This is a genomic window from Streptomyces sp. NPDC085927 (assembly GCF_044540975.1).
GTDB classification, from domain to species: domain Bacteria; phylum Actinomycetota; class Actinomycetes; order Streptomycetales; family Streptomycetaceae; genus Streptomyces; species Streptomyces hirsutus.
In genome coordinates this window covers 27,568-252,067 of record NZ_JBITSN010000007.1, presented here as the reverse complement: position 1 = coordinate 252,067, position 224,500 = coordinate 27,568, and the positions used below count along the sequence as shown (strand labels likewise).

The 224,500-nt window shown below is 72.4% G+C and carries 204 protein-coding genes, 6 tRNA genes and 7 pseudogenes; 86 read left to right on the top strand and 131 right to left on the bottom strand.

What is annotated here, in order from left to right; genetic code table 11:
- Positions 1–175 precede the first annotated feature (175 nt).
- Positions 176–637 (bottom strand): hypothetical protein, encoded by a 462-nt coding sequence (locus tag ACIF80_RS20835; RefSeq protein WP_399806550.1) that lies wholly within the window; start codon positions 635–637, stop codon positions 176–178.
- 285 nt (positions 638–922) lie between these two features.
- On the opposite strand from ACIF80_RS20835, the gene ACIF80_RS20830 reads away from it, so the two are divergent.
- Positions 923–1,447 (top strand): DsbA family protein, encoded by a 525-nt coding sequence (locus ACIF80_RS20830; RefSeq protein WP_399806547.1) that lies wholly within the window; start codon positions 923–925, stop codon positions 1,445–1,447.
- 26 nt (positions 1,448–1,473) lie between these two features.
- Here the strand turns inward: ACIF80_RS20830 and ACIF80_RS20825 are convergent, their stop codons facing one another.
- From ACIF80_RS20825 to ACIF80_RS20815, 3 genes are all read right to left on the bottom strand, one after another.
- Positions 1,474–2,358 carry a GNAT family N-acetyltransferase gene (locus ACIF80_RS20825; protein ID WP_399806545.1) on the bottom strand — a complete coding sequence of 295 codons (885 nt, stop codon included), beginning with the start codon at positions 2,356–2,358 and terminating at the stop codon, positions 1,474–1,476.
- A gap of 77 nt (positions 2,359–2,435) precedes the next feature.
- Positions 2,436–3,257 carry an aminotransferase class IV gene (locus ACIF80_RS20820; RefSeq protein WP_399806542.1) on the bottom strand — a complete coding sequence of 274 codons (822 nt, stop codon included), beginning with the start codon at positions 3,255–3,257 and terminating at the stop codon, positions 2,436–2,438.
- A complete protein-coding gene (locus ACIF80_RS20815) occupies positions 3,254–4,306 on the bottom strand; it encodes a chorismate-binding protein (protein ID WP_399806539.1) in 1,053 nt (350 codons plus the stop codon). Before ACIF80_RS20815 ends, ACIF80_RS20820 begins: the two co-directional genes overlap by 4 nt.
- Positions 4,307–4,462: 156 nt before the next feature.
- Between ACIF80_RS20815 and ACIF80_RS20810 the strand changes: the two genes are divergently transcribed.
- The 5 genes from ACIF80_RS20810 to ACIF80_RS20790 all read left to right on the top strand — a co-directional run bounded on the left by ACIF80_RS20810 (position 4,463) and on the right by ACIF80_RS20790 (position 4,924).
- Positions 4,463–4,535 (top strand) — tRNA-Gly (locus tag ACIF80_RS20810).
- 36 nt (positions 4,536–4,571) lie between these two features.
- Positions 4,572–4,645, top strand: a tRNA-Cys gene (locus tag ACIF80_RS20805).
- Position 4,646: 1 nt separating this feature from the next.
- A tRNA-Val gene (locus ACIF80_RS20800) sits at positions 4,647–4,718 on the top strand.
- A gap of 19 nt (positions 4,719–4,737) precedes the next feature.
- Positions 4,738–4,809: transfer RNA gene (locus tag ACIF80_RS20795), tRNA-Val, on the top strand.
- Between the two features lie 43 nt (positions 4,810–4,852).
- Positions 4,853–4,924 (top strand) — tRNA-Val (locus ACIF80_RS20790).
- Positions 4,925–4,971: 47 nt separating this feature from the next.
- On the opposite strand, the gene ACIF80_RS20785 is transcribed toward ACIF80_RS20790, so the two are convergent.
- The 4 genes from ACIF80_RS20785 to ACIF80_RS20770 form a co-directional block, all read right to left on the bottom strand.
- The gene (locus tag ACIF80_RS20785; RefSeq protein WP_352333914.1) at positions 4,972–5,265 is read right to left on the bottom strand and encodes a zf-TFIIB domain-containing protein; all 294 of its coding nucleotides are present in this window, start codon (positions 5,263–5,265) and stop codon (positions 4,972–4,974) included.
- An 80-nt stretch (positions 5,266–5,345) separates the two neighbouring features.
- On the bottom strand, positions 5,346–6,278 hold the full coding sequence (locus ACIF80_RS20780; protein WP_399806536.1) for a phosphotransferase: 933 nt from the start codon (positions 6,276–6,278) through the stop codon (positions 5,346–5,348).
- Positions 6,279–6,648: 370 nt separating this feature from the next.
- Positions 6,649–6,858, bottom strand: coding sequence for a hypothetical protein (locus ACIF80_RS20775; protein ID WP_042174944.1), 210 nt, complete (start codon positions 6,856–6,858; stop codon positions 6,649–6,651).
- A gap of 279 nt (positions 6,859–7,137) precedes the next feature.
- Entirely contained in the window at positions 7,138–7,371 is a 234-nt protein-coding gene (locus ACIF80_RS20770; RefSeq protein ID WP_399806533.1) for a hypothetical protein, read from the bottom strand.
- A 196-nt stretch (positions 7,372–7,567) separates the two neighbouring features.
- Here ACIF80_RS20770 and ACIF80_RS20765 point away from each other — a divergent pair.
- Positions 7,568–8,989 (top strand): annotated as a pseudogene (locus ACIF80_RS20765) (serine/threonine-protein kinase); the annotation flags it as partial.
- 91 nt (positions 8,990–9,080) lie between these two features.
- On the opposite strand, the gene ACIF80_RS20760 reads toward ACIF80_RS20765, so the two are convergent.
- The 9 genes from ACIF80_RS20760 to ACIF80_RS20720 form a co-directional block, all read right to left on the bottom strand.
- Positions 9,081–9,926, bottom strand: a complete 846-nt coding sequence (locus ACIF80_RS20760) for a TrmH family RNA methyltransferase (RefSeq protein ID WP_399806530.1) — start codon at positions 9,924–9,926, stop codon at positions 9,081–9,083.
- A gap of 108 nt (positions 9,927–10,034) precedes the next feature.
- Positions 10,035–11,291: a uroporphyrinogen-III C-methyltransferase gene (gene cobA, locus ACIF80_RS20755; protein ID WP_399806527.1), complete on the bottom strand. Its 1,257-nt coding sequence runs from the start codon at positions 11,289–11,291 to the stop codon at positions 10,035–10,037.
- 156 nt (positions 11,292–11,447) lie between these two features.
- Positions 11,448–15,224: a nicotinate-nucleotide--dimethylbenzimidazole phosphoribosyltransferase gene (cobT, locus tag ACIF80_RS20750; protein ID WP_399806525.1), complete on the bottom strand. Its 3,777-nt coding sequence runs from the start codon at positions 15,222–15,224 to the stop codon at positions 11,448–11,450.
- Between the two features lie 381 nt (positions 15,225–15,605).
- Positions 15,606–16,817, bottom strand: a complete 1,212-nt coding sequence (cbiE, locus tag ACIF80_RS20745) for a precorrin-6y C5,15-methyltransferase (decarboxylating) subunit CbiE (protein WP_399806522.1) — start codon at positions 16,815–16,817, stop codon at positions 15,606–15,608.
- Positions 16,818–16,972: 155 nt separating this feature from the next.
- Positions 16,973–17,614: a GNAT family N-acetyltransferase gene (locus ACIF80_RS20740; RefSeq protein WP_399806520.1), complete on the bottom strand. Its 642-nt coding sequence runs from the start codon at positions 17,612–17,614 to the stop codon at positions 16,973–16,975.
- A gap of 220 nt (positions 17,615–17,834) precedes the next feature.
- A complete protein-coding gene (locus ACIF80_RS20735; protein ID WP_399806518.1) occupies positions 17,835–18,662 on the bottom strand; it encodes a MetQ/NlpA family ABC transporter substrate-binding protein in 828 nt (275 codons plus the stop codon).
- A 106-nt stretch (positions 18,663–18,768) separates the two neighbouring features.
- Complete coding sequence (locus tag ACIF80_RS20730) at positions 18,769–19,518, bottom strand: methionine ABC transporter permease (protein WP_399806516.1); 750 nt, start codon at positions 19,516–19,518, stop codon at positions 18,769–18,771.
- Entirely contained in the window at positions 19,515–20,597 is a 1,083-nt protein-coding gene (locus ACIF80_RS20725) for a methionine ABC transporter ATP-binding protein (RefSeq protein WP_399806513.1), read from the bottom strand. The genes ACIF80_RS20730 and ACIF80_RS20725 overlap by 4 nt, the downstream gene beginning before the upstream one ends.
- A gap of 423 nt (positions 20,598–21,020) precedes the next feature.
- Entirely contained in the window at positions 21,021–21,671 is a 651-nt protein-coding gene (locus ACIF80_RS20720; protein ID WP_399806511.1) for an HAD family hydrolase, read from the bottom strand.
- Between the two features lie 115 nt (positions 21,672–21,786).
- Here ACIF80_RS20720 and ACIF80_RS20715 point away from each other — a divergent pair, with 115 nt between their 5' ends.
- Positions 21,787–22,146 carry a hypothetical protein gene (locus ACIF80_RS20715; RefSeq protein ID WP_399806508.1) on the top strand — a complete coding sequence of 120 codons (360 nt, stop codon included), beginning with the start codon at positions 21,787–21,789 and terminating at the stop codon, positions 22,144–22,146.
- A 1-nt stretch (position 22,147) separates the two neighbouring features.
- Positions 22,148–22,576, top strand: a complete 429-nt coding sequence (locus ACIF80_RS20710; RefSeq protein ID WP_399806505.1) for a hypothetical protein — start codon at positions 22,148–22,150, stop codon at positions 22,574–22,576.
- Positions 22,577–22,654: 78 nt separating this feature from the next.
- Here the strand turns inward: ACIF80_RS20710 and ACIF80_RS20705 are convergent, their stop codons facing one another.
- The 3 genes from ACIF80_RS20705 to ACIF80_RS20695 all read right to left on the bottom strand — a co-directional run bounded on the left by ACIF80_RS20705 (position 22,655) and on the right by ACIF80_RS20695 (position 24,987).
- A complete protein-coding gene (locus ACIF80_RS20705) occupies positions 22,655–23,152 on the bottom strand; it encodes a GNAT family N-acetyltransferase (protein ID WP_399806881.1) in 498 nt (165 codons plus the stop codon).
- A gap of 57 nt (positions 23,153–23,209) precedes the next feature.
- Positions 23,210–23,713: a sigma-70 family RNA polymerase sigma factor gene (locus ACIF80_RS20700; protein WP_399806502.1), complete on the bottom strand. Its 504-nt coding sequence runs from the start codon at positions 23,711–23,713 to the stop codon at positions 23,210–23,212.
- Between the two features lie 74 nt (positions 23,714–23,787).
- Positions 23,788–24,987, bottom strand: a complete 1,200-nt coding sequence (locus ACIF80_RS20695) for a glycerophosphodiester phosphodiesterase (protein ID WP_399806500.1) — start codon at positions 24,985–24,987, stop codon at positions 23,788–23,790.
- A gap of 503 nt (positions 24,988–25,490) precedes the next feature.
- Here ACIF80_RS20695 and ACIF80_RS20690 point away from each other — a divergent pair.
- A complete protein-coding gene (locus ACIF80_RS20690) occupies positions 25,491–26,162 on the top strand; it encodes a lysophospholipid acyltransferase family protein (RefSeq protein WP_399806498.1) in 672 nt (223 codons plus the stop codon).
- A gap of 126 nt (positions 26,163–26,288) precedes the next feature.
- On the opposite strand, the gene ACIF80_RS20685 is transcribed toward ACIF80_RS20690, so the two are convergent.
- From ACIF80_RS20685 to ACIF80_RS20675, 3 genes are all read right to left on the bottom strand, one after another.
- Positions 26,289–27,260, bottom strand: a complete 972-nt coding sequence (locus ACIF80_RS20685; RefSeq protein WP_399806496.1) for an aldo/keto reductase — start codon at positions 27,258–27,260, stop codon at positions 26,289–26,291.
- A 75-nt stretch (positions 27,261–27,335) separates the two neighbouring features.
- Positions 27,336–28,763, bottom strand: coding sequence for an argininosuccinate lyase (gene argH / locus ACIF80_RS20680; RefSeq protein WP_399806494.1), 1,428 nt, complete (start codon positions 28,761–28,763; stop codon positions 27,336–27,338).
- Positions 28,764–28,915: 152 nt separating this feature from the next.
- On the bottom strand, positions 28,916–30,109 hold the full coding sequence (locus tag ACIF80_RS20675; protein WP_386399174.1) for an argininosuccinate synthase: 1,194 nt from the start codon (positions 30,107–30,109) through the stop codon (positions 28,916–28,918).
- A 305-nt stretch (positions 30,110–30,414) separates the two neighbouring features.
- Between ACIF80_RS20675 and ACIF80_RS20670 the strand changes: the two genes are divergently transcribed.
- From ACIF80_RS20670 to ACIF80_RS20650, 5 genes are all read left to right on the top strand, one after another.
- Positions 30,415–30,861, top strand: coding sequence for a hypothetical protein (locus ACIF80_RS20670; protein WP_399806492.1), 447 nt, complete (start codon positions 30,415–30,417; stop codon positions 30,859–30,861).
- Between the two features lie 134 nt (positions 30,862–30,995).
- Positions 30,996–31,646 (top strand): pyridoxamine 5'-phosphate oxidase family protein, encoded by a 651-nt coding sequence (locus ACIF80_RS20665; protein WP_399806490.1) that lies wholly within the window; start codon positions 30,996–30,998, stop codon positions 31,644–31,646.
- Between the two features lie 98 nt (positions 31,647–31,744).
- Complete coding sequence (locus tag ACIF80_RS20660) at positions 31,745–33,127, top strand: ferric reductase-like transmembrane domain-containing protein (protein WP_399806488.1); 1,383 nt, start codon at positions 31,745–31,747, stop codon at positions 33,125–33,127.
- 39 nt (positions 33,128–33,166) lie between these two features.
- Positions 33,167–34,345 (top strand): FMN-binding protein, encoded by a 1,179-nt coding sequence (locus ACIF80_RS20655; RefSeq protein ID WP_399806486.1) that lies wholly within the window; start codon positions 33,167–33,169, stop codon positions 34,343–34,345.
- Positions 34,346–34,400: 55 nt separating this feature from the next.
- The gene (locus ACIF80_RS20650; RefSeq protein WP_399806878.1) at positions 34,401–35,138 is read left to right on the top strand and encodes an FAD:protein FMN transferase; all 738 of its coding nucleotides are present in this window, start codon (positions 34,401–34,403) and stop codon (positions 35,136–35,138) included.
- A 66-nt stretch (positions 35,139–35,204) separates the two neighbouring features.
- Here the strand turns inward: ACIF80_RS20650 and ACIF80_RS20645 are convergent, their stop codons facing one another.
- The 5 genes from ACIF80_RS20645 to argC form a co-directional block, all read right to left on the bottom strand.
- Positions 35,205–35,744: an arginine repressor gene (locus ACIF80_RS20645; protein WP_388914145.1), complete on the bottom strand. Its 540-nt coding sequence runs from the start codon at positions 35,742–35,744 to the stop codon at positions 35,205–35,207.
- Between the two features lie 78 nt (positions 35,745–35,822).
- Positions 35,823–37,031, bottom strand: coding sequence for an acetylornithine transaminase (locus tag ACIF80_RS20640; RefSeq protein WP_399806484.1), 1,209 nt, complete (start codon positions 37,029–37,031; stop codon positions 35,823–35,825).
- Positions 37,028–37,990, bottom strand: coding sequence for an acetylglutamate kinase (gene argB / locus ACIF80_RS20635; RefSeq protein WP_399806482.1), 963 nt, complete (start codon positions 37,988–37,990; stop codon positions 37,028–37,030). The genes ACIF80_RS20640 and argB overlap by 4 nt, the downstream gene beginning before the upstream one ends.
- Entirely contained in the window at positions 37,987–39,138 is a 1,152-nt protein-coding gene (gene argJ, locus ACIF80_RS20630) for a bifunctional glutamate N-acetyltransferase/amino-acid acetyltransferase ArgJ (protein ID WP_399806480.1), read from the bottom strand. Before argJ ends, argB begins: the two co-directional genes overlap by 4 nt.
- The gene (gene argC / locus ACIF80_RS20625) at positions 39,135–40,175 is read right to left on the bottom strand and encodes an N-acetyl-gamma-glutamyl-phosphate reductase (protein WP_399806478.1); all 1,041 of its coding nucleotides are present in this window, start codon (positions 40,173–40,175) and stop codon (positions 39,135–39,137) included. The genes argJ and argC overlap by 4 nt, the downstream gene beginning before the upstream one ends.
- Positions 40,176–40,381: 206 nt before the next feature.
- Between argC and ACIF80_RS20620 the strand changes: the two are divergent.
- A pseudogene (locus tag ACIF80_RS20620) lies at positions 40,382–40,501 on the top strand (RNA polymerase subunit sigma); the annotation flags it as partial.
- Between the two features lie 89 nt (positions 40,502–40,590).
- Here the strand turns inward: ACIF80_RS20620 and ACIF80_RS20615 are convergent.
- On the bottom strand, positions 40,591–41,136 hold the full coding sequence (locus tag ACIF80_RS20615; RefSeq protein WP_399806476.1) for a pyridoxamine 5'-phosphate oxidase family protein: 546 nt from the start codon (positions 41,134–41,136) through the stop codon (positions 40,591–40,593).
- Between the two features lie 349 nt (positions 41,137–41,485).
- On the opposite strand from ACIF80_RS20615, the gene ACIF80_RS20610 reads away from it, so the two are divergent.
- Together ACIF80_RS20610 and ACIF80_RS20605 are read left to right on the top strand one after the other, a co-directional pair.
- Entirely contained in the window at positions 41,486–42,157 is a 672-nt protein-coding gene (locus ACIF80_RS20610; RefSeq protein WP_399806474.1) for a HEAT repeat domain-containing protein, read from the top strand.
- 3 nt (positions 42,158–42,160) lie between these two features.
- Positions 42,161–43,159, top strand: a complete 999-nt coding sequence (locus tag ACIF80_RS20605) for a MerR family transcriptional regulator (RefSeq protein ID WP_399806473.1) — start codon at positions 42,161–42,163, stop codon at positions 43,157–43,159.
- Positions 43,160–43,225: 66 nt separating this feature from the next.
- On the opposite strand, the pseudogene ACIF80_RS20600 reads toward ACIF80_RS20605, so the two are convergent.
- Positions 43,226–43,366, bottom strand: a pseudogene (locus ACIF80_RS20600) (Scr1 family TA system antitoxin-like transcriptional regulator); the annotation flags it as partial.
- Positions 43,367–43,466: 100 nt separating this feature from the next.
- On the opposite strand from ACIF80_RS20600, the gene ACIF80_RS20595 reads away from it, so the two are divergent.
- Complete coding sequence (locus ACIF80_RS20595) at positions 43,467–43,760, top strand: ArsR/SmtB family transcription factor (RefSeq protein WP_399806471.1); 294 nt, start codon at positions 43,467–43,469, stop codon at positions 43,758–43,760.
- Positions 43,757–44,146: a VOC family protein gene (locus tag ACIF80_RS20590; protein WP_399806469.1), complete on the top strand. Its 390-nt coding sequence runs from the start codon at positions 43,757–43,759 to the stop codon at positions 44,144–44,146. The genes ACIF80_RS20595 and ACIF80_RS20590 overlap by 4 nt, the downstream gene beginning before the upstream one ends.
- Before the next feature lie 21 nt (positions 44,147–44,167).
- Here ACIF80_RS20590 and ACIF80_RS20585 read toward each other — a convergent pair whose 3' ends face one another.
- Entirely contained in the window at positions 44,168–44,812 is a 645-nt protein-coding gene (locus ACIF80_RS20585) for an alpha/beta hydrolase (protein WP_399806468.1), read from the bottom strand.
- A 244-nt stretch (positions 44,813–45,056) separates the two neighbouring features.
- Here ACIF80_RS20585 and ACIF80_RS20580 point away from each other — a divergent pair, with 244 nt between their 5' ends.
- Positions 45,057–45,608 carry a DoxX family protein gene (locus tag ACIF80_RS20580; RefSeq protein ID WP_399806466.1) on the top strand — a complete coding sequence of 184 codons (552 nt, stop codon included), beginning with the start codon at positions 45,057–45,059 and terminating at the stop codon, positions 45,606–45,608.
- 170 nt (positions 45,609–45,778) lie between these two features.
- Here the strand turns inward: ACIF80_RS20580 and ACIF80_RS20575 are convergent, their stop codons facing one another.
- Both ACIF80_RS20575 and ACIF80_RS20570 read right to left on the bottom strand, forming a co-directional pair.
- Positions 45,779–46,999, bottom strand: coding sequence for an RNA-guided endonuclease InsQ/TnpB family protein (locus ACIF80_RS20575; protein ID WP_399806464.1), 1,221 nt, complete (start codon positions 46,997–46,999; stop codon positions 45,779–45,781).
- Positions 47,000–47,276: 277 nt separating this feature from the next.
- Positions 47,277–47,651 (bottom strand): annotated as a pseudogene (locus tag ACIF80_RS20570) (alpha-N-arabinofuranosidase); the annotation flags it as partial.
- A 46-nt stretch (positions 47,652–47,697) separates the two neighbouring features.
- Between ACIF80_RS20570 and ACIF80_RS20565 the strand changes: the two are divergent.
- Entirely contained in the window at positions 47,698–48,138 is a 441-nt protein-coding gene (locus ACIF80_RS20565) for a DUF6314 family protein (protein WP_399806462.1), read from the top strand.
- Positions 48,139–48,184: 46 nt separating this feature from the next.
- Here ACIF80_RS20565 and ACIF80_RS20560 read toward each other — a convergent pair whose 3' ends face one another.
- A complete protein-coding gene (locus ACIF80_RS20560; RefSeq protein ID WP_399806460.1) occupies positions 48,185–48,778 on the bottom strand; it encodes a histidine phosphatase family protein in 594 nt (197 codons plus the stop codon).
- A 126-nt stretch (positions 48,779–48,904) separates the two neighbouring features.
- A complete protein-coding gene (locus ACIF80_RS20555; RefSeq protein WP_399806458.1) occupies positions 48,905–50,383 on the bottom strand; it encodes a PLP-dependent aminotransferase family protein in 1,479 nt (492 codons plus the stop codon).
- Between ACIF80_RS20555 and ACIF80_RS20550 the strand changes: the two genes are divergently transcribed.
- Positions 50,382–51,377 carry a DMT family transporter gene (locus ACIF80_RS20550; protein ID WP_399806456.1) on the top strand — a complete coding sequence of 332 codons (996 nt, stop codon included), beginning with the start codon at positions 50,382–50,384 and terminating at the stop codon, positions 51,375–51,377. The genes ACIF80_RS20555 and ACIF80_RS20550 overlap by 2 nt on opposite strands.
- Before the next feature lie 166 nt (positions 51,378–51,543).
- Complete coding sequence (locus ACIF80_RS20545; protein WP_399806454.1) at positions 51,544–51,732, top strand: DUF1918 domain-containing protein; 189 nt, start codon at positions 51,544–51,546, stop codon at positions 51,730–51,732.
- A 38-nt stretch (positions 51,733–51,770) separates the two neighbouring features.
- Here ACIF80_RS20545 and ACIF80_RS20540 read toward each other — a convergent pair whose 3' ends face one another.
- Positions 51,771–53,030 carry a glycoside hydrolase family 10 protein gene (locus ACIF80_RS20540; protein ID WP_399806452.1) on the bottom strand — a complete coding sequence of 420 codons (1,260 nt, stop codon included), beginning with the start codon at positions 53,028–53,030 and terminating at the stop codon, positions 51,771–51,773.
- Between the two features lie 205 nt (positions 53,031–53,235).
- Here ACIF80_RS20540 and ACIF80_RS20535 point away from each other — a divergent pair, with 205 nt between their 5' ends.
- Both ACIF80_RS20535 and ACIF80_RS20530 read left to right on the top strand, forming a co-directional pair.
- Complete coding sequence (locus ACIF80_RS20535) at positions 53,236–54,096, top strand: 3-hydroxybutyryl-CoA dehydrogenase (protein ID WP_399806450.1); 861 nt, start codon at positions 53,236–53,238, stop codon at positions 54,094–54,096.
- 240 nt (positions 54,097–54,336) lie between these two features.
- Entirely contained in the window at positions 54,337–54,594 is a 258-nt protein-coding gene (locus ACIF80_RS20530; RefSeq protein WP_399806448.1) for a hypothetical protein, read from the top strand.
- Positions 54,595–54,633: 39 nt separating this feature from the next.
- On the opposite strand, the gene ACIF80_RS20525 is transcribed toward ACIF80_RS20530, so the two are convergent.
- The 10 genes from ACIF80_RS20525 to infC form a co-directional block, all read right to left on the bottom strand.
- A complete protein-coding gene (locus tag ACIF80_RS20525) occupies positions 54,634–55,179 on the bottom strand; it encodes an NUDIX hydrolase (protein ID WP_399806447.1) in 546 nt (181 codons plus the stop codon).
- A gap of 177 nt (positions 55,180–55,356) precedes the next feature.
- Positions 55,357–56,697: a transcriptional regulator gene (locus ACIF80_RS20520; protein ID WP_399806445.1), complete on the bottom strand. Its 1,341-nt coding sequence runs from the start codon at positions 56,695–56,697 to the stop codon at positions 55,357–55,359.
- A 272-nt stretch (positions 56,698–56,969) separates the two neighbouring features.
- Positions 56,970–58,034 (bottom strand): PP2C family protein-serine/threonine phosphatase, encoded by a 1,065-nt coding sequence (locus tag ACIF80_RS20515; protein WP_399806443.1) that lies wholly within the window; start codon positions 58,032–58,034, stop codon positions 56,970–56,972.
- A 419-nt stretch (positions 58,035–58,453) separates the two neighbouring features.
- Positions 58,454–61,018 (bottom strand): phenylalanine--tRNA ligase subunit beta, encoded by a 2,565-nt coding sequence (gene pheT, locus ACIF80_RS20510; RefSeq protein WP_399806441.1) that lies wholly within the window; start codon positions 61,016–61,018, stop codon positions 58,454–58,456.
- Positions 61,018–62,139 (bottom strand): phenylalanine--tRNA ligase subunit alpha, encoded by a 1,122-nt coding sequence (gene pheS / locus ACIF80_RS20505; RefSeq protein WP_399806439.1) that lies wholly within the window; start codon positions 62,137–62,139, stop codon positions 61,018–61,020. Before pheS ends, pheT begins: the two co-directional genes overlap by 1 nt.
- A gap of 148 nt (positions 62,140–62,287) precedes the next feature.
- Positions 62,288–63,433: an ATP-binding protein gene (locus ACIF80_RS20500; protein ID WP_399806437.1), complete on the bottom strand. Its 1,146-nt coding sequence runs from the start codon at positions 63,431–63,433 to the stop codon at positions 62,288–62,290.
- Positions 63,434–63,563: 130 nt separating this feature from the next.
- Positions 63,564–64,442, bottom strand: a complete 879-nt coding sequence (locus ACIF80_RS20495; protein WP_399806435.1) for a TrmH family RNA methyltransferase — start codon at positions 64,440–64,442, stop codon at positions 63,564–63,566.
- 131 nt (positions 64,443–64,573) lie between these two features.
- A complete protein-coding gene (rplT, locus tag ACIF80_RS20490; protein ID WP_004933571.1) occupies positions 64,574–64,957 on the bottom strand; it encodes a 50S ribosomal protein L20 in 384 nt (127 codons plus the stop codon).
- A 100-nt stretch (positions 64,958–65,057) separates the two neighbouring features.
- Positions 65,058–65,252: a 50S ribosomal protein L35 gene (rpmI, locus tag ACIF80_RS20485; RefSeq protein WP_055574739.1), complete on the bottom strand. Its 195-nt coding sequence runs from the start codon at positions 65,250–65,252 to the stop codon at positions 65,058–65,060.
- Between the two features lie 119 nt (positions 65,253–65,371).
- A complete protein-coding gene (infC, locus tag ACIF80_RS20480) occupies positions 65,372–66,064 on the bottom strand; it encodes a translation initiation factor IF-3 (protein WP_399806875.1) in 693 nt (230 codons plus the stop codon).
- 405 nt (positions 66,065–66,469) lie between these two features.
- Here infC and ACIF80_RS20475 point away from each other — a divergent pair, with 405 nt between their 5' ends.
- The gene (locus ACIF80_RS20475) at positions 66,470–66,847 is read left to right on the top strand and encodes a DUF1844 domain-containing protein (protein ID WP_399806433.1); all 378 of its coding nucleotides are present in this window, start codon (positions 66,470–66,472) and stop codon (positions 66,845–66,847) included.
- Between the two features lie 49 nt (positions 66,848–66,896).
- On the opposite strand, the gene ACIF80_RS20470 is transcribed toward ACIF80_RS20475, so the two are convergent.
- On the bottom strand, positions 66,897–67,628 hold the full coding sequence (locus ACIF80_RS20470; protein WP_399806431.1) for an SseB family protein: 732 nt from the start codon (positions 67,626–67,628) through the stop codon (positions 66,897–66,899).
- 99 nt (positions 67,629–67,727) lie between these two features.
- Between ACIF80_RS20470 and ACIF80_RS20465 the strand changes: the two genes are divergently transcribed.
- Complete coding sequence (locus tag ACIF80_RS20465; RefSeq protein ID WP_399806429.1) at positions 67,728–68,546, top strand: serine hydrolase; 819 nt, start codon at positions 67,728–67,730, stop codon at positions 68,544–68,546.
- Positions 68,547–68,676: 130 nt separating this feature from the next.
- Here the strand turns inward: ACIF80_RS20465 and mycP are convergent, their stop codons facing one another.
- Together mycP and ACIF80_RS20455 are read right to left on the bottom strand one after the other, a co-directional pair.
- Positions 68,677–69,852: a type VII secretion-associated serine protease mycosin gene (mycP, locus tag ACIF80_RS20460; RefSeq protein WP_399806427.1), complete on the bottom strand. Its 1,176-nt coding sequence runs from the start codon at positions 69,850–69,852 to the stop codon at positions 68,677–68,679.
- Complete coding sequence (locus tag ACIF80_RS20455) at positions 69,849–71,180, bottom strand: hypothetical protein (protein WP_399806425.1); 1,332 nt, start codon at positions 71,178–71,180, stop codon at positions 69,849–69,851. Before ACIF80_RS20455 ends, mycP begins: the two co-directional genes overlap by 4 nt.
- Before the next feature lie 764 nt (positions 71,181–71,944).
- Between ACIF80_RS20455 and ACIF80_RS20450 the strand changes: the two genes are divergently transcribed.
- On the top strand, positions 71,945–73,147 hold the full coding sequence (locus ACIF80_RS20450) for an amino acid deaminase/aldolase (RefSeq protein ID WP_399806423.1): 1,203 nt from the start codon (positions 71,945–71,947) through the stop codon (positions 73,145–73,147).
- A gap of 193 nt (positions 73,148–73,340) precedes the next feature.
- Here ACIF80_RS20450 and ACIF80_RS20445 read toward each other — a convergent pair whose 3' ends face one another.
- Genes ACIF80_RS20445 through ACIF80_RS20430 form a run of 4 tightly spaced genes read right to left on the bottom strand, consistent with a single transcriptional unit; the run spans position 73,341 to position 77,886 of the window.
- The gene (locus ACIF80_RS20445; RefSeq protein WP_399806872.1) at positions 73,341–74,252 is read right to left on the bottom strand and encodes a DUF2510 domain-containing protein; all 912 of its coding nucleotides are present in this window, start codon (positions 74,250–74,252) and stop codon (positions 73,341–73,343) included.
- Positions 74,253–74,291: 39 nt separating this feature from the next.
- The gene (locus ACIF80_RS20440) at positions 74,292–75,083 is read right to left on the bottom strand and encodes a 3-oxoacyl-ACP reductase (RefSeq protein ID WP_399806421.1); all 792 of its coding nucleotides are present in this window, start codon (positions 75,081–75,083) and stop codon (positions 74,292–74,294) included.
- Positions 75,080–76,477: an aldehyde dehydrogenase family protein gene (locus tag ACIF80_RS20435; protein WP_399806870.1), complete on the bottom strand. Its 1,398-nt coding sequence runs from the start codon at positions 76,475–76,477 to the stop codon at positions 75,080–75,082. Before ACIF80_RS20435 ends, ACIF80_RS20440 begins: the two co-directional genes overlap by 4 nt.
- Before the next feature lie 38 nt (positions 76,478–76,515).
- Positions 76,516–77,886: a glutamine synthetase family protein gene (locus tag ACIF80_RS20430; protein WP_399806419.1), complete on the bottom strand. Its 1,371-nt coding sequence runs from the start codon at positions 77,884–77,886 to the stop codon at positions 76,516–76,518.
- 152 nt (positions 77,887–78,038) lie between these two features.
- On the opposite strand from ACIF80_RS20430, the gene ACIF80_RS20425 reads away from it, so the two are divergent.
- From ACIF80_RS20425 to ACIF80_RS20415, 3 genes are all read left to right on the top strand, one after another.
- Positions 78,039–78,809 carry a FadR/GntR family transcriptional regulator gene (locus ACIF80_RS20425; protein ID WP_399806417.1) on the top strand — a complete coding sequence of 257 codons (771 nt, stop codon included), beginning with the start codon at positions 78,039–78,041 and terminating at the stop codon, positions 78,807–78,809.
- 110 nt (positions 78,810–78,919) lie between these two features.
- Positions 78,920–80,512 carry an ethanolamine permease gene (gene eat, locus ACIF80_RS20420; RefSeq protein ID WP_399806415.1) on the top strand — a complete coding sequence of 531 codons (1,593 nt, stop codon included), beginning with the start codon at positions 78,920–78,922 and terminating at the stop codon, positions 80,510–80,512.
- A 70-nt stretch (positions 80,513–80,582) separates the two neighbouring features.
- Positions 80,583–81,272 carry a gamma-glutamyl-gamma-aminobutyrate hydrolase family protein gene (locus tag ACIF80_RS20415; protein WP_399806414.1) on the top strand — a complete coding sequence of 230 codons (690 nt, stop codon included), beginning with the start codon at positions 80,583–80,585 and terminating at the stop codon, positions 81,270–81,272.
- A 42-nt stretch (positions 81,273–81,314) separates the two neighbouring features.
- Here ACIF80_RS20415 and ACIF80_RS20410 read toward each other — a convergent pair whose 3' ends face one another.
- The 5 genes from ACIF80_RS20410 to ACIF80_RS20390 form a co-directional block, all read right to left on the bottom strand.
- Positions 81,315–82,250 (bottom strand): LysR family transcriptional regulator, encoded by a 936-nt coding sequence (locus tag ACIF80_RS20410; RefSeq protein WP_055628791.1) that lies wholly within the window; start codon positions 82,248–82,250, stop codon positions 81,315–81,317.
- 9 nt (positions 82,251–82,259) lie between these two features.
- A complete protein-coding gene (locus ACIF80_RS20405; protein WP_399806869.1) occupies positions 82,260–83,006 on the bottom strand; it encodes a helical backbone metal receptor in 747 nt (248 codons plus the stop codon).
- 5 nt (positions 83,007–83,011) lie between these two features.
- Positions 83,012–83,581, bottom strand: a complete 570-nt coding sequence (locus ACIF80_RS20400; RefSeq protein WP_399806413.1) for a helix-turn-helix domain-containing protein — start codon at positions 83,579–83,581, stop codon at positions 83,012–83,014.
- A 543-nt stretch (positions 83,582–84,124) separates the two neighbouring features.
- Positions 84,125–86,749, bottom strand: a complete 2,625-nt coding sequence (locus ACIF80_RS20395; protein ID WP_399806411.1) for an ABC transporter permease/substrate binding protein — start codon at positions 86,747–86,749, stop codon at positions 84,125–84,127.
- Positions 86,742–87,830, bottom strand: a complete 1,089-nt coding sequence (locus ACIF80_RS20390; protein WP_399806409.1) for a glycine betaine/L-proline ABC transporter ATP-binding protein — start codon at positions 87,828–87,830, stop codon at positions 86,742–86,744. Before ACIF80_RS20390 ends, ACIF80_RS20395 begins: the two co-directional genes overlap by 8 nt.
- Positions 87,831–88,098: 268 nt before the next feature.
- Between ACIF80_RS20390 and ACIF80_RS20385 the strand changes: the two genes are divergently transcribed.
- The 4 genes from ACIF80_RS20385 (at position 88,099) to ACIF80_RS20370 (ending at position 91,571) form a co-directional block, all read left to right on the top strand.
- Positions 88,099–89,028, top strand: coding sequence for a 5'-3' exonuclease H3TH domain-containing protein (locus tag ACIF80_RS20385; protein WP_399806866.1), 930 nt, complete (start codon positions 88,099–88,101; stop codon positions 89,026–89,028).
- An 83-nt stretch (positions 89,029–89,111) separates the two neighbouring features.
- On the top strand, positions 89,112–89,966 hold the full coding sequence (locus ACIF80_RS20380; protein ID WP_399806407.1) for a siderophore-interacting protein: 855 nt from the start codon (positions 89,112–89,114) through the stop codon (positions 89,964–89,966).
- A gap of 217 nt (positions 89,967–90,183) precedes the next feature.
- A complete protein-coding gene (locus tag ACIF80_RS20375; protein WP_399806405.1) occupies positions 90,184–90,471 on the top strand; it encodes a hypothetical protein in 288 nt (95 codons plus the stop codon).
- Positions 90,472–90,482: 11 nt separating this feature from the next.
- Positions 90,483–91,571: an RluA family pseudouridine synthase gene (locus tag ACIF80_RS20370; protein ID WP_399806403.1), complete on the top strand. Its 1,089-nt coding sequence runs from the start codon at positions 90,483–90,485 to the stop codon at positions 91,569–91,571.
- Here the strand turns inward: ACIF80_RS20370 and ACIF80_RS20365 are convergent.
- The 17 genes from ACIF80_RS20365 to ACIF80_RS20285 form a co-directional block, all read right to left on the bottom strand.
- Entirely contained in the window at positions 91,565–93,115 is a 1,551-nt protein-coding gene (locus ACIF80_RS20365) for a cytochrome P450 (protein ID WP_399806402.1), read from the bottom strand. The genes ACIF80_RS20370 and ACIF80_RS20365 overlap by 7 nt on opposite strands.
- A gap of 57 nt (positions 93,116–93,172) precedes the next feature.
- Positions 93,173–93,793 carry a GTP-binding protein gene (locus ACIF80_RS20360; RefSeq protein WP_399806400.1) on the bottom strand — a complete coding sequence of 207 codons (621 nt, stop codon included), beginning with the start codon at positions 93,791–93,793 and terminating at the stop codon, positions 93,173–93,175.
- The gene (locus ACIF80_RS20355) at positions 93,774–94,181 is read right to left on the bottom strand and encodes a DUF742 domain-containing protein (RefSeq protein WP_055608105.1); all 408 of its coding nucleotides are present in this window, start codon (positions 94,179–94,181) and stop codon (positions 93,774–93,776) included. The genes ACIF80_RS20360 and ACIF80_RS20355 overlap by 20 nt, the downstream gene beginning before the upstream one ends.
- Positions 94,178–94,585, bottom strand: a complete 408-nt coding sequence (locus ACIF80_RS20350) for a roadblock/LC7 domain-containing protein (protein ID WP_042168469.1) — start codon at positions 94,583–94,585, stop codon at positions 94,178–94,180. The genes ACIF80_RS20355 and ACIF80_RS20350 overlap by 4 nt, the downstream gene beginning before the upstream one ends.
- Positions 94,582–96,216: a sensor histidine kinase gene (locus tag ACIF80_RS20345; protein ID WP_399806398.1), complete on the bottom strand. Its 1,635-nt coding sequence runs from the start codon at positions 96,214–96,216 to the stop codon at positions 94,582–94,584. Before ACIF80_RS20345 ends, ACIF80_RS20350 begins: the two co-directional genes overlap by 4 nt.
- Positions 96,217–96,693: 477 nt before the next feature.
- Positions 96,694–99,549: a DEAD/DEAH box helicase gene (locus tag ACIF80_RS20340; RefSeq protein WP_399806396.1), complete on the bottom strand. Its 2,856-nt coding sequence runs from the start codon at positions 99,547–99,549 to the stop codon at positions 96,694–96,696.
- Positions 99,550–99,629: 80 nt separating this feature from the next.
- Positions 99,630–100,520 (bottom strand): diacylglycerol kinase, encoded by an 891-nt coding sequence (locus ACIF80_RS20335; RefSeq protein WP_399806394.1) that lies wholly within the window; start codon positions 100,518–100,520, stop codon positions 99,630–99,632.
- Positions 100,521–100,550: 30 nt separating this feature from the next.
- On the bottom strand, positions 100,551–101,501 hold the full coding sequence (gene tatC, locus ACIF80_RS20330) for a twin-arginine translocase subunit TatC (protein ID WP_399806392.1): 951 nt from the start codon (positions 101,499–101,501) through the stop codon (positions 100,551–100,553).
- A 48-nt stretch (positions 101,502–101,549) separates the two neighbouring features.
- On the bottom strand, positions 101,550–101,837 hold the full coding sequence (gene tatA / locus ACIF80_RS20325) for a Sec-independent protein translocase subunit TatA (RefSeq protein ID WP_399806390.1): 288 nt from the start codon (positions 101,835–101,837) through the stop codon (positions 101,550–101,552).
- A 238-nt stretch (positions 101,838–102,075) separates the two neighbouring features.
- The gene (locus ACIF80_RS20320; protein ID WP_399806388.1) at positions 102,076–102,270 is read right to left on the bottom strand and encodes a hypothetical protein; all 195 of its coding nucleotides are present in this window, start codon (positions 102,268–102,270) and stop codon (positions 102,076–102,078) included.
- Positions 102,271–102,367: 97 nt separating this feature from the next.
- Positions 102,368–102,661: a hypothetical protein gene (locus ACIF80_RS20315; RefSeq protein WP_399806386.1), complete on the bottom strand. Its 294-nt coding sequence runs from the start codon at positions 102,659–102,661 to the stop codon at positions 102,368–102,370.
- Between the two features lie 61 nt (positions 102,662–102,722).
- Positions 102,723–103,718, bottom strand: coding sequence for a helix-turn-helix transcriptional regulator (locus ACIF80_RS20310; protein ID WP_399806384.1), 996 nt, complete (start codon positions 103,716–103,718; stop codon positions 102,723–102,725).
- A gap of 17 nt (positions 103,719–103,735) precedes the next feature.
- On the bottom strand, positions 103,736–104,689 hold the full coding sequence (locus ACIF80_RS20305; protein WP_399806382.1) for a helix-turn-helix transcriptional regulator: 954 nt from the start codon (positions 104,687–104,689) through the stop codon (positions 103,736–103,738).
- A gap of 171 nt (positions 104,690–104,860) precedes the next feature.
- A complete protein-coding gene (locus ACIF80_RS20300; protein WP_030835713.1) occupies positions 104,861–105,232 on the bottom strand; it encodes an FKBP-type peptidyl-prolyl cis-trans isomerase in 372 nt (123 codons plus the stop codon).
- Positions 105,233–105,292: 60 nt separating this feature from the next.
- A complete protein-coding gene (locus ACIF80_RS20295) occupies positions 105,293–106,294 on the bottom strand; it encodes an FKBP-type peptidyl-prolyl cis-trans isomerase (protein WP_399806380.1) in 1,002 nt (333 codons plus the stop codon).
- A 135-nt stretch (positions 106,295–106,429) separates the two neighbouring features.
- On the bottom strand, positions 106,430–107,791 hold the full coding sequence (pafA, locus tag ACIF80_RS20290; protein ID WP_055596754.1) for a Pup--protein ligase: 1,362 nt from the start codon (positions 107,789–107,791) through the stop codon (positions 106,430–106,432).
- Positions 107,792–107,800: 9 nt separating this feature from the next.
- On the bottom strand, positions 107,801–109,060 hold the full coding sequence (locus ACIF80_RS20285; RefSeq protein WP_399806378.1) for an MFS transporter: 1,260 nt from the start codon (positions 109,058–109,060) through the stop codon (positions 107,801–107,803).
- Between the two features lie 130 nt (positions 109,061–109,190).
- Between ACIF80_RS20285 and ACIF80_RS20280 the strand changes: the two genes are divergently transcribed.
- On the top strand, positions 109,191–110,207 hold the full coding sequence (locus tag ACIF80_RS20280) for a LacI family DNA-binding transcriptional regulator (RefSeq protein ID WP_399806376.1): 1,017 nt from the start codon (positions 109,191–109,193) through the stop codon (positions 110,205–110,207).
- Between the two features lie 98 nt (positions 110,208–110,305).
- On the opposite strand, the gene prcA is transcribed toward ACIF80_RS20280, so the two are convergent.
- The 6 genes from prcA to arc all read right to left on the bottom strand — a co-directional run bounded on the left by prcA (position 110,306) and on the right by arc (position 116,504).
- The gene (gene prcA / locus ACIF80_RS20275; protein ID WP_399806374.1) at positions 110,306–111,109 is read right to left on the bottom strand and encodes a proteasome subunit alpha; all 804 of its coding nucleotides are present in this window, start codon (positions 111,107–111,109) and stop codon (positions 110,306–110,308) included.
- Positions 111,110–111,184: 75 nt separating this feature from the next.
- Positions 111,185–112,030 carry a proteasome subunit beta gene (prcB, locus tag ACIF80_RS20270; RefSeq protein WP_399806372.1) on the bottom strand — a complete coding sequence of 282 codons (846 nt, stop codon included), beginning with the start codon at positions 112,028–112,030 and terminating at the stop codon, positions 111,185–111,187.
- Positions 111,982–112,215 carry an endonuclease VII domain-containing protein gene (locus tag ACIF80_RS20265; protein WP_399806863.1) on the bottom strand — a complete coding sequence of 78 codons (234 nt, stop codon included), beginning with the start codon at positions 112,213–112,215 and terminating at the stop codon, positions 111,982–111,984. Before ACIF80_RS20265 ends, prcB begins: the two co-directional genes overlap by 49 nt.
- A 402-nt stretch (positions 112,216–112,617) precedes the next feature.
- Positions 112,618–112,833: a ubiquitin-like protein Pup gene (locus tag ACIF80_RS20260; RefSeq protein WP_055571807.1), complete on the bottom strand. Its 216-nt coding sequence runs from the start codon at positions 112,831–112,833 to the stop codon at positions 112,618–112,620.
- A gap of 156 nt (positions 112,834–112,989) precedes the next feature.
- Positions 112,990–114,501 carry a depupylase/deamidase Dop gene (gene dop, locus ACIF80_RS20255; RefSeq protein WP_399806370.1) on the bottom strand — a complete coding sequence of 504 codons (1,512 nt, stop codon included), beginning with the start codon at positions 114,499–114,501 and terminating at the stop codon, positions 112,990–112,992.
- Between the two features lie 236 nt (positions 114,502–114,737).
- Positions 114,738–116,504 (bottom strand): proteasome ATPase, encoded by a 1,767-nt coding sequence (arc, locus tag ACIF80_RS20250; protein ID WP_399806368.1) that lies wholly within the window; start codon positions 116,502–116,504, stop codon positions 114,738–114,740.
- Between the two features lie 261 nt (positions 116,505–116,765).
- Between arc and ACIF80_RS20245 the strand changes: the two genes are divergently transcribed.
- Positions 116,766–117,071 (top strand): ferredoxin, encoded by a 306-nt coding sequence (locus ACIF80_RS20245; protein ID WP_399806366.1) that lies wholly within the window; start codon positions 116,766–116,768, stop codon positions 117,069–117,071.
- A gap of 124 nt (positions 117,072–117,195) precedes the next feature.
- Here the strand turns inward: ACIF80_RS20245 and ACIF80_RS20240 are convergent, their stop codons facing one another.
- The 3 genes from ACIF80_RS20240 to ACIF80_RS20230 form a co-directional block, all read right to left on the bottom strand.
- On the bottom strand, positions 117,196–117,774 hold the full coding sequence (locus ACIF80_RS20240; protein WP_399806364.1) for a hypothetical protein: 579 nt from the start codon (positions 117,772–117,774) through the stop codon (positions 117,196–117,198).
- A gap of 220 nt (positions 117,775–117,994) precedes the next feature.
- Complete coding sequence (locus ACIF80_RS20235; RefSeq protein ID WP_399806362.1) at positions 117,995–118,897, bottom strand: tRNA (adenine-N1)-methyltransferase; 903 nt, start codon at positions 118,895–118,897, stop codon at positions 117,995–117,997.
- 86 nt (positions 118,898–118,983) lie between these two features.
- Positions 118,984–120,720 carry a site-2 protease family protein gene (locus tag ACIF80_RS20230; RefSeq protein WP_399806360.1) on the bottom strand — a complete coding sequence of 579 codons (1,737 nt, stop codon included), beginning with the start codon at positions 120,718–120,720 and terminating at the stop codon, positions 118,984–118,986.
- A 210-nt stretch (positions 120,721–120,930) separates the two neighbouring features.
- On the opposite strand from ACIF80_RS20230, the gene ACIF80_RS20225 reads away from it, so the two are divergent.
- A complete protein-coding gene (locus tag ACIF80_RS20225; RefSeq protein WP_399806358.1) occupies positions 120,931–121,893 on the top strand; it encodes a RecB family exonuclease in 963 nt (320 codons plus the stop codon).
- Positions 121,894–121,962: 69 nt separating this feature from the next.
- A complete protein-coding gene (locus ACIF80_RS20220; protein WP_386400067.1) occupies positions 121,963–122,634 on the top strand; it encodes a response regulator in 672 nt (223 codons plus the stop codon).
- A 136-nt stretch (positions 122,635–122,770) separates the two neighbouring features.
- Here ACIF80_RS20220 and ACIF80_RS20215 read toward each other — a convergent pair whose 3' ends face one another.
- The 3 genes from ACIF80_RS20215 to metH all read right to left on the bottom strand — a co-directional run bounded on the left by ACIF80_RS20215 (position 122,771) and on the right by metH (position 129,203).
- Positions 122,771–124,375 carry an ABC transporter substrate-binding protein gene (locus ACIF80_RS20215; RefSeq protein WP_399806355.1) on the bottom strand — a complete coding sequence of 535 codons (1,605 nt, stop codon included), beginning with the start codon at positions 124,373–124,375 and terminating at the stop codon, positions 122,771–122,773.
- Between the two features lie 444 nt (positions 124,376–124,819).
- The gene (locus ACIF80_RS20210; protein WP_399806353.1) at positions 124,820–125,560 is read right to left on the bottom strand and encodes an HAD family hydrolase; all 741 of its coding nucleotides are present in this window, start codon (positions 125,558–125,560) and stop codon (positions 124,820–124,822) included.
- 130 nt (positions 125,561–125,690) lie between these two features.
- Positions 125,691–129,203: a methionine synthase gene (gene metH, locus ACIF80_RS20205; RefSeq protein WP_399806351.1), complete on the bottom strand. Its 3,513-nt coding sequence runs from the start codon at positions 129,201–129,203 to the stop codon at positions 125,691–125,693.
- Between the two features lie 316 nt (positions 129,204–129,519).
- On the opposite strand from metH, the gene ACIF80_RS20200 reads away from it, so the two are divergent.
- The 6 genes and pseudogenes from ACIF80_RS20200 (at position 129,520) to ACIF80_RS20175 (ending at position 136,483) form a co-directional block, all read left to right on the top strand.
- Positions 129,520–130,284 (top strand): IclR family transcriptional regulator, encoded by a 765-nt coding sequence (locus ACIF80_RS20200; protein WP_399806349.1) that lies wholly within the window; start codon positions 129,520–129,522, stop codon positions 130,282–130,284.
- A 439-nt stretch (positions 130,285–130,723) separates the two neighbouring features.
- Positions 130,724–131,518 carry an MIP/aquaporin family protein gene (locus ACIF80_RS20195; protein WP_399806347.1) on the top strand — a complete coding sequence of 265 codons (795 nt, stop codon included), beginning with the start codon at positions 130,724–130,726 and terminating at the stop codon, positions 131,516–131,518.
- 110 nt (positions 131,519–131,628) lie between these two features.
- Positions 131,629–133,164, top strand: a complete 1,536-nt coding sequence (gene glpK / locus ACIF80_RS20190) for a glycerol kinase GlpK (RefSeq protein ID WP_399806860.1) — start codon at positions 131,629–131,631, stop codon at positions 133,162–133,164.
- A gap of 18 nt (positions 133,165–133,182) precedes the next feature.
- On the top strand, positions 133,183–134,799 hold the full coding sequence (locus ACIF80_RS20185; RefSeq protein WP_399806345.1) for an FAD-dependent oxidoreductase: 1,617 nt from the start codon (positions 133,183–133,185) through the stop codon (positions 134,797–134,799).
- 92 nt (positions 134,800–134,891) lie between these two features.
- Positions 134,892–135,316, top strand: a pseudogene (locus ACIF80_RS20180) (FCD domain-containing protein); the annotation flags it as partial.
- Positions 135,317–135,496: 180 nt separating this feature from the next.
- Entirely contained in the window at positions 135,497–136,483 is a 987-nt protein-coding gene (locus ACIF80_RS20175) for a PAC2 family protein (protein WP_399806343.1), read from the top strand.
- 114 nt (positions 136,484–136,597) lie between these two features.
- Here the strand turns inward: ACIF80_RS20175 and mshC are convergent, their stop codons facing one another.
- The 4 genes from mshC to ACIF80_RS20155 all read right to left on the bottom strand — a co-directional run bounded on the left by mshC (position 136,598) and on the right by ACIF80_RS20155 (position 140,202).
- A complete protein-coding gene (mshC, locus tag ACIF80_RS20170; RefSeq protein WP_399806341.1) occupies positions 136,598–137,827 on the bottom strand; it encodes a cysteine--1-D-myo-inosityl 2-amino-2-deoxy-alpha-D-glucopyranoside ligase in 1,230 nt (409 codons plus the stop codon).
- A gap of 222 nt (positions 137,828–138,049) precedes the next feature.
- Positions 138,050–138,850 carry an SCO1664 family protein gene (locus ACIF80_RS20165; RefSeq protein WP_399806339.1) on the bottom strand — a complete coding sequence of 267 codons (801 nt, stop codon included), beginning with the start codon at positions 138,848–138,850 and terminating at the stop codon, positions 138,050–138,052.
- Positions 138,847–139,437, bottom strand: a complete 591-nt coding sequence (locus ACIF80_RS20160; protein WP_399806337.1) for a DUF3090 domain-containing protein — start codon at positions 139,435–139,437, stop codon at positions 138,847–138,849. Before ACIF80_RS20160 ends, ACIF80_RS20165 begins: the two co-directional genes overlap by 4 nt.
- A gap of 78 nt (positions 139,438–139,515) precedes the next feature.
- Entirely contained in the window at positions 139,516–140,202 is a 687-nt protein-coding gene (locus tag ACIF80_RS20155; RefSeq protein WP_399806335.1) for a histidine phosphatase family protein, read from the bottom strand.
- A gap of 110 nt (positions 140,203–140,312) precedes the next feature.
- On the opposite strand from ACIF80_RS20155, the gene corA reads away from it, so the two are divergent.
- Positions 140,313–141,308 (top strand): magnesium/cobalt transporter CorA, encoded by a 996-nt coding sequence (gene corA / locus ACIF80_RS20150; RefSeq protein ID WP_399806333.1) that lies wholly within the window; start codon positions 140,313–140,315, stop codon positions 141,306–141,308.
- Positions 141,309–141,384: 76 nt separating this feature from the next.
- Here the strand turns inward: corA and ACIF80_RS20145 are convergent, their stop codons facing one another.
- Positions 141,385–142,173, bottom strand: a complete 789-nt coding sequence (locus tag ACIF80_RS20145; RefSeq protein WP_399806858.1) for a ferritin-like domain-containing protein — start codon at positions 142,171–142,173, stop codon at positions 141,385–141,387.
- 296 nt (positions 142,174–142,469) lie between these two features.
- Entirely contained in the window at positions 142,470–143,525 is a 1,056-nt protein-coding gene (locus ACIF80_RS20140) for an LLM class F420-dependent oxidoreductase (protein WP_326751842.1), read from the bottom strand.
- Between the two features lie 184 nt (positions 143,526–143,709).
- On the opposite strand from ACIF80_RS20140, the gene ACIF80_RS20135 reads away from it, so the two are divergent.
- Positions 143,710–144,696 carry an aldo/keto reductase gene (locus ACIF80_RS20135; RefSeq protein WP_399806331.1) on the top strand — a complete coding sequence of 329 codons (987 nt, stop codon included), beginning with the start codon at positions 143,710–143,712 and terminating at the stop codon, positions 144,694–144,696.
- A complete protein-coding gene (locus ACIF80_RS20130; protein ID WP_399806329.1) occupies positions 144,693–147,050 on the top strand; it encodes a helix-hairpin-helix domain-containing protein in 2,358 nt (785 codons plus the stop codon). Before ACIF80_RS20135 ends, ACIF80_RS20130 begins: the two co-directional genes overlap by 4 nt.
- A 98-nt stretch (positions 147,051–147,148) precedes the next feature.
- On the opposite strand, the gene ACIF80_RS20125 is transcribed toward ACIF80_RS20130, so the two are convergent.
- A complete protein-coding gene (locus tag ACIF80_RS20125; RefSeq protein ID WP_399806327.1) occupies positions 147,149–147,844 on the bottom strand; it encodes a hypothetical protein in 696 nt (231 codons plus the stop codon).
- Between the two features lie 47 nt (positions 147,845–147,891).
- Between ACIF80_RS20125 and ACIF80_RS20120 the strand changes: the two genes are divergently transcribed.
- Entirely contained in the window at positions 147,892–148,080 is a 189-nt protein-coding gene (locus ACIF80_RS20120) for a DUF5703 family protein (protein ID WP_055574802.1), read from the top strand.
- A 103-nt stretch (positions 148,081–148,183) separates the two neighbouring features.
- On the opposite strand, the gene ACIF80_RS20115 is transcribed toward ACIF80_RS20120, so the two are convergent.
- The 3 genes from ACIF80_RS20115 to ACIF80_RS20105 form a co-directional block, all read right to left on the bottom strand.
- The gene (locus ACIF80_RS20115) at positions 148,184–148,870 is read right to left on the bottom strand and encodes a chaplin (protein WP_399806325.1); all 687 of its coding nucleotides are present in this window, start codon (positions 148,868–148,870) and stop codon (positions 148,184–148,186) included.
- Positions 148,871–149,093: 223 nt separating this feature from the next.
- Complete coding sequence (chpH, locus tag ACIF80_RS20110) at positions 149,094–149,327, bottom strand: chaplin ChpH (RefSeq protein ID WP_399806323.1); 234 nt, start codon at positions 149,325–149,327, stop codon at positions 149,094–149,096.
- Between the two features lie 142 nt (positions 149,328–149,469).
- On the bottom strand, positions 149,470–150,798 hold the full coding sequence (locus tag ACIF80_RS20105; protein ID WP_399806321.1) for a M20/M25/M40 family metallo-hydrolase: 1,329 nt from the start codon (positions 150,796–150,798) through the stop codon (positions 149,470–149,472).
- A gap of 320 nt (positions 150,799–151,118) precedes the next feature.
- On the opposite strand from ACIF80_RS20105, the gene ACIF80_RS20100 reads away from it, so the two are divergent.
- Together ACIF80_RS20100 and ACIF80_RS20095 are read left to right on the top strand one after the other, a co-directional pair.
- Positions 151,119–151,203: transfer RNA gene (locus tag ACIF80_RS20100), tRNA-Leu, on the top strand.
- A gap of 72 nt (positions 151,204–151,275) precedes the next feature.
- On the top strand, positions 151,276–151,650 hold the full coding sequence (locus ACIF80_RS20095) for a YchJ family protein (protein WP_399806319.1): 375 nt from the start codon (positions 151,276–151,278) through the stop codon (positions 151,648–151,650).
- 147 nt (positions 151,651–151,797) lie between these two features.
- On the opposite strand, the gene ACIF80_RS20090 is transcribed toward ACIF80_RS20095, so the two are convergent.
- Positions 151,798–152,499 carry a FadR/GntR family transcriptional regulator gene (locus ACIF80_RS20090; protein WP_399806317.1) on the bottom strand — a complete coding sequence of 234 codons (702 nt, stop codon included), beginning with the start codon at positions 152,497–152,499 and terminating at the stop codon, positions 151,798–151,800.
- Positions 152,500–152,636: 137 nt separating this feature from the next.
- Here ACIF80_RS20090 and ACIF80_RS20085 point away from each other — a divergent pair, with 137 nt between their 5' ends.
- Together ACIF80_RS20085 and ACIF80_RS20080 are read left to right on the top strand one after the other, a co-directional pair.
- Complete coding sequence (locus tag ACIF80_RS20085; protein ID WP_399806316.1) at positions 152,637–153,155, top strand: gluconokinase; 519 nt, start codon at positions 152,637–152,639, stop codon at positions 153,153–153,155.
- 152 nt (positions 153,156–153,307) lie between these two features.
- Positions 153,308–154,705 carry a gluconate:H+ symporter gene (locus tag ACIF80_RS20080; protein ID WP_399806314.1) on the top strand — a complete coding sequence of 466 codons (1,398 nt, stop codon included), beginning with the start codon at positions 153,308–153,310 and terminating at the stop codon, positions 154,703–154,705.
- A 135-nt stretch (positions 154,706–154,840) separates the two neighbouring features.
- On the opposite strand, the gene ACIF80_RS20075 is transcribed toward ACIF80_RS20080, so the two are convergent.
- From ACIF80_RS20075 to ACIF80_RS20060, 4 genes are all read right to left on the bottom strand, one after another.
- Positions 154,841–155,464 (bottom strand): cytochrome b/b6 domain-containing protein, encoded by a 624-nt coding sequence (locus ACIF80_RS20075; protein ID WP_399806312.1) that lies wholly within the window; start codon positions 155,462–155,464, stop codon positions 154,841–154,843.
- On the bottom strand, positions 155,448–156,278 hold the full coding sequence (locus tag ACIF80_RS20070) for a molybdopterin-dependent oxidoreductase (protein ID WP_399806310.1): 831 nt from the start codon (positions 156,276–156,278) through the stop codon (positions 155,448–155,450). The genes ACIF80_RS20075 and ACIF80_RS20070 overlap by 17 nt, the downstream gene beginning before the upstream one ends.
- Before the next feature lie 113 nt (positions 156,279–156,391).
- Entirely contained in the window at positions 156,392–157,942 is a 1,551-nt protein-coding gene (locus ACIF80_RS20065) for an APC family permease (protein ID WP_399806308.1), read from the bottom strand.
- A gap of 61 nt (positions 157,943–158,003) precedes the next feature.
- Complete coding sequence (locus ACIF80_RS20060) at positions 158,004–158,954, bottom strand: hypothetical protein (protein ID WP_399806307.1); 951 nt, start codon at positions 158,952–158,954, stop codon at positions 158,004–158,006.
- 318 nt (positions 158,955–159,272) lie between these two features.
- On the opposite strand from ACIF80_RS20060, the gene ACIF80_RS20055 reads away from it, so the two are divergent.
- The 3 genes from ACIF80_RS20055 (at position 159,273) to ACIF80_RS20045 (ending at position 160,623) form a co-directional block, all read left to right on the top strand.
- On the top strand, positions 159,273–159,803 hold the full coding sequence (locus ACIF80_RS20055; RefSeq protein ID WP_399806305.1) for an NUDIX domain-containing protein: 531 nt from the start codon (positions 159,273–159,275) through the stop codon (positions 159,801–159,803).
- 95 nt (positions 159,804–159,898) lie between these two features.
- Complete coding sequence (locus ACIF80_RS20050; RefSeq protein ID WP_399806304.1) at positions 159,899–160,291, top strand: YidH family protein; 393 nt, start codon at positions 159,899–159,901, stop codon at positions 160,289–160,291.
- A complete protein-coding gene (locus ACIF80_RS20045; protein ID WP_399806302.1) occupies positions 160,288–160,623 on the top strand; it encodes a DUF202 domain-containing protein in 336 nt (111 codons plus the stop codon). Before ACIF80_RS20050 ends, ACIF80_RS20045 begins: the two co-directional genes overlap by 4 nt.
- 90 nt (positions 160,624–160,713) lie before the next feature.
- Here ACIF80_RS20045 and ACIF80_RS20040 read toward each other — a convergent pair whose 3' ends face one another.
- Positions 160,714–161,643, bottom strand: a complete 930-nt coding sequence (locus tag ACIF80_RS20040) for an NADP-dependent oxidoreductase (protein WP_399806300.1) — start codon at positions 161,641–161,643, stop codon at positions 160,714–160,716.
- 214 nt (positions 161,644–161,857) lie between these two features.
- Here ACIF80_RS20040 and ACIF80_RS20035 point away from each other — a divergent pair, with 214 nt between their 5' ends.
- Both ACIF80_RS20035 and ACIF80_RS20030 read left to right on the top strand, forming a co-directional pair.
- The gene (locus tag ACIF80_RS20035) at positions 161,858–162,904 is read left to right on the top strand and encodes a phosphotransferase family protein (RefSeq protein WP_399806298.1); all 1,047 of its coding nucleotides are present in this window, start codon (positions 161,858–161,860) and stop codon (positions 162,902–162,904) included.
- A 2-nt stretch (positions 162,905–162,906) separates the two neighbouring features.
- On the top strand, positions 162,907–164,121 hold the full coding sequence (locus tag ACIF80_RS20030; protein ID WP_399806296.1) for an acyl-CoA dehydrogenase family protein: 1,215 nt from the start codon (positions 162,907–162,909) through the stop codon (positions 164,119–164,121).
- 337 nt (positions 164,122–164,458) lie between these two features.
- Here the strand turns inward: ACIF80_RS20030 and ACIF80_RS20025 are convergent, their stop codons facing one another.
- Positions 164,459–165,052 (bottom strand): TetR/AcrR family transcriptional regulator, encoded by a 594-nt coding sequence (locus tag ACIF80_RS20025; protein ID WP_399806294.1) that lies wholly within the window; start codon positions 165,050–165,052, stop codon positions 164,459–164,461.
- A gap of 175 nt (positions 165,053–165,227) precedes the next feature.
- Positions 165,228–166,001: an SDR family oxidoreductase gene (locus ACIF80_RS20020; protein ID WP_399806292.1), complete on the bottom strand. Its 774-nt coding sequence runs from the start codon at positions 165,999–166,001 to the stop codon at positions 165,228–165,230.
- A 232-nt stretch (positions 166,002–166,233) separates the two neighbouring features.
- On the opposite strand from ACIF80_RS20020, the gene ACIF80_RS20015 reads away from it, so the two are divergent.
- A complete protein-coding gene (locus ACIF80_RS20015) occupies positions 166,234–167,535 on the top strand; it encodes an exo-beta-N-acetylmuramidase NamZ domain-containing protein (RefSeq protein ID WP_399806291.1) in 1,302 nt (433 codons plus the stop codon).
- A 579-nt stretch (positions 167,536–168,114) separates the two neighbouring features.
- Entirely contained in the window at positions 168,115–168,717 is a 603-nt protein-coding gene (locus ACIF80_RS20010; RefSeq protein ID WP_399806289.1) for a hypothetical protein, read from the top strand.
- Positions 168,718–168,756: 39 nt separating this feature from the next.
- Here ACIF80_RS20010 and soxR read toward each other — a convergent pair whose 3' ends face one another.
- Positions 168,757–169,269 carry a redox-sensitive transcriptional activator SoxR gene (soxR, locus tag ACIF80_RS20005; protein ID WP_399806287.1) on the bottom strand — a complete coding sequence of 171 codons (513 nt, stop codon included), beginning with the start codon at positions 169,267–169,269 and terminating at the stop codon, positions 168,757–168,759.
- Between the two features lie 131 nt (positions 169,270–169,400).
- On the opposite strand from soxR, the gene ACIF80_RS20000 reads away from it, so the two are divergent.
- Positions 169,401–169,862: a MaoC family dehydratase gene (locus ACIF80_RS20000; protein WP_388442221.1), complete on the top strand. Its 462-nt coding sequence runs from the start codon at positions 169,401–169,403 to the stop codon at positions 169,860–169,862.
- An 18-nt stretch (positions 169,863–169,880) separates the two neighbouring features.
- Here ACIF80_RS20000 and ACIF80_RS19995 read toward each other — a convergent pair whose 3' ends face one another.
- The 3 genes from ACIF80_RS19995 to ACIF80_RS19985 form a co-directional block, all read right to left on the bottom strand.
- Entirely contained in the window at positions 169,881–170,528 is a 648-nt protein-coding gene (locus ACIF80_RS19995) for a TetR/AcrR family transcriptional regulator (protein WP_055625879.1), read from the bottom strand.
- A 115-nt stretch (positions 170,529–170,643) separates the two neighbouring features.
- Positions 170,644–170,931 (bottom strand): YiaA/YiaB family inner membrane protein, encoded by a 288-nt coding sequence (locus ACIF80_RS19990; RefSeq protein WP_399806285.1) that lies wholly within the window; start codon positions 170,929–170,931, stop codon positions 170,644–170,646.
- A 182-nt stretch (positions 170,932–171,113) separates the two neighbouring features.
- Positions 171,114–172,265: an acyl-CoA dehydrogenase family protein gene (locus tag ACIF80_RS19985; RefSeq protein ID WP_399806283.1), complete on the bottom strand. Its 1,152-nt coding sequence runs from the start codon at positions 172,263–172,265 to the stop codon at positions 171,114–171,116.
- A 69-nt stretch (positions 172,266–172,334) separates the two neighbouring features.
- On the opposite strand from ACIF80_RS19985, the gene ACIF80_RS19980 reads away from it, so the two are divergent.
- The 3 genes from ACIF80_RS19980 (at position 172,335) to ACIF80_RS19970 (ending at position 175,045) form a co-directional block, all read left to right on the top strand.
- Complete coding sequence (locus tag ACIF80_RS19980; RefSeq protein WP_399806281.1) at positions 172,335–172,976, top strand: TetR/AcrR family transcriptional regulator; 642 nt, start codon at positions 172,335–172,337, stop codon at positions 172,974–172,976.
- Positions 172,977–173,114: 138 nt separating this feature from the next.
- Positions 173,115–173,825: an ArsR/SmtB family transcription factor gene (locus tag ACIF80_RS19975; protein WP_399806279.1), complete on the top strand. Its 711-nt coding sequence runs from the start codon at positions 173,115–173,117 to the stop codon at positions 173,823–173,825.
- 140 nt (positions 173,826–173,965) lie between these two features.
- Positions 173,966–175,045 (top strand): DMT family transporter, encoded by a 1,080-nt coding sequence (locus tag ACIF80_RS19970; protein WP_399806277.1) that lies wholly within the window; start codon positions 173,966–173,968, stop codon positions 175,043–175,045.
- Between the two features lie 79 nt (positions 175,046–175,124).
- Here ACIF80_RS19970 and ACIF80_RS19965 read toward each other — a convergent pair whose 3' ends face one another.
- The 6 genes from ACIF80_RS19965 to ACIF80_RS19940 all read right to left on the bottom strand — a co-directional run bounded on the left by ACIF80_RS19965 (position 175,125) and on the right by ACIF80_RS19940 (position 183,427).
- Entirely contained in the window at positions 175,125–176,210 is a 1,086-nt protein-coding gene (locus ACIF80_RS19965) for a Zn-dependent alcohol dehydrogenase (protein WP_399806275.1), read from the bottom strand.
- 88 nt (positions 176,211–176,298) lie between these two features.
- A complete protein-coding gene (locus tag ACIF80_RS19960; RefSeq protein ID WP_399806273.1) occupies positions 176,299–177,687 on the bottom strand; it encodes an aldehyde dehydrogenase family protein in 1,389 nt (462 codons plus the stop codon).
- A gap of 135 nt (positions 177,688–177,822) precedes the next feature.
- Positions 177,823–179,250: an ABC transporter ATP-binding protein gene (locus ACIF80_RS19955; protein ID WP_399806271.1), complete on the bottom strand. Its 1,428-nt coding sequence runs from the start codon at positions 179,248–179,250 to the stop codon at positions 177,823–177,825.
- Between the two features lie 442 nt (positions 179,251–179,692).
- A complete protein-coding gene (locus tag ACIF80_RS19950) occupies positions 179,693–181,966 on the bottom strand; it encodes a molybdopterin oxidoreductase family protein (protein WP_399806269.1) in 2,274 nt (757 codons plus the stop codon).
- 229 nt (positions 181,967–182,195) lie between these two features.
- Positions 182,196–182,828 carry a TetR family transcriptional regulator gene (locus ACIF80_RS19945; protein WP_399806268.1) on the bottom strand — a complete coding sequence of 211 codons (633 nt, stop codon included), beginning with the start codon at positions 182,826–182,828 and terminating at the stop codon, positions 182,196–182,198.
- Positions 182,825–183,427 (bottom strand): hypothetical protein, encoded by a 603-nt coding sequence (locus ACIF80_RS19940; RefSeq protein WP_399806266.1) that lies wholly within the window; start codon positions 183,425–183,427, stop codon positions 182,825–182,827. The genes ACIF80_RS19945 and ACIF80_RS19940 overlap by 4 nt, the downstream gene beginning before the upstream one ends.
- Before the next feature lie 310 nt (positions 183,428–183,737).
- On the opposite strand from ACIF80_RS19940, the gene hmgA reads away from it, so the two are divergent.
- The 3 genes from hmgA to ACIF80_RS19925 all read left to right on the top strand — a co-directional run bounded on the left by hmgA (position 183,738) and on the right by ACIF80_RS19925 (position 187,273).
- Complete coding sequence (gene hmgA / locus ACIF80_RS19935) at positions 183,738–185,096, top strand: homogentisate 1,2-dioxygenase (protein WP_399806264.1); 1,359 nt, start codon at positions 183,738–183,740, stop codon at positions 185,094–185,096.
- 151 nt (positions 185,097–185,247) lie between these two features.
- On the top strand, positions 185,248–185,997 hold the full coding sequence (locus ACIF80_RS19930; RefSeq protein ID WP_399806262.1) for a GntR family transcriptional regulator: 750 nt from the start codon (positions 185,248–185,250) through the stop codon (positions 185,995–185,997).
- A 25-nt stretch (positions 185,998–186,022) separates the two neighbouring features.
- Positions 186,023–187,273, top strand: a complete 1,251-nt coding sequence (locus ACIF80_RS19925) for a type ISP restriction/modification enzyme (protein WP_399806260.1) — start codon at positions 186,023–186,025, stop codon at positions 187,271–187,273.
- Positions 187,274–187,736: 463 nt separating this feature from the next.
- Here the strand turns inward: ACIF80_RS19925 and ACIF80_RS19920 are convergent, their stop codons facing one another.
- The 3 genes from ACIF80_RS19920 to ACIF80_RS19910 all read right to left on the bottom strand — a co-directional run bounded on the left by ACIF80_RS19920 (position 187,737) and on the right by ACIF80_RS19910 (position 189,517).
- A complete protein-coding gene (locus ACIF80_RS19920; protein WP_399806258.1) occupies positions 187,737–188,009 on the bottom strand; it encodes a hypothetical protein in 273 nt (90 codons plus the stop codon).
- Positions 188,010–188,135: 126 nt separating this feature from the next.
- Positions 188,136–188,975, bottom strand: a complete 840-nt coding sequence (locus tag ACIF80_RS19915; RefSeq protein WP_399806256.1) for an anti-sigma factor domain-containing protein — start codon at positions 188,973–188,975, stop codon at positions 188,136–188,138.
- Entirely contained in the window at positions 188,972–189,517 is a 546-nt protein-coding gene (locus tag ACIF80_RS19910; protein WP_055630684.1) for a sigma-70 family RNA polymerase sigma factor, read from the bottom strand. The genes ACIF80_RS19915 and ACIF80_RS19910 overlap by 4 nt, the downstream gene beginning before the upstream one ends.
- A 257-nt stretch (positions 189,518–189,774) precedes the next feature.
- Between ACIF80_RS19910 and ACIF80_RS19905 the strand changes: the two genes are divergently transcribed.
- The 4 genes from ACIF80_RS19905 (at position 189,775) to ACIF80_RS19890 (ending at position 196,592) form a co-directional block, all read left to right on the top strand.
- Entirely contained in the window at positions 189,775–191,307 is a 1,533-nt protein-coding gene (locus ACIF80_RS19905) for a DUF4331 domain-containing protein (RefSeq protein WP_399806254.1), read from the top strand.
- A 207-nt stretch (positions 191,308–191,514) separates the two neighbouring features.
- A complete protein-coding gene (locus ACIF80_RS19900; protein ID WP_399806252.1) occupies positions 191,515–193,200 on the top strand; it encodes a tetratricopeptide repeat protein in 1,686 nt (561 codons plus the stop codon).
- Positions 193,197–194,852, top strand: a complete 1,656-nt coding sequence (locus ACIF80_RS19895) for a sulfite exporter TauE/SafE family protein (protein ID WP_399806250.1) — start codon at positions 193,197–193,199, stop codon at positions 194,850–194,852. Before ACIF80_RS19900 ends, ACIF80_RS19895 begins: the two co-directional genes overlap by 4 nt.
- A 51-nt stretch (positions 194,853–194,903) precedes the next feature.
- On the top strand, positions 194,904–196,592 hold the full coding sequence (locus ACIF80_RS19890; protein WP_399806248.1) for a protein kinase: 1,689 nt from the start codon (positions 194,904–194,906) through the stop codon (positions 196,590–196,592).
- A gap of 50 nt (positions 196,593–196,642) precedes the next feature.
- Here ACIF80_RS19890 and ACIF80_RS19885 read toward each other — a convergent pair whose 3' ends face one another.
- Positions 196,643–197,449: an SGNH/GDSL hydrolase family protein gene (locus ACIF80_RS19885; RefSeq protein WP_399806246.1), complete on the bottom strand. Its 807-nt coding sequence runs from the start codon at positions 197,447–197,449 to the stop codon at positions 196,643–196,645.
- Positions 197,450–198,318: 869 nt separating this feature from the next.
- On the opposite strand from ACIF80_RS19885, the gene ACIF80_RS19880 reads away from it, so the two are divergent.
- The 4 genes from ACIF80_RS19880 to ACIF80_RS19865 all read left to right on the top strand — a co-directional run bounded on the left by ACIF80_RS19880 (position 198,319) and on the right by ACIF80_RS19865 (position 202,210).
- Positions 198,319–199,140, top strand: a complete 822-nt coding sequence (locus tag ACIF80_RS19880) for a glycosyltransferase family 2 protein (protein ID WP_399806245.1) — start codon at positions 198,319–198,321, stop codon at positions 199,138–199,140.
- Between the two features lie 56 nt (positions 199,141–199,196).
- A complete protein-coding gene (locus tag ACIF80_RS19875; RefSeq protein WP_399806855.1) occupies positions 199,197–200,231 on the top strand; it encodes a glycosyltransferase family 2 protein in 1,035 nt (344 codons plus the stop codon).
- The gene (locus tag ACIF80_RS19870) at positions 200,224–201,024 is read left to right on the top strand and encodes a polysaccharide deacetylase family protein (protein ID WP_399806243.1); all 801 of its coding nucleotides are present in this window, start codon (positions 200,224–200,226) and stop codon (positions 201,022–201,024) included. The genes ACIF80_RS19875 and ACIF80_RS19870 overlap by 8 nt, the downstream gene beginning before the upstream one ends.
- A gap of 88 nt (positions 201,025–201,112) precedes the next feature.
- Positions 201,113–202,210 (top strand): DUF5925 domain-containing protein, encoded by a 1,098-nt coding sequence (locus ACIF80_RS19865; protein ID WP_399806241.1) that lies wholly within the window; start codon positions 201,113–201,115, stop codon positions 202,208–202,210.
- 86 nt (positions 202,211–202,296) lie between these two features.
- Here the strand turns inward: ACIF80_RS19865 and ACIF80_RS19860 are convergent, their stop codons facing one another.
- Positions 202,297–202,665, bottom strand: coding sequence for a GntR family transcriptional regulator (locus ACIF80_RS19860; RefSeq protein WP_399806239.1), 369 nt, complete (start codon positions 202,663–202,665; stop codon positions 202,297–202,299).
- 71 nt (positions 202,666–202,736) lie between these two features.
- Between ACIF80_RS19860 and ACIF80_RS19855 the strand changes: the two genes are divergently transcribed.
- Together ACIF80_RS19855 and ACIF80_RS19850 are read left to right on the top strand one after the other, a co-directional pair.
- On the top strand, positions 202,737–203,666 hold the full coding sequence (locus ACIF80_RS19855; RefSeq protein WP_399806237.1) for a GNAT family N-acetyltransferase: 930 nt from the start codon (positions 202,737–202,739) through the stop codon (positions 203,664–203,666).
- Positions 203,647–204,147 (top strand): DUF402 domain-containing protein, encoded by a 501-nt coding sequence (locus ACIF80_RS19850; RefSeq protein WP_399806236.1) that lies wholly within the window; start codon positions 203,647–203,649, stop codon positions 204,145–204,147. The genes ACIF80_RS19855 and ACIF80_RS19850 overlap by 20 nt, the downstream gene beginning before the upstream one ends.
- Here the strand turns inward: ACIF80_RS19850 and ACIF80_RS19845 are convergent.
- Positions 204,136–204,774 carry a class I SAM-dependent methyltransferase gene (locus ACIF80_RS19845; protein WP_399806234.1) on the bottom strand — a complete coding sequence of 213 codons (639 nt, stop codon included), beginning with the start codon at positions 204,772–204,774 and terminating at the stop codon, positions 204,136–204,138. The genes ACIF80_RS19850 and ACIF80_RS19845 overlap by 12 nt on opposite strands.
- 138 nt (positions 204,775–204,912) lie before the next feature.
- Between ACIF80_RS19845 and ACIF80_RS19840 the strand changes: the two genes are divergently transcribed.
- Both ACIF80_RS19840 and ACIF80_RS19835 read left to right on the top strand, forming a co-directional pair.
- Positions 204,913–205,047 (top strand): hypothetical protein, encoded by a 135-nt coding sequence (locus ACIF80_RS19840; protein ID WP_399806232.1) that lies wholly within the window; start codon positions 204,913–204,915, stop codon positions 205,045–205,047.
- Positions 205,048–205,269: 222 nt separating this feature from the next.
- Positions 205,270–206,340, top strand: a complete 1,071-nt coding sequence (locus ACIF80_RS19835; protein ID WP_399806230.1) for a lytic polysaccharide monooxygenase — start codon at positions 205,270–205,272, stop codon at positions 206,338–206,340.
- Between the two features lie 125 nt (positions 206,341–206,465).
- Here ACIF80_RS19835 and ACIF80_RS19830 read toward each other — a convergent pair whose 3' ends face one another.
- Together ACIF80_RS19830 and ACIF80_RS19825 are read right to left on the bottom strand one after the other, a co-directional pair.
- Positions 206,466–207,326, bottom strand: a complete 861-nt coding sequence (locus ACIF80_RS19830; protein ID WP_399806228.1) for an esterase/lipase family protein — start codon at positions 207,324–207,326, stop codon at positions 206,466–206,468.
- Between the two features lie 132 nt (positions 207,327–207,458).
- Positions 207,459–207,752: pseudogene (locus ACIF80_RS19825) on the bottom strand (hypothetical protein); the annotation flags it as partial.
- Between the two features lie 126 nt (positions 207,753–207,878).
- Here ACIF80_RS19825 and ACIF80_RS19820 point away from each other — a divergent pair.
- Positions 207,879–208,934 carry a DUF3533 domain-containing protein gene (locus tag ACIF80_RS19820; protein WP_399806226.1) on the top strand — a complete coding sequence of 352 codons (1,056 nt, stop codon included), beginning with the start codon at positions 207,879–207,881 and terminating at the stop codon, positions 208,932–208,934.
- Positions 208,935–209,001: 67 nt separating this feature from the next.
- Here ACIF80_RS19820 and ACIF80_RS19815 read toward each other — a convergent pair whose 3' ends face one another.
- The 3 genes from ACIF80_RS19815 to ACIF80_RS19805 form a co-directional block, all read right to left on the bottom strand.
- Positions 209,002–210,084 carry a S1 family peptidase gene (locus ACIF80_RS19815; RefSeq protein ID WP_399806224.1) on the bottom strand — a complete coding sequence of 361 codons (1,083 nt, stop codon included), beginning with the start codon at positions 210,082–210,084 and terminating at the stop codon, positions 209,002–209,004.
- Positions 210,085–210,622: 538 nt separating this feature from the next.
- On the bottom strand, positions 210,623–211,528 hold the full coding sequence (locus ACIF80_RS19810) for a S1 family peptidase (RefSeq protein ID WP_399806223.1): 906 nt from the start codon (positions 211,526–211,528) through the stop codon (positions 210,623–210,625).
- Positions 211,529–212,010: 482 nt separating this feature from the next.
- Positions 212,011–213,189: a DUF5685 family protein gene (locus ACIF80_RS19805; RefSeq protein WP_399806221.1), complete on the bottom strand. Its 1,179-nt coding sequence runs from the start codon at positions 213,187–213,189 to the stop codon at positions 212,011–212,013.
- Between the two features lie 291 nt (positions 213,190–213,480).
- Here ACIF80_RS19805 and ACIF80_RS19800 point away from each other — a divergent pair, with 291 nt between their 5' ends.
- Positions 213,481–213,918 carry a cell division protein SepF gene (locus tag ACIF80_RS19800; protein WP_399806219.1) on the top strand — a complete coding sequence of 146 codons (438 nt, stop codon included), beginning with the start codon at positions 213,481–213,483 and terminating at the stop codon, positions 213,916–213,918.
- Between the two features lie 57 nt (positions 213,919–213,975).
- On the opposite strand, the gene ACIF80_RS19795 is transcribed toward ACIF80_RS19800, so the two are convergent.
- A complete protein-coding gene (locus ACIF80_RS19795; protein WP_399806217.1) occupies positions 213,976–215,166 on the bottom strand; it encodes an acyl-CoA dehydrogenase family protein in 1,191 nt (396 codons plus the stop codon).
- Positions 215,167–215,379: 213 nt separating this feature from the next.
- Positions 215,380–217,035, bottom strand: coding sequence for an MFS transporter (locus ACIF80_RS19790; RefSeq protein WP_399806215.1), 1,656 nt, complete (start codon positions 217,033–217,035; stop codon positions 215,380–215,382).
- A gap of 292 nt (positions 217,036–217,327) precedes the next feature.
- On the opposite strand from ACIF80_RS19790, the gene ACIF80_RS19785 reads away from it, so the two are divergent.
- Together ACIF80_RS19785 and ACIF80_RS19780 are read left to right on the top strand one after the other, a co-directional pair.
- Positions 217,328–218,623 carry a hypothetical protein gene (locus ACIF80_RS19785; protein ID WP_399806213.1) on the top strand — a complete coding sequence of 432 codons (1,296 nt, stop codon included), beginning with the start codon at positions 217,328–217,330 and terminating at the stop codon, positions 218,621–218,623.
- Positions 218,624–218,890: 267 nt separating this feature from the next.
- A complete protein-coding gene (locus tag ACIF80_RS19780) occupies positions 218,891–219,907 on the top strand; it encodes a phosphatase PAP2 family protein (protein ID WP_399806211.1) in 1,017 nt (338 codons plus the stop codon).
- Positions 219,908–219,991: 84 nt separating this feature from the next.
- Here the strand turns inward: ACIF80_RS19780 and ACIF80_RS19775 are convergent, their stop codons facing one another.
- From ACIF80_RS19775 to ACIF80_RS19765, 3 genes and pseudogenes are all read right to left on the bottom strand, one after another.
- Positions 219,992–220,207, bottom strand: a complete 216-nt coding sequence (locus ACIF80_RS19775) for an I78 family peptidase inhibitor (RefSeq protein WP_399806209.1) — start codon at positions 220,205–220,207, stop codon at positions 219,992–219,994.
- 313 nt (positions 220,208–220,520) lie between these two features.
- Positions 220,521–221,604 (bottom strand): annotated as a pseudogene (locus tag ACIF80_RS19770) (helix-turn-helix transcriptional regulator).
- Between the two features lie 133 nt (positions 221,605–221,737).
- Positions 221,738–222,430 (bottom strand): transglycosylase family protein, encoded by a 693-nt coding sequence (locus ACIF80_RS19765; protein WP_399806207.1) that lies wholly within the window; start codon positions 222,428–222,430, stop codon positions 221,738–221,740.
- Between the two features lie 556 nt (positions 222,431–222,986).
- On the opposite strand from ACIF80_RS19765, the gene ACIF80_RS19760 reads away from it, so the two are divergent.
- Entirely contained in the window at positions 222,987–223,826 is an 840-nt protein-coding gene (locus ACIF80_RS19760; RefSeq protein WP_399806206.1) for a hypothetical protein, read from the top strand.
- A gap of 144 nt (positions 223,827–223,970) precedes the next feature.
- Complete coding sequence (locus tag ACIF80_RS19755; RefSeq protein WP_399806204.1) at positions 223,971–224,387, top strand: hypothetical protein; 417 nt, start codon at positions 223,971–223,973, stop codon at positions 224,385–224,387.
- The last annotated feature ends 113 nt before the right edge of the window (positions 224,388–224,500 follow it).

The window sequence follows — 224,500 nt, the reverse complement described above, 5'->3', positions numbered from 1 at the left end:
GCCCGATGCGATCACCACTCACGGACTGAACGCGAGGGCGCGGTTTCCGCGATCCCTCGTCCGAGTTGTGATCGTTCGCGCACATTCCGGGACCGCCTGTGACGCTTCGGTCCGTTCCCTCCCGCTCCCGCGTCACTCCGTCATCCGCGGTGCGGCGCGTCCGCCCGGGACGGCTTCATATGCCGTGCTTCTTGAGGATCGCCTCGATGTCGCTGAAGTCGTCGTCGCTCTTGGGCGCGGCCGTGGGGCGGGTCGCCGCCGGGCGGGAGCCGGGGCCCAGGGAGGGGGCCGAGGCCGTGGGGGCCACTGCCCCGGGCTGTGCGGGCGCCCCGGCCGTCCGGCGCTGCTGCTTGCGTTCCTTCCGCTCCTGGCGGGTGCCGCCGCGCCGGCGCTCCACCGCGCGCGTGGTCATGAACAGCACCCAGGACAGGCCCAGCACGCCGAAGCCCGCCCAGGCCGTGGGGCTGAAGGCGGTGTCGGCCAGCCACTCGACGACACCGGTCATCACCAGGCCGATGGGAACGAGCGCATAGGCGGCGATGCGGGTCGCGGTGAGGAAGCGCTTGCGGTAGGCCGTGACCAGCGCGATGCCCAGGCCTGCCGCGGACACGGCGGAGCAGACGGTCTCGGCAATCATCCGGTCCTCCAGGCAGGGGTTCGGTGGCATCGGGCACTTCGTCCCTTCCATCCTGCACCTTCCGGACCCCGCCGGGCCATGTTCCGGCCGCAGATCAGGGACATCTCCGGGTCGGCTCCTCCGCAGGTGCCGGTGCGGTGTACTCCCCCGGGGCCCGTCGTCCGGATCACGCCGGGCTCGCGGGTCCCGGTGCCTGATACAGCCCGGTCCGCACGGAAGACCCCGGGCCGGACGGGCGACAGGTCCGATTGGGTACCGGGGCGCGGGGCTGGAAGACTGTCGGTCATGAGTGACTCCTCCCCCGCCCGCGCCGCGGCCCCCGTACTCGACGTGTGGTGCGAGCTGCAGTGCCCCGACTGCCGTGACGCCCTCGACGATCTCCGCGCCCTGCGCGCCCGGTACGGCGACCGTCTGGAGCTGCGGCTGCGGCACTTCCCGCTGGAGAAGCACAAGCACGCCTTCGCCGCCGCCCAGGCCTCGGAGGAGGCGGCCGAGCAGGGGCAGGGCTGGGCCTACGTCGAGGCCGTCCTGGGACGGGTCGAGGAACTGAGCCGTGCGGGAGAACCCTTCCTGGTCGAGGTCGCCCGGGAACTCGGACTGGACGCCGAGGAGTTCGACACCGCGCTGATCGACGGCCGGCACATCCTGATCGTGGACGCCGACCAGGCCGAGGGCAAGGCGATCGGGGTGACCGGCACCCCGACCTATGTCATCGGCGGCGAGCGCCTCGACGGCGGCAAGAGCCAGGAAGGCCTGCGTGAACGCGTCGAGGAGATCGCGGACCGGCTCCTCGCCGAGCAGGACGGCTGACCGAGGAGCTCCCCCGGCCCCGGCCCCTACAGCAGGTGCTTGTACATCGCGTACCGCCTCGTCCTGTAACCGAGCGACGCGTAAAGCCGCTCCGCCGGGGTGTTGCCCGCGAAGACGTTGAGACCGATGGCGCGTTTTCCCGCGGCGATCGACTGCGCCTCGGCGAGCAGCATGAGGGACCGTCCGTGCCCCCGGCCGCGGTGTGCGGCGTCGGCCTCGACGTCGAACACGTACGCCTGGTCCGCGCGTACCGCGAGCCACAGCGTGCCCACGGGTGTGTCCCCGTGTTCGAGGACACTGAGGAGCATGCCCTCCGAGTCCCGTCCGTCGGGGAGCAGGGCGGCGTGGTCCTTGGCCGCCTTGGCCCGCGCCTCGGTCTCCGGGACACCGCGCTCGATCCAGTCCCGCGCGTACTCCGCCTCGCTCCTGACCGACCAGGGGCCGAACTCGGCCTCGGTCATCGGCCGTCCGCGACTGCCCTCCGGCAGGGCGGGCGGGACGTCCCCCAGCGCCTTCTCCATGCTGTAGTTGCGCACGACGTAGCCGAGCGCCGTGGCGAGGCGGAACGCGGGCCCGGCAGGGGCACCGGACCCGGCCGACCGGGTCTCCGCCCCTCCGGCTCCGTCACCGGCTTCGGCTTCGGCGGGGACCGTGGCCTCGATGCGGCGACAGCCCCAGCCACGGGCGATCTCCTCGGCGGCGAGCGCGGCCACCGTGCCCCGGCCGCGCCTGCGGTCCGGCTCCTCGATCCGCAGGCTCATGATCCGGGCCACGGCGCCACCGAAGACGGGATGCGTACCGATGTGTATGCGTCCGACGGGACGGCTGTTGACGCACACCTGGTAGTGGCGGGAGCGCGTGCCGTCGGGATTCTGCTGGAGCGGCTCGGCCGGCCGCAGGGTCGTGGTCATCACAGGTGTTCTACCCCTGCGGCCGCCCGGATCAGCCGAATGTCACATACCGGCCCCGGGCCCGGTCCCGGGCCTCGTCACGGATCGAGGTCGGCCGCCGCGTGCTCGTCGAAGATCCGCATGGCCTTGGCCGTCACCGGGCCCGGGGCACCGGGCAGTTCACGGTCGTCGACGCGCCGCACGGCCTGCACGTCCCGCAGGGTGGAGGTGAGGAAGACCTCGTCGGCCCGCTGGAGGACGTCCATCGGCAGATCGGTCTCGGCGGCGCCGGTCCACTCGACGGCCAGCGCCCGGGTGATGCCCGCGAGGCAGCCGGAGGCGACCGGCGGGGTGTGGATCTCGCCGTCCAGGACGACGAAGACATTGGACCCCGTGCCCTCGCAGAGCCGGCCGACCGTGTTGCCGAACAGCGCCTCCGAGGCGCCGTGTTCGCGGGCGCGGGCGAGGGCGACCACGTTCTCGGCGTAGGAGGTGGTCTTCAGGCCGGTGAGCGCGCCGCGTTCGTTGCGGGTCCAGGGGACGGTGATCACGGCGGTGGAGTCGGGGCGGCGGGTGGTGTCGCCCAGGGCGACGACGAGGGTCGGGCCGTGTTCGCCGCGGTCGGAGCCGAGGGGGCCGTGGCCGCCGGTGAAGGTGATGCGCAGCCGGCCGAGCGGCATCGGGTTGGCCTCGAGGACGGCCGCGCAGGCGCGGCGGACCTCGTCGAGGTCGGGTTCGGGCAGACCGAGGCCCCGGGCGGAGCGGGCCAGCCGGTCGAGATGCCGGGTCAGCGCGAACGGTCTGCCGTTCACGGCCTTCACCGTCTCGAAAATGCCGTCGCCCACGGTCAGTCCGTGGTCGAAGACGGAGACGCGGGCGGACTCGATGTCCTGCAGCCCGCCGTCGAGCCAGATCTTCACCTCAGGGTCCCTTCGCTCACCTCGTGCCTGCCCGACGCTACCGCGAGCAGCCGGGACGCCTTCAGTTCGGTCTCCCGCCACTCCCCCTCCGGGTCGGAACCCCAGGTGATGCCGGCACCGGTGCCGAACCGGAGCACGGCACCGCCGTCCGGCTCCCGGTCGATCCAGAAGGTACGGATGCCCACCGCCAGGCCGGCGGTGCCCCGGTCGGCGTCGACCCAGCCGATGCCGCCGCAGTACGGGCCCCGGGGCACCGGCTCCAGGGTGTCGATGATCCGCAGGGCGCTCGACTTGGGCGCGCCGGTGACGGAGCCGGGCGGGAACGCGGCGGCGAACAGCTCGGGCCAGCCGGCCCCGGGCCGCAGCTCGCCCCGCACCGTCGACACCAGGTGCACCAGCCCCGGATGCTTCTCGACGGCGCACAGGTCGGGCACCGTGACGCTGCCGGTGGCGCAGACCTGGCCGAGGTCGTTGCGGACCAGGTCGACGATCATCACGTTCTCGGCGTGGTCCTTGTCGAGGAGGTCGGCCTCGGTGCGTCCGGTGCCCTTGATCGGCCCGGACTCGACGGCGCGTCCCGCGCGGCTCAGGAAGAGCTCGGGCGAGGCGGTGGCGATCTCCACGCCGTGCCCCGGCAGGCGGATCGTTCCTGCGTACGGTGCCGGGTTGCCGCGGGCCAGCAGGGCGGTGAGGGCGTCCACGTCGGCGCCGGCCGGGACGGGGGCGGACAGTACCCGGCAGAGGTTGGCCTGGTACACCTCGCCGGCGGCTATGTGCTCGCGGATGCGCCGTACGCCGGCCACGTACGCGGCGTGGTCCAGGGAGGACGTCCAGTCATCGGTGGCCGGTCCGCGCCAGCCGCCCGGCACCGGCGCGGGTACCGGCTGCTCGCGTACGTCACGGAAGCGCGCGCAGGTCAGACGGCCCTCGAAGTCCGCGCAGACGGCCCAGAAACCGTGCGAGTCCAGGGCCGCCGGGTCGTCGGTGACATCGAGGAGACCGGTCGCGACACGGCTGCCGAAGCGGGCGAGAGGTGGGAGATCGAGCACGTCGTCGAGTCTATGGCGGGGGGTCGTCGAGGTGACCCGGCCGTGTCCGTGAGCAGGCGCAGCGCAGCACGCTGCACAAACGGGTTTTTGTACTGGCCCCGGAATCCGCTAGAGTTCACCACGTCGCCGGGACGCGCAAGCGGACCGGACCGACAGGCGGACGTAGCTCAGCTGGTAGAGCGCAACCTTGCCAAGGTTGAGGTCGCGAGTTCGAACCTCGTCGTCCGCTCGAAGGATCGGGGGCCTCCCGGGCCCCTGCGCTCCTGGTGGAGTGGCCGAGAGGCGAGGCAACGGCCTGCAAAGCCGTCTACACGGGTTCAAATCCCGTCTCCACCTCCATGGACGATTAGCTCAGCGGGAGAGCGCTTCCCTGACACGGAAGAGGTCACTGGTTCAATCCCAGTATCGTCCACTGGATCTTCGGATCCTCCGCGCGATTAGCTCAGCGGGAGAGCGCTTCCCTGACACGGAAGAGGTCACTGGTTCAATCCCAGTATCGCGCACGCAGCATCCATGACGCGCTCCTCGGAGCGGTCGTGGTCCCGAGGACGATTAGCTCAGCGGGAGAGCGCTTCCCTGACACGGAAGAGGTCACTGGTTCAATCCCAGTATCGTCCACATCACCCCGGAACCCCCGGCCGCTCAGGCGGCCGGGGGTTCTGTCGTCAGGACGAGAAGAGCATGCGGCCGAAGCCCTTGTTCCGGTGGTGGCCGTAGTGGTGGCCCCCGTGGTGACCGCCGTGCGGGGCGCCCCACGCGGGCTGGGGCGCCGCCGGGTAGGCCTGCGGGGCCGCGGGGGGCGGCGGCGCGGCCTGCTGGGACCACTGGGCCTCCAGCCGGGTCAGCGACTCCAGTTCGCCGTAGTCGAGGAAGATCCCTCGGCAGCCGCTGCACTGCTCGATCTGGACACCGTTGCGGTTGTAGGTGTGCATCGGCGCACGACACTTCGGACACTGCATGATCGGTTCAACTCCTCGCCGGTCGGACCTGCTTCAGGTATCTCCAGGACAGACTCTGTCCGACTGCGGTCGGTTGCACCCTACTTCGTCGATTCGTGCGCCAATTCGGCCGGGACCGCGGCTATTCGCCGGCAGGCGTCGACCAGGGCGTGGTCCACCTCGTCCAGAGGCCGCCCGTCCGCCACCGCCTTGGTGACCGTCCGCGCGGCGGTCTGCACGGTGAGGGCGCGGGCCGGCACGTCCAGGACGGCCCAGGGGTCTTCGGCGGCGTCGAGGGCGGGCCCGCCCGCGGCCCGGTACGCGTCGAGGAACCGCCCCCACTCCTGCGGCGCCAGCAGCCCGCAGGCGAACCAGGCGGCGGGACGGCCCAGATCCCAGGCCGGGGTGCCCGCGCCCAGGTCGTCGACGTCGATCAGCCGCCAGGACCCCCCGGGTACCCGTACGAGCTGGCCGAGGTGGAGGTCGCCGTGGCACAGGGCGGCCGGCTGCGGCATGGGCGCCTCGGCGCGCGCCCAGGCGGGCAGGGTCGCCCAGGCATCCCGTACGGGGGCCACGGCCGGGTGGTCGCCGACGGCCTGGAGCCCGGCGACGGCCCGGGCCGCCTTGAGGGGGCCGCGCATGACCGGCGCCGACTCGGGGACCGGTGTGCGGTGCAACAGGGCGAGCAGGGTGCCGACGGCTTCCCAGGGGGCGGCGTCGGGATCGTCCGGGTCGACCGGGCTGCCGTACGGCCAGAAGGTGACGAGCCTGCCGTGCAGGTCGGCCGGTGCCGGACCGAGCGGGGGCAGGAGCACGTCCGGGTGGCGGGAGGCGAGGGCGAGGCGCCGGGTCAGCTCGGTGGCGTCGGCGTCCGGTGCGTGGGCCTTCGCGACGGTGTCCGCGTGCCGGACGACGGTGCCGTCGGGGCGGTCCGCGAGGGTGCCGCTCGCCTCGCAGGCACAGGTGGGGGTGCGGATGTGGGCGATGTCTTCGGCCCGGGCGGTGAGTTCGGGAAGGAGGGCGGTGGCTGTCATGGGGCTCCCTGGTGCGGCCTGGGGCGAGGGTACGCGGGAGCGTGACCGGCGTTGACCGGTGGCACGGGGAGACACGGCTGCCCCCGGTCACGAGGCACCGGCGGGCGGCGGCAGCTGCGCGGGGCGGCACCGTTCACCGGCGAACACCGCCCACCGCGACAGCTCCGTATGCACCGCAACCACGCATGGGGCAACGCCCACGGACCGCAACCACGTCCGCGAGAGCGCGCGCCGGTTCAGGCGCAAAAAAGTGCCGGCGCAGCTCCCCAGCTGCGCCGGCATTCTTGCCGTCCGCCGCACCCCCGTCCCCACGGGGTTTCATGGGTGGATGTCCCCGCCCGGACCGCTCTTCCGGGCCTGGGGTCGCCGCTCAGCGCCCCAGCATCTCTCCCACGGACGACGCCTGTGTGGCCACCGTCTCCCACCCGTCGAAGACGAGGAGGAGCAGGACCGCCAGGGGAAGAGCCATCAGCGTCGCCACCACCGGGTGGCGACGGCCCTCGCGGCTCGGGCGGAACATGGCGGCGCCCGCCTTGTGTGCCCGTGTGCGGACGACTGTCCGCGATGCCGTGTGGGCCATGACCCCTCTCCTGACCTGTTTCTGTTGTCGTGGTGCCTCGGGTGCTGTGTGCGAACCTCTGGCAGCGGCGGGCGTCCGACCTCGGGGGACGAGTACCGCACCCGCCGCTTGACCTCAAATCTAGGTGCCCGGCGCTTCCCGGACGTCATGCCCTCGTACCGATTGCCGGGCCTCCCGGAGGATGAGCCGTGACCTGCGGCGTACTCCCCTGGGTGGAGACGGGCCGCTCCGTGTCAGGGACATCCCCGAGGGGGAGTCCGGTCCGCCCCTTCTCGTCGCTCATGTCTCCGATTCCTCCGTCCGCGGCACCGGGTGCTCGACCAGCGCGAGAACCCGGTTCGCCATGAACCTGGCCGTCCGCACCGCCGTTCCCGTACGCGTGACTTCACTCACTTCGACCACGCCCCGGCGCACCGCCGTCTCCACCCTGCGGCCCGCCCTGCTCGCCGTCACCTCGTACGTGCGCGTCGTGTCACCGGCGTCCACGACTATCTCCACACGGTCGCCCTTCATGTGATCAATCCCCCTTCGGAGTCGAATGGTTGAGACCACCACTTCGCACGGACCCGGCCTGGCCGCGCGTCCCCCGACCACTCTTCAAGTCTCCCACCCGCCACTGACAATCCGCCGCTCCGAGAGGGCGCGGCCTCTGCGCAAGGGCGCCCGGGGAAACGTAAGCTGTGGCACGTCACAGGACCGGGCAGCGGGGATGAACATGGCGATGATGCGCCTGAGGCGCGAGGACCCGCGCGTCGTCGGCTCTTTCAGACTTCACCGACGGCTTGGCGCGGGCGGGATGGGCGTTGTCTATCTCGGTTCCGACAAGAAGGGGCAGCGGGTCGCACTGAAGGTCATCCGGCCCGATCTGGCGGAGGACCAGGAGTTCCGCTCGCGGTTCGCGCGGGAGGTGTCCGCGGCGCGCCGCATCCGCGGCGGGTGCACGGCCCGTCTGGTGGCCGCCGACCTCGACGCGGACCGGCCGTGGTTCGCCACGCAGTACGTGCCCGGCCCGTCGCTGCACGACCGGGTCGCCGACGGGGGGCCGCTCGGCGCGGCCGAGGTCGCCGCGGTCGGCGCGGCCCTGTCGGAGGGGCTGGTCGCCGTGCACGAGGCCGGGGTCGTGCACCGGGACCTGAAGCCGTCCAACATCCTGCTGTCCCCGAAGGGACCGCGGATCATCGACTTCGGCATCGCCTGGGCCACCGGCGCCTCGACGCTCACCCACGTCGGCACGGCGGTCGGCTCTCCCGGCTTCCTCGCGCCGGAGCAGGTGCGGGGCGCGGCCGTCACACCGGCCACGGACGTGTTCTCGCTGGGCGCCACGCTGGCGTACGCGTCGATGGGCGACTCGCCCTTCGGGCACGGCAGTTCCGAGGTGATGCTGTACCGCGTGGTGCACGAGGAGGCCCATCTGCGGGATGTCCCGGACGCGTTGGCGCCGCTCGTCCGCGCGTGCCTCGCGAAGGATCCCGAGGAGCGGCCGAGCACGCTCCAACTGTCGCTGCGGCTCAAGGAGATCGCCGCCCGGGAGGGGCAGGGATTCACCGGCGTACGTCCGCCGGCTCCGCGCGGCGCGGAGTCGGAGCGGGCGGCGGGGCGCTTGGCCGACACCTACCCGGACCGTGCGCAGCGTCGCGCGCCGGGGCAGCAGGGCGCGCCCGAGGGACAGGCCACCACCCCCCCGCCGCGTGGCGCGGCCCCGGGTCGCGGTGCCGGTCCTGCCGGTGCCGGTCCTGCCGGGAGCGGGGCACCGCGGCGGCGCGGCAGCCGGAGCGTGCCCCCGTCCCGCGGGGGCAGTACGTCACGCGGCGGCAGTACGTCACGCGGGGGCAGTACGTCACGCGGGGGCAGTGCCTCGCGCGGGGGCTCCTCCCGCGACGGCAAGCCTTCCCGGTCCGGTTCCCGGCCCACGTCGGGTGCCCGGCCCGCGTCGGGGTCACGGTCCACGTCCGGGTCACGGTCCACGCCGGGTTCACGGGACTCGACACGGTCGGGCACGGGCCCCCGTCGTCCCGGGCCCCGGACGGGCACCGGCCTGCGGCCGGCCAATCCGCGGCTGCTCCTGCAGCGGCTGTTCGTGTTCGTCGTGGTGACACTGGTGGTCGCGGTCGGCATCGCCCTGATCCAGGGCTGACGGGGGCCGGCCCGCGGCCTCGGCGACGCCGGCAGGCGCACAGCGGCCGCCGGCGACCAGGAGCAGGGGGCGGGCAGGGTCTGCGGGCTCACGGCGCCGGCGGGCTCGTCCCGTCCTGTCCCGTCGGCCGGCCCGTCGCCACCGCGTAGAAGGCGACCGCGGCCGCCGCGCCCACGTTGAGCGAGTCGACGCCGTGGGACATCGGGATGCGGACCCATTCGTCGGCGGCGACCAGGGCCTGGGTGGACAGCCCCTCGCCCTCCGCGCCCAGCATCAGGGCGACCCTGTCCATCCGGTGCGGGGCGACCTCGTCGAGGCTCCGGGCCTTCTCGTCAGGGGTCAGGGCGAGCAGCGTGAAGCCCGCTTCGCGGACCGATTCCAGGCTCCTGGGCCAGCTGGTGAGCCTGGCGTACGGCACGGAGAAGACCGCCCCCATGGAGACCTTGACGCTGCGGCGGTAGAGCGGGTCGGCGCAGTCCGGGGAGAGCAGGACCGCGTCCATGCCGAGGGCCGCCGCCGAGCGGAAGATGGCACCGATGTTGGTGTGGTCGTTGACGGACTCCATGACCACCACCCGGCGGGCGGTGCGGAGCAGTTCGGCGGCCGTGGGCAGCGGGGTGCGCTGCATGGAGGCGAGTGCGCCGCGGTGCACGTGGTAGCCGGTGACCTGTTCGGCGAGTTCCGGGCTCACGGCGTAGACCGGGGCGGGGAGTTCGTCGATGACGTCGCGCATGACGTCGACCCACTTGGCCGAGAGCAGCATGGAGCGCATCTCGTAGCCCGCGTCCTTGGCGCGTCTGATGACCTTCTCGCCCTCGGCGATGAACAGGCCCTCGGCGGGTTCTCGTTTGCGGCGCAGCTCCACGTCGGTCAGGCCCGTGTAGTCGTGCAGGCGCGGGTCGTCGGGGTCCTCAATGGTGATGAGATCGGCCACGGGGGTGATACTGCCTTGTCCTGGGTGTGGTGCCAACGGCCGGGATCGGCCGTGTTACCTGGGGTTACTTCCGGGGGTGCCGCCTGGGCCCACAAGGGCCGCGGAGGCTTACGAGGGCTGCGAGGGCTTCGGGGCCCGCACGGCAGGAAGTCCGACGTTCACGACCTCGCCGATGACGATGACCGCCGGTGGCCTGACCTCCTCGGCCCGGACGGTCTCGCCGACCGTGGCGAGCGTGGCGTCGACGCGGCGCTGGGCGGCCGTGGTGCCCTCCTGGACCAGGGCGACCGGGGTCTTCGGCGACCTGCCGTGCGCCACGAGGGTCTCGGCGATCCGGCCGATCTTGTCGACGCCCATGAGCACCACGAGGGTACCGGTCAGCTTCGCCAGCGACGGCCAGTCGACCAGGGAACGCTCGTCGTCGGGCGCGACGTGGCCGCTGACCACGGTGAACTCGTGGGCCACACCGCGGTGGGTGACCGGAATCCCGGCCGCTCCCGGGACCGAGATGGAGCTGGAGATGCCGGGGACCACGGTGCACGCGATGCCCGCCTCGGCGAGCGCGTGCAGTTCCTCCATGCCGCGGCCGAAGACATACGGGTCGCCGCCCTTGAGCCGGACCACCGCCTTGCCCTGCTTGGCGTGTTCGATCAGCGCGTTGTTGATGGCCTCCTGCGCCATGAACCGGCCGTACGGGATCTTCGCCGCGTCGATCACCTCGACGTGCGGCGGGAGTTCGGCCAGCAGGTCGCGCGGGCCGAGCCGGTCGGCGATGACGACGTCCGCCTCGGCGAGCAGCCGGCGTCCGCGCACGGTGATCAGGTCGGGGTCGCCGGGACCGCCGCCGACCAGGGCGACGCCCGGGGTACGGGTGCGGTGGTGCCGGGCGACGAGCGTGCCGTCGCGCAGGCCCTCCACCACGGCGTCGCGGATCGCGGCGGTGTGGCGGGGGTCGCGGCCCTTGACGTCCGTGGTGAGGACGGCGACCGTGACTCCCTCGCTGTGCCCGGTGGCCGGGGTCCAGGCCGTGGCCTGGTCGGCGTCGTCGGAGCGGACGCACCAGACGCGGTGGCGTTCGGCCTCGGCGGAGGCTCGGGCGTTGGCCTCGCCGTCGCCGGTGGCGATCAGCGCGTACCAGGCGTCCGTGAGGTCGCCCTCGGCGTAGCGGCGCCGCTCCCAGGTGATCTCACCGGCGTCCGCCATCGCCTCCACGGAGGGCGTCACCTCCGGTGAGATCAGGACGATGGACCCGCCGGCCGCGATGAGGGCGGGCAGCCGGCGCTGGGCGACCTGTCCGCCGCCGAGCACCACGACTCGACGGCCGGTGAGGCGGAGGCCCACGGGGTAGGCGGGGTGTTCGGCCATGAGGCTGCGGCTCCTCGTACAGGCGGGCGTGCGAGGGGCGCTACGGCACTGGAGCGGCCCTGACGTGCGGTGTGCGGATGTGGGATCAGCGTACGGCCGGGGTGGGACGGTGACGACGGAACACCGGACGCCGCGCCCCACCCCTCGGAGTACCTGCTATTTCTCGGTGACGCCGGCCGAGTCGAACGTCGCCACCTCGTGCATGGCCCGCGCGGTGCTCTGCACCATCGGCAGGGCGAGCAGCGCGCCCGTGCCCTCGCCGAGGCGCAGGTCGAGGTCGACCAGCGGGCGCAGGCCCAGCTTGTTGAGTGCGGCCACATGGCCGGGCTCCGCGCTGCGGTGTCCCGCGATGCACGCGGCCAGCACCTCGGGGGCGATAGCCCGGGCCACCAGGGCGGCGGCCCCGGCGCTGACGCCGTCCAGGATCACCGGCGTGCGCAGGGACGCGCCGCCGAGGAGCAGGCCCACCATGGCCGCGTGCTCGAACCCGCCGACGGCGGCGAGGACGCCGATGGGGTCGGCGGGGTCCGGCTGGTGCAGTTCGAGGGCGCGGCGCACGACGTCGGTCTTGCGGACCAGGGTCTCGTCGTTGATGCCGGTGCCCCGGCCGGTGACCTCGGCCGGGTCCGCGCCGGTGAAGACGGAGATCAGGGCGGCGGACGCGGTGGTGTTCGCGATGCCCATCTCACCGGTGAGCAGGGCCTTGTTTCCGGCGGCGACCAGGTCGCGGGCGGTCTCGATGCCGACCTCGATGGCCTGCTTGGCCTCCTCGCGGGTCATCGCGAGGCCGGCGGTCATGTCGGAGGTGCCGGCGCGGACCTTGCGCGGCAGCAGTCCCGGGGTGGCCGGGAGGTCGGAGGCCACCCCGACGTCGACCACGCAGACCTCGGCGCCCACCTGCGTGGCGAAGGCGTTGCAGACCGCTCCGCCGCCGAGGAAGTTGGCCACCATCTGGGCGGTGACCTCCTGCGGCCACGGGGTGACGCCCTGGGCGTGGACACCGTGGTCGCCCGCGAAGACCGCGACGGCCGCGGGCTCCGGAATGGGCGGCGGGCACTGGCGGGACAGTCCGGACAGCTGCGCGGAGATGATCTCCAGCATGCCGAGCGCGCCGGCCGGCTTGGTCATCCGCTTCTGCCGCTCCCAGGCCTCGCCGAGCGCCTTGGCGTCCAGCGGGCGGATCTGCGCGACGGTCTCGGCGAGCAGGTCGTGCGGCTCCTCGCCGGGCAGCACACGCCTGCCGTACGTCTCCTCGTGCACGACCCACGACAGCGGGCGGCGCTTGGACCAGCCGGCCTGCGTCAGCTCGGGCTCGTCCGGGAACTCGTCGACGTAGCCCACGCACAGGTAGGCGACCACTTCGAGGTGCTCGGGCAGACCCAGGGAGCGGACCATCTCGCGCTCGTCGAAGAAGCTGACCCAGCCGACCCCGAGGCCCTCGGCGCGTGCGGCGAGCCACAGGTTCTGGACCGCCAGGGCGGAGGAGTACGGCGCCATCTGCGGCTGGGTGTGCCGGCCCAGGGTGTGCCGGCCGCCGCGGGTCGGGTCGGCGGTGACGACGATGTTCACCGGGGTGTCGAGGATGGCCTCGATCTTCAGTTCCTTGAACTGCTTCGCCCGTCCCTTGGGCAGGGACTTGGCGTAGGCCTCGCGCTGGCGCTCGGCCAGTTCGTGCATGCTGCGCCGGGTCTCGGCGGAGCGGATGACGACGAAGTCCCAGGGCTGCGAGTGGCCCACGGAGGGCGCGGTGTGGGCGGCCTCCAGGACACGGAGCAGGACCTCGTGCGGGATGGGGTCGTCGCGGAACCCGTTGCGGATGTCCCGGCGCTCCCGCATGACCTTCCGCACGGCCTCGCGCTCGGCGTCGTCGTAGCCGGGGGCGGCGGGGCCGGCGGCCGGCGCGGCGTGCACCGCTCCGGCGCCTCGGGTGTCGAGGTCGTCGGGGTTCTGGGCGAGTACGGGCCGGACCGGTTCGGGCGAAGCCGGCCCGGCCTGGACCGGCTCGGTCTCCGCGGGCGGGTGCTCGCCCGGCGCATTCCCCGCGAGGTCCTGCTCGGCCGGCGGTTCGACGGCCGGTTCCGGGGCGGGAGCGACGGGGACGGCGCCGGCTTCGGCGTCGGCCTGGCGGGGCGCGGGGACCGGGCCTGCGGCCTCCGGTACGGGCTGTTCCTCGGCGGGGAGGGTCAGCGGCTGCGGCGGGGTCGGCGCGAGATGCGGGGTGGTCGGCACGACTCCCTCGACGGGGACGAACTCCCCCAGGGCCTGGTCCGGCCGCGCCTCCGGGGGAACGCTGCCGGGAAGCGGCGTGACGGTGCCGTCGGGAGCGGTCGGGTCGGCAGCGGGGGCCTCGGGGTCCGGGAGGGCTGGGGGCGCCGGGGAAGCGGGAAGCGGCGCCCAGGCCTCCTGGACGGGCGGGGCGAAGGGGGCGGCCGGGGTCTGCTGAAGGCCCTGGGCCGGGTGCGCGGCCGGGACGTACGGGCCGTCCGGTCCCTCGGCCGCGGGCTCGGCCGCCGCCGCCTGCTGAAGCTCCGGCTCGGTTGCCGCGACGGGAGCGGGCTCCGCGACGGAAGTGGGCTCCGCAACGGGGGCGGGCGCTGCTTCGAGGACTGACACGACGGGCTCCGGCGCCTCCACGTGCTCGGGCGTCCGAAGGGCCGCGGCTTCGGGAGCCTGTCCCTGGTCGACGGGTGCGGACGGCTCGGCGGGGACGGGGGCGGACGCCTCGGCGTCGCCGTCGTCCTGGGCGGCGGCGACGCTCGCCTGCGGGTCTGCCGGGCCGGTGAACGGTCCCTGGGGTGCGTGGGCCACGGCGGAGGGGTCCTCGGTTCCGTCGGCGGCGACGGCGATGCCCTCCGGTGCCTGGGCGGCCACGGCCTCCCGGGCCGGAGAGTCCGGCGCCACGGCGGCGACGGGAGCGGCGTCCGCCTCGGGCGCCGGCACCTGCTCCTCGGCAGCCGGTGCCGGTACGGGCTCGGCGCCCTGACCCGCGTCCGGACCCGCCTCCGGGGCGGGGGACGGTACGACGTCCACGGCGGGACCGGCTGCGTACCCGGGGCTTCCGGGCAGTCCGGCGATCACACCGGTCGCCGGACCCGAACCCGGTTCCGGACCCGTTCCCGCGCCGGACCCGGTCGCATCGGCCGTCGGTACGGAAGACCCCTCGGAGCCTTCGGCCCCCGCAGGGCCCTCCGGGTCCGGCACGGGAGCGGCGTCCGCGACCGGTGCGACCGCTGCGCCCGTGGTGCTCTGCCGGTCCGCCGCGACCGCGGCGGCCTGCGGTGCGTCCTGCGGCTGGCCGACGCCCGCCTCCGTCGCGACCCGGGCGGCCAGCGCCCGGGCGGCGCCCAGGGACTGCTGAGACGGAACAACCGTTTCCGCTTGGGTGGTCGCGCCCACCGCTGCGGGGGCGCCCCAGGGCTGCGCCGTCTGCGGGACCGCTTCCCGGGTGCGCGGCACGTCGAGGTACTCGGGGCCTGCGGGCGGCGGGCCGGCCTGGCGCACCGGCACGTCGGCGGGGCCGCGGTCGGCAAGGGAGCGGACCGGGCCGGCGGTGGTGCTGGGAATGGGCGGGCCAAGGTGCAGCGGCCGGCGCGGCGCGGCCGGCGGCTGCGACTCGTGCGTGGCCGCGGGGCCGGGCGCCTGCTGCTGCCCGGGATCGGGCAGGCGGACGCCGCCGAGGTCGACCGAGCCGGTGTCCCGGCCGGACATCTCGTGCGGTCCCGGCTCGTGCACGGTCTCGACGACCGGCTCCGGCGCGGGCGGGGCGACCTCGTTGCCCCAGGCGCCCTGGGCACCGGGCAGCAGCAGGTCTTCTTCCTCGGCGGAACTCTCGGAGAGGTAGGCGTACGAGTCGGGCGCGGGGACGCCCGGCTGCTCCACCATGCCTGCGTTCTCAGGCTGTCCCTCGCCCGGGACCTGGCCGGTGTCGGTCATGCGTACCCCTCGCCCATCGGTTAGTGCTCCTACGACCAGCTCACCCGGAACGGCGCACCCGACCGCCCCACACTGAAGAACGAGCGTGCGTCCCCAGCGGCACGAACGGCCTGCCCTAAAAGGCGACAAAGCCATTCACAGGCATTGTGGCTGCCGTACGACCGCCGCGTCAGCTTGATCCGCGACGGTTCCGCTGTGGACTGCGCCACGTTGCGCGTCCTTGGCTTGTGCCGTACCACACACGCCTCGGAACGGGCGTGTTTTCGGGACATCGGCCGACGAGTCGGCGGGCGTCCGAGTTGCGGTACAACGATCGGCCAGCCTACCGCGCGCGATACGACAACCCGATCGCGGGGACGGCATCGGAACAGGGCTGCGCGCTCAGGCGGTACGCGTCGGCAGTACGCCGCTGAGCAGGAACGCGACGCTCCGTTCGGTCTCCGTCCAGACCTTGGTGTCGAGTTCGACGGACTGCAGGAGGGCGCACTCCACCCGGTAGCCGTGCTCGGTCAGTTCCCGGCCGATCCGCTCGGCCGCGTCGCGGGTGGCGGCGTGCGTGACGATGCGCTGCGGGCGGCGGTCGGCCACCGCCAGGACCACGGCCGCTCCCCCGCCGCCGACGCGGACGACGTCCGGTTCGGGGAGGTCCTCCAGCACCTGCGGGGCGGTGCCGTGCACGATCTGGAGCTGGACGCCGTGACGGCGGGCGGTGGAGTCGGTGCGCGCGCAGGCCCGCGGGTCGCTGTCGACGGCGATGACCGCGGCGCCGGCCCGTGCCGCCTCGACGGCGAAGGCACCGCTTCCGCAGCCGATGTCCCACACGAGGTCGCCGAGTCTGGGTCCGAGCCGGGCGAGCTGGGAGACGCGCAGCGGCTCCCGTTCGCCCTCGCCGAGGACGCCGCCGTAGGCGTCGGCCGGCAGCGTCCAGCCGCGCGGGCCGGCGGCGGGGTCGCGTCCGGCGATCCAGCCGCCGGACGCGGTGGTGGCGGCCTGGCCGCCGGCGACGATGACGACGTTCGGGTCGCGCCAGGTGTGGTCGGCGGCCTTGTCGGAGGTGACGACGCTGACCTGCTCGCGCGCGGTGCCGAGTTCCTCGCAGATGACGAAGGTGCGGTGGACGCCCTCCATGAGCAGGCCCAGTTCGGCCGGGCCGGCGCCGGGAGACGTAAGAACCGCCACTTTGGTGTGGGCCCGGCATACGTTCACCGCGCGTCGCAGGGTTCGGGGATGTGCGACCACCACGTGTGCGTCGTCCCAGGGCATGCCCGCCCGGGCGAAGGCGGCGGCAACGGAGGAGACCGCGGGGACGACCTCGACCTCCAGGCCGAACTCGGGTGCGCGCAGGGTCCGTACGACGCCGAAGAAGCCCGGGTCGCCGTCGGCGAGGACCACTGCCGTGCCGCGGTGGCCGGCGACCCGGCGGGCGGCCAGGGCGGCACTGCCGAGCCGGATGCGCTCGGCACCGGCGGGTACCTCGGGAAGTTCCAGGTGGTGCGCGGCGCCTGCCACCAGGGTGGCGGCGCCCAGTGCGGCGCGGGCCGCTGCGGTCAGCGGCGAACCGTCCCAGCCGATCACCGTGACCCGGTCGGCCATCGTTGTCAGTCTCCTGGTGTGCGCGGGGTGTCTTGGGGGTGCGGGGTGCGGTCGGCCGCTCCGCCCGCGGGCGGGCTTGGTGAGAGTACCCGGTACGGCCGTGAACCGGGGCGACCCACCACCGGCCACCCGTCCGGGAGCATTCCGGAAGAGGCTCAGCTCCAGTCGGTGAAGGCGGTGAACTGTCCGGTGTCGGCCAGCTGTTCGGCCGAGCCCTCGAGGTCCTCCGGCAGCAGGCTCCACACGATGAAGTCGGTGCGTACGTCCGTCCAGACGCCGTCGTCGCCGCGGACGTGGGCTATGCAGGCGTTGCGCAGGACGCCCTCGCTGAGGCAGCCGATCTTCTGGGCGACCTGCTGCGAGGCGGTGTTGTCGGCGGCTGTGCGCAGCTCGACGCGTTCCAGCTTCTGGTCGCCGAAGAGCCACTGGGCCGTGGCCATGGCGGCCTCGGAGGCGTAGCCCTCACCGCGCGCCCAGGGGGCGACGATGTACGAGAGTTCGGTGGACCGGATGTGCCAGTTGGTCTTGGTGAGCTGGATGATGCCCACCAGTCGTTGGGTGAGGAACTCGGTGACGGCGAGGTCCAGTCCGCGTCCGGCCGCACGTTCGGCGGGGGCGTACTCGGTGACCCAGGTGCGGGCGGCCTGCTCGGTGAAGGGCTGGGGGACGTCGGTCCAGGCGGCGACCTGCTCGTCGTTCATCATCTCGGTCAGAGGGGGGACGTCGTCCGCGTCGAGGGGACGCAGCACCAACCGCTCCGTGCTGATGGAGATGTTGGGGAAGGTGCTGCTCGTCATGCGCCGCTCCGTAACCTTCGTGACCGTCGGACACCGCTGAACTGCCCAGCATGCAGCATGAAAGCTCCGGACCGCACCACGGGGTCCACTCCGTGTACCGGAGTGGACCCCGAGAGTGCCGGACGGGTGCCGGGCGCGGCGCGGACGGCTGTGCGCCCCCTCGTGCGCCCGGCCGTGTCCCCTGTGCCGGTGGTGCGCGTCGCCCGGACCGGACGGCGGGTCAGAAGGCGGCGACGACCGAGCCGGCGTACTTGTCGTCGATGAACTTCTTGACCTCGTCGGAGGTGAGCAGATCGGCGAGCTTCTTCACGCGCGGGTCGTCCTCGTTGCCCTCCTTGACGGCGAGGAAGTTGGCGTGCGGGTTGCCCTCGGCGGCCTCGAGGACGAGGGCGTCCTCGGCGGGCTTGAGGTCGGCTCCGATGGCGTAGTTGCCGTTGACGACCGCGGCATCGACGTCGGCCAGGGCACGCGGCGTCTGGGCCGCCTCCAGCTCCTTGAACTTGAGCTTCTTCGGGTTCCCGGTGATGTCCGAGGGGGTCGCCTCGAAGCCGACGCCTTCCTTGATCGTGATGATCTTGTTGGCGGCGAGCAGCTGCAGTGCGCGTCCCTCGTTGATGGTGTCGTTGGGGATGGCGATGGTCGCGCCGCTCTTCAGTTCGTCGGCTTCCTTGACCTTCTCGGAGTAGAGGCCGAGCGGCTCCAGGTGCACGTCGCCGGCGGGCACGATGTGCGTGCCGTTCTTCTTGTTGAAGTCGTCGAGGTACGCCTGGGTCTGGAAGTAGTTGGCGTCCACCGAGCCGTCCTCCGTGGAGGTGTTCGGCGTGACGTAGTCGGTGACTTCCTTGACCTCCAGGTCGAGCCCGGCCTTCTCCGCCAGGTTGTCCTTGACGAAGTTGAGGATCTCGGCGTGCGGCACGGGGCTCGCGGCGACGGTCAACGGGCCGGAGGCGTCGGACCCGGACTCCTCCTCCGAGCCGCAGGCGGTGAGGCCGAGGGTGAGGGCTCCGGCAGCGAGGACGGCAGTGGTGATCTTGATGGTGTTACGCACGAAAAGTGCCTTTCCTTCAGGGTGGTGCGGCCCCGACTCGGGGTGGTGCGGGGCCTTCGGGGAAGTGGGGATCGGGGGTGGGCGGAGGCCGGGGGCGGGGTCCGGATCACCCGGTCTTGCCGACGTCGGCCGTCGCGGTCGTCGTCGCCGGTTCCTTGACCTTGAGCAGCCGCAGCCTCGGCCCGGCGCCCTGGCGTCCGCCCCGGTGGTGCAGGGAGCGGGCCGCGTAGTCGCCGGCGAACTGGATGAGGGAGATGACCACGGCGAGGACCGCCACGGTGATCCACATCAGTCCGGTCTCGAAGCGCTGGTAGCCGTAGCGGACGGCGAGGTCGCCGAGTCCTCCGCCGCCCACGGTGCCGGCCATGGCCGAGTAGCCGATGAGGGCGACGATCGTGGTGGTGGTGCTGGCGATCAGCGAGGGCAGCGCTTCGGGCACGAGGACCCGGCGGACGATCGTCCAGGTGTTGCCGCCCATGGCCTGCACGGCTTCGACGAGCCCGTGGTCCACTTCGCGCACGGCCGTCTCGACGAGCCGGGCGAAGAAGGGGATGCCGCCGATGGCGAGCGGCACGATCGCGGCCTCGCTGCCGATGGTCGTCCCGGTGATCCAGCGGGTGAAGCTCATCAGGGCGACCATGAGGATGATGAACGGCATCGAGCGGCCGACGTTCACGATCTGCCCGATGACCTTGTTCACCGGGCTGTTCTGCAGCAGTCCGCCCTTGTCGGTGAGGACGAGCAGGACACCGATCGGGAGGCCGAGGGCGACGGAGATCAGGGTCGACCAGCCGACCATGATCAGCGTCTCCCCACACGCCTGTTCCAGCAGCGGCTGCATCTGGGACCAGGTCACTTGGCCTCCTCCTTCACGAGCGCCGACGGCGCCTGGTCCGCCCGGTCCGCCCGGTGTGCCTGCTGTACCGGTTCCGTCCGTTCGACGGTCTCGATGTGCAGCCCCTGTTCGCGCAGGAAGCCGATCGGTACGACGTTGTCCTCGTAGTGACCGGGGAGTTCGATGCGCATCCTGCCCACCTGGAGGCCGCCGACGGTGTCGATGGCGGCGCCGAGGATCGAGATGTCGATGTTGTAGGTGCGGGCCAGCTGGGAGATGACCGGCTGGGTCGCGCTCTCGCCCTGGAAGGTGATGTCCAGGACGGTGCGGTTGTCGCCCGACGCCTCACCGGCGACCGGGAACAGCGCGGAGGCCAGTTCGGAGCCGGGGGTCGCCAGGAGGTCGGTGACGGTGCCGGACTCGACGACGCGTCCGCGCTCCATCAGCGCGGCCGAGTCGCAGACCGACTTCACGACGTCCATCTCGTGCGTGATGAGCAGGACGGTCAGGCCGAGCTGGCGGTTGAGGTCGCGCAGCAGCGCCAGGATGGAGCGGGTGGTCTCCGGGTCGAGGGCGCTGGTGGCCTCGTCGGACAGCAGCACCTTGGGGTCGCCGGCCAGGGCGCGGGCGATGCCGACGCGCTGCTTCTGGCCGCCGGAGAGCTGGGCGGGGTAGGCCTTGGCCTTGTCGGCGAGGCCGACCAGGTCGAGCAGTTCCAGCGCCTTGCGGGAACGTTCCTTCCCCGACCGGCCGAGGATCTCCAGCGGCAGTTCGACGTTGTCCTGCACGGTGCGCGAGGAGAGCAGGTTGAAGTGCTGGAAGACCATGCCGATGTGGCTGCGCGCCTGCCGCAGTTCCCGGCCTGCCCGCGGCCCGCGCCCGGCCAGGGCGGTGAGGTCCCGGCCGGCGACGGTCACGGTGCCCGAGGTGGGGCGCTCCAGCAGGTTGACGCAGCGGATGAGCGAGGACTTTCCGGCGCCGGACTGACCGATGACGCCGTAGACCTCGCCTTCGCGGACGTGCAGGTCGACGCCGTCCAGGGCGGTGACCTCGCGTCCGCGCGAGCGGTAGACCTTGGTGAGGCCCGAGGTGGTGATCACGTGGGTAACCGTCACTTTCGAGTGCGCGGCACGTCAGGGAAGCCGCGCACGAGGCATTGAGGGGCGAAGCTCAGGGGCCGGAGGCGGCCCGGACGCGGCGCGGCCTCTCGCGAGCGGTGCGGAAGCAACGGTGGAGAGGCGTGCGCGCGGGGCGTGGTTCGGTACGCATGCGGAACGCGGAGGACTCGCGTGCGGGTACGAACCGGCTCTCGCTTCGGGGCGCGAGGCTCAGATGCTGCGGGGGCCCTCTAGAAGGCGCGCATTCGGAGCGGACACATACATCCGGCACCGAGCGGCACACGCGCTTCGGTGACAGGGATGCGGTCGCTCGTCGTGGTCATGCGGCCAGTAAAGCAGATGTTCGCCCCTGACCGGATAGGGCTGTCCATATTCCGGACAGCCGTGGACACCCGTGAGCGCACGTCAGGACCGTGTGGTGATCTCCATCCCGGCCTCCGTGACCAGTACGGACAGGGCCGACAGGTCCCCGACCACGAGATCGGCGGTCAGTTCGTGGGCCTGGTGGGTTGTGGCCAAGGCCACGGTGGTCATCCCGGCCGCCCGGCCCGCCTGGAGCCCGGCGGGGGCGTCCTCGAAGACGACGCAGTGGGCGGGGTCGACGCCGAGGGCGCGGGCGGCGAGCAGATAGGGCTCGGGGTCGGGCTTGCCCCGGGTGATGTCGTCGGCGGCGACGAGGGTCTTGGGCAGGATGCCGGCGGCGGCGAGGCGGGCCTCGGCCAGCCGCCGGGTCGCGGAGGTGACGACGGCCCAGCGTTCGGCCGGCAGCACGCCGAGGAGGTCCAGGGTGCCCGGCAGCGGGATCGCGCCGCCGTTCGGCACGTCCTCCACCTCCAGGTCCTCGATCCGTGCGACGGCCTCGGGCACGACATGGGCGGGCAGCAGGTCGGCGGCTATCTCGACGGCCGGGCGGCCGTGCAGTTCGATCCGCCCGAACTCCTCGGCCGTGATCCCGTACTCGACGGCCCACCGGGTCCAGCAGCGCTGCACGGATTCGAGGGAGGAGACGAGAGTGCCGTCGTTGTCGAACAGGAGGGCCTGCGCATGGATGGTCATGCCATCGACCCTACGGCGCCCCGGTCCGTGCCCGTGCCCGTGCCCGTGCCCGCCGCGCACGCGCGCGGTGGGGGCGGGCACGGTGGGATGATTACGACGTAATAAGGTCGCTGCCATGCTTGATGCCCTGACGTTGGCGACCGGCGTCGCCGCGCTGCTGCTCGCCGCCTGGTGCGGCTGGGCCGCCTACCGCGATCAGCCGACGAAGGACTGGCACTTCATCGGCATGGCCGTGGTCACCCTGCTGACACTGGTTCAGCTGGTGGTCGGGATCGTGCAGCTGGCCCGGGGCGAGGAGCCGGGGCAGGGGACGGTCATCTTCGTGGCGTATCTGCTGGGCTCGTTCGCGTGCGTCCCGGCGGCGGGCTTCATGTCGCTGGCCGAGCGCACCCGGTGGGGATCGGTCACGGTCGCCGCGAGCGGTGTCGTGCTGGCCGTGCTCGAGGTGCGGCTCTATGACATCTGGAAGGGCTGAGATGACCGCGGCGGAACAGGAACCGGGACGGAAGCCGGGCGGGACCCGGCTGATCGGCGGGCCCGGGCTGCTGCTGGTGTGGCTGTACGGGGTGATGGTCGTCGGCGCCGTGTCGCGTTCCGCGTACCAGATCGCCACCGAGTTCGACCGGGCGCCGCTCGCCTACTCGCTCTCGGCGATCGCCGGAGTGGTCTACGGCTTCATCACGTACACCCTGGTCCGCGGCGGGGAGACGGCCCGCAGGGCGGCACTGGTGTGCTGCGCGGCCGAGCTGGTGGGCGTCCTGACGGTCGGCACCTGGACCCTGGTGGATCCGTCCGCCTTCCCCGACGCGACCGTGTGGTCGGACTACGGGATGGGCTACCTGTTCATCCCCGTCCTGCTGCCCCTCACCGCGCTGTACTGGCTGCGCAGGGCCCGCACGCCGTAACGGACGGACCCCGGGCGGACGGTGGCGGGGCCGTGCCCGGCCGGGCACGGCCCCGCCACCCGCCCCGGGTGCTCCCCGTCAGGCGGTGGCCGCGTACGAATCCGCCGTCTTCTCCAGGACGATCATCGGTACGCCGTCCGCGCCCCGGGACGTCCCGACCCGCTGGTATCCGACCTTGCTGTACAGCTGGAGGTTGCTCTCGCTGCGGTGACCGGCCTGGAGACGGAACATCCTGGCGCCCCGTTCGTCGGCGAGGGCGGACTCGGCGGCGCGCAGCAGCCGGGCGCCGATGCCGTGGCCCTGGAGGCGGGGGTGGACGCAGAGCTTGCCGATGGCCGCGGCGGCGTCCTCGGTGCTCCTGCCGTGCACCGAGCCGACGATCTCGTCGCCGAGCCGGGCGACGAAGACCAGATCGGCGGCGACCTCCTCGCGGACCGAGTCCAGACTCTGGACGAGCGGAGCGATGCGGTAGTTGCCGTACAGCGCCGCCTCGCTCTGGAAGCACAGGTACTGCAACCTGAAGATCTGCTCGGCGTCCTGCTCCGTCGCCGCAGAGATGGTCACGCTCATGCCCATGTGCGCACGCCTCCCGCTCACCTGATCACCTGTGGTCCCTCACTCCTATCCCCGTCCTCACCCCGACGCAACCTCCGACGCGAGCAAACGACGCAGACATCCAAGACATCTGGAGCGTTCCGGACCCAGACTTCCTTGTGAGATACCCAACTCCCCTGCGATTTCCCGGTATGTCGGGTCGTGCGGGGACAGCAGGGCCTCCAACAGGCGGGGACAGCGGCCGGGCAGCCGGCGCACCGCGTCCCGCAGGGCGCGGCGGCGGGCGGCGGCGAGGGCGAGGAGTTCGGGGTCGCCCCCGCCGGCGCCGTCGGGACCGGCGGGGTCACCGGCCCACGGCGTCTCGTGCCGGGCGGTGCGGCGGGTGCGGCGGGCCTCGGTACGGACGGTCCGGCGGAGCCAGCCCGGCGGGTCGTGCGGCGGGTCGTGCGCGTCGAGGCGTTCCAGGAGGCGCAGCCAGACCGCCTGTTCCAGGTCGGCGGGTTCGGCGCCGGACGCGTACGCCTCGGCGGAGGCCTCCGCGGTGAGCAGCGGACGGAGGGCGGTGACCAGGTCGTGCGTCATGTGCGCAACGACGCCGGCCGCCCCGGCGGGGTTGCCGGGGCGGCCGGAGATCACCCCGACCGGGGAGGAACGGCTCAGCCGTTGACGAAGTCCTCGCGGGCCAGCAGACCGGTGTCCGGGTGGTCGGTGAAGACGCCGTCGATGCCGGTGGCGAAGTAGGCGCGGAAGGCGCCGAAGACGTCGCCGTAGGCGTCGGGGTCGCTGCCCTTGCGGAAGTTCGCGGGCAGGAAGGGGTTCTCGTTGCGCATCGTGTAGGGGTGCAGGATCAGGCCGGCCCGGTGCGCGTCACGGACCAGGGTGGTGGGCTCGGTGAGGTTTCCGGCCGCGTCCTTGGGGATGACCAGGTCCAGGGTGGGGCCGATGCCCTGCGCGTAGGAGGCGATCTCCTTGAGGCCCTTCGGCGTGACGAGGTCGGCCACCTTGCGCGGGTCGCCGTTCTCCACGAAGTCCCAGGGGCGGCTGTTCGCGCCGGAGAGCAGCACGGCGAGCGGGTTGCCGACGAGCCGGCTCATCCGCCGGATGCTGGTGGGCTCGAAGGACTGGACGATGACGGGCGAGTTCTTCTTGTCCTTGCCGTGCTTGCGCAGCAGCCGGGCGAGGAGTTCCTCTGTGCCCAGGCCCAGTTTGCGGAAGTAGGTGGGGTGCTTGAGCTCGGGGTAGATCCAGACCTGCTTGCCGCGCTCGCGGGTCTGCTCGTTCTGCCAACGGAGCACCTCTTCGAAGGTGGGGATCCCCCAGCGGCCGTCGTAGAGGGTGTTGTGCGGGCGGTTGGCCGGAATGCGCTCGACGGCGCGGAGCCGCTTGAGTTCGGCGAGGGTGAAGTCCTCGGTGAACCAGCCGGTGACGGAGACCCCGTCGAGCAGCTTCGTACGCTCGCGGTCGGCAAACTCGGGGTGGTCCGCGACGTCCGTGGTGCCGCCGATCTCCGGCTCGTGCCGGCAGACGAGGTGGCCGTCCCTGGTGGGCACCAGGTCGCCGGCCTCGACGATGTCGGCGCCCAGGTCGAGGGCCAGGTCGTAGGCGCCGAAGGTGTGCTCGGGCCGGTGTCCGCTGGCGCCCCGGTGGGCGATGACCGTCGGGACGGGCAGGCCCTTGAGTCCTCGTCCGCCGCCGCGCCGGGATGCGCCGGGCCGGCCCTCGGCGGCTCTCGCCGTGCCCCCCAGTCCGAGGACCGTGCCGCCCGCGCCGAGCACCGCCGCGCCGAGGAGCGCGCGCCGTCCGGTCCCGCCGGTCGCCGTTCCGTCCGTCCGCTCGTCCGACTCCTGCGTTCCCATGGGGACCCTCCTGCCGTTGGCCATCCGTGCGGGGTGATCGTAGGGGCGCGTACATGACGAACGGGAGACCGCGGCCGGAACACGCGGGTGATACGGGGATACGGGCTGCCGCACGGGTGAGCCGCGACCCGAACGGACGCAGGGGGCGACAAGCCTGACGTGCCGTCGGGTTCGGGAGCGCCCCGCCGGGGTACCCGGCGGGTCCGGAGGGCCGGCGGCGTGCCTCCCGCGGACCGGGGGGCGTGCGTGGTTCCCTCCGGGCCGTGCCCGGACTCCGGACCGGCGGCGGTCGTACTCCGGCCGGCGGTGCCGGCTCACCCGGACGCGACATGCCTCACACCCCGGCGGGTGGGTTACGGGCATGCAACGTCGTGTCACCGCAGGTGAACATGCGTAGACACCATGTAATACCTGGGTGAACCCGACGTGCGGCGCCCCCTCGGCCGCGAGTAATGTCCTCACCTGCACAGACTCATACCGCATTCCCGACACCGGAGGACCCGTTGTCCCGCTTCGCACTCATCAAGGCAGTGCTCGGCCCGGTCATGCGCCTGATGTTCCGCCCACGGGTGGAGGGCCTGGAGCACATTCCGGGTGACGGTCCGGTGATCCTGGCGGGCAACCATCTCACCTTCATCGACTCGATGGTCCTGCCGCTGGTCTGCGACCGCCAGGTCTTCTTCATCGGCAAGGACGAGTACGTCACCGGCAAGGGGCTCAAGGGCCGGCTGATGGCCTGGTTCTTCACCGGCGTCGGCATGATCCCGGTCGACCGCGACGGCGGCCGGGGCGGGGTCGCGGCGCTGATGACGGGCCGTCGGGTACTGGACGAGGGCAAGATCTTCGGCATCTACCCGGAGGGCACCCGCTCCCCCGACGGCCGTCTCTACCGGGGCCGGACCGGTATCGCGCGGCTCACCCTGATGACGGGCGCGCCCGTCGTCCCGTTCGCCATGATCGGCACCGACAAGCTCCAGCCGGGCGGTGCGGGCCTGCCCCGGCCGGGCAGGGTCACGGTCCGCTTCGGCGAGGCGATGGAGTTCTCCCGCTACGAGGGCATGGACCGCGACCGCTACATCCTGCGGGCCGTGACCGACTCGGTGATGACGGAGGTCATGCGCCTGTCCGGGCAGGAGTACGTGGACATGTACGCCAGCAAGGCGAAGGCGGCCTGACGCCCGAGGCCCCGTGCCCCCGGCGGGGCAGGGGGCACGGGGCGTCGCGGCCCTACCGGCGCCCGGCCCCGGCGGTTTCGCGGGTCTCGGTGCTGCCTGCGGCGGCCGGTACGGGGCAGGGGCTCCTCAGTGCCAGGCCAGCCGTCCGCGCCGCTCCCAGTACGCGTGCGGGTCCTCGGGCAGCGCGGCGAGGCGGGTGAGCTGGTCGTCGTCGAGGTCGACGGCGGCCGCGTGCAGGTTGGAGGCGAGCTGCACGGTGGTGGCGGCGCCGGAGAGGACGACGTCCGCCCAGGGCCGGCGCAGTACGAGCGCGAGGGCGACGGCGTCGCACGCCAGTCCGGTCTCCTCGGCGACGGTCCTGAGCGCGTCGGGGGCGTGGGCCGCGGCCAGCCGCCCGTTGGCCATGCCCTCCTTGACGATCACCGTGAGCCCGGCGTCATGGGCCTCGGCCAGTGCGGGCTCGGCGGAGGTCTCCAGCGCGTTGTACGTGGACTGGACGGTGCGGAAGAGGGGTTCGCCGTCGACGGTGACGGCGAGCGCGGCGCGGATGGCGTCGGCCTGGGCCGGGCCGCTGGTGGAGAAGCCGACCGTGAGGCCCCGGGCCGCCGCCTCGGCGAGCCGGACGTGGAGGTCCTTGTCGGTGAGTGCGGGGCTCTCGGGGGTCACCGAGTGGATCTGGTAGAGGTCGAGCCGGTCCCCGAGCAGGGCGTCGGACTCGGCACGCTGCCGCTCGTAGGCGGCGAGGGAATGCTCCTTGATCTCGTGGTGCTCGGCGTCGGTGGACCAGTTGGCGGTGTACGTGTAGCCCCATTTGCTGCCGATGACGACGTCGTCGGCGTCGGGCCGCTTCGTCAGCCAGTCGGCGAGGAACTCCTCCGACCTGCCGTACGAGCGGGCCGCGTCGAAGTAGCGGACGCCCTGGGCGTAGGCGGCGTCGAGGAGGTCGTGGGTGCGGGTGCGCAGGGCCTCGACGCTGCGGTCGGCGCCGAGGTCGTCGTCACGGCCCAGGTTGATGTAGCCGGGTCGTCCGACGGCGGCGAGTCCCAGGCCGATGTGGCAGGTGGGGGTGGTGGCCGAAGCCAGTGTGGCGAAGGGCATCGGGGCTCCGTTCGGTCGGCTCCTTGAGGCTGCCGGACCAACGTAACCCGCGATGCCCCTGCGACACCTGCTGCCTTACTTCTTGGCGTTCGCCCACGCGTGCTGGGCGGCCAGGTCCGTCCTGAGTTCGGCGAGCTGGACGGCGACCGCGCTCGGTGCCGTGCCACCGCGGCCGTCGCGGGAGGCGAGGGCGCCGGGCACGTTGAGGACGGTGCGCACCTCGGGGGTGAGGTGGGCGGAGATCTTCCCGAACTGCTCGTCGGTCAGCTCGTCGAGTTCCTTGCCCTCGGCCTCGGCGGTCTTGACGCACTCGCCGGCGACCTCGTGCGCGACGCGGAACGGCACGCCCTGCTTGACCAGCCACTCGGCGATGTCGGTGGCCAGCGAGAACCCGGCCGGGGCCAGCTCCTCCATGCGCTCACGGTGCACGGTGAGGGTGGCCATCATCCCGGTGAAGGCCGGCAGCAGGATCTCCAGCTGGTCGATGGAGTCGAAGACCGGCTCCTTGTCCTCCTGGAGGTCGCGGTTGTACGCGAGCGGGAGGGCCTTGAGGGTGGCCATCAGGCCGGTCAGGTTGCCGATCAGCCGGCCCGACTTGCCGCGCGCCAGCTCCGCGATGTCCGGGTTCTTCTTCTGCGGCATGATCGACGATCCGGTGGAGAAGGCGTCGTGCAGGGTCACGAAGGAGAACTCCTTCGTGTTCCAGATGATGACCTCCTCGGCGATCCGGGAGAGGTTCACGCCGATCATCGCGGTGATGAAGGCGAACTCGGCGACGAAGTCCCTCGATGCCGTGCCGTCGATGGAGTTGGCCGCGCTGCCGTGCTCGAAGCCGAGGTCGCGGGCCACCGCCTCGGGGTCCAGGCCGAGGCTGCTGCCGGCCAGTGCGCCCGAGCCGTACGGCGAGACCGCGGTCCGCTCGTCCCACTGGCGCAGCCGCTCGGCGTCCCGGGACAGCGCCTGGACGTGGGCGAGGACATGATGGGCGAAGAGCACCGGCTGGGCGTGCTGGAGGTGGGTGCGGCCGGGCATCGCCACGTCCGGGTGGGCCTCGGCGAGACCGACGAGGGCGTCCTGGAGATCGGCGATCAGGCCGCCGAGCGTACGGGCGTGGTCCCGCAGGTACATCCGGAACAGGGTCGCGACCTGGTCGTTCCTGGAGCGTCCGGCGCGCAGTTTGCCGCCGAGGTCGGGGCCGAGGCGTTCCAGCAGGCCGCGTTCCAGGGCGGTGTGCACGTCCTCGTCGGCGATGGTGCCGGTGAACGAGCCGTCGGCGACGTCGGCCTCCAGCCGGTCGAGGCCCTCGAGCATGCGGGTGAGCTCGTCCTCGGTGAGCAGGCCCGCCCCGTGCAGCACGCGCGCGTGGGCCCGCGAACCGGCGATGTCGTAGGGCGCGAGCCGCCAGTCGAAGTGGACGGACGCGGACAGCTTGGCCAGGGCCTCGGCGGGACCGTCGGCGAAACGGCCGCCCCAGAGCCGTACGTCACCGCTGTTGCTGCTCACTTGCGTTGCTCCTCGAAGACAGGCAGGTCATGGATGTGCCACCGCCTCCTCACTCAGGCGCAGGAGAGTGAGGAGGCGGTGTCAGAGTAGTGCGTGACGGGTCGTCAGCCGGTCAGCCCGTCGGGGTCTGTCCGGGTCGGGCGATCCGGCGCTCAGGCGAGGTCGCGCTTGGCGGCGATCTTCGACGACAGGCTGTAGATGTCGATGAAGCCCTTGGCCGCCGCCTGGTCGAACGTGTCGCCGGTGTCGTAGGTGGCGAGGTTGAAGTCGTACAGGGACGACTCGGAGCGCCGGCCGGTGACGACGGCCCGCCCGCCGTGCAGGGTCATCCGGACATCGCCGTTGACGTGCTGGTTGGCCTCGGTGATGAAGCCGTCCAGGGCGCGCTTGAGCGGGGAGAACCACTGGCCGTCGTAGACCAGTTCGCCCCAGCGCTGCTCGACCTGCCGCTTGTAGCGGGCGAGTTCACGCTCGACGGTGACGTTCTCCAGCTCCTGGTGGGCCGTGATCAGCGCGATGGCGCCGGGAGCCTCGTACACCTCGCGGGACTTGATGCCGACGAGGCGGTCCTCGACCATGTCGATCCGGCCGACGCCCTGGGCGCCCGCGCGCTCGTTGAGCTGCTGGATGGCCTGGAGGACGGTGACGGGCCTGCCGTCGATGGCGACCGGCACGCCCTCCTTGAAGGTGATGACGACCTCGTCGGCCTCGCGCGCCACGGCGGGGTTCTGCGTGTACTCGTAGACGTCCTCGATCGGCGCGTTCCAGATGTCCTCGAGGAAGCCGGTCTCGACGGCGCGGCCGAACACGTTCTGGTCGATGGAGTACGGCGACTTCTTCGTGGTCGCGATCGGCAGGCCCTTGGCCTCGCAGAAGGCGATGGCCTTGTCGCGGGTCATGGCGTAGTCACGGACCGGGGCGATGCACTTCAGGTCGGGGGCGAGGGCGACGATGCCGGCCTCGAAGCGGACCTGGTCGTTTCCCTTGCCGGTGCAGCCGTGGGCGACGGTGGTGGCGCCGTGCTTCTGCGCGGCGGCGACGAGGTGCTTGACGATCGTCGGCCGGGACAGCGCGGAGACCAGCGGGTAGCGGTCCATGTAGAGGGCGTTGGCCTTGATCGCCGGGAGGCAGTACTCGTCGGCGAATTCGTCCTTGGCGTCCGCGACCTCGGCCTCGACGGCACCGCAGGCGAGCGCGCGCTTGCGGATGACGTCCAGGTCCTCGCCGCCCTGGCCGACGTCGACCGCAACGGCGATGACCTCGGCGCCCGTCTCCTCGGCGATCCAGCCGATGGCGACGGAGGTGTCCAGACCGCCCGAATAGGCGAGTACGACGCGCTCGGTCACGGGATTCTCCTTACAGTGCATTCGCTGATATGCATGAGTATGCAGGAGGACGCATGATTCGTCAATCCGACTCCGCCCGGAGGGCCCGACTCCCCTCGCAAGGGTCGATTTCGCAGGGAGTGTGCGGATTCCTTCACGCGGAGGGCGCGGGATCCGGGGTGGATTCCGCGCGCGATTGAACGCGGGTAATCGCTTTCCCGTATTTCCCGCAGGACGCAGGCGCCGCGTCGGCACATCCGGGCCCTCCCCCACGGGCCTTCCCCCACGCACCCCCGAACCGCTCCCGACCCGAGTGAGGCATGTGCATGTCCAGGGCCCTTCCGAAGTACAACAAGCGTCGCGTCGGTTTCATCGGCGGCGCCGCCGCGGTGGCGCTGTCCGGTGCGGTGATCGCCGGATCCGCCCTCGCCGGCGAGTCGTCCGACGGCAACGACACGAACGCCCGGACGCTCGCGGGGCCCGGCACGATCAGCTGCCCCGACGTCGCGCCGGAACTTCCCGCGATCCCCGCCTCCGCCCAGGCCGAGGTCGACCGCAACCTCGGCCAGCTGGACACCCAGATCGCCGAGGCCAACCAGCGACTCGTCGACACCACCGGCCAGGGCGGACCCAACTTCGTCCAGAACGCCATCCTCGGCCCCCTGGAGGACAAGCGCGTGGCCGCCATCGACCGCATCGCCACCGCCATCGGCCGCACCGCCGAACGCCCCGCCGGACTGGACTCCCTGACCGCCTGCACGCTCACGAAGTGACGTGACAGGCGCCGTGGCCGCCCCGCGACACGCCGGCCGGGGCGGCCACGGGCGGTCCCCGGCGCCGTCCGGCACCCGCGCCGGCCGTCAATATCCTTAGACAGGCGAACGAACTACCTTCATACTCGGTGGACATGGGAAAGACCTATGAGCGCATAGACGGCCGCCTGCGCACGTTCATCGAGGCGCAGCCGGTCTTCTTCACCGCCACCGCACCCCTGTCCGCCGACGGCACGGTCAACCTCTCGCCCAAGGGCCTCACGGGGTCCTTCGCGGTCCTCGACGAACTCACCGTGGCCTACCTCGACTTCGCCGGTTCCAACGCCGAGACCATCGCCCATCTGCGGGAGAACGGCCGCATCACCCTGATGTGGTGCGCCTTCCAGGGGCCGCCCAACATCGTGCGCGTGCACGGCCGCGGTGAGCCCGTCTTCCGGGACGACCCGCGCTTCCCGGAGCTGCTCGCCCGCTTCCCCGGCATCGACCCGACGGCCCACGGACTGCGCGCGGTCGTCGTCGTGACCGCCGACCTCATCCGCGACACCTGCGGCTACGCCGTCCCCTTCATGGCGTACGAAGCGGACCGCGACCTGCACGGGAAGCGGTTCGCGCGCGAGGACGACGCCTCGCTGGACGCGTACTTCACCAAGAAGGAACACATCGCGACGAGCCTCGACGGCCTCCCCGGACTGCCCCTGCCACTGCCCCCGTCCCCGGACCCGGCCCCGTCCCCGGACCCTCGGCATCCGGCGTCCCCGGAGGCCGCGGCCCAGGACGTGCCCTAGGCCTGCTGCGAAAGTCCGTCCCGCCTCCGGATATCGCTGAACGCTCCCGTGTCACGGCACGTATGTGTGGGCCAAGGGCCAAGTCCCACGGAGGAACCGTGACCACCACGCTCGCAGGCGGACGTGCCGCCCGCCGCCAGACGATGCGCCGCATCCGTCCGCGCCGCTCCCCCGCCGTGCCCCTGCTGCTCGCCGTGGGGGCGGGCGCGGTGGCCGTGCTGTGGTTGTGGTGGAACAACACACCGTCCATCTCGGACACCACCGGCCGGATCATCGCCGCGGGCCGCATCACCGGTCTCCTGGCCGGTTATCTGATGGCCCTCGTGGTGCTGCAGATGGCCCGGGTGCCCGCGCTGGAACGCCGGGTGGGCTCGGACCGGGTCGCCCGCTGGCACGCGATGAGCGGGCGCTACACCGTCAGCCTGGTCATCGCCCACGTCTTCCTCATCATGTGGGGCTACGCCCTCCAGGCGGGCAAGACCCTCGGCGACATCGTCCAGCAGACGATCACCTCGGTCGATCAGCTGCCGGACATGGGCAAGGCGGCCATCGGCACGGGTCTGCTGTTCGTGATCGCCTTCCTCTCGATCGGCCCGGTCCGCCGCCGGCTGCCGTACGACAGCTGGTACCACGTGCACCTGCTGACGTACGCGGCGATGTACCTGACGTTCTGGCACCAGATCACCACCGGCAACGAGTTCGCCGTGGAGCCGTCCGCGAAGACCTTCTGGTACGGGCTCTACGGCGCCGTCACCGCGCTGGTCCTCTGGTACCGGGTGATCACCCCGGCCCGCCTGAACCTGCGTCACCGGATGCGCGTCGAGGCGGTCATCGAGGAGACGCCCGGCATCGTGTCGGTGCTGATCGGCGGGCGCAAGCTGCACCGGATCGGCGCCGAGGCGGGGCAGTTCTTCCGCTGGCGGTTCCTGGCGCCGGGGATGCGGTTCAGCTCCCATCCGTACTCGCTGTCGGCGGCTCCCCGCCCCGGCCTGCTGCGGATCACGGTGAAGGCGATCGGCGACCACACCTCCCGGCTGCGCGAGCTGGAGCCCGGCACCCGGGTGTGGGCGGAGGGCCCCTACGGGGCGCTGACCGCCCAGCGCCGCAGCCGCGGCAAGGTGCTGCTGGTCGCCGGCGGCGTGGGCATCACGCCGATGCGGGCCCTGTTCGAGACGCTGCCCGGCGCCTCCGGCGACATCACCCTGCTCTACCGGGCGAACACCACCCAGGACCTGGCCCTGTGGGGCGAACTGGCCAAGATCGCCGACGAGCGCGGCGCCCGCCTGATGTACGCGGTGAACAGCCCCGACGGGGAGCGCCCCGACATCTCCGCGGACAGCCTGCGCCGCAAGATCCCCGACATCGACGACCACGACGTCTTCATGTGCGGCCCGCCCGGGTTCGCCCAGTCGGTCTACGACGCACTGCGCGGCGCCGGGGTCCCCGCCCGCCGTATCCACCACGAGTCGTTCGAGATGTGAGCGACGGGTCATCCACACCCATCAGGAGCTTGAGAAACGATGAGGAAGAGTCACCCCGTCCGGCGTGCCGTGCTGGCCACCGCCGCCACCGTCTCCGGGATCGTGCTGCTGCTGACGCTGAAGCCCGATTCCGACCAGGGTTCGGCCGACGCGGCCGGCGGCGCGGTCCCGCCCGCGGCCGCGCAGTCCCCGCAGGGCGGCGCCCAGGCCATCGCGAACGGCACCGTCACCGGTGACGCCGCCGACACCCAGTACGGCGCGGTGCAGGTGCGCCTGACGGTGAGCGGCGGGAAGATCACCAAGGCCGAGGCCGTCCAGTCCCCCAAGGGCGGCCAGAGCGACCAGATCAACGCCAACGCCGTGCCCAGGCTCAACCAGGCCGCGGTCGCCGCGCAGAGCGGTGAGATCGACGCGGTGTCCGGTGCGACGTACACCAGCGCCGGGTACAAGAAGTCCCTGCAGTCCGCACTGGACAAGGCGAAGGCCGCCGGAGCGGCCGAAGCCGCCGAGAACGGGGGCGGCCAGGGCGGTGCGGGGAGCGCGCAGGCCCTCGGCGACGGCACGGTCACCGGTGACGCGGCGCAGACGCAGTACGGCGCGGTGCAGGTGCGCCTGACGGTGAGCGGCGGGAAGATCACCAAGGCCGAGGCCGTCCAGTCCCCCAAGGGCGGCCAGAGCGACCAGATCAACGCCAACGCCGTGCCCAGGCTCAACCAGGCCGCGGTCGCCGCGCAGAGCGGCGAGATCGACGCGGTGTCCGGTGCGACGTACACCAGCACCGGGTACAAGAAGTCCCTGCAGTCCGCACTGGACAAGGCGAAGGCCGCCGGAGCGGCCGAAGCCGCCGAGAACGGGGGCGGTTCCGCCGCGGACGCGTCCGCCGGTGACGGTTCCGCCGGGAGCGGGCAGGGCGGAGGCGGGGGGGACGCCCGGGCCGCACTCGAGGACGGCACCGTCACCGGTGACGCGGTGCAGACGGAGTACGGAGCCGTGCAGGTCCGGATCACCGTCGAGGGCGGGAAGATCACCAAGGCCGAGGCCGTGCAGGCGCCCAAGGGCGGCCAGAGCGACCGGGTCACCAACCAGTCCGTCCCCCGGCTCAACCAGGCCGTCGTGAAGACCGGCGGCGCGGACGTCGACGCCGTCTCGGGTGCCACGTACACCAGCGCCGGGTACAAGAAGTCGCTGCAGTCCGCGCTGGACCAGGCCGGTGGCTGAGACGGTGGCCGAGTCCGCACAGGCTCCCGCCGCGGTGCGTCGTACGGAGGAGACGATGGGGACCGTCTTCTCCTTCGACGTCCGCGGCGGGCAACCCGCTGCCGTGCACGCGGCGTTGGAGGACGCGATCGCCGGACTGCGCCGCGTCGACGAGGTGTTCAGCACCTACCGGGACGACTCGCAGATCTCGCGGCTGGCGCGCGGCGAGCTGACGGTCGGGGAGTGCGACCCCGAGGTCGCCGAGGTGCTGGAGCTGGCCGCGGAGGCGGAACGGGTGAGCGACGGCTGGTTCAGCACCCGCTACCGGGGCCGGCTCGACCCGACCGGCATCGTCAAGGGCTGGGCCACCGAGCGGGCCGCGCGACGGCTCGCGGAGGCCGGCGCGGTCGGCGTGAGTCTCAACGGCGGCGGTGACGTGCAGGTACTGGGGACGCCGGGCGCCGGGCGGCCGTGGCGGGTGGGGGTGTCGGACCCACTCCGTCCGGGCGGCCTGGCGGCCGTCGTCTCCGCCGCCGGGGCCGACGAGCTGGCCGTCGCCACCTCGGGCACCGCCGAGCGCGGCGATCACATCGTCGACCCGCGCACCGGCCGCTCCGCCGTGACCGACCTGGTCGCGGTGACGGTGGTGGCGCCCCGGCTGACCTGGGCCGACTGCTGGGCCACGGCCGCCTTCGCGATGGGGTCCCGGGAGGGGCTCGCGTGGCTGGAGACGCTGCCCGACGTGGAGGCGCTGCTGATCACCGCGGGCGACGAGGTGCGCTGCACGGGGGGCCTGGCGTCCCGGCTGGGGTGATTCCCGACCGGTGCCGGGTGACGCCGAGGCCGTCCGTGCGGGGCCGCGGGCAGCCGCGCGGCCCTTTCAGTTCCCGTTCTGCGCCAGCCGCAGCATGTGCTCGGCCAGCGCCTGCCCGCCCGCCGGGTCGCGGCTGATCAGCATGAGGGTGTCGTCGCCGGCGATGGTCCCCAGGATGTCGTGCAGTTCGGCCTGGTCGATCGCCGAGGCCAGGAACTGGGCGGCGCCGGGCGGGGTGCGCAGGACGACGAGGTTGGCGGACGCCTCCGCGGAGATCAGCAGTTCCTGGGAGAGCCGCCGCATCCGCTCCTCCTTGGCGGACTCCCCCAGTGGTGCGCGCGGGGTGCGGAAGCCGCCCTCGCTCGGCACCGCGTAGATGAGGTCGCCGTCGGTGTCGCGGATCTTCACCGCGTTCAGCTCGTCCAGGTCCCGGGAGAGCGTCGCCTGGGTGACGGTCAGTCCGTGGTCGGCGAGCAGCTTCGCCAACTGGCTCTGCGAACGCACCGGCTGCCGGTTGAGGATGTCCACGATCCGGCGGTGGCGCGCGGTGCGGGTCTGCGGCACGGCAGGCCCGGCAGGCTGTCCGTGGTCCTGATCGTGGCTCATCGGCGTCTCATTCTCCGGTTGTCCTCGGGGGCGTTCTTCGGCCTGTGGCGCGCTTCTCGCCCCGGTTCGTGGTCCGGCTCACTGTCCGGCTCGTCCTTCCCCGTCCGCCGCCCGGCCGACGGCGTCCAGGATGCCGGGCAGCGCCCCGAGGAAGGCGTCCACCGCGTCGTCCCCGAGGATCAGCGGCGGCATGAGCCGTACGACCTCGGGGGCGGGCGCGTTCACCAGGAAACCGGCGTCCTGAGCCGCCTGTTGCGCCTGGGGCGCGAGCGGTTCGGTGAGCACGATACCCAGGAGGAGACCGGCACCCCGGACATGGCTGATCAGCGGGTTGCCGAGGTTCTCGATCCCGTCGCGGAGCCGCTCGCCCTGCCGCTTGACGTTCTCGAGCAGTCCCTCGCTCTCGATGGTGTCGAGGACGGCGAGTCCGGCGGCGCAGGCGACCGGGTTGCCCCCGAAGGTCGTGCCGTGCTGGCCGGGGCACAGCAGGTCCGCGGCGCGGCCGAAGGCGACGGTCGCGCCGATCGGCAGCCCGCCGCCGAGCCCCTTGGCGAGGGTGACGACGTCGGGCAGGACGCCTTCGTGTGCCTGGTACTCGAACCAGTTGCCGGTGCGGCCGATGCCGGTCTGCACCTCGTCCAGGACGAGCAGCGCGCCCGTGGCGGCCGTGATGGCGCGGGCGGCCTTCAGATAGCCGGGCGGGGGCACCACGACCCCGTTCTCGCCCTGGATCGGCTCGATGACGACCAGCGCCGTGTCCGCGGTGACCGCGGCGGCCAGGGCCTGCGCGTCACCGTAGGGCACATGGGTGACGTCCCCGGGCAGCGGTGCGAACGGCTCCCGCTTGCCCGGCTGGCCGGTCAGCGCGAGGGCGCCCATGGTGCGGCCGTGGAAGCCGCCGTCGGTGGCCACCATGTGGGCCCGGCCGGTCAGCCGTCCGATCTTGAACGCGGCCTCGTTGGCCTCGGCACCCGAGTTGCAGAAGTACACCCGGCCGTCGCGGCCGAAGAGCCGCAGGAGCCGTTCGGCGAGCTCGACGGGCGGCTCGGCGACGAACAGGTTGGAGACGTGGCCCAGGGAGGCGATCTGCCGGCTGACGGCCTCGACGACGGCCGGGTGCGCGTGACCGAGCGCGTTGACGGCGATCCCGCCGACGAAGTCGGTGTACTCCTTGCCGTCGGCGTCGCGGACGGTGACACCCGCGCCGCTGACCAGGGACAGTTTCGGCGTGCCGTAGTTGTTCATGAGCGCGCCCTGCCACCGCGCGCTCAGCTCCTCGTTGCTCACGACTCCCCCTGTGCGTGCGGTGTCCTGCCCTGTGCGGTTACGGCTCCGGAGGGGCCGTTGCCGCCGTCGGTGTCATCGGGCACGACCATGGTGCCGATGCCCTCGTCGGTGAAGATCTCCAGCAGGATCGAGTGCTGGACCCGGCCGTCGATGACGCGGGCGGTCGTCACGCCGTTGCGCACGGCGTGCAGGCAGCCCTCCATCTTCGGCACCATGCCCGAGGACAGCTCCGGCAGCAGCTTCTCCAGCTGGGACGCGGTGAGGCGGCTGATCACCTCGTCGGAGTTCGGCCAGTCCTCGTAGAGGCCCTCGACGTCGGTGAGGACCATGAGGGTCTCGGCGTCCAGAGCAGCAGCGAGTGCCGCAGCCGCCGTATCAGCATTGACGTTGTAGACATGGTGGTCGTCCTGGGAACGGGCGATCGACGAGACGACCGGGATGCGGCCGTCGGCGAGCAGCGCCTCGATGGCGCCGGTGTCGATCTCGGTGATCTCCCCGACCCGTCCGATGTCGACGAACTCGCCGTCGATCTCGGGCCGGTGCCGGGTCGCGGTGATGGTGTGCGCGTCCTCGCCGGTGAGGCCGACGGCGAAGGGTCCGTGCCGGTTGAGCAGCCCGACCAGCTCGCGCTGCACCTGTCCGGCCAGCACCATCCGTACGACGTCCATGGCGTCCTCGGTGGTCACCCTGAGGCCGGCCTTGAACTCGCTGACGATGCCGTGCCGGTCGAGCGCGGCGCTGATCTGCGGGCCGCCGCCGTGCACGACGACCGGCTTGAGGCCGGCGTGCCGCAGGAAGACCACGTCCTGGGCGAAGGCGTTCTTCAGTTCCTCGTTCACCATGGCGTTGCCGCCGAACTTGATGACGACGGTCTTCCCGTGGTGCCGGGTCAGCCAGGGCAGCGCCTCGATGAGGATCTGCGCCTTGGGCAGGGCGGTGTGCTTGCGGGTGGTGCTCACGACGAGTACGCGCTGTTCTCGTGGACGTAGTCGGCGGTGAGGTCGTTGGTCCAGATGGTGGCGGTCGCCCCGCCGGCGCCCAGGTCGGCGACGATGTGGACCTCGCGGTAGCGCATGTCGACCTTGTCGCGGTCCTCGCCGACGCCGCCGTTCTTGCACACCCAGACGCCGTTGATGGCGACGTCGAGTGCGTCGGGCTCGAAGGCGGCCTTCGTCGTGCCGATCGCGGACAGCACCCGGCCCCAGTTGGGGTCCTCGCCGTGGATGGCGCACTTGAGGAGGTTGTTGCGGGCGATGGAACGGCCCACCTCGACGGCGTCGTCCTCGGTCGCGGCGCCCACCACCTCGACCTTGATGTCCTTGCTGGCGCCCTCGGCGTCCCGGATGAGCTGCTGGCCGAGGTCGTCGCAGACGGCGCGTACGGCCTCGGCGAACTCCTCGTACGCGGGGGTGACGCCGGCCGCGCCGGAGGCGAGCAGCAGCACGGTGTCGTTGGTGGACATGCAGCCGTCGGAGTCGACGCGGTCGAAGGTGACGCGGGTCGCGGCGCGCAGGGCCCGGTCCAGTGCCCCGGCTTCGACGTCGGCGTCGGTGGTGAGGACGACCAGCATGGTGGCGAGGCCGGGGGCGAGCATGCCGGCGCCCTTGGCCATGCCGCCGACGGTCCAGCCCTCCTTCGTCACGACGGACGTCTTGTGCACGCTGTCCGTGGTCTTGATGGCGATGGCGGCCTTCTCACCGCCGTGCTCGGACAGCCGGCCCGCGGCCGTCTCCAGCCCCGGGAGCAGCTTGTCCATGGGGAGCGTGACGCCGATGAGCCCGGTGGAGCAGACGGCGATCTCGCCCGCGCCGGCCCCGAGCACCTCGGCGGCCTTCTCCGCGGTGGCGTGGGTGTCCTGGAAGCCCTTCGGTCCCGTACAGGCGTTGGCGCCACCGGAGTTGAGGACGACGGCGGCGACCTGCCCGCTCTTCAGCACCTGCTCGGACCAGAGCACGGGTGCGGCCTTGACACGGTTGGAGGTGAAGACGCCCGCGGCGGCGCGGCGCGGTCCGTTGTTGACCACGAGGGCCAGGTCCGGGTTGCCGTTCTCCTTGATCCCGGCGGCGATGCCCGCCGCCGTGAATCCCTTTGCTGCCGTCACACTCACGGCGCGACTCCGATCGTCGTCAGTCCGGTGGACTCGTCGAGCCCGAGGGCGATGTTCATGCTCTGCAGAGCGCCGCCCGCGGTGCCCTTGGTGAGGTTGTCGATGGCGCTGATCGCGATGATCCGCCCCGCGGCCCCGTCGTACGCGACCTGGATCTGAACGGCGTTGGAACCGTGGACGGACGCCGTCGCGGGCCACTGGCCCTCGGGGAGGAGGCGGACGAAGGGTTCGTCGGCGAACGCCTTCTCGTAGGCGGTCCGGACGGACTCGGCGGTGACGCCGGGCCGGGCCTTCGCGGTGCAGGTGGCGAGGATGCCGCGGGGCATCGGCGCGAGCGTCGGGGTGAAGGAGACGGAGACCCGCTCCCCCGCCGCCGCGCTGAGGTTCTGGATCATCTCGGGGGTGTGCCGGTGGCCGCCGCCGACGCCGTACGGCGACATCGACCCCATGACCTCGCTGCCCAGCAGGTGGGGCTTGGCCGCCTTGCCCGCGCCGGAGGTGCCGGAGGCGGCGACGATCACCGCCTCGGCCTCGGCGAGGCCCGCCGTGTACGCGGGGAACAGGGCGAGCGAGACGGCGGTCGGGTAGCAACCGGGCACCGCGATGCGCTTGGACCCCTCCAGCGCGGCGCGGCCGCCCGGCAGTTCGGGCAGGCCGTAGGGCCAGGTACCGGCGTGCGGGGAGCCGTAGAACTTCTCCCAGTCGCCGGCGTCGGCGAGCCGGTGGTCGGCACCCATGTCGACGACGAGCACCTCCGGCCCGAGCTGCTCGGCGACGGCGGCGGACTGCCCGTGCGGCAGCGCGAGGAAGACCACGTCATGCCGTCGGCCCTGCCCGGCGAGCACCTCGGCCGTGGTCGGCTCGAGCACCCGCTCGGCGAGCGGCACCAGATGCGGCTGCAGGCTCCCGAGCCGCTGCCCGGCATTGGAGTTCCCGGTCAGCGCACCGATTTCCACTCCCGGGTGCGCGAGCAGCAGCCTCAAGAGCTCTCCGCCCGCATATCCACTGGCCCCGGCCACAGCTACTCGTACGCTCACGGAAACCTCCTCCTCGACGGCATGACTATACGTACTGCCGCAGGTTTATGCAACGGGGGTCGGACTGCCGGCGTGCGCCGGTTGTGACCGTGCGCCGTAGGTGGCGGATGAGCGCTCCGCTTGGCGGAGCCGAGTGTTGTGGTCGGCGGGACGCGCAGCGTAAAGGGGTTGGAAAGGAACCCCTCTTCAGACCCTTTCGCGCACCGCTCACGGAGGTCCGCAAGCAGCACGGACTGACGCGCGAGCGCATCCGCCGGATCGAGAAGCACGCGCCGGCCGAGCTTGAGAAGCTCGCCCGCGATACTGGCTCCGAGTCCGCGGCGTAACCCCGGGCGGGACTTGTGCCCCGCCTCTCACGGCCAGCCCACGGCACGCCTTCCCCTGACAGTCGGGGGCTTCCTTGTCCCCAGGCCCGCTAGAAGGTGTAGCGGGTGTGGCTGAACACCCGGCCGTCGTGCCCGAAACCGTACGCCGTGCCGGGCGCCACCGCGAACAGCAGGTCGTTGCCCTTGCGGATGCTGTCGCCGAAGCCGTGGAAAGTCCCCTCCGGCGAGGTGATGTGATCCCCGTACTGCGCCTCGAACGCGGCGATGACCTCGTCCTGCCGCGCCGGATCCGTCACCCGCTCCGCCGTGCCCTCGATCACGATGTCGAGGCCTTCGGAGAGTGAGTTGTGCCCTGTGGTGAGTGCGCAGTGGGCATTGCCGGCCAGGTTCTTCGCCTTCTGCTCACCCGGCCCGGTGCTGAAGTGCAGCGCCCCGTCGTGCCAGGCGGCGATCAGCGGCGTGACATGCAGCCGGCCGTCCGGCCGGACCGTGGTGATCCAGAAGATCTCGGCGGCCCGCAGTCGGCGCTGGGCCTCGGCCCAGTCGGTGGCGGTGACGTTCTCCGCACCCGGGCGCGGGTTGAGCGCGGAGCTGTAGCGGGCGTCGAGCTCGGTCACGGGTTGCTTCGGCGTCATGCGGAACTCCTTTCCCTTTTTCTGGTGACGAAGGCTGCGCGGCCCGGCCCGGCGGCGCTCAGGCCCGGCTTCCGGCAGAGATCGATGAACACGAGGAACGGCACAAGCAGGACCTTCTGCTCACGGAGTACCGCAACCACCAGTGAGGAACCATGCCGTCCGGCCCCGCCGCCCGCGCCCTTCAGCCCTGCGGCCCGGCGGAGCATCATGGCCGGCCTGTCACCTGCCGCGTCCCGGGCGTGCTCTTCGAGCACGGTGCGTCGTGAACACGCTGGTGATCGCGCAGCGGGCCCTGTTTGACCTTGACACGGTGACAAGGCCTTCACTGCTTGCCGAGGAGGTGGTCTCGATGACGGCCACGGGACAGGACATGGACGCGGCACGAGTGATCCGGGGGCTGGAGGACGACCGTTCGTCCGTGCGGCTGCGGGCTGCTCTGGCGGTCGGTACGACGCCCGACCCACGCTTCGTCGACAAGCTCGTCGAGCGATGCGCGATCGAGCCCGATTTCTTCGTCCGCGACATGCTGACCTGGGCGCTCACCCGCCACCCGGTGTCCGTGACACTTCCCCGGCTGCTCCTCGAAGTCCGCTCGGAGCGTGCGCAGGCACGGAGCCAGGCGCTGCACACACTGTCCAAGATCGGGGACCGGCAGGCGTGGCCGGCGATCACCCGGGCGCTGCTGTCCGACGCCGACGACGAGGTGGCGCGGAGCGCCTGGCGGGCCGCGGTCGTGCTCGTGCCGGAAGGCGAGGAGACCGCGTTGGCCATGGTGCTGGCGACGCAGCTCGGGCGCGGTGAGCGGGAGACGCAGCTGGGTCTCAGCCGGGCGCTGGTGGCGCTGGGTGAAGTGACCGCGCCGGCTCTGCATGCCGCAACGACGGCCCCCGACCCGCGCGTGTGCGCGCACGCGCTCGCCACACAACAGCTGCTGCGCGACCCGGACGCCGGATTCGAGTTCGCGATCGAGGAGGCCAAGCGCATCGTGGCCCTCGGCGGGTCCGGCCAGGAGGGACGATAGGGCGTGTTGATCGGTGAGGTGGCGCGGCGGTCCGGGGTCAGCGCCCGCATGCTCAGGCATTACGAGTCGCTCGGTCTGGTGCGGCCTTCGGGCCGTACGGGCTCCGGCTACCGGGAGTACTCCGGAGAGGACATCCGGCGGATCTTCCACATCGAGAGCCTGCGGTCGCTGGGGCTGTCGCTGCGTGAGATCGGACGCGCGCTCGACGATCCCGGCTTCACGCCCTCGGCGCTCGTCGGCGACCTCATCCGTCAGACGCGCGAACGCATCGCGGCGGAGACCGAGATGCTCACGCGGCTGTGCCGGATCGACGCCGCGGATCCCACCGGTTGGGAGGACGTCCTCCAGGTCGTCGCGCTCCTCCAGGCACTGGGGTCGAAGAGCGCCGACGCGCGCCAGCGCGCGGCCCTTTCCTCGGTGGACGAGGTGCCGGTGGAGGCCCTGGTCGAGGCGGCACTGAGCGAGACGGAGCCGAACGTCGCCGGAGCCCTTCGATGGGCGCTGGCGCGTTCGGGCGACGGCGGCCCGGCGCTACTGGCGGAGGGCCTCGGTTCACCGGTGGCCGCGGTGCGGGAGCGCGCCGTTCAGGCCCTCACCGAGATGCCCGGCGACGAGGCCGTCGCGCGGCTGCGGAGCGCTCTCGTGCACCCCGACGCCGCGGTCCGCGGGTACGCGGCTCTGGCTCTCGGGACGCGTGGTGTGGCCGACGCGGTCCCGACGCTCATCGACATGATCGTGGAGGGAAGGAACGACACCGACGCGGCCGACGCACTGAGCGTACTGGCGAGCGACAGCACGCAGGCGGATCGGATCGCGACCGGGCTCATCGACCGTCTCGCCCACGACACCACTCGGGCACCCGCACGCGGACGGCTGACCCAGGCGCTGGCGGGCATCCCGGGGGCGAGGGTGGCACGTGCCCTCGTGGAGCTGTCGCACGACGGGGACCGCGCCGTGGCACTGACCGCGGCATACCTTCTTCGGCTGCGCGACGCCCGGTGACGGATCTCCCCCGGGGCACGCGTACGCGGCCCGCGCGGGGCGGAGGGGTCCTGGCAACACGTCCCGGCCGCCCATCGGCCCTCGCAGCACGGACTCGTCGATGACGAAGCTCATCAGCGGCCGAGGTCTCTTGCCGTGGACCTCTCGACGCGCCGGGCGTGCCACGACTCGTTGGGCGATGGCGTCCTCGCCGAGCGGCGGACGCATCATGCCGGAGCCCGACCCCGCGTCCCGTTCGCCTCGTCGCGCGAGCACTCGTCCGCATCCGACTTGATAGGCAAGCCGCCACTTGCCTATCGTGTCGGTCATGGCGGAGGACGTCTTCAAGGCGCTGGCCGATCCGACCCGTCGGCGCATCCTCGACGAGCTGGCGGAACGGGACGGCCAGACGCTGTTCGAGATATGCACGCGGCTGGTGACCAAGCACGGTCTGGGGCTGTCCCGCCAGGCCATCAGCCAGCACCTGGCCGTACTGGAATCCGCGGGACTGGTCCGTACCCGGCGCCAGGGCCGCTACAAGTTCCATGACCTGAACACCGAGCCCCTCGAGCACATCGCGGCCCGGTGGCTCAGGCCCGACAGACCGGAGAGCACACCATGAGGATCCATCTGACCAGCGCCTTCGTCGACGACCAGGAAAAGGCCCTGCGCTTCTACACCGAGGTGCTGGGCTTCGTGAAGAAGCACGACCTCCCGCTGGGCGAGGACCGGTGGCTGACCGTCGTCTCGGCGGAGAATCCCGACGGAACCGAGCTGCTGCTCGAGCCCTCCCGCCATCCCGTCGTGGCGGCGTACAAGACGGGGCTGGCCGAGGACGGCATCCCGGCCCTCTCCTTCGCCGTGGACGACGTACACGCGGAGTTCGACCGGCTGCGCGGGCTCGGGGTGCGGTTCACCCAGGAGCCGCTGGAAATGGGCCAGGTCACCACCGCGGTTCTGGACGACACCTGCGGCAATCTGATCCAGATCGTGCACAGCGAGCAGTGACCTGGCGGAGGCGGCGCCCTCTCAGGCCGCGCCCTCCCACGCGCGCCGCAGGAAGGCCGAGGCGTCCGCCAGTTCCGGGAGGCTGATGCCGTGGCCCTGGCCCGGGTAGCGGTGTTCCTCGAGGCGGGCGCCGGAGTTCTCGCGGAGCCAGGTGCCCGTCCTGGTGACGAGGTCGGCGGGAATGACCCGGTCGGCGACGTCCCGGCCCCAGAAGACCGGCACTCCGGTCAGGCGGCCCTGTTCCTCGGGCAGACCCGCGTCCCACGGCAGGGTGCCGGACAGGAGGACGGCGGCGGCGAACCGCTCCGGACGGGCGAGCAGCAGGCCGCCCGCCATGGCCATGCCGCCGGAGAAGCCCAGGAGCGAGACCGACGTGTGGCCGGCGGCCTCGGTGTCGAGCCAGTCGAAGAGCCAGTCGGCCGTGGCCGCGAGGGAGTCGGGCAGCGGACGTCCGACGCCCCGGTTGGCGAACCACGCGTATCCGCCGCCCTCGGCCAGCGGCGCGCGCACGAAGGCCACCGTGGCGTTCTGCGGCAGATGCGGCGCGAGCTGCGCGAACGACACCTCGTCCGCTCCCCGCCCGTGCAGGGCGACGACCAGCGGCGTACCGGGCCTGCGGTCGGGTGCGGCGGACCAGGTGACCGTGGGGGCGACGGTGTACGGCATGACTACGGCACTCCTCGGGCGGTGCGGGACAGACAGAAGCAGGTGAAGGGGCGGACAAAGGTGCGGGCGGACGCACACTTCGGCTCGCGACCGGGCACGGCCGAGCGTACTCCTACTGCTTGAAAGTTGAAGCAAGGGCGATCGTGGTTTAGCTTGAAGCTTCAAGCTTGCCGGGACGGGTCGCCGCTCAGTGACGCGCGGCGCCTCCCACCGTCTTCGCCGTCCCCTTTCGAGGAGTCCCCCCATGGCCAGTTCCACCACCCTGTCCCGCCCCGCCGCCACTTCCGGGCAGGACGCCCCCGCCGTCCCCGCCCGCGCCTATGACATCGGGCTGCTGGTGCTGCGTCTCGTGCTCGGTCTGACGATGGCCGCGCACGGCGCGCAGAAGCTGTTCGGCTGGTTCGGCGGGGGTGGGATCGAGGGCACCGGGATGTACTTCACGTCCCTCGGCTACCCCTCGCCCGAGGCGTTCGCCGTCGTGGCCGGGCTCACCGAGACCCTCGGCGGACTCGGCCTCGCGCTCGGTCTGCTCACCCCGCTCGCCGCCGCGGCCGTCGCCGGCACGATGGTCAACGCGATCGTCGTGAAGTGGGGCGGCGGCTTCTTCGCCCCGGAGGGCGTGGAGTACGAGCTCCTCCTCACCCTGGCCGCGGTGGCGCTCGCCCTGACCGGCCCCGGCCGGATCGCCGTGGACCGGATGCTGCCCCGGCTGCGCTCGCACCGCCTCGAGTACGGCATCGCCGCGGTCGTGCTCGGCGCCGTGGTGGCCGGCGTCACCCTGCTGCTGCGTCACTGAGGCACCGCGGGCGGTTTTCCGCTCAGCTCCGGGTGCGGGCCGCTCGCTGTCCTGGGGACGGCGGCCCGCACCCGGACCACTACCGCCGCTTGATCCGCAGGAACGTCACCGAGTTCTCCGGGAACGTGTACTTGAATCCTCCCCTTCCTGAAGGGAAGGGGATTCCTGGCTCAGGCCGCCTCCCGGAGCAGCGCTCCGGGAGGTCTTGTGCCGTCGGCACCAGCCGGGTGGAGACCAGCCCGGACGAGCATGACGCGTGCGGAGTTCTTGTCCCGTGGAGCCACGGTTCCGCAGGCGGTGCAGGTGTAGACGCGCTCACCCAGCGGCAGTGCGTGCTTGGCTCTCGCATCGCAGTGCGCGCAGTCCATCGTGGTGTGCGCGGGGTGGACGAGACGGATGTCCCGTCCGTGCTTGCGGCCCATCTCGATCAGGGCGGTCTTGGTGGCGCCGATGGCGGCGTCGGCCGCCTTGCGGGCCATGGTGGTCCTGGCCAGGAACTTCGGGCAGAAGTCCTCGACCGCGATGACGTCGTGATCGCGGACGACCCTCTTGGCCCACTTGCGAGCGGTGTCCGCCCGCTGCCGGGCGATCTTCTTGTGGGCCTTCGCGCGCAGTTTTCGCGTCGTGCGGTAGCCCCTCGATGCGGGCTCGCCCCTCTTCGGCTTGCGGCGGGCCATCATCCGGTCGTAGCGGGCCAGCCTGGTTCGGGCCTTCCTGCCGTGCTCGGCGTGCGGCAGGTCGTGCGCGTCGGACGTGGTGGTCGCGGTCTCCCTCACGCCCCAGTCGACGCCCAGGACGCGGCCGGTCTCCGGCAGGGGCTGGAGCTGGGCGGGGACGACGAACGAGCAGTACCAGTGCCCGAGGCTGTCCTGGTACAGGCGGACCGAGGACGGCTCGGCCGGCAGGTCCCGCGACCAGACCACCGTCACGGCGATACCGCCCGCCAGGTGCAGTCGGCCGTCCTTCAGCCGGAACCCGCGTTGGGTGTAGTTGAGGGTCGCCAGTGCCTCGCGTCTGGTCTTCCACTTCGGCATCCCGGCCCGGCGCGCCATGGGCAGGCGTTCCTTGATGTCCTTGTGCGCCTTGGCGCGGGAGCGGCCGAAGTCGCGGATGACCTGCTGCTGGGGGACCGAGGAGCCCTCACGCAGCCACGGCGTACGGGCGCGGGCTTCGGTCAGCATCCTGTCGAGCCGAGCCGGGCCGCACGTGGCCTTCCGGCCGGTGGACTTGTTGTGCAGGTGCACGGCCCGGGACTTGGCGACGCATTCGTTCCACACCCAGCGGCACCGGTCCCACTCCGCCGCCAGGACGGTGCGGGCAGCAGACGACACGCGCAACCGGTAGGTGTACCGGGCATGCCCGGCCCCCGCATCCGCCCCCACCTGCACCATCTCGTCCCCTCGCGGCCCCGCCCCGAACACTCCGCCGTCCCGGGCCCTTTGAAGGAGCGTACGTACGACAGCCGCACAGACACACCCCGATCTCGCAGCCACCACCCCCACCAGCGACCACGGGCACACACGTTCGCATCACCTCGGCGACAGCGACACGGGTGCGCCGCACCCCGAACCGGATACGGCGACGCTCCGCTTCGCGACACCCGGATGCGATTCCTCCCCGGCGTGAACGCCGGGGCCTCCCCGCAAGAAACAGGTGAACACGCTGGTGACCGCGGAGCGTGGACGTCACCGGGGTCACCGGTGTATCCGTCTCGGTGTTCACCGCGTCCGCGTCGGCGGCCAGGGTGGTGACCCGGGCGGTGGAGGCAGTCCTCGCGCCGCCGAGGTCGATCGCCGTACGGGCCTCGGCCGGCTGGGCGTTGACGACCTTGACGATCAGGTCGCCGGTGCGGTCGTCCTCGGTGACGACCTGGCGGAACGGCTCGGCCGACTTGTCGTCGATGAAGCTGCCCCACTCCTGTCCGTCGAGGGAGAGGGTGACCTGGCGGCCGCGCACCTTGACGCCGATGCCGTAGGCGCGGCCCGTCTCGATCGATCCGGCCTTGGAGAGCAGCGTAGACTTGCCGCCCTCCACAGCCTTGTCCGAGTCCATGGTGCAAGCGCGCCGGAGACGACGGGAGCGGGGCGGGATGGGCGAGTTCTGGCCGGTACCGGACGCACTGGCCTACCTGAGGGGGAGCTGGCGGGTGAGCCGGTCCGTGCGGGACCTCGCCAGTGGCGACCTGGGGCGGTTCGAGGGCACCACGCTCTTCGGCCCGCTGGAGGGCGGCGGTCTGCTGCACCAGGAGTCCGGCACCTTCACCTGGCGGGGCGTCTCCCGGCCCGCCGAACGCACCCTGCGCTTCCTGCCCGGCCCCGGCGGCGCGGTGGACGTGCGGTTCGCGGACGGCCGGCCGTTCCACGGCCTGGATCTCTCGGCGGGCCGGTACGTCGCCGACCACCCCTGTTCCGCGGACCTCTACCGGGGCGAGTTCACCGTCCGCGACGAGGACCACTGGCGGACGGTCTGGCGGGTGCGCGGCCCGGCCAAGGACCTGGAGCTCGACACCGGTTACGTCCGCGCGGACTGACGGCCGCGTCCACGGAGGCGGCGTACGGCCGTATCCGTTACAGCCGCTATATCCGCGTCGCCCGGGCGGAGACCCCTTCGATGCGCAGGCTCCAGCGGCCGGCCCGTCCGGTGACGCTCACTCGTGACAGCGAGCGGACGTCGATGTTCCAGTAGGTCGCGGGCGGCGCCTTCAGCGCGTACACCAGTGCGGCACGGATCACGGACGGTTCGGCGACCGCGACGATCCGGCAGTCGTCCTCCGACGGCCGGGTGTCGAGCCAGTTGCCGACGCGGGTGATGAAGTCGAGGAGCGACTCCCCGCCGTGCGGGGCCGCGCGCGGATCGGCGAGCCAGGCGTCCACGGCCTCCGGCTCCCGGGCCATCGCCTCGCCCAGGGTCAGCCCGCGCCAGCGGCCCATGCCGCAGTCGCGCAGGGCGAGCTGGACCAGCGGGGTGTAGCCGAGCCCGTCACCGGTGGCACGGCTGCGCGGATTCGGTGAGCAGTAGCGCAGATCGGCGGCGGCGAGCGGCAGCAGCTCACGGGCCACCCGCTGCACATCGCTCCACCCGGCGTGATCCAGTGGCCGGTCGTCCTCGAAACGCTCGGTCAGCCGCGAGAGGCTCCCCGCCGCGGCAACGAACGTGACCCGAAGTGCCATGCCGCGATGGTCAGTCCCTGAAGTGCACAAATCAAGGGGTATGGCCATGGTGTTACCCGGAGTCCATCAGGCCGTCGGACGGCGGCCGGGACCTGCCGGACAAACCGGCGTGAAGCACCGCCCCCCTCACCCCGTCCGCCCCAGTACCTCCTCCCAGGCGGTACGCAGTCGCCGTACCCCCTCCGTGATCTCGCCGGTGCCCGCGACCGCCGCGAAGCTCAGCCGCAGGTGGGCGGCCGGGGGTTCGGCGCTGAAGTAGGGGCGGCCGGGGGTGACGGCGACGCCGGCGCGCAGGGCCGCCGCGGTCAGGGCGGGCTCTCCCCCGGGGCCGAAGGCCCGGGAGGTGCCCCCGGTGCCGTCGGGCAGGCGCAGCCAGAGGTGGTAGCCGCCGGCCGGGATGTGCGGCAGGGCGAGTTCGGGCAGCCGGAGCCGGAGCGCGGCGGTCATCGTGTCGCGGCGGGCCCTCAGCTCGGCGGAGACCGCCCGCAGGTGGCGCGGCCAGGCGGGCGAGCCGACGAGTTCCAGTGCGGCCTCCTGGAGGGGCCGGGGGACGAAGAAGGTGTCGACGATCTGGATGGCGCGCAGCCGCTCCAGTACCGGGCCGTGCGCGACGAGGGCGCTCACCCGGAAGCTCGGCGAGGTCGCCTTGGTGAGCGAGCAGACGTGGACGACGACGCCGTCGGGGTCGTCGGCGGCCAGCGGGCGGGGCAGGGGGCCCGCGTCCTCGTGGACCAGGCGCCGGACGAAGTCGTCCTCGACGACGAACGCGCCCGCCTCGCGCGCGATGCGCAGCACCTCGCCGCGCCGTTCGGGGGCGAGGACGGCACCGGTGGGATTCTGGAACAGGGGCTGGCAGACGAAAACCCGGGCGCCGGTCGCCCGGAAGGCGTCGGCGAGCAGCTCCGGCCGCACTCCGTCCGCGTCCACCGGCACGGGCACCGGACGCAGTCCGGCGGCGCGGGCGACGGCCAGCATGCCGGGGTAGGTGGGCGACTCCACGAGGACGGGGGCGCCGGGCGGGGCGAGCGCACGCAGGGCGGTGGTCAGCGCGGACTGGCCGCCCGCGGTGATCAGCACCCCTGCCGCGGTGACCACGCCTCCGACGCTGCGCGCGAACCACTCGCGCAGCTCCACCAGTCCTTCCACGGGCGGCCTCCCCCAGGCTCCCGGGCGGCGCCCGGCCCGGGACAGTGCCGCCGCCATCGCGCGCTCCGGCTGCAGCGAGGGGTGCAGATAGCCGCCGTTGAACTCGATCACGCCGGGCGCCGGGGCGGCGAGCGAGACCAGGACGCCGGAGGCGTCGACCGAACGCGGGACGAGATCCGCGGCGCCCCCGGCGCTGAGCGCGACCTCCTGCCAGGAGGTGTCGCCGGCCGCGGGGGCCGGGGACGTGGACCGGTCGGCACGGAACGCGCCGGCTCCGGGCCGGGTCACCACCAGCCCCTCGGCGGCCAGCTGGGCCAGCGCCCGCGAGACGGTCACGGGGCTCACCCGGAACCGCTCCACGAGCGCCCGGCTCGACGGGAGCTTTCCACCCGGCGAGTAGCGGTCAAGCTCCCGCCGCAGCCGGTCCGCCAGCTCGGCAACGCTGCTACGCTCATGCATGAGAGTAGAGAGTAGCGCTACTGTCGCGGACCCGATAGCGGTCCCCGCCTGCCGGGACCGCGCCGGCTTCGGCACCCTGCAGGCCGCCCTCGGCGTCATCGCCTTCTCCCTCACCTTCCCGGCCACCGCCTGGGGGCTGGAAGGATTCGGCCCCTGGTCCCTGGTGGCCGTGCGCTGTGTGCTGGCAGGGCTGATCGCGGGCGGCTGCCTGCTCGCGGCGGGGACGCGGGCGGGGGACCCGGAAGCGGGAGCGGCAGATGTCCGTGTGCGTCCCCGGAAGGGCCTGGCACGGTGGCGCGGTGTGGCGCTGCCCGCCCGCCGGCACTGGCCGGGGCTCGCGGTGGTCGCCGCCGGGGTCGTCCTCGGGTTCCCGCTGCTGACCACGCTGGCCCTGCAGACGTCGACCACCGCGCACGCGGCCGTCGTGGTCGGCCTGCTCCCGCTCACCACCGCGCTGTTCTCCGCCCTGCGCGTCGGCTCCCGCCCTTCGCGCACCTTCTGGGCGGCGGCCCTCGCGGGTGCCGCCGCGGTGGCGGTCTTCACGGTGCGGCAGAGCGGCGGCGCGCTGACCACGGCCGATCTGTACCTCTTCGCGGCGCTGGTGGTGTGCGCGGCCGGGTACACGGAGGGCGGCAGACTGGCCCGGGTGATGCCGGGTTGGCAGGTGATCGGCTGGGCACTGGTGCTGTGCCTGCCGCTCGCCGTACCGGCCGCCGCCCTCGCGCTGGCCGTCGAGCCGGTACGGCTGACCGCACACGGCGTGGCCGGGGTGCTGTGGGTGGCGGCGGGGTCCCAGTTCCTGGGGCTGGTCGTCTGGTACCGGGGCATGGCGGCGATCGGCATCCCCCGGGCCAGTCAGCTCCAGCTCGCCCAGCCGCTGCTCACCCTGGTGTGGTCGGTGCTCCTCCTGGGCGAGCATCCGACCGCGGCGGCACCGCTGACGGCCGCGGCGGTACTGGTGTGCATCGCCGTCACCCAGCGGGCACGCGGCTGAGGAACACGCGGCCGGGGAACCGGCCCCGTCGCATGCGCCGCGTCCCCGTCGCATGTCCTCTGTGCCGTGTGCCAGGGGTGCCGGCCACGTGCCCTGCCGGGCGGCCCGCCCCGCCGTAGACTCGAAGCCACGGACCGCTGCTCCCGCACATGGTGAGGAGACCCCTATGCGCGCAACCGAGGGCGACCAGCTTGTCCAGCACGGCAGGGTGGTCGGTCAGCACGACAAGGTCGCCGAGATCGTCGAGGTGATGGGCCAGAAGGGCGATCCGCCCTACCGCGTCCGCTTCGAGGACGGGCACGAGGCCGTGTGCTCGCCCGGCCCCGATTCCGAGATCCGGCACAGGAACCACTAGACCGGGAAGCCCTTCGACTCGTCGGCTTCCCCGACTCGTCAGGCCGGAGGTGGCGCCGACTGCCCGTAGTGGTCGGCGACCACCCGGGCCATCGCGCCGGCCGGGTCGGCGGCCACCTCCCGGGCGGCGAAGAAGGCGTGCCCGCGCACCCGGGGGTACGACGCCGCGAGCGTGAGGTGCCGGGACAGCTCGGCCGGGTCCTGCCAGGCGGCGGGCTGCGCCGGATCGCCCGCCTTGTAGAGCGCCTCACCCACGTACAGCTGTGTCCCGGAGCCCTCCACGACCGCGGACCACCAGGGCAGCAGCTTCGCGTAGTCGGCGGCGGCGAAGCCGATGTTCCAGTAGAGCTGGGGGCAGATGTAGTCGATCCAGTTCTCCCGCGCCCACCGGCGGGTGTCCGCGTGCAGGTCGTCGTAGGTCTGCACGCCCGCCCGGGTGTCGGAGCCGAGGGGATCGGTTCCGGCGTTGCGCCAGACCCCGAAGGGGCTGATGCCGAAGCGGGTGCCGGGTCGGATCTCCTTGATCCGGGCCGCCGTCTCGCGCACCAGCCGGTCGATGTTGTCCCGCCGCCAGGCCGCCCGGTCGGGGAAGGCACCGCCGTGGGTGTCGTAGGCGGTGTCGTCGTCGAAGGTCTGTCCCGCCACGGGGTACGGGTAGAAGTAGTCGTCGAAGTGGACCGCGTCGACGGGATAGCGGCGCACCGCGTCGAGCATCGCGTCCTCGACGAAGGCGCGGACCTCGGGCAGGCCGGGGTCGTAGTAGAGCTTCCCGCCGTACGGGACCACCCAGCCGGGGTTCTCGCGGGCCGGGTGCGTGGCGGCGAGCCGGGCGGGGTCGGTGTGCGCGGCGACCCGGTACGGGTTGAACCAGGCGTGCAGTTCCAGGCCGCGGGCGTGGGCCTCGGTGACGGCGGTGCCCAGCGGGTCCCAGCCGGGGTCCGCGCCCTGGGTGCCGGTGAGGCAGGCGGACCAGGGTTCGTACGGGGACGGCCACAGGGCGTCGGCCGTGGGCCGCACCTGGAAGATCACGGTGTTGAGCCGGTTGCGGACGGCCGCGTCGAGGTGCGCGATCAGTTCGGCCCGCTGCGCGGCGGCGCTCAGCCCCGGGCGGGACGGCCAGTCCCGGTTGGCCACGGTCGCCAGCCACACGCCGCGCATCTCACCGGCGGCCGCGCCCCGGCCCCCCGCCGCGCCCGACGGACCGGACATGGGCCGTCCCGGGGCGGCCGACGCGGTCGTCGTCATCGTCACCGCCGACAGCGCCGCAGCCGCGAACACCCTGCGCGACACTCGTCCCATTTCACACCCGTCACAAAAGCCGCGATCCGCCCGGCCGCGGACCGCTCCGTGCCCCAGGATGCCCGACCCCCGCGATCGATCATCGGTACTTCCGGGTAACGTGCACGAACGGAGCAGGCGGCCGGAACCCGGTGATCCTGCCGGGAGTCGTAGACAGCGCAGGCCAGAAGGACCCGGGCCGCGCCCGGGAAGCGAAAGGGACGATGTGACCGACATCGAACGCGTCGGAGTGGTGGGCTGCGGCCAGATGGGCGCGGGAATCGCCGAGGTGTGCGCCCGCGCCGGACTGGACGTGAGGGTCGCCGAGACCACCGGCGAGGCCCTGGAGATCGGCCGTACCCGGCTGTTCAACTCCCTGACGAAGGCGGCCGAGCGCGGCAAGATCACGGCGGAGGAGCTGGAGGCCACCCAGGCCCGGCTGAGCTTCACCACGGACCTGGGCGAGTTCGCCGACCGCGACCTGGTGATCGAGGCCGTCGTCGAGAACGAGCTGGTCAAGACGGAGATCTTCCAGGTGCTCGACCAGGTGGTGACCCGGCCGGACGCGATCCTGGCCTCCAACACCTCCTCGATCCCGCTGGTGAAGCTGGCGGTCGCCACCTCGCGGCCGGACCACGTCATCGGCATCCACTTCTTCAACCCGGCCCCCGTGCAGAAGCTGGTCGAGCTGATCCCGGCGCTCACCACCTCCGAGGGCACGATCAGCCGGGCGCAGCTCTTCGCCGAGAAGGTGCTGGGCAAGCACGCGATCCACGCCCAGGACCGTTCCGGGTTCGTGGTGAACGCGCTGCTGATCCCGTACCTGCTCTCCGCGATCCGGATGTTCGAGTCGGGCATCGCCAGCCGCGAGGACATCGACAACGGCATGGAGATGGGCTGCGCCCACCCGATGGGCCCGCTGAAGCTGTCCGACCTGATCGGCCTGGACACGGTGGCCTCGGTCGCGTACTCGATGTACGAGGAGTACAAGGAGCCGCTGTACGCCGCTCCCCCGCTGCTGCAGCGGATGGTCGACGCGGGCCGGCTGGGCCGCAAGAGCGGCTCCGGCTTCTACAGCTACGGCTGAGGCAGTCACCCGTGACGGAGAACTGACGTCCCGTCATGTTCACCGACCGTCGCATTCCGGCCGCGCGCACGGGCCCGGCACCCCTGAACCGCAGAGGGTGCCGGGCCCGCGGCGTTCACACGCCGTGTGCGTTCCGGGCCCGCATATGCCTCCCGCACACTCTTACTCCGCGTCCACCAGGGGAGTTGACTCAGCCTCCGCAGACACGGAACGAGAAGGATGACGGAGAGGAGCGGACTTGTGACCGCCGATCCCGAACAGCCCGCCATCCAGGGCGAAGTCGCAGAGTTACGGCGCCGCCTCGATGTGGCGTACGCCCGCGTCGAGGGCGGACTGGCGCTGCTCAGCCACCGCACCGAGGAGGCGGCCAGGGAGCTGGCCCAGCTGAACACCCGGATCGTCACCCTGGAGCACGCCCGCTGGCCGCTCCAGGCGGTCGCGGCCGTCACGGCCGTGGGCGCGCTCGTCGTGACGGCCTGGCAGGCGTTCGGCCATTGACGCACGCGCCCGGGCCGGACGGCCACGGCTGCGGAAGGGTCAGGACATGGGGTCCTGTCCCAGCCTGAGATGGTGCAACAGGAGTAACGCGGCCGCCATGTTGGCGGCCGGGACCTCGCCGCGGGCGACCAGGTCGGGGACCACCTTGAGCGGCACCCACTCCCGGCGGTCCGACTCGAAGTCGTCCACCGGGGGCCCGAGGTACTCGCCCTCGTCGGCCCAGTAGATGTGATGCCGGGCGTCGGTGAGCCCGTTGGACGGCTCCACGCTCATGAGATGGCGCAGGGGTCCCGGCCGCCAGCCGGTCTCCTCCTCCAGCTCCCTGGCCGCCGCCCGGACGACGTCCTCACCGTCCTCGACCACTCCGGCGGCGAGTTCCCACCCCCAGCTGTCGGTGATGAAGCGGTGGCGCCACAGGAGAAGCACCTCGTTGGCCTCGTTCACCACCGTGGCCACGGCGACGGGCCGCAGCCGGATGAGGAAGTGGTCGAGACGCCGGCCGTCCGGCAGCTCGACATCCGCGAGATTGACATTGAACCAGCGGTTCGCATACACGGTTTGCTCGTTCTTGTTCGCCCACTGCACGGTTATGCCACCTTTCGTTCGACAGGTGGCAATATCGCAGCAGCGGCGGTTCGGCAGCAGGCGCACAGAAGGCCGTCGGCGGCGCAGCGGACGGCGCGGCACGGCGCACGGCGCACGGCACACGGTCCGGGCGTCCCGGAGGGAGGAGCTTCCTGTCCCCCGCCGGCGCCGCAGCGCCTACAGCGGTACGCGCAGTGCCCCGTCGATGAGTTCGGCCGCCTCGGCGGTGCCTTCGCAGCCGTTGCGCACCAGCCGCTCGCGCACGGCCCGGAGTCTGTCGCGCAGCCGCTGCGACTCCATTCCCCGGGCCTGTTCGGCCATCTGCACGGCGAGGGCGACCGCCTTGTCGGCGTTCCCCTGCCGCAGTTCGACGGTGCTCAGCATGGCGAGGCGGTGCACCCGGCCGCGGTCGTGCGCGGGGTTGTCGACGGCGGCGGCCGCGTGCTCGCTCGCCGCCGCCAGCTCGCCGAGGCTGAGCAGGGCCTCCGCCACCTGTACGTTGACCAGGCCGGGCTGGACATAGCCGGTCTCGTCGGGTTCGTGGCCGCGCCGGATGCGCTCGGCGGCCTGTTCGGCACGCCGGATGCAGGACAGCGCACCGGTGCCGTCGCCGAGGTGCGCGTACGCCTTGGCCTGCATCGCGTACAGGTCGGAGGCGAGCGCCGGGGTGATGTGCTTGCCGGCGGCGCGCAGCGCGGCCTCCGCGAAGGCGACGGCCTGCCGGTACTCCTTCATGAACAGCGACTGGTTGACGAGGAGCGCGATCACGTACGCGCCGAGTCCCCGGTCCCCGCTGGCCTTCGCCAGCCGGAGCGCCTGGTGGAAGTAGCGCTGGGCGAGGCCGTGGGCATCGGAGTCGTACGCGCAGATCCCGGCGACGGCCACCAGTCCTCCGGTGGCCCGGTGCAGTTGGCGGCCCACGGCGTCGGTGTAGCCGCCCCGGAGCAGGGGGGCGGCCTCGGTGTTGAGGAAGCCGACGATGCGGTCACGGGTCGCGACGCCACCGGCCTTGCGGTACATCTGCTCGTAGTGGCTGCGGGCGGCGCGCAGCATGTCGAGGTCACCCGGGGTGACCCGGTGACGGCCGCCGCGCGAGACATCGACGTCCTCGGGCGGGTTCTCCCACTCCCAGACGGGCATCACGGCGGGGGTGCCGGTGACCGCGGGCGCGCCCAGTATGTGCGGGCGCCGCTGCTGGTCGGAGCGCCACAGCGCGGTGGCCCGCTCGACGAAGCCGGAGAGCGTGCCGGCGTGCGGGGCGGAGGGTTCACCGGGGACGCCGAGGCCGATGTCGTCGAGGGTGACCGGGCGGCGCAGCCGGCCCGCCAGCACCTCGCAGATCAGGTCGGGCACCTGGCCCCGGGGCCGCTGGCCCTTCAACCAGCGGGCCACGGCGGTGTGTTCGTATCTGAGGGACAGACCGCGCGCCCGGCCGGCCTGGTTGACGTGCGCGGCCAGGCCCGCGTGCGAGATACCGGCCTCGTCCAGGACCGCGTCGAGCAGGGTGTTGGGCTGCATGAGGTCCCCCGGGGGATCGGTGCCGACAGAGTAGTGGCTGGGTGTTCACACGGGGTGTGAACGGAGTGCTCGCATCCGCAGGGTGTGCGCGCTGTCGCGGAGAGTTGCCGGCCGATTGACTGAGGTGCCTCGAAAGAGGCCGGCCGGGCCGCCGGCTCCCCCTCCTACAGTGCGGCGGCCCGCTTCCGCGCCGTCCGCCCGGCTGCCTGCCCGACACTCCGCGGCGGGGCGGACGGCACCGCCGGCCCCGACGGTCACGCCGGGCACCCCGGTCACGCCGGGTGCTGCAGCGGGCTCGTCGGGGAAAGGTCCGTCGTGCCGGGCCGCGCGGCGCCCCCCGCCCCCGAAGGGGCGCGGGGGGACGGGCGCTCGTTCCTGAGGATCAGCAGGGCGACGTCGTCCTTGGGCAGGCCACCGGTGTGGTGGACCAGCGCCGTGAGGATCGTCCGCAGGACGGCCTGCGGTGGGGGCGCGGCCTCGCGGGCGGCCGAGGCGAGCACCTCGGGCAGCGGAAAGAAGCGGCCGCCGGCGTCCCGTGCGTCCTCGACTCCGTCCGTGTGCAGGACGAGCGTGTCGCCGGGCAGCAGCGGGGCACAGGCGACGACGGGGAGTTCGGCGGGCAGCGGAAACGGGCCGAGCGGCGGGAGCGGGTCCGTGCGGGCGAGCGGTTCGGCCCGTGGACCGCTCAGCAGATGGGGCCACGGGTGCCCGCAGTTCAGGGCCCGCATCTCCCCGCCGGGGAGGATCTCGAGCAGCAGGACGGTGACGAACTCCTCGGCGGTCCGGAAGTCGTGGCCGGCGCGCGCCGGCAGGCGCTCGGCACGCGCCCGCTCCCGCAGGTGCCGGTCCATCGCCCGCTCCAGCCGGCGCAGGACCCCGGCCAGGTCGGGCTCGTCGTGCACGGCCTCGCGGAAGCCGGCGAGAACGGCGCTGACGGTGGGGACGGCTCCGAGCCCGTGTCCGCGGACGTCGCCGATGACCACCCGTACGCCGTACTCGGTGGCGACCACCTCATACAGATCGCCGCCGACCCGGGCGCTCCGGTCGGCGGACAACTGGACGGCGGCGACGGCCAGCCCGTCGACGCGGGGAGGCGGCCGCAGCATGCGCTGCGCGGTGCGGGCGATCGTGCGGTTGCGCCGCGCCTCCCGCAGCAGGCTCCGCCCGACGTGCAGGGCCAGTCCGGTACCGAGGGCGCCGAGGACCGTGGGCGGCAGTCCGCAGGCGAGCGCCCGGCGCAGCAACGGGCAGTGGTCGGGTCCCCACGAGACGGTCGGTCCCCACGAGCTGGTCCTGGACCGCCCTGTGCGGGGCGCCCCACCCTTGAAGCGGATCATGCCGATGGCCCCCCAGTTTGGCCCTGACAGCGCAGACCGGCCTTGAAAGGCCGGTCCGATTCTGTCGGCCGGATCACCCGATCCGGACGTATCGCCCGGAATGTCACCCAAACGAGTGAGGTAACCGGGGGAACGGATGTGCGTGGGGTGCATGGGGTCCTGTGGGAGGGCTGAGCCTCGCCCAGCGCGACGGGGCCCCACCCGGCGCAGGGCGGACCTTGCGCGCAGCAGCCCGGGGCCCTGCGGCCGCCCGGGAGGCGCTCCGGCCGTCCGAGGGCTCCGGCATGATCCGCCGACCAGGTCCCGGAAGCACTCGGGGACCGCGTGACCGGCCACGGCACGAACGATCCGTGCGCGGCGGACACGCGGTCCCCGAAAAACGCCGTGGGCCCCGAGGAGTCCTCGGGGCCCGAAGGACGTCAGCCCCTGAGGGTCGCCCCGGTGCGCTCGCCCGCGAGGGCGACCGCCGATTCGCGGGCGGCGGACGCCTCGTCGACCGTCAGTGTGCGGTCGGGCGCGCGGAACCGCAGCGCGTACGCCAGGGACTTGCGGCCCTCGCCCAGCTGTTCGGCGTTCTCGTACACGTCGAACAGGCGGATGGACTCCAGCAGTTCACCGGCGCCCTCGCGCAGGGCCGCCTCGACGTCCGCGGCCGGCACGGAGCCGTCGACGACCAGGGCGACATCCTGCGTGGCGACCGGGAAGGTGGAGATGCCCGGCGCCTGCGGGGTGCCTTCGCCGGCCTGCTCCAGGGCGTCCAGGTCGAGCTCCATCGCGCAGGTGCGCGCGGGCAGGCCCAGGTTCTTCACCACGCGCGGGTGCAGCTCACCCGCGTGGCCGACGACGCGCTCGGTGCCGTCGACGGTGACCGCCAGTTCGGCGCAGCGGCCCGGGTGCCACGGGCCGTACCGGCCCTGGCGGACGACGAGTTCGGCGCCCGCCTCGGCGGCGACGGTACGGGCGGCCTCGACCGCGTCGGCCCAGTCGGCCGGGCGGCCCGCCCCCCACCAGCCGGCCTGTTCGCGGGCCCCGGCCAGAACGGCGGCGACGTGCCGCGGCTGGTCCGGGAGCGCCGCGTCGAGCCCGGCGAGTTCCTCGTCGGTGGGCCGCCGGTCCACGGGCAGGCGGACGGCGGCCCGCTGCTCCTCGCGCGGCTTGAAGACCAGGCCGGTCTCGAACAGCGCGACGTCGTGGCTGCCGCGTCCGTCGTTGCGCCGCAGCGCGCCGAGCAGGCCCGGCAGCAGCGAGGTGCGCAGCGCGGGCTCCTCGTCGTTGAGCGGGTTGGTCAGCTTCACCACCCGGCGGGCCGGGTCGTCGGCGTCGAGGCCGAGCTGGTCGAAGATCTGCTCGCCGATGAACGGGTAGTTCGGCGCCTCGACGTATCCGGCGCCGGCCAGGGCCCGGCCGATCCGGCGGTGCAGCCGCTGCCGGGAGGTCAGCCCGCGTCCGGCGGGCGGCCGGGGCAGGGAGACGGGCAGGTTCTCGTAGCCCTCGAGCCGGATGACCTCTTCGGCCAGGTCGTTCGGGTCGGTGAGGTCGGGCCGCCAGGACGGCACGGTGACGATCAGCTCGTCCTTCCCGCCCGTCTCCCGGCCACCACCCCCCGACGACGCGTTCCACGCGGCAGTGTTTCCCATGACGTCGCAGCCGACCTGCTGGAGGCGGCGTACGACGGTCTCCCGGCCGTAGGTGACGCCCGCGACCTTGTCGGGGTGGTCGGCCGGGATGGTGAGGGTGTGCGGCGCGGACGGGGCGGCGAACTCGGTGACCCCGGCCTCGGCGGTACCGCCGGCGAGCAGCACCAGCAGGTCGACGGTGCGCTGCGCGGCAGCGGCGGCGGCCTGCGGGTCGACGCCGCGCTCGAAGCGCCGGGACGCCTCGGAGGACAGCTTGTGCCGGCGGGCCGTACGGGCGACGGACACCGGGTCGAAGTGCGCGGCCTCGACGACGACCTCGGAGGTCGCCTGGCCGAGGTCGTGGTCGGCGATCTCGGTGTCGGCGCCCCCCATGACACCGGCGAGCCCGATCGGGCCGCGCTCGTCGGTGATCACCAGGTCCTCGGCGTCGAGCGTGCGCTGCACCCCGTCGAGAGTGGTGAGCTTCTCGCCCTGCTCGGCCCGGCGCACGCCGATGGTGCCCTGGACCAGGGAGCGGTCGTAGGCGTGCAGCGGCTGGCCGAGCTCCAGCATCACGTAGTTGGTGACGTCGACGGCCAGGGAGACCGGGCGCATGCCGGCCTTCTGCAGCCGGCGGGTGAGCCAGATCGGGGAGCGGGCGTCGGGGCTGAGTCCGGTCACCGTGCGGGCGGTGAAGCGGTCGCAGCCGACGGGGTCGGAGACCTCGACCGGGTAGCCGTAGGCGTTCGGGCCGGGGACGTCGAGCAGGGCCGGGTCGCGCAGCGGCAGCCCGTAGGCGGTGGCGGTCTCGCGGGCCACTCCGCGCATCGACAGGCAGTAGCCGCGGTCCGGGGTGACGGCGATGTCGAGGACCTCGTCGACCAGTTCCAGCAGCTCGACGGCGTCCTTGCCGACCTCGGTCTCGGGCGGCAGCACGATGATGCCCTTGGTGCCGTCGTCGCCCATGCCCAGCTCGTCGCTGGAGCAGATCATGCCGTGCGAGACCTTGCCGTAGGTCTTGCGGGCGGCGATCGCGAACCCGCCGGGCAGGACCGCGCCGGGGAGCACCACGACGACCTTGTCGCCGACCGCGAAGTTGCGGGCGCCGCAGACGATCTCCTGGGGCTCACCGGTGCCGTTGGCCCGGCCGACGTCGACGGTGCAGAAGCGGATCGGCTTCTTGAAGCCCTCCAGCTCCTCGATGGTCAGCACCCGGCCGACGACCAGGGGACCCTTGAGGTCGGCACCGAGGTGTTCGACGGTCTCGACCTCGAGGCCGGCCGAAATGAGCTTGGCCTGGACGTCGCGTCCGGTCTGAGTCGCCGGCAGGTCGACGTACTCCCGCAGCCAAGAAAGCGGGACCCGCATCAGATCTCCATCCCGAACGGCCGGGTGAACCGGACGTCACCCTCGACCATGTCTCGCATGTCCTCGACGTTGTGGCGGAACATCAGCATCCGCTCGATGCCGAACCCGAAGGCGAAGCCGCTGTACTTCTCCGGGTCGACGCCGCAGGCGGTCAGCACCCGCGGGTTGACCATGCCGCAGCCGCCGAGCTCGATCCAGCCCTCGGACGAGCAGGTGCGGCAGGGGCGGTCGGGGTTGCCGACGGACTCGCCCTTGCAGACGTAGCAGAGCATGTCCATCTCGGCGCTCGGCTCGGTGAAGGGGAAGAAGTTCGGCCGCAGCCTGGTCTTCATGCCCTCGCCGAACAGCGACTGCACCATGTGGTCCAGGGTGCCCTTGAGGTCCGCCATGGTGAGGCCCTCGTCGACGGCGAGGAGTTCCACCTGGTGGAAGACGGGGGTGTGGGTCGCGTCCAGTTCGTCGGTGCGGTAGACGCGGCCGGGACAGATCACGTAGACCGGCAGCTCGCGGCCGAGCAGGGAGCGGATCTGCACGGGCGAGGTGTGGGTGCGCAGCACGACGCCGGACTCGGTGCCGCCCTGGGGGCCCTGCACGAAGAAGGTGTCGGCCTCGCCGCGGGCCGGGTGGTCCGGGCCGATGTTGAGGGCGTCGAAGTTGAACCACTCGGCCTCGACCTGGGGGCCCTCGGCGACCTCGTAGCCCATGGCCACGAAGATGTCCTCGATGCGCTCGGACAGTGTGGTCAGCGGGTGCCGGGCGCCGGACGGTACGCGGTCGTGGGGCAGGGTGACGTCGACCGCCTCCTCCACCAGGACCCGGGCGTCCCGCTCGGCCTCCAGTTCGCTCTGGCGGCCGGCGAGGGCCTTGTTCACGGCACCGCGCGCCTGGCCCACGCGCTTGCCCGCGTCGGCCTTGGCGTGCGGGGGCAGGGCGCCGATCTCGCGGTTGGCGAGGGCCAGCGGCGAGGCGGGGCCGGTGTGGGCGATCTTGGCCTCGTGGAGTGCGTCGAGGGAGTCCGCGGCGGCGAAGGCGGCGAGCGCCTCGTCCCGCATGCGCTCGATCTCTTCCGGTTTCAACGCCTCGACCTCGACAGGGTCGTACGACTTATTGGGTGCCGACATCTCTTCCCGTACTTCCGATTGGCTGGCTGATGGTCCCCGTCACCGGCTCGTGGCCGAAGCGTCTCCGTCTGTGGGACACAAAGGTGCCAGAGGCCGAGTCTAACGGGGTGAGGGACCGCGAATGCGCCCGTGGGGCCCCGGGTGCGCGCTAGCTGAGATACGCGGGGGCCGCCACGGGCAACGTAAATCGGAGTTCCGCGCCGCCACCGGGGGCGCGGCCGACCGTGATGGTGCCGCCGTGGGCCTCGACGATACCCTTGACGATGTACAGCCCGAGGCCGGTGCCGCCGCGCTTGCTGCCCCGCCAGAAGCGGGTGAAGACGCGGTTCATGGACTCCTCCGGGATGCCGGGGCCCTCGTCGCTCACGGTGACCGACGTGGCCGCGTGCTCGCCGTTCTCCCGGTCTCGGGGGGACGCCGAGGGCGTGATGTCGATGGTGACGGTTCCCTCGCCGTGGCGCACCGCATTTTCCAGCAGGTTGCTCAGTACCTGGTCGACCTTGTCGGGGTCGGCCCACAGGTCGGGCAGGGGGTGCTGGATCCGCAGCAGGAACCGGTCGGCGGGCTGGCCGGCGGCGACGTACGCCTGGATGTGCCGTCCGACGGCGGCTCCGATGTCGACGGGCTGGCGGCGCAGCTCGAGGCGCCCGGAGTCGATGCGGGAGATGTCGAGGAGTTCGGCGATGAGCCGGGTGACCCGGTCGGCGTCGGCGTCGACGGTCTCCAGCATCAGCTGTTTCTGCTCGTCGGTGAACCTCTCCCACTTGGCGAGCAGGGTGGCGGTGAAGCCCTTGACGGAGGTGAGCGGGGAGCGCAGTTCGTGGGCGACGATGGCGATCAGTTCGGCGTGGCTGCGTTCGGTGCGGCGCCGGGCCTCGGTGTCGCGCAGCGACACGACGACGCGGTGGACCGGCCCGGTGGGCCGGGTGCGGACGTAGCGCGCGGAGACGAGGACCTCCCGTCCTCCGGGCAGCAGCAGGTTGCGCTCGGGCTGGCTCACACGGATGGCGAGGCCGCCGTAGGGATCGGTGAGCTGCCACCAGCGCCGGCCTTCCAGGTCCTCCAACGGCAGGGCCGCGTCGAGCCGTCGGCCGAGGGCGCGCTCGGCGGGGACGGCGGTGATGCGGGCGGCGGCGGCGTTGAAGCAGATCACCCTGCCGTGCTCGTCGGCGACGACGAGGCCGTCGGGCAGCTGATCGGGATCGATGCCGAGTTCGGCGGGGCCGGCGGACCGGGGGGCGGGCGGGCGCGCCGCCCGAGGTGCTCCCGGTGCGCTGCTCGTGCCGACGGTCATCCCCGTATCCCACCTCTCCGTACTCCCTCGGGGTGCCCCGCGCTCGGGCGGGATGCCCCGGTCCGGCCGGAGCCGGAGTGCCTGGGGTACGGCCGAGAGCTGGGGGAGGGTCCCCGGGCAGGTCACCTTACTAGCTCTCGGTGACGGAGCGGCACCCTCCGTCGGCGCGCTGTGCACGCGCCGACGCGTAGAGACATACGGCGGCGGCGGTGGCGAGGTTCAGACTTTCGGCCTTTCCGTGGATCGGGACACGGACGACGGCGTCGGTGAGGGCCCGGGTCTCCTCGGGAAGTCCCCATGCCTCGTTGCCGAAGACCCAGGCGGTGGGCCCGCCCATGGTGCCGTGGTCGAGTTCGTCGTCGAGGTCGCGGTCGCCGGCGCCGTCCGCGGCGAGCACCCGTACGCCGGTGTCCCTCAGGGCTGCCACGGCGCGCTCGACGGGGACGCCCATGGCCACGGGCAGGTGGAACAGCGATCCGACGGAGGCGCGTACGGCCTTGGGGTTGTACAGGTCGACGGAGGCGTCGGTCAGGACGACGGCCTCGGCGCCGGCGGCGTCGGCGCACCGCAGGACGGTGCCGGCGTTGCCGGGGTCGCGTACGTGGGCGAGGACGGCGACGAGCCGGGGGCGGGCGGCGAGGATCTCCTCGAAGGGAGTGTCGAGGAAGCGGCACACGCCGACGAGGCCCTGCGGGGTGACGGTGGTGGAGATGTCGGCGACGACCTGTTCGTCGGCGAGGTGGATGCGGGCGCCGGCGTCCCGGGCGGCGCCGATGATGTCCGCGTACCGCTCGGCGGCCTCCGGGGTGGCGAACAGTTCGACGAGGGTGGCGGCGCCGGCGCCGCGGTGGGCGGTGGTGCCGCGGTGAACGGCGGCCTCCCGTACGGCCTGCGGCCCCTCGGCGAGGAACAGTCGCTCCTTGCCCCGGAAGTTCCGTTTGGCCAGCCGCCGCGCGGCGGACACGCGGGGCGAGCGGGAGGAGATCAACTCGGGGGTGGCGGGGGGCATTCGGTTCACTTTCGCTCTCGGCTTCCGCGGCGGCTCCCGCGCGGTGCCACGGAAGCTTCCGCACAGACTACGGACCCGCAGGCGCTGCCTGCGGGTCCGTTGGATCACACCGGTTCAGGACCGGCGCGGCGTCACGCGGCCTTGGGCGCGTTCACGTCCGCCGGCAGCGCCTTCTGGGCGACCTCGACGAGCGCGGCGAAGGCGGTGGCGTCGTTGACGGCCAGCTCGGCCAGGATCTTACGGTCGACCTCGACGTTCGCGGCCTTCAGACCCTGGATGAAGCGGTTGTACGTGATGCCGTTCGCGCGGGCAGCGGCATTGATGCGCTGGATCCACAGCTGGCGGAAGTCACCCTTGCGCTTCTTGCGGTCGTTGTAGTTGTAGACCAGCGAGTGGGTGACCTGCTCCTTGGCCTTGCGGTACAGGCGCGAACGCTGACCGCGGTAGCCGGAGGCCTGCTCGAGGATCGCCCGGCGCTTCTTGTGGGCGTTGACTGCCCGCTTGACGCGTGCCACTTGTTAACTCCTTGTAGCGGGGCCGCGGTTGATGGTCACGTGGCCCGAAATCGATTGGGTCCCGGTTCTGACGTGCCTGGGGCGCCGGAGCGCCGGAACGTCACTTGCCGAGAAGCTTCTTGATCTTCTTGGCGTCGCCCGGGGCCATCTCGGCGTTGCCGGTGAGGCGACGCGTCACACGGGACGACTTGTGCTCGAGCAGGTGGCGCTTGCCGGCACGCTCGCGGAGCACCTTGCCGGAGCCGGTGACCTTGAAGCGCTTGCTGGCACCGCTGTGCGTCTTGTTCTTCGGCATGGCGCCGTTATCTCCTCGTCGGTGGCGCTCCGGTGCCCGGTCACGAAAACCGGGCACGGTGAAGCGTCGTACTTGTTTCGGTTATGTCCTGAGGGCCGGCGGGCCCCGAGGTCATACGGTCACACGTCGGCGGGAGCCTCGGCCGGTGCTTCGGCCGGTGCTTCGGCCGGTGCTTCGGCCGGTGCTTCGGCGTCCGCCGACTCCTCGGACTCCGCGGCGTTCTGCGAGCGGCCGGGGTGGGCCTTCGCGTCCGCCTTGCGGGCTTCCTGCGCCTGGCGGGCCTCGGCCATCGCCTCGGTCTTCTTCTTGTGCGGACCGAGAACCATGATCATGTTCCGGCCGTCCTGCTTCGGGTTCGACTCGATGAACCCGAGGTCCTGGACGTCCTCCGCGAGCCGCTGCAGCAGTCGGTAGCCCAGCTCGGGCCGGGACTGCTCGCGACCACGGAACATGATCGTGATCTTGACCTTGTCGCCCTGCTTGAGGAACCGGACGACGTGACCCTTCTTGGTGTCGTAGTCGTGCGGGTCGATCTTCGGCCGGAGCTTCATTTCCTTGATGACCGTGTGCGCCTGGTTCTTGCGCGCCTCACGGGCCTTCATGGCCGACTCGTACTTGAACTTCCCGTAGTCCATGAGCTTGCACACGGGCGGGCGGGCGTTCGCCGCGACCTCGACCAGGTCCAGGTCGTACTCCTGAGCAAGCTCCAGTGCCTTGGCCAGCGGGACAATGCCCACCTGCTCGCCACTGGGACCGACAAGTCGCACCTCGGGCACGCGAATCCGGTCGTTGATGCGGGGCTCGGCGCTGATGGATCCTCCTCGATAGCACCACGCGACGGTCTGGCGGACAGCCGCGTAACGTCTGTGTTCGTTAGACCTGACCGCGCCGAAGCAACAAAAATGCCCCGGACGATCACAGGCGGGGCTCCTCGAACTACCGGAACACCGCCGCGGTCACCGCGGGGCGCACTTTCGGGCGGATCACCGCTGAGCGGCACCGCCTGACCGGTGACCTGTCATCCGGAGGACGATCAGGTGGGAGTTCGAAAGCCTCCACTTGTGGGCCGGGCACGCATGCTGTGGGCAGACGGGTCCGACCGGTCGTTACACAAGGTTAGCAGCTTCCGCGGGAGCGCGCTAACCGCCTGTACCGCGCCCCCGCCGGCGCCCCTCCTGCTGTCAAGGGGACACGCGCCGGGCCCTATCGTGTGGGGCATGAGTGAGACCTCCCCCTCGGACACCTCCGAGACCGCCGACAGCCCCGACTTCGACGCCATGGCCCGTGACATCGCCGAGGTCCCGGCCGTCGAGGTGATCGTGACGGTCGCCGTCAACCTGATGAGCGCCGCGGCCGTGAAGCTCGGGCTGACCGAGGAGGGCGACGCGCACAAGGACCTGGACGAGGCCCGCAAGCTGGTGCACGCGCTGGCCGGTCTGCTGGACGCGTCCACGACCGAGATCAGCTCCTTCCACGCGGCGCCGCTGCGCGACGGCCTGAAGTCGCTCCAGCTGGCGTTCCGTGAGGCCTCGCTCGTCAAGGACGAGCCGGGGCAGGGCCCGGGCGAGAAGTACACCGGCGCGATCTACGGCTGAGCGTGCCGGGGCCCGGTGGTCCGGGCCCCGTCGTGCGGGTGCGTACGGGTCACGCGCGTACGTAGAAGGGCTCGCCCGGCGGCGTCGCCCCGGCCGGCAGTACTGCCAGGTCGAGGCCGCGCACCAGGCGGGCCCTCAGTGTTTCGTCGGCGGCCAGGCGCTGTGCCACGGCGCGGGCGGCCTCGGCTACGGGGGCGGCGGGGTCGAGGACCAGGGCGAGGGTGCCGTCGGCCTGTCCCGGACCGAGGTGGGCGCGCAGGACGGCGGGCTCCGCGGCGACGACGGCGCGCAGGGCCTCGACGACCAGGGGGTCGGCCAGCGGATCGGCCGTCGTACGCCCCTCGGCGAGCGCGAGCAGCAGCGGGCCGGTCAGTTCGAAGGGCACGGGGCCGGCCATGTCGAGGACGACCGTGTCCGCCTTCTCGTGCGCGGCGGCCTGCAGGGCCTGGTGCAGCGGTACGGCGACCGGGCGGGCCGCCGGGTCCCAGCGGGCGAGCGAGTCGGTGGAGGTGAAGGCGGGCAGCGCGGTGCGGTCGCCGGCCTTCAGGGTGGGGACGGCCATGTCGCTGGTCTTCTCCCGGCGCAGCCCGTTCTCATCTTCCTCGACCTCGCCGAGGACGGCCACGACGGGGACCAGCAGCCGGGTGCCCTTGAGCGCGTCGAGGACCGGCGCGACGGCGTTGCCGTCCTCGGCCCAGGCGGCGAGCGCCGCACTCAGCCGGGGGTCGGCGGAACCGTCGTCGTCACGGTAGCCGGGGTCGGGAATGTTCTTGTTCGCCACGGTCGTCGACCCTATCGGCCCGGGGTGGCAGGCTCGCACGCGGGCGGAGGCGGGGGCGGGGGCGGGGCCACCGCAAGCGGCGGGAAGCGGGAGGTGCCGGTGGGGTCCGACGGGTGGGGCGCGCGGTGGGCGGCGGCGATGGCAGGGGTGGCGGTGCCGGACGGCGCCGAGGTGTCGGTGGGGGTGTTCGACCCGGTGTCGGGGGCGGGCGTCCGCCACGGCGACCGGGCGTTCGTCACGGCGAGCGTCGTGAAGGCCGGCATTCTGGTGGCGCTGCTGCTGGAGGCGCAGGACGCGGGACGGGCGCTCACCAGTGAGGAACGGTCGTGCGCCGCGGCGATGATCGAGCGCAGCGACAACGACGCGGCGTCCGCGCTGTGGCGCTCGATCGGGCGGGCGGCCGGTCTCGACGCGGCACACGCCCGCTTGGGCCTGACCGGCACCGAGGGCGGCGACGGCCCCCGGTGGGGGCTGACCCGGACCACGGTCGCCGACCAGCTTCTGCTGCTCCGTCAGGTGTTCGGGGCTCCGGCGGACTCGGAGCTGACCGCGGCCTCGCGGGCGTACGTACGGCAGCTGATGGAGCGGGTGGTCCCGGAGCAGTCGTGGGAGGTGCCGGTGGTGGCGGACGCGTTGCCGCCGGGCGGCGCGGCGTGGGCGGTGAAGAACGGCTGGGTGCCGCGCGACGCGACCGGGCTGTGGGTCGTGAACAGCATCGGCCGCGTCACGGTCGGGGGCCGGGACCTCCTGGTGGCCGCGCTGTCCGACGGCAACCCGACGATGGCCCGGGGCGTGGCACTGGTGGAGGCGGCGGCACGGGTGGCGGTGTCGGCGTTCACGGGAGACGCCTCGCGGTGTCCGGAGCCGGGTCGGCGGCTCAACACGCCGGGGGAGGCCGACGGCGCCCGTCCGGGCTGACGGACCGAACGGGGGGGGGAAGCCGAGGTGATGGGCCATCACGGTACGGGTGGGGCCGGTGTGCCCCGCTGCACGGCACCGGGCCCCATTCCCCTGATCCCGTGATCCTGCCCGGTCCGGACGGAAGCTCCTAGGCGTCCTCGTGGGCGGAGCGGCGGCCGCGCCACAGGACGATCGTGGCGACCAGGAGGACGCCCCCCGCGCCGCCCGCGAGGGGGGCGGCCCAGTCGGCGGTTTCGGTGTCGGACTCGGCGGTGTCCGGGCCGGGGCCGAAGTACTGCTCGCCGTGGGCCGCCGACTTCAGGCCCTCGGGCTTCAGCCGCGCGGCGGCCTCGATGGCGGCGGCCGGGTCGACGAAGCCGAAGCCGCGGGAGTCGTCGCGGCCGTCGGCGGGAGCGTTGCGGGCGGTGTCCTCCAGGAGACTCTTGAGCTGGGCCGGGGTCAGCCCGGGGTGGGCCGCCTTGATCAGGGCGACGGCGCCGGAGACGAACGCGGCGGCGGCACTGGTGCCCCAGCCCTCGTAGTACTTGCGGTCGGGGTCGGCGATGATCACGTCGACCCCCGGGGCGCTGACCGTGGCGTACCAGCGCCGGGTGGAGAACGGGGCGCGGGTGCCGTAGCGGTCGACGGCGGTGACGGCGATGACACCCGGGTAGGCGGCCGGGTAGGAGACGCGGTCGCCCTTCTCGCCGCCGTTGCCGGCGGAGGCGACGACGGCCACGCCCTTGCGGAGGGCGTACTGGATGGCCTCGTCCTCGCCGGACTCGGGGTGCGCGGAGGCGGAGTCGTCGCCGAGGGAGAGGTTGATGACGTCGGCACCGTGGTCGGCGGCCCAGCGGATGCCTTCGGCGAGGGCGTTGCCACGGGTGCTGCGGGCCTTGGCGCGGGAGGGGTCGCCGTCCTCCAGGATCACGCGGACGGGGAGGATCTTCGCCTCGGGCGCGATGCCCAGGACGCCTTCGGCGTTCCCGGCGCCGTGTCCGTGACCCGCGATGATGCCGGCCATGGCGGTGCCGTGCCGGGCCCAGGGCCGGTCTCCGGCTTCGGCTCCGAAGCCGACCAGGTCCTTTCCCGCCAGGACGTTGCCGGCGAGGTCGGGGTGCTCGGCGTCGACCCCGGTGTCCAGGACGGCGACGGTGACGCCCGCCCCCTGCGTGGTGCGCCAGACCTCCTGGGTGTGCAGGGCGTCCAGGCCCCACTGCTGGTCGCGGATGCTGTCCGCGTGGGCGGCGGTGACGGGGAGCAGGGCGAGGCCGGCGGCCAGCAGGACGCTCAGGGTGGCGGTTCGGGCGGTCGCGGGCCTCATGACGGCTGCTCCGTGGTCGTACCGACGTTCTTGCGCAGGCCGCGTTCGACCCGGTCGGCGAGACCCCGCGCCTCGTGGCCGAGGCCTGCCTGGGCGGGGGCGGTGGTGGTGCCGGACTCCATGGCGTCCTCGGCGGGCAGCGGGGTCCCGACGCCGCGGCCGTCGGCCCAGCCGGACACGGCGTAGACGACGACGGGGGCGTCGGTGAGGACGGAGATCGCCCAGACGGCACGCTGCCCGGCGCCGAAGCCGGCGGCCGCGGTGCCCTTCGCCGCGTACGGACGGGGTATCAGATCGGTACGGCGGTCCAGGCGTTCCTTGTCGAAGCGGCCGGCGAGGGAGGCCATGCCGGCGGCGTCGGCCTTGGTGAACAGCAGGCCGACGGTGGTGACATGGCTCTGGGTGGCGTCGGTGTAGGTGGCGCGCAGGAGGCGTTCGCAGCCGAGGGGGGCGAGCAGCTTGCGCAGCAGCGGGTCGAAGGCGTCCTCGCAGTCGCTGTCCGGGGCCACGGCTATCCGGGTCCAGACGCGGTCGGCGTCGCCGGGGCCGGCGCCTTTGCCCTGGACGGTGGGCGGGAACAGTTCGTCGACGGGGACGTTGTGCCACATGCCTCCGGCGACGGCGAAGGCACTGCCGTCCCCCTTCTCGCCGGAGTCCCCGGCGAGCCAGCTCCCGGCGACGGCACCGCCGATCAGTCCCACGCCGAGGACGAGACAGACCGCGGCGGCCACGACCTGGGAGCGGCCCCGCCGTCCGAGCGGGTGCGGCCGGGCGTTCTCGTCGTACCCCTCGGGCTGTGCGAACGTCACGACCGGCCGGCCGGAGCCGGAGGCACCGCCGGGCGCCATGGGAGCGCTCCAGGAGAACGCGGGGTCGGGGGTGCCCGAACCGGAGTGCGCGGCTGTGGCCCGCCCGGCGTCGTACGGCTCGTCGGCGCCCGGACGCGCGGCCGGGACCCACGCGTCGTCCCGCGCGGGACGCGGCGCCGGTCCGGCCGGCCGGGGCGGCCCGGCCGGGGGCGGCGGTGCGGCGTCCCGTTCCGGTCCTGACGGCGTGCCGGGGTGCGGCGGCACGGCCGGCCGACGGACCGGCCGGACCGGTGCGGACGTCTGTACGGAGATCGGGCGCAGGCGGGTCGTCGTCTCCGACGGGGTCTCGGGGCGCGCGTCGGTGCTGCGGGCGTTCGCGCGGTCGTCCGTGCGGCCTGCGGTGGGGCGCTGCTCGACGGGCCGTTGCTGTCCGGTGCGGGTGGGACCGTGCGTGGGCTGCGGTGGCACGGTGGCCGAGCCGTTCGGCGGGGTGCCCGGGGGCGGTGTCCCGCGGCCCACGGTCGGCGGGGTGTCCGGAAAGCGGGCGGACGCCCTCGGCGGGGGCGGCGCCGTGCTGCCCGTACCCGCCGATTCGCCCTGCTCATCGGCACCGAAACGCGGAAGGCGGGGCCGGGACGGCGACGATGCCGAGGACGAGGGTGTGGAGGGAGACACCGGGGAGGAGGGAGCGGGTGCGGGGGTGTCTCCCGTACCGTCCTCCGCTCGGTCCGTGCCGGCGGACGGCGCCGCGGCCGGGCGGCGCGCGTCGAACGCGCCGGTTCCGCCGGAGGTCCGTCCCATGGGCTGCGCCGGTGCGGTGCCGTTCGCCGCTCCGCCGGCGGGCGTCGCAGCGGGCGTCCGACGCGGCCCGGTGCCGGCGTCCGGCTGCCGTCGGTCCGGCTCACGGGGGTCCTCGTCCGCGCCGGCCGGCGGGTGGGACGGACGCGGGGGCGCGGACGGCGGAGGAGGGGTCGTGGGGCTCGGAGGGTGGGAGGCGCGCCGCGCTTCCGTGCTCATGCACCCCCCGTTTCCTCGTGCCCGGACCGTTTCCTCGCCGCGGGCCGGTGTCTGCCGCCGGACCCGGTACGAAGTCGTCCCGGGCACAGATACCCGCACGGGAGGAGCGTCATCCCGGCACGGGCCTTCGTCCGGCGTGGGCCGCCGGGCGTGCGCGTCACTCTACGGCGTGGCACCGGCCGAACGGGAACCAGTCCGCAGGCCCGCGGCATCTGCCCGGAACATCCCCCTACCCGTTCGGAAGACCCGTCTGGCAGGCTGCGTTCATGACTGCGCGCGCCTCCGACCGGGCCCGTTACGAACAGGCCACCGCCCATCTCGACGCCCCGCTCGCGATCGTGGATCTGGACGCCTTCGACGCCAACGCGGACGATCTGCTCCGCCGTGCGGGCGGAAAGCCGGTCCGGGTGGCGAGCAAGTCCGTGCGCTGCCGCGCCCTGCTCGAACGGGTGCTCGCCAGGGACGGCTTCGCGGGCATCATGTCGTTCACCCTCGCCGAGTCCCTGTGGCTGGCCCGTTCCGGTTTCGACGACATCCTGCTCGCCTACCCCTCCGCCGACCGCTCCGGTTACGCCGAGCTGGCCGCCGATCCCAAACTCGCCGCCGCCGTCACCGTCATGGTCGACGACCCGGCCCAGCTGGACCTGATCGACGCCGCGCGTGCCGGCGGAGGTGAGGTGGTGCGGGTCTGCCTGGAGCTGGACACCTCGCTGAAGCTGCTCGGCGGCCGGGTGCGGGTCGGGGCCCGGCGGTCCCCGCTCCACTCCCCCGCGCAGGTCGCCGAGGTGGCCCGCGCGGTGGCCCGGCGCCCCGGGTTCGAGGTCGTGGGGATCATGGCGTACGAGGGTCATGTCGCGGGGGTCGGCGACGCGGTGGCCGGGCAGCCGCTGCGGTCCCGGGCCGTGCGGCTGATGCAGGCCGCCGCCCGGCGGGAGCTCGCCGCGCGGCGGGCGGCGGTGGTGCGGGCGGTGCGGGAGGTCGTGCCGGATCTGGAGTTCGTCAACGGCGGCGGTACGGGCAGCGTCCAGTACACCGCCGGCGAGGACGCGGTCACCGAGATCGCGGCGGGTTCGGGGCTGTACGTACCGCGGCTGTTCGACAACTACACGTCGTTCACCGGGCGTCCGGCGGCGCTCTTCGCCCTGCCCGTCGTACGGCGGCCGGGCGTGGGCGTGGTCACGGTGCTCGGCGGTGGTTATCCGGCCTCCGGCGCGGCCGGCACCGACCGGCTGCCGGTGCCCTGTCTGCCCGAGGGACTGCGCTACGACCCCCAGGAGGGGGCCGGCGAGGTGCAGACGCCGTTGCTGGGCCCGCCGGCCGACGATCTGCTGATCGGCGACAAGGTGTGGTTCCGGCACGCCAAGGCGGGCGAGCTGTGCGAGCGGTTCGACGCACTGCGGCTGATCGAGGGCGACGCGGTGACGGACACCGTACCGACGTACCGCGGCGAGGGCATGACGTTCCTTTAGGGCCTGTCCGGCAATTCCCGTCGTCCGCCCGAAGGGCGGGCCCCGCGGCGTCTGGTGCGTGCGGTCGCAAGGCGCCGGAGCGCCCTCGTGGCGGAGCCACGTGGGGGTTTCGGTAACGCGGCGAGCGTGCGTGCCAGACGCCGCGGGGCAGACGGGAATTGCCGGACCGGCCCTGAGGCCTGTCCGGCGCGGGTCAGGGGGTGGGGCCGACGCTGTTGCCCACGCCGCCGCCCGGGTCCGCGTCGCCGGCCGCGCGGATGCCCCGGGTGATGCGGTCCATGTCGGCCGGGGGCGGTGCGCCCTCGCCCGCCTCGAAGACGTAGCGGACGACGATCGGCGCCCCGGTGCCGATGGTGGAGGGGAAGACCAGCGACTGCACGTACCCGCCGGGGCCCTCGCCGGTCGTCACCTGCCAGCGGACGAAGTACCCGGCGCGGCCCGCCACCGCGACCGGGCCGGACTTCACGACCTCGTGGGACTCGATGCCGCCGTAGGGCTTCTGGTCGAGGGCGTCCTCCTCGAAGGCGTCCTCGGCCGCGTCGGAGACGTCCTCCTCGGCGAGCAGCTCGGGCGAGGTCTCCTCGGTCGCGGTCACCGTGCGGGAGATGACGAGGCCGTGGCGGCAGACGCTGCCCTCGCCCGGGCAGTCGTGGGTGCCGGGGGTGGTCATGACGACGTCGTCCTGGCTGACGTTCTCCGGCCGCACCCAGCCGTCGAGGAGCGGGAAGGTGATCCCGTTGAGCTGGTCCTCGACGACGTTCGGGTCGTCCGCGGAGGGCCCGGACGCGGACTCCGAGGGGGGCGGGGCGGGGCCGGTGCCGTCCGGTGCGGGGGCGGACGGCGCGGTGGTCGGGCCGGTCCTGACCTCCGGTTCGCCGTCGCCGCCCAGCAGCACCGCGCCGGTGACGATCGCGGCGACGAGCACGGCCGCCGCCGTGGCGAGGGCGATCACCCGGGTACGGCTGCCGGAGCCGCCGGGGGGCGGCGGCACCGGCCCGCCGGGGGCCCCGGGGGTGCGCCGGTGTTCGGTCCAGGCCGTGCCGTCCCACCAGCGTTCCAGGTGGGGGGCGTGCGGGTCGGGGTACCAGCCGGGTGCGGGCGTCATGCTCATCCGGGCACTGTAGGGCGACCGCCCGTAGGGACCCTAGAGCGGTGTGACGTACGCCCCCGAGATGCCTCCGTCCACGAGGAAGTCGGTGGCGTTGACGAAGGAGGAGTCGTCGCTGGCCAGGAAGGCGACGGCGGCGGCGATCTCCTCGGCCTCGGCGAACCGGCCGAGCGGGATGTGCACGAGCCGGCGTGCGGCGCGCTCCGGGTCCTTGGCGAACAGTTCCCGCAGCAGCGGGGTGTTCACCGGGCCGGGGCAGAGCGCGTTGACGCGGATGCCCTCGCGGGCGAACTGCACCCCGAGTTCGCGGGACATGGCGAGGACGCCGCCCTTGGAGGCGGTGTAGGAGATCTGGCTGGTGGCCGCGCCCATCCGGGCCACGAAGGACGCGGTGTTGATGATGGAGCCCTTGCCCTGACGGCGCATGTAGGGGATCGCGGCCTTGCAGCACAGGTAGACGGAGGTGAGGTTGACCTCCTGGACGCGCTTCCAGGCGTCGAGTCCGGTCTCCAGGATGGAGTCGTCGTCGGGCGGGGAGATGCCGGCGTTGTTGAAGGCGACGTCGACGCTGCCGTAGGTGTCGTACGCCGTCCTGAACAGCGCTTCGACCTGCTCGGGATCGGTGACGTCGGCCTTGACGAAGGTCCCGTCGATCTCCTCGGCCGCCGCCTTGCCCCGGGTCTCGTCCACGTCGCCGCAGACGACGTGCGCGCCCTCGGAGGCCAGCCGGCGGGCGGCGGCGAGGCCGATGCCGCTGCCCGCTCCGGTGACGACGGCGGTCCGGCCGGCCAGGCGGCGGCAGATGATGTCCTCGGTCGCTTCGCTCACTGTGCGGAGTCCTCCGTGCTCGACGGGACGTTGCTGACGAAGACGTTCTTGGTCTCGGTGAAGGCGGCCAGGGCGTCCGGGCCGAGTTCGCGGCCGAGGCCGGACTGCTTGAACCCCCCGAAAGGGGTCCCGTAGCGGACGCTGGAGTGGGAGTTGACGGACAGGTTCCCGGCGCGGACGGCCCCCGAGACCCGCAGGGCGCGGCCCACGTCCCGGGTCCAGACCGAGCCGGACAGGCCGTAGTCGGTGGCGTTGGCCAGGCGGATCGCGTCGGCTTCGTCCTCGAAGGGCAGGACGACGGCGACGGGCCCGAAGACCTCCTCGACGGCCACGCGCGCGTACGGGTCGACGCCGGTGAGGACGGTGGGCGGGAACCAGAAGCCGGGGCCGCCCTCGGGGGCCTTGCCCCGGATGCCGTCGGCGCCGGCGGGAACGTAGGAGCGGACGCGGTCCAGCTGGGTCCGGGAGATCAGCGGGCCCATGTCGGTCCGCTCGTCGGCCGGGTCGCCGACCAGGACGGACTCGATCGCGGGGGCGAGGAGGCCGAGGAAGCGGTCGTACGCCGAGCGCTGGACGAGGATGCGGGTACGGGCGCAGCAGTCCTGGCCGGCGTTGTCCAGGAAGGACATCGGGGCGGCGGCCGCGGCGGCCTCCAGGTCGGCGTCGGCGAAGACGATGTTGGGGCTCTTTCCGCCGAGTTCGAGGGTGACCGGCTTGAGGAGCGCCGCGCCCCGGGCCGCCACCCGCCGGCCCACGGCGGTCGACCCGGTGAACACGATCTTGGAGACGCCCGGGTGTCCGACGAGCGCGTCGCCCGCGACCGGACCGTGTCCGGGGAGCACCTGGAACAAGCCCTCGGGGAGGTCCGCCTCCAGGGCTAGCCGGGCCAGGCGCAGTGCGGTGAGCGGGGTCGTCTCGGCGGGCTTGAGGAGGACCGCGTTGCCCGCCGCGAGGGCCGGTGCCGCGCCCCAGGCCGCGATCGGCATCGGGAAGTTCCAGGGCGCGATGACGCCGACGACGCCGAGTGGTTCGAGGAACGTCACGTCCAGGCCGCCGGCGACCGGGATCTGCCGGCCGGTGAGCCGCTCCACTCCCCCGGCGGCGTAGTCGAGCAGGTCCCGGACGTTTCCGGCCTCCCAGCGCGCGTTGCCGAGGGTGTGCCCGGCCTCTTGGACCTCGAGGCGGGCCAGCTCCTCCAGGTGCCCGTCGACGACGGTGGCGAAGCGGCGCAGCAGCCGGGCGCGGTCGCCGGGGGCGAGGGCGGCCCAGGTCCTCTGCGCCCGTGCGGCCGCTGCGACGGCGGCGTCGACGTCGGTCGCGGAGGCGGCGGGGACGGTGGCGACGACCTCTTCGGTTGCGGGGTTCAGGACGCGCAGCTCGTCGGGCGGAGGCATTTCGTCGGGCAGGGCGTCGGGCAGCGGCAACGGGGGCCTCACATGCGTTCGAAGGAGCGGCGCAGCTCCCAGTCGGTGACCGCGGCGTCGTAGGCGTCCACCTCGACACGCGCCATGTTGCGGTAGTGCGCGACGACCTCGTCGCCGAAGGCGGCCTTCGCGATGGTGCTGTTCTCCCACAGCTCGGCGGCTTCCCGCAGGGTCGTCGGGACGTGCTCGAAGCCGGCGGCGTAGGCGTTGCCGCGGCAGGGCTCGGGCAGTTGCAGCCCGTGCTCGACGCCGTACAGCCCGGCCGCGACCATGCCCGCCACGGCGAGATGCGGGTTGACGTCGCCGCCGGGCAGCCGGTTCTCGAAGCGCAGGGAGCGGCCGTGGCCGACGACGCGCAGGGCACAGGTGCGGTTGTCGTACCCCCAGGCGACGGCGGTCGGTGCGAAGGAGCCCGGCTGGAACCGCTTGTAGGAGTTGATGTGCGGGGCGTAGAGCAGGGAGAACTCACGGAGCGCGACGAGCTGTCCGGCGAGGAAGTGCCGCATGACGTCCGACATGGCGTCCGGGTCCTGGGCCGAGCCCGGCATGGCGCTGGTGCCGTCGGGGGTGGCGAGGGAGAGGTGGATGTGGCAGGAGTTGCCCTCGCGTTCGTTGTACTTGGCCATGAAGGTGATCGACACGCCCTCCTGGGCGGCGATCTCCTTGGCGCCGGTCTTGTAGACGGCGTGCTGGTCGCAGGTGACCAGGGCCTCGTCGTAGCGGAAGGCGATCTCGTGCTGGCCGGGGTTGCACTCGCCCTTGGCGGACTCGACGGTGAGGCCGGCGGCGGCCATCTCGTTGCGGATGCGGCGCAGCAGGGGTTCGATCCGGCCGGTGCCGAGCACCGAGTAGTCGACGTTGTACTGGTTGGCCGGGGTGAGCCCGCGGTAGCCGGCGTCCCAGGCCTGTTCGTAGGTGTCCCGGAAGACGATGAACTCCAGCTCGGTACCGACCTGGGCGGTGTACCCGAGTCCGGCCAGGCGCTCGAGCTGGCGGCGCAGTATCTGGCGGGGGGCGGCGACGACCGGGGAGCCGTCGGCCCAGGCCAGGTCCGCGACGACCAGGGCGGTGCCCTCGTTCCACGGCACGCGGCGGAGCGTGTCGAGGTCGGGGAACATGGCGAAGTCGCCGTAGCCGTTCTCCCAGGAGGACATGGCGTAGCCGTCGACGGTGTTCATGTCGGCGTCGACGGCGAGCAGGTAGTTGCAGCCCTCGGTGCCGTGCCGGAGCACCTCGTCGAGGAAGAAGCGCGCGGCGAACCGCTTGCCCTGGAGTCGCCCCTGCATGTCGGGGAAGGCCAGGACGACCGTGTCGATCTCACCGCCCGCGACGAGGGCGTGCAGCTCCTCGACACCGAGCGGGGGTGTGGGGTCTGCCACGGAAGGGCCTCCTCGGGCTGCTTCTGGCACTTCTGGCCGCATGCGGCCGCTGATGACTGAGGGCGGCTGCTGCGGGCTTCGGTTCGGTCGGCCGGGAGTCATAAGGTATTGCGGACGACCATTGCTTGGGAAGGGGAAGGGGACGTGGCCGTATGCCGGAGGACTCGGAGAAGTCGGGGAGGCCGGTGGAGCCGAAGGGCGGGGCCGGCGCGGTCGGGGACGGTCTCGCCCCGGTGCTGCGGCCGGTGCGTGCGGGCAACGGCTTCGAGGAGGCGCTGGAGCAGATCCTTCAGGTGGTGCGGCTGGGCCTGGTCCCGGGCGGGGAGCGGCTGCCGGCCGAGCGGGTACTGGCGGAGCGGCTGGGGATCAGCCGGGTGACGCTGCGCGAGGTGCTGAAGGTGCTCCAGGACCAGGGTCTCGTGGAGTCCCGGCGCGGCCGGTACGGCGGCACGTTCGTGCTGCCCCGGCCGACGGACGCGGGCGGGCCCGAGCTGCGGCGGCGGATCGCCGAGGTCGACATCGAGGACGTGCTGCGGTTCCGGGAGGTGCTGGAGGTGGGCGCAGCGGGCCTGTGCGCCGCGCACGGCCTGCCGGACGCGCGGGCGGACCGGCTCCGGGGGGCACTGGCGGGCACGCGTGACGCCCCGCTGGCCGAGTACCGCCGCCTGGACACCCTGTTCCACCTCACCCTGGCGGAGCTGTCCGGTTCGCCGACGCTGACCGCGCAGTACGCGGCCGTCCGGGCGGCGGTGAACGACCTGCTGGACTGCATCCCCCTGCTGGTGCGCAACCTGGAGCACTCGCAGCGGCAGCACACCGCGCTGGTCGAGGCGGTGCTGGAGGGGGACGCCGACGGGGCGCGGGAGATCGCGCGCGAGCACTGCGCGGGGACGGCGGCGCTGCTGCGGGGCTTCCTGGCGTGACGTGCCGGCGGCGGGGCCGTGCCACCCGCCCGGTGCGGGGCTCCCGGGGCGAGAGGCGGGGCGGGCTCCGGGGCGGGGGTCTTGCGTCCCGCCGTCCGCGCCGGGAAGGTATGGGCCCACAAAGGTCTGGATCCGCTCCATTTTCCGCTTCTCGCCGCCGCCCCCTGGGGAGTCACCCCGTGAGCCTTCCGCCATCACCGTCCTCTCCCTCGTCGTCGTCCTCGTCGTCCTCCTCTTCGTCGTCCTCCCCGGTCTCGCCGCCGGCCGGGGGTGCGGACCACGGTCCCGGCGGTGTGCCGGACGACTATCTGGACCGCAGGAAGCTGCGTCGCGGCAGCGCCGGGTGGCTGCTGCTGACCGGTCTCGGGGTCGCGTACGTCGTGTCAGGCGACTACTCGGGCTGGAACTTCGGCCTGGCCGAGGGCGGCTTCGGGGGCCTGGCGATCGCCATGGTGCTGATGGGCGCCATGTACATCTGCATGGTCTTCGCACTCGCCGAGCTGTCCTCGATCCTGCCCACCGCCGGCGGCGGCTACGGCTTCGCCCGCCGGGCGCTCGGTCCCTGGGGCGGGTTCCTCACCGGCACCGCCATCCTGATCGAGTACGTCCTCGCGCCCGCCGCGATCTCCATCTTCATCGGTGACTACGTCGAGTCGCTGGGTCTGTTCGGCCTCGAGTCCGGCTGGCCGGTCTACCTCGCCTGCTTCGTGGTCTTCATCGGCATCCATCTCTGGGGCGTCGGCGAGGCGCTGCGGTTCAGCTTCGTCGTCACCGGGATCGCGGTGGCCGCGCTGATCGTCTTCGCGCTGGGCGCGCTGCCCTCGTTCGACGCGTCCTCGCTCGACGACATCCCGGTGGACGTCTCGGCCTTCGGCGCGAACTCCTGGCTGCCGATGGGCCTGCTCGGCATCTGGGCGGCGTTCCCGTTCGGCATGTGGTTCTTCCTGGGCGTCGAGGGCGTACCGCTCGCCGCCGAGGAGACCAGGAATCCCGCCGGAACACTGCCGAAGGCGATCCGCTGGTCCATGGGCATCCTCGTGGTGCTGGCCGTGGTCACCTTCTTCGCCGCGGCCGGGGCGCGTGGTTCGGCCGCCGTGCAGGACGCGGGCAACCCGCTGGTGGAGGCGCTCCAGCCGGACGGCGAGGCGACGGCGCTCAGCCGGATCGTGAACTACGCGGGGCTCGCCGGCCTGGTGGCGTCGTTCTTCTCACTGATCTACGCCGGGTCCCGCCAGCTGTTCGCGCTGTCCCGCGCCGGCTATCTGCCGAAGTTCCTGTCCCTCACCAGCCGTCGCAAGGCCCCGTACCTCGGGCTGCTGGTGCCCGGCGCGATCGGTTTCGCGCTGGCCGCCGGCACGGGCAACGGCGCGCGCATGCTGAACGTCGCCGTCTTCGGCGCGACCATCTCGTACGCGCTGATGTCCCTGTCGCACATCGTGCTGCGCCGCCGCGAACCGGAGCTGCCCCGGCCGTACCGTACGCCGGGCGGGGTGCTGACCTCGTCGGTCGCGCTGGTGCTCGCCTGCGCGGCGCTGGTGGCGACCTTCCTGGTGGATGTGACGGCGGCGTTCATCGCGCTGGCGGTGTACGTCGTGGCCGTGGCGTACTTCGGTCTGTACAGCCGCAGGCATCTGGTGGCGAAGGCGCCGGAGGAGGAGTTCGCGGCGCTGGCGGCGGCCGAGGCGGAGCTGTCCCGGGACTGAACCGGAAAACGCGGTGCGAAGACACCGGACGAGCAGGACTCGGCCGGTCTCGGAGACGGAGGAGTACGGCATGACGGCCAGGCCGCTGATCGGCATCAGCACGTACGAGGAGTCCGGGGTGCGGTGGGGCGCGTGGCGGATGGACGCCGCGCTGCTGCCCGTCGGGTATCCGCGGCTGGTGCAGCGGGCCGGCGGGCTGGCCGTGATGCTCCCACCGGACGCGCCCGAGCACGCCGCGACGACGGTGGCCCGGCTCGACGGGCTGGTCGTCGCGGGCGGCCCGGACGTGGAGCCGGTCCGCTACGGCGCCGAGCCCGACCCGCGCACCGGGCCGCCCGACCGCGCCCGGGACACCTGGGAGCTCGCCCTGATCCGGGCGGCGCTGGACCGCCGGGTTCCGCTGCTCGGGATCTGCCGGGGCATGCAGCTGCTGAACGTCGCCCTGGGCGGCACCCTCGTCCAGCACCTCGACGGCCACCGGGGGGAGCCGGGGGTCGTCGGCCGGCACCCGGTCGAGCCGGTGCCGGGCACCCGGTACGCCGGCGCCGTCCCGGAGAAGACCTCCGTACCGACCTTCCACCACCAGGCGGTGGACCGCCTCGGCGAGGGCCTGATCCCGTCGGCGTACGCGGAGGACGGGACGGTCGAGGCGGTCGAGCTCCTCTCCCCCGCGTGGGTGCTGGGCGTGCAGTGGCACCCGGAGATGGGCGAGGACCCGAGGGTCGTACGCCACCTGGTCCGGGCGGCCGCGGCAAGCTGAGCCGCCCCGGCCCGGCGGTCCGGCGACCGGCGTGCGAGGTGCTCAGCCGCGGGTCAGGGTCAGCAGGTCGCGGGCCGGGCCCGTGGGGCGGTGGCCGGTCGGCCAGACCGCGCGCAGTTCGCGGGCCAGGGCGATGCCGTCCACGGGGACGCGGATGAGGCGGCGCATCGCCAGCTCCTCCCCGACGGCCAGTTCGCTGAGGACGGCCGGGCCCGCCCCGCTGACCGCCGCCGCCTTCACCGCGGTCGTGGAGGACAGTTCGATCAACGGGCGGGCCAGGCCGCCCAGCGCGGTGTCCAGGACCTGCCGGGTGCCGGAGCCCTTCTCGCGCAGGATCAGCGACGTGGCCGCCAGTTCCTCGGCGGCGAGCGGCCGCCGGCGCCGGGCCCAGGCGTGGGACGGCGCCGTCACCACGATCAGCCGGTCGTGGGCGATCACCGCGGAGTCCAGGCCCGTGGGCACGGTCAGCCCTTCCACGAAACCCACGTCCGCCTCGTCCGCCAGCAGCCGCTGCGCGACCGTCGCGGAGTTCCCGGCCAGCAGGGACACCGCCGTGTCCGGCCGCTGCGCGCGCAGCGCGAGCAGCCAGCCCGGCAGCAGATACTCGGCGATCGTCATGCTCGCCGCCACCCGCAGCCGTGAGTCCCGGCGGTCCCGCAGTGCCTGCGCACCGGCGTCGAAGGCCTCCGCGGCCTCCACGATCCGCCGTGCCCAGTCGGTGACCAGCGCTCCGGCGTCGGTCAGGCGTGATCCGCGCGGTGAGCGGTCCACCAGCGCCACACCGAGCTGCCGTTCCATGGACCGGACCCGGCTGCTGGCGGCGGGCTGGGTGATGCCCAGCTCGCGCGCCGCGCCGCCCAGGCTCCCGACCCGCGCCACCGCCAGCAGCAGCTCCAGCCCTCCGAGGTCCGGCACCCGGTGGGCGAGGGTCCCCGCGGTCACCGGCCGATGTCCCGCATGGTCGTCCCGCGTGCTCATCCCGCCAGCTTATGTCGCCCGGTGCTGCCGGCGGCCCGCCGCTCGCAGCGCCCGGGGCAGCACCGCCGCCGCCTCGGCCAGCGACGGCCCGTACCAGGTGAGGTGCCGGCCGCCGACCAGGGCGCAGGGCAGCCCGGGGAAGGCGTCCGGGCCGTCGTCGGCAGTGAAGCGGTACGGCTCGTCGGGCAGCACGACGAGGTCCGGGGCCGCCGCGCGCAACTCGTCCAGGGGTACGCGGGGATAGCGTTCCGGGTTTTCCGCGTAGAGGTGGTCGACGCCGAGGCGGGACAGCAGGTCGCCGGCGAAGGTGTCGCGGCCCAGCACCATCCAGGGCCGCCGCCAGACCGGCACGACCGCGGTCCGGCGGGCCGCGGGGGCCGCGGGGGCCGCCACGGCGTCCCAGGCGGCCTCGGCCTCGTCCAGCCACCGGGGCCGGGTGACCACACCGCACGCCGTGAGCACCCTGGCCAGCTCGGCGAAGGCCTTGGGCAGCGTCCGTACCTCCGTCACCAGCACCTCGAGGCCCGCCGCGCGCAGGGCGTCGAGGTCGGGGGCGCGGTTCTCCTCCTCGTTGGCGATCACCAGATCGGGGGCGAGGGCGGTGATCAGGGGGACCTTCGGGTTCTTCGTGCCGCCGATCCGCTCCACGTCCAGGCCGGCGGGGTGCGTGCACCAGTCCGTGGCGCCGGCCAGGGCGCCGGGAGCGGACAGTGCCACGGCCTCGGTGAGCGACGGGACGAGGGAGACGATCCGCACGGAAGTCACCGGCGCGGCTTGTCCCGGACCGCCTCGATGTGCTCGGCGACGGCGACGACGATCAGCCGGGTCTCCGGGACCGTGGCCCGCCACCGGTGCCGGACGCCTCCGGTGAGGTACAGGGTGTCGCCGCGGCCGAGGCGGTAGGCGCGGCCCTCCGCCTCGATCTCCACGGCGCCGTCCGCCACGTACATCAACTGGTCGTTGCGGAACTGGAATTCGCGCCCGGCGTCGTGGTCGCCGGTGAACTCGGAGGCGTGCATCTGGTGATGTCCCCGCACCAGGGACCGGACGCGGGGTTCCGGCAGCCGCTCGGCGCCCTCCCCGCGGACGACGTCGACACTGCACGCCGGGTCGGCGGCGGCGAGGAGTTCCACGGCGGTGGTGCGCAGGGCGTCGGCGACCTTCTCCAGGGAACTCCGGCTGGGGCGCGCGCGCTCGTTCTCGATCTGGCTCAGGAACGGGACCGACAGGCCGCTGCGCTGGGCCACGACGGCAAGCGTGAGATCCAGCGCACGGCGTCGCCGCCGCACGGCCGCGCCCACGCGCAGCGGCTGTTCTTTGTGGTCGCCCATCGCTCCGGCTCCCTCCTTCGCCCGTCGTCCCGTGCCCCGGCGTCCCGGCGCACTCCTCCTGTTGAGCTGTCTGCACCCTACGCATGTTCGGCAAACCGTTTCAGGCGCCTGTCACGTCGTCGTCCTGTGCGATCGCGCACGACCCCACAGTTCACGCCGGCCGATGCGCGAGCCCTCCGGTTCGATGTGCGCAGGATGCAGGGTGTTTACGCCATTGTCGCCCGAAGAGGGGCGGGAGGTCACGGCGAGGGCCCGGGGCCCGGGGAGGACGTAGCGCTGTGTGATTGGCCGGATTCTTATCGTGTTCCCGTCGGGTTGTGTGCCCGTTCCGGTCGTGTGGCCATGGTGGCGGAGGGCCCGCTGCGGCGGAGGGCCTGTTGCCGCTGTGGGCCTGTTGAGGCGGTGAGCGCTGTTCGGCTTGCCCCGCACATGGTCCGAGGGGCGGGCCCGGGCCCGCTGTCAGGTGCGGGGCCGGGCCCGCCCCTCGGGACGAGCGGTGCGAGGCCACCACGGCGACCGGTGATCACCGCGGTGGCGTCGCCGTCACTGCGGGGTCATGCGCCCCACCACGTCGGGGTGCTCCTCGAGCCAGGCGGCGACGGCCGCCTCCTCCTTGCCCTGACCCCGGTCCTTGATCTCCTTCTCGAGCGTGCCGAGTTCGTCCTCGCTCATCGTGAACCCCTTGATCCACTTCGTGAGTTCGGGGTACTGCCCGGGGAACGCCTTGTTCGCGATGGTACGGATGGTGTTGCCCTCGCCGAAGAGCTTCTTGTCGTCCTTCAGCTTGGTCAGCTCGTACTCGCTGTACGACCAGTGCGGCGTCCAGAGGGTGACCGCGACGGGTTCCTTCTTGGAGTAGGCGCGCTTGAGCTCGGCCAGCATCGCCGGCGTGGAGCCGTCGACGACCTCGTACTCCTTGTCCAGGCCGTAGCCCGGCAGGACCTTGTTCTTGAGCAGGTCCATCTGGCCGGTGCCCGGTTCGATGCCGATGATCCGCCCGTCGAACAGGTCGGCCTTGCCCTTGAGGTCCTCGAAGGACTCGACGCCCTCGACGTACGACGGGACGGCGACGTCCAGGGAGGTCGGCTGGTACCAGGTGCCGAGGTCGACCAGCTTGTCCTTGCTCTGGTCCCAGAAGTTCTTCTGGGCATGGGGCAGCCAGGCGTCGAAGTTGAGGTCGATGTCCCCGGTGGAGAGGCCGGTGTAGACCGGGCCGACCTCCATCTGCTTCAGGTTCATCCTGTAGCCGCGCCGCTCGAGGACGTTCTTCCACAGGTAGGTGATCGCGATGTCCTCCTCCCAGGGGAACCACGCGACGGTCAGCGGGCGCTTCGCCTCGGCCGGTGCGGCGGTGGAACCGGACTTCACCGGCGCCAGCTCGTCGACGACGTCCGGGTTGTCCTTGAGCCAGGCGCGGACGGCGTCCTGCTGCTTGCCCTTGCCGGCCTTGTTGATCTCGGCCTCCAGGCCGGTGAGTTCCTCCTCGGTCATCGAGAAGTCCTTCATCCACTGGCCGACGACGGGGTTCTCGGCGGTGAAGCCCTTGCGTGCCAGGGTGTGCACGCCGTCGCCCTCGCCCCAGGTGCCCTTGGGGTCCTTCAGCTTCTTCAGGTCGTAGTCGCTGTACGCCCAGTGCGGCGACCAGAGCGTGACGACGACCGGTTCCTGCTTGCCGTAGGCGCGCTTGAGCTCGGCCAGCATCGCCGGCGTGGAGCTGTCGACGACCTTGTACTCCTTGTCCAGGCCGTACTCCTTGAGGACCTTGTCCTTGAGCAGGCCCATCATTCCGGCGCTGGACTCGATGCCGGTGATCTCCCCGCCGAAGGTGCCGGCCCTGCCCTTGAGGTCCTCGAGGGAGTCGAGGTCCTCCATGTAGGCGGGCACGGCGAGTTCGAGCGTCGTCTCCTCGTACCAGGTGCCGAGGTCCTCGAGCCTGTCGCCGTACTTCTTCCAGTACGCCTCGTGGGTGGTGGGCAGCCACGCGTCCGTCTGGAAGTCGATGTTGCCCTGCGCGAGCGCGGTGTAGAGCGGGCCCGCGTCGAACTGCGTGGCCTCGACCTCGAAGCCCCGCTGCTCGAGGACCTCCTTCCACAGGAAGGTGGAGGCGACGCCCTCGTCCCAGGGGATGTAACCGATGGAGATCTTCTTGCCGTTGCCGACGTTCTCGGCGTCGGCGACGGTGTCCGTACCGCCGCTCTTGCCGTTGCCGCCGAAGATGCCCATGCCACCGGCCACCAGGGCCAGGACGACGACACCGATCACGGCGACCTGCGGGCGCGGCCGGTAGGACCAGATCTTCAGTCCCTGCGTGGCGCGGGCCTTGGCGGCGGCACGGCGGCCGAGCGGGGACACCTGGGTGCCCAGGGCGCTGGTCATGCGGTCGAGGTAGATCGCCAGGATGACGATGGCGAGGCCGGACTCGGCGCCGAGACCGACGTTGAGCTGGCCGATGGCCTCGATGACGGCGCCGCCGAGGCCGCCGGTGCCGACCATGCCGGCGATCGCGGCCATGGACAGGCCGAGCATGATCACCTGGTTGACACCCGCCATCACGGTGGGCAGCGCCAGCGGCAGCTGGACGCGCAGCAGGGTGTTGCGGGGCGTGGTGCCGAACGCCTCGGCCGCCTCCACGAGGTCCTTGTCGACCTGGCGGATGCCCAGCTCGGTCATGCGCACGCCGGGGGCGAGCGCGAAGATCAGGGTGGCGACGATGCCGGGGGCGGGACCCGTCCCGAAGAAGAGGATCGCCGGGATGAGGTAGATCATCGCGGGCAGCGTCTGCATGAAGTCGAGGACCGGGCGCACGAAGGCGCTGACCCGGTCCGAGCGTGCCGCCCAGATGCCCACGGGCACGGCTATGACGAGCGCGATGACGGTGGCGACGACGACCAGGGCCAGCGTCACCATCGAGTCGTCCCACAGTTCGAGGGAGTCGATGAAGGCGAATCCGACGAAGGTGAGGACACCGGCGACGGTGCCGCGCAGCCAGAAGGCGACCACCGCGAAGATACCGGCGAGCAGCAGCGGCTCGGGCGCCTGGAGGACGGTGCTGACGCCGTCGTAGGCGCCGGTGAAGACGGTTTTGAAGAAGTCGAACAGCCAGGTCACGTTGGCGAGCAGCCAGTCGACCGCGCTGTTGACCCATTCACCGAGCGGAATCCTAGGCACGGGCCAGCACCTTCCCTCCCTCGCCGCGCGGGGAGTCGCAGGTGCCGGGGGCACCGTCCTCGTCACCGAGGAAGCCGACGAGCCGCTGCCGGGGCACTACGCCGATGACCGCGCCCTCGCCGTCGAGGACGGCCACGGGGTGTGCCGCGCGGGCGCTCATCGCGCACAGGTCGGTGAACGGCGTCTGCGCCGTCGCGGTCTCGCAGGCGCAGTCGGCCTCGTCGCCGCGCACCTCCTGCTCCATCACGGCGCCGGCGGTCAGTACCCGGGAGCGGTCGACGTCCTGGGTGAAGGAGGCGACGTAGTCGTTGGCGGGGCGGATGAGGATGTCCTGCGCGGTGCCGATCTGCACGATGCGGCCGTCCCGCATCATCGCGATGCGGTCGCCCAGGCGCATGGCCTCGTTGAGGTCGTGCGTGATGAAGACGATCGTCTTCTTCAGCTTCTTCTGCAGCTCCACCAGCTGGTCCTGCATGTCGCGGCGGATCAGCGGGTCGAGCGCGCTGAAGGACTCGTCCATCAGCAGCAGGTCGGCGTCGGTCGCGAGCGCACGGGCCAGGCCGACCCGCTGCTGCATGCCGCCGGACAGTTCGTCGGGCCAGGACCGCTCCCAGCCGGCCAGGCCACACAGGGCGAGCGCCTCGTCGGCGCGGCGTTCGCGCTCGGCGCGGGGCACGCCCTGCACTTCCAGGCCGTATGCGGCGTTCTCGCGAACGCTGCGGTGCGGGAAGAGCGCGAAGTGCTGGAAGACCATGCTGATCTTCCTGGAACGGACCTCGCGCAGCTCGCGGTCGGACAGCCCGGTGAGGTCCTGGCCGTCGAAGCGCACCTGTCCGGCGGTCGGCTCCGACAGGCCGTTCAGCATGCGCAGCAGGGTGGACTTGCCGGAGCCGGACAGACCCATGACGACGAAGATCTCGCCGGGTTCCACGGTGAAGGAGGCGTCGATGACGGCTGCAGTGGTGCCCTGGGCGCGCAACTCCTCACGGTCGGTCTTGTTCTGGCGCAGTCTCTCGACCGCCTGACCCGGTTGTTTGCCGAACACCTTGTACAGATGCTCGGCTTCAAGCCTCGTTGACACGCGTACCTCTTGACTCGGCGGCAATGGAAAGGAGCGGCGCCCGTCGGGACGGTTCAGGCGTTCCTGACAGTTGAACCTGCAACCGGCGCCACTCCGGGGCCGCGCCTCCCCCGTTTCGTCCATCGCAAACGCATACGTGTCCTGCCTCACAATCGGGCCGCCTCGTCGGGCGGGCGGCTCCCGCTCCGAGGACCGCGTCGTACGACGCGGGCGCGTCCCGCCCGCGCGGTCATGCGGCTGCGGGGCGCTGTCCGTGGCGTGCGGCATGATGCGGGGCGTGACCGGACGACTGATGCTCCTAGACACCGCCTCCCTCTACTTCCGCGCCTACTTCGGCGTCCCGGATTCCGTCAGGGCCCCGGACGGCTCTCCGGTGAACGCCGTGCGCGGGCTGCTCGACTTCATCGACCGCCTGGTCAAGGACCACCACCCGGACGATCTGGTGGCGTGCATGGACGCCGACTGGCGCCCGGCGTGGCGGGTGGAGCTGATCCCCTCCTACAAGGCGCACCGCGTGGCCGAGGAGCGCCCCTCGGGCCCCGACGAGGAGGAGGTGCCCGACACGCTGTCCCCGCAGGTGCCGGTCATCGAGGCCGTTCTGGACGCCGTCGGCATCGCGCGCGTGGGCGTGGCCGCGTACGAGGCGGACGACGTGATCGGCACCTTCACCGCGCGGGCGCGCGGTCCGGTGGACATCGTCACCGGCGACCGCGACCTGTACCAGCTGGTGGACGACGCGCGCGGAGTGCGGGTGCTGTATCCGCTCAAGGGCGTCGGCACGCTCCAGATCACCGACGAGGCCGTGCTGCGCGAGAAGTACGGGGTGGACGGCGCGGGGTACGCGGATCTGGCGTTGCTGCGCGGCGACCCGAGCGACGGCCTGCCGGGCGTGCCGGGGGTGGGCGAGAAGACGGCCGCCAAGCTGCTGGCCGAGTTCGGCGACCTGGCCGGGATCCTGGCGGCGGTCGACGATCCGGAGGCCAGGCTCACCCCGGCCCAGCGCAAGCGCCTCACCGAGGCTCAGCCGTATCTGGCGGTCGCCCCGAAGGTTGTCCGGGTCGCGGACGACGTCCCGCTCCCGGAGGTCGACACGGCGCTGCCACGGGCCCCGCGCGACCCTGACGCCCTACGGGAACTGGCGGCCCGCTGGGGCCTCGGCGGCTCCCTGGAGCGGCTGCTGACGACCCTCGCGCGGTAGGGACCACCGTCGCCGTGCACAGGTGACCGCCGGACGGAGGTGCTAACTTAGGTAAACCTAACTGATTGATAGGGAGACCCCACATGGCACAGCGACCGGGACGCCAGCCTCGCAGGCCCCACTCCGGGCAGGTGCTCCGCACCGAGCGGCTGACCCCGCACATGCAGCGGGTGGTGCTGGGCGGCGAGGGCCTGGCCGACTTCACGGCGGACACCTGCACCGACCACTACGTGAAGCTGCTGTTCCCCGCCGAGGGCGTCACCTATCCGGAGCCGTTCGACATGCAGCGGATCCGCGAGGAGTTCCCGCGCGACCAGTGGCCGGTGACCCGGACGTACACCGTGCGCCACTGGGACGCCGGGCAGCGCGAGCTGACCCTGGACTTCGTGATCCACGGCGACGAAGGACTGGCGGGCCCCTGGGCCCGGCGGGTCCTGCCGGGCGAGACCGTGTACTTCATCGGTCCCGGTGGCGCCTACGCCCCCGACCCGGGTGCCGACTGGCATCTGCTGGCGGGCGACGAGAGCGCGCTGCCCGCGATCGCCCGGTCGCTGGAGGCCATACCGGGCGGGGCCAGGGTCCACGCCTTCGTGGAGATCGAGGGGCCCCAGGAGGAGCAGAAGATCGACTCCGAGGTGGCGGTCACCTGGCTGCACCGGGGGGACCGTCCGGTCGGCGAGGCGCTGGTGGAGGCCGTGCGGGGACTGGAGTTCCCCGAGGGCCGGGTGCAGGCCTTCGTCCACGGCGAGGCGCACTTCGTGAAGGAGCTGCGCCGTCTGCTGCGGGTGGAGCGGCAGGTCGCGCGCGAGGACCTCTCGATCTCCGGCTACTGGCGGCGCGGTCACAACGAGGACGGCTGGCAGGCCTCGAAGCAGGAGTGGAACGCGCGGGTCGAGGCGGAGCAGGAGCAGGCGAAGTCGCCGGCCGCGGCCGGCTGAGCCGCCACCGGGTCACCGCCGAGCCACCCCCGTGCCGCCACCGCACCACCGTGGGATCCCCGCCGGCCCGCTGCCCCGGCCGGACCGGCATCCCGGGGTCCGGGAGTCCCGGCCGGCACTCCCGGCGGCGCCGGTCGGGTGAACCCCGTTCCCCGCGTCGCGGCGGACGGCGTGGCGCGGCGTCCCGCCCCCGCCCCCTGCCCGAGGATCCGGGCGCGTGACAGACACCTTCGAAGAACTCGTGGCCAAGCAGCGCGCGGCGGACGAGGCGCACGTCCGCGTGCGCCATCTGCAAGAGACGTACGGGCCTCCCACGGACACCAAGTGGAGCAGCAGGCAGACCACCACCTGGGAGACGGCCTGGCGGGCCTGGCGCGACCTCGCCCGTGAGCTCCAGGTGGCGGTGAGCGACTTCGCACGGGCCGAGGGCAAACCGCGCCACGTGGTCGAGGACGAGGTCAAGCAGGCGGTACGGAACGAGCAGCAGGGCGGGGCGGACACGTAGCCTTGGCCCTCGTGACCCGCAGACGCAGAACCGTCCCGCCCTCCCCGCTGCCGCAGCGCGACGGCGTGGACCCGGTGCGGGTGCGCCTGCCCGGCACGGGGCAGTGGGCCACCGTACGGGACCATCTCGTGGCCCGCTTCCCGGTCGGCTCCGATGTCGTCGACGGCATGTTCGACGCGGGGCTGATCGTGGGCGCGGACGGGCGGCCCGTACCGGCCGACGCCCCCTGTGTGCCGGGGTTGTCCGTATGGTTCCACCGGGAGCTGCCGGCCGAGGTACCGGTGCCCTTCCCGCTGGAGATCGTGTACCGGGACGAGCACATCGTCGTCGCCGACAAACCCCACTTCCTGGCCACCACCCCGCGCGGCAGCCATGTCGCCCAGACCGCGCTGGCCCGGCTGCGCCACGAGCTGGGCATCCCGCTGCTGGGCGCCGCGCACCGCCTCGACCGGCTCACCGCCGGGCTGGTGCTGTTCACCGTGCGGCCCGAGGAGCGTGGCGCGTACCAGACGCTGTTCCGCGACCGGCTGGTCCACAAGGAGTACGAGGCCGTCGCCCCCCACGATCCGGCGCTCGCCCTGCCCCGGACCGTGCGCAGCCGGCTCGTCAAGGAGCGCGGGGTGCTGACCGCCCGCGAGGTCGAGGGTGAGCCGAACGCGCTCAGCCGGGTCGAGCTCCTGGACCACCGGGCCGACGGCCTCGCCCGGTACCGGCTGGTCCCCGGCACCGGGCAGACCCATCAGCTGCGGGTCCACATGAGCGCCCTGGGCATACCGATACTCGGCGACCCCCTGTATCCGGAGGTGGCCGGCCCCGTCCCGGCCGGTGACTTCCGGCGCCCGCTGCAACTGCTGGCGCGGGCACTGGAGTTCACCGACCCGGTGACGGGGGCGCGGCACCGGCTGCGCAGTGGCCGCACGCTCGCGGCATGGACCTCGTACGGGGACTGGGCCGCAGAGGACCACGCCGTCGGGGACCGCGCCCCGGACGACCGCGCCACCGGGGCACGGACCATCGGGACACGGACCACCGCGGACCTGACCACCGGGGGGCGGGCCGCTGCTCACCGGCCCCCGGTGCCCCGGGCCTCCGGTCAGTAGCCGCGCCACCAGTTCAGGAAGCGCTGCCAGGCGCCCGGCGCGCGGACCGGCACCTCGGGGCCGGCGGCGGCCGGCTGCTCGGCGGCCGGCTGCTCGCTCGGTGTCCCTGCCGTGGCCGCGGACCGCGGGGCGGGGACGTCATGGTGCTCGAACGGATCGGGGCGGGCGGCGGGCGACGGAGCCGGCTCCCCCGGTTCGGTACTGCCGATGAGCCAGTCACGGCGCGGGGCCGCCGGCCGGTGGTCGTGGTTCGGCCGCTCGGTGATGTCCTGCGGCTCCCTCGGCGTGAACCGGACGGGCAGCTCGACGAGATGGCGCGAGGCGATCGACTCGGCGTGGCGCAGGTCCTCGTCGTCGACGTCGAGCTCGAGGTCGGGCAGCCGCATCAGCAGCGCGTCGACGCCGATCTCGGCGATGGCGCGCCCGATGTCCTGTCCGGGGCACTCGTGCGGGCCGCCGCTGAAGGCGAGGTGGGAGCGGTTGCCCTGCATGTGGGCGGTCGGGTCCGGGCGTACCCGCGGGTCGACGTTGGCCGGGGCCGGGGCGAACAGGAGTCCGTCGCCCCGGCGGATGCGCTGGCCGCCGAGTTCCGTCTCCTGCTTGGCGAAGTAGGCGAAGATGGTACTGAACGGCGGCTCGTCCCAGAGCAGTTGCTCCACCGCCTCCGGCACGGTCATCTGTCCGCCGTTGAGCTGGGCCCGGAAGCGCGGGTCGACCAGCACCGTGCGCAGCACGTTGGCGAGGAGGTTGGCGGTCGACTCGTAGGCGGCGATGAGCACCACCCGCAGGTGCTCCCTGACCTCGTCGTCGGTCAGTTCGGCCGGGTGGGTGATGAGATGGCTGGCGAAGTCGTCCTGCTGTTCCAGCCTGCGGCGCGCGGTGAGCCGGCCCAGCACGTCCATGACGTACGCGTTGCTGGCGATGGCGGTCTCGGTGCCCCTGATCATGTCGCGGGCCGACTCGACCATCCGGTCGTTGTACTCGTCGGGCATGCCGAGGATGTGGCACATCACGGCCATCGGCAGGTGCTCGGCGTACTGGCCGACGACCTCGGCCTCGCCCACTTCGCAGAACCGGTTGACGAGACGCTGGGTGCAGCGGTTGATATGCCGGCGCAGACTGCGGAAGTCGATGGTCGACACGGCGAAGTCGATCACGCCGCGCAGCCGCTTGTGCTCGTCGCCCTCGGCGTGGGCGCACATCGGCTGCCAGGCGATGTGCGGCATCAGCGGGTGGTCGGGTTTGACCAGGCCGTCCCGGAGCGGGGACCAGATACGGCTGTCCTTGGTGTACTGCGCGGGGGTGCGCACCATGTGCAGGTTCTCGGCGTGGCCGAGGACCACCCACACCGGCACGTCGTCGTGGAGCAGCGCGGGCGCCACGGGGCCGTGTTCGGCGCGGAGTTCCTCGTACAGGTTCTTCAGGTCCGCCGATTCGTGCAGCCGGTGCAGTCCCCCGGGGCCCTGGCCGTGCGCGGGGCAGCCGGGGGGCGGGGCGAGACGGGAGTCGTCCGTTCCGGTCGGGGAGTGGGATTCAGGCGTCACAGTGGTCGCTCCGGAAAACAGGGGGGAGAGCAGGGGGAGAGAGCAGAGGTCGGGGTGTCAGGTGCGCGAGCCCGTCATGGCGAGCGAGTGCAGGAACCGCATCAGCGTGATCAGTACGTCCCGGCTGGAGGCGCGGCGGCGCACGTCACAGTCCATGATCGGGACGTCCTCGGACAGGTCGAGCGCCGTCCGCAGATCCGCGACCGGGTAACGGGGCGCGTCCGGGAAGGTGTTGACGGCGACGACGAAGGGCACGCCGCGTTCCTCCAGTCGCCCCATGACGTCGAAGCTGACTTCCAGGCGGCGCGTGTCCACCAGGACCACCGCGCCGAGCGCCCCCTCGAACAGGCCGTTCCACAGGAACCAGAAGCGCTCCTGGCCCGGGGTGCCGAAGAGGTAGAGCACCAGTTGCTCGGTGATCTTGATGCGGCCGAAGTCCATGGCCACCGTGGTGGCCGTCTTGGTCGCGGAACCGAAGTTGTCGTCGACTCCGACGCCGGCCTGGGTCATGGTCTCCTCGGTGGTCAGCGGCTTGATCTCGCTGACCGACCCGACCATGGTCGTCTTGCCGACCCCGAAGCCGCCCACGATCACGATCTTCGCCGCGGCCTCGGCCGTCTGCGGCAGCTGATCCTCGGTCCGTGGGCCCGGGATGGTCTCAGAGCCTTTGAAGTCCATGCATCACCGCTTCGAGAAGGGAACGGTCGGGCAGCGCCTTGCGGACGATCGGGGCGCGCGCCTGCACCAGTTCCGCCGCCAGCATGTCGGTGAGCAGCACGGTCACCACGCCGAACGGCAGGCTGAGGTAGGCCGAGAGTTCGGCCACGGACAGGGGGGCGGCGCAGAGCCGGAGCAGTGCCGCCTGCTCCGGCGTGGCGGAGTGCGGGGGGTCCTCGACGCGCGCCACGATCAGGGTCACGAGGTCGAGGTCCGCTCGGTTCCCGTCCGCACCGGCGACGACGTACAGCCGCTCCGGGTTGGGCCGTTCGTCCTCCTTCTTGTCCTGGGCGGGTTGCGGAGGAGGGTCCTCCTGCGGGGAGCGCCTCTGGCGTTGCGGAGGAGTCATACGGTCGTCCCGTTCCGGCGGGGCGGGCTGGTGAGATGGGCGCCGATACGGACGACGAGGTCGCGCATCATGGCCCCCATCCGCCCGGGTTCACAGGTCATGTCGGAGAGCACCGCGAGATAGGCGTTGGCGCCGGCGGCCATCAGGTAGAAGTAGCCGCCGTTGATCTCGATGATCACCATCTTCATCTCGCCGTCGCTGCGCGGGAGTTCCCCGGCGACGGCACCGGCGAGGCTCTGCACGCCGGCGCAGGCCGCGGCGACCCGGTCGGCGGCGTCCGGCTCGCCGCCGAAGCGGGCGATGCGCAGACCGTCGGCCGAGAGCACCACGATCATCTCGACGCCGGGTACGCCGTCGGCGAGCTCCTTGAGCATCCAGTCGAAGTTGGCGCGTTGCTGGATCACTTGAGGTCCCCCTCGTCGTCGGCCTCGGTGCGGGCCGGTTCGTTGATCAGATGCAGATACGCGGTCGGGTTCCGGGTGAAGTCGGTGGGGTGGACGCCGGGTTCGAGGTCCTTCTTCAGGCCGTCCCAGAACGCGTCGACCCACAGCCCGGGTTCGCGGTCGTCCTTCGGCTCGGCCGGTTCGGGCTCGGGGGCAGGCCAGGGGGACCGGATGGTCTCGCCCCGCTCGGCGGCCTCCCGCTCGGCCCGTTCGGCGGCGGCCTGCTCGGTGTACCGCTGGGTCAGCGACGTCTTCACCCGGCTGCGGCGCTGCGGCAGCCCGTTGGAGGTCCATTCGGTGACCTCGGGGACGTCGTCCTCCATGGAGACGGTGGCGGGGATGCTCGGGCTGGTGGGGCGGCGCTTCTTGGGGGCACGCTTGGGGCCCGGGAGCGCGTCGACCTGCATCGGCACCGCGGTCGCGCCGATGCCGTGGGCGAGACCGACACCGGGCTCGGTGGTCATCATGTCGCTCGGCACGATGAGGACCGCGCGGACGCCGCCGTAGGCGGAGGCCCGCAGCGAGACCTGCATCTTGTACCCGGAGCAGAGCCGGCCGATGACGGCGAGGCCCAGCCGGGGGCTCGTGCCGAGGTCCTGGAGGTCGACGCCCGCCTTGGCCTTCTCCAGCTTGTCCTCGATCCGGGCCCGCGCCTTCTCGTCGAGGCTGACTCCGGCGTCCTCGATCTCGATGGCGACCCCGGTCTGCACCTCGATGGCGGTGACGTGGACCTTGGTGTGGGGCGGCGAGTAGCGCGTGGCGTTGTCGAGGAGTTCGGCGACGGCGTGGATGACCGGCTCGACGGAGATGCCCTTGATGTTGACCTTGGCGATGGACTTCAGGTCGATGCGCCGGTACTCGAGGATGCGGGACATCGCGCCGCGCAGCACGCTGTAGAGGGCGACGGGCTCGGGCCACTGGCGTCCGGGCCGGCCGCCGCCGAGTACGGAGATGGAGTCGGCGAGGCGGCCGATCAGCGCGGTGCCGTGGTCGATGCGCAGCAGGTCGTCGAAGACCTCGGGGTTGCGGCCGTGGTCCTCCTCCATCTCCCGCAGTTCCTTGGCCTGCTGGTGGACGATCGCCTGGACCCGGCGGGCGATGCTGACGAAGGAGCGCTGGGAGGAGTCGCGCAGGGCTTCCTCGTCGTCGATGATCTTCAGCATCGTCTTGAGCAGTTTGATCTGGTACTCGGGCAGATCACGCCAGGCCGGGTTGACCTCCTTGAGGTGGAGGAGCACTTCCCGGGGAGTGTTTCCGCGGTGCAGGAAGTCCAGGGCCTCGGGGACCACGGCGTCCGCGAAGTGCAGCGTCTCCGTGTCGTGGGCGGCGATCCGCGCTTCCAGGTACGCGCGGTGACGGTCGTGTTCGGCTCGTTCGTCCCGCAGGACACGGCCGCGGCGCACCGCCTCGGCCGCGGCGGCGATCACCAGCAGGGTGGCGACGACACCACAGGCGCCGACGGCGATCCGGGCGGGCTCCGTCACCAGGGCAACGGCGGCTCCGGTTGCCGCGGCCATCACTATGGCCGGCATCAGCAGCACGCGCGCGTAGGGAAGTTCGCGGCGACCGGGCGGGGATTGGACACTCACCATGTAGGCCTCTGAAAACGAATCGGCTGGTGGTCGGGGGACATACGGGTGGGGACGGACCGGGAAATCATGGGAATCATCCGTGCAATAGGGAACAGACACACGAATTCATCCCAACTCGGTGCGCTGCGGGCGAGCTTAGTCCGACAGGATCAACGCCGTGTCATATTCGGCAAGTGCCGGAAACGACCCCTGGGACAGGAGTACGCTCAGGTTCATTTACACGGCCGGGAGTCATTCGAACACGCACGGTAATGACGTACGGGTGTGCGAAACCCGCTCTCCGTGCGGGGTGAAGAACGCCGTCGGCGTCCCCGGAACCATCCGGTCCCGGGGACGCCGAAGCCCGGCGCGCACGGAGCGCGCCGGGCTTCACTGCGAACCGGCCGGACCGGACCCGCAGGCCGCACCGGACCCGCAGGCCGGGTCGGCCCCGTCGGCGGGACGGGGCGGGGCGGGACGGTGCGGGGTGCCGGGCGGTCAGCCCACGGAGGAGTAGGCCACCACTCCGCGCAGCAGTCCGTCCACCGCCTTGCGGGCGTTCTTCGCGACGGTGGAGCCCTCCACCGCCGGTGCCGCGGCCGAGATCTGGCCGAGCACGTCGATGACCTGCTTGCACCAGCGCACGAAGTCCCCCGCCGGCATCTCCACCTCGCGCAGCACCTCGTCGAGGCCCTTGCCGGACGCCCACATGTAGGCCGCCCAGGCGAAGCCGAGGTCGGGTTCGCGCTGGCCCACGCCCTCGGTCTGGGTGATCCGGAAGTCCTCCTCCAGGGCGTCCAGCCGTCCCCAGATGCGGACCATCTCGCCGAGCGCGGCCTTCGCCCTGCCGGAGGGCACCTTGGGTGCCGCCGCGTCGTCGCTGACCCGGGCCTCGTACACCAGCGCCGAGACACAGGCGGCGAGTTCGGCCGGACTCAGCTCCTCCCAGACGCCCTCGCGCAGGCATTCACTGGCCAGCAGGTCGAGTTCGCCGTACAGCCGGGCGAGCCGCTTGCCGTGCGGGGTGACCTCGTCGCCGCGCAGGTAGTCCAGGTCGGTCAGCAGGGCGACGATACGGTCGAAGGTGCGGGCGATGGTGTTCGTCCGGCCCTCGATGCGCCGCTCCAGCTGCTTGGTGTCCCGCCGCAGCCGGTAGTAGCGCTCGGCCCAGCGGGCGTGGTCCTCACGGTCGTCGCAGCCGTGGCACGGGTGGGCCCGGATCGCCTTGCGCAGCTGGTCGATCTCCCGGTCGTCGGCCGCCTGGGAGCGCCGCTTGCGCTGCCGCTCCGGCTCGATGTGCCCGGCCTTGGTGCGCAGGGCGGAAGCCAGGTCGCGGCGGGACTGCGGCGAGCGCGCGTTGAACGACTTCGGGATCCGCATCCGCTCCAGTGCCTCGACGGGCATCGGGAAGTCGATCGACGCCAGCCGCTTGACCTGCCGCTCCGCGGTCAGCACCAGGGGGCGCGGCCCGTCGTGGTACTCGACGCCGCGGTGCCCGCCCGCACGGCCCGCGGGCAGCCCCGGGTCGAGGACCAGGGCCAGCCCGGCGTACTTGCCGGCGGGTACGTGGATGACGTCGCCGGGCTTGAGCTTCTCCAGGGCCACGGCCGCCTCGGCGCGCCGCTGCGCCACGCCCTGGCGGGCCAGCTCCGTCTCCCGGTCCTTCAGGTCGCGGCGCAGCCGCGCGTACTCCTCGAAGTCGCCGAGGTGGCAGGTCATGGAGGCCTGGTAGCCCTCGAGGCCTTCCTCGTTGCGCTGCACCTGCCGTGAGATGCCGACCACCGAACGGTCCGCCTGGAACTGGGCGAACGACGTCTCCAGCAGCTCGCGCGAGCGGTGCCGGCCGAACTGCTCGACCAGGTTGACCGCCATGTTGTACGACGGCCTGAAACTGGAGCGCAGCGGATAGGTGCGGGTACCGGCCAGCCCCGCGAGGTGCTCGGGGTTCATGCCGCGCTGCCACAGCACGACCGCGTGGCCCTCGACGTCGATGCCGCGCCGGCCGGCCCGGCCGGTCAGCTGGGTGTACTCGCCGGGGGTGATGTCGGCGTGCTGCTCGCCGTTCCACTTGACGAGCTTCTCCAGCACCACCGAGCGGGCGGGCATGTTGATGCCCAGGGCGAGGGTCTCGGTCGCGAAGACCGCCTTGACCAGGCCGCGGACGAACAGCTCCTCGACGACCTCCTTGAACGTCGGCAGCATGCCCGCGTGGTGGGCCGCGATGCCGCGCTCCAGGCCCTCCAGCCACTCGTAGTAGCCGAGGACGTGCAGGTCCTCGGTGGGGATGGAGGCGGTGCGCTCCTCGACGAGGGAGCGGACCTGCTCCCGCGCCCGGTCGTCGTTGAGCCGCAGCCCCGCGTACAGGCACTGCTGGACGGCGGCCTCGCAGGCGGCGCGGCTGAAGATGAAGGTGATGGCGGGCAGCAGGCCCTGGGCGTCGAGCCGCTCGATCACCTCGGGCCGGCCCGGTGTCCAGACCCGCGTGCGCTGTCTGCGCTCCCGCTCCCGGTCCGCCTCGCGCATGTTCCGGCCGCGGCGCCGGTCGCCCCACGAGGGGCGGGTCGCCTCCATCCGGGCCATCCGCGTGAGGTCGGGGTTGACGGCCTTCTTCTGGCCCTCGCCCTCCTCGAACAGGTCGTAGATCCGGCGCCCGGCGAGGACGTGCTGGAACAGCGGCACGGGCCGGTGCTCGGAGACGATGACCTCGGTGTGGCCACGGACGGTGTCCAGCCAGTCGCCGAACTCCTCCGCGTTCGACACCGTCGCCGAGAGGGAGACCAGGGTCACCGACTCGGGGAGGTGGATGATCACTTCCTCCCAGACGGCGCCCCGGAAGCGGTCGGAGAGGTAGTGCACCTCGTCCATGACCACGTATCCGAGACCGAGGAGCGTCTGCGAGCCCGCGTACAGCATGTTCCGCAGCACCTCGGTGGTCATCACGACCACGGGGGCGCCGGAGTTGACGCTGTTGTCACCGGTGAGCAGGCCGACCTTGTCGGCGCCGTAACGGCGGCACAGGTCGGCGTACTTCTGGTTCGACAGCGCCTTGATGGGGGTCGTGTAGAAGCACTTCTTGCCCTGCTGGAGGGCGAGGTGGACGGCGAACTCGCCGACGATCGTCTTGCCCGAGCCGGTGGGCGCGGCCACCAGCACACCCTTCCCCGCTTCGAGCGCCTGGCATGCCTCGATCTGGAAGGGGTCGAGGCCGAAGTCGTACATCTCGCGGAAGGAGGCGAGTGCGGTGGCCTGCTCGGCAGCGCGCCTGCGTGCTGCCGCGTACCGCTCGGCCGGTGAGAGATCCTCTGTCATCGTGCTTTCGAGCGTACCGGGCCGCACCGACAACAGGACGATCATTATCCGGATCCGTGCCCGCCGGTCCCCGGTCCGCCCAGCTCAGAGGCGGTTCCGCCCGGCTCAGGGGCGGCCCGCCCGGCTCAGGGGCCCACGACCCGTACCGCGCCGCGCACACAGCTCGCGGTCAGCGGCAGTGGTCCGAGCGGTTCCCCGTCCGCGTACCCGGTGACCTCCTCGGCGGCCAGCTCCACCCGTGACGCCCGGAACACGCTCACCTCGGGCCGGTCCACGTGCGTTCCGCGGTACACGGTGGGGAAGACCCTCAGCAGTGTGGCCCGGCCGCAGTCGCCGACCACCGTGACGTCGAACAGCCCGTCGGTGAGGTCGGCGCCCGGGCAGATCCGCATGCCGCCGCCGTACGACGCCCCGTTGCCGACGGCGACCAGCGTCGCCTCGACCTCGCGGACGTCGCCGCCGTCGAGGGTGATCCGGTACGGGACCGGCCGCAGGGCCGCGAGTTCGGCGACCATGGCGAGGTCGTACTTGAAGCGTCCGGCGGGCAGCCGCATCCGGTTGCCGCGGTCGTTGACCCGGGAGTCGAAGCCGGAGGCGAGGACGGTGCCGAACCAGCGGTCGCCCACCCGCCCGAGGTCGATGTCACGCACCCGCCCGCACTTGAGGGCGTCGGCGATCATCCGGCCGGCGGCGGCCGGTTCCCTCAGCGGCATGCCGAGCGAGCGGGCGAAGTCGTTGCCGCTGCCGACGGCGATCAGGCCGAGCGGGGTGCCGGTGCCGACGACGGCCTGCAGGGCCAGGTTCGCCATGCCGTCGCCGCCGACGGCGACCAGGGCGCCGGTGCCCTTCTCCACGGCGTCGCGCGCGCGGGTGAGCGCGTCCGCGGCGTCCTCGCCGAGCACGGTCCGCACCGAGAAACCGGCAGCGCGCAACGCGGAAGCGGCCGGCAGCGCCGCCCTGGCGCCCCGGCCGCGTCCCGCGGTGGGATTGACGAAGAGGGTGATCTCGCTGGTCACCCCGTGACCCTACGAGCTTCGGCCCGGTGTTCAGGTCACGTCGTCATAACCGTTGACCCGGTCCGTGCTCGCCTGCTCGGGCAGGGCGCGCCTGGCCGGCACGGGTTCGGTCTCGCCGATGTCCTCGGGGGTGAGGTCGAGGTCGGAGGCCTCGTCGTCGGCGGGGCCCATGGCCTCCAGACGGCGCCTGCGGCGGTCGTTGAACAGGGAGACGCCGACGGCCCCGAAGTACAGGATCCAGATCGGTCCGGCGAGGGCCATCATGGTCAGCGGGTCGGTGCTCGGCGTGGCCAGGGCCGCGAACAGCGTGATGCCCATGATCATGCCGCGCCACCAGCCGAGCATGCGCTTGCCGGTCAGCGCTCCGGTGAAGTTGAGCATGATCAGCAGCAGGGGCAGCTCGAAGGAGAGCCCGAAGACGATCACCATGCGCGTGACGAGGTCGAGCAGGTCGTCCAGCGGCAGCAGGTTGTCGACGTCGACCGGCGTGAACTCGATGAGCACCTTCGCCGTCGTCGGCAGCACCCGGTAGGCGAAGTAGGCGCCGCCGAGGAAGAGCGGGAAGCCCGTGGCGACGAACGCGTAGGCGTACTTCTTCTCGTGCCGGTGCAGACCGGGGGCGATGAACGACCACAGCTGGTACAGCCAGACCGGCGAGGCCAGCACGACACCGGCCATCAGGGAGACCTTCAGTGCCAGGGTGAACGGCGTGATCAGGCCGTTGATGGTGATCTGCGCGCAGGGGTCCTCGTCGCGGGTGGAGGCGGCGAGTTCCTCGAAGGAGTAGCCGCAGCCGACCGACTTGAGCACCGGGTCGGTGAAGAAGTTGATGATGTCGTTGTAGAAGAAGGCCGCGACGATCGTCACCAGGACGATGGCCAGCAGCGCTTTCGCGAGCCGGTTGCGGAGCTCACGAAGGTGCTCCGCGAGGGGCATCCGCCCCTCGGGATCCCTCTCCTGCTTGCGGGCAGACTTGGGCAACCCACGTTCCCATCTCGTGCGGCGGACCGGACGGTGTCCGGCCCTGCGTCAGCGCTTGGTCGTGTCCGTCGGCTCCGTGACCGGGCGGGAGCTGGTCACGTCGCCGGGGGCGGCCTGGATGGTGCGCTTCGCCTGGGACTCGTCGCCGGGGGCCGGCGGGTCGGCGGGGGCGGAGGACTTGTCCTTGTCCTCCTTCATCGCCTTGGCCTCGCTCTTGAGGATGCGGGCGGACTTGCCGAGCGACCGCGCCATGTCCGGAAGCTTCTTCGCGCCGAACAGCAGGATGATGACGACGAGGATGAGAATGATCTCGGGAGCTCCGAGCCTTCCGAACATTTCTTTACCTTCTCACCGAGGCTGCTGGGGTGGGGGTGCTGCCCTGTCCGATTGTTCGGACGCGCGTCCGACGATCGCGTTGTCAGCGATCGTAACTCTCAGGGGTGAACGTAGGGCAATCCCCGTGCGTACTCCCGTCCGCGGTCCGGGCCTCGTTCTCCGCACCGCGGTCAGCAGCGTACCCGCCCGGGTCGGCAACTCGACAGGGCGTGCGGCCCGAGGACCGTCCGGGATCCGGTCAGAGCGCTTCCGCGGAGCGGGCCGCGCCGGCCGCCGCACGCTCCAGGTCCTCCGCGGCCCGGCTGATGCGCCGCGCCGAGTCCGTGACCTGTCTGCCGAGCCGCTCCGCCTCGACGAAGACCCGTACGGCGAACACCCCGAGCACCACGAGCCCCAGGAACCCCACAGCAACCGCGAACATCGCCCAGACCATAGGGGCGAGCCTAGACGGTCCCCGGCCGCACGGAACGCCCGGCGCCCGGGAAGGAGGCCACGCCGTCACAGGGCCGTCACAGGCCGTGGCGGGGCCGCTACGCCGTCGAGTGCAGCCGCAGGGTGCTGACCCCGCCGCCGGTGAGGAGTTCGACGACCCGCTCCCCCGCCGGCTTGCGGACCGCGGCCTCGCACGCGGGACAGGTGAACGAGTAGAAGGTGGTGCGCCTGCTGGCTCCTATGACCAGCCGCAGCGCGCTCGCGCCCAGCTCGAAACGCCCCCTGCAGTCCGGGCAGCCCGCCCGGAACACGACCGGCGCCACGCTTCTCATCCCGGAGAACGCGGACGCCACCGTCATGCCCCGTACTCCAGGGGTCGCCGACTCGCTCACAGTCCTCGCTCCTGCCTGTCGTCCTGCCCGCCCCGGGCCGCGCACACCGTGTGCGGCCCGCTCATCCGGCCGTCCCGGCGCCGTCGTACGCCGCCAGCGCCTCGCGGGCCGCCCGCCGGGCACTGTCCGCAAGGTCGTCCGGCGCGACGATCCGGCCGTCCCGCCCGAGCCGCAGCGCCAGCCGCTTGAGCGACGCCGGGTCGGGTGTCCGCAAGGTGATACGCAGCCCGCCGTCGGGCAGCTCGTCCGCGCTGTCGTGCGGGTAGTACTCGGCGACCCAGCGACCGCCCGGCCCGACCTCGACCACGACCTCCGGGTCCTCCGCCGCCGGCTGCACCAGCCCCTCCGAGAGGTCCCGCAGCTCGATCTCGGGCGGCGCGGACGGCTCGTCGAGGATCTTGATCTCGGCGACCCGGTCGAGCCGGAACGTGCGGCGCGCCTCGGAGCGGCGGCACCAGGCCTCCACATAGGTGTGCCCGACGCTGACCAGGCGGATGGGGTCGATCTCGCGCTCGCTGAGCTCGTCACGGGCGGGCGAGTAGTAGCGGATCCACAGTCTGCGGCGCTCGGCGATGGCCCGGTCGACGTCCGCGAAGACACCGCCCTCGGACTCGAAGGTCACCGACAGCCGGGCACTGGCGCCCGCCGCCTCACCGGCCGCGGTCTCCACCTTGGCGGTGGCCCGCAGCAGCGCCTGCCGGTCGCTCTCGCGCAGTCCGGGCAGGGTGGCCACGGCGCGCGCGGCGACGAGCAGGGCGGTGGCCTCGTCCGCGGCGAGGCGGAGCGGCTCGGCGGCCTCCGCCCCGAGCGCGGCCGGGTTGTGCCACCAGATGCGCTCCCCGTCGGTGTCGATGTCCAGCAGATCGCCGCCGCGGAAACTGGTGCCGCACATGGGCAGCACGTCGAGGTCCGAGACCAGTTCGTCCTCGGTGATGCCGAAGGCGCGCGCCACGTCCTCGATCCGGGCGCCCGGACGCTCCCTCAGGTACGTGACCAGGGAGAGCATCCTGCGGGTCTGGTCGATGGCGTTCACTGGCCTGACCGGTTTGCCTGCCACGTTCTTGTCCGTCCCCCTCAGCCCTTGGCCACGGCGCGCAGCCGGTCCACCACGTCGGCCCGCAGCTCGGCGGGCTCCAGGACCACCACGTCCGCTCCGAACTCCACCAGCCAGGCGTCCAGGCCGTGCCCGTACGGAATCTCCAACTCTTCCCAGCCGTCGCCGAGTTCCCGCACCGAGATGGCCTTCGCCCGAAGGGGGTACCCCGCGTCGGTGCGCAGCCGGATCCGCGCGGAGCGGTCGGCGCTCTCCCCCGCCCAGCTCGCGACCGTCTCGCGGACCGTGACGACGTCCGGCACCGGAGCGGTGTACCGGGTGCCGCGCGAGCGCACCTTGCCGGTGATCCGGGACAGCCGGAAGACCCGCTCGGCGCCCCGGTCGCGGTCCCAGCCGGCCAGGTACCAGTGGCCGCGCCAGCACTCCAGCGCCCACGGCTCGACGTGGCGCGGTTCGGGCTGCGCGGCGGTGGCCTTGCGGTAGTCGAAGACGACGGGGCGGCGGTCGCGGCAGGCCAGCATCAGCGGTTCGAAGGCGGCCTCGTGCACGGGGATGCGCGGCTCGAGCGCGCTGTGGGCCTCATAGGGATCGACGTCCTCGGGCAGCCCCGCCGCGCGCAGTTTCTGCAGGGCGCCGCTGGCCGCGCCGGCCAGTCTGGCCTGCTGCCACACCTTGGCCGCCAGGCCCAGTGCGGCCGCCTCCTCGGCGTCGAGGGTGATGGGCGGCAGGCGGTTGCTGTCCCGCCGGGCCAGATAACCGACCTCGCCCTCGAGGTTCTCCACGGTCTCGATGACGAGTCCGAGTTCGCGCAGATCGTCCTTGTCGCGCTCGAACATGCGGTTGAAGGCGTCGTCCGAGGCCGCTTCGAGGTAGGCCTCGACGGACTCGCGCAGCTCACGCTTGCTCAGTGGCCGCCGCGTGCCCAGCAGGCACAGCGCCAGGTTCATCAGCCGCTCGGCCTTGGCAATGGCCATCGACGCCCTTCGCCTCCTCATGCTGCTCAGTCCGATGACCGTACCGCCCCGTGGTGGCGCGGCAAAAGCCGAGGGCCCATGCCCGGACAGGCATGGACCCCAGATGATCGACTCCGGTCGCGACCCGGACCCGACGTCGCACGGGCGACCGGTCCGCAATCGGGCGAGTGATCAGACCCCGAGCAGGTCGACCACGAAGATCAGCGTCTCGCCGGGCTTGATCGCCGGAGTCGGGCTCTGGTTGCCGTAGGCCAGGTGGGCGGGGATGGTCAGCTGGCGACGGCCGCCGACCTTCATGCCCTGCACGCCCTGGTCCCAGCCCTTGATGACCCGGCCGCCGCCCAGCGGGAAGCGGAAGGGAGTGCCGCGGTTCCAGCTGGCGTCGAACTCCTCACCCGTGCTGAAGGCGACACCGACGTAGTGGACGGTGACGGTCTGACCCGCCTGCGCCACCTCTCCGTCGCCCTCCCAGATGTCCTTGATCTCGAGGTCCGCCGGGGGCTCGCCGCCCGGGAAGTCGATCTCGGGCTTGTCGATGCTCACGTCTAACGCTCCTGCTTGTTTACGGAAAGGCGAACAGACACAGTCTTACATCACGCGCGGTCACAACTTCGCGAGGATGTCGACCGAGAAGACCAGCGTGGAGTCCTTCTTGATGTCGCTGCCCTCCGGCGGCGTGTCGCCGTACCCCAGCGCCGGCGGGATGACGATGAGGACCCGGCTGCCGACCTTCTTGCCGGTGAGCCCCTGCGCCCAGCCCTTGACGACCTGCTGCAGCGAGAACGAGGTCAGCTGCCCCCGCCCGTACGTCGAGTCGAACTCCTTGCCGCCGTCCCACAGCACGCCCTTGTACTGCACGAGCACACTGTTGTCCGCGCCGACCTCCTCGCCGTCGCCCTCGAGGATGTAGCGCGACACGAGCTTCTTCGGGGCGGCCACGTCGGGCACCTCGATGGAGGGCGCCTTGCCGTTCGTGTTCGTGCCGACCTTGGGCAGGTCGATGTCGTCCTGGGCGACCTCGCGGCCCTCGGCAGAGCTCTTCGCGTTGAACGTGTCCTGCACGTCCACCACGAACACCAGTGTGTCGGTGCCCTTGATGCCCGCCTGCTCGTTGCCCTGCGGGCCGTAACCCCAGGTGGGCGGGATCGCCATCTCGACCCGGCTGCCGGCCTTCTTCCCCGTCAGCCCGTACCGCCAGCCGTCGATGATGCTGCCCTGGGCCAGCTGGATGGCCAGCGGGGCCTTGCGGTCGTAGGAGTTGTCGAACACCTTCGCGGTGCTCCACACCTGGCCCAGGTAGTGGGCCACCACGAAGTCGTTCTCGGCGATGGCCCTGCCGCCGCCCGCGATGACGGTCTTCACCGCGAGGTCCTTGGACGGGTCACCGCTGCCCTTGGCCACGGTGGGCTTCTCACCGAACTTCACGCCCGCGGTGATCGCCGGCAGCGGGCCGTCGACGATCTTCGGCGGGGGCGCGGCCGACGTGTCCGGCGCGGACGGCGAGGCGCTCTCGCTGGCCTCGCTCGAATCGGACCCGCCGTCGCCGCACGCGGCGAGAGTGGCCAGTCCAGCGGGTACGGCAATGAGAAGTGAGCGTCGGCGCACGGTGGGGGCCTCGTAATCATCGATCTTGTCGGTGGCGTCCGCGCAACTCTACGGCGTGAGAAGGGCGCCGCACTGAGTAACGTACGGCGCCCGTGTGGCGTTCCGCGGTTCGGGAGAACCGCGGAACAACACGTCTCACATGCCGGCGATCAGCTTCTCCACCCGCTCGTCCACCGACCGGAACGGGTCCTTGCACAACACCGTCCGCTGCGCCTGGTCGTTGAGCTTGAGGTGCACCCAGTCGACGGTGAAGTCCCGCCGCTGCTCCTGCGCCCGGCGGATGAAGTCACCGCGCAGCCGCGCCCGGGTGGTCTGCGGCGGAACGGACTTGCCCTCGAAGATCTTCATGTCGTTGCAGATCCGGGCGGCCTGCCCCCTCTTCTCCAGCAGGTAGTACAGACCACGACGGCGGTGGATGTCGTGGTAGGCGAGGTCTATCTGCGCGACCCGCGGATGCGACATGGTCATGTTGTGCTTGGCCCGGTACCGCTCGATGAGCTTGTACTTCATCACCCAGTCGATCTCGGTGCCGATGCGGTCGAGGTCCTCGGCCTCGATCGCGTCCAGCGTGCGGCCCCACAGCTCGAGCACCTGCTCGACCGTGCCGGTGCGGATGCCGCGGCGCTCGCAGAAGTCCACCGCCTTCTCGTAGTACTCGCGCTGCACCTCCAGGGCGGAGGCCTCACGGCCGCTCGCCAGGCGGACCTTGCGGCGGCCCGTGATGTCGTGGCTCACCTCACGGATCGCCCGGATCGGGTTCTCCAGCGTGAGGTCACGCATCACCGTGCCCGCCTCGATCATGCGCAGCACCAGATCGGTGGCGCCGACCTTCAGCAGCATGGTCGTCTCGGACATGTTCGAGTCGCCGACGATGACGTGGAGCCGGCGGTACCGCTCGGCGTCCGCGTGCGGCTCGTCGCGCGTGTTGATGATCGGCCGGGACCGGGTCGTCGCCGAGGAGACGCCCTCCCAGATGTGCTCGGCCCGCTGGCTGACGCAGTACACCGCGCCACGCGGCGTCTGCAGCACCTTCCCGGCGCCGCACAGCAGCTGGCGGGTCACCAGGAACGGGATGAGGATGTCAGCGAGCCGCGAGAACTCTCCGTGCCGGGCCACCAGATAGTTCTCGTGACACCCGTACGAGTTACCCGCCGAGTCGGTGTTGTTCTTGAACAGGTAGACGTCGCCCGCGATTCCTTCCTCGTGCAGGCGTCGTTCGGCGTCCACCAGGAGTCCTTCGAGAATGCGCTCCCCGGCCTTGTCGTGGGTGACCAGCTCGGTCACGTTGTCGCATTCGGGTGTGGCGTATTCCGGATGCGAACCCACGTCGAGATAAAGGCGGGCGCCGTTGCGCAGAAAGACGTTACTACTGCGGCCCCATGACACGACACGGCGGAAGAGGTACCGCGCCACCTCGTCAGGAGACAGGCGGCGCTGTCCCCTGAACGTGCACGTGACGCCGTACTCGTTCTCCAGCCCGAAAATGCGGCGGTCCATGACTGAACATTACGCCCGATCCCCTGAACCCAAACGAGGTTCGAGGGCACGGTTCGGATCATTTTCCGAACCGGCCGCAACCACGGCCCCGCCTACGGGAACCACCAATACCCTTCCGGTGCACATCAAAACCAGCAAAGCCACGCCGCCCGCGACCGCCGGTATCGCGAAAGCCCCCTGCGCGCCGCCCGCCTCGACCACCGGCCCGGCCAGGCCCGTTCCCACCGAAGCACCCACGGTGAACGTCGTCACCAGCCACGAGAACGCCTCCGTGACCGTCCCGGCCGGCGCGTGCCGGTCCACCAGCACGAAGGCACACGCGATCACCGGGGCCAGGAACACGCCGGCGACCACCGCGAGCAGGGTCATCGCCACCGGCCCGGGCATCAGCGTCAGCGGCAGGTAACACACCGCCAGGAAGGCCACCAGCACCTGCAGTCGCCGCGCGGGCTCCCCCGCCCACTGCCGCGCCCCGTACGCCATGCCGCCGACGAGCGCGCCGAGCCCCAGGCCCGCCATCAGCCAGCCGTACACATGAGCGCCGCCGTGTTCGTCCCCGTAGGGCACCGAGGCCACCGTGATGGACCCCAGCGCGATGCCGACGAACAGGAAGGCGCCCAGCAGCGCCAGCAGTCCCGGCGAGCGCAGCGCACCCAGCCAGTGCGCCTCGCGCGGCGCCGACCGCCACGTGCGCGAAGGCGCCGAGACCACCACGGACAGCGCGCCCAGCACTCCCAGCCCGTTCAGCACCAGCAGGGCGACCTGGGGCGACCACACCGACACGCACACCGTCACGAGCAGCGGCCCGACGGTGAACATCACCTCCTGCGCCACCGCGTCCATCGCGTACGCCCGGTGCACCTGGTCCTCGCGGTGCAGCACCGAGGACCACAGGGCCCGCAGCCCGCCCTCCAGCGGCGGCGTGAACAGTCCCGCGGCGGCCACCGCCGCATACGCCGCGGCCCGCGGTTCGATCCCCACGAACGCGAAGACCGCCATCGCCAGCGCCGACAGCACCGCGGCCGGCAACTGGACCCGCGGCTGGCCCCGCAGGTCCACGAGCCGCCCCAGCACCGGCTGCCCGACCGCGTTGGCCACGCCGTACACCGCCGCCAGGGCACCGGCCAGACTGTACGAACCGCCCTCCGCGCGGACGAACAGCACGATCGCGATGGCCGCGGTCCCGTTGGGCAGCCGGCCCACCAGCGTGCCCACCAGCAGCCGGGCCGCGTGCCGCGCCCGGAGGATCTCCAGGTATCCCGTGGCCATGCAACGCCCTCCAGTCTCCCGCCGGTGCCCCTCGGAACCTCGACGTTGTACGTATAACCTCGGTCTCCATACGTACCATGTCCGCTGTTCGCCAGTCCAGACGGAGTCCAGTCGAAGGAGCGGTCCCACGGTGGCCCGAGCCCAGACCCGCCCCACCAGCCGGGACGTCGCGCAGGCCGCCGGCGTCTCCCAGGCCGCCGTCTCCCTCGTCATGGGCGACAAATGGCGCGGCCGCGTCTCCGAGACCACGGCACAGCGCGTACGCGAGGCGGCGCACACCCTCGGCTACCGCCCGAACCTGGCCGCCCGCAACCTGCGCCTCGGCCACACCCGCACGGTGCTCCTGGTCGTCCCCGCCCTCACCACCGAGTTCTTCGCCGGCGTCTACACCGGGGCCGCGCGCGTCGCCGCCCAGCACGGCTTCGGCGTCGTCCTCTACCCCTCCCCCGAGGGCATCGGCCCCGCCCGCAACCCCTTCGCCTCCGGGCAGGCCGCCCTCGACGGCGTCATCGCGTCCTCCATGGCCGCGGACGCCCTCACCGCGATCCGCGGCGACCAGCTCCCCCTGGTCATGCTCGACAGCGACCCCCGGAGCACCCTGGGCGCCGCGACGGTCAACCTCGACATCGCCGACGGCGTCCGCCGGATCGCCCGTCATCTCCTGGACCTGGGCCACCGCGACATCCTCCACCTGGCGGCGGACGTCCCCTCCTGGACCTTCGACGTACGCGCCCGCGAACTGGCCACCCGGCTGGCCGCGGTCCCCGGCACGACCCTGCGCACCGCCCGTTCGCCCATCTCCATCCAGGGCGCCGTCACCGCCGCCCACACCGCCCTGGCCGCCCCCGGCCGCCCCACCGCCGTCGTCTGCGACGACGACCAGCTCGCGGCCGGCACCTACAAGGCAGCCCGCCGGCTCGGCCTGCGCGTCCCCGACGACCTCTCCGTCACCGGCCTCGACGACCTGGCCCTCGCCACGGCCCTCGACCCGGAACTCACCACGGTCCGCCTCGACGCGGAGCTCTTCGGCGAACGCGGCATGCAGGCCCTCCTCGCGGTCCTCGACCACCGCACCCCCGAAGCCGGCGACATCCCCGTCCACCTGGTGATCCGGGAATCGACGGCCCCGCCCGCCCCCCGCCCCTGACGCACCGGTGGGGGCGTCCGCCCGCACCGCGGACGCACACCCCCACCGGGCCGTACAGGCCCACCGCCCCACCCGAACGGGACGGGTACCGGCCGGTTCTACTCCTTGCCCCCCGGCGTGCCCTCGGACGGGCCCCCGGACGCGCCTGAGGCCTCGTCCTCCGCCTCCACATCGGCCTCCGCCTCGGACGCCGTCTCCGCACCGTCGGCCGCGAGCAGTCGCGCCAGCTGCCGCCCGGTGATGCGCTTGAACTTCCGCTGCTGCGGCCGCGTACGGTCCAGCACCGCCACCTCCAGCCGCTCCGCGGGAATCTCCCGCTCACTGCCGTTGGTGTCCCGCGACAGCGACTGCACCGCAAGCGCCAGCGCCTCGGCCAGCGTCATGCCGTCCCGGTGCCGCTGGTCCAGATAGCCGCTGATCTGCTCCGCGTTGCCCCCCACCGCCACCGAGCCGTGCTCGTCGACGATGGAACCGTCGTGCGGCAGCCGGTAGATCTGGTCGCCCTCCGGGGTCTCGCCGACCTCGGCCACCACCAGCTCCACCTCGTACGGCTTCTCCGCCGCACTCGAGAAGATCGTGCCCAGGGTCTGCGCGTACACGTTCGCCAGGCCCCGGGCGGTCACGTCGTCCCGGTCGTAGGTGTAACCCCGCAGATCGGCGTAGCGCACCCCGCCGATCCGCAGGTTCTCGTACTCGTTGTACTTGCCGGCGGCGGCGAAGCCGATCCGGTCGTAGATCTCGCTGAACTTGTGCAGCGCGCGGGACGGGTTCTCGCCGACGAACACGATGCCGTCGGCGTACTGCAGCACGACCAGGCTGCGGCCGCGCGCGATCCCTTTGCGGGCGTATTCCGCCCGGTCGGCCATCGCCTGCTGGGGTGAGACATAGAACGGCGTCGACACGGGTCAACCGTCCCTTTCTGTCGAAGTCACTGGATGGAGGCTGGGTGAAGGACCGTCACCGACGAACCGCGTGCCCTACAGCAGCGCGGCACGCGGACCGTCCGGCTGCTCCAGCCGCCGCTCCAGCACCGACCGGGCGACCTCGGACGCCTCGTCCTCGGTGAGCCGGCGGAAGCCGTCCTCGGTGATCACCGTGACGATCGGGTAGATCCGGCGGGCGACGTCGGGACCGCCGGTCGCCGAGTCGTCGTCCGCGGCGTCGTACAGGGCCTGCACCACCAGGGTGGTCGCCTCGGACTCGCTCAGATCACCCCGGAAGAGCTTCTTCATGGCACTGCGCGCGAAGACCGACCCGGAACCGGTGGCCGCGTACCCCTGCTCCTCCGAACGCCCGCCCGTGACGTCGTAGGAGAAGATCCGCCCCTTCTCCCGGTCCACGTCGTACCCCGCGAACAGCGGGACCACGGCCAGGCCCTGCATCGCCATCCCGAGGTTGGACCGGATCATGGTCGACAGCCGGTTCGCCTTGCCCTCCAGGGACAGCTGCGCGCCCTCGACCTTCTCGAAGTGCTCCAGCTCCAGCTGGAACAGCTTCACCATCTCCACGGCGAGCCCCGCCGTGCCGGCGATGCCCACCGCCGAGTACTCGTCCGCGGGGAACACCTTCTCGATGTCCCGCTGGGCGATGACATTGCCCATGGTGGCCCGGCGGTCACCGGCGAGCACGACACCGCCGGGGAAGCTCGCGGCGACGATCGTGGTCCCGTGCGGCGCCTCGATCACGCCCTGAATGGGCGGCAGTTGCCGCTTCCCGGGGAGCATCTCCGGCTGATGCTCCGACAGGAAGTCCATGAAGGACGACGACCCGGGAGTCAGGAAGGCAGCCGGTAGACGCCCGGTGCTACGAGTGTTGGCTTCCACGCGATTCCTTCCACGTAAGCGGCAGCCCGCCTTATGGCATCGGGCCGGTCCTTGAACTGCCCCAGCGCGGCGTTGCAGCTGAAGCACAGTACGCCACGGACCCTACCCGTCCTGTGGCAGTGATCCACATGTGCGGCCGGGGCGGCAGGACAAATGCAACAGAGACCGTGCTGCTCCGCGACCATCGCGTCCAGCTCCGCGGGAGCGAGCCCGTACGTGCGCTTGGAACAGCTGATCCGGTTCCGCTCCGCCCGGCAGTCGCGGCAGTAGCTCGACCAGCCGTCCGGGGAGGAACTGTTTCGTTCCCACTCGGTATGCGGCTTCACGGCTTCGCACTGCGGGCACCGCTGGTGACCCGACGGCACCGAAACCTTCTCGCGAACTTTCTTCCCCTTGGCCTCCTGGCGCTGCCTGTAGCACTCGGCAGAGCACTCCCGGCAGTACGCCTGGAGGCCGTCGGGCATGGACTTGTTACTGGCGAAGGCCGATCGCGGAAAACGTGGCTCGCAGCGCGAGCAGCGCTTCGCCCCGGAGGCTCGCACCACCCAGAACTCCCCACCCACCTTCGGTTCGAAGGGGTGTGGCGCCTACTGCCCACCCTTCTGAACGAAGGACCTCACGAAATCCTCTGCATTGGCCTCGAGTACGTCATCGATCTCGTCGAGGACGTCGTCCACGTCGTCGCTCAGCTGCTCCTGGCGCTCCTTGAGGTCTTCGGATGCCTGCGCCTCGGGCGCTTCCTCGACCTCCTCGGTGGAACGCGTCGCCTTCTGCTGTCCGCCGCCGGTGTCCTTGGTCGCCATAACCCCTCACCCCGCTCGGTTCGACGTTCTTGATCAGACCCTACAAGCAGGATCCGACATGGGCCCCGCAGTTCCTCCAACGTACGGGGGCCACCTCGATGATTCCCTTTCGCCGGACTTTCCACCCTGTCCGGCGGCCCGGTCGTGCGTGCCGGCTCAGTTGCCGGACAACACCCTGACCAGGTCTTCTGCCGTTCGGCAGCGGTCCAGGAGCTCCTTGACATGATTACGCGTTCCGCGAAGTGGTTCCAGGGTTGGGACCCTCTGGAGCGAGTCCCTGCCCGGCAGATCGAAGATCACCGAGTCCCAGGAGGCCGCCGCGACGTCGTCCGCGTACTGCTCCAGGCAGCGTCCGCGGAAGTAGGCGCGGGTGTCCTCCGGCGGCTTCGTCCGGGCCCGCTCGACCTCCGTCTCGTCCAGCAGCCGCTTGATGCTGCCGCGGGCGACGAGACGGTTGTAGAGCCCCTTGTCGGGCCGTACGTCGGCGTACTGGAGGTCGACGAGGTGCAGCCGGGCGGCGTCCCAGTCCAGGTCGTCCCTGCGCCGGTAGCCCTCCATGACCTGCCGCTTGGCGACCCAGTCCAGCTCGCCGGCCAGGCTCATGGGGTCGTTCTCCAGGCGGTTGAGGGTGTCCTCCCAGCGGGACAGGACGTCCTTGGTCTGGTCGTCGGCGTCGGCTCCGTACCGTTCCTCGACGTACTTGCGGGCGAGTTCGTAGTACTCCATCTGGAGCTGGACGGCGGTGAGCGTACGGCCGCTGCGGAGCGTGACCAGCCGCTTCAGGGTGGGGTCGTGCGAGACCTGGTGCAGCGTCCGTACGGGCTGGTCGACCGCGAGGTCCACGGCGATGAAGCCGTCCTCGATCATCGACAGCACGAGCGCGGTCGTGCCGAGCTTCAGGTAGGTCGAGATCTCGGACAGGTTCGCGTCACCGATGATCACATGGAGCCGGCGGTGCTTCTCGGCGTCGGCGTGGGGTTCGTCGCGGGTGTTGATGATGGGGCGCTTCAGTGTGGTCTCGAGACCGACCTCGACCTCGAAGTAGTCCGCGCGCTGGCTGAGCTGGAAGCCGTGCTCACGGCCGTCCTGGCCGATGCCGACGCGCCCTGCGCCGGTGAAGACCTGGCGCGAGACGAAGAACGGGGTGAGGTGGCGGACGATGTCCGAGAAGGGCGTCTCCCGCTTCATCAGGTAGTTCTCGTGGGTGCCGTAGGAGGCGCCCTTGTTGTCGGTGTTGTTCTTGTACAGGTGGATGGGCTGCGCGCCCGGGAGCGCGGCGGCCCGTTCCGCGGCCTCGGCCATGATGCGCTCGCCGGCCTTGTCCCAGAGGACGGCGTCGCGGGGGTTGGTGACCTCGGGGGCGCTGTATTCGGGGTGTGCGTGGTCGACGTAGAGGCGCGCGCCGTTGGTGAGGATGACGTTGGCGAGGCCGATGTCCTCGTCGGTGAGCTGGCTGGAGTCGGCGGCCTCGCGGGCGAGGTCGAAGCCTCGCGCGTCTCGTAGCGGGTTCTCCTCCTCGAAGTCCCAGCGGGCTCGGCGGGCCCGGTGCATCGCCGCCGCGTAGGCGTTCACGATCTGGGACGAGGTGAGCATGGCATTGGCGTTGGGGTGGCCGGGGACGGAGATCCCGTACTCCGTCTCGATGCCCATTACTCGCCGTACGGTCATGCGGCCCTCCTTGCCCGGCGGCGCCCCCGGTCGGGGGCGCTGCTCAAGTACCGCTGGCGCTCCGGTGCGTGTGCGGTGCCCGTCCCCGCACTGTGCGACTCGGCGGTACCCAAGAGCCTAGAACGCCTTTGCGCTGGTGGGGAGATCATTTGCGTCATTGCTGTGTTCCGGTGGTGACTGCAGAAAACAGTCGGCTGCGGGTACCCCGTCGAGGGCACCCGCAGCCGCCCTGTCTTTTACAGGTACTGACCGGTGTTCGCCACCGTGTCGATGGAGCGTCCGGTGTCCGAGCCCTGCTTTCCGGTGATGAGGGTGCGGATGTAAACGATCCGCTCGCCCTTCTTTCCGGAGATCCGGGCCCAGTCGTCGGGGTTGGTGGTGTTGGGCAGGTCCTCGTTCTCCTTGAACTCGTCCACGCATGCCTGGAGGAGATGGGAGACGCGGAGGCCCTTCTGGGTCTTTTCGAGGAAGTCCTTGATCGCCATTTTCTTGGCGCGGCCGACGATGTTCTCGATCATGGCGCCGGAGTTGAAGTCCTTGAAATAGAGGACTTCCTTGTCTCCGTTGGCGTAGGTGACTTCCAGGAAGCGGTTTTCCTCGGTTTCGGCGTACATGTGTTCCACGGCGGTCTGGATCATGCTCTGGACCGTCGTGTCCCGGTCGCCGCCGTGCTCGGCGAGGTCGTCGCCGTGCAGCGGGAGGCGCGGGGTGAGGTACTTGCCGAAGATGTCCTTGGCCGCTTCGGCGTCCGGACGTTCGATCTTGATCTTCACGTCGAGCCGGCCGGGCCGCAGGATGGCGGGGTCGATCATGTCCTCACGGTTGGAGGCACCGATCACGACCACGTTCTGCAGGCCCTCCACGCCGTCGATCTCGGCGAGGAGCTGCGGGACGATCGTGTTCTCCACGTCGGAGCTGACGCCGGAGCCACGGGTGCGGAAGAGGGACTCCATCTCGTCGAAGAAGACGATGACGGGGGTGCCCTCGCTGGCCTTCTCGCGGGCCCGCTGGAAGACCAGGCGGATCTGCCGCTCGGTCTCGCCGACGTACTTGTTGAGGAGCTCGGGGCCCTTGATGTTGAGGAAGAAGCTCTTGCCGGCGGCCACTCCGGTCACTTCCGCGACCTTCTTCGCCAGCGAGTTCGCCACGGCCTTGGCGATGAGCGTCTTGCCGCATCCGGGAGGGCCGTAGAGCAGGACGCCCTTGGGCGGACGCAGTTCGTGCTCCTTGAACAGGTCCGGGTAGAGGTAGGGCAGCTCGACGGCGTCCCGGATGGCTTCGATCTGGTTGCCGAGGCCGCCGATCTGCTCGTAGCCGATGTCGGGGACTTCTTCGAGGACGAGTTCCTCGACCTCGCTCTTGGGGACGACCTCGTAGACGTACCCGGAGCGGGATTCGAGCAGGAGCGCGTCGCCCGGGCGGATGGTGATGCCCAGCAGGGGCTCGGCGAGCCGGACCACGCGTTCCTCGTCGGTGTGACCGAGGACGAGTGCCCGTTCGCCGTCCTCGAGGATCTCCTTGAGGGTGACGATGTCGCCGACGCGCTCGAACTCCATGGCCTCGACCACGTTGAGCGCTTCGTTGAGCATCACTTCCTGGCCACGCCGGAGCTCTTCGAGGTCGACGCCGGGACTCACGTTCACCCGGAGCTTTCTGCCGCCGGTGAAGATGTCGGCGGTGCCGTCCTCGTTCGCCACGAGGAACACTCCGAAGCCGGCCGGGGGCTGTGCGAGCCGGTCGACCTCCTCCTTGAGGGCCACGATCTGGTCGCGGGCCTCGCGGAGCGTGCCGGCGAGTCGTTCGTTCTGGGCGGACACGCCGGCCAGGTTGGTCTGCAGCTCGACGATCCGCTCTTCGAGAATCCTCGTGTGTCGCGGAGAGTCGGCGAGCTTGCGGCGCAGGACGGCGATCTCCTGCTCAAGGTAGGCAATCTGCCCGGCCGGGTCCTCGGACCCGCGTCCCGGGCGGATGCCGCGGTTCATGTCGTCGTCGTGGGCTGCCACGGTCCTCACCTCCTCCAAGGGGAGCTGGACGCTTCCAGACCCTACCTGGGCGGGTGTCGATTGAAACCCCTAGATCACAAAGACGGTCGGGGTGTGTCCGATCTTCACCCTTGCGCTCTCCCTCACGCCAGGGGAATACCCACCGAGGGTGACGGGAATCCCGGCGAAGGTAGGGTCGATGTGTTCAACACCCGTCGGAGCTGGCCGGATTCCCGCTCGGTTCCAGGCGGGAGACCGGAATACGGGGAGACGGCGGGAGAGATGAGCGTGCAGCAGGAGGCCGGAGTCGAGGGCGAGGCCCTGGAGGTCTGGATCGACCAGGACCTGTGTACCGGCGACGGCATCTGCGCGCAGTACGCGCCCGAGGTGTTCGAGCTGGACATCGACGGGCTGGCGTACGTGAAGGGCTCGGACGACGAGTTGTTGCAGGCCACGGGGGCGGCGACGCGTGTGCCGCTGCCGGTCCTCACGGATGTGGTCGATTCCGTGAAGGAGTGTCCGGGCGAATGCATCCATGTCCGTCGCGTGGCGGACGGCGTGGAGGTGTACGGGCCGAACGCGGGGTGACCGGTCCGGTACCGTTCGTCACCGTCGCCCGTTTCCTCGCGCGCTCTCCGGCGCTCCGGAGCGCGCGCGTGGGCGTGCGCCGGGACGTGTGCCCCGAGTTGCGCGAGGGGCGCCCGCGCCGGGTTCACACGCTCCGGGCGCCGGAGGGTTCGGACCGGACGAACACCCCGTCGTCCCAGTGCCACTTCACGCTCTTGCGCACGTCGGGGCAGCAACGGGGCACGTCGGTGGACGAGTAGCCGAGGAGCGCCGCGGTGATCCCGCCGTCGCGCACGGCGAAGTCGTCGACGTTGGTGCGGTCCTCGGGATCGACGAGGGTGGCCACCACACGGGGCGTGTCGGTCCCGGCTGCCCGGGTCAGCACGTACATGCCGTCGGGCGGGGTGCCCATGGAGGCGTCGCAGTGGACGGCCGCCACCGTCTCGGGCCTGCCGTCGCCGTCCAGGTCACCGGCCGCGTGCTTCTTGACCACGACGTCCACCGGGCCGCACTCGAGCGGGAACTCGACGGCCGCCGGGTCGGGGGGTGCCACGTGCACCGGGGCGCTCTTCGTCTCCGGGGCGGGGGGCTGGGCCGCCGTCGCGGCTCTGGGCTGCATCAGGGAGGAGAGCGCCACCACACCTGCGACGGCCGTGGCGGTGGCGACCCAGTGGATCGGGCGGGTATGCGTGTGCGCGAGCTCCGGGACGGCGGGTGACTGCACGAGGAGCGTCTCCTGTGAGAGCTGTGCCGGTGGGGTGGCCAGCATCGTGCCACACGTCACAGTGCGGGGGAACGGCGGGGTGCGGAGTTGTGCTGCAGGGGGCTCCCGCCCTCTGCCGTCCCCTCCCGTCGCGTCAACGGGAGAGCGCCGTGGCGCAGTTCCCGGTGCGGGTGGGGAACTGCGCCACGGCGCTCGTGCGTTGTCGGGGTGGCGGGTCGCGTCAGCGTGCGGTGCCCGCGTCGGCGTTGGGTCCCGAGTAGTCCTCGCCGTAGGCGCCCTTGGCCGGGCGGCGGCGGCGCATGGGGGGTTCCACGCCGTCGGCGAGCCGGCGGGCGGTGAGCAGGAAGCCGGTGTGGCCGATCATCCGGTGGTCCGGGCGGACGGCGAGACCTTCGATGTGCCAGTTGCGGACCATCGATTCCCAGGCGGTCGGTTCGTTGAAGGAGCCGATCTCCCGGATGGATTCGACGGTCCGGGCGAGCTGGGTGGTGGTCGCGACGTAGCAGCAGAGGATGCCGCCGGGGACGAGCGCCTTGGAGACCGCCTCCAGGCATTCCCAGGGGGCGAGCATGTCGAGGATGACGCGGTCGACCTCGGTGTCGGACAGGTTGTCCTGGAGGTCGCCGACGGTGAGCTGCCAGGCGGGGTGCGGGCTGCCGAAGTAGCGCTCCACGTTGGCCTGGGCGATCTCGGCGAAGTCCTCGCGGCGTTCGTAGCTGTGCAGCATGCCCTGGTCGCCGATGGCGCGCAGCAGGAAGCTGCTGAGGGAGCCGGAGCCGACACCGGCCTCCACCACGCGGGCGCCGGGGAAGATGTCGGCGAAGGCGAGGATCTGCCCCGCGTCCTTCGGGTAGACGACGGCTGCCCCGCGGGGCATGGACAGGACGTAGTCGGGGAGCAGGGGGCGCAGCGCGAGGTAGGCGACGTTCCCGGTGGTGCGGACAACGCTGCCCTCGGGTGCGCCGATCAGCTCGTCGTGGGGGAAGGAACCCTTGTGGGTGTGGAAATTCTTCCCGGCCTCGAGCGTGAACGTGTAGTGGCGGCCCTTGGGGTCGGTCAGCTGTACCTGGTCCCCGACCTTGAAGGGCCCACGGCGGCGGGCGGCACCGGTCGGTTCGGACATGTGACCAGCCTACCGGTCCCGGCAGGGGCCGCCGACCACCCGGGGGCCGAGGGCGGGCGTCGGGCAGGACGGCCGTCGGGACGGCGTCAGGCGGGGCGGGCCATGGCCTTGACGAAGGCGCGCTCGACGTCGGCCGCGGACAGGACGCCGTAGATCTCGCCGGTCGTCTCGACGACCAGGTACTCGGTGGCGGGTGCGGCACGCAGGGCTTCCAGGAGCTCCTCCCCCGCGAGCTCGGCGGAGACGCGCATGCCGTCGGTGAGGTCCTGGGCGAGCCCGCTGACCGCGACCCAGGGGCGGCGGTGCTCGGGTACGCCGACGATGGCGGCCTCGCGCACCAGGGACAGCGGGGTGCCGTCGGTGTCGACGACGACGAGGGCGCGGGCTCCGGCGGCGTTGGCACGGCGCAGCGCCTCGGAGAGGGGGGTGTCGGTCTCGACGGGCACCGCGCGGCGGGTCAGGGCGCGGGCGCGCAGTTCCGGCAGGTGCTCGCGCAGGCGGGCCATGCGCAGGCTGTTGCCGGCGCCGGTCCAGATGATCGCCGCGAGGATGGCGGCGAGCAGGGCGTCGAGGACGGTGTCCATGCCGACGCCGTCCGCGGCGTCGGAGCCGAGGGCTCCGGACTGGGTGAGCAGGGGGAGGCCGACCAGGACGGAGATGGCGAGGGCGCGGCCCACCCAGGCGGCGGCGACGGTGCCGCTCATCGGCTTGCCGGTGATCTTCCAGACGACCGCGCGGAGCATGCGTCCGCCGTCGAGGGGGAGGCCGGGCAGGAGGTTGAAGACGGCCACGATGAGGTTGGAGATCATCAGGCCGGCCAGCAGGACGCCGGGCACGGAGCCGGGGTCGACCGCGAGCAGTCCGAGGTAGAACAGGCCGGACAGGACGAGGGAGAGCAGCGGGCCCACGAAGGCGAGCACGAATTCCCGTCCGGGTGTCTCGGCCTCCTTCTCGATCTCGGAGACGCCGCCGAAGAACTGGAGCTGGATGCGGCGCACCGGGAGCTTGAAGCGGAGGGCGGCCAGTGTGTGGGCGAGTTCGTGGACCAGCACCGAGGCGTAGAAGGCGACGGCGAAGAACAGGGAGACCAGGTAGCTGGCGGCGCCGAGCTCGGGCAGCACGCGGTCGATCTGGCCGCCGAAGACCCAGGTGATGAGGATGGCGACGAGGAACCAGCTGGGCGCGACGTAGACGGGCACGCCGAACGGGCGTCCCATCAGCAGTCCGCCGCGCTGCTGCTCCGCCGGGCGCTGCGGCCCTGGTTCCTTGCCGGGTGCCGAGTGGGCGAGGGTGCGGTCGGGGTGGTGGGGGGGCTGGTGCGACGGGTCCGGGGGTGTCGCGGACTCGGAGGGTGCGGGCCGGTGGCCGGCCGAGGTCCCGTCGGGCGAGGGACCGGCCGCACGGGCGCCGGACGGGGTGTCGGTCCCGGCGGAGCCGGTCCCGGCGGAGCCGGTCCCGTGCGGAGTCCTCGGGTCACGGGCCCCGGCGGGTTTCTCCGGTTCCTCCGGCTTCTCCCAGGTCACCGGGGCGGAGGGCCGCTCGGGCATCCCGTTCCGGGGCGGGGTCCCGGCCTCCGCCGGGGCGCCGCCGGTCCGCGGCGGAGCGCTTTCGGAGTCCGGCGGGGTGCGGTCGGCGGCGTGCTCGCCCGGCCGGTCGTCCGAGGGATCGGGGGTGTCCGAGGGGTTCGAGGAGTTCGGGGTGGTTCCGGCCGGGTCGAAGCGGCCTCCGTCCGTGGCGGGTTCGTCCGCCGGGTGCCCTGCGGGGCGCTCGGCCGACTCGTCGTTGCCGGAGCGCGGCTGCCCACGTCCGCCGCTTGCGTCCACCGGTGTCCCCTCGTCGCTGCGTCTCCCGCGCCTGCCGGACGGGAGGGTCTCGAGTCGATGGTATGCGGCCGTCGCCACACGTTTCGCCTCGGCACCCCTCTCCGTTCCCCTCCGTCACCGCGCCTGCTCTCCCTCTCCTTCCCCTTCTCTCCCTCCGGTCACCCCGCCGCGTGCGGTCCCTGTCGGTGCCGGGCCGTAGGGTCTGTGGATATGGAGACGAGCACCGGGGCCGCGGGGCGGTCCGACAGCACGCCGGTGGTGGCGGCGGACGTACCGGTCACGGCCGGGGAGACGGCAGGGGGCGGGGAGGCGGCCGCGGCGGCCGGGGCGCCTGCCGTGCGGCCCGCCGCCCCGCCCGCCTCGCTGTCCCCGTCGCGTGCCAGTGACTTCATGCAGTGTCCGCTGCTGTACCGGTTCCGGGTCATCGACCGGCTGCCGGAGAAGCCGAGCGAGGCGGCGACGCGGGGCACGCTGGTGCACGCGGTACTGGAACGTCTGTTCGACGCCCCGGCCGCCGAGCGCACCGCGCCGCGGGCGAAGGCACTCGTACCGGGGCAGTGGGACCGGCTGCGGGAGACCCGGCCGGAGGTCATGGAGCTGTTCGCCGAGGACCCGGAGGGCGAGCGGCTGGCGCGCTGGCTGGCGGAGGCGGAGCAGCTGGTGGAGCGCTGGTTCAGCCTGGAGGATCCGAGCCGGCTGGAGCCCGCCGAGCGGGAGCTCTTCGTGGAGGCCGAGCTGGATTCCGGGCTGAGGCTGCGCGGGATCATCGACCGGGTGGATGTGGCACCCACCGGTGAGGTGCGGATCGTCGACTACAAGACGGGCAAGGCGCCGCGGCCGGAGTACGCGGAGGGCGCGCTGTTCCAGATGAAGTTCTACGCCCTGGTGGTGTGGCGGCTGAAGCAGGTGATCCCGCGCCGGCTGCAGCTCGTGTACCTGGGCAGCGGCGATGTGCTGACGTACGACCCCGTCCGCGCCGACCTGGAGCGTGTCGAGCACAAGCTGCTGGCGTTGTGGGAGGCGATCCGGGAGGCCACGGAGACGGGCGACTGGCGGCCGCGCCCCACCAAGCTGTGCGGCTGGTGCGACCACCAGGCGCACTGCCCGGAGTTCGGCGGCACTCCCCCGCCGTATCCGCTGCCGGTACGGACCTCCGGGCCCGACGCGGTGTGATGTGCCCCGGACTCCGGCGGGCCGGAGGGCGCAGGGCACAATGAGGGCGGACTAGCGAAGGAGACTTACGTGGCCATCCGCGTCCTACTGGTCGACGACCAGCCGCTGCTGCGCACCGGCTTCCGGATGATTCTGGAGGCCGAGCAGGACATCGCGGTCGTCGGCGAGGCCGGGGACGGCCTCCAGGCCCAGGACCAGGTGCGGGCGCTGCAGCCCGATGTGGTGCTGATGGACATCCGCATGCCGCGGATGGACGGCGTGGAGGCGACCCGGCAGATCACCGGCCCCGAGCGGGACGGCCCGGCGAAGGTCCTGGTGCTGACCACGTTCGATCTCGACGAGTACGTGGTGGAGGCGCTGCGCGCGGGCGCCAGCGGCTTCCTGCTGAAGGACGCCCCGGCCAACGAGCTGGTGCAGGCGATCCGGGTGGTGGCCGCCGGTGAGGCGCTGCTCGCCCCGAGCATCACGCGCCGGCTGCTGGACAAGTACGCCACGCATCTGCCGTCCGGCGACGAGCCGGTGCCGGACACACTGCACACGCTGACCGACCGTGAGGTCGAGGTGCTGAAGCTGGTGGCGCGGGGGCTGTCCAACGCGGAGATCGCCGCGGACCTGTTCGTCAGCGAGACGACGGTCAAGACGCACGTCGGCCACGTCCTGACGAAGCTCGGGCTGCGCGACCGGGTGCAGGCCGCGGTGTACGCGTACGAGAGCGGGCTGGTGCGCCCGGGGGCGCAGTAGCGCCCGCCACCACCCCCGTCCGTCCGGCCGCCCGGCGCCGTTCACGCGGCACGTACACGCACCGAGGGCGCCTCCCGCAAGTCGGGAGGCGCCCTCGGTGCGTGCGGGCCCGGTTCTCCGGGCCCTGCCTACCGGGTCAGTCGCTCACGCCACGGCCCAGCTCCCACAGCTGGAGCGTGGAGGAGGAGTTGAGCAGGTACGCGGTACCGGTGACCGTGTCGTTCGCGGCGACGTACTGCTTGCCCTGCCACAGCGGCAGCACGGGCACGTCCTCGGCAACGATGTCCTGGATCTCGTTCAGGCTGCCGGCGGCGGACAGGCGGTCGGCCTGACGGCGGGACTCCGGGATCAGCTCCTTGCGGATCTCGGCGTTCGCGTACGGCGAGTTGAGGAAGTTGTCCTCGTCCAGGAACGGCGCGATGAACGCGTCGGCGTCCGGGTAGTCGGGGAACCAGCCCATGCCGTAGACGTCGAACTTGCCCTCCTGGCCGTCCGGCCGGAAGGTTTCCCAGGCCGCGCCCTTGATGTCGGTGTCGAACAGGCCGCTGTCGTTGAGCTGCTTGCTGAGCTGCTCGAACTCCGCCTTGGTCGCGGGACCGTAGTGGTCGGTCGTGTAGTGCAGCGTCATCTTCACCGGGGTGGTGATGGCGGCCTTCTCCAGCAGCTGGCGGGCCTTGGCGATGTCGGGGTCGCCGTACTTGTTGAAGAACGCGTTGGAGTGACCGGTGACGGTCGCGGGGACCAGCGAGTACAGCGGCTCGGCCTGGGAGCCGTAGACCTTGGCGACCAGTTCGCTGCGGTTGATGATCTGGGCCATGGCCTGACGGACGGCCTTGGTCTCCACGCTGGGGGCCTCGGTGTTGAAGGCCAGGTAGCGGATCTCCAGACCCGGCGACTCGACGAGGTCGACGGTGTCGTCGGAGTCGTTGCCGAGCGCCGTGATCTGCTCCGGCGACATGCTGCGGGTCATGACGTCGATCTCTTCGCCCTCGAGCGCCTCGCCCATGGCTTCGGCGCTCTCGTAGGAGAGCATCTCGATCCTGTCGTGACCGACCTTCAGGGACCCCTTGTAGGAGGGGTTCTTGACGTAGGTGGCGCGGGTCAGCGCGCCGTCCTCGACCTCGGTCTCGAACGTGTACGGGCCGGAGCCGTCGATGTCGAACCCGTCCCGCAGCTTGTCCTTGTCGTAGGAGCCCTCGGGGACGATGCCGGCGACCGGGGTGGACAGCTTGTACGGGAAGGTGGCGTCCGCCGACTTGAGGTGGAAGATCACCTCGCGGTCGCCCTGCGTCTCGACGGTGTCGATGGTGGACAGCAGCGCGAAGACACCACTGTCGGCCTTGAGCGCCAGGGCGCGGTCGATGGAGTACTTCACATCGGCCGCGGTGATGGGGTCACCGTTCGAGAACTTCAGGCCTTCACGCAGGGTGCAGGTGTACCGCTCGTTGCCGGAGTCGGTGAAACCGCAGCTCTCAGCCGCCTCGGGCACCGGCGCACCGTCTCCGCGCGGCTGGATCAGCAGAGTCTGCACGGTCTGGCGCAGGATGTTCCAGGTACCGACGTCGTAGGCGTACGCCGGGTCGACCGGCGCGGGCTCGTCCTTCGAAGCGGTGAACCGGTCCGTGGTGCCGACGACGATCGCGTCACCGTTGCCGCTCCCGCCATCGGTATCGCCACAGCCGGCGAGTACCGGCGCGAGCAGACCGATCGCGGCCGCCAGCACCAAAGTCTTGCGGTTCATGCTCGAGTTTCTCCAGAGCTGTCGACTCCGTGTATGCGGCATACAGGGGTGTTGCTACCGATCACGGGGATGGGGGCGAGGTTCTCGCGATGAGATTAGTCCGCGCCCGCGGGAAGGTTCGCCGCCACCGGAGTTGGGCCTTCATCACGCAGTGGAACCGGGTGTGAACGCACCGGCGAACGTCGGTGCGGCAGGATTGGTGCAGTGATCCACCAATCAGGACACAAGGGAACGCGAAGGCCTGCCGAAAAGGGGCGGACAACACATGCCGACCCCCCTGTCGAGGCTCCGAAAAGTGTCGAACATCACACGCGAAATCCAGCCCGGGTGGACAGAATTCAACGTTCGGTAGCGGTCCGAATTCCTTCGGGTACTCATCAGGACGACCGGGGCGCGGGTCCTTGGAATTCCAGCCTCTTACACCGGTCTACGCTCGGTGAACGCCTAGCGCATTTCCGTCATCAGGCCGTGCAGAAAGGTCAGGTCGACGGCTTCCAGCGAGGGGACGACGGTCCGCCGGGCGGCCGCCTCGATCGGGGCCACCGAGGGCACCGCCACGACGTGGCATCCCGCGGCCTCGGCGGAAGCGACACCGGTCGCCGTGTCCTCGACGACGGCGCACCGCAGGGGGTCCACACCGAGTCCGGCGGCGGCGGCCAGATACGGGTCGGGGTGCGGCTTGGTGCGCGGGACCTCGTCACCGGCGACCGACAGCGCGAAGTGCTGGGGGCCCAGCGAGGTGAGCACCCGGTCGATGATGCGCCGGTGCGAGGCGGAGACCAGGGCCGTGGGGATGCCGTTCTCGGACAGCTCGGCCAGCAGGCGGGCGGCGCCGGGCATGAGCGGCAGGGCGTCGGCGATACGGGCCTCGAAGCCGTCGTTGAGCAGCACCGCCAGCTCGGCGAGGGGGATGCCGGCGCCGGTCGCCTCGATGAGGAAGCCCGCACTGCGGGTCATGGGGCCGCCGACCACGACATGGCGCCAGGAGTCGTCGAGGGTGTGGCCGAGGGAGGCGAACACCTCGACCTCGACGTCCCACCAGAAGCCCTCGGTGTCGACCAGGGTGCCGTCCATGTCCAGGAATACGGCCTGAAGGGTGGATCCTCCGGCCTTGCGGGACTTGCCCGCCCGGACGGGCCGGGGACTCTGGGAAAGGGTGTCGAGCGCGGGAACCGTACTGGTCATCCACGTACCTCCGTCAAAGGGACGATCAGGCCGGTTCCCACAAAGGGAACCGGCCTGCGGTGGACCGACCAGTGTACGTCGTGCCCGGGGCAACCGCTTCTGGTGATTCACGGGCCCCCCGGCGGCGGGGTCAGCGGGCGTTGAAGTACTTGGCCTCCGGGTGGTGGATCACGATGGCGTCCGTGGACTGCTCGGGGTGCAGCTGGAACTCCTCGGACAGGTGGACGCCGATGCGCTCCGGCCGGAGCATCTCGGCGATCTTGGCGCGGTCCTCCAGGTCGGGACAGGCGCCGTAGCCGAGAGAGAAGCGGGCGCCCCGGTACTTCAGGGCGAACATGTCCTCCATCCCGGCCGGGTCCTCACCGGCGAACCCGAGCTCCGAGCGGACCCGCGCGTGCCAGTACTCGGCGAGCGCCTCGGCCAGCTGCACGGACAGCCCGTGCAGTTCGAGGTAGTCGCGGTAGGCGTTGGCCTCGAACATCCGCGCGGTCTCCTCGCCGATGCGGGAGCCGACCGTGACGATCTGGAAGCCGACGACGTCGGTCTCGCCGGACTCCTCCGGGCGGAAGAAGTCGGCCAGGCACAGGCGTCGTCCGCGGCGCTGGCGCGGGAAGGTGAAGCGGGTGCGTTCGTTGCCCGCGTCGTCCAGGACGATCAGGTCGTCGTCCTTGGAGACGCACGGGAAGTAGCCGTACACGACGGCCGCCTCGAGCAGGTTGTCCGTCTGGAGCCGGTCCAGCAGGCCACGCAGCCTGGGCCGGCCCTCGGTCTCGACGAGCTCCTCGTACGTCGGTCCGTCGCCGGCACGGGCCTGCTTCAGGCCCCACTGCCCCTTGAACAGGGCGCCCTCGTCGAGCCAGGACGCGTACTCCTTGAGCTGGATGCCCTTGATCACCCGGGTGCCCCGGAACGGGGGCTCGGGGACCGGGTTGTCGACGGCGACGTCCGAGCGGACGTGACCGGCCTCGGGGCGCTCGTCGATCTCCACGGTGGCCGCGCGGACCCGGCGCTGCCTCAGCTCGGGCAGCTTCGCGCCGGGCACGCCGCGCTTGATGCCGATGAGGGCGTCCATCAGGCGCAGGCCCTCGAAGGCGTCGCGGGCGTAGCGGACCTCGCCCTGGTAGATCTCGTGCAGGTCCTGTTCGACGTAGGCGCGGGTCAGGGCGGCGCCGCCGAGGATCACCGGGTAGTCGGCGGCGATGCCGCGCTGGTTGAGCTCCTCCAGGTTCTCCTTCATGATCACCGTGGACTTGACCAGCAGTCCGGACATGCCGATGACGTCGGCACGGTGCTGGTCGGCGGCGTCCAGGATGGCGGAGACGGGCTGCTTGATGCCGAGGTTGACCACGTTGTAGCCGTTGTTCGACAGGATGATGTCGACGAGGTTCTTGCCGATGTCGTGCACGTCGCCGCGGACGGTGGCGAGCACGATGGTGCCCTTGCCGTCCTCGTCGGTCTTCTCCATGTGCGGTTCCAGGTGGGCGACCGCGTTCTTCATGACCTCGGCGGACTGGAGCACGAACGGGAGCTGCATCTGGCCGGAGCCGAACAGCTCGCCGACCACCTTCATGCCGTCCAGCAGGGTGTCGTTGACGATGTCGAGGGCCTTGCGGGTCTCGAGCGCCTGGTCGAGGTCGTCCTCCAGGCCGTTGCGCTCGCCGTCGATGATGCGCCGCTTGAGGCGCTCGTCCAGGGGCAGCGCGGCCAGCTCCTCGGCCTTGCCGGCCTTCAGGGACTTGGCGGTGGCGCCCTCGAAGAGCTGCATCAGCTTCTGCAGCGGGTCGTAGCCCTCGCGGCGCCGGTCGTGGATCAGGTCGAGGGCGGTGGTGACCTCCTCCTCGCTGAAGCGGGCGATGGGCAGGATCTTCGACGCGTGCACGATCGCCGAGTCCAGGCCCGCCTTGACGCATTCGTCGAGGAAGACGGAGTTGAGCAGGATGCGGGCGGCCGGGTTGAGGCCGAAGGAGATGTTCGACAGTCCCAGGGTGGTCTGCACCTTGGGGTGGCGGCGCTTCAGCTCGCGGATGCCCTCGATGGTGGCGATGCCGTCCTTGCGGGACTCCTCCTGGCCGGTGCAGATGGTGAAGGTGAGGCAGTCGATGAGGATGTCCTCCTCGTGGATGCCCCAGTTCCCGGTCAGGTCGGCGATCAGGCGCTCGGCGATCTCGACCTTCTTCTCGGCGGTGCGGGCCTGGCCCACCTCGTCGATGGTCAGCGCGATCAGCGCCGCGCCGTGCTCCCTGGCCAGCTGCGCGACGTGCGCGAAGCGGGACTCGGGGCCGTCGCCGTCCTCGTAGTTCACCGAGTTGATGACCGCCCGGCCGCCGAGCTTCTCCAGACCGGCCCTCAGGACGGGGACCTCGGTGGAGTCGAGCACGATCGGCAGGGTGGAGGCGGTGGCGAACCGGCCGGCCAGTTCCTCCATGTCGGCGACGCCGTCGCGGCCGACGTAGTCGACGCACAGGTCGAGCATGTGCGCGCCCTCGCGGATCTGCTCGCGGGCCAGTTCCACGCAGTCGTCCCAGCGGCCCTCGAGCATGGCCTCGCGGAACTTCCTGGACCCGTTGGCGTTGGTGCGCTCACCGATCGCGAGGTAGGAGGTGTCCTGGCGGAAGGGCACGCTCTGGTAGAGGGAGGCGGCGCCCGGCTCCGGCTGGGGGGTGCGCTCGGGCGGAGTGACGTCCCGCACGCGTTCCACGAGTTGGCGCAGGTGCTCGGGGGTGGTGCCGCAGCAGCCGCCCACCAGGGACAGGCCGTAGTCGCGGACGAAGGTGTCCTGGGCGTCGGCCAGGCCTTCGGGGCCGAGCGGGAAGTGGGCGCCGTCCTTGGTGAGGACCGGCAGGCCGGCGTTGGGCATGCACAGCAGGGGGATGCGGGAGTGCCGGGTGAGGTAGCGCAGGTGCTCGCTCATCTCGGCGGGGCCGGTGGAGCAGTTCAGGCCGATCATGTCGATGCCGAGCGGCTCCAGCGCGGTGAGCGCGGCGCCGATCTCGGAGCCGAGGAGCATGGTGCCGGTGGTCTCGAAGGCCATGGAGGCCAGCAGCGGCACGTCGACACCGGTCGCCTCCATGGCGCGGCGGGCGCCGAGGATCGAGGCCTTGGTCTGGAGGAGGTCCTGGGTGGTCTCGACGATCAGCGCGTCGGCGCCGCCCGCGAGCAGTCCCTCGGCGTTGGCCTGGTAGCCGTCGCGGATCGTGCCGTAGCCGATGTGGCCGAGGGTCGGCAGCTTGGTGCCGGGGCCGATCGAACCGAGCACCCAGCGGGTGCGGCCGTCGCGGGCGGCGTGCTCGTCGGCGACCTCGCGGGCGATGCGGGCGCCGGCCTCGGAGAGCTCGTGCACCCGGTCGGCGATGTCGTACTCGGAGGCGGCACTGTGGTTGGCGCCGAACGTGTTGGTCTCGACGCAGTCGACACCGGCGTCGAAGTACTCCGAGTGCACCGAGCGGACGATGTCCGGGCGTGTCAGGTTCAGGATCTCGTTGCAGCCCTCGAGGTCCTCGAAGTCCTCGAGGGTGGGGTCCTGCGCCTGGAGCATGGTGCCCATCGCTCCGTCGGCGACCACCACGCGGGTGGCGAGGGCCTCTCGGAGCGCGGACACGCGGGTCCGGCTGTCGGGGGAAGGGGTCAGCGGCAACGAGGCCATGGAAAGGGCTCCCTCAGGTGCGACGGCTGTCGGCTTTGCGGCTGCCCGGAACGATCCCCGATGGAGCCTCCTGGGCAGGGGCACGCCGCCAGGGTAGCCGGGACCGCGCCCCGATGTTCGGCCCGTCCACGGGCCGGACCATGATGGCCGGGCCCCGGTGCCCCGCGTACGGGTGACGCGGCGGCCGGCACCGTGCTTCTCGGCCGATGACGGCGGATCGTTGGCGAGAGGTCGGCATCCAGCGGTAGTGTTCGGCATTGCCGAACAGAGGTGGCGTCGCGGGGCGGCGGTCGAAGGGGACGGAGGCAGCACGGCGATGGCACGGAACATCCAGTCGCTCGAACGGGCGGCAGCGATGCTGCGCCTGCTGGCGGGCGGCGAGCGGCGGCTCGGCCTGTCGGACATCGCCTCGTCGCTGGACCTCGCCAAAGGGACGGCCCACGGCATCCTGCGCACCCTCCAGCAGGTGGGCTTCGTGGAGCAGGACGAAGCCTCCGGGCGCTACCAGCTGGGCGCGGAGCTGCTGCGTCTGGGCACCACCTATCTCGACGTGCACGAGCTGCGGGCACGCGCCCTGGTGTGGACGGACGACCTGGCCCGTTCCAGCGGGGAGAGCGTCTATCTGGGGGTGCTGCACCAGCAGGGCGTGCTGATCGTGCACCACGTGTTCCGGCCCGACGACAGCCGGCAGGTCCTGGAGGTGGGGGCCATGCAGCCCCTGCACTCCACGGCTCTGGGCAAGGTGCTGGCGGCCTACGACCCGGTGGCCCACAGCGAGGCCCTGGAGGCCGACCGCACGGCGTTCACCGACCGCACGGTGTGCGATCCGGACGCCTTCGAGCGGATCCTCGACGTCACCCGCGCGCGCGGGTACGCGTCGGACGTCGAGGAGACCTGGGAGGGCGTGGCCTCGGTCGCGGCCCCCGTCCACGACCGGCGGCGCATGCCGGTCGGCGCGGTCGGCGTCACGGGCGCGGTGGAGCGGCTGCAGCAGGACGGCGAGCTGCGTCCCGAACTGATCGCGGCGGTCCGGGACTGCGCCCGCTCGGTCTCGCGGGACCTGGGCGCCCGGCGCTTCTGAACCCGGCGCGGGCGCGCCGGCAGGGCGCGGCCGGCCATGCGGGCCGCGGGCGGACCGCGGGCGGACCCCGGTCGGGCCCAGTCGGATCCCGCGCGGCACCCGCGCGACGGACATCTCACGAACCCCGGGCCGGGACGCCGTACGGCGTCCCGGCCCTCGTCGTACTCCGCGGCGGAGGGGCGGGACATATCCCCATGGATCGATTCCGAAGATCGACATCTCGGGCAACCGATAACGATCGCACTTTCGACAACCAAACTCTTGACGCACAGGTGAGGGCGGGGAAAGACTCCCGTCCATCGGTCGGCATTGTCGAACGCCTAACGACAATACGCGTTAGGGTGTGGCAAGGGCCGGCATCGCTCTCACCACGGAGGGCGCCAATCCCCGGCGGGACCCGGGGGTCGGTTTCCCTGGACGAAGGACAAAGGAGTCGCGGGTGTCCAGCTCCGACATCTTCATCGGCGAGACCATCGGTACCGCCATACTCATCCTGCTCGGCGGCGGTGTGTGTGCCGCCGTGACCCTGAAGGCCTCCAAGGCCCGCAACGCCGGCTGGCTCGCCATCGCCTTCGGGTGGGGCTTCGCCGTCATGACGGCGGTGTACATCTCCGCTCCGCTCTCCGGAGCCCACCTCAACCCGGCCGTGACCGTGGGGCTCGCGATCAAGGACGGCGACTGGAGCAACGTTCCGGTCTACTTCGCCGGAGAGTTCCTCGGCGCGATGATCGGCGCGGCGCTGGTCTGGGTGGCCTACTACGGCCAGTTCCAGGCGCATCTCACCGACAAGGAGATCGTCGGCGACCGGGTCGCGCAGGGCGCTGACGCCAAGGCGGTCGAGGCCCGGGAGAAGGGCGCCGGCCCGGTGCTCGGCATCTTCTCCACCGGCCCGGAGATCCGCAACGCGGTGCAGAACCTCGCCACGGAGATCGTCGGCACCTTCGTGCTGATCATCGCCGTGCTCACCCAGGGCCTGAACGACGCGGGCAACGGCCTCGGTGCGCTGGGCGGTCTGATCACGGCCCTCGTGGTCGTCTCCATCGGTCTGTCCCTCGGCGGACCGACCGGTTACGCGATCAACCCGGCCCGTGACCTCGGGCCGCGCATCGTGCACGCTCTTCTGCCGCTGCCCAACAAGGGCGGTTCCGACTGGACCTACGCGTGGGTCCCGGTGGTCGGTCCGCTGATCGGCGGCGCCCTCGCGGCGGGCGTCTACAACATCGCCTTCGCCTGAGGGTCCCCCCGCTGCCGGGGAACCCCGAGTCTTGTAGAAGCGCCGTACGCACAGCCCCGTAACCAAGGAACCTCCAGGAGCACACAGTGACCGACGACCACTCCGCCGGCATCGCCTCCCACGGCCACGGTCCGTTCATCGCCGCCATCGACCAGGGCACGACCTCGTCGCGCTGCATCGTCTTCGACCGCGACGGCCGCATCGTCGCCGTCGACCAGAAGGAACACGAGCAGATCTTCCCCAAGCCGGGCTGGGTCGAACACGACGCCACCGAGATCTGGACCAACGTCCAGGAAGTCGTCGCCGGCGCCGTCGAGAAGGCCGGCGTCACCCGGGACGACATCAAGGCCATCGGCATCACCAACCAGCGCGAGACCACCGTGCTGTGGGACAGGTACACCGGTGAGCCGGTCCACAACGCCATCGTCTGGCAGGACACCCGCACCGACGCCCTCTGCCGCGAGCTCGGCCGCAACGTGGGGCAGGACCGTTTCCGCCGTGAGACGGGTCTTCCCCTCGCCTCCTACTTCGCCGGCCCCAAGGCCCGCTGGCTGCTCGACAACGTCGAGGGGCTCAAGGAGCGCGCCGAGGCGGGCGACATCCTCTTCGGTACCATGGACTCCTGGGTCATCTGGAACCTGACCGGCGGCGCGGACGGCGGCAAGCACGTCACCGACGTCACCAACGCGTCCCGCACCATGCTGATGAACCTGCACACCATGCAGTGGGACGAGAGAATCGCCGAGTCCATCGGCGTCCCGACGGCGATGCTCCCCGAGATCCGCTCCTCCGCCGAGGTCTACGGCGAGATCAAGGGCGGCAGCCTGGGCGACCTGCTGGGCGGCATCCCGGTCGCCTCCGCGCTCGGCGACCAGCAGGCGGCCCTGTTCGGCCAGACCTGTTTCGCCGAGGGCGAGACCAAGTCGACGTACGGCACCGGCACCTTCATGGTGATGAACACCGGCGACAAGATCATCAACTCCTACAGCGGGCTGCTGACCACCGTCGGTTACCAGATCGGCGACCAGAAGCCGGTCTACGCCCTCGAGGGCTCCATCGCCGTCACCGGTTCGCTGGTGCAGTGGATGCGCGACCAGATGGGCCTGATCTCCACCGCCGCCGAGATCGAGACCCTCGCACTCTCGGTCGAGGACAACGGCGGCGCCTACTTCGTACCGGCCTTCTCCGGCCTGTTCGCCCCGTACTGGCGCTCCGACGCCCGCGGTGTGATCGCCGGCCTGACCCGGTACGTCACCAAGGCGCACCTGGCGCGCGCCGTCCTGGAGGCCACCGCCTGGCAGACGCGGGAGATCGCCGACGCCATGACGAAGGACTCCGGCGTCGAGCTGACCGCCCTCAAGGTCGACGGCGGCATGACCTCCAACAACCTGCTGATGCAGACCCTCGCCGACTTCGTGGACGCGCCCGTGGTGCGCCCCATGGTCGCCGAGACCACCTGCCTCGGTGCCGCCTACGCCGCCGGCCTCGCCGTCGGCTTCTGGAACAACACCGACGACCTGCGCGCCAACTGGCGCCGGGCCGCCGAGTGGACCCCCCGCATGGACGCGGAGATCCGCGACCGTGAGTACAAGAGCTGGCTCAAGGCCGTCGAGCGGACCATGAGCTGGCTCGAGGACGAAGACTGACGAGGAGCAAGACCCGCCATGACCACTCAGTCCACCCTGCAGTCCGTGCCTGCCCTGGGGACGCACCCGGCTTCCAGCTCGAACCCGAGCCGGGCCGAGACCCGGGAGCAGCTCTCCAAGGCGTCGTACGACCTTCTCGTGATCGGCGGCGGCATCCTGGGCATCTCCACTGCCTGGCACGCCGCGCAGTCCGGCCTCAGGGTGGCTCTGGTGGACGCCGGCGACTTCGCCGGCGCCACCTCCTCCGCCTCCTCCAAGCTTCTCCACGGCGGTCTGCGCTATCTGCAGACCGGCGCGGTGAAGCTGGTGGCGGAGAACCACTTCGAGCGCCGTGCGGTCTCCCGCCAGGTGGCACCCCACCTGGCGAACCCGCTCACGTTCTACCTCCCCGTGTACAAGGGCGGGCCGCACGGCGCGGCGAAGCTCGGAGCAGGTGTCTTCGCGTACTCGGCCCTGTCGGCCTTCGGTGACGGGGTGGGCCATCTGCTCTCCCCCGCCAAGGCCGCGCGGGACGTGCCGGAGCTGCGCACGGACAACCTCAAGGCCGTGGCCGTGTACGGCGACGACCAGATGAACGACGCGCGGATGGCGCTGATGACGGTCCGCGCGGCGGCCGAGTCGGGCGCGGTCGTCCTCAACCATGCCGAGGTGACCGGTCTGCGGTTCACCAGGGGCCGGGTGACCGGTGCCGAGCTGCGCGACCGGCTGTCGGGCGACGAGTTCGGCGTCGACGCCCGTCTGGTACTGAACGCGACCGGGCCCTGGGTGGATCACCTGCGCCGGATGGAGGACCCGAAGGCGGCGCCGTCCATCCGCCTGTCGAAGGGCGCTCACCTGGTGCTGAAGCGGACCGCCCCGTGGCGGGCCGCACTGGCCACGCCGATCGACAAGTACCGCATCACCTTCGCCCTCCCCTGGGAGGACATGCTGCTGCTCGGCACGACCGACGAGGAGTTCGAGGGCGACCCGGCGGATGTCGCGGTCACCGAGAAGGACACCGCCCAGATACTCGACGAGGCCGCGTTCTCCATCCGCGACCAGCAGCTGGACCGTGACCTGATCACGTACTCCTTCGCCGGCCTGCGGGTGCTGCCGGGCGGCCCCGGGGACACCGCGAAGGCCAAGCGCGAGACGGTCGTCAGCGAGGGCCGCGGCGGGATGCTGTCCGTCGCGGGCGGCAAGTGGACCACCTTCCGCCACATCGGCCGCACGGTGATGCGCAAGCTCCAGGAACTGCCCGGCCACCCGCTGGGCGACGACTTCGAGCCCGTCGGCTCGCTGCCGAGCAAGCTGCCCCTGCCGGGGGTCGCCAACCCGCGCGCGGTCGCCCACCGGCTGCTGGTGGACGGCCCCGCGCCCGGCCCGCGCATGGCGGCGGACACCGCCCGGCACCTGGCCACCCACTACGGTTCGCTGGCCTTCGACATCGCCCGGCTGGCCAACGACGACCCGGCGCTGGCCCGGCGCGTCCACCCGGACGCGCCGGAGATCTGGGCACAGGTCGTCTGGGCCCGGGACCACGAGTGGGCCGAGACGACGGACGACGTGCTGCGCCGCCGTACGACGCTGACGATCCGGGGCCTGGCCACGGACGAGGTCCGTGCGGAGGTCCAGGACCTGCTCGACAGGAAGTGACCGCGCGGTCACCGGCCCCGCCCGTGCGGGAGCGGTCCTCCCTCCGGCACGGGGACGGTGACACGAAGGGGCGACTCCGCCGGCTCCACGGGCCGGCGGAGTCGCCCCTTCCGGCTGTGGGGCTGTCACGCGACTCCCTGCGGGAGGCGGTACGCGCGCCGTCGCCGGTCCGGATCCCGGACGTGCGGCAGGGCGGCGGCACGTACGCCGCCGGCCTGGACCCGCAACCGCTGCCGGAGGCGCCGGGTTTCGCCGTGGACTTCCACCGGGACGACACGGTCCCGGAGTTCCCCGCCGTGCGCCGCGTCCTGGAGCCGGCCGCGACGGCCGTCGCGGCCGCCCCGATCAGCGGGCGGGAACCGGACGCGCTGTCCGAGCAGTTGGACGGGCCGGGTCCCGAACCGTCGGTGAAGGCCCCGGCCGCCGCCGATCCGGACTTCCACCGGGGCGTCGTGCGGGGCTCGGGCAACTCCGTGCTCTGTCCCTCCTCGACGCCCTGTCCGGCCCCGCCGTCCGTACTGTGAGCGGGCGGCCCTCCCGGGCGGCCCTCCCGGGACAGCTCTGATCAATGCGGGGTGTTTCCCGGTGCCTGCCGGGGCAGTGTTGGGGCATTCCCCCTGCGAGGGGGCTGCGGACGCTCCCCCGGCACGCCGTAAGGTTGGGGCGTACGTGAGGGCACGTCGGAAGGAGGCACTGGGTGATCGAGCTCGAGGGGGTTCCCGAGCTGATCGACCCGGTCATGGTGGCCGCGTTCGAGGGCTGGAACGATGCCGGCGACGCCGCCTCCACCGCGGTCGCGCATCTGGACAGGGAATGGAAGGGCGAGGTGTTCGCGGCGCTGGACGCCGAGGACTACTACGACTTCCAGGTCAACCGGCCCACGGTGTTCATGGACGGCGGCGTGCGGAAGATCACATGGCCGACGACGCGGTTGTCGGTGGTCCGGGTCGGTGGCGACAAGCCGCGCGATCTGGTGCTGGTCCGCGGCATCGAACCGTCCATGCGCTGGCGTTCGTTCTGCAACGAGCTGCTGGGCTTCGCCCATGAACTCGGGGTGGAACTGGTGGTCGTCCTGGGCGCCCTGCTGGGCGACACCCCGCACACCCGCCCGGTGCCGATCAGCGGGACCACGTCCGATCCGGACCTGGCCCGCCGCATGGACCTGGAGGAGACCAAGTACGAGGGTCCCACGGGGATCGTCGGCATCCTCCAGGAGGCGTGCACGCACGCGGGCGTCCCGGCGGTGTCGCTGTGGGCCGCGGTCCCGCACTACGTGTCGCAGCCGCCCAACCCGAAGGCGACGCTGGCCCTCCTGAACCGGCTGGAGGACCTGATCGACGTGCGCATCCCGCTGGGTGAACTGTCCGAGGACGCGCGCGCCTGGCAGGTGGGCGTGGACCAACTGGCCGCGGAGGACAGCGAGGTCGCGGAGTACGTCCAGTCGCTGGAGGAGGCCCGGGACACGGCCGAGCTGCCGGAGGCGTCGGGCGAGGCGATCGCCCGCGAGTTCGAGCGCTATCTGCGGCGCCGTGACGGCTCGTCCGGCCCGCCGCAGCCCGGTGGCCACGCCACGGCCGACGGCGGGGACGGCCCGTCGTTCCGGCGGGACGCCCCGGGCAGCCGGCCCCGCCCGCCGAAGCCGCCGAAACCGGACACGGACGGCGAGGACTCCTCGGAGGACTGAGCGCGGACGGACACGAAGGACCGGACGCGGCGGGCCGAGGCGAACAGGCCCGGACGAACAACGCTGTGGGGCGCCCCGTCCACCGACGGGGCGCCCCACAGCGTTTCCGATCGCTTACAGTGCCACGCCGAGCAGGGCGTCCACGGCGCGGGAGACGACCCCGGGCGCGCCCGTGTCCGTGCCCCCCTGCTGTTCCTGGGCCACGGCCCAGCGGTCGACGGCGACCAGCGCCGCCGGGGCGTCCAGGTCGTTGGCCAGGGCTTCGCGGATCTCGTCCACCAGGGCCTCGGCGGACGGGCCGTCGGGGCGGGAGACGGCGGCCCGCCAGTGCCCGAGCCGCGTCACGGCGTCCTGGAGGACCTGGTCGGTCCATTCCCAGTCCGCGCGGTAGTGGTGGGCGAGCAGCGCCAGGCGGATCGCCGCCGGGTCCACGCCGTCCCGCCGCAGCCGGGACACGAAGACCAGGTTGCCCTTGGACTTGGACATCTTCTCGCCGTGCAGGGCGACCATCCCGGCGTGGACGTACGCCTTGGCCATGGGGAACTCGCCGGTGAGCACCTGGGCGTGCGAGGCGCCCATCTCGTGGTGCGGGAAGACCAGGTCGGAGCCGCCGCCCTGGACGTCGAAGCCCATGCCCAGGTGGTCGAGGGCGATGGCCACGCACTCGATGTGCCAGCCCGGACGGCCCCGGCCCAGCGATCCGCCGTCCCAGCTGGGCTCGCCCTCGCGGGCGGCCGACCAGAGCATCGGGTCGAGGGGGTTCTTCTTGCCCGGACGGTCCGGGTCGCCGCCGCGTTCGGCGGACAGCAGCCGCATGGCGGCCGCGTCGAGGTGCGAGACCTGCCCGAAGTGCGGGTCGGCCTCGACCGAGAAGTAGGTGTCGCCCTCGAGTTCGTACGCGGCGCCGAGGTCGCGCAGCCGTTCGACGAGCGGGACGATGCCGGGTATCGCCTCCACGGCGCCTATGTACTGACGCGGCGGCAGCATCCGCAGGGCCGTCATGTCCTCGCGGAAGAGCTGGGTCTCCTGCTCGGCGAGGGCGGCCCAGTCGACACCGTCCCGCTCGGCCCGCTCCAGCAGCGGGTCGTCGACGTCGGTGACGTTCTGGACGTAGTGAACCTGCCGCTTGGTGTCGAGCCACACGCGCTGCACGAGGTCGAACGCGTTGTACGTCGCCGCGTGTCCGATGTGGGTGGCGTCGTACGGGGTGATGCCGCAGACGTAGATACGGGCTACGGGGCCGGGGTCGAGTGTGATCGGGCCCCCGGTCGCGGTGTCGTGAATCCTCAGGTCGCGTCCCTGACCGGGCAGGGCGGGGACCTCGGAAGCGGGCCAGGCATGCATGTCATGAGCGTAACCGGACCATGGTCCAGGATACGAACCGGAGCAGGCCGGATGACCGGGAAGGCACTCTTGCGCATCACCGCCGAACGTGCAGGTGGCGCGTGGGCGGAGGGTGTGCGGAGTCGTCCCCGCCCGGCCCGCGCCCGGGCGGAGGCCGGACCGGAGCCGGAGCACCGTGCCCGGGCCGTGCCACGGGGCTCGGGCCGCGCCGCCGGGCGTGGGTCAGACCGGCGGCCAGGGGATCGCCGGCCAGTCCCCGCCGGGCTCGGGATGGGTGCCGGAGGCGAGGAGGGACGTCACGCGCGCACGTGTGGCGTCGATCTCGGCGGGGGTGATCAGCGGGGCCAGCGAGGCGGCCAGCGGACCGCCCTCGGCGAGTCCCTTCCCAAGGGCCTCGAGGACCTCGCGCGCCTCCCCGGTCAGGGGCTCCCCCGCCCAGCCCCACAGCAGGGTGCGCAGCTTGTCCTCGACGTTGAAGGTGACGCCGTGGTCGATGCCGTAGAGCCGGCCGCCCCGGGTGGGCAGGAGGTGCCCGCCCTTGCGGTCGGCGTTGTTGATCACCGCGTCGAGCACGGCCAGCCGCCGCAGCCGCGCGTCATCGGCGTGCACGAGCAGCGCGGTGCGCCCCTCGCCCACCTCGGCGAACCCGATCGCCTTCCAGCCGGGCGCGGGTTCCTCCCGGTCGACCAGGGCGAGGAGTTCCGTGTCCGGGGCGGTCTCGATCCACAGTTGGCACATGCCCTCGCCGTGCGGCCCGTCCCGCAGCACGGTGGGCGGCACCAGTCCCCAGCCGGTCGCCTCGGAGACCAGGTACGCCGCGACCTCGCGCCCGGCGAGCGTCCCGTCCGGGAAGTCCCACAGGGGCCGCTCCCCCGCGACGGGTTTGTAGACACAGGCGGCCTCGCGGCCCTCGTGGGCCACGGTGCAGTACAGCGCCGCGTTCGACGCCTCACGGATGCGCCCGCGCACGGTCAGTTCGCCCTGGGCGAGCAGCACCGCGGCGGTGGGGTCTGCGGTGGTCACGCTCCGCGTCGGTATCCGTTCTGGCGCGGACACACATGTCCTTCCGGGTCGAGGGGGAGGCTGCACAGCGGGCACGGCGGCCGGCCCGCGTTGACGACGTCGAGGGCGCGCTTGGCGAAGGCACGGGCCTGGACGCCGGTGAGCCGGACCCTGAGCATCGGGGGCCCGTTCTCCTCGTCCTGGAGCAGCCGCTCCTCCGCCTCGGCGAGGTCCTCCTCGGATTCGGCGTCCAGTTCGACGAGCGCCTGCGCCTCGACGATCATGCACTCCTCCTCGCCGTCCCAGGCGAGCGCCATGGTGCCGACGCGGAACTCCTCCTCCACGGGAGCGTCCAGCGGGGCGGTGTCGGCGATCTCGGTCGGTGCCATGGCGGGCACGGCGGCGCTGCCCCCGCTACGGCGTACGACCTCGTCGAGCAGTTCGTCCATGCGTTCGGCGAGTGCGGCGACCTGGGTCTTCTCCAGGGCCACGCTGGTCACCCGGGAGCCGGCTGAGGCCTGGAGGAAGAACGTACGGCGCCCTGGCAGTCCGACCGTACCGGCCACGAAACGTTCCGGTTGGTCGTAGAGGAACACCTGACGGGACACGTCCTGACTCCATCGAGAGTTGTGGGTACCTGTATCCACGGCGCTGCCGCGTCGGCTTCACCCTACTGCGGCCGACGATCACGGTGCGCCCGCGCCGCCCCCCACCGGGGCGTCGTCGGAGGGCGTCTCCTCGCGCGGTGCCAGGGCGGCGAAGTCGCCGGTGTCGCCGAGCCGCATGAGGTAGGGGCGCAGCCGCGTGTACCGGATCGCGGTGACGGAACACGGGTCGACGGAAATGCGCTGGAAGAGGTCCAGATGAAGTCCGAGTGCTTCGGCGACGAGGGACTTGATGATGTCCCCGTGCGAACACATGAGATAGACGGCGTCGGCGCCGTGATCACGCTCCACGCGCGCGTTCCACTCGCGCACCGCCTCGGCGGCGCGTGTCTGCATCGCGCGCATGGACTCCCCGCCGGGGAAGGCGGCGGCCGACGGGTGGGCCTGGACGACCTCCATGAGGGGCTCGTCCTTCAGCTCGACGAGCTTGCGGCCCGTCCAGTCGCCGTAGTGGCACTCCCCGATGCGGTCGTCGGTGTGGGCGGTGAGGCCGGGCCGGGCGTCCAGGAGCGGCCGGACGGTCTCCTGGCAGCGCTGGAGGGGGCTGACGACGACCTCGGAGAGGGGCAGGGCGGCGAGCCGTCCGGGCAGGGCGGCGGCCTGCGCGGCCCCGCGTTCGTCGAGGGCGACGCCGGGCGTCCAGCCGGCGAGCAGTCCCTCGGTGTTGGCGGTGGATCGTCCGTGCCGGACCAGGAGCAACGTGGGCATGCGGCCCAGGGTAGGCGCACGCGCGGGTGTGCGGCCGGGTGCATCGCGAGGTGTGCTGTCCGGCACGCTGCCGGATGTGTTGTCCGGCCGGTGGGGGGAAGACGCACTCCATGATCGTCGACTGCGCCGTCTACCGGGAGGGACACCGTACGGAGGGGCCCGATGACTTCTCCGACGCGCTGGAGCAGGCACGGGCGTCGGGAGGGTTCGTCTGGATCGGGCTGCACGAGCCGACGGCGGACGAGTTCGATCTGGTCTCCCAGGAGTTCGGGCTGCACCCGCTGGCGGTCGAGGACGCCCTCAAGGCGCATCAGCGGCCCAAGCTGGAGGTGTACGACGACTCGCTGTTCATGGTCCTCAAGCCGGTCGCCTACGAGCCTCACAGCGACACCGTCTCCACCGGCGAGATCATGGTCTTCCTCGGGGACGCGTTCGTGGTGACCGTCCGGCACGGCGAGGGCTCCCCGCTGAACGCCGTACGGAGCCGTCTGGAGCACGAACCGGCACTGCTGGGCAAGGGGCCGACGTCGGTGGTGTACGCGATCGCCGACGCCGCCGTGGACCACTACCTCGACGTGGCGACCGAGCTGCAGACCGACCTGGAGGAGCTGGAGGCGGAGGTCTTCAGCCCGGACGGCGCCGGTACGCAGCACACGGCGTCCCGGATATACACCTTCAAACGGCAGATCCTGGAGTTCCGCCGTGCCACCGGGCCGCTGACGCAGCCGGTGGCACGGCTCATGGGGGCGGGCGCGTTCGGTGCGGCGGTGCCCTTCGTGTCCAAGAAGGCGCAGCCCTTCTTCCGTGACGTGCACGACCACCTCACGCGTGTGAACGAGTCCGTGGAGAACCTGGACCGGCTGGTCTCGGACATCCTCTCGGCGCATCTGGCCCAGGTGAGCGTCCGGCAGAACGACGACATGCGGAAGATCTCCGCATGGGCGGCCATGGCGGCGGTCCCCACGATGCTCGCGGGGATCTACGGCATGAACTTCGAGCACATGCCGGAACTGCGGTGGGAGTGGTCCTATCCGGCGGTGATCCTGGCGATGGCCGTGCTGGAGGTGCTGCTGTACCGGCTGTTCAAACGGCGCGGCTGGATGTAGCGGACGGCGGGCCGAAGGGAGCGGGCGTCCGGCCCGGTACGGCCGGCGGCGCGCCCCCTCCGGCTTCGTCCGTGGCTCAGGCGAACTCGGAGGCCGTGCTCGCCGGGCCGTCCAGGGCGTTGCGGCGCTCCGGCATCCTCAGCGAGACCATGCGGCGCCAGCCCCCCAGGCGCTCGTAGACGTACACCGCGTGGATGCCGGCCGCCAGGAGTGCCGCCCTGGCCCTGGACCAGCCGAGGATGCGGCCCATCCGGTCCATCACCGCGAGGCTGACGTCCCGGTAGACGCGGATCTCGGCGAGCGCGCTCGCGCGCAGGGTGCGCTGGATGGCGCGGCCGTGTCCGGCGTAGGCGAAGCGCAGGAGTTCCTCGTGGCAGTAGGCGAGGTGGTTGTCCTCGTCGTTGGAGATCATCCTGACCGCGCGGCCGAGCTCGGGGTGGTCGGAGAAGTGCTTGCGGAACAGTTCCATCTGCTCGGAGGCACGCTGTTCGGTGACCCGGCTGTGGGCGAGGTAGGTGACGATGTCCTCGACCGTGAGCGGCTCGTCGCGCCTGAGCCTGTCGTGCGCCAGGCCGATGCCGCCGCGCTCGAGGAGCATCGTGTAGTCGGTCTCGGGCGGGACGGGGACGGGCCGCACCCCGCGCTTCCTCATCAGCGCGTTGAAGATGCGGCCGTGCTTGTCCTCGTCGGCGCCGTGCCTGGTGATCCTGGGAGCGAGCGCGCGCTGGGACTCGGGGACCAGAGCGGCGATCCGGGCGTTCTCCCAGCCGCCCTGGGACTCCCCGCCGGCGGCGATGGAACAGAACAGCGCGAAGGACTCGTCGTCGTCGAGGATCTCCTGGAACAGGCTCTTGGCCGAAAGCATCATGGGCCCCTCTCCGCGAGGATTCCGCACGTCCGCAGTTCCGCGGTCCGCGGTGGTCCGAAGTGGTCCGCAAAGAAGGAGTCAAATGCGGGAAGAGGCGCACGGCAACAGGGATGGCCGACAACTGCGCCGAACGGAGGACGGGCGAGGGGGCACCGGAGCGTAACCACGGGAGCCGCCGGGCGTTGTTGTGGGTGACGGCCGTGGCGGGGAAGACCCCCGAGCCCCCACCACGGCCGTGGAACTCCTCGCGGGCGGTCCCGCGGGCGGTCCCGCGGGCGGTCCCGCGGGCGGTCCTATGCGAGACCGGCGCGTTCCAGGGCCTCGGTGCCGGCGCGCAGCGACGCGAGCCGCTCGTCGAGGGTGAACCCGGCCGGGGCGAGGGTGAGGGTGGTGACCCCGGCCGCCGCGTAGGCCTTCATCCGGTCCGCGATGCGGTCCACGGAGCCGAGGAGCGTCGTGGAGTCGATCAGGTCGTGCGGTACGGCCGCGGCGGCGCCCTGCTTGTCGCCGGACAGGTACTTGTCCTGGATCTCGGCGGCCTCCCGCTCGTAGCCCATGCGCCCGGCGAGCTGGTTGTAGAAGTTCTGCTTGCGGCTGCCCATGCCGCCGACGTACAGCGCGGTGTAGGGGCGGAAGGTGTCGGCGAGGGCGGTGACGTCCTTGTCGTCCCCGACGGCGAGGGGCACGGTGGGGCAGATGTCGAAGCCGTCGAGGGTCTTGCCCGCCTTCTCCCGGCCCGCCCTCAGATACCTGACGGCGGTGTCCTCCAGGTGGTCGGCGGAGGGGAAGATCAGCAGGGCGCCGTCGGCGATCTCGCCGGTCTGTTCGAGGTTCTTCGGTCCGATCGCGGCGATGTAGAGGGGGATGTGCTCGCGCTGCGGGTGCACGGTGAGCTTGATGGGCTTGCCGGGCCCGCCGGGGAGGGGCAGCGTCCAGTGCTCGCCGTCGTGGGTGAGGCGCTCGCGCGTCATGGCCTTGCGGATGATCTCGACGTACTCGCGGGTCCGGGCGAGCGGCTTGTCGAACTTGACGCCGTACCAGCCCTCGGAGACCTGCGGGCCGGAGACGCCGAGGCCGAGGCGGAACCGGCCCCCGGAGAGGGAGTCGAGGGTGGCGGCCGTCATCGCGGTCATCGCGGGCTGGCGGGCCGGGATCTGGAAGATGGCCGAGCCCACGTCGATGCGTTCGGTCTGGGCGGCGACCCAGGTGAGCACGGTGGCGGCGTCGGAGCCATAGGCCTCGGCCGCCCAGCAGACCGCGTACCCGAGGCGGTCGGCCTCCTGCGCCACGGCGAGGTTGTCCGCGTCCATTCCGGCGCCCCAGTAACCGAGGTTGATCCCGAGCTGCATGGCCGTCTCCCCTTACCGATCAGTAACGTCACTTGTGCGGAGACCTTATACCGCGGGGTCCTGCGGGGGGTGCGGTGCCGTTCGCGGTCTTCGTGCCGGGCGGGGCCGGGCCGCCCGGTGCCTGGGGAAATCCGTTGTCCACAGGTACCCACACCACAAGGTCTGGCCAGTAATCTCGGCGTTCATGGAGCAGAGGCATCTCGGCCGTACCGGCCTGCGCGTGTCCCGGATCGGCCTCGGGACCCTGACCTGGGGTCGGGACACCGACGAGCACGACGCCGCGGACCTCTTGAAGACCTTCTGGGAGGCGGGCGGGAACCTCGTCGACACCGCCGACGTGTACGGCGACGGGGAGGCCGAGTACCTGCTCGGGCAGCTCATGGACGGGCTGGTGCCGCGCCGGGACCTCGTCATCTCGACCAAGGCCGGCAGCGTGCCGGACCCGGACCGCAGGGTCGACGGTTCGCGCGGTCATCTGCTCTCCGCGCTGGACGCCTCGCTCGCACGGCTGGGCACCGACCACGTCGACGTGTGGCACCTCCACTCCTACGATCCCGCCACCCCGCTGGAAGAGACGCTCCAGGCCCTGGACATCGCCGTCGCCAGCGGGCGGGCCCGCTATGCCGGCGTGGCCGACTTCTGCGGCTGGCAGCTGGCCAGGGCGGCGACCTGGCAGCTCGCCGCGCCCGGTTCGCGGGCCCGGCTCGCGAGTACCCAGATGGAGTACTCGCTGCTCCAGCGGGGCGTGGAGCGGGAGGTGCTGCCGGCCGCCCTCGACACCGGGATCGGGCTGCTTCCCTCGTCCCCGCTCGGGCGGGGCGTGCTGACCGGCAAGTACCGGGGCGACGCCGTGCCGCAGGACTCGCGGGGCGCCTCCGAGCACATGGCGCCGTTCGTGGAGCCGTATCTGGACGACACGGCGAGCAGGATCGTGGACGCGGTGACGACGGCGGCGGACGGGCTCGCCGTGACCGCGCTCCAGGTGGCTCTCGCGTGGGTGCGGGACCGGCCGGGCGTGACCGCCCCCGTCGTCGGCGCGCGCAACGCGCAGCAGCTCGCGGCGGCGTTGTCGGTGGAGGCCCTTAGTCTTCCTGACGAGATCTGCCGGGCGCTCGACGATGTGTCGGCGCCCGTGCACCGCTATCCCGATCACGACTGGAGCACGCTGTGAGCACGGAGCCGCCCGAGGAGACCACGGAGGACGCCGAGCCGGGGACGCAGGGCGAGGCGACGGACACCTCGGAGACCACGGCGACGTCCGAGACCTCGGAGACCACGGAGACCACGTCCGGGACCGTCCCGGACGCCCCCGCGGAGGCGGAGGGCACGGAGGCGGAGAGCGCGCGGACGCCCGAGGCCGGGCAGGTGTCCGAGGCCGAGGCCGAGTTGCTGGCTCAGCGGGCCGAGCGGGAGCGGATCGAGCGGCGGAAGGCGGAGCGGCAGGGGCCGATCGAGGCCGGCGGCAAGCTGAGCGGCACGGCAGCCGATCTGCTCGCCGCCGTACGGGCTGTGGAGAGCGGCGAGAAGCCGGCGACCGCGGTGTTCGAGGAGGCCCGGCCCGCGCCGCGGCGGCCGGCTCCCGAACCGGTGCGGCCGGCGCCGTCGGTGACCGCCGAGCCGGCTCCCGCCGGCGGCGTGGTCGCGGCCGTGCGTGAGGTGCTCGCCCGGGGCGGCGCGCCCGAAGCGCTCGCCGTGCAGGCTGCCGGTGTGCTGGGCGAGGGGGCCGCACAGGCCTTGCGGGCCGATCCCTGGCAGCTGTTGCGGGTGACGGGTGTGCGGCCCGAGCAGGCGGACGGTTTCGCACGGGCGCTGCTCGGCGGTGAGGCCGGGCCGGACGACGGACGGCGGGAGCGGGCGGTCACCGGATGGCTGCTGGAGCAGGCCGCGACGGCCGGGCACACCGCCCTGGAGGTGTCCGCGCTGACCGGCGCGCTGGCGCGGCAGGGGGTACCGGATCCCGAGGAGGCCGTGCAGGGCGCGATCTCCGACGGTGACGTCCTGGTCTTCCAGGACCCGCTGCCGGAGACGGGCGCCCCGGCACCCCGGCGGGACGACGCCGGGGACGGTGCGGACGAGGCCGAGGAGGAGCGGCCCGTCAGGGTGCTCGTGGCACTCGAGCGGTACGCGATGGCCGAGGAGAGCCTCGCCGACGGGCTGGCCCGGCTCGTCACCTCCGCTCCCCGGCAGGACGGTTCGGCTGCGGAGTGGGAGCGGGCCGCCGCCTCGGCGGGCGGGTCCGCGGAGGAGCTGATCCGCGCGGTCGCCGGTCACGGACTGGTGCTGCACACGGGCGGGGAGGCGTCCCTCGCCGAGCCGGCGGCTCTGCTCCGGGCGGCACACGGTCTCGGACTGCGCGCCTGGGCCGCCGCCCACACCCCGGTCGGGCGTACCCGGTTCGCGACCCTGCTGGAAGCCGTCACGGCCGGGGACACGGGCTCCGGGGGGACGGACACCGGGGAGACGGGCGCCGGGGAGACGGGCGCCGGGGAGACGGGCGCCGGGGAGACGGGCGCCGGGGAGACGGGCGCCGGCGTCACCGCGACGGGGGGCGAGAGGGCCGAGGGTCCCGGAGTCGCCACCGTCGCCGGGCTGCTGTCCGGTGCCGAGGGACCGGGACGGGACGCCGACGGGGCGCTGCTGCTGGACCTGCTCGTCGTGCTGGACGCTCCCCAGCTGGACGTCGAGACGGCCGCGCTGGTCACGGAGTCGCTGCCGGACGGCTCCCGGCTGCTGCTGGCCGGGGATCCGGGCGTGCTGTGGTCCGTCGGTCCGGGGCGGGTGTTCGCCGATCTGCTGGCCGCGCGCGCGTGCCCGCAGATCGCCTCCCGGCGGCCGGATCCCGGGCCGCTGGGCGAACTGGTCTCCGGTATCGGGGCGGGTGAGCTGAACCAGGTGGCGGCACCCGGCAAGGAGGTCGTCATCGTGCCGGTGCGGGACCCGGGCGAGGCCGTGCACCGGACGGTGCAGCTCGTGGCCGACTCGGTGCCGCGCGCGATCGGGGTACCGGCGGAGGAGACGCAGGTGATCACGCCGGGGCACGGAGGCGCGGTGGGCACGCGCGCACTGAACGCGGCGTTGAAGGAGCGGCTCAATCCGGGGCCGGGGCGCTTCGGCGGGTTCGACCCGGGCGACCGGATCGCCTACTCCCCCGCCCGGGGGCGTACGGTGCCGGGCCGGGTGGTGAAGGCCGACGCCGACGGGCTGCACCTGTCCTGCGCGGGCGAGGCCGTCGTCGTGCCGCAGGAGCGGGTGGAGCAGTCGGTACGGCACGGCTGGGCGCTGACGGCACACCAGGCGGTGGGGGGCCGGTGGCCGGCCGTGGTCGTGGTCCTGCCCGGCGATGCCGTGCAGGCGTTGAGCCGGCCCTGGGTGTACACGGCGTTCAGCAGGGCGGACCGCCATCTGTCCGTGGTGCACGGGGTGGAGCAGGCGCTGCCGCGTGCCGTGGCGGAGGTGGCGGCGAAGCCCCGGACGACCCGGCTGCCGGTACTGCTGGCACCGCAGGTTCCGGCGGCGGCCGGCTGACCACGGGCACCGCCCGTAACGGTGACGGCGGTGGCACCCTCGGTGCCACCGCCGATGCCGCTCTCGCCGCCGCCCTCGACCCGTGCCGTCGGGTGTGATCAGCGGTCGGTGTCCAGGGCCGGAACCGGCCCGTCCTCGAGGTCGTCGATGCCGTCCGGCTCGTCGAGGTCGTCCACCTCGTCGTCGGGGTCCTCGTCGAAGACGGCGCTGACGTCGAAGCGGCACACGACCTGCGCCGGGTCCACCTCCTCGAACGGGGCCTCCAGCCATTCACCGGGTTCCGCCGGTTCGTCCGATGCCGTCACCCAGAGCGTGGAGTCGCCCTCCTCCAGGCCGAACTCCTTGTGCCGGGAGGCGATCTCGTCCGGTTCGTACTCGCCGAACAGGAGGCCGAGCGCGCCGTGGACGGTGCCCGAGGCGTCGGAGCTGCCGGAGCCCTCGTCGTCCGCCGCCTCGATCCGCTGTGCGTGCGCCAGCAGCCGCTGTGGCTCCGCGACGGCGTAGTCGCGGCGGATCAGCACGCTGAGCGCGCTGGGCTCCTCGGGCCCGGTGTAGGGCGGCAGTGCGTCCTCGGCCGCGGGGATCTCGAAGGGGGTCACCTCGTCGTAGCGGTCGTAGAGCAGTTCGTCGTACGACTCAGCGGCCACGGCCAGCTCGTTGAACGCTTCGTAGACGGCCGGGTCGTCCTCCCCCGACCGGCGTTCGACCGCGGCCAGGTGGCGGTCGAGCGCGGTCTTGACCGCCTCGGCGGCGGCGCGTACCTCGGCAGCGGTGGGCTGCGCAGCATCAGACATAGTGCAGACGCTATCCGTACCGGGGCCCAGCCCGCACAATAGATGCGATGCCGGAATACGAATTTGTCGACGTGTACGTACCGCGCGGGGTCTCCCGCAAGGAGGCGGCCCGTCTGCTGACGGACCACGCGGAGTACGGTCACTGGGAACTGGACCGACTGCGGCTGCTGCGCGACGGGAGCCGCAAGGTGCGGCTGCGGCGGCGGATCATCCGCCAGGTGCGCGCGACCTGGTGAGTTCGGACACACCGCCGACCGCCGCTCCTTCGCCCACGGAGCGGCCCCGGCGCAGCCGGGGCCGCTCCGCACGAGCGGTGCCGGGCCGCTGTCGCGGCCGGTGTCACGCGGCGGCTCGCGCCTTGCGGTAGAGGACCACGCCGGCGAGCAGCGCGCCTGCGCCGACCGGCAGGGCGAGACCTACCGGCAGCTCGCTGCCGGTCGCGGCGAGTTCCACGTCGTCCTGGGGCCGGGGGGCGGTGTGGGTGACCGGCTGATTGCCGGGCGCGGAGCCACCGGGGGCGGCCTCGTCCGGGGTGGGCGGCGTGCCCGGCTCGGCCTCGTCCGGCTCGCCGGGCGGGCCGGGCGTCTCCTGGTCGCCGGATCCGCCGCTCGCGCAGTCGTTGCCCAGAGCGACGTTGCCGAGGCCGATGACGTTGACGCTGTTGCCGCAGACGTTCACCGGAATGTGGACCGGCGCCTCGACGCGGTTGCCGGACGCCACGCCGGGCGAGTCGGTGGTGTGCCCGTCGGCCTGCGCGCCACCGTGACCGCTCGACGGTGAGCCGCCGTGGTGGGCGCAGGAGTTGCCCACGGACGGGTTGAGGACGCCGACGGCGTCGACCGTGTTTCCGCAGACGTTGACCGGCGCGTGCACCGGCGCCTGGAGCGAGTTCCCGGAGAGCACGCCGGGCGACCCCTTGGCCACACCCTGTGCGCCGGAGTCGGCGTGCGCGACCCCGCCCGCGGCGGCGATCACGCCGGACGCGGCTGCCACGGTCATCAGGCCCTTACGGGTGACCTGTCGCATGTACTGATTCCCTGCCTTCGACCAAGTACCGGGGAGGTCTTCCACGGATTCCCGGGATTCCTCGCACTTCTCGCACTTCTCGGACTCCACGAAATCCACGGATTCGCCCCCCGGTGTTCGGGACGTACTGGAAAACCGGTCGGCCCCGGAGCGCATGGCGCGCGCTCCGGGGCCGACAAGCTCAAACCCTGAAAGGGCGTGCCCTAATGGGCGAGGCACAACGTCACTGGTTGACGCAGGTGTTGCCGAACGCGGGGTTCAGCAGTCCGATCACGGAGACCGTGTTGCCGCAGACGTTCACCGGGACGTGCACCGGAACCTGAACGACGTTGCCCGAGACGACACCCGGGGAGTTCACGGCAGCACCCTGGGCACCGGAATCGGCGGCGGCCATGCCCGCACCCGCGAGAACCAGTCCACCGGTGGCGGCAGCGACAGCGACGACCTTCTTGAGCATTGTTCCTCCTCATTGGCAATGCGATCCAAATCCGCGGATCACATCACGAGTAACGAGGAAGGAGTAATGAGGCTACGAGCTTATCGTCGGATTCACTCTTCCCGGTCACCTCCGCACATCTGCACGAATATTGGCGGGTCGTTCAGGACGCGTCCAGGAACCGGTCGAGCACTCGCACGCCGAACTTCAGGCCGTCCACCGGAACCCGCTCGTCGACCCCGTGGAACATGCCGGCGAAGTCCAGCTCCGGCGGCAGCTTCAGCGGGGCGAAGCCGAAGCAGCGGATGCCGAGGGGGTCGAAGGACTTGGCGTCGGTGCCGCCGGAGAGCATGTACGGCACCGCCCGCGCGATCGGGTCCTCCGCGCTGAGCGCCGTCTGCATGGCGTCGACGAGCCGGCCGTCGAAGCCGGTCTCCAGTGCCCGGTCCGCGTGCACGTCCTCCCGCTTCACGCGCGGGCCGAGGATCCGGTCGAGGTCGGTCAGGAACTCCTCCTCGTATCCGGGCAGGAAGCGGCCGTCGACATGGGCGGTGGCCTGGCCCGGGATGACGTTGACCTTGTAGCCGGCGCCGAGCATGGTGGGCGCCGCCGAGTTGCGCAGCGTGGTGCCGATCATGCGGGCGATGCCGCCGAGCTTGGCCAGGGTCTCGTCCATGTTCTCCGGGTCGAGCTCGGTGCCGAGGGCGTCGGAGAGCTCGTCCAGGAAGGCCCGTACGGTCTTGGTGACCCGTACCGGCCACTTGTGACGGCCGAGCCGGGCGACCGCCTCGGAGAGTTCGGTGATCGCGTTGTCGTCGTTGGTCATCGAGCCGTGGCCGGCCGTGCCGTCGACGGTGAGCCGCATCCAGTGCATGCCCTTCTCGGCGGTCTCGACGAGGTAGAGGCGCAGCTTCTCGTTCACGGTGAAGGAGAACCCGCCGACCTCGCCGATCGCCTCGGTGACGCCCTCGAACAGTTCGGGGTGCTCATGGACCAGGTGCTTGGCGCCGTAGGTGCCGCCGGCCTCCTCGTCGGCGAGGAAGGCGAGGACGATGTCGCGCGGGGGCTTGCGCCCGCTGCGCAGGCGGTCGCGGACGACCGCCAGGGTCATCGCGTCCATGTCCTTCATGTCCACGGCGCCGCGCCCCCACACGCATCCGTCGGCGATCTCGCCGGAGAAGGGGTGGTGGGTCCAGTCGTCGGCGTTGGCCGGTACGACGTCGGTGTGGCCGTGGATCAGCAGGGCCGGCCGGGAGGGGTCCTCTCCCTCGATACGGGCCACGGTGGAGGCCCGGCCCTTGTGCGACTCGAAGATCTGCGGCTCGAGCCCCACCTCGGCGAGCTTCTCGGCGACGTACTCGGCCGCCTTGCGCTCGCCGGGGCCCGAGTGGTCGCCGTAGTTGCTGGTGTCGATCCGGATCAGGTCGCGGCAGAGGTCCACGACCTCGTCCTCACCGGTGACGCCCTTGGCCGTGCCGTCCGTCGCGCTCACGTCGTTCCTCCCGCTGTCGCTGCACACTGTTCCCTGCACGCTGTCACTGCTCGTGGGTCTCCCCTCATCCTCTCCCCTGCGCGGCCCCGCCCCAAGACGGGACCCGGCCCGTCACACGGCGTTCACGCCGGGACGGAGAACGACCCGGCGAGAGACGGACGGGAACCGAGCCGGAACCGGACGGAGGGAAGCCGGGCGGGAACACCGCAGGACGCGGGCGCGGCCGGGCCGGTCACCCACCGGAGGGTGATCGGCCACCCCGGAAAGCCTGGTAATGTTTACGTCGTCGCCGCGGGGGAAACCCGCGCGTCAGACACCTTGTCCGGGTGGCGGAATGGCAGACGCGCTAGCTTGAGGTGCTAGTGCCCTTTAACGGGCGTGGGGGTTCAAGTCCCCCCTCGGACACATGAACGCGAGGGCCGCGACCATCAGGTCGCGGCCCTCGCGCGTTGTCGCGCCCCGTCACGGAGGAAGACCATGGCCGATCGCCCCTGCCCCTGCGGGCTCCCCGAGACCTACGAGGCGTGCTGCGGCCGTTTCCACGCGGGGACGGCCGCCGCGCCAACCGCCGAGCGGCTGATGCGGTCGCGGTACTGCGCCTTCGTGCGGCTGGACGCCGGTTACCTGCTGCGCACGTGGCATCCGCGGACGCGGCCGGAGCGGGTCGACCTCGATCCCGGGACACGGTGGACCGGACTGGAGATCCTGGAGACGGCCGGCGGGTCCGCCTTCCACTCCACCGGGACGGTGACCTTCCGGGCGTCCTACCGGGGCGGCTCGCTGCACGAGCGGAGCCGCTTCGAGCGGGTGGACGGGGCGTGGGTGTACCTCGACGGGGAGTTCCTGAGCTAGGGCCCGTCTCGAACTCCCGCCCGACGGGCCCGCACTGGTGGTCGCCGACGCCCCGTCAGCCCCGTCGGCCGGGTCGAACCCGAGCAGTCCACGAGGCGCCGTTCCACTCGGCCCGGTGAGGCGACCGCCCCGGTCCGGCCCGCCCGGTCACGGTGCCAGTATGTCCAGTTCCTGGAGGGCGCCCACGGTGATCTGGCGGGTCAGTTCCTCCGCGCGGGCGGCGTCGCGCTCGCGGACCGCTTCGGCGACCTGGACGTGCAGGGTCACCGCGGCCGGGTCGGGGTCGTCGAACATCACGTCGTGATGGGTGCGGCCGGCCAGGACCTCGGCGACGACGTCGCCGAGGCGGGCGAACATGTCGTTGCCGGACGCCGTGAGGATCACCCGGTGGAAGGCCATGTCGTGGAAGAGGTACCCCTCCAGCCGGTGGCCGCGCGAGTTGGCGACCATGCCGAGGGCGCACTCGGTGAGTTCGGCGCACTGCTCGGCGGTGGCGTTGCGGGCGGCGAGCCCCGCCGCGACCGGTTCGACGGCCGAGCGCAGCACCGTGAGCGAGCGCAGTTGCCGGGGGCGGTCCGCGCCGGCCAGCCGCCAGCGGATGACCTGGGGGTCGTACACGTTCCAGTCGCAGGCCGGGCGGACCGTGACGCCCACGCGGCGCCGGGACTCGACGAGGTACATGGACTCCAGGACGCGTACCACTTCACGCATCACGGACCGCGACACGTCGAAGCGCTGGGCGAGCTCGTCGGTGCGCAGAACGCTGCCGGGCGGGTAGGCGCCCGCTGTGATCTCGGGGCCGAGGGTGTCCAGTACGCGGCCGTGCAGCCCCCGGCCCGTGATGCTCATGCACTCAGAGTACGGGGCGGATCACCGGAACGAAAGGTCGGACTTATTCGTCACAGAGTCTTGTATTTGTCTTACCTTTAGGTTTCAGTTGCCTCGACATCAGGTTGTCGACGACGACAGCAGACAGTGAGGCAGCGATGAACACCCCCCATGTCGTAGTGGTCATGGGCGTCGCGGGCACCGGCAAGACCACGATCGGTCCCCTGCTCGCGGCCCGGTACGGCGTCCCGTACGCCGAGGGCGACGACTTCCACCCCCCGGCCAACATCGCCAAGATGTCGGCCGGCACCCCGCTCGACGACGACGACCGCTGGCCCTGGCTGGACGCCATCGGCGAGTGGGCTCACGGTCGGGCCGGGCTCGGCGGGGTGGTCAGCTCCTCGGCACTGAAGCGGTCGTACCGCGACCGGCTGCGGTCGGCCGCGCCCGGCGTGGTCTTCGTGCACCTCACGGGTGACCGTGCGCTCATCGAGGACCGGATGTCGCACCGCGAGGGCCACTTCATGCCCACGGCACTGCTCGACTCCCAGTTCGCCACGCTCCAGCCGCTGGAGCAGGACGAGGCCGGGGTCGCCGTGAATGTCGTGGGCAGCCCCGAGGAGATCACCGAACAGGCGATCGCCGCCCTCGCGGATTTCTCCGGAGTCTCCTCCTAGCTCCCGCCCGGCACCGGCATCGGCCGGTCCTCCCCGTCGGCCTCGGCAAGCTCTCCCCCACCCGGGCCGCACCCCCATGAACCCCGGGATGTCCCCACCGCCCCGGTTCTCTCCCTGATTCCCCTTCTCCCCGTACTCACAAGGAATCCACCGTGACCAGTCTCAGAGTCGAGATGCTGGCAGCGGACGTACCCGAGCCGATCACCTCGGCCGGCCACGCTCAGCTGGGCATCGCCGTCCTGGCCGGCATCGCTGTCATCGTTCTGCTCATCACCCGCTTCAAGCTGCACGCCTTCCTGGCGCTGACCATCGGTTCGCTGGCACTCGGCGCGTTCGCCGGGGCGCCGCTGGACAAGGTCATCACCAGCTTCAGCGCCGGGCTCGGTTCCACCGTCGCCGGTGTCGGCGTGCTCATCGCCCTCGGAGCGATCCTCGGCAAGATGCTCGCCGACTCGGGCGGCGCCGACCAGATCGTCGACACGATCCTCGCGAAGGCCAACGGCCGCACCATGCCGTGGGCGATGGTGCTGATCGCCTCGGTGATCGGTCTGCCGCTGTTCTTCGAGGTCGGCGTCGTGCTGCTGATCCCGGTCGTGCTGATCGTCGCCAAGCGCGGCAACTACTCGCTGATGCGGATCGGCATCCCGGCGCTCGCCGGTCTGTCCGTGATGCACGGTCTGGTGCCTCCGCACCCCGGCCCGCTGGTCGCGATCGACGCACTCGACGCCAACCTCGGCGTGACGCTCGCGCTGGGTGTGCTCATCGCCATCCCGACGGTGATCATCGCCGGTCCGGTGTTCTCCAAGTACGCCGCCCGCTGGGTGGACGTCCCCGCCCCGGACCGGATGATCCCGCAGCGCCCCTCCGAGGACCTGGAGAAGCGTCCCGGGTTCGGTCCGACGCTGGCGACCATTCTGCTGCCGGTCGTGCTGATGCTGGCCAGGGCCCTGGTCGAGATCGTCGTCGACGACCCGGAGAACGGCGTTCAGCGCGTGTTCAACGTCATCGGCTCCCCGATGATCGCCCTGCTCGCATCCGTGCTCGTCGGCATCTTCACGCTGGTCCTGCCCGCCGGATACGACAAGAGCCGGATCTCGCAGCTGGTCGAGAAGGGCCTCGCCCCGATCGCGGGCATCCTGCTCATCGTCGGCGCCGGCGGCGGCTTCAAGCAGACGCTGATCGACTCGGGCGTCGGCCAGATGATCCTCGAGATCTCCGCGGACTGGGCGATACCGGCCCTGCTGCTCGGCTGGCTGATCGCGGTGGCGATCCGGCTGGCGACCGGTTCGGCGACCGTGGCGACCATCTCGGCGGCCGGCCTGGTGGCGCCGCTGGCGGCCGACATGTCGACCACGCACGCCGCTCTGCTGGTGCTGGCCATCGGCGCCGGCTCGGTCTTCTTCAGCCATGTCAACGACGCCGGTTTCTGGCTGGTGAAGGAGTACTTCGGACTGAGTGTCGGCCAGACCATCAAGACCTGGTCGGTGATGGAGACGATCATCTCGGTGGTCGCCGGAGCGCTGGTGCTGCTGTTGTCGTTGGTCATTTAGCTGATCAACGAAGCGGGTCACCTGGGCCGGTCACCACAGCCGGTCGTCCGGCTGATCACCTGACCGACCGTCCGATACGGCCGCGACCGCGGTACCGCCCATGCGGTGCCGCGGTCGCGGCCGTTCATCATGTGCTCAGGGCCGCCACAACGGATGCTCGCGCTGCGCCCAGTCCCGGCCGACGGTGCCGGTGCGCATGCCCCGGCGGGCCTCCGGGTCGGCCAGGGCCATGCCGACATGGCCGGCGAGGACGATGCCGAGGGTGAGCGCCAGCCAGTCGTGGACGAAGGTCGCGCTGGTGCGCCACACCAGCGGGGTGAGGTGGGTGAACCACATCATCAGGCCGGTGCCGAGCATCACCAGCGTGGCACCGGCGATCCAGGCCGCGTAGATCTTCTGTCCGGCGTTGAACTTGCCGGCCGGCCGCCGCGAGGGGCGTTTGTCGCGACGCAGCGCGGCCCGCAGCCACGTGCGGTCGTGCGGGCCGAAACGGTTCAGGCGGCCCAGGTCGGTACGGAAGGCCCGGGAGAGCAGTCCGGCCAGGGCCGGCCCCGGCAGCGCGACCCCGGACCACTGGTGGACGGTGACCACCAGGGCGCGGCGCCCGACCGACTGGGCGAGCTGGGGGACGTACAGGCAGGCGGCGGTGAACACGCAGAGGCCCATCAGCACGGCCGTGGTGCGGTGCACCCACCGCACGGTGCGGGTGAAGCGCGGAACGCCGGTGGCGGCGGGCGGCAGGTCAGTTCGTGGGCTCATCGTCGCGTCCGTTCGAGCGGCCGACCCAGGCGTCGATGTCGTAGCCGCGCTCCTCCCAGTAGCCGGGTTCGACGTCCTCGGTGACGGTGATACCGGAGAGCCACTTGGCCGACTTGTAGAAGTACATGGGGGCGACGTAGAGGCGGACCGGGCCGCCGTGGGCGTGGCCCAGGTCCTCGTCCCGCATGCGCAGGGCGACCAGGACGTCCGCCCGGCGGGCCTGGGCGAGGGTGAGGCTCTCCGAGTAGGCGCCGTCGAAGCAGGTGAAGCGCACCGCCCCGGCCGTGGCGCGCACGCCCGCCGCGTCCAGGAGCCGGGACAGGCGCACCCCCTCGAACGGGGTGCGGGGCACCCGCCAGCCGGTGACGCACTGGACGTCACGGACCATGCGGGTCTGCGGCAGGGCCCTGAGGTCGGCGAGGGTGTAGGAGCGGGGGCGGTCGACCAGGCCGTCGACGGTGAGGCGGTAGGTCCCGGCGCTCTTCCGCGGGACGGACGAGGTGACGGAGTAGTAGCGGAAGCCGCCGCCGTTCGGGAGCAGTCCGGTCAGGCCGGTGGGGTCCTTGTCGGAGGCTTTGGCGAGGAAGGACTCCAGGCCGCGCTGGAGTACGGGGGCGGCGGCCACGCCGAGGGCGCCGAGTCCGAGGGTGCCCAGGAAGACACGGCGGCCGATGGGCCTGCCCCGGCCGTCGGGCGCCGCCCCGTCCGGCTGTTCGCGTGCTTCCGGCCGTTCCCGGCCTTCCTGCTGTTCCCGGTCTTCCGGCTGCTCGAGTACTTCCGGCCGTTCCCGGCTTTCCGGTCGTTCGGGGTTCACTGTTCCATTCGAGCACCCGCGCCCCGGTGGGACCAGGGTTCGCGGGTGCCCGTCGGACTTCCGTGAGCTGCCCGGCCGCGCGGCGGGCGACCCCGTCCGTGATCCGGGGTGGGCTACGGCGTGCGCTCGGCCTCCTTGTCCAGCTGGAACGCCTCGTTGCCGAGCCCGATCCGGGCGTGCGTCCCGGGGGCGCGGGAGCGCAGCACCAGGCCCTGGACCAGGCCGGCGACGAGGGCCAGCCCGATGATGCCGGGCAGCAGCAGGCTCAGGACGGAGCCGGGACCGGCGCCGACGAGCACGTCGAAGTCCTTGACGGTGTAGCCGGCGATCACGGCCAGGGCGAGGCCCGCCAGCGCCGAGGTGACCAGCCGCCAGGCCTGGGCGCCCGCGGCACCGCGGCGGACGAAGAAGACGACGACGGACAGCGAGGCGATCGCCATCAGGACGATCACGCCGAGCGCGCCGATGTTGCCGCCCCAGGTGAACAGGTGCAGGACGGGCGCGGTCGGGTCGCCGGCCGGCTTGTCGTCGGTGACCGCGAAGGCCAGGACGAGCACCGCGGCGATGCCCGTCTGGAGCAGCGACCCGGTGCCGGGGGCGCCGCTGGTGCCGGTGGTGCGGCCGAAGGCGGAGGGCAGCAGGCCCTCGCGGCCCATGGCGAAGGCGTACCGGGCGACGACGTTGTGGAAGCTGAGCATAGCGGCGAACATGCCGGTGACGAAGAGGATGTGCAGGACGTCCGTGAAGGTGCCGCCGAGCCGGGACTCGGTGAGGAAGAACAGCAGCCCCGCGCTCTGCTCCTGCGAGGTGGCGACGATGCCCGCGGGGCCGGTGGCGACGGTGAGGGCCCAGCTGCTGATCGCGAAGAACACGGCGACGCCCGTGACGGCCAGGAACATCACGCGCGGCACCAGGACGTGCGGCCTGCTGGTCTCCTCGGCGTACACCGGGGCCTGCTCGAAGCCGAGGAAGGCCGCGATGCAGAAGCACAGGGCGGTGCCGACGCCGGCGCCGGTGAGGGTGTCCGGGTTGAAGGCGTGCAGCGACAGCCCTTCCTTGCCCGGGTCGGCGATCGCGGCGATGTCGAAGACGACGACCAGGAGCACCTCGATGACCAGCAGGACGCCGAGCACGCGCGCGTTCACGTCGATCTTCAGCCAGCCCAGCGCGCCGACGGCGGCGAGGGCCACCAGCGACGGTATCCACCAGGCGACCTCGAGGTCGGCGTAGGTGGCGAAGAGTCCCGAGACCTCGAAGCCGAAGATGCCGTAGATGCCGACCTGGAGGGCGTTGTAGGCGACCAGTGCGACCATCGCCGCGCCCGCGCCGGCGGTGCCGCCGAGGCCGCGGGAGATGTACGCGTAGAAGGCGCCGGCGTTGTGGACGTGCCGGCTCATCTCGGCGTATCCGAGGCTGAACAGCACCAGTACGACGCCGAGGACGACGAAGAGCAGCGGCTGGCCCACGATGCCCATCACCGCGAATGTGGTGGGCATGACACCCGCGACCACCATGAGGGGAGCGGTCGCGGCGAGCACGGAGAGCAGCAGACCGCCCGTGCCGAGACGGTCGGCACGCAGGGCGCGCTCCTGCCCCTTGAAGGTGCTGATGCCGTCCGCTGCGGATCTGCTCGTGCGCGAGCTGCGCGAACTGTCCGTCGTCATCGGGAGAACCATCCTTGGGTCGGGAGTGGGAGCTGCCTGGTGGGTGGAGGGGTCGCGGGGGTCATCCGGCGCCGAGGGCGGCGATCCGAGCGGTGCGAAAGGCGGTGAGCGGGTCGCGGTCCGGGTACGACCAGGGGACCGGGGTGACCTTGTCGCCGATCCGGTGGAACAGGGCGGCTGCCTCGGCACCCCGGCCCTCGCAGACCTTGGCGTGGGCGAGGAAGTTCAGGTCGATCAGTCGGCGCGGATGCTCTTCGTGCTCCCACTCCAGCCACCAGTCGAAGGCGGCCTTCATCACCTGCCGGGCACGGCGGCCCACCCAGTGTCCGGAGGCGGCCGGGTCGGCGCGCTCGTGGCCGGCGGCGGCGAGGGCGCGGTAGCGCTCGGCGTGCGCGATGACCGGCAGGATCGCCAGGGGCGAGTCCGCGGGTGCCTGCTCCGCGGACCAGTTGGCGAAGTCGTAGACCTCGTGCAGCGGGTCCGGGCCCGCCTCCACACGGCGTTCGGCGAGCCAGGCGACCACCAGATGGTGGGCGTGGTGGTGGTCCGCGTACCGGGAGCGGATCTGCTCGAAGACGCGGACCGCGTCGCCGTCGGCCCCCTGGGCACACTCCAGCAGGAGCAGGCCGAGCCAGGGGGTGGGATCGGCGGGCAGTACGGCGGCGGCCCGGTGGCAGGCCTCGCGCGCGCGGTCGGGCTTGTCCTTGCCGCGCAGGGCGCGCCGCACCTGGGCCAGGGCGAGCAGGACGGCCCCGTCCCCGGAGTCGGGTTCGGCGAGCAGCCAGTCGCGGGCCCAGGCGGCGCAGGTGGACTCCCGGGCGAGCACCGTGATCCGGTGGCCGCGGCGGTCCCAGTCGTCCCCCGTGCGCACCAGCAGCGAGCGGCTGTTCTGCCACCGGCCCTGTGCCAGCGCGGCGCGCGCGGCGACGAGTTCTTCGTCGTCGAGGGCCTCGTCGAAGGCCTGTGCCGCCCGTCTGCGGACACGGCCGAGGGGAGGCGGGGGTGGGGGCACCGCGGACTTCCTCACGCGTTCTTCCGGTGGCTCGGCCCATGGCGGGTGGTCGGCCCGTACGGCAGTGGTCGGCTGCCGTCAGCCATGGACTGATCACGGACAGCAAACCGCCAGCCAACAGTTGACGTCAAGGGCGCCCGAGGCATTACACGCGTCAACTGGCGTCACAGGAACATCACTTGGAGGACGCGGCCGTACGGCCGGGACCGGAAGGGGGTTCCCGGGCGGGGCTCCTGGACCGGGCCCGCGAAGGGGGCTCGTGACGTGTCGTCAGGCCCTCGTGCGCGGGACCGGCGCGGGCCCTGCTTCGATGGACGCATGACCGCTGCCGATGAACCCGCGCCCGCCGCGGACGAGATGCTCGACATCGTGGACGAGAACGACCGGGTGACCGGCCGGGCCCCGCGCGGTGAGGCCTATGCGCGGGGGCTGCGGCACCGTTGCGCGTTCATCCTGGTCAGGGACGCCGAGGACCGGATCTTCGTGCACCGGCGCACCTCGACGAAACTGGTCCACCCCTCCCTGTACGACATGTTCGTCGGCGGAGTGGTGGGCACCGGCGAGAGCTACGCCGAGGCGGCCCTGCGCGAGGCCGAGGAGGAACTGGGCGTGTCCGGGCTGCCGCAGCCCACGCACCTCTTCACGTTCCTCTACGACGCCGGCGACGGGCGGAGCTGGTGGTCGGCGGTCCACGAGGTCCGCTGCGACCTGCCCGTGCGGCCCCAGACCGAGGAGGTGGCCTGGCACGCCTTCCTGACCGAGCCGGAGCTGGAGCGCCGCCTGGGCGAATGGGCATGGGCTCCGGACGGCCTGGAGGCGTACGAACGCCTCAAGGCCCACCGCGGATGACCGCACCGCCGGGACCTGCGCCGCCCGAGGGAGCGGCGGGCCGGCAGGCCGCACCGGCCGGGTCCGTGTCCGGGCGTCCCGGGTAGGGTCGCGGAGTGATCGACTTCGTACGGAACGTCCGGTTGTGGTTCGCGCCCCAGGACGTGCGGCAGGAGGGGGACACGCCCGACTACCGGTTCTCGCTGGCGAACGAACGCACGTTCCTGGCCTGGCTGCGGACCGCGCTCGCGCTGATCGGCGGCGGCTTCGCCGTGGACCAGTTCCTGCCGGACCTGCGCTGGGGCTGGCGGGTCGGGCTCGCGCTGGCGCTGCTCGCCGCGGGAGTGCTGTGCGCGCTGCGCGCGGTCAACCACTGGGTGCGCTGCGAGCGGGCCATGCGGCGCGGCGAGGATCTGCCGGTGTCCCGGTTCCCGGTGCTGCTGAGCCTGGTCGTCGCCGTCGTCGCCGTGGCGATGGTCGTCGTGGTGCTCGCCGGGTGGGACGGGTGACCGGCCCGGCCGCGGTACGGGCGGGCCGGGACCCGGGGCTGCAGCCCGAGCGGACCCGGCTCGCGTGGCGCCGTACGACCCTGGCGTGCACGGTCGCGTCCGTCCTGGCGGTACGGACCGCGCTGCACGGCGGGGTCTCGGCCCCCGAAGTGGTCCTGTGCGCGCTGTGCTGCGCCTGCTGGCTGGGGTTCCTCCTGGTCGCCCACCGCCGGATCCGTCCCCTCTCGGCCACCGGCACCCCGGCCGCCCCCACCCCGCGGCACCTCACCGCTGCGGTGCTGTGCACCGTGGCCCTGGCCGTGTGCGGGGCGGCCCTCGTCCTTCAGCGCTGACGCACGGGCCGACGGACGGCCGGCCCGCGGACCGTCCCTGTCTCCCCGCTCCCCCGTCAACCCGTCAACCCGTCACCATCCGTCAACCGCCTACCCGTCCACCGTCACCACGATCTTCCCCCTGGTCCGGCCCTCCTGGTTGAGGCGGTGGGCGTCCGCCGCGCGTTCCAGCGGGAACGCCTCGGAGACGTGCACGCTCACCACGCCCTGTTCCGCCAGTTCGGACAGGTGACCGAGATCCTGCGGGTCGGGGCGGACGAACCAGTAGCTGCCGCTGTACTCCATGACGGCGGGGTCGGCGATCGACGCGAGCCGGCCCTCGGAGGCCAGGGCGGCGGCGGAGGCCTTCAGGGCGTCGCCGCCGACCGAGTCGAACACGGCGTCCACGCCGGCCGGGGCCAGCCCCCGCAGCCGCTCGGCGAGGCCGTCGCCGTAGGTCACCGGCTCCCCGCCCAGGCTTCGGACGAAGTCGTGGTTGCGCTCGCTCGCCGTGCCGAGGACGCGGGCGCCGAGGTGTGCGGCGAGCTGGACGGCGATGGAGCCGACGCCGCCGGCCGCGGCGTGCACCAGGACGGTCTCGCCCCGCTTCACCCGCAGGACCCTGTGCAGCACCTGGTAGGCGGTGAGTCCCGCGAGGGGCAGTCCCGCGGCCTCCTCGAAGGACAGGTTGCGCGGCTTGCGCGCGAGGGCCCGTACCGGGGCGGCCACGTACTCGGCGAAGGTGCCGCGGGAGAGGAAGTCCTCCCGCACGTAGCCGATGACCTCGTCGCCGGCGGCGAACTCGGGGACGGCGGCGCCCGGTCGTACCACCACGCCCGAGACGTCCCACCCCGGAACCACGGGGAACACCGGGGCCAGGAGCTGGTCCAGGTAGCCTTCGCGGCACTTCCAGTCGACCGGGTTGACGGCTGCCGCCCGTACTTTCACGAGCACCGAGTCGGGGCCGACCCGGGGCTCCGGCATCTCCGTGAGTTCGAGCACCTCGGGGCCGCCGTACCGCGCATAGCTGATCGCCTTCATGGGGTAGAGCCTTCGCCGTCGTCTCCTGCCGCGCAAGTGGAATGCCGGGGCCGGGAGACCGGGGCCGGGCCGTTCACGCCACGGCCGCTCTGCCGCACACCGGCGGGGGTGGACTTTCCTCGTGGCCCCGATCACGTTTCACCCTCGCCCTGGACGGCATACCGACTGGTCGGCATCATATGTCGAGTACTGTCACCTGCCCGTAGGAGCGAGTATGAGCCCCGACCACCCGCCCGGACTGGATCTCGACCGGCTGGGCGCGCTGCTCGACCGGGAGCGCCCCGGTCTGGTGAACGGCCCGCTCTCCGGCCGGCTGATCGAGGGCGGCAGGTCGAACCTCACCTACGCGGTCTCCGACGGCACCGCGAAGTGGGTGGTACGGCGTCCCCCGCTCGGACATGTCCTGGCCACCGCGCACGACATGAAGCGCGAGCACCGCGTGATCAGCGCGCTGCACCCCACTCCCGTCCCGGTGCCCCGCACCGTCCTGCTGTGCGAGGACGAGGAGGTGCTCGGGGCGCCCTTCTACGTCATGGAGTTCGTCGAGGGCACCCCGTACCGGACGGCGGACCAGCTGGCGCCGCTCGGCCCGGAGCGCACCCGGCGGGCGGTGCTCGCCCTGGTGGACACGCTGGTCGACCTGCACGCGGTGGACCCCGGGGAGGTGGGCCTGGCCGACTTCGGCCGCCCCGAGGGCTTCCTGGACCGGCAGCTGCGGCGCTGGGGCAAGCAGCTGGACGCCTCCCGCAACCGGGAGCTGGCCGGGATCGACGAACTGCACGCCGCGCTCGGCCGGGAGCTGCCCCGCTCCCCCGCGCCGGCCGTGGTGCACGGCGACTACCGCCTGGACAACGTCCTGATCGCGAGCGCCGGCGGGGGCGCCGACTCGATCCGGGCCGTCCTCGACTGGGAGATGTCCACCCTCGGCGATCCGCTGACCGACCTCGGCCTGCTGGTGATGTACGGCATGCCGCTGGGCATGCCCGACTCCCCGGTCTCCACGACCGCCGAGGCTCCCGGGCACCCGTCGCCCGCCGAGCTGATCGAGCGGTACGCCGCCCGTTCGGGCCGCGACGTCTCCGGGGTCGCCTGGTACACGGCGTTCGCCTGGTTCAAGCTCGCGGTGATCCTCGAGGGCATCCACTACCGCTACACGCTGGGGCAGACCGTCGGCCCCGGTTTCGACCGCATCGGCGATCTCGTTCCCGTCTTCATCGAGCACGGTCTGACCACGCTTCGCGAAGGCCTCCGGAAGGACTGACCATGGACTTCACGTTCGACGCGCGCACCGAGGAACTGCGGACCGCGCTCCTCGCCTTCATGGACGAGCACGTCCACCCCGCCGAGCGGGTCGCCGACGAGCAGCGCGCCGCGCTGCACTCCCCGTGGGCGAATCCCCCGGTCGTGGAGGAGCTCAAGGCCGAGGCGCGCAGACAGGGCCTGTGGAACCTGTTCCTGCCCGACTCCGCGTACGGTGCCGGGCTCACCAACCTCCAGTACGCGCCGCTCGCCGAGATCATGGGCCGCTCCCCGCAGCTGGCGCCCACGGCGACGAACTGCGCGGCGCCCGACACCGGCAACATGGAGGTGCTGTCGCAGTTCGGCGACGAGCAGCAGCGGAAGCAGTGGCTGGAGCCGCTGCTGGCGGGTGAGATCCGCTCGGCGTTCGCGATGACCGAGCCGGACGTGGCCTCCTCCGACGCCACCAACATCACCACGCGGATCGAGCGGGACGGCGACGAATACGTCCTCACGGGCCGCAAGTGGTACATCTCCGGGGCGATGCATCCGGACTGCAGGATCTTCATCGTGATGGGCAAGACCGACCCGGGCGGGTCGGACGTCCGCCGCCAGCAGTCCATGGTCCTGGTGCCGCGCGACACCCCGGGCGTCACGATCACGCGCGCCATGCGGGTGTTCGGCTACGAGGACCATTACCACGGCGGCCATGCCGAGATGGTCTTCGACCAGGCGCGCGTGCCGGTGTCGAACCTGATCGGCGAGGAGGGTGGCGGCTTCGCCATCGCGCAGGCCCGGCTCGGTCCCGGCCGGATCCACCACTGCATGCGGCTGATCGGCATGGCCGAGCGGGCGATCGAGCTGATGTGCCGGCGGGCCGTGTCCCGTGACGCCTTCGGCAAGGCGCTGGCCCAGCAGGGCGTCGTGCAGAACTGGATCGCGGACGCGCGGGTCGCCGTCGAGCAGCTGCGGCTGCTGGTGCTGAAGACGGCCTGGATGATGGACACGGTCGGCAACCGGGGCGCGCACACCGAGATCCAGGCCATCAAGATCGCGACCCCGCGCACGGTCGTCGGCATCCTCGACCGGGCCATCCAGCTGTACGGAGCGGGCGGGGTCAGCCAGGACCACCCGCTGGCCGAGCTGTACGCGGCCGCCCGGACGCTGATGATCGCCGACGGACCGGACGAGGTGCACCAGCGGTCACTGGCGCGGCGGGAGATCAAGAAGTACCGCTAGGGCCGGTCCGAAGGATCAGGTCGGAGGCGATGGACGGTATCTGTCCGGCTGGGGTGAGCGAGGACTGGTGCGTTCAGCTGCAAGGCGGGGAAGGGCGCCGACGCGATGGGGGCCCCTCCCGCGCATGGGGGTCCCTCCCGCTCGAGCGGAGCCGAGCGTGGGGGAGCAGCCGAGCGTGGGGGAGTCGGCAACCGACGACAACGCCGCTGGGGTCCCCCTGCTCGAAGAGCTTGGGGGAGAGCGTGCCGGTCCTCGCGTCTCCGGCATGATCCGCCGGACAGGTCCTGGTCCCCCGGCGCCCGGGCCCCGGGTCTGCGGGGCCCGCGGCCCCGGCGCCTCAGGGCCGCAGGGCGCGCAGCAGCAGGTCGGCGAGGTGGTCGGCGACCTGCTGCGGGGTGAGGGGGCCGGCGGGGCGGTACCAGGTCGACAGGTGGTGGACGGAGCCGAAGTGGTAGTCCACCACCAGGTCGGCCGGGGTCGCCGTGGAGAACACGCCCGCCGCCTGGCCTTCCTCGACCAGCGCGCGGAAGCGCTCGTGGTAGCGGCGGCGCTCGGCCCGTACCTGCTTGTTCTTCTCCGGGCTCAGGTGGTGCATGGAGCGGAAGAAGATCGACGCGTCGTCGAGGTTCTCGATCGTCGTGACGACGACGTCGGCCGCCGCGCCCCGCAGGCGTTTCTCGATCGGCTCGTCGGCGTTCGCGTAGGCGTCCAGACGCTCCTGCTGGACGCGCAGCACACGCGCGTAGACCTCGTGCAGCAGGTCGTCCTTGGAGCCGAAGTAGTGGTAGAGCGCACCCTTGGTGACTCCGGCCGCCTCGACGATCTCCTGCACCGAAGTGCGGTCGTAGCCCTGCTCGGCGAAGAGCCGGGTGGCGGCGGCCAGGAGCCGCTGCGGCACCGGGGGCCCGTCGCCGTCCGTCGTCCTGGGCACTTCCGCCACCTGCCTTCCGTGTCACTGCCTGTCGTCGTCGGACCCTGCCGGTACCGCCGGCCGTCGCCGGCCGGGGCACGCGGTCCGTTTCCCCGACGGGATCTTCCCACCCCTCGGCCCCGACGCGTCGGGCAGGATCGCATCGCGGTACGCGGGACCGTCCCGCGCACCGGTTTCACCGGGTGGACTCCCAGTGCCGCTGGATGCGGTTCATGCCGCCGAGCCAGCGCTCCGGGTCGGCGGCACGGGCCTGGTAGTACTCGGCGACCTCGGGGTGCGGCAGGATCAGGAAGCGGTCCTCGTCGATGCCGCGGAACAGCGCGTCGGCCACGTCGTCCGGCTCGATCGCGGTCGGTTTGAGGACCAGGTCGCCCGCGCTGCCGCTGGCGGTGAGCATGTCGGTGCGTACGCCCTGCGGACAGATCGCGTGGACCTTCACCCCCCGGTGGCGGTACGTCAGCGACAGCCACTCGGCGAAGGCGTAGGCGCCGTGCTTGGTGACGCTGTAGGGGGCCGTGCCGATCATGGTGAGCAGTCCGGCGGCGGAGACGGTGGAGACGAAGCGGCCGCTGCCGCGCTCCAGCCAGTCCGGGAGCAGCGCGTGCGCCGCGCGGACGTGGGCCATGACGTTGACGTCCCAGGAGAGCGCCCAGCCCTGTTCGTCGAGCGGTTCACCAGGTTCCCCGCCGTCGCGGCCGACGCCGGCGTTGGCGCAGTAGACGTCGACCGTGCCGCCGAGCGCGTCGCGGGCGTCGGGGAGGACGGAGGAGGCGTCGCCCGGGACCGCGATGCCGCCGATCTCGTCGGCGACGGCCTTGGCGCGGTCGGCGTCCAGGTCGTTGACGACGACCAGGGCCCCCTGGCCGGCGAAGCGGCGGGCGAGTGCCGCCCCGATGCCGCCCCCGGCGCCCGTGACGACCACCTTCGCACCCTGTACGGCTTCCACCATCGGCTCCTTCGCGCGGCTGCCCGGTTGTTTCTCGACCACGTGACGGCATGACCACGTGGCCGTCCCGGTCGTACGGCCGCTCGGCCGTACGACGCGTCGCGCCAGACTAACCGGTCGGTATGCCGCGTGGAAGAGAAGTGCCGAACGGCGGCGGTCCGGCTCGTTCCCCGAGCGGTTCACGCGCGTTAACGTGCGTGGGCATGACATCGGCAGCGATCACGGAGGTCACGGCATGAGACTGTCCAGACGGAGCCTGCTCGCCACCACCACGGCCACTCTCGCGGCGGCCGCCGCGACCCCGGCCGCCGCCCAGGGCCATACGGGTCACACGGGCCGTCCGGAAGGGCACACGGAAGCCGGGCGGGCGGCCCCGACGGCCGGACGCCGGGGCCTGCGCACCGGCTTCGAGCAGCTCGCCGCGGACGGTTACGCGGCGCTCGACGGGGAGCGGGTCGGCGTGGTCACCAACCCGACGGGCATCACCCGGGACGTGCGGCACATCGTCGACGTCATGCACGCCGACGACCGCGTGGACCTGACCGCCGTGTTCGGCCCCGAGCACGGTTTCCGGGGCACCGCGCAGGCGGGCGGCTCGGAGGGCCGCTACGACGACCCGGCGACCGGACTGCCCGTCTACGACACGTACCTGAAGAGCGGCCGGCCGCTCGCCGGCATCTTCACCGCGTCGGGCGTCGACACGGTCGTCTTCGACATCCAGGACGCGGGCGCCCGCTTCTACACGTACATCTGGACGCTGTACGACTGCATGGAAGCGGCGCAGCTCGCGGGCAAGCGGTTCGTGGTCCTCGACCGGCCGAACCCGGTGACCGGGCGGGCCGCCCTGGGGCCCGTACTGCATCCGGAGTTCGCGACGTTCGTCGGACGGCAGCCGATCGCACAGGCGCACGGGATGACCGTGGCGGAGCTGGCGCGGCTGTTCAACGCCGAGTTCCTGACCGAGCCGGTGCGGCTGGAGACGGTATGGATGACGGGCTGGCGGCGGTCCGACTTCTACGACGCCTCGGGGCTGCCCTGGGTGCCGCCCAGCCCGAACATGCCGACGCCCGAGACGGCCCTGGTGTACGCGGGGACGTGCCTGTTCGAGGGCACCAACCTGTCCGAGGGGCGCGGGACGACCCGGCCGTTCGAGCTCCTGGGCGCGGAGGGGATCGACGGGCGCTGGGCGGCCGAGGCGAACGGCCTGGGCCTGGCGGGCGTGCGGCTGCGCGAGGCGTACTTCGCTCCCACGTTCTCCAAGTTCCAGGGGAGGACGGTCGGGGGTGTGCAGCTCCATGTGCACGACCGGGAGGCGTTCGATCCGGTACGGACGGGGGTAGGACTGCTGGTGAGCGCGAAACGGACGTGGAGCGGGTTCGCCTGGCGCCCGGACCACTGGATCGACAAGCTCACCGGCTCCGAGCGGGTGCGCACGATGATCGACGCGGGCGCGGACACGGACGAGGTGGTGGCCGGCTGGCGGGAGGAACTGGCGGCGTTCCGGCGGACGCGGCGGGAGTACCTGCTGTACCGCTGAGCGCGCCCCGGACACCGAGCGCCCCGGACGACGGCCGACCGCCGCCGTCCGGGGCGCTCGGTGTGTGCCGGCCCTCCCACCGCTGTCACCTGCGCGGACACCGCCCCGACGGCGCTCCCGGGGACGGCGGGGCGACCGGGGACACGATCGGCGCGCATAACCCCGCGGCCTTCAGGAACCCGTGGAGGCCGCGGGGAGTTCTCTGTCTGTCGAGGGTGATGCGCGCGGCACGGCGTCCCTCCGGCGGGGCCGCAGTGCCGGGAGGTTCCCGCCGGGCATGCACACGGGCCGTCCCGGGCAACCGCCGAGGACCGGGGACGGCGAGCGGGACCGCGAGGGAGGCGACCATGGACATGACCGTGGCCATGACCGTGGAGCGGACCACGGAGACGCCGCGGGGGACCACAACTGAAGCACGGGTAACAGGAGTTGACCCAAGGCTCCGCGCGACCGGCCGTGGAGGGCCGCCGAAAAAAGGATGGAGCCGATTCGCTTGTCGATACGTCTATTCGACGACGTCCGTTCGACGACGCCGAAGTGACCGGATTACAGGTGCAGGTGTGACGGAGGTGCAGGACGATGGCCGGTTTCCGAAGTCTGGCGAGACAGGTCCGAGATCCGCGGTGCGATCTGGCACTGCGGCGCTATTCACTGCGCAAGTGCCTTGAGCGGTTCGCTCCGTACGGGCACAGGGCGACCTGGGACCATCTGTGCGCGCGTGCGGGATTCGACCCCGAGGACCGCTCCGTCGACCCGGCGCGGCTCGTGGCCGCACTGGACGAGCTGGAGGAGGCCCGCGCGGTCTGGCTGGGCTACGAGGTGGAGTTCGCCGCGCGCCGCAGGAAGGAGAAGCACGGAGGCCTGCGCAGGCCGGGCAGTGTGGACGACTGGCACCGGCTGACCTGGGGCGGTTTCGGTGTGGCCTGGTGCGACGACCCCGGGGTGCATCCGCGGGAGCCGCTGGCCGAGGTGCTGCGGCGGCTGATCGCCGCGCTGGAGCGCGAGCCGGGTACGGCCTGCCCCGTGTGCCGGGGGGAACGGCTCAGGTGGCGGTACGGCCTGGACCACGAGCCGTCGGCGGGACCGGTCTGCGCGAACTGCGGAATCCTGGTGCCGCGTCCCGTCCTGACGACCGAGGCGCTGGCGGACGCCAGGCGGTCGAAGGTACTGGTGTCGGCCTGAGGAGTGTGGGGGTGCGCCGGGGATGCCGCGCCCCCACGGTCACGAGGCGCCGGTGCCGGTATCGGCGCCGGCCTGCGGAGTGCCCGGCCCGGCGGATCCTTTCTCGGTCAGCAGCCGGGAGCCCGTCAGACGGTCGCCGAAGACGTCGTCCGGGTTGGACAGGACGCAGGTGTCCAGCGAGAGGCAGCCGCAGCCGATGCAGTCGGTGAGGTGGTCGCGCAGCCTGTTGAGCTGCCTGATGCGCTCGTCCAGCTCCGTACGCCACGCCTCGGAGAGGTGGGCCCAGTCGTCCCGGGTGGGGGTGCGTTCCTGGGGCAGTTCGGCGAGCGCCCCGCGGATCGTGGCGAGCGGGATGCCGACCCGCTGGGCGGCCCGGATGAAGGCGACCCGGCGCAGGGTGTCACGGGTGTAGCGGCGCTGGTTTCCCGAGGTGCGCCGGCTGTTGATCAGGCCCTTGGACTCGTAGAAGTGCAGGGCCGAGACGGCGGCGCCGCTGCGCGCGGCGAGCTGGCCGACCGTGAGCTCGTGGATCTTCTCCGGAATCTGAGGCACGCCCCGAAGGCTACCCACCCCGACGCGGTCGCCGGTCCGTTGACAAGGACCGCACGGCCGACCATGCTAAGCAGTCGCTTAGGCATGCGTGCGGGTGGCGCGTGCGATCACGTGACGCGGGAGGCCGGGACATGGCAGAGCCGAGAATCTTCACGTCCGTCGACGACCTGAAGGCGGCGGTGGGCGAGCAGCTGGGGTACACGGACTGGCTGGAGGTCGACCAGAAGCGGATCGACCTGTTCGCCGAGGCCACCGGTGACCACCAGTGGATCCACGTCGATCCGGAGCGGGCCGCGGCGGGGCCGTTCGGCACGACCATCGCGCACGGCTATCTGACGCTGTCGCTGCTGCCGTTGTTCGGCCCGCAGCTGCTCTCCGTCGAGGGCGTGAGGATGGGCGTCAACTACGGCACGAACAAGGTGCGTTTCCCCGCGCCCGTCCCGGTGGGATCGCGGGTGCGCGCCACCGCGAAGGTCACCGCCGTCGACGAGGTGGGGGGCGGTGTCCAGGTGACCACGGCGTTCACCGTGGAGCGCGAGGGCGGCGACAAGCCGGTGTGCGTGGCCGAGTCGGTGGCCCGGTACTACCTCTGAGGCCCGGCGGGCCGTGCGCTACTCCGCCCGGGCGGTGTCCGTGCGCTCGGCGCCGACCATGCGCAGGACGAGGTCGGCGTAGAGGGCGCCGACCTCCTCGGGGGTGCGGGAGCCGTTGACGTTGAACCAGCGCGCCACGTCGATGCAGAGGGAGAGCACGGCGAGCGTGGTTCCCCGCACGTCGGGGACGTCGAACTCGCCCGAGCGCACGCCTTCCTCGATGATCCCGCGCACCTCGGCGTCGACCAGCCGGCGCAGGGCGATGATCTCGGCGCGGGCATCGGGGCCGAGCGAGTCGAGTTCGTACTGCACGACCCGTGCGGTGGTGCGTCCGCCCGCGTGCCAGCGGACGAAGGAGCTCACGGCCTCGGCGAGGCGCCGGGTCGGGCTGCCCTCGGCGCGGGCCGCGGTACGCAGGATGTCCAGGGCCTTCTCGTGGCCGATCCTGCTGATGCGGTGGAGCAGTTCTTCCTTGGTCTTGTAGTGGATGTAGAGCGCGGCCGGGCTCATGCCGGCGCGGCCCGCGATGTCGCGGGTCGTCGTGGCGTGGTAGCCACGTTCCGCGAACGCCTCGACGGCGGCGAGCAGCAGCCGTCGGGCCGCGTCGGGCGTGACCTCACCCCACGGCTGCGCCTCGGCGCCGGCCGTCTCCTCCGCCGTACTCATCGCTCACCCCATTCACTGGCAGGGGTAACACCATACCGGCAAAGGTGAGCGATCGCTTAGGGCCGGTCCCCGCCCGCTCGCCCGGGCGGAGACCGGTCGCCGTGCCGCAGAGCGCTCACAGCTTTTCGAACGGGTCGTGCTCCGCGAGGAGCTTCTCCAGGCGCGCCTGGTCCACCCGGCTCACGATCTGCCCGGCCTCCTGACGGTCCCGGATGACCTTGGCCAGGGTGAAGGCGGAGGTGACGAGGTACAGGACGGCGATCGCCATGAAGCCGCGCACCCAGGCGTCGGTGTCGAGCCGGACGATGCCGAAGGCGGTCGCGCCCAGGGCGACGGCGAACGATGCGACGGCCTGACCGTAGAAGGCCGCCGTGTTCTGCTGCTTGAGAGGTGTGTCGCTCATGGGGAACAGGGTCGGCGACCGCGGCACTCCGCACATCCGTCGGGATACTCAGACTTGCCGCGGACCGGCTACTCAGACCGGCCGGCCCGCCCCCTCCTCCCGGTCCGTCCGGTCCGTCCGGCCCGTCCTGTCCCGCCCGGTTCATCCCGTCCGTACGGTCCCGCCCGGCGGCCCCCAGCGCCTCAGAACGCGGAAACTCCGGTCAGCGCACGCCCGATGACCAGCTTCTGGATCTGGCTCGTGCCCTCGTAGAGCGTCATGACGCGGGCGTCGCGCAGCAGCTTGCCCGCCGGGTACTCGTCGATGTAGCCGTAACCGCCGTAGACCTGGAGGGCGTTGTTGGCGGCGCGGACGGCCGCCTCCGAGGCGAAGAGCTTGGCCTTGGAGGACTCGACGGCGAACGGCCGGCCGCGGTCGATCAGGTCGGCGACCCGCCAGGTCAGCAGCCGGGCGGCGTCGACGTCCACGGCGATGTCGCTGATCAGTTCCTGGACGAGCTGGTGATGGGCGATGGTCTTCCCGAACTGCTCGCGCTCCCCCGCGTACCGCACGGCCGCGTCGAGCGCGGCCTGGGCTATGCCGACACAGCCCGCGGCGACCGACATGCGGCCCTTGGCGAGGGCGGACATGGCGACGGAGAAGCCCTTGCCCTCGGGGGCCAGCATCGCGGACGCGGGCACCCGCACGTCCTCCAGCACCAGCTCGGCGGTGGCCTGGCCGCGCAGGCCGAGCTTGCCGTGCAGGGCGCGGCGGGTCAGACCGGGGGTGTCGGCGGGCACGAGGAAGGCGGACACGCCCTTGTGGCCGGGGGCGTCGGTGGACCGGGCGAACAGCAGGACGACATCGGCCCAGGTGCCGTTGGTGATGAACATCTTGGTGCCGTTGATGACGTAGTCGCCGCCGTCGCGCACCGCGCGGGTGGAGAGGTTTCCGGCGTCGGAACCGGTGCCCGGCTCGGTGAGGCCGAAGCAGCCGACGTACGTGCCGGAGGTGAGCCCGGGGAGCCAGGTCCGCTTCTGCTCCTCGCTGCCCCAGGCGGCGACGGTCTTGGCGACCAGCCCCAGGGACACGGAGACGATCCCGCGCACGGAGGAGTCGCCGCGGCCCAGCTCCTCGGTGACCAGGCAGTACGCGAGATGGTCGCCGCCGCAGCCGCCGTACCGCTCGTCGATCGTCAGCCCGAGGAAGCCGAGGTCGCCGAGTTTCTTCACGATGCCCCGGTCGACCTCCTCGGCGCGGTCCCAGGCCGTGGCGTGGGGCGCGACCTCGCGCTCGACGAAGTCCCGGGCGAGCCGGCGGACGGCGCTCTGCTCCTCGCTGAGCTCCAGGTTCATGACAGTCACCCAACCCCGGGATTTTAATTACCACTGCTAGTTTTCTGGTCCAGCCCTACTATGTGCGCCATGGCCCGACCGCGCAAGCCCTTGCTCAGCACCGACCGGATCGTCGAAACGGCACGGGAGCTCGTGGACGCGGAGGGCCTGGCGTCCCTCTCCACGCGCCGGCTCGCCGCGCAGCTGGGTGTCAGCGGGCCCTCGCTCTACAACCACTTCCGCACCAAGGACGAGATCCTGGAGGCGGTGGCCGACTCGGTGAGCGCGCTGGTCGACCTGTCGATGTTCGAGGACGGCCGGGACTGGCGGACCGCGCTGCACGACTGGGCCGTCTCCTACCGGGCAGCGCTGCGCGCCCACCCCAACATCGTGCCGGTCCTGGCACGCGGCCCCGGCCGCCGCCCGGCCGCCCTGCGGCTCGCCGACGCGGTCTACGGCGCGATGGTCGAGGCGGGCTGGCCGCCCGCGCAGGCCACGTCCATCGGCGCGCTGATGCGGTACTTCATCATGGGTTCGGCGCTCGGCTCCTTCGCCGGGGGTTTCGTGGACGACGCCGGCGCCTACGACCCCGCCGACTATCCCCACCTCGGCCAGGCCCACCTGCTCGCCGAGAAGCAGGAGAAGATCGACGAGCGAGCCTTCGAGACGGGCCTGACGGCACTGCTGGACGGCCTGGCCGGGCAGTACGCGCAGGCGCGGAGCGCCGGATAGGACCTCTCGCGGGCGGCACGGGCGCGGACAGGGGACAGAGGGCGGGGGGCGGGGCGAGGGCGGGACGGGAACGGAGGGGGACGGCACGACCGTACGGTTCGGCCGTCGCCGAAGTGTCCGTACCGCATGCTGGGGCGCATGACCACGAAGGACCCCCGGGCCGCCGGGCTCGCACGGCTCGCCGGGCTGCTCGCCGACGAGACCCGGGCCGCGTGCCTGCTGGCCCTGCTGGACGGCCGGGCGTGGACGGCGGGCGAGCTGGCGCGGCACGCCGGTGTCGCCCCCTCCACGCTGAGCGGACATCTGGGCAGGCTCGTCGCCGGCGGGCTGCTCGCCGAGGAACGGCAGGGCCGGCACCGGTACGTACGGCTCGCCGACGCGCGGGCCGCCCAGCTGGTGGAGGAACTGACCGCGCGGATCGCCCCGGAGGCGCACCGGCGTCCGCGCACCCTGCGGCAGGCGGGTGCGGGCTCGGCGGCGGCCCGCGGGCGGACCTGCTACGACCATCTCGCCGGCCGGCTCGGGATCGCGGTCACGGACGCGTTCACGGCCCGCGGGCTGCTGCTCCAGGACACCGGGTTCGCGCTCACCGAGGCGGGCCTGCGCTGGTTCGACGCCCTCGGCATCGGCCTCGACCGGCACGGCCGCCGCCCGCTGGCCCGCGCCTGCCTGGACTGGACGGAACGCCGCCCCCACCTCGCCGGAGCCGCCGGGGCGGCCCTGTGCCGGCACGCCCTGGACGTGCGGTGGTGCGTCCGCATCGGCTCCGGGCGCGCGGTGAAGGTGACGAAGGAGGGCGAGCGGGCGCTGTCGGAACTGCTGGGGATCGAGGAGGCGGCCCTGCGATGACCGGCGCCCACCGCGCCGCACCACACCGTTCCCGCACCGCTCGCTCCGCCGTGCTCCGTCCCGTACGCCTCCTGCGCTCCACAGGCCCCCGTCCGAAAACCGCGAGCCCGCGGGACCCTTCCCCTCCTAACCTCTGGACCATGATGAACGTCTCCCGTCCGCGCTCCGCCCGGCGTGCGGAGCTGCTCGCCGCCGGGGCCGCCACCGTCACCGTGGTGCTGTGGGCCTCCGCCTTCGTGTCGATCCGCAGCGCGGGGGCCGCCTACTCACCGGGAGCACTCGCCCTCGGGCGGCTGGCCTCCGGCGTGCTGGTGCTGGGGGCGATCTGTCTGTGGCGGAGGGAAGGGATACCGCCGCGCTCCGCATGGCGCGGGATCATGGTGTCGGGGGTGCTCTGGTTCGGCTTCTACATGCTCGCCCTCAACTGGGGCGAGCAGCAGGTCGACGCGGGCACCGCGGCCCTCGTGGTGAATGTCGGGCCGATCCTCATCGCGCTGCTCGGCGCCCGGCTGCTCGGGGACTCGGTGCCGCCGCGGCTGCTGGCCGGCATGGCCGTGTCGTTCGCCGGGGCGGTGACCGTGGGGTTGTCGATGTCCGGCGAGGGCGGCTCCTCGGTGCTCGGGGTGGTGCTGTGTCTGCTGGCGGCGATGGCGTACGCGGCGGGCGTGGTCGCGCAGAAGCCCGCCCTGGGGACGGGGAGCCCCCTGCAGGTGACGACGTACGGGTGCCTGGTCGGGGCGGTGGTGTGTCTGCCCTTCGCCGGGCAGCTCGTGCGGGAGGCCGCCGACGCGCCCGTCTCCGCCACGCTCAACATGGTCTATCTGGGCGTCTTCCCGACCGCCCTCGCGTTCACCACCTGGGCCTACGCCCTGACCAGGACGACCGCGAGCCGCATGGGCGCGACCACGTACGCGGTGCCCGCCCTGGTCGTGCTGATGTCCTGGCTCGCGCTGGGCGAGGTACCGGGCCCGTTCACCCTCCTGGGAGGCGCCCTGTGCCTGGCGGGCGTGGCGGTGTCGCGGTCACGGGCCGGGGCGAAGCCGCGGGCGGGGTCCGGGGCCGCGGGCCCGGCGGGCACGGTCCCGGTCCCGGTCCCGGTCCCGGCGGGCACGGTCCCGGTCCCGCCGGACCCGGAGGAGGTCCGGGGAAGGGCACACGGTGTCCGGGAGGCACCGGACGCGCGGGAGGTGCGGCCCGACCGGGCGTCCGGCTCGACGTGACCGGGCAAGCACCCGACGCCCCAACCCCCGCCCCCGCCCCCGCCCCCGAGGGAAGCTCCGCTCGCCGTGCCGGGTCCTGCTAGAAGACCACCAGGGCCCGTCCGCCCTTGCCCGCCAGCATGTTGTCGAAGGCGGCCGGGATGCCGTCCAGGGCGATCCGTTCCGTCACCAGGGCGCCCAGGTCGAGCCGGCCGGCCCGGATGTGCCCGGCGAGGACGGGGAGGTCGCGGGCGGGGTCGGAGTTGCCGTAGACGCAGCCGGACAGGGTCCTGCCCCAGTGGAAGATCTCCAGGGCGTTGAAGGTGACCTGCTGGTCCTTGCCGCCGATGCCGACGACCGCGGTGCGTCCGCCGCGCCGGGTGGACTCCCAGGCGGTGCGGATGGTGGTCGCGCGGCCCACGCACTCGACGGCCGCGTCCACGCCCTGCTTGCCGGTGAGGGCCCGGATCTCGCGGGCGGTGGTGTCCGAGGCCACGACGTACTCGGTCGCCCCGGCGGAGCGGGCCAGCTCCTCCTTCGCCGGGGAGACGTCGACCGCGACGATCGTCGCCGCGCCCGCGATCCGGGCCGCCTGGAGGGCGGCGAGGCCCACTCCCCCGACGCCGAACACCGCGACCGACTCACCGGGCCGGACCTGCGCGCAGTGGTGGACGGCACCGTAGCCGGTGAGCACGGCGCAGCCGAGCAGGGCGGCGTCGGTGAGCGGCACGCCGTCGGGGGCGGGCAGGACGCAGGAGGCGGGCACCACCGTCTCCTCGGCGAAGGCGGCGACGTTCAGGCCGGGGTGGAGCGCGGTGCCGTCGTCGGCGCGGTGGGCGTGCACCGCGGCGGCGCCGCTCAGGGCGTCGGCGCACAGCCACACCTCGCCGCGCGCGCAGGCGGGGCAGACACCGCAGGAGGGTGCCCAGTTGAGGACGACGCCGTCGCCGGGCGCGACACGGGTGACGCCCTCGCCGACGGAGACGACCGTGCCGGCCCCCTCGTGGCCCAGCACCGCCGGGACCGGGAGACGCATGGTGCCGTTGGTCAGGGACAGGTCGGAGTGGCAGACCCCGGCTGCGGCGAGCCGGACCCGGACCTTGCCGGGGCCGGGTTCGGGCAGGTCGATCCCCGTGATCTCCAACGGGGCGTCGACGGCGGACAGTACGGCGGCGCGGACAACCATGGCGGTGGGACTCCCCTGGAACCGGAGGGACTTGGTCAGTGCTCGAGGAACTGGGACCGAGCCGGCTCGGAATCGGATCGGAACCGGCTCAGAACTGGAGGGACTTGGTCTGGAGGTACTCGGTCAGGCCGTGCACGCCGAGTTCGCGGCCCACGCCCGACTGCTTGTAACCGCCGAAGGGCGCGAGGGGGTTGAAGCGGCCGCCGTTGATGTCGACCTGGCCGGTCTCCATGCGGCGGGCGAACGCCGTCGCCTGCGCCTCGTCGGCGGCCCAGACCGCTCCGGCGAGTCCGTAGACGGTGCCGTTGGCGATGCGCAGGGCGTCCTCCTCGTCCTCGTAGCACAGGACGGACAGGACGGGGCCGAAGATCTCCTCCTGGGCGATGGTCATGTCCGGGGTGACGTCCGCGAAGACGGTGGGGCTGACGAAGCAGCCCTGCTCGCGCGGCGCGTCGGGGCCACCGGCGACCAGGCGCGCACCCTCGGCGACGCCCTTCTCGATGTAACCACGCACCCGTTCCTGCTGCTTGGCGTTGACGAGGGGACCGATGCGGTCGCCGTACTTGGCGGCGGCGGCCGCGGCGAGCTCGACGGCCTCGTCGTACTGGTCGCGGTGGACCAGCATGCGGGTCCAGGCGCTGCACGTCTGGCCGGAGTTGGACATCACGTTGGCGACCCCGACGTTGACCGCCCGTGCCAGGTCGGCGCCGGGGAGGATCACGTTGGCGGACTTGCCGCCGAGTTCGAGGGCGACCTTCTTGACGGCGGCCGCGGCGACGGCGCCGATCCGTCGGCCGACGGCGGTGGAACCGGTGAAGGAGACCAGGTCGACGCCCGGGTGTTCGGCGAGGGCCTGGCCGGCCACCGGGCCGAGGCCGGTGACCAGGTTGAACACGCCTGCCGGGACGCCGGCCTCGTGCACCGCCTCAGCGAGGAGCCGGGCGACCAGCGGGGTGTCCTCGGCGGGTTTGACGACGATCGTGCAGCCGGCGGCGAGGGCCGGGGCCGCCTTGGCGACGATCTGGTGCAGGGGGTAGTTCCAGGGGGTGATCGCGCCCACCACGCCGACCGGCTCGTGAAGGACGGTCGAGTTGCCCGTCCGCTCCTCGAAGGGGTACGTCGCCGCCAGCTCGGCGTACGAGCCCGCCACCGCGATCGGCACGGCCGCGTGCACGGCCTGCGAGAGCTTCAGGGGTGCTCCGAGTTCTGCGGTCACCGTCTGCGCGATCTCGTCCTGCCGGGCCACCAGCACGTCACGGAGGGCGGCGAGACGGGCCGCGCGCTCGGCGGGCGCGGTCGCGGCCCAGGCGGGGAGGGCGGCGCGGGCCGCCCGCACGGCGGCGTCCACGTCCTCGACGGTGCCCGCGGGGACGGTGGCGATCACCTGCCCGTCGGCCGGGTTCACGACCTCGATCACGTCCGGACCGGCCGCGGGGCGCCAGGCGCCGTCGATGTACATGCCGTCGTATGCCTTCATCGCACTTCCTCCGGAGCGGGGCGTCGTCGTCCACCCCATAAACTAGCGGCGCTAATTTAATGACGCCAGGGGGACGCGCACACGGCCCGGCAGCGGCCGGTGCGGGTACGGGTGCGTCCGGGCGGGGCCGCGGCGTCACTCGTCCAGGTCGGGCAGCTGCGCCGGGCTGGGGCAGATCCGCTCGCCGTGCTGGTCGAAGACGAACAGGTGGGCGATGTCGACCAGGAGCGGCACCTGCATGCCGTGCCGGAGGCGGATCTCCGGGGTGGTGCGGACGACGAGGTCGCCGGGCAGCCGGGGCCCGGCGGGGGCGGGTTCGGGCCGCGTCCCCTCGGCCCGCTCCCCCGGGACGTCGTGCCCGGCCCGTGATCCGCCGGCCCGCGCCCGCAGCCGGTCCAGGACCCTGCCGCCGCCACTGCCCTCGCGGCGGCTGCGCCGGGGCGGGCGGCCGGGACGCGGACGCGGGGCCTCCAGCTCGGGGACCACGGCGGGGCGGGAACCGGTGTCGAAGTGGACCAGGGCCTCATGGCCCTGGAACTCCACGTGCTCCACCAGACCGGTGAGCGCCGACTCACCGGGGCGGGCGGCACCGCCCGACGGGGCCCGCCCCGGCCCCCGCGGGGCCGGTCCACGGGAGGCCGTGCCCGGTTCACGCGCTCCCGTGAACCCAGGGGCTATCCGGACTGCCTCGGAGCGCAGGCCCACGATGACCTCACGGCCCTGCTGCACCCGCAGCAGCCGGTGGTCCAGGCAGAGGGGTTCGGGCAGCCGCAGGAACTGCTTGCCCAGACTGATGGTCATCGCGCCGTCGAGCGGCGCACGGACCACCCCGCGCAGCAGGTTGATGCGCGGGGTGCCGATGAACGCGGCGACGAAGACGTTGCTCGGCAGCGAGTAGACCGCGCGCGGGCTGCCGACCTGTTGCAGGACTCCGCCGCGCAGCACGGCGACCCGGTCGCCGAGCGACATGGCCTCGGCCTGGTCGTGGGTGACGTAGACGGTGGTGACGCCCAGCTCGCGGGTGAGCTGCGAGATCTCGGCGCGCAGTCGGCTGCGCAGCTTCGCGTCGAGGTTGGACAGCGGCTCGTCCATCAGGAAGGCGGAGGGGCGGCGGGCGATGGCCCGGCCCATGGCGACCCGCTGGCGTTCGCCGCCGGACAGCTGGGCGGGGAAGCGGTCGAGGAGGTCCTCGATGCCCAGCATGCGGGCGGTGGCGTCCACCCGGGCCCGGTGGTCGACCCCGGGGGCCTCGACGCGCAGGGGGAAGCCGATGTTGTCGCGGCCGGTCATGCTCGGGTAGAGGGCGAAGTTCTGGAACACCATCGCCATGTCCCGGCCGGACGGCGGCAGGTCGTTGCCGAACTCGCCGTCGAGGAACAGCAGACCCTCGTCGATCTCCTCCAGGCCGGCGATCATCCGGAGCACGGTGGACTTGCCGCAGCCGGAGGGGCCGAGCAGGACGAGGAACTCGCCGGGCGCGATGTCCAGCGACAGCCGGTCGACCACGCGTACACCGCGGGTGTAGGCCTTGCTCACGTCGTGCAGGGAGATGGCGCGTGTCATGAGGGTGCCCCCGGGGGCTCGTCAGGGCGCTGGTGCTCCGCGGTCGGACGCCTCGCGCGGGCCGTACGGGGCCGTACGAGACGCATGAGTCACGGAAGCTAACGGAATGTATGCGGCAGGGGGAAGACGCGGGGCGGGATCGGACGTCACCGTCCACCAGATGAGAAAGCGGACGAACTCATTCGGCCCGATCCGGCCCCGTCCGGCGCCAGATCCGATCAGGAACGGAACCGTATCGCCCCACTCCACACCGGCCCGCCCCGTACCGGCCCACTCCACACAGGCCCGCCCCGTTCCGGTCCGCCCCGTTCCGGTCCGCCCCGGTGGAGGCGGCGACCCGGCCAAGGCGGTCGCGGGCCGGGCGGAGGGCGACGGCAGGCGCGGAACACCGGGCCGCGGCCCTGCTCGGGTCAGCGCGGTGACAGCGCGGTGCCCCTTTCGGTCACGTGACCGGTCCTGGCACCGTCCCGGGTGCCGCCTCGGGCACGGCCCCGGGCGCGATCTCGACGGGCACCCCGTTGAGCACGGCATTGCCCGACAGCGGGTCGAGGAGGCTGCCGTCGAGCAGTTGGTTGACGTTGACGCCGGGGTCGGCCGCCGCGTGCCGCAGCCGGGTGCCGGGCCGGTCGTGGCCCCAGCCGTGCGGCAGGCTCACCACGCCCCGGCGCAACCCGTCGGTCACTTCGGCGGGCACGGTCACCTCTCCCCCGGCGCCCCGGACGCGTACCGGCTGTCCGTCCCGGACGCCGAGGCGGTCGGCGTCGTCGGGGTGGATCTGCAGGGTGCACCGGTTGGTGCCACCGGTGAGGGCGGGCACGTTGTGCATCCAGCTGTTGTTGGAGCGCAGATGGCGGCGGCCGACCAGGACGAAGCCGTCGGGGCGTTCGTCGAGGGCGGCGCGCAACCGGGGGAGGTCGGCGGCGATCGGTTCCGGCAGGAGTTCCACCTGCCCGCTGCGGGTCTTCAGGGGCTGCGGGAGGCGGGGGCTCAGGGGCCCGAGGTCGATGCCGTGCGGGTGGGCGAGCAGCCGGTCGAGGGTGAGGCCGTCCGGGACGGCGCCGAAGCCGTCACCGTAGGGGCCGAGGCGGAGCATCATGTCCAGCCGCCGCTCGGGGCCGTCGTGGCCGGTGAGCAGCCCCGCGAGTTCCTCCGGGTCACGGCCGTGCACCGGGGAGTGCGGGTCGTTCACCGCCCTGCCGAGGGTCTGGTCGATGACCAGCCGGTCGACGGCCGCCGGGTCGGCGCCGTGCCGGCCGGTGGCGGCGAGGACGAGCCGGGCCAGGATCTCGGTCTCCGGCATGCGGCCGGGCTCCGGCGGGAGGGCGGGGCGGGTGTAGCGGACCTGGTTGCGTACGGCGAGGGTGTTGAAGGCGAAGTCGTGGTGCGGGCTCTGCGCGGGCGGGGGCGGCGGCAGGACGACGTGGGCGTGGCGCGAGGTCTCGTTGAGGTACGGGTCGACGCTGACCATGAAGTCGAGGGAGCCGAGGGCCTTGTCGAGGCGGTCGCCGTCGGGCGCGGACAGGACCGGGTTGGCGGCGACGGCGATGAGGACGCGCAGCGGTTCCCCCGCGTCGGTGGCGGTGTCGATCTCCTCGGCGAGGGCGGAGAGCGGCAGTTCGCCCTTGGCCTCGGGGTGCCGGCTCACCCGGGAGTGCCAGCGTCCGAGGGCGAAGCCGCGGCCGGGTCCGGCAGGACGCGGGGTCCTGTCGGTGGCGGCACGGGGGAAGAGGGCGCCGCCGGGCCGGTCGAGGTTGCCGGTGAGGATGTTGAGGACGTCGACGAGCCAGCTGGCCAGGGTGCCGTGCGGGACGGTGCAGCTGCCGATGCGGCCGTAGACGGCGGCGGTGGGGGCGGCGGCGAGTTCGCGGGCGAGGGCGCGGATGGTGTCCGCGTCGACGTCGCAGGCGGGGGCGACGGCCTCGGGGGTGAAGTCCTTCACGGCGTCGGCGAGTTCGGCGACGCCTTGCACATGGGGAGCGCAGTCCCCCAGGTCGACGAGGTGCTCTTCGACGAGCACGGACGCCATCGCCGCGAGCAGCAGGGCGTCGGTGCCGGGCCGGACGGCGATGTGCCGGTCGGCGAGGCGGGCGGTGCGGGTGCGGCGCGGGTCGACGACGGTGAGGGTGCCGCCACGGGCCCTGAGCGCCCTGAGGCGGCCGGGGAAGTCGGGTGCCGTGCACAGGCTCCCGTTGGATTCCAGGGGGTTGGCGCCGATGAGCAGCAGGTGGTCGGTGCGGTCGAGGTCGGGTACGGGGATCGCGTTGGCGTCGCCGAAGAGGAGTCCGCTGGACACGTGCTTGGGCATCTGGTCGACGGTGGAGGCGGTGAAGAGGCTGCGGGTGCCGAGCCCGGCGATCAGGAGGGGCGGGTAGAGGGCACCGGCCACGGTGTGCACGTTGGGGTTGCCGAGGACGACCCCGACGGCGTGCGGGCCGTACCGTTCGACGACGGGCCGGATGCCGGCGGCGACCGCGTCGAAGGCCTCCTCCCAACTGGCCTCCCGCAACTCGCCGTCGACCCGGACGAGCGGGCCGCGCAGCCGGTCCGGGTCGGCGTCGACGGCGGGGAAGGCGGCGCCCTTGGGGCAGATGAACCCCTTGCTGAAGACGTCGTCACGGTCGCCCCGGGCGCCGGTGACCCTGCCCTCGTCGAGGGTGAGCGTCAGGCCGCAGGTGGCCTCGCACAGAGGGCAGATACGAAGAGCGGTGCGGGACATGGAACCTCCCGGGTACGGGGGCGGTGGCGCACGGACAGGCGGGCGGACGGGCAGGCGCAGGGCCGGCCGCACGGGGCGGCCGGCGAACCGAGCATACCGACCGGTATGCATGTGTGGGAGCCCCGTGCCGGTTCGTTCTCGGTCGAACAGCGGGGGCCCGTTGCGGGTGCCGGCGGCCGGTTCGCCGCCCGGCCCCGCGGCGAGAGCCGTGCAGGCGCCGGTTTCCGGATCAGTCCAGTACGCGTGCCAGATAGGCACGCAGCATCTCCCGCAGTTCGGCGATGATCTCCTCGTCGCCCTCGGGCGCTGTCCGGAAGGCGAGGTGGACGAGGGCGTCCGCGGTTTCGACGGCGATGAGGAAGCCCCGGCGCAGTTCCTCGTCCGGTTCGCGGTCCAGGTGGCGGGAGAGCAGGTGGGTGAGGTGGTCGGCGACGCGGTGGTTGGGTTCGGTCCGGCGGGTGCCGACGGGGATCTGGTTGCCGAAGTCGACCAGGGAGAAGCCGGGCGCGGTGCGTTTCATGTCCAGGTACTCGTCGAGCACGACGTCCATGGCCTGCCGCCAGCCCGGGGCGCCGGGGGCCGTCTTCAGGCGGTCGGTGACCTGCCGGGTGAAGCGCTCCAGGTTGCGCTGGGCCAGCGCGTCGGCCATCTCGCGCTTGTTGCCGAAGAAGCGGTAGACGGAGCCGATGGGCACACCGGCGCGCTGCGCGACGGCGCGGGTGCTCAGGGCGTCGTAGCCGACCTCGTCGAGGAGCGCGGCGCAGGCGTCCAGGATTCTGGCCAGCCGTTCGGTGCTGCGGCGCTGCACGGGCGCGCGGCGGAGGGAGGTCGCGGGGGGCACGGACACGGGCACGGGCTTCATCCTGCCCTTCGGTCCCCGTCGGGTGAACCCCGGCCCCCGGCTGCGGAGCCGGGGCCCGCCGCCCCTCGCTCCGTCGCGGTCGGAGCCGTGGTGGGACTCGGTTCCGAGACCGTGATGTCGGCCGTGCTCTCCACCGGCTCTCCGCCCACGGCCCACACCGAGTCGTCGTCCGCGTAGAGGCGGACGGTGACCTGGTGCGTGCCGCGCCGGACGGTGTGCGGGGAGAGGTGGTGGCCGGGCTCGCGCAGCAGGGCGACGAGCCGGTCGTTCACGTAGAGGTGCGCGAGGCCGCGGCCGGGCACCGCCCGGTTGGCGGTGCCGTCCGGCGAGAAGCGGAAGTTGCGCACGCGCAGCCGTACGTCCCAGCCGCCGTCGGCGTCGGGCGTGACCTCCACGCCGACCTCGGGGGCGCCCTCCTCGTCCACCTCGCGGTAGGGCCGGCCCTCGTCGTCCCGCTCCTCCAGGAGCTTGCCCACCGGCGACGGCGACCCGGCGCCCTGTTCCTGTTCCCGGGCAGCACCCGAGCCGCAGCCCGCGGATCCGGCCAGCAGTACGCCGCACACCGCGAGCGCGGTGATCACCCTCCCCGTCCACGCCATGCGGGGGAGCTTAGAACAGGCGTCCGGTCGCACGGATCCCCCTGGAGTCGGGTTCCGCGTCCTCCGTCGAGAGGAGGGCGGGGGTACTACGGGAGGAGGGCGACAGCCGGGGCGGGGGCGGGCGGGCGCGCCGGGACCGGGCGGGCACGGGACCGGGGTGGGGCCGGAGTGTGGCCGGAGTGTGGCGAGCGGCATTCGGAGGGGCAGAGACCGCCGCGCTGCACGAAGCGATGTCGCGTGGCCCTCTTGCGCCGGGGAAAACGCAATCCTACGGTGATGCATAGGAATCGCACGCAAGGGAGCAGCGAAGATGAGCGATGGGGGCACCGCCCGCGCGAGCGCATTCGAGCGTGAGGGAGCGCGCAAGGCCGCCGAGGGACTCGGCCACCTCTCCGGTTTCGGCAACGAGCACAGCTCCGAGGCGGTCCCGGGCGCCCTGCCCGAGGGCCGCAACTCGCCGCAGCGCGCGCCGCTCGGGCTGTACGCGGAACAGCTGAGCGGTACGGCGTTCACCGAGCCGCGGGCCCACAACCGCCGTTCGTGGCTGTACCGGATCCGCCCGTCGGCCGCGCACCCGGCGTTCACCCGCACGGGCAACGGGGCGATCCGCAGCGCGCCCTTCAACCAGACGGTGCCCGACCCCAACCGCCTGCGGTGGAGCCCGCTGCCCGCACCGGCCGAGGGCACGGACTTCCTGGCCGGCCTGTGGACGCTGGGCGGCAACGGCGACGTCACCCAGCGCGCCGGCATGGCCGTGCACCTCTACCACGCCAACGCGTCGATGGACCGGGTGTTCAGTGATGCCGACGGTGAACTGCTGATCGTCCCGGAGGAGGGCGGGCTGGTACTGCGGACCGAGTTCGGGCTGCTGCATGTGGAGCCGGGACACATCGCGCTGATTCCCCGTGGGGTGCGCTTCCGTGTGGAGCTTCTGGACGATGTGGCCCGCGGCTATGTGTGCGAGAACTACGGCGCCGCCTTCCGGCTTCCCGACCTCGGCCCCATCGGCGCCAACGGCCTGGCGAACGCACGGGACTTCCGGGCGCCCGTCGCCGCGTACGAGGACGTCGAGGGGCCGGTGGAGGTGGTGAACAAGTTCTGCGGCAACCTCTGGTCGGCCACCTACGACCACTCCCCGCTGGATGTCGTCGCCTGGCACGGAAATCTCGTGCCGTACGCCTACGACCTGCGCCGTTTCAATGTGATGGGCACCATCTCGTACGACCATCCGGACCCGTCGATCTTCACCGTGCTGACGGCGCCGAGCGACACGCCGGGGCTGGCGGGGGTGGACTTCGTGGTGTTCGCGCCGCGCTGGCTGGTGGGCGAGGACACCTTCCGGCCGCCGTACTTCCACCGGAACGTGATGAGCGAGTACATGGGTCTGATCGAGGGTGCCTACGACGCGAAGGCGGAGGGGTTCGTGCCGGGCGGCGGCTCGCTGCACAACATGATGTCGGCGCACGGGCCGGACCGGGAGACGTTCGAGAAGGCGAGCGCCGCCGAGCTGCGCCCGCAGAAGATCGACGACGGTCTCGCGTTCATGTTCGAAACGCGCTGGCCGGTGTCCCTGACGCCGCAGGCGGCCCGCGCGGAGCATCTGCAGCAGCGCTACGACGATGTGTGGCAGGGGCTCGAGCGTCACTTCCGCACGATGCAGTGCGAGTGATCCGAGTGATCCGGGTGATCCGGGTGATCCGGGTGATCCGAGGGGGACCGGGGCCCGGGGGCTCCGGTTCGGCTCCGGATGCCCCAGCCGCTGTCGACGCGCCCCTGCACCTCGCATTGCACTGAACGTTCCCGACCGGTACGGATAGCCCGTGACCTCCTTCGCGCCGGATTCGATCATCCTGAACCGCAAGTTGCCGCTCTGGTACCAGGTGTCGCAGTCGCTGCGTGCCTCGATCCTCGGCCGCTCGCCCCGGGACCCGCTGCGCCTGCCCACCGAGGAACAGCTGGCGGGGCACTACGGAGTGAGTGTGCTGACCATGCGGCAGGCACTGAAGGAACTGGAGGACGAAGGGCTGATCAGCCGGCACCGCCGGCGCGGCACGTTCATCGAGCCCGGTGCCCTCCGGGGCGCCCCGGTACGGCTGCTGGGGTCGGTGGACGCGATCGTGGCCCAGCAGTCCGGCATGACGACCGAACTGCTGGAGCACGGCACCGCGCCGGTGCCGGCCGAACTCGCCGAGTACTTCCCCGGACTGACGGAGACTGCTGCCTACCACCGGCTGCGCAGCGACGAGAAGACCGGCGAGCCGACCAACCACGCCCGCAACTACGTCCGTCCGGAGCTCGCCGGCCGGATCGACCTGGAGGATCTGCGACGCTGGCCGATGACCAAGGTGCTGCGGGACGTCGTCGGGGTGGAGATCGGCCGCATCACGGACACCGTGGAGGCGCGGCTCGCGGACCCGGAGACGGCCCGACTGCTCCGGGTTCCGCTGCTCAGCCCGATCCTGCACTACACCGGCATCACCTACGACACCGGCGGCGACCCCCTGGACGTGGCCGTGATCAACTACCGGGGCGACCGCTTCTCCTTCACCGTGACCCTGGAAGCCACCTGATCCCGCCCGCCCGTCAGGTCGTACGATGCCCAGCGTGACGCATGACGACGCTCCGCTGCTGGCGGACCTCATGCCGTGGTCCGTCGCACCGCCACGGCTCGGCCGGGGATGGCCGGCGGCACCCGATCCTGCGGCGCTGAAGGCCCGTTGGAACGCCCTGATGAAGGCCGCGGGACCGGACAGGGAGGCCCTGTTGCAGCCGACCCGCTCACGGACCGGGCACACGGCGGTCGGGCGGCTTCCGGGCCGGTCGGGCGGCACGGAGCGGCTGGCACGCGCCTCGGGTCCGTGCCCGGAGCCGGTCCGCGTGCTGCGCTCCCCCTTCGACGAGCAGTGGTTGATTCCCGACCAGCGGCTGATCGACGCGGCCCGCCCCGAGCTGTGGCGGGTGGCGGACGAGCGGCAGATCTTCCTCGTCGAGACCGGGACCGCCACGGGACGCGGGGCACGCGCGCGGGGCGAGCGCGCCCGGGGCGGTGCTGCCGGCACCGACGACGCCGGTGACGCCACCGGCCCTCGGCTCCTCGCCACCTCCCTGCTGCCGGTGCTCCGTCCCGGCCGGATCCGCCCGTTGTACCGCCGGCCCGGCGGCGCGGAGCCGAACCTCGCCCCGGGCCTGCCCGAGCACCTCACGGCACGCCTCGGCCGGGAGGTGCCGGCCCTCGACGCGCTCGCCTGGGTGATGGCCGTGGTGCGGCCCGGCCCCGGAGGGCTCGTGGTGCCGCTCACCGGGGACGCCGGCACGTGGGACACGGGTGTGGAGGTGGGGCGCCGGATGCTGTGGCTGATGCGGCGCGACGGGGAGCGCCCCCGGCTCCCGGGCGGACGCCGCCCCTACGTCCGCGCCCCGCTCCCGTCCCGCCCGCCGGCCGTCCGGTACGACCGCGACGAGGAGGCCCTGTTCTTCGACGAGGGCCGCGTCTCGCCGGTGCCGCCGGCGGCCTGGGACTACGAGGTGGCCGGGGTCCCGGTGCTGGAGCAGTGGTGCGCGGCCCGCACGGAGGAGGCCGAGCCGGGGACGCTGGAGGCGATCCGTCCGGCCGGCTGGCCGCAGACCTGGACGTCGGAGCTCCTGGAGCTGATCACGGTCCTCACCCTGCTCGCCGAACTCCGCCCGCGGCAGGCCGCGTTGACGGTCCGTGCGACGGTCGATCCGATCACTCCGGCGGAGTTGCGCCGGGCGGGCGTGCTCCCCGTACCACGGTCGGCGCACGGGCCCGCCTCGGTCCTGGACGCGCACGAGGAGGGGCCGGAGGGTCAGCTCGCGCTGATCTGACACGGCACACCGCAGATCCGGACCGGACCCGCTCCCCACCGGTTCCCGCCGGTTCCGGCCCGCCGGCCCTCGTCGGTGACCGGTGCCGAAGCCGTCGAGCACCCGTCCGAGGTTCCGCTCGACGCGGGAGGCCGTGGGGTGCGCACGCCGCACGGGCGCTCCGTGGGGCTCACGAGCGCGGGCCGGGGCGGACGGGAGCGAGTGCCGGGGAACGGCAGGGTCCGGGGACGGGACGGCAGAAGTCCGCACGCCCCCGGATCACTGTCGGGTGGATCGGGGGCGCCGGGAGGAACGTGACCGGAGACGAGGTACCGAGAGAGGTGCCGGAGGAGGACGACGTGCCTGTGCCGGAGCGCACCGCTGGGCGGCGCCGCGCGTCGTGGGGTGACGGGCGGCGCGTACGCGGTGCGCCACCACGCCGGGACGGTGGGCCCGTCCGGACGCGGGACTACCGGACGCGGGACTAGCGGCTGCCGAAGAGCGAGCGGCGCAGCCGGCGCAGCGGGGCGAAGAGCGAGACGCGGCTCGTCCGCGCCCGTGAGCCCTTGGCTCCGCGGTCGTGCCTGTCACGCGCTGTCAGTTCGCGCATCAGCGATGTCGCCTCGGCCGCCTCCCGCTGCGGGACGGCGGGTCCCGCCAGCACCGAGAGGTGGCGGTCCAGGCGCGTACTGGTCGCACTGCTCCCGCAGGTGATCGCAGGGACCCTGGCCCTGCTGCGCACCGTTATCTGATCCATGTCACTCCCCACCCGTACGAGTCCGCCCGGCCCGGGCAGGTTAACCCTATCGCCCCGTCCGGGCACTCGCGTATCTCGGTCGCAGGATTCACCTTCCCCGTAAGGAGGTTGACGAACACTCGATGATTACTCTCCGAATCCAACCCCTTTCAGGGCGAGTTGGACGACCGGCTGGGTTGTGGGCTGCGGAGACCCTCCGCCCGGCTCGACGGTTACGGCGAGTGACGTCGCGGAGATGTCGAGGTCGGAGGCGACGAGGGGCGCGTCGCTCTCGAAGAGCCCGAGGGAGCGCGGTTGTGCGCCGGGGCGCATGAGCCAGAGCTGACGCACACGTCCGTTCGGCGGGTTGTCGTATCCGCCGAGGGTGACGACGGCACTCCGTTCCGAAGCGGAGGCGATCACTCCGATCGTGCCGCCCCGCGCGTCGCGGCCGCTGCTCGCGCGGGCGTCGGGGGCGGCGAGAACGTGGGCGATCTCACGTGCGCGGTCCCGTTCGGCGGTCAGTTGGTCCTGGGTCCGGTTCGCCTGGACGGCGAACAGGGCGGCGACGACGAGGGCGGCGGCGGCGGTGGCCGTCGCGAAGGGCACGAACAGCGGCATCCGGCGCCGCCCGCCGGTCTCCGGTACGGGCCCGGTCCCCCATACGTGGGGCGGGAGTTGCGGTGCACGTGCGCCCCTCTGCTCCTGGGGCCCGGGGGCGGGGGCGGGGTCCTGTGGGGTGGTCCGTACGGCGGCCATGACCCGGTCGCGCAGGGCGGGTGGCGCGGGGGCGGCCGTGGACCAGGCGAGGCGGACGGCGTCCTCGGCGAGGACGCGCACCTCGGCGGCGCAGCGGCGGCAGGCCGTCAGATGCCTCTCGAAACGGATGCGTTCGGCGGGTTCGAGTGCGTCGAGTGCGTAGGGGGCGGCCAGCGAGTGGAGGTCTCCGCGGCCCCCGCGGCCCGACAGCCGGTCCAGGAAGCTCATGCGGCACCTCCCAGGCAGTGGCGCAGTCGGGTCAGGCCGTCACGCATGCGTGTCTTGACCGTACCGAGCGGCAGGGAGAGCCGCTCGGCCACTTCGCGGTAGGTGTAGCCGTCGTAGTAGGCGAGGGTGACCGACTGCCGCTGCAGGGCGGTGAGCCGGTCCAGGCAGCGGCGCACCCACTCGCGTTCGAGGCCGGCCTCGACCTCCTCGGCGACCTGGTCGAACGCGGGCTCGCTGCCGCGCCGGGCGGCTTCGCGCTGCTCGCGCTCGCCCGCCGCGCGGGCGCTGCGCACCCGGTCGACGGCCCGGCGGTGGGCGAGGGTGAGCACCCAGGACAGGGCACTGCCCCGCTCGGGGTCGAACCGGGCGGCGGAGCGCCAGAGTTCGAGCAGCACCTCCTGTACGACCTCCTCCGACTGGGCGGGATCGCGCACCACTCTTCGCACCAGTCCGTAGACCGGCCCGGACACCAGTCCGTACAGCGCCTCGAATGCCTTCTGGTCGCCCCCTGCCACCCGCACCAGAAGCTCGTCCGCCTCCAACGCGCACCCCCCCTCTCCCGGCCCCTTCGGGCCACCCGGTCACCCGGTCACCCGAGGCATGCGCAGCGAGCACGCCTCCGGATGGGAATTACGGATCAGCGGGCCGAAAACGCGGGTCGAACAGCGAGAAATGCTACGGGTGTTCAGCCGCGGAGGAGGGCGGACCCGTCGGAACGTTTTCGCCTCCCGACCAATCCGGTCCGGGCAGGGCTCCGAATCCCGGTGCGTCAGGCAAGTTGGCACTGAGGACGGACGGCATGACACCTAACTCCAGGACCGGCGCGGGACGCAGGAGCCTCGCGACCCTGATCTGTGGCGCGCTGGCCGCCGGTGGGCTCGCCGCCGCCGGCACGGCAGCGCTGGAACCGGGGGCGGCCTCCGCCTCCAGCCACCGGGAGGCCCCGCTGATCTCGGGCACTCCGCAGTACGACAACACCGACCTGTACGCGTTCGTCAGCCCCGACAAGCCGGACACGACGACGATCATCGCGAACTGGATCCCGTTCGAGGAGCCGGCCGGCGGACCGAACTTCTTCACGTTCGCCGAGGACGCGCAGTACGACATCCACATCGACACCAACGGCGACGCGCAGGGCGAGCTGCTGTTCCGCTACACCTTCAGGACCCATACGAAGAACGAGAAGACGTTCCTCTACAACACGGGCCCGGTCACCGGCCTGGACGACCCGGACCTCAACATCACGCAGACCTACGACATCGAGCTGCTCAAGCTGAAGGACCAGCACCTGGTGTCCCGTACGAAGATCGCGGACGACGTCCCGGTGGCGCCGTCGAACGTCGGCAAGGCGTCCATGCCGGACTACGACACGCTCCGCAAGCAGGCCGTGCACGAGCTGGCGGGCGGCGCGACGACGTTCGCCGGGCAGGCCGACGACCCGTTCTTCCTGGACCTGCGCGTCTTCGACCTGCTGTACGGCGGGAACCTCTCCGAGGTCGGCAACGACACCCTCAAGGGGTACAACGTCAACTCGCTGGCCCTCCAGGTGCCGACGGACATGATCGCCGAGGCGGCGGACCAGCCGGTCGTCGGCATCTGGTCCACGACCCAGCGCAAGAACGCCAAGGGGCAGTTCACCCAGGTGTCGCGACTGGGCAATCCACTGGTGAACGAGGTCGTCAACCCGCTGAAGGACAAGGACACGTTCAACGCGTCCGCGCCGTGGGACGACGCTCAGTTCCTCGAGAACGTCACCCACCCCGAGCTTCCGAAGCTCATCGAGGCGATCTACAAGATCGAGGCACCCGCCGAGCCGCGCGACGACCTCGTCGACGTCTTCCTCAAGGGCGTCGAAGGACTCAACCAGCCACCGCACGTGACGCCGTCGGAGATGCTGCGCCTCAACACGTCGATCGAGCCGGCGGCCGAACCGAAGCGGCTCGGTGTGCTGGACGGCGACAACGCGGGCTTCCCCAACGGGCGCCGGCTGACGGACGACGTGATCGACGCGGCGCTCCAGGTCGTCGAGGGCGAGCTGGTCGGCGCGGCGAACGACCTCGGTGACGCGGTCGACGCCAACGACAAGGAGTTCGGCGCCTCGTTCCCGTACCTGGCCAACCCGACGGAGGGGTCGCGCGGTCCGCTCGCCGAGGGCGTGGACAGCGGCAACGACGTGCGCAACCAGCTCGGTGACGCGCTGCGGCCGGCCGGGGCCGGGGGCTCCGACGACACCACCCTGATCGCCGCGTCCGCGGGGGCGGGAGCCTTCGGGATCCTGCTGATCGGCGGGGCCCTGATGTGGTGGCGCAGGATGCGCGGCCGGGCGTACTGAGCCACCGCGCCCACCGGGGCGGGGCGGGGCCCGGGGCTCAGGGCTCCGGCTCTTCCCTCCCCCACCGGCAGGCGGGCCTTCCGGCCCGCCCCAGTGACAGGCGCGGCCCGTCCCCTCCATCCCCCGCGGCACGGGCCGCGCCGCCGATCCCCCGCACCCCGCGGGCGAGCGGCAAGCGGACAAGTCAGCAAGCAACCGAGGAGAGGCATGTCTCCGCGTACGAACGACCACGCCCCGGAGAGCGGCCGGGACACCGGGCCGGCGGAGCCCACGGGGCTGTCCGGGCCCGCCGCGCCCACGGGGCCCGCGGCACCGCCGGGGACCACGGACGCGCGGCCGGACACCGGCGGCCCGGCCGACGCCCGCACCGGCACCGGGTCCGGGGCCACCCGCACCGAGCCCGGGACAAGGGCCGGGACCGGAACCGGGCCCCGGGCCGAGACCGCCGAGGCCCCCGCCCTCCCTGAGTCCGGGACCGAGGCAGCCGGGCCCGGCCCAAAAGCCTCCCCATCCGGCGTGCGCATGGCCGCTCTGCGCCGGTTCTCCGCCGCCGCGCGCCGCTCGCGCGGGGCACATCTCACCGTGTGCGCCGCATTGTTGGCGGTGGCGATGACCGCCGGAGCGGTCGCCGCCGGCGGCCGGGACGGAGCACGGACCGGCACCGATGCCGCTCCCGCGGCCGGGGTGCTCGCGGCCGGGGTGCTCGCCGGGGGCGACCTGGACGCGGGGATCCGTGCCCTGCAGTCCCATCTCCGCGCCCAGCCGCGGGACGCCGGTGGCTGGGCAAGCCTGGGGCTCGCCTACGTCGAGCAGGCGCGGACCAAGGGGGACCCGTCGCGCTACCCGCAGGCCGAGCGGGCGTTCGACCGCTCCCTCGCGCTCGGATCCGGCCATGAGCAGGCCCTGGCCGGCCGTGCCGCCCTCGCCGCGGCCCGGCACGACTTCTCCGGCGCCCTGGAGTACGCCGACCGGGCCCTGAAGCAGAACCCCTACAGCGAGCGCGCCCTGTCCTCCCGTATCGACGCCCTCGTGGAGCTCGGCCGGTACGACGAGGCCGACGAGGCCGCCGACACCGCGGACAGCAGGCGGCCGGGGGGGCCCGTCTTCACGCGGTACGCGTACGTGCGGGAGCTGCGCGGCGACGTGCGGACCGCGCGCGCGGTGCTGGAGCGGGCCCTGGACGGCGCGTCCGCGCCCGCCGACGTGGCGTACGTGGCGACCGCACTCGGCCAACTGGCCTGGAACCAGGGCGATTACGAGACCGCGCTCACCCACTTCGCCCGTGCCCTCGCCGCCGACGAGGACCACCTCCCGGCGTTGGAGGGGCGGGCCCGCGCCCAGGCCGCGAGCGGCGACCTCGCGGGCGCGATCGGGACGCTGGAACAGGTCGTCGTCCGCTCCCCGCTGCCCGGCCCGCTGGTCGCGCTCGGCGAGCTGTACGAGGCCCGGGGCGCCGACGGCGACCGTACGAAGGCGGCCGATCAGTACGCCCTCGTCGACGCCCACGCCGCCCTCGCCCGTGCCGGCGGGGTCAACGCCGACCTCGACACCGCGCTCGCCGCCGCCGACCACGGCGATCCCGAAACGGCCCTGCGCGCGGCCCGCGCCGAATGGGACCGCCGGCACAGTGTGCACACCGCGGACGCCCTCGCCTGGGCGCTGCACCGAAGCGGCCGCTCCGAGGAGGCGCTCCCCCACGCCCGCCGGGCGACGGCCACCGGCTACCGCAACGCCGCCTTCCTCCACCACCGCGGCATGATCGAACTCGCCGCCGGCCACGACGGCGCCGCCCGCCGGTCCCTCACGGCGGCCCTGGAACTGAACCCCGGCTTCTCCCCCCTCGGCGCCCGCGAGGCCCGTGCCGCCCTCGAGGACCTGGAGGCGGCACGGTGAACCTCCGTCGCTCCCCGGCCGGCGGCACCGGCCGCCGTCTCGCCACCTGCGCCGCCGTCCTCGCCGCCGCCTGCGCGCTCACGCTGGTCCCGGTGACGGCGGCGAGCGCGCATCCGCTCGGCAACTTCACCGTCAACCGGTACGACGGCCTGGTCGCCGCGCCGGGCGAGCTCCGCGTCCACCATGTCGAGGACCTCGCCGAGATCCCGGCCACCCAGGCGAAGCCGGACGTCGAGGCGCTGGGCACGGCCGAGTGGGCGCGTCGGCGGTGCGCCGGTGCCGCCCGCGACAGCGAGGTCCGGGTGGACGGGCGTACGGTCCCGGTCACCGTGCGGAGCAGCCGCGCGCGCGTGCATCCCGGTCAGGCCGGGCTCGACACGCTGCGCGTGGAGTGCGGGCTGACCGCTCCGCTGCCCGAGGACGGAACGGCGGACGTCTCCTTCCGCGGCGCCGGGGCGTCCTCGGGTCCCGGCTGGCGGGAGGTCACCGCCCGCGGCGACCGGATGACGCTGGCCGCGTCGGATGTGCCCGAGACGTCGCTGTCACGCGAACTGACGCGCTACCCGGAGGAGTTGCTGTCCTCACCGGCCGACACGGCGACCGCGTCCCTCCGGGTGCGCACGGGCGGGCCGGCTCTGGCGGGGAAGGAGACCGAAGCGCCCGCCGCCTCCGTACTGCCCCGCGGTGCGGACCGGTGGACCCGCGCCCTCGACGACCTCGTCGCCCGGCACGACCTCACCGCGGGGTTCGCGGCGCTCGCGCTGCTGATCGCGGTGGTCCTCGGCGCGATGCACGCGCTCGCGCCGGGTCACGGCAAGACGCTCATGGCCGCGACGGCGGCGGCCCGGGGCGGCAGGGCCCGGCTGCGGGACGTCCTGCCGATGGCCGCCTCGGTGACGGTCACCCACACCCTCGGCGTGGTGGCGCTCGGCCTGCTGGTCACGGCCGGTTCGGCCGCCACGCCCTCGGTCGTCGCGTGGCTCGGCATCGCGAGCGGCACCCTGGTCACCCTGGCGGGCGCGAGCCTCCTCCGCCGGGCCCTGCGCAACCGGAACGCCGCGCAGGGCCACCCGCACCACCACGAGCGCGACCACGGGCACGCTCATGACCACGGGCACGGGCACGACCACACGCACGGGCACGCTCATGACCACGGGCACGGGCACGACCACACGCACGGGCACGCTCATGACCACACGCACGACCACGGACACGGACACGGGCACGCCCAGGCGGACGGCGCGCACCCCCGTCCCCACACCGTCGAGCACACCCACGGCGGTCGCACCCACACCCACGCCGTCGCCCCCACGCTGCGCGGCACCATCCTGCTGGGTCTCGCCGGCGGGCTGGTGCCCAGTCCGTCCGCCGTGGTCGTGCTGGTGGGCGCCGCGGCGCTCGGGCAGGCCTGGTTCGGGCTGCTGCTCGTCGTCGCGTACGGCGTCGGACTGGCGCTCACCCTCACCGCCGCCGGGTACGCCGTGGTGAAGGCGGGCAGCGGCGTGAACCGGCTCCTGGCCCGGCGCCCGCGCTGGACCGCACGCCCGGTGGTCGCGCTGGTGCGCCGGAGCGCGCCCCTGGGATCGGCGTTCGTCGTCGTGGCCCTGGGGGCCGGATTGGTGTTCAGGGGGGCGGCATCCGCGCTGGGCTGAGCTACTTTCATGAGGAAACGGAGAATTCGCCCGGATGCGATGGGGGGCGCCATGTCCGAGGAACCGGGCAGTGAGCGGGTGATCGCGGGCCGGTACCGGCTGCTGTCACCGCTGGGCGAGGGTGGCATGGGGACCGTGTGGCGGGCCCGTGACGAGGTGCTGCACCGCGAGGTCGCCGTCAAGGAGGTCCGCGCCCCGGCCGGGCTGCCGGCGCCCGACGTCGAGCGGATGTACGCCCGGCTGGAGCGGGAGGCGTGGGCGGCCGCCCGGGTCTCCGACCGCAATGTGGTGACGGTGTACGACGTGGCGACCGAGGACGGGCGGCCGTGGATCGTCATGGAGCTGGTCCGCGGCCTGTCCCTGGCCGAGGTGCTGGACGCCGAGGGCCCGCTGGACCCGCAGCGTGCCGCGCGCGTCGGCGCGGAGGTGCTCGCCGCGCTGCGCGCCGCACACGATGCCGGGGTGCTGCACCGCGACGTGAAGCCCGCCAACGTGCTGATCGCGAACGACGGACGGATCGTGCTCACCGACTTCGGGATCGCCACGGTCGAGGGCAGCTCCGCGCTGACCATGACCGGTGAGGTGATCGGATCGCCCGAGTTCCTCGCTCCGGAGCGGGCGCTGGGCCGCACTCCCGGCCCCGAGTCCGACCTCTGGTCGCTCGGTGTGCTGCTGTACGCGGCGGTCGAGGGCAGCTCGCCCTTCCGTCAGGACACCCCGCTGAGCACCCTGCGCGCGATCGTCGACGAGGAGTTGCCGCCCCCGCGCCGGGCGGGGCCGCTGGCCCCGGTCATCGAGGGCCTGTTGCGCAAGGACCCGGCCGAGCGGCTGTCCGCGGTGCGGGCACAGCAGGACCTGCGGTTCGTCGGTGCCGGGGGCACCCCCTCCGGGGAAGGCGCACCGGACGCCGGTACAGCGCGCGCCGGCACGACGGGACCGGCCCCGTACGCCCCCACCGTGAGCACCCCCTCGTACCCGCACACGGCCCCCGCCCCTCGGTCCGCCCGGGGGACCCCGGCACCGTCCCCGTACACGTCCCCGTCCGCCGGGAACACCGCGGCCGTCCGTCCCGGGCGCAGTCGCCGGGCCGCCGCCGTCCTGGTCACGGGCGTGGCCGTGCTGGCCCTGGCGCTGGCCGGTCTGACGTACGCGCTGCTGAACCGCGGGGACGGCGCGGAGGGCCGTACGGGCGGGGCGAGTTCGTCCGCGCGGACCGGCGGTGGCAACACCGGGACCGGAAACGATGGCGGAACCGGGCGGACCGGCGGCCCCGCTCCGGCGACCTCCGAGCCCGACGGCGGGAACGGCGAGGGGGGCGGCGACGGCGGGGAGAGTCCCCCGCCGCGGCAGTCGGTGCGGGTGACGGTGAAGGGCACACACACGGAGTACTCCGGCGCCTGTCCCCCGCCGAAGGAGCAGTCGCCCTCGTTCACGGCGACGTTCACGGTGGGGCGGCTGCCCGCGGAGGTGTCCTACCGCTGGGTGGGCGAGGACGACTCGGTGGCCGACCCGGGGTGGCGGACGCTGTCGTTCCCGGAGGGCGGCGGGTACACGAAGCAGGACACGGTGATCGTGACGACGTACCTGGAGTCCGGGACGCTGGAGAACAGCATCGGGGTGGAGGTGCGGGAGCCCGTGCACACAACGTCGGACCCGGTGCCGTTCTCGGTGACGTGCGGGACGGAGACCCCGCCGGACGGGGCCTCCTCCTCTCCTGCCGGTGCGGCGGCCGCTCCCTGAGAGAGGGGCCTTGAGGGAGCCGCCCACGAGGAAGGCGGCTCCCCTGCGGATCAGGCCGCGTTGTTGAACGCCGGGAGGTAGCCGCCGGACTGGCCGGCCGCCTTCGGGTGGTAGGACTCGCCGATGTTGGTCCAGTTCACGCTGTGCAGCCAGGAGCTGCCGGAGCAGATCTCGTGGCCGGTGAACGGGGAGCGCACGTCGGCGAAGGTGAAGCCGTGGGCGTTGACGCGCTGGGCGGTGGTGCTGTTGAGGAGGTCGGACGCGTTGTTGATCGCCGCCCGCTTGGCTTCGGAGAGGCCGATGCAGGTGGCGCCGAGCTTGTAGAAGCGGGGGTAACCGAGGACGACGACCTTCGCGTTCGGGGCCCGGTCGCGGATGGCCGAGTAGACGTTGTCGAGCTTGCCGGGCAGCGTCGAGGTGACGTACGCCCGCGCGGTGGCGATCCGCGAGAGGCAGGTGCTCTCGGACTGGAGCACACAGGTCGTCATGACGTCCGCGAAGCCCGCGTCGTTGCCGCCGACGCTGATCGAGACGAGACCGGTGCCGGCGTTGAGCGGGCCGAGCTGTCCGGCCAGAACTTCATCCGTTCGAGCGCCCGAGCAGGCGGCGAAGGCGAAGGACGAGGGTGAGTTGGCCTCTTTCCAGAGGTAGGGATAGGCCTTCGTGCTCTGCTTGCAGTCGCCGCTGGAGCTGATGTAGCTGCCTGCTCCGACGCCGGAGGAGTAGGAGTCGCCGAGCGCCGCATAGCCGCCGGCGGCGGCCTGTGGGGACGCGTGCGCCGCGGCTGCCCCGGTGAGGGCGGTGGCCACGGCGAGGAGGATGGAACCGAGATAGACGGAAAGTCGGGAACGTCTCATGGAACCTCCCTTTAGCAGGATCTCTGCCGCAACCTTCATAGCAACTACGCGCGTTGACTGGAAGTGTCCATGCCAAAAACACTGACCCCTCCTCAGAACCTCCGTAACTCATTCACCACGCAACCACCAAGTCACCACCGGACGACCGCCATCGGGCCGTCATCGGACCACCACGAGGCCGCCGCCGGACCGCTGCCGCCGGCCACCGGAACATCTGTTTAATCCCGGACGAATTCAGGCCTTGGGGCCGTTCGGCCCTTGACGCCCACAACGGGCTGCGTCAGATTGAAGCCCGGCATCCGACGCTTCGGGGGGCAAAGTCGGCCATGCAGACCATCCGTACCCGCACACCTCTTCGCGTGAGCCACCACCGCACGGTCGGGGCCGCACGGCCAAAGCCACTCGGCCGGAACCAACCGACCGCCTCCGAGGCGTGGTTGCATCCGTACGCCACGGCGGCATGCTGGTGGCCGGGGAACGGCCAGAGGCGTACGTAACAGTCAAACCAACAAAAACGTGAGTCCTGGTTTCAGGTCTTGCCATACGGGCTCAATCGTCAATACCGTCATACATTGCAATACATCTCACCCGCATCGGTCCGTCAGTAAGCGGCTCCAGGGGAGGGCTCAGGACCGCGACGTACCGGCGCGGGGCGCGGTAGGGGGGTGCCGTGCTCGGTGACCGCAAGGAGTACCGGGCCGGGCCGCGCGGTCGGCCGGCGTGTGCCGCGGTCGGCCAGTTTTTCCAGCTCACCCGGCGTGCACGGGGCTTTTTCGCGTCGTGCGCGGGTGAGAACCCCCCTTTCGAACCGGACGAATAGCCGGGCCGCCCAGGGGCGGGCGGCCCACCGGACGAGAGGGACCAGACTCATGAGTTCCGTTCTGCAGCCGGCGACCGCGGACCAGAATCCGCCGGCCACCGGAAAGTACCGGCCCGTCTCCTCGCACCTGGCCATCGCACCGCCGGTGAGCGTGGTGATACCGGCCATGAACGAGGCGGAGAACCTGCCGTACGTCTTCAAGACGCTTCCCCACTGGGTCCACGAAGTGGTCCTGGTCGACGGCAACTCCACCGACAACACCGTCCAAGTGGCCCGGGAGTTGTGGCCTGACGTCAAGGTCGTCGAACAGCGCGGCAAGGGCAAGGGGGACGCCCTGAACACCGGGTTCCAGGCCTGCACCGGCGACATCATCGTGATGGTCGACGCGGACGGCTCGGCGGACGGCAACGAGATCGTGTCGTACGTCTCCGCCCTCGTCTCGGGCGCGGACTTCGCCAAGGGGTCCCGCTTCGCCAACGGCGGCGGCACCGACGACATGACCTTCATCCGCAAGCTCGGCAACCGGGTCCTGTGCGGTGTCGTCAACCGCAAGTTCGGCGCCCGCTACACCGATCTCTGCTACGGCTACAACGCGTTCTGGCGGCACTGCCTGGACAAGATCGACCTCGACTGCACCGGCTTCGAGGTCGAGACCCTGATGAACATCCGGGTCGTCAAGGCCGGGCTGAGAGTGCAGGAGATACCGAGCCACGAGTACCTGCGCATCCACGGCGCGAGCAATCTGCGGGCCGTGCGGGACGGGTTCCGCGTCCTCGGGGTGATCCTCGGGGAGCGCTCCAACCGGCGTGCGCTGCGCCGCCGCCCGCACCACTCCCCGCTGCTCGACACGGTCCGGGGGAAGGTGTCTTGAGCGAGCCCGGCACCACGGGTGCTCCGGGCGGGCCGGACGTGTCCGGCCCGCCCGGCGTGCCCGGCATCTCGGTCGTGATCTGCGCCTACACCGAGGACCGCTGGGAGGACGTCCTCGCGGCGGTCGCCTCGGTGCGGGCGCAGTCCCGGCCGGCCCTGGAGACCCTGCTGGTCGTGGACCACAACGAGGTTCTGCTGGACCGGCTGGCCAAGGAGTACCAGGACACCGACGACGTGCGGGTGCTCGCCAACGCCGGCCCCCGCGGCCTGTCCGCGGGACGCAACACCGGCATCGCCGCCTCGCGCGGCGGGATCGTCGCGTTCCTCGACGACGACGCCGTGGCCGAACGCGACTGGCTCGGGCACTTCGCCGAGGCGTACGCCGATCCGCGCGTGATGGCGGTCGGCGGGCGCACCGAACCCCTCTGGGCGTCGGGGCGGCGCCCCGGCTGGTTCCCCGAGGAGTTCGACTGGGTCGTGGGCTGCACCTACCGGGGCCTGCCCCCCGGACGCGTCCGGGTGCGCAACGTCCTCGGCGGCAACGCCTCCTTCCGGCGCACCGCCTTCGAGGCGGCGGGCGGCTTCGCCACCGGGATCGGACGGGACGGTGACAAGCGCCCGCTGGGCGGGGAGGAGACGGAGCTGTGCATCCGCCTCAGCCGCGCCCGGCCCGACGCGGTCCTGCTGATCGACGACCGCGCGGTGATCCACCACCGGGTGCCCGAGGCCCGCGAGCACTTCCGCTACTTCCGCACCCGCACCTACGCCGAGGGCCTGTCCAAGGCGCTGGTGGCACGCAGCGTCGGCGCCGGGAAAGGGCTGGAGTCGGAACGCCGGTACACCACGCGGGTCCTGCCGGCCGGGGTGGTGCGGGGGCTGCGGGACGCTCTGCTGGCACGGCCGGGCGGCGCGGGCCGCGCGGGCGCGATCGTCGCCGGAGTGCTCACGGCGGCGGGCGGATACGTGGTGGGAAGCGTGCGGGCCCGGCGGGGCGGGGTCACGTTCTCCGTGGTCGACGTGTCGGGCGCGGAGGGCGGGGCGCACCGTGGGGGAGAGCGCCCGGACGGGGAGCGAGGGGGTGCCCGTGGCTGACGAACGGGTGCCGATCCTCATGTACCACTCGGTGGCCGCCGACCCCAACGACGCCACCCGCGCGCTGTCCGTGACCCCGCAGGCGTTCGCCGAGCAGATGGCGGTGATCGCCGCGCGGGGCCTCACCCCCGTCGGCACGGCCGAACTGGCCGCCCGCTGGCGCACCGGGCGGCCGCTGCCCGCGCGGCCGGTCCTCATCACGTTCGACGACGGTTACGAGGGTGTGCACCGCCACGCCCTGCCGGCCCTCGCCGAACACGGCTTCCCCGCCACGCTGTTCGTCTCCACGGGCTGGCTCCGGGGGCCCCACGACACCGGCGGCGGCCTGGACACCATGCTCGACTGGGACCAGGTCCGCGAACTGGCCGCCGCGGGCGTGGAGATCGGCGGCCACAGCCACAGCCACCCGCAGCTCGACCAGCTCGACGACCGGCGGCTGCGCTCCGAGCTGATCCTGTGCAAGGAGATCGTCTCGGACCAGCTGGGCCGCGTGCCCACGTCGTTCGCCTACCCCTACGGCTATTCCAGCCGCCGGGTGCGCGAGGCGGTACGGGAGACGGGGTACGCGCAGGCCCTCGCCGTCGGCAACGGGCTCGCCCGTCGCGCGCAGGGGCCCTACGCGCTGCGGCGCGTGACGGTGCGCCGGTCGACGGACACCGCCGAGTTCGAACGGCTGGTGGACGGCCGCGACCTCACCCGCGTCTTCGTCCGGGACCGGGCCCTGACCAAGGGGTACGCGGTGGTCCGCCGGGCGCGGCACGCGCGGCGGCTGGCGGCGCACGTCCGGCAGTGACACAGGCGCACGTCACGCACATCACGCGCCCCGCGCGCCCCGAGGAAACCGGGTGCGCGGGGGCGTCCGTGTGCCCGATCATGACGGTATGCCTGCGAACCCGCACGACGCACTGCCGATCCGGCTCAACGTCGACGACAGCGACTCCCCGTCCGATGTCGTCGACGCGCTGTTCCTCGGCCGCTTCGCGACGGGCGAGCAGCCGTTCTCGCACGCGGCGAACATCGACCGCGTGCGCTCCGGCGCGACCCTGCTGCCGACGGGCGCCGAGGTGCTGCGGGCCGCCCGGGACGGCGACCGCAGCGCCACCCTGGCCCAGGGCGACGGCTGGACGCTGCTGATCTCCCGCTGGAGCCGGGGCGCCGACGTCACCGTCACCGCGACCAGCGCCGAACTCGCGGCGAAGATCCTCGACGAGGCCACGGACGGCGCGGCCGACGAACCGGAACCGCAGCCGGAGAACGTCACCATGGGCTTCTGGTACGTGTCCCCGCGCCGCGGCCCGCACCGCACCACCCGGCAGATCTCCGCGGGCACCTGGGACGAGATCCGGCCCAACTACACCGCGCCGGTGGCGGACGCCATGGACCGCCTGATGAAGACCACTCCGGAGGACATCGCGGGCCGGCTGCTCCTGCTGCACGGCCCGCCGGGCACCGGGAAGACGTCCGCGCTGCGCACGCTGGCCCGGTCCTGGCGGGACTGGTGCCAGGTGGACTGCGTCCTGGACCCGGAGCGGCTCTTCTCCGACGTCGGCTATCTGATGGACATCGCGATCGGCGAGGAGGACGAGACGACGGGCAAGGGCCGCTGGCGGCTGCTGTTGCTGGAGGACTGCGACGAGCTGATCCGCGGCGAGGCCAAGCACACCGCGGGACAGGCCCTGTCCCGGCTGCTGAACCTCACCGACGGCCTGCTCGGCCAGGGCCGCAACGTCCTGGTGGGCGTCACGACCAACGAGGACCTGGAGCGCCTGCACCCGGCCGTCGTCCGCCCGGGACGCTGTCTGGCCCGGATCGAGGTCGGGTCGCTGACCCGCCCCGAGGCGGTGAACTGGCTGGGCCACGAGGACGGCATCGGCCGTGAGGGCGCCACCCTGGCCGAGCTGTACGCCCTGCGCAGGGGCACCTCCCCGACGGCCCTGCCGGAACCGCGCGGAAACGCGGAGGCGGGGCTGTACTTGTAGGCACGGGGCACGGGGCACGGGGCACGGGGCACGGGGCACGGGCCGGCACCGCCTGTTCCCCCGCTCCCGCCCGGGGCCTCCCGCGGCTACGCCTCGTACGCCGCCCGCAGCGCGTCCCGTGCGGCGGCCAGGGCCGCGTCCTCGTCCAGTCCGAGCCGTCGTGCCCGCTCCGCGTACGTCTGGGCCGCCGCCGCGACCTCGCGCTCCGCGGCCGAGCCCACGGCGGCGACGAACGTGCCGTTGCGGCCGCGGGTCTCGATCACGCCGTCCGCCTCCAGCGCGCGGTAGGCCTTGGCTACCGTGTTCGCGGCGAGGCCGAGCGCCTGGGCCAGGCCCCGTACCGTCGGCAGCCGGTGGCCCACCGGCAGCACCCCCGACCGGGCCTGTTCGGAGATCTGGGCCCGCACCTGCTCGTACGGCGGCGCGCTGTCGTCGATATGGATCTTCAAGGTCACGGCCCGATTGTCCCGCACCCGGCGGAAAATGAGAGGCAGCCGCAGCGCCCTCCCCCGTAGCGTGCACCTCCGTGACTGTGACCGTCCGCGATCTCCGCTCCGATGCCCGTGCCGACCTCGAGGGCTTCGCCCGCGTCCGGCACGACGCGCTGCCGTTCGTGCTCCTCACCCCGGACTCCCTGGCCCATGACCTCACCCGTATGCACCCCGAGGCCCATTACCGTCCCCTCGTCGCCGTGGCCGACGGCGAGGTGATCGGCACGGCGCAGGTGCACCTGGGCCACGAGAGCTCCCAGCCGGGCCAGGGCAACGTCAACGTGTACGTGCATCCCGAGCACACGCGCCGGGGCGCCGGGACGCTGCTCGTGCGCGCCGCCGAGGAGCACCTGGCCGCTCACGGGGCGACCCGGCTGTTCGCCTGGGTGCTGGACGAGCCGGGCAACCGTGCCTTCGCCGAGCGGCACGCCTACAGGGCGAGCCGCTCCGCCCGCTTCCTCCGCCTGGACCTGGCGAACGGCACCCTCCCCCCGCTCCAGGACCCGCCGCCCGGCGTGGAGCTGCGTACGGGCTCGGACTTCGCCGATGACCCGCGCCCGCTGTTCGCACTGGACGCGGAGACGACGGCGGACGAACCGAGCGACGTGGACACGGAACTCACCGACTACGAGGCCTGGCTGGAGGAGACCTGGAGACACCCGCTGTTCAGCCCCGGGCTGACCTCGGTGGCGGTGGTGGCCGGCCGGCCCGCCGCCTTCTCCGCGGCCCGCACGGACGACGGCACCCGGTACGGCACGGTCATGACCGGCACCGCCCGGGCCCACCGCGGCCGGGGCCTGGCCAAGCTCGCCAAGAACGACTCCCTGCACCGCGCCCGCGCCGCCGGGTACACGGAGGCGTTCACGGGGAACGACACCGGCAACGGGCCGATGATCGCGATCAACGAGTGGTTCGGCTACGAGGTCTGCGCCACGGAGGTGCGGTATGTCCGTGAACTCGGCTGAACGTCCGGTATTCCTGGACGTCGTCCTCGTCAAGGCGGGGCGCACGAAGATCGGTTACCCGGCCGAACTGCTCGCCGACGACGGCACCCGCGTCACCGTGCGCGCCCCCTGGGCGGGAGACGGGGTACGGGACTTCGGCTTCGTGCGCTTCGAGCCCGGTGACGTCTTCACGGAGCACTACTGGCGCGACCGGTGGTACGCGGTGAAGGAGGTGCGCACCGCCGCGGGCACCCTCAAGGGCCACTACTGCGACATCACCCGCCCGGCCGAGCTTTCGGCCGGGCGGCTGGTGGTCGAGGATCTCGACCTGGACCTGTGGGTCTCGGCGGACGGCACGGACGTACGGCGGCTGGACGAGGACGAGTTCGCGGCGAGCGGCCTGGCTGCGACGGATCCCGCGGCCGCGGCCGCCGCGGTGGCCGCCCTCGACGAGCTGGACGCCCTGGCCCGCGGAGGCGGGCTCGGCACGCTACTCGCGTGAGGGTCCGGGCCGGTCCGGCACCGCGACCACGGCGTAGCGCTCGTCGTCCACCTCCCGGCCCCACAGCGTCGCGTCGTCCGACAGCCGCTCCACGTCCACCCGTCCGCCGAGCGGAGCCAGGAGGGTGGTGAGCAGGCCCGCGGGTATCCCGGCCGGGCTCACCGTCCCCCACACCCCCTCGACCAGGACGAGCCGTCCGCCGGGGCGCAGCAGCCCCCGCCAGTGCCGCAGCGCCCGGCCGGGATCGGGCAGCGTCCACAGCACGTGCCGGACCAGTACGACGTCGTGGCGCCGCTCCCCGGTCGGCGGTGCCGCGGCGTCACCGACGAGGAACACCGCGTCGCGTCCCGCGAGTTTCTCCCGGGCGAGCCGCACCATGGCCGGTGACCGGTCGACTCCGGTGACCCGGTGCCCCTGCTCGGCGGCGAGCAGCGCCAGGCTGCCGGTGCCACAGCCGAGGTCCAGGACGTCGCTCGCCCGCTCGGGGAGCCAGGCACGCAGCCGCGCCGCCCAGGCCTCGCGCACCCGCGGGTCGCGCAGGCCGTGATCGGGGTCCTCGTCGAAGCCGGCCGCCCGCGCGTCCCAGTCGACACCCACCGTGCCCGTCACGTCACCGTCATCGGTCATGCGGCCAAGAGTGACACCCGCCACTGACAGTCGATGAGTGACCGCGGCCACAGACAGACCGGGAGCGATGAGGAACTCTCCCCCGAAAGGTCCACCCCCGCGAGACCGCGGCACCCGTGGACCCCGAAGGAGGCAGCCATGCGCCGTGTCACCGTGCAGAAGCCCCTGAAGAGGACGACCGCCCCCCGGGTCCGCGACGAGCCCGGGGAACGCCCCGCCCCGCGTCCGGAAGTCCGCGAGGACATCGCCCGGACCTGGTGGCCCACTTCCTGACCCCGGCCGTCCGTCTCCTCCCGCCCACCGCGCGACCCCTCGGCCGGCCGCTCACGGGCTCCTACCTGATCCCAGCCTGAGCACTCCCTTAACGGGGCCATAAGGATCTCCGTGAGCGGCCTTCGGCAGGCGATTTCCCGGTTTCCCGGGGCTAGTTTCTGAGCCGTCCCCCCACGGGATTCCCCCCCCAAGCCCATGGATCGTCCGAGGAGTTGCTGCCCCATGCCCGCACGCCGCAAGGCCGCTGTCGCCGCCGTCGGTATCGTCCCGCTCGCCCTGACCGGGCTGTCCGCCTCGCCGGCGGCCGCGCACGGCTCGATGGGTGATCCGGTCAGCAGGGTCGCGCAGTGCTTCGCCGAGGGGCCGGAGAGCCCGAAGTCGGCGGCGTGCCGGGCGGCGGTCGCGGCCGGCGGCACCCAGGCGCTCTACGACTGGAACGGCGTACGCATCGGCGACGCGGGCGGACGCCACGAGGAGCTGATCCCCGACGGCAAGCTGTGCAGCGCGAACGACGAGGCGTTCAAGGGGCTCGACCTGGCCCGCGCCGACTGGCCCGCGACGTCGGTGAGCAGCGGCTCGTACACCTTCAAGTACCGGGTGACGGCCCCGCACAAGGGTTCCTTCAAGGTGTACATCACCAAGCCCGGCTACGACCCGGCCCAGCCGCTGGGCTGGGGCGATCTGGATCTGGCGAACCCGGTGGCGACGTCCACCGACCCGGCCGCCACCGGCGGCTTCTACACGTTCACCGGCACCCTTCCCGAGCGCTCGGGCAAGCAGCTGCTGTACGCGGTGTGGCAGCGCTCGGACAGCCCGGAGGCGTTCTACTCCTGCTCCGACGTCACCTTCGGAGGAGGAGAAGGAGGAGGCGCGGGCGAGGCCGTCGACGACGGCGGAAGCGAGTCCGGCGCCGGTGACACGCCCAAGGACGAGACCGCCCCGGCACCGGTCGCCTCCGCACCCTCCGAGGAGCAGATCGACGAGGGTACCGACAAGTCGACCATCGAGAACCACGGCCACGGGGACGACGACCCGCACACCACCGCGCAGCCGGCCCCGGCCGGCGACGGCACCGCCGGGGACACGCCGGGCGACGGCACCGACGGCACCCCCGACACCGCCGCCGCCAACCAGCCCAAGGCGGCCGGCACTTCGGGGAACCTCGCGGAGACCGGCGGCGACGGAAACACCCCGTACCTGATGGTCGGCGGGGCCGCCGCCCTGGCGCTCGGTTCGGCGGCGCTGTTCGCCCCCACCCGGCGGCGTGCGGCGACCGGGCGGCACGGCCGCTGACCCCGCGTCGACCGCTGACCCCGCGTCGACCGTGAACCGGGGCCTGTCCGGCGGCTCAGGCCGGGCAGGCCCCGACATGCGCACGGGCACGTACACGTGTCAGCGGTTCGCTCCGTCTCCACGTGTCAGCTGAACACCGAGGCACAGGTGGTGGGGCGGGCACGGGAGGGGTCGAGGGCGTTGGCGACCTCGTGGAAGGCGATCCGGTCGATCAGCGCGATCGCCAGGTGCTCGGACAGGTCGACCGGGCACAGGTCCTGGAGCAGGACGTTGCGCACGTTCGGCCCGCTCAGGTACTGGCTGCGGTACGGGGTGACCACCTGGTCGTACCGGGTGGCGATGACGGTGTAGCGGACGCCGGGCACGGTGTCGCCGCCCGCGTTGAGCCTGGTGAGGAAGTCCGAGCCGGCGACCTGCTGGGCGAGGGCGGGGGTCGCCTCGTTCAGCAGGTCGCCGACGCCCGGGAAGTACGGCAGCAGGTTGGTGAGGCCGGCGAGGGTGGTGCCGTGATTGCTGGGCGCGATCCCGACGAGGGCGTTCACCTCGGCGGCGCCGCCGAGGAACTTGAGGTAGTGGCGGGGCATCATCCCGCCCTGCGAATGCCCGACGATGTCGGCCTTCGCCGCGCCGGTCGCGGCGAGCACCTTGTCCACGAAGGCGTCGAGCTGTTGCGCGGACTTGTCGATGGGGCCGAGCCCGTGGAAGAAGGGGACACCGGCCAGTTGGCCGTAGTCGAGGGAGAAGACGCAGTAGTCGCGGTGGGTCAGATAGGGCGCGAGGCCCAGCCAGTTGTCGACGGAGTTCCCGAAGGTGCCGTGGACCAGGACGACGGGGCGGGGATGGGCGGCGGACGGCTTGCAGGAGTAGTCGTTCCAGCCCGAGCTGGGCGCCCCCGCGGCGTGGGCGGTGGTGGCGGGGAGCAGGGCGACCGCGGCGGTCAGCAGCAGCGCGGTCAGCGGTCCGAGCACTCGTCTCCAGGGCAGCATCGAGTGATCTCCTTACGGCTCAAGGGAGTTGCGGCGGAAGAACGCCCTGTGATCCGGATCACGAGGATGCTGGTCACTCGTCAAGTTACGGGTGAGTAGTGCAATTGTGAAGTTACGGGTCAGCAAAAACTTTCAGCGACACCCGGCACAGGTGGCACCACAAGTGATAGAGGGCCACCAGGCAGGACGCACGGGTCCGTCGGGCGCGACGCGCAGCAGACGGTCACCCGGCGCGCGGGCCCCGCTCTCGCCGGGCACGCCGACCCCTGCGTGCACGGCCTCCGCCGCCGCCTCCTCCTCGGCCCGCGTGCGGGCCCGCCCCGGTTCGGTCGGCACGACCGGCCGGGCCCGCACGCCGACGGGATGCGGCCGGCGTTCGGCGCAACCCCTGCGGACCGGCTCGTCGACGAGCCGGCCGGCGGCCTGCCCGGCGCGGTCGGGCCCCTTCCGGTCGCTCCGCCCTCACCGCGGACCGGTTCTCGAACGTGCGCACGACATCCGTTCGGCCCCTCCCCACCTGTGCGAGCATCCGGTCCTCGGAACCATGGAGGCATGACGCAGACCGTCGGCGCCGACTCGTCCCGCAGCTCGTTCCTCGATGAGGTGAAGACCGCCGTCACCCCGCGGGCCGCTCTGCTCGTCCTCGGCGTGATCGCGCTGCAGGTGCTGTTCATCGCCTCCTACGTGGGGGCGCTGCACGCCCCGAAGCCGACGGACGTGCCCTTCGGAGTCGCCGCGCCCCCGGCCGCGGCCGCGCAGACGGTGGCCCGGCTGGAGCGGCTGCCCGGCGCCCCCTTGGACCCGCGGGCCGTGACCGACGAGGCGAGCGCGCGGAAGCAGATCATGGACCGCGACCTCGACGGCGCCCTCGTCGTGAACCCGGAGGGGGAGACGGACACCCTGCTGGTCGCCTCCGGCGGCGGCACCGTCCTCGCCACCACCCTGCAGAGCCTCGTCACCAAGGTGGAGGCGGCCGACGGACGGCAGGTGCGGACCGTCGACGTGGCGCCGGCCGCGGCACAGGACTTCGACGGGCTGTCGCCCTTCTACCTGGTCGTCGGCTGGTGCGTGGGCGGTTACCTGTGTGCCTCGATCCTGGCGATCAGCGCCGGCGCCCGGCCCGCCAATCCGCGCCGCGCGGTGATCCGGCTGATGGTGATGGTGCTGGTCGCGATCGTCGGCGGCCTGGGCGGCGCGGTCGTCGTCGGGCCGGTCCTGGGCGCGCTGCCCGGCAGCGTGACCGCGCTGTGGGCGCTCGGCGCGCTGGTGACCTTCGCCGTCGGCGCCGCCACCCTCGCGCTCCAGGGCGTCTTCGGGATCGTGGGCATCGGGCTGGCGATCCTGCTGGTGGTGATCGCGGGCAACCCGAGCGCGGGCGGCGCCTTCCCGCCGCCGATGCTGCCGCCGTTCTGGGAGGCGATCGGCCCGGCGCTGCCGCCGGGGGCGGGGGTCTGGGTGGCCCGCTCGATCGCGTACTTCGACAACAACGCCCTGACCGGGGCACTGCTCGTGCTGTCGGCATGGGCACTCGCGGGCATCGTGATCACGATGGCCGCCGGACTGCGCCACGGACGGCAGGAGCCGGAGCCGCCCGCGCGGACGCCCTGACCGCCACCGCCCACGCGGAAGTCCCGCCCCTCGTGGATCCGGGGCGGGACTTCACTGCGGTGTGCGCTCAGCCGATCTGGGTGCCGGTCGCCGAGAGGGCCTCCGTCACCGGCTGGAAGAAGGTCGTACCGCCGGAGGTGCAGTCGCCGCTGCCGCCGGAGGTGAGACCGACCGCGCTGCTGCCCGAGAAGAGCGAGCCGCCGCTGTCACCGGGCTCGGCGCAGACGTCGGTCTGGATCAGGCCGTTGACGATGTCGCCGTTGCCGTAGTTCACGGTGGCGTCCAGGCCCGTGACCGCGCCGGAGTGCACCTGGGTCGTGGAACCGCTGCGGGTGACCTCCATGCCGACGGTGGCCTCGGCGGCGCCGGAGATCGCCTGCGTGGAGCCGTCGTAGAGGTTCACCTCGCTCGGGTGGTCCACGTCGGCGGTGTACTTGACCAGGCCGTAGTCGTCGCCCGGGAAGCTGGACGCCTCGTTCTCGCCGATCACGGTGCCGGAGGAGTCCGACCAGGTGGTGATGCCCTCGGTGCAGTGCCCGGCGGTGAGGAAGTACGGCTCGCCGCCCTTGGTCACGTTGAAGCCGAGCGAGCAGCGCCCACCGGCCCCGGTGATGGCGTCGCCGCCCGCGGCGTACGGGGTGAACTCGCTCTTGATGCGCTGGAGTTCGGCCTTGGCCCCGAGTCCGTCGACGACCTTCGTCAGCTTGGCCCACTCGGCCTTGGAGACCGTGCGGTCCGCGGTGACGACGACCTTGTTGGTGGTCGGGTCGGTCACCCAGGAGGTGCCCGGGATCGTCGCGTCCTGCTTGAGGGCGGTGCGCGCGCTCTTCAGCTCGGCGAGGGAGTTCGCCACGACTCTCGCCTTGGCGCCGGCCTCCTCGACGGTTCCGGCGGCGGCCTCGTCGAGCACGTTCACCACGAGGCTCTTGCTCTTCGCGTCGTAGTACGTTCCCGCCGCGTCGGCGCCGAGGTCCTCGGCGAGCGTCGAGGCGAGGTTTCCGGCCGCCGTGATGGAGAGGGTCCGGGGCGTGGGGGCCTCCGGGGACTCACTGGCGTTCGCAGTCTGGAAGGTGACTCCCGCGGCGACCAGTGCGGCGATGCCCGCACCCGTCACGGCTGCACGCCGCCTGGGTATGCGTCGGTGCTTCAACTCGCGTCCTCCTGTGGGGGGACGGTCCGGGAGGTTGTGGGGACCTCACGAACCGGAAGGCGTACGGCCACGGGGGCGGCACACAGAAAAAGCCGAGCCCCGGGCCGTTGAACGCCGCCCACTATTCCGAGCCCCACAGGGGGCACACAAGGTCGACTTCAGGACGCGCGTACGGCAAAGAACGTGCGCCCTCTATGTCCTGACAGGTCATGGACACGCGGGGCAGTTCGCACTGCAAACACTACGAGCGAGTAACCGGCGTACTGATTCGAGGGATCGATCCCTGGCTTGAAACCGCCCCTGGCTGGTCCGGATTCGAGCGGAGCGCGGCGGGCGGAAGTTGCTCCTGCACCGATTCCCGCGACGGCTCCGGGACCTGGGGAGGGCGTGTCTCCCCCGAAGGTGGCTCCGTGTCCGCACAAGGATGAGCCCCCGCACGCTGGTTGCGTGCGGGGGCTCGTCGTCGTGTGTCGGCCGCGGTGAGGCCCTGCGCTGCGGGACCGGTGGTACCGGCCGGCCCCGGTCGGCGGGCGTCGGCCTAGTAGACGCTGACTCCGTAGGCGCTCAGGGCCTCCGTCACCGGCTGGAAGAAGGTCGTGCCGCCGGAGGAGCAGTTGCCGCTGCCGCCGGAGGTCAGACCGTACGCGGTGCCGTTGCTGCCGTAGAGCGAGCCGCCGGAGTCGCCGGGCTCGGCGCAGACCGTGGTCTGGATGAGACCGGAGACGATGTCGCCGCCGCCGTAGTTCACGGTCGCGTTGAGCGCGGTGACCCGGCCGCTGCGCGTACCCGTGGTGGAGCCGTCACGGATGACGGTGGTGCCCACGCTCGGGGTGGCCGCGCGCGTGATGTCCACGCCGTTCGCGGTGCCGGGACGGCTGACGGAGCCGGTGTAGCGCACGAGGCCGTAGTCGTTGCCCGGGAAGCTGGAGCCGGCGGTCGTGCCGATGGCCGTGGTGCGGCCGGAGTTGGAGTACCAGGTGCCCGCGCCGTCGGTGCAGTGACCGGCCGTCAGGAAGTACTCGACGCCGCTGCTGTTGCGGACGTTGAAGCCGAGCGAGCAGCGCCAGCTACTCGCGTAGATGGCGTCGCCGCCCTGGATGAGCTTGGTGAACGTGCCGGGTGTGCGCTTGATCTGCAGCGCGTCGGCGTCGGCGCCGGCCTCCTGCTTGATCTTCGCGATCTCGGCCTCGGACACCGTGCTGTCGACGGTGACGACGACCCGGTTGGTCTTGCTGTCGACGGCCCAGGCGGTGCCCGGGACGTCGGCCTCCAGCACCGAACCGCTGACGCTCTTGAGCTCGGCGGAGCTGAAGGTGGTGGGAGCTTCGGACGCGTTCGCGCTGGGGATCGCGATCGCGGCGGCGGCCACGAGGCCGGTGGAGACGGCGATCAGCCGGGTGCGTCTCGAGATGCCGCTGCGGGGGGTGGTGCGCTTGATCCTCACTTCTCGTTCCTCCATGAAGGACGTAGGGGGCCCCGGTGGGGTTCGGGCCCGTGAGGCGCAGTCAGGGGACCGGTCGTCCGGATTCCGAACATGCCGTGCCCCTGACAAGCGCTGGAGGTGAGTATTCGGCCGACGGGCCGGTCGCCGCAAGAGTGCCTTTCGGTCGTCACCCCGTGAACCGCCTGTGCGGCGCGACCTTCGACACCCTTGCCCCACCAGCCGGTATCCCCGTTCCGCAACCGGCCGCCACCGCCCCGGAGATGTCCGGAAGTGAACCCTCCGAATACTCTTGCGAACACCCCTCCGAATCCACCACCAAGGGACTCGACAACCCTCGAACGCCCCGTCGAACGCTCCGTTCGACGCGCCGCCGAACGCCCGGCCGGACACCCCACCGGACATCCGCCCGGCCGGCCGTCGTACGCCCTTCGGGCCGCCCCGCTGCTCGGGCCCCTCCACGGACGCCTCCCCGCGCCCCGGACTCAGCAGTCGCACCCGCAGTCGCAGCCGCCCTCACCGCAGCAGCTGCTTCCCTCACCACAGCAGCTGCAGCATTCGCAGCAGTCACAGCACCCGCTGCAATCGCAGTTGGAGCAGGCCTGCTTGCGCTCCCCGGTCCAGGGGTCCTCGTGGGTGCCGCAGCACAACTGGCACGTACAGAACAGCCCCGCCCACACCGCGCACCCGGCGATCAGCCCACGTCGGCGCGGCGGCCCGGGCGGCACCGGACCGCCGGGACCGCCCGGCATGCCCGGAGTGCCGGGTGCGCCGGGCGGTGAGTAGGGGTGGGAACCGTGGGCACAAGAAACGGTGTTGAAGGCACGATCTACGGAGTTGGGCAGTTCATGAACGAGCAGCCGGTGAGCGAGACCGCCGTCGGTGAACTCCGTCTCGCGCAGCGCGAGACGGATGCCACGCACGGCGTCGTCGGCGAGCCGGCGGGCCTCGGTGAGCGGAGTGCCGGTGGCGGTGAGGGGGTTCCACGCGCCCGACGCGGCGTCGGCCTCCCGGTCCTCCACGGCGTCCAGCAGGTGGGCGAGCCGGCCGAAGAGCCGTCCCGCCTCGGCGAGCGGCCCGGCGTTGTGCACCCGCCCGGCGAGTACCGCCGTGTGCGCGAAGGCCGCCGCGGTGGCGGTCTCGGTCGGTTCGGTGACGGTGAGGATCGGGGTGCCGGGGCCTGCGAGGGTCTCGATGCCGGTCTGCCGGTCGACGGCGTCGACCAGGACGGCCGTGTCGAACCCGACGTCCGTACCGGTCCGTGCGCCGGCCCGGTCCCAGCTCGCGGCGACACGACGCGCGGCGAGCGCCACCGGGCGGCGGGCCAGCAGCCCGTCCCGGTCGGCGACATGGTCGCGCACCTTGGCGGAGGCCAGGACCAGCGACACGGCCGCCGCGAGCCGCGCGCCCTCACCGTGCGCGACGGAGGCGGTCCGCATACCGCGCAGTGGACACGGCCCCGCCGTACGCCGCCCGGCACCGGCATGTTCGGACTGAGCCTCCGTCAGGACGGAGACGAGCAGACCGTCGTAGTTGGTGACGACGCGTGCGAGCTGTCCGTGGTCCCCGCGCAACGCCAGGCACAGTCCGCACAGATGCGCCGTCCACTGAGCCGTGAGCCGTTCACCGAGCCGGTGCCGGCAGGGCCTGACCATTCCGAACATGACGTTCCCCCCTGGGTGATCCGAAGTGGAGCGGCGGCATCGTACTCATTGCCGCATTCACCCGTACGCGCCATCGCTCACCCATACGCCGAGAAGAATCATATTTCACTCACAGTCAGCATTCGCTTACATCGGGACCCTTGGGGGGCTTGGGCTCTCGACGGATGCGCCCTGCACCAGTACCGTCACAAACCCCCCGCACGGCGTCCAATCACTTGGCGCGCCATCCGCATCATGGACGACCATAGGGATGCGGAAAGCAAGTAAGGACCGCTGTGAGAGGAGGCGTCCATGGGATCGGTACGCAAGGCAAGTGCCTGGCTTGGCCTCGTCGACGACAATGAAGACGAGCGTTACTACGACGACGACTACTCCGACGGGGCTGCGCCCGGGGACGCCTGGGTCACCGATCCGCGGGTCAGGGTGGCCACGGACGTCGCCGCGGAGAAGGGCCGCCGCATCGGCACGGTGACCCCGGACAGCTTCCGGGACGCCCGCGCCATCGGCGAACTGTTCCGGGACGGGGTCCCCGTCATCGTGAACCTCACCGCCATGGAGGCCGGTGACGCCAAGCGCGTCGTCGACTTCGCCGCCGGACTGATCTTCGGTCTGCGCGGGTCCATCGAGCGTGTGTCCAGCCGTGTGTTCCTGCTGAGCCCGGCCGACACCGAGGTCGTCAGCGGGGAGCCGGCGGCGCACCGGTCGGACGGCTTCTTCAACCAGAGCTGAGGCAGGGCCGCCCCGGCCCTGCCCCTCCTCCCCTCCCACTTCCCCTCCCGACCCGGCCTACCGGAACGCGTCGAGCCCGGTGAGCGCCTTGCCCAGCACGAGCTGGTGCATCTCCACGGTGCCCTCGTAGGTGAGCACCGATTCGAGGTTCGTCGCGTGCCGCATGACGGGGTACTCGAGCGAGATCCCGTTGGCACCGAGGATCGTGCGGGCCGTACGGCAGATGTCGATGGCCTCGCGGACGTTGTTCAACTTGCCGAAGCTGACCTGCTCGGGCCGCAGGCGGCCGGCGTCCATGCGCCGCCCGAGATGATGGGCGAGCAGAATCCCCTTGTGCAGTTCGACCGCCATGTCGGCGAGTTTGGCCTGTGTCAGCTGGAACCCTCCGATGGGCCGCCCGAACTGCTCCCGCGACCTCGCGTAGTCGACGGCGGCCTCGAAGCAGGCGCGCGCCGCGCCCATCGCGCCCCAGACGATCCCGTACCGGGCGTGCGTCAGGCAGCTGAGCGGTCCGCGCAGTCCGGTCACCTCGGGCAGTACGGCGTCGGCGGGCAGCCGTACGTCGTCGAGGACCAGTTCGCTGGTGACGGAGGCGCGCAGCGACCACTTGTGCTTGATCTCGGGCGCCGAGAACCCGGCGTTGTCGGTGGGCACCACGAAGCCGCGGATCCCGTCGTCGGTCTGCGCCCACACCACGGCGACGCCGGCGACGGAGCCGTTGGTGATCCACATCTTGCGGCCGTTCAGCACCCAGTCCCCGCCGTCGCGCTTGGCGTGGGTCCGCATGGCGGCGGGGTCGGAGCCGTGGTCGGGTTCGGTGAGCCCGAAGCAGCCGATGATCTCGCCGGCGGCCATCCTCGGCAGCCACCGCTGCTTCTGCTCCTCGCTGCCGAACCGGTGGATCGCGTACATGGCGAGCGAGCCCTGTACGGAGACCAGGGACCTGATGCCGGAGTCGGCGGCCTCCAGCTCCAGGCAGGCGAGCCCGTACTGCACGGCCGAGGTACCCGCGCAGCCGTAGCCGTTGAGCGGCATGCCGAGCACGCCGATCCCGCCGAGTTCCCGGGCCAGCTCGCGGACACCGGGCAGTTCGCCCTTCTCGTACCAGTCGGCGACGTGCGGCAGCACCCGGTCCCCCGCCCAGGCACGCACGGTGTCCCGGACGGCCAGGTCCTCCGGCTCCAGCAGGTCGTCGAGGCCGAGCGGGTCGGCCGGGTCGAAGGGGGGCGACTTCTCGGACGCGGACATGGACACTCTCCGGGGCGATCGGGCCGGTGCGGATCCGGGCGGGCGCGGCCGGTACCGGTCCCGCCGGCGGGGCTCGGCCGGTGCGGAGACGACCACTGCGGACACGACCGGTACGGATTCGGCTCGTGCTGCCAACCAGCGCTGCCAGTCAGGTTCGGGCCGACGTTACGACGCGGTGTCGCGCACGTCCACCCGGCTGCCCCGCGGTACTCCTCACACCGAGACGCGGGACTCCGCGGCCTCCCTCGGGCCGGGGACATCGGCCGCCTCGGCCGGGGCTCGGGCGGGCCCGTCCGAGGGCGCCCCGGCGGGCGTTTCCCCGGCGGTCGCCGGCTCGCACTGCATCGTCCGCGGCAGCCGCAGCGCCATCACGGCCCCGAGCAGCAGCAGGACCGCGCTGGCCAGCAGGGTCACATGCAGCCCGTGCACGAAGGCGTGGCGGGCCGCGTCCCTCAGGGCGGCTCCGGCGGGCCCGCCGAGCTGGGCGGCGACCTCGTAGGCCTCGCCCAGCGAGTGCCGCGCCGCCGAGGACTCCGGGGCGGGCACCCCGGGGACCTCTTCGAGGCGGGGCGCGTAGGCGGCGTTCATCACGCTGCCGAGGAGCGCTATCCCGATTCCGGCGCCCAGCTGGTACGAGGTCTCGCCTATGGCGGCGGCCCCGCCCGCCTGCTGCGGGGGTGCCTCGCTCAGCATCGACTCGTACGCCCCGAACAGGGTGGTCTCCAGGCCGAAACCGAGCAGGACGAACCCGCCCAGCAGGAGGGCCCGGTTGTCCTGTTCGCCCATCGGGGTCAGCAGGAGGACCGCCGCGGCCGTCAGGCAGAAGCCGGAGAAGACCATGCGGCGCGGTCCGAACCGGCGCAGCAGCCGCGCGCCCGCCAGCCCCGCCGCCATCGCGGCGACCGTCAGCGGCACCAGCCGCAGTCCGGTCTCCAGCGGGGAGAGCCCGAGGACGAGCTGGAGGTACTGCGCGGCGATCAGTTCCAGGCCGACCAGGGCGAGCATCGCCAGCACGATGCAGCCCACCGACGTGCTGAACGCGGGCCGGGCGAACATGCGCAGGTCGACCAGCGGGTGCGCGCGTCGCCGCTGCCGGCGGACGAAGGCGGCCAGCAGGGCGGCGCCCACGGCCAGCACCAGGACGGTCCACAGGCCCCCGGCGGACTCACCGCCGAGCCGCTTCACACCGAGGACCACCGCGAACAGTCCGGCGGCGGCCGTCAGCGCGCCCGTCACGTCCCAGGGACCGGCGCCGTCGCCCTTCGACTCGGGCAGCAGGAATCGCCCCACCGGGAGGCTGACCAGCATCAGCGGAATGTTGATGAGGAAGACCGAGCCCCACCAGAAGTGCTCGAGCAGGAAGCCGCCGAGCAGCGGCCCGACCGCCGCGCCCACCGCCGCCACCGCGCTCCAGACACCGATGGCGAGCGCCCGCTCGCGCCGGTCGGGGAAGACCTGCCGCAGGATCGACAGCGTCGCGGGCATGATCATCGCGCCGCCGACGCCGAGCAGCGCCCGCGCCGCGATCAGTACCGGCGCGCTGTCCGCGAGGGCCGCCAGTCCGGAGGCGAGGCCGAACAGGGCGTAGCCGAGCAGGAGGACGCGTCTGCGGCCGACCCGGTCGCCCAGCGTGCCGAAGAGGATCAGCAGCGAGGCGCAGACCAGCGGATAGGCGTCGACGATCCAGAGCAGCTCCACCGCGCCGGGCCTGAGGTCCTCCGTGACGGCGGGGACCGCCACGTGCAGCACGGTGGCGTCGACGGCGACGAGGAGCAGGCTGACGCAGAGGACGACGAGTACCACCCAGCGGTTGGCACCGGCCCCGGCCGCCCGACGGCGCAGCGAGGCGGCCGTGGTCGTCCCGGACATGTACAGACCTCCCAGATGTTCCCTCGCCCTCGGCGGGCTCACGGGGTGGGGGACTCCCCCGTGACTCGGCCGGAGAGGAGCGGTACGAACTCCGGCCCGCGCAACGAACGGCGAGTGACAGGCAGCGTACGCGAGGCCGGGCCGGTATTGAGTGGCGGGCCTCTCACATCTGCGGCCGACAGGTGTGGCGTACACCACTTCCGTACGGCCTCCGCGACCTGCTCCGGGGCCCCTCCGGGGTTCGCGCACCCGCGGGACGGGCCGGCCGCGCACCAGGTCGATAATCGGGCCCGTGACGGATCTAGAGACGCGTGCCGCACCGGCCCGCCCCGGAGCGCTGCGCAGGGCCGCGCCGGCGCTCCTCGGGTACGCGGCCGTGCGGGCCCTGGGCCTCCTCGTCCTGGCCGTGTGGAGCGAGGCACGCGGCAGGAGCGCGTACACCCTGCTCACGGCCCGCTGGGACGCCCTCTGGTACACGAGGGTCGCGGAGCTGGGGTACGGCTACGAGGTACGCCTGGCGAACGGGGACGTGCACTCGAACCTGGCCTTCTTCCCCCTGCTCCCCTGGCTGGAGCGGCTGGTGGCGGCGGTGTCGCCGCTGTCGTACGCGGACGGGGGCTTCGTGGTCGCCGTGTCGGCCTCGCTCGCCGCGGCGTGGGGGATCTTCGCGGTGGCGGACCACGTGTACGGGCCGCGGGCCGGGGTCTGCGCGGTGCTGCTCTGGGCGGTGCTGCCGGTCGGGGTCGTCCAGTCGATGGCGTACAGCGAGTCCCTGTTCACGGCGCTCGCCGCCTGGTCGCTGTACGCGGTGCTGACCGGGCGCTGGGTGACGGCCGGGATCCTGGCGTCGCTGGCCGGTCTGACCCGCCCGGTCGGGCTGGCGGTGGTCGCGGCGGTCTGGGCGGCGGGTGTCGTCTCCTTCCTGCACGACCGTCGCGGGGCCGGGGAGGAGCATCGCTCGTTCGGGGGGAGCCGCGGCGCGGCCGCGGCGGACGGCGCGCGCCCCGGGGAACGCGCCGCCCCGGGCGGGGGCACCCCGCGCGCGCCGTCCGCCGGGGGCGCGCCCGTCCTGCCGGGCGCCCCCGGCACGGGCGTCCGCCGGGCGCTCGGCCTGTTCGTCGCTCCGCTCGGTGCCGCCGGTTACGTTCTGTGGGTCGGGCACCGGACCGGGAAGGGCCCGTTCGGGTATCTCGAGGTGCAGGCGGGCTGGCGGAACGGGTTCGACGGCGGTTTTGCCTTCGCCCGGTTCACGGCGGAGAAGTTCACGTCGTTTCCCTCGGCCCTGGCGGGGCTCGGGCTGGTCCTCGGGGTCGTCCTGCTGGTGTGGCTGTACGTGCTCTGCGTACGGCAGCGCCAGCCGCTCCCGCTGCTGGTGTACGCCGGCACGGTCGCGGCCCTCGCCCTCTGCGCGTCGAGCTACTTCGGCTCGAAACCGCGTCTGCTGATGCCCGCCTTCCCCTTGCTGCTACCCCTCGCGCTGCCCCTGGCACGGCTGCGTACGCCCAGGTCGGCGCTGGTGGTGGGGTCCGTCGCGGTGGCCTCGGCGGTGTACGGCGCCTTCTGGCTGAACGGCTCCGGGCCGCCCTGACCGGCCCCGCGGGCCCTGCCCTCCCCCTCCCCGGGCCGACGGGCGGTGAGCGCCGGGGAAAATCTGCGCCGGCCTTCGGTGAACGCATTCCAAAAGCGCGATAAAACCGCCCCCTCGAATGATCAAAAGAATTGAAGACGACGACGGCCGGCGATTACCGATTCGCGGAGAATAAAGGCCGCCTTGAGAGCAATCCCACATCACATCGTCATCACAAAGCCGCTGATTCGACAGGGCTGGGCGCTCACTCCCTGTAACGTCGATTGGGTGCGTACCGAACGGAAGACCACCCGTCTGGACCGGGTGTTCGCGAGGCTGGATCGTGAGCCGGAACGACCGGCCCACCTCGACGTGCCTCGAATGAGCCGGCACCGGACGGTGCTTTTCGGCTCCACCCTGGCCTCCTACGTGGCGATCGTGTGGGCCGTCGTCATCACGTCCTGGCTGGTCCGGCTGGACTGGCAGGTGATGTTCTTCCGCCCGTACGAGCAGTGGGCGGAGCTGCACGCCTTCGTCGACTACTACGTGGTGCTCGGCCAGCGCGGTCCGACCGCGGTGATGGTGGCGGCCTGGCTGGGCTGGCGCTCCTGGCGGCAGCACACCCTGCGCCCCCTGCTCGCGCTCGCGGTCTCCCTGCTGCTGCTCAATGCCACCGTCGGTGCCGCGAAGTACGGCATGGGACGCCTCGGACCGCACTACGCGACCGAGATCGGCTCCAGCGAGATGTGGCTCGGCGGCAGCATATTTCCCAGCGGTCACACCGCGAACGCGGTGGTGACCTGGGGAATCCTGGCCTATCTGGCCTCCACTCCGAGAGCGCGGCGCTGGCTGTCCGCCGTGTCCGCGGTGACCTCGCTCGGCGTCGGGCTGTCCACCGTCTACCTCGGCACCCACTGGCTGAGCGACGTCCTGCTCGGCTGGGTGGCGGGCCTGCTGATCCTGCTGGCCCTGCCCTGGTTCGAGCCGCTGATCGCCCGTGCCGAGGACCGGATCTTCGGCTGGCGCGACCACTGGCGGGACCGCTGGTACGCCCGGCGGGGCCGGGCGGCGCCCGCGGCCCCCGTCGCGACGCCGGTCATGCTCAAGCCACTCACCGGCCGCGAGGCCGGCGCGACCCCCGAACCGGTCTCCGCGTCCCGCCCCGCGGGCCGGTCGCCCGCCTATCTGGCGCCGGGGCCGCACTCGACGCGCGCGGAGCGCACACCGGTCACTCCGGCCGGCAGCCGCCGCCCGCAGCACGGCGAGCGTCATCCGCGCGGCAACACCCCGGCGACCCGCTCCTGACGGTCCCGCCGGGCCCCGCGGCGACGGCCCGGTACGCACACCCCGGCCCCGGCTCCCTCGTGGAACCGGGGCCGTCGCCGTGTCTCAGCCCTTCCAGGACCGCGCCACCGTGCCGTCCTTCGCCTCGAAGTTCAGCCGTCCCACGCGGTACTCCATGGTGATGATCGCCCCCGGCGGCAGCGTCCGGACCGTCGCCCAGCCGCGCTCGCGCGCGAGGCGCTCGGCCCGGTCCACGGGCAGGCCCACATAGGCGTCCGGGCTGTCGTCGGGTTCCGCGGAAGGTGTCGGAATGGGTGCCATACGTTCACGCTATGCCCTGCCCGGCGGACGGGGAAGGCCGGACCGCGAACACCTGCCCGGATCCCCCGGCGGTCACACTTCTGTCACAGGATCACGACAGACGTTTATGCCCACACCCATCACACGAATGGGTGATTCGAAGCCCCTCCGAGCGCGACCGAGCTTAATTCCCGGACATCGCGCCGGGGTCTCGGATAAACCCGGCGGAGCGTTCCCGGAGAAACGTCCCGGGCCCGTTCGGGCCATTCCATTCCGTCGCCGTGACGACAGGTGCGCCCCTGACGGCAGGGCCGTACGGAAACCCACGGTTCCTTCACACGATCCACCCACCCCGCCGACCGGGCCGGTCCGGCTCCACTCGGCGCGGCGGCACGGTCCGGTCGGCGTGGTCCGGTCGGCGTGGTCCGGCATCAGCTCGCCTCGCCGGATCCCTCCGCCCGGGCCAGGGCACGGGTGAGCCGGTCGCGGGCCGTGGCGATCACGTCGGTCAGCCCGGCCGGCTCCAGCACCTCGAACTCGAAGCCCAGCAGCATCACGTGGACCACCAGGGCGTCGAAGCTCGCCGCCCCGGTGGTCAGGACACAGCTGTCCGGCCCTTCCGCCCGGAGCGTGCCGACGGAGGGCGAGATCCGCTCCACGGCCTCCTCGACGGACACCAGCAGCCGTATCGCGGCCTGCGAGGCGTACACGCGCGTGGAGACGCCCCGGGACACATAGGCGGCCAGGTCTTCGGCCGGGGGCTCACGCGGGACGAAGCGCGGTCCGTGCGGGGACTTCGGGGTGAGGCGGTCCACCCGGAAGGTGCGCCAGTCCTCGCGGCCGAGGTCCCAGGCCACCAGGTACCAGCGGCGTTCCGAGCACACCAGACGGTGCGGTTCCACGGTGCGGCGACTCGTCACGCCGTCATGGCCGCGGTACTCGAAACGCAGACGTTCGGTGTCGCGGCAGAGCTGGGCGAGTTCGGTGAGCACGGCCGGGTCGACGGCCTCGGCACCCGGTCCGCGCAGCATCGGCACGGTGACGGCGTTCAGGGCGCCCACCCGGCGGCGCAGCCGGTCCGGCAGCACCTGTTCCAGCTTGGCCAGGGCCCGCACCGAGGTCTCCCCGATGCCTTCGATGCCCTGCCCGGCCGCCGTACGCAGTCCTACCGCGACGGCGACGGCCTCGTCGTCGTCCAGCAGCAGCGGCGGCAGTTCGGCGCCCGCGCCCAGCTGGTAGCCGCCGCCGGTTCCGGGGCTGGCGTTGACGGGGTAGCCGAGCAGGCGCAGCCGGTCCACGTCGCGGCGCAGGGTCCGGGAGCTGACCCCGAGCCGCCCGGCCAGATCGGCGCCGGACCACTCGCGATGGGCTTGGAGCAGGGACAACAGACGCAGCAGTCGTGCCGAGGTCTCCACCATGGACCGAGTCTGTCAGCCTTTGCGGACAGCCACTGTCCGCAATGAGGCGGACCCCGTCCGGGCCGGCGCCGGAAACCGGCGGCCGCCCGGACGGGGCCTCGTCCCACCTCACCACCCGGTGCGGCCCGGCGGATCAGAGCATGAGACGCCGGCCGGGCAGGATCACGTCGGGGTCGCCGCCGATGACGGCCTTGTTGGCGGCGTACAGCTGTTGCCAGGTGGTGCCGTGCCGGGCGGCGATGGCGCTCAGCGTGTCGCCCTCACGGACGGTGTGGTCGCCGCCGGACGGGTTCCGGTCCGCGCTGCCCGACGACTGGGCCGGCGCCTTCGACGGGACCGACCGGTTCGGCGACGTCGGCCGCCGGGAGGACTCCGCCGGCTTCGCGGGCTTCGCCGGGGCTTCCTGGGCGGTCGCCGAGCCGGTACCGGGTGCGCTCCCGGATGCCCCGGCACGTGCCGAGCAGGTGGGCCAGGCGCCCCACCCCTGGCCGCGCTGGACCTTGGCGGCGATGGTGATCTGCTGGGCCTTGGTGGCCCTGTCGGCGGTCGGCGCGTAGGCCGTGCCGCCGTACGCGCGCCAGGTGGAGGCGGAGAACTGGAGCCCGCCGTAGTAGCCGTTGCCGGTGTTGATGTGCCAGTTGCCGCCGCTCTCGCACCGGGCGATGCGGTCCCACACTCCGCTGTCCGCCGCCGTGGCGCTGCCGGCCGAGGCCAGCAGTCCGAGGGGCGCGAGCAGTGCCGCGCCGGCCAGAGCCGCCGTACGGGGCTTCTGGGTCTTCCGGGTCCTGCGGGCGTCGTCGCGGGTGGTGTCGGCACAATCGGACATGTAGGTCCCTCTCCACGGACCCGGGATCCCCCGGGGCGGAGCGCCACCGCCGCGTCACGGGACGCGGCATGTCGCGCTCGCCCCCTCCGCCGTGGGGTCGTGCGAGGGATCCGGTGCTGCGGTGGATCCGGCTGGTGCGGTCGGCGGACGTTCCCGAGCGGTGCTCGCTGCACACGGCGGAGGAATCTAGGCAGCCGACCGGGTCGGCATCAAGCAACTCCCCGTCTTCGCAGGCCAGTTCGGCATTACCCTCGGTAGCGTCAATTTCAGGACACCCACTTCATTCACTGATTTCATGATTTATTGACCAGCGGAGCGCCCGTCCTGTGAGCCACTTCACCCGGTCAACGTCGCTGACACGACGGCCAGTTGACGATGAGTGTCCGGTTCCGAGCTGGAAGTCACCGTGTGCGCAGGATGGTTCGATTCCGTTCGCTCCCGGGCGTGACTCCCGCCACAGATCGCCCGTTGTCATCTGTATGAGCCGGGGGCCCGCCCCGGACCACGGGCCGGGACCCCCGGCCTCGCCACGCACCGCATCCCGAGGGAGCCACCCGTGCCGCGCATGCTCGACGTCAGCAACGAGGTACGCGCCGAGATCGGCGACGAAGAAGCCGACCGCCTGCTCGCGGGAGATTCCGCCCCGGGCGGTTACGACTGCACCTCCTGCCGCACACCGGGCGATCCGGAGCAGGAGCGGACCAGCACTGTCCTGTTCGTCGGGGAGGAGACCGCCGTCCTCGCCTTCGCCCACTCCACCTGCCTGCCCTCGCAGGTCGTCCAGGTCACCGAGCAACAACTCCAGGGCGCCGTACGGTCCATCAGCGGCGACGCCGCGGCGCCCGCGCAGAACGTGCTGACCGCGCAGACGGCCCCGGCACAGGCCGCTCCCCATCAGGCCGCGGCGCCGTACGTCGTGCCCGAGCAGGCCGTGCTCGGCGTGACCAGCGGACTGATCCTGATCGCCGGGGAGTTGCATCCGGCCCTGGTCGTCGAGCCGACCGCCCCGGTGGCTCGGCCCGGTTCCCTCGGGTCCGGCGACGACTTCCTGCCGCTGCTCATCGAGCAGGGCTTCACGCCCGTGACCGAGCTGTCCACCGCGCCGTCCGTGCTGCACGGCTGGTCGGTTCTGCTGGCCGTGGGACAGTTGCACGCGGTGCTCCAGCCGAACCCGAACGGCGGACAGCCCGTGGCCTGGTGGCAGGCGCACCAGCCGCTCCAGGTCACCGAGGGCTGGCGGGCGGCCGCCAACAAGCACCAGCAGGTGCTGCTGTTCGCGGCTCCGGTCGGCTCGATCGGCCGTCAGCCGCGCGAGGACCTGCTGCGCGACGCGCTGGACAGGGCCGCGGCGAACGGAAGGCTGGTCACGGCAGCACTCCCGCTCGCCGGTCTCTGACCGGCGGACGGCTGACGGCTGACCGCCGACTGCTGAGGGCCGAGGACCGGCGGCCGGCACCCGGCTGCCGGTCGGCAGGCCGGTGACCGGCGAAAACCCGCACCACGGCCGCATCCCTTACCGGGCGGGGTCGTTTGGAGATATGTGCACGCATACGACGCTCCCCGCCGCCAGCCCTTCCCGTTGGTCCCCGCCCCCGTGCGACCGGCTCAGGACTCCGCGGGCGGCCCTTCGGCCACGCCGATCTACGACGCGCTCTACGCCGAGTACGTGAAGTCCTTCCGCTCGCTGCCGGGTGACCGCAGCGGCGAGGAGAAGCTGGGCTTCACCGCCTTCGGAGGCGTCCCGCACAGGACGGGCTCGTCCGTCGGCCACGGCTCGGGGACGTTCGGCGGTTCCGTCGGCGGCGGGTCGTACGGCGCCTACAGCGCGGGGGCGAACAGCGCCCGGCAGAGTTCGGGGCAGCCGCAGTGGCAGCGCGTCTCGGCGGTCGGCCGGCACGCCATCGGGAGGCACCACGTCCCGGCGGCACTGCCCCCGGCCCCGCGCCGGGAGGCCTGACCGAGGGCCACCGGGCCTGACGACGGCACGCAGGGTGAAGGGGGGCGGGGGCGGGCCGGGCCGCCCCCCCGCACCCCGGGGGGCGGGGGGGGGGGACGTATTGGTTGCGCGCC

Excerpts from the sequence above, each read along its gene's own strand:
- ACIF80_RS20835 (WP_399806550.1), bottom strand. The coding sequence starts at position 637 with ATGATTGCCGAGACCGTCTGCTCCGCCGTGTCCGCGGCAGGCCTGGGC.
- ACIF80_RS20830 (WP_399806547.1), top strand. The coding sequence starts at position 923 with ATGAGTGACTCCTCCCCCGCCCGCGCCGCGGCCCCCGTACTCGACGTG.
- ACIF80_RS20825 (WP_399806545.1), bottom strand. The coding sequence starts at position 2,358 with ATGACCACGACCCTGCGGCCGGCCGAGCCGCTCCAGCAGAATCCCGAC.
- ACIF80_RS20785 (WP_352333914.1), bottom strand. The coding sequence starts at position 5,265 with ATGCAGTGTCCGAAGTGTCGTGCGCCGATGCACACCTACAACCGCAAC.
- ACIF80_RS20780 (WP_399806536.1), bottom strand. The coding sequence starts at position 6,278 with ATGACAGCCACCGCCCTCCTTCCCGAACTCACCGCCCGGGCCGAAGAC.
- ACIF80_RS20775 (WP_042174944.1), bottom strand. The coding sequence starts at position 6,858 with ATGGCCCACACGGCATCGCGGACAGTCGTCCGCACACGGGCACACAAG.
- ACIF80_RS20770 (WP_399806533.1), bottom strand. The coding sequence starts at position 7,371 with ATGAAGGGCGACCGTGTGGAGATAGTCGTGGACGCCGGTGACACGACG.
- cobA (WP_399806527.1), bottom strand. The coding sequence starts at position 11,291 with ATGGCCGAACACCCCGCCTACCCCGTGGGCCTCCGCCTCACCGGCCGT.
- cobT (WP_399806525.1), bottom strand. The coding sequence starts at position 15,224 with ATGACCGACACCGGCCAGGTCCCGGGCGAGGGACAGCCTGAGAACGCA.
- cbiE (WP_399806522.1), bottom strand. The coding sequence starts at position 16,817 with ATGGCCGACCGGGTCACGGTGATCGGCTGGGACGGTTCGCCGCTGACC.
- ACIF80_RS20740 (WP_399806520.1), bottom strand. The coding sequence starts at position 17,614 with ATGACGAGCAGCACCTTCCCCAACATCTCCATCAGCACGGAGCGGTTG.
- ACIF80_RS20720 (WP_399806511.1), bottom strand. The coding sequence starts at position 21,671 with ATGACCATCCATGCGCAGGCCCTCCTGTTCGACAACGACGGCACTCTC.
- ACIF80_RS20715 (WP_399806508.1), top strand. The coding sequence starts at position 21,787 with ATGCTTGATGCCCTGACGTTGGCGACCGGCGTCGCCGCGCTGCTGCTC.
- ACIF80_RS20710 (WP_399806505.1), top strand. The coding sequence starts at position 22,148 with ATGACCGCGGCGGAACAGGAACCGGGACGGAAGCCGGGCGGGACCCGG.
- ACIF80_RS20705 (WP_399806881.1), bottom strand. The coding sequence starts at position 23,152 with ATGGGCATGAGCGTGACCATCTCTGCGGCGACGGAGCAGGACGCCGAG.
- ACIF80_RS20700 (WP_399806502.1), bottom strand. The coding sequence starts at position 23,713 with ATGACGCACGACCTGGTCACCGCCCTCCGTCCGCTGCTCACCGCGGAG.
- ACIF80_RS20695 (WP_399806500.1), bottom strand. The coding sequence starts at position 24,987 with ATGGGAACGCAGGAGTCGGACGAGCGGACGGACGGAACGGCGACCGGC.
- ACIF80_RS20685 (WP_399806496.1), bottom strand. The coding sequence starts at position 27,260 with ATGCCCTTCGCCACACTGGCTTCGGCCACCACCCCCACCTGCCACATC.
- ACIF80_RS20670 (WP_399806492.1), top strand. The coding sequence starts at position 30,415 with ATGTCCAGGGCCCTTCCGAAGTACAACAAGCGTCGCGTCGGTTTCATC.
- ACIF80_RS20665 (WP_399806490.1), top strand. The coding sequence starts at position 30,996 with ATGGGAAAGACCTATGAGCGCATAGACGGCCGCCTGCGCACGTTCATC.
- ACIF80_RS20655 (WP_399806486.1), top strand. The coding sequence starts at position 33,167 with ATGAGGAAGAGTCACCCCGTCCGGCGTGCCGTGCTGGCCACCGCCGCC.
- ACIF80_RS20650 (WP_399806878.1), top strand. The coding sequence starts at position 34,401 with ATGGGGACCGTCTTCTCCTTCGACGTCCGCGGCGGGCAACCCGCTGCC.
- ACIF80_RS20645 (WP_388914145.1), bottom strand. The coding sequence starts at position 35,744 with ATGAGCCACGATCAGGACCACGGACAGCCTGCCGGGCCTGCCGTGCCG.
- ACIF80_RS20615 (WP_399806476.1), bottom strand. The coding sequence starts at position 41,136 with ATGACGCCGAAGCAACCCGTGACCGAGCTCGACGCCCGCTACAGCTCC.
- ACIF80_RS20610 (WP_399806474.1), top strand. The coding sequence starts at position 41,486 with ATGACGGCCACGGGACAGGACATGGACGCGGCACGAGTGATCCGGGGG.
- ACIF80_RS20595 (WP_399806471.1), top strand. The coding sequence starts at position 43,467 with ATGGCGGAGGACGTCTTCAAGGCGCTGGCCGATCCGACCCGTCGGCGC.
- ACIF80_RS20590 (WP_399806469.1), top strand. The coding sequence starts at position 43,757 with ATGAGGATCCATCTGACCAGCGCCTTCGTCGACGACCAGGAAAAGGCC.
- ACIF80_RS20585 (WP_399806468.1), bottom strand. The coding sequence starts at position 44,812 with ATGCCGTACACCGTCGCCCCCACGGTCACCTGGTCCGCCGCACCCGAC.
- ACIF80_RS20580 (WP_399806466.1), top strand. The coding sequence starts at position 45,057 with ATGGCCAGTTCCACCACCCTGTCCCGCCCCGCCGCCACTTCCGGGCAG.
- ACIF80_RS20575 (WP_399806464.1), bottom strand. The coding sequence starts at position 46,999 with ATGGTGCAGGTGGGGGCGGATGCGGGGGCCGGGCATGCCCGGTACACC.
- ACIF80_RS20565 (WP_399806462.1), top strand. The coding sequence starts at position 47,698 with ATGGGCGAGTTCTGGCCGGTACCGGACGCACTGGCCTACCTGAGGGGG.
- ACIF80_RS20560 (WP_399806460.1), bottom strand. The coding sequence starts at position 48,778 with ATGGCACTTCGGGTCACGTTCGTTGCCGCGGCGGGGAGCCTCTCGCGG.
- ACIF80_RS20550 (WP_399806456.1), top strand. The coding sequence starts at position 50,382 with ATGAGAGTAGAGAGTAGCGCTACTGTCGCGGACCCGATAGCGGTCCCC.
- ACIF80_RS20555 (WP_399806458.1), bottom strand. The coding sequence starts at position 50,383 with ATGCATGAGCGTAGCAGCGTTGCCGAGCTGGCGGACCGGCTGCGGCGG.
- ACIF80_RS20545 (WP_399806454.1), top strand. The coding sequence starts at position 51,544 with ATGCGCGCAACCGAGGGCGACCAGCTTGTCCAGCACGGCAGGGTGGTC.
- ACIF80_RS20540 (WP_399806452.1), bottom strand. The coding sequence starts at position 53,030 with ATGGGACGAGTGTCGCGCAGGGTGTTCGCGGCTGCGGCGCTGTCGGCG.
- ACIF80_RS20520 (WP_399806445.1), bottom strand. The coding sequence starts at position 56,697 with ATGCAGCCCAACACCCTGCTCGACGCGGTCCTGGACGAGGCCGGTATC.
- ACIF80_RS20515 (WP_399806443.1), bottom strand. The coding sequence starts at position 58,034 with ATGATCCGCTTCAAGGGTGGGGCGCCCCGCACAGGGCGGTCCAGGACC.
- pheT (WP_399806441.1), bottom strand. The coding sequence starts at position 61,018 with ATGCGGGTCCCGCTTTCTTGGCTGCGGGAGTACGTCGACCTGCCGGCG.
- pheS (WP_399806439.1), bottom strand. The coding sequence starts at position 62,139 with ATGTCGGCACCCAATAAGTCGTACGACCCTGTCGAGGTCGAGGCGTTG.
- ACIF80_RS20500 (WP_399806437.1), bottom strand. The coding sequence starts at position 63,433 with ATGACCGTCGGCACGAGCAGCGCACCGGGAGCACCTCGGGCGGCGCGC.
- ACIF80_RS20495 (WP_399806435.1), bottom strand. The coding sequence starts at position 64,442 with ATGCCCCCCGCCACCCCCGAGTTGATCTCCTCCCGCTCGCCCCGCGTG.
- rpmI (WP_055574739.1), bottom strand. The coding sequence starts at position 65,252 with ATGCCGAAGAACAAGACGCACAGCGGTGCCAGCAAGCGCTTCAAGGTC.
- ACIF80_RS20475 (WP_399806433.1), top strand. The coding sequence starts at position 66,470 with ATGAGTGAGACCTCCCCCTCGGACACCTCCGAGACCGCCGACAGCCCC.
- mycP (WP_399806427.1), bottom strand. The coding sequence starts at position 69,852 with ATGAGGCCCGCGACCGCCCGAACCGCCACCCTGAGCGTCCTGCTGGCC.
- ACIF80_RS20450 (WP_399806423.1), top strand. The coding sequence starts at position 71,945 with ATGACTGCGCGCGCCTCCGACCGGGCCCGTTACGAACAGGCCACCGCC.
- ACIF80_RS20445 (WP_399806872.1), bottom strand. The coding sequence starts at position 74,252 with ATGACGCCCGCACCCGGCTGGTACCCCGACCCGCACGCCCCCCACCTG.
- ACIF80_RS20435 (WP_399806870.1), bottom strand. The coding sequence starts at position 76,477 with ATGCCTCCGCCCGACGAGCTGCGCGTCCTGAACCCCGCAACCGAAGAG.
- ACIF80_RS20425 (WP_399806417.1), top strand. The coding sequence starts at position 78,039 with ATGCCGGAGGACTCGGAGAAGTCGGGGAGGCCGGTGGAGCCGAAGGGC.
- eat (WP_399806415.1), top strand. The coding sequence starts at position 78,920 with ATGGGCCCACAAAGGTCTGGATCCGCTCCATTTTCCGCTTCTCGCCGC.
- ACIF80_RS20415 (WP_399806414.1), top strand. The coding sequence starts at position 80,583 with ATGACGGCCAGGCCGCTGATCGGCATCAGCACGTACGAGGAGTCCGGG.
- ACIF80_RS20410 (WP_055628791.1), bottom strand. The coding sequence starts at position 82,250 with ATGAGCACGCGGGACGACCATGCGGGACATCGGCCGGTGACCGCGGGG.
- ACIF80_RS20400 (WP_399806413.1), bottom strand. The coding sequence starts at position 83,581 with ATGGGCGACCACAAAGAACAGCCGCTGCGCGTGGGCGCGGCCGTGCGG.
- ACIF80_RS20385 (WP_399806866.1), top strand. The coding sequence starts at position 88,099 with ATGCGGGGCGTGACCGGACGACTGATGCTCCTAGACACCGCCTCCCTC.
- ACIF80_RS20380 (WP_399806407.1), top strand. The coding sequence starts at position 89,112 with ATGGCACAGCGACCGGGACGCCAGCCTCGCAGGCCCCACTCCGGGCAG.
- ACIF80_RS20360 (WP_399806400.1), bottom strand. The coding sequence starts at position 93,793 with ATGGACTTCAAAGGCTCTGAGACCATCCCGGGCCCACGGACCGAGGAT.
- ACIF80_RS20355 (WP_055608105.1), bottom strand. The coding sequence starts at position 94,181 with ATGACTCCTCCGCAACGCCAGAGGCGCTCCCCGCAGGAGGACCCTCCT.
- ACIF80_RS20345 (WP_399806398.1), bottom strand. The coding sequence starts at position 96,216 with ATGGTGAGTGTCCAATCCCCGCCCGGTCGCCGCGAACTTCCCTACGCG.
- ACIF80_RS20340 (WP_399806396.1), bottom strand. The coding sequence starts at position 99,549 with ATGATCGTCCTGTTGTCGGTGCGGCCCGGTACGCTCGAAAGCACGATG.
- tatA (WP_399806390.1), bottom strand. The coding sequence starts at position 101,837 with ATGTTCGGAAGGCTCGGAGCTCCCGAGATCATTCTCATCCTCGTCGTC.
- ACIF80_RS20320 (WP_399806388.1), bottom strand. The coding sequence starts at position 102,270 with ATGGTCTGGGCGATGTTCGCGGTTGCTGTGGGGTTCCTGGGGCTCGTG.
- ACIF80_RS20305 (WP_399806382.1), bottom strand. The coding sequence starts at position 104,689 with ATGGCCATTGCCAAGGCCGAGCGGCTGATGAACCTGGCGCTGTGCCTG.
- pafA (WP_055596754.1), bottom strand. The coding sequence starts at position 107,791 with ATGGACCGCCGCATTTTCGGGCTGGAGAACGAGTACGGCGTCACGTGC.
- ACIF80_RS20285 (WP_399806378.1), bottom strand. The coding sequence starts at position 109,060 with ATGGCCACGGGATACCTGGAGATCCTCCGGGCGCGGCACGCGGCCCGG.
- ACIF80_RS20265 (WP_399806863.1), bottom strand. The coding sequence starts at position 112,215 with ATGGTCGCGGAGCAGCACGGTCTCTGTTGCATTTGTCCTGCCGCCCCG.
- ACIF80_RS20260 (WP_055571807.1), bottom strand. The coding sequence starts at position 112,833 with ATGGCGACCAAGGACACCGGCGGCGGACAGCAGAAGGCGACGCGTTCC.
- dop (WP_399806370.1), bottom strand. The coding sequence starts at position 114,501 with ATGACCGTACGGCGAGTAATGGGCATCGAGACGGAGTACGGGATCTCC.
- ACIF80_RS20245 (WP_399806366.1), top strand. The coding sequence starts at position 116,766 with ATGAGCGTGCAGCAGGAGGCCGGAGTCGAGGGCGAGGCCCTGGAGGTC.
- ACIF80_RS20235 (WP_399806362.1), bottom strand. The coding sequence starts at position 118,897 with ATGTCCGAACCGACCGGTGCCGCCCGCCGCCGTGGGCCCTTCAAGGTC.
- ACIF80_RS20225 (WP_399806358.1), top strand. The coding sequence starts at position 120,931 with ATGGAGACGAGCACCGGGGCCGCGGGGCGGTCCGACAGCACGCCGGTG.
- ACIF80_RS20215 (WP_399806355.1), bottom strand. The coding sequence starts at position 124,375 with ATGAACCGCAAGACTTTGGTGCTGGCGGCCGCGATCGGTCTGCTCGCG.
- ACIF80_RS20210 (WP_399806353.1), bottom strand. The coding sequence starts at position 125,560 with ATGACCAGTACGGTTCCCGCGCTCGACACCCTTTCCCAGAGTCCCCGG.
- metH (WP_399806351.1), bottom strand. The coding sequence starts at position 129,203 with ATGGCCTCGTTGCCGCTGACCCCTTCCCCCGACAGCCGGACCCGCGTG.
- ACIF80_RS20200 (WP_399806349.1), top strand. The coding sequence starts at position 129,520 with ATGGCACGGAACATCCAGTCGCTCGAACGGGCGGCAGCGATGCTGCGC.
- ACIF80_RS20185 (WP_399806345.1), top strand. The coding sequence starts at position 133,183 with ATGACCACTCAGTCCACCCTGCAGTCCGTGCCTGCCCTGGGGACGCAC.
- mshC (WP_399806341.1), bottom strand. The coding sequence starts at position 137,827 with ATGCATGCCTGGCCCGCTTCCGAGGTCCCCGCCCTGCCCGGTCAGGGA.
- ACIF80_RS20155 (WP_399806335.1), bottom strand. The coding sequence starts at position 140,202 with ATGCCCACGTTGCTCCTGGTCCGGCACGGACGATCCACCGCCAACACC.
- corA (WP_399806333.1), top strand. The coding sequence starts at position 140,313 with ATGATCGTCGACTGCGCCGTCTACCGGGAGGGACACCGTACGGAGGGG.
- ACIF80_RS20145 (WP_399806858.1), bottom strand. The coding sequence starts at position 142,173 with ATGCTTTCGGCCAAGAGCCTGTTCCAGGAGATCCTCGACGACGACGAG.
- ACIF80_RS20140 (WP_326751842.1), bottom strand. The coding sequence starts at position 143,525 with ATGCAGCTCGGGATCAACCTCGGTTACTGGGGCGCCGGAATGGACGCG.
- ACIF80_RS20135 (WP_399806331.1), top strand. The coding sequence starts at position 143,710 with ATGGAGCAGAGGCATCTCGGCCGTACCGGCCTGCGCGTGTCCCGGATC.
- ACIF80_RS20125 (WP_399806327.1), bottom strand. The coding sequence starts at position 147,844 with ATGTCTGATGCTGCGCAGCCCACCGCTGCCGAGGTACGCGCCGCCGCC.
- ACIF80_RS20120 (WP_055574802.1), top strand. The coding sequence starts at position 147,892 with ATGCCGGAATACGAATTTGTCGACGTGTACGTACCGCGCGGGGTCTCC.
- ACIF80_RS20115 (WP_399806325.1), bottom strand. The coding sequence starts at position 148,870 with ATGCGACAGGTCACCCGTAAGGGCCTGATGACCGTGGCAGCCGCGTCC.
- chpH (WP_399806323.1), bottom strand. The coding sequence starts at position 149,327 with ATGCTCAAGAAGGTCGTCGCTGTCGCTGCCGCCACCGGTGGACTGGTT.
- ACIF80_RS20095 (WP_399806319.1), top strand. The coding sequence starts at position 151,276 with ATGGCCGATCGCCCCTGCCCCTGCGGGCTCCCCGAGACCTACGAGGCG.
- ACIF80_RS20090 (WP_399806317.1), bottom strand. The coding sequence starts at position 152,499 with ATGAGCATCACGGGCCGGGGGCTGCACGGCCGCGTACTGGACACCCTC.
- ACIF80_RS20085 (WP_399806316.1), top strand. The coding sequence starts at position 152,637 with ATGAACACCCCCCATGTCGTAGTGGTCATGGGCGTCGCGGGCACCGGC.
- ACIF80_RS20075 (WP_399806312.1), bottom strand. The coding sequence starts at position 155,464 with ATGAGCCCACGAACTGACCTGCCGCCCGCCGCCACCGGCGTTCCGCGC.
- ACIF80_RS20065 (WP_399806308.1), bottom strand. The coding sequence starts at position 157,942 with ATGACGACGGACAGTTCGCGCAGCTCGCGCACGAGCAGATCCGCAGCG.
- ACIF80_RS20055 (WP_399806305.1), top strand. The coding sequence starts at position 159,273 with ATGACCGCTGCCGATGAACCCGCGCCCGCCGCGGACGAGATGCTCGAC.
- ACIF80_RS20040 (WP_399806300.1), bottom strand. The coding sequence starts at position 161,643 with ATGAAGGCGATCAGCTATGCGCGGTACGGCGGCCCCGAGGTGCTCGAA.
- ACIF80_RS20035 (WP_399806298.1), top strand. The coding sequence starts at position 161,858 with ATGAGCCCCGACCACCCGCCCGGACTGGATCTCGACCGGCTGGGCGCG.
- ACIF80_RS20030 (WP_399806296.1), top strand. The coding sequence starts at position 162,907 with ATGGACTTCACGTTCGACGCGCGCACCGAGGAACTGCGGACCGCGCTC.
- ACIF80_RS20020 (WP_399806292.1), bottom strand. The coding sequence starts at position 166,001 with ATGGTGGAAGCCGTACAGGGTGCGAAGGTGGTCGTCACGGGCGCCGGG.
- ACIF80_RS20015 (WP_399806291.1), top strand. The coding sequence starts at position 166,234 with ATGAGACTGTCCAGACGGAGCCTGCTCGCCACCACCACGGCCACTCTC.
- ACIF80_RS20010 (WP_399806289.1), top strand. The coding sequence starts at position 168,115 with ATGGCCGGTTTCCGAAGTCTGGCGAGACAGGTCCGAGATCCGCGGTGC.
- ACIF80_RS20000 (WP_388442221.1), top strand. The coding sequence starts at position 169,401 with ATGGCAGAGCCGAGAATCTTCACGTCCGTCGACGACCTGAAGGCGGCG.
- ACIF80_RS19995 (WP_055625879.1), bottom strand. The coding sequence starts at position 170,528 with ATGAGTACGGCGGAGGAGACGGCCGGCGCCGAGGCGCAGCCGTGGGGT.
- ACIF80_RS19990 (WP_399806285.1), bottom strand. The coding sequence starts at position 170,931 with ATGAGCGACACACCTCTCAAGCAGCAGAACACGGCGGCCTTCTACGGT.
- ACIF80_RS19985 (WP_399806283.1), bottom strand. The coding sequence starts at position 172,265 with ATGAACCTGGAGCTCAGCGAGGAGCAGAGCGCCGTCCGCCGGCTCGCC.
- ACIF80_RS19980 (WP_399806281.1), top strand. The coding sequence starts at position 172,335 with ATGGCCCGACCGCGCAAGCCCTTGCTCAGCACCGACCGGATCGTCGAA.
- ACIF80_RS19975 (WP_399806279.1), top strand. The coding sequence starts at position 173,115 with ATGACCACGAAGGACCCCCGGGCCGCCGGGCTCGCACGGCTCGCCGGG.
- ACIF80_RS19970 (WP_399806277.1), top strand. The coding sequence starts at position 173,966 with ATGATGAACGTCTCCCGTCCGCGCTCCGCCCGGCGTGCGGAGCTGCTC.
- ACIF80_RS19965 (WP_399806275.1), bottom strand. The coding sequence starts at position 176,210 with ATGGTTGTCCGCGCCGCCGTACTGTCCGCCGTCGACGCCCCGTTGGAG.
- ACIF80_RS19960 (WP_399806273.1), bottom strand. The coding sequence starts at position 177,687 with ATGAAGGCATACGACGGCATGTACATCGACGGCGCCTGGCGCCCCGCG.
- ACIF80_RS19955 (WP_399806271.1), bottom strand. The coding sequence starts at position 179,250 with ATGACACGCGCCATCTCCCTGCACGACGTGAGCAAGGCCTACACCCGC.
- ACIF80_RS19950 (WP_399806269.1), bottom strand. The coding sequence starts at position 181,966 with ATGTCCCGCACCGCTCTTCGTATCTGCCCTCTGTGCGAGGCCACCTGC.
- ACIF80_RS19945 (WP_399806268.1), bottom strand. The coding sequence starts at position 182,828 with ATGAAGCCCGTGCCCGTGTCCGTGCCCCCCGCGACCTCCCTCCGCCGC.
- ACIF80_RS19940 (WP_399806266.1), bottom strand. The coding sequence starts at position 183,427 with ATGGCGTGGACGGGGAGGGTGATCACCGCGCTCGCGGTGTGCGGCGTA.
- hmgA (WP_399806264.1), top strand. The coding sequence starts at position 183,738 with ATGAGCGATGGGGGCACCGCCCGCGCGAGCGCATTCGAGCGTGAGGGA.
- ACIF80_RS19925 (WP_399806260.1), top strand. The coding sequence starts at position 186,023 with ATGCCCAGCGTGACGCATGACGACGCTCCGCTGCTGGCGGACCTCATG.
- ACIF80_RS19920 (WP_399806258.1), bottom strand. The coding sequence starts at position 188,009 with ATGGATCAGATAACGGTGCGCAGCAGGGCCAGGGTCCCTGCGATCACC.
- ACIF80_RS19915 (WP_399806256.1), bottom strand. The coding sequence starts at position 188,975 with ATGAGCTTCCTGGACCGGCTGTCGGGCCGCGGGGGCCGCGGAGACCTC.
- ACIF80_RS19905 (WP_399806254.1), top strand. The coding sequence starts at position 189,775 with ATGACACCTAACTCCAGGACCGGCGCGGGACGCAGGAGCCTCGCGACC.
- ACIF80_RS19900 (WP_399806252.1), top strand. The coding sequence starts at position 191,515 with ATGTCTCCGCGTACGAACGACCACGCCCCGGAGAGCGGCCGGGACACC.
- ACIF80_RS19890 (WP_399806248.1), top strand. The coding sequence starts at position 194,904 with ATGTCCGAGGAACCGGGCAGTGAGCGGGTGATCGCGGGCCGGTACCGG.
- ACIF80_RS19885 (WP_399806246.1), bottom strand. The coding sequence starts at position 197,449 with ATGAGACGTTCCCGACTTTCCGTCTATCTCGGTTCCATCCTCCTCGCC.
- ACIF80_RS19880 (WP_399806245.1), top strand. The coding sequence starts at position 198,319 with ATGAGTTCCGTTCTGCAGCCGGCGACCGCGGACCAGAATCCGCCGGCC.
- ACIF80_RS19865 (WP_399806241.1), top strand. The coding sequence starts at position 201,113 with ATGCCTGCGAACCCGCACGACGCACTGCCGATCCGGCTCAACGTCGAC.
- ACIF80_RS19850 (WP_399806236.1), top strand. The coding sequence starts at position 203,647 with ATGTCCGTGAACTCGGCTGAACGTCCGGTATTCCTGGACGTCGTCCTC.
- ACIF80_RS19845 (WP_399806234.1), bottom strand. The coding sequence starts at position 204,774 with ATGACCGATGACGGTGACGTGACGGGCACGGTGGGTGTCGACTGGGAC.
- ACIF80_RS19840 (WP_399806232.1), top strand. The coding sequence starts at position 204,913 with ATGCGCCGTGTCACCGTGCAGAAGCCCCTGAAGAGGACGACCGCCCCC.
- ACIF80_RS19835 (WP_399806230.1), top strand. The coding sequence starts at position 205,270 with ATGCCCGCACGCCGCAAGGCCGCTGTCGCCGCCGTCGGTATCGTCCCG.
- ACIF80_RS19830 (WP_399806228.1), bottom strand. The coding sequence starts at position 207,326 with ATGCTGCCCTGGAGACGAGTGCTCGGACCGCTGACCGCGCTGCTGCTG.
- ACIF80_RS19820 (WP_399806226.1), top strand. The coding sequence starts at position 207,879 with ATGACGCAGACCGTCGGCGCCGACTCGTCCCGCAGCTCGTTCCTCGAT.
- ACIF80_RS19805 (WP_399806221.1), bottom strand. The coding sequence starts at position 213,189 with ATGTTCGGAATGGTCAGGCCCTGCCGGCACCGGCTCGGTGAACGGCTC.
- ACIF80_RS19800 (WP_399806219.1), top strand. The coding sequence starts at position 213,481 with ATGGGATCGGTACGCAAGGCAAGTGCCTGGCTTGGCCTCGTCGACGAC.
- ACIF80_RS19795 (WP_399806217.1), bottom strand. The coding sequence starts at position 215,166 with ATGTCCGCGTCCGAGAAGTCGCCCCCCTTCGACCCGGCCGACCCGCTC.
- ACIF80_RS19790 (WP_399806215.1), bottom strand. The coding sequence starts at position 217,035 with ATGTCCGGGACGACCACGGCCGCCTCGCTGCGCCGTCGGGCGGCCGGG.
- ACIF80_RS19775 (WP_399806209.1), bottom strand. The coding sequence starts at position 220,207 with ATGGCACCCATTCCGACACCTTCCGCGGAACCCGACGACAGCCCGGAC.
- ACIF80_RS19765 (WP_399806207.1), bottom strand. The coding sequence starts at position 222,430 with ATGTCCGATTGTGCCGACACCACCCGCGACGACGCCCGCAGGACCCGG.